Here is a 230,686-nt window from a genome sequence, read left to right on the forward strand (position 1 = left end):
TTCCAGCATTTTGCAAATTTTTGTCAAATTTGCACCGCTTGTAATAAAAATTAGTATAATCCGATCCATTCATTTCTCATTTCAAAATTTGCTATGCAAACCGTGCTTTCTCTTGTTCAGAACCAACTTTTTTGGGTTGTTGTATTACTTGTCTTTGCCATCTGGCAATTTATGCGCAATAAACTACGAATGGATATTGTCGCACTAATTGTCATCGCTTTTTTTAGTCTTAGTGGCATTTTAAGCGTACAAGAAGTCTTTGCTGGATTAAGTGATCCAAATGTGGTGCTCATTGCTCTGCTCTTTATTGTTGGGGAGGGGCTGGTTAGAACAGGAATCGCGTATCAGGTAAGCGAATGGTTGATGAAAGTAGCAGGTGAAAGCGAAATTCGAGTTCTGGTGCTATTAATGCTAAGCATTGCGGGATTGGGATCTTTTATGAGCTCTACGGGGATCGTAGCAATTTTTATTCCTGTGGTACTTGCCATTTGTTCTGGCATGAATATTTCCCCCCGCAGAATGATGATGCCGCTCAGTATTGCGGGCTTAATTAGCGGCATGATGACCCTTATCGCTACTCCTCCAAATCTAGTGGCACATTCAGAATTAGTGAAAGCAGGCTTTGCTGGTTTTAATTTCTTTAGCTTCACTCCGATTGGTATTGCAGTACTCTTTCTTGGTATCGGCTACATGCTAATTGCTCGCCATTGGCTAGATAATGGTGAACATATTGCGCAAAATGAACAACGTTCATCTTCCTTTCATCAGCTGATTGAACAATATCAATTAGAAGGTAAGGCAAAAATGGTCGTGATAACGCCAGATTCTTCTTTGGTGGGCAAGACGATCAATGAATTGAATTTGCGTAATGAGTTTGGTCTGAATGTAATTGCTATTCAGCGGGTGAAGCATTTTCGTCGTGTTTCATTAAGTGCCTACGCTAATGCTACGCTGCGAGAAAAAGATATTTTGCTGTTAGATATCAGTGTCGAAAGCGAGCTTTTTACACAATATTGCGAAACCCTTGGCTTAAAAGAAACGGTACTCAAAGGCGACTACTTCTCTGCTCAAGCTAAATCTATCGGTATGGTGGAAATTTCCATGCTGCCTGAATCAGAAATTATCGGTAAAACTATCAGTGAATTAAAATTTCGCTCCAATTTTGGCGTGAGTGTTGTTGGGCTTAAACGCAATAATACCATTCTCCACGATGATATTATCAATACACCGCTAGAATTTGGTGATGTATTGCTCGTCATGGGAGTATGGACACAATTATTGAAATTCGATGGCAGACGCGATTTTTATTTGCTCAATGCCCCAGAAGAGAGCAAAAATATCGCTCCAGCGTTAAGCCAAGCCCCCCATGCACTCTTTTCGGTGCTAACAATGGTGATATTAATGATTAGTGGAATTGTACCAAATGTGATTGCGGCCCTGATTGCTTGCTTGATGCTCGGTAAATTCCGCTGTATCGATATGAAAAGCGCTTATCAATCTATTCACTTGCCAAGCATCGTATTGATTGTTGGTATGATGCCGTTTTCTATCGCACTGCAAAAAACAGGTGGGGTCGATTTAATCGTGCAGATGTTGCTCGAAATGATGCAAGGCTTAGATGTACACTTCGTGCTAATGCTACTCTTTGCATTTACTGCGATTATCAGTGCCTTCATTTCTAATACAGCCACAGCCATTTTAGTGATGCCAATAGCGATTGCGATAGCCCAGCAACTAAATTACTCACCATTGCCGTTTGTAATGATCGTAGCTATTTCGGCATCTGCAGCATTTATGACTCCAGTTTCATCACCAGTCAATACGATGGTGCTCGCCCCAGGTGGTTATAAATTCTTTGATTTTGTGAAGGTAGGTGTGCCATTTACCTTATTGGTGATGTTGTTAGCCGTATTTGCAGTACCAATGCTATTCCCTCTTTAATAGAAGAAATCTATTGATTTAATCTATTTTACAAATTAAATCTATTGTTTTAAATCAATAAAACAACCATTTTTTATAGGGATAATGTTTCTGCGTTTCTTAATCAGTGGGAGTTCCTATGAAAAAATTGCTTATTTCAGCCCTTGCATTGGGGGCTGCCGGATTCTTCGGCACAGTGGGTTACATTTATCAATTCGACAAACAGCAGGCCGAGCAATGGCTAAACAACACGGAAGTTGCTGAACAGCATAAAAATGCGCTTGGTGTCATGTTTAAAAACGGTTGCCAATATTGCCACACCCCATCAGCAGAAATGCCGTTTTATTTCAATTTACCTATCGCCAACAACATTATGCGACAGGATATTGCCGAAGGTAATCGCGTGTTCCGTTTAGATCGTCTTATTGAGGGAATGCAAGATCCTAGCAAACTCTCTGAAGCGGATCTCGCCAAACTTCAGCGTGTCATCGAAAATCGTGAAATGCCCGCCGCGAAATTTATTCATATTCACTGGGGATCTCGTCCTGACGCAGAGGAATCAAAAACCCTCTTAGATTGGGTTTATGCCCAACGTGAAGCGAAACTCTCAACATTCAGCAATATTGATAAAACTGCATTAGTACAGCCTATTCCTGACAGCATTCCAACCGATCCGAAAAAAGTGGCATTAGGTGATAAAATTTATCATGACGGCCGCTTATCCGCGGACGGCACTATCCAGTGCCACACCTGCCATCAATTAGATAAAGGCGGGGTTGATGGCTTACAGTTCTCAACAGGCATAGATGGCTTGAAAGGTGGCATCAACGCTCCAACCGTGTATAACGCCGCCTTTAATTTTGTGCAATTCTGGGATGGACGAGCAGCTGATCTTGCCGATCAAGCAAAAGGTCCGCCACTCAATCCGGTAGAAATGGGTGGCAAAAACTGGGAGCAACTTCTTTCCAATTTCCGTAAAGATCCTGCATTTATGCAAGAATTTTTAGCCGTTTTTCCAAAATTTGATGAATTTAGCTTAACTGATGCAATTGCAGAGTTTGAGAAAACCCTCATCACCCCAAACAGTGCCTTTGATAAATTCCTGAAAGGCGAGCAAAATGCGCTTACTGAAGTACAAAAACGTGGCTATGAGCATTTCAAAAATGCCAAATGTGATACCTGCCATACCGGCATCAATATGGGAGGACAATCTTACGAAGTCTTCGGTTTATATGCAGATTACTTCCGCGATCGTGCAACCCCAATCACCGATGATGACAGAGGCCGCTTCAATCAAACCCAAGATCCCGCAGATATGCACCGCTTCAAAGTACCAACTTTACGTAACGTTGCATTAACTGCGCCTTATATGCACGATGGCACAGTAACTGATTTGCGCGAAGCCGTACGAATTATGGGCAAATACCAAAGCAATAAAAACTTTACAGAACAAGAGCTAGACGAAATCACCGCATTCTTAGAAAGTTTGACAGGTGAATATAAAGGCTCATTATTAACACGTGAAGAATAGCTTGGTAAATTTTCATTAAAAAAACACCGCTTGCAATCCCTTGCAAACGGTGTTTTTGCTTTATAATAATTCTTTTTACAAGCGGTCAAAACTATGCAAAATTCTGCAAATTTCTCAGCAATGCTGACAGGAAAAAATCGAGAACATCTTGTTTCGCTTCCTAACGCATTATCAGATAAGCACTTTCTGCAAAGTGATGTTGTGAGAGCTTTTTTAGAATTACAGCACGCGGCAAAAAATGCAGGCTTTAATCTACAACCAGCGAGCACCTATCGTGATTTTGAGCGACAGATGGGGATTTGGAATGCGAAATTCAAAGGCGAACGCAAAGTTCACGATGATCATGGCAGTGCCATTGATTTAAGCGCTTTAACCGATTGGCAAAAATGCCAAGCCATTTTGCGCTGGTCGGCCATTCCGGGGGCGAGTCGCCACCATTGGGGCACAGAAATAGATATTTTTGATCCTGATTTATTGCCAATAGGGCAATCTCTGCAACTAGAGCCTTGGGAATACCAAACTGGCGGCTATTTTCAGAAATTGACCAACTGGTTACTCGCCAATGCGGAAAGCTACGGTTTTTTCTTCCCATTTATGGAAAGAGAGGATAAAAAAATCGGTGTAGAGCCTTGGCATATTAGTTATTTCCCGATTGCGGAACACTACGAGCGGTCATTTTCTGCTGAAATTTTGCAAAATGCATGGCGCGATGCCGAGCTTGCAGGCAAAGACTGTTTAATTAAGCATATTGATGAGATTTTTGCGGACTATATTTTGTAATGAATATTCAACTAATTAACCAAAGTGATTTTGCTCAAGCATTTCAGGATATCTGCGATAAATGGCAACTTTCACATAATGCCAATTCGCCACTGGCTTTGGTGCAAACAAATGAACGTTTAGAATTACGTAAACTTGACGAGCCCAAACTCGGTGCGATTGCAGTCAATTTTGTCGATGGCACGATGGCACATCGGCGTAAATTTGGTGGTGGACGGGGTGAAGCAGTAGCAAAAGCGGTGGGGATCAAAGGCGACTATTTGCCAACAGTGATTGATGCTACAGCAGGGCTTGGGCGAGATGCCTTTGTACTAGCTTGTATCGGTTGCAAAGTGACGCTGATTGAACGCAACCCTATTGTTTCAGCATTGCTCGAAGATGGGCTTAAACGCGCTTATCAAGACACCGAAATTGGGGCATTTATGCAAGAAAGAATGGTACTGGCTGGCGTTTCTGCCATTAATGAATTGAATATAGAACAGGATTTTGCTGATGTCGTTTATCTTGATCCAATGTATCCGCATAAACAGAAAAGCGCATTAGTCAAAAAAGAGATGCGGGTATTTCAACATTTGGTTGGCGCTGATTTAGATTCAGATGACTTTTGGTTGCCTGCAAAACAGTTAGCTCGTAAACGTGTGGTTGTCAAACGGCCAGACTATGCGCCATTTCTCGCTGCTCAGAAACCTGATTTTTCCCACACAACAAAAAACCACCGTTTTGATATTTATCTTTCCCACCGCAAAAATGATTAACGGTGTTTTTCACAATCACATTTCTTTGGCGGAACAGGATCTTCTCCGCCTTCATTCAATGGGTGACAGCGACTGATTCGTTTTAAGGTTAGCCATCCTCCTTTTAAGCCTCCATGAAGTTTAATCGCTTCTAAAGCATAGGTGGAACAAGTCGGATAAAAACGACAACGGCTGCCAATCAGTGGGCTAATAAAATAACGGTAAAACTGTACAAGCCCGACTAAAAGATAAGCAATGGGACTTAGTCTTGGTGTTGTGCTTTTCTCGCTAGACGAATGTGGCGTTGCCATAATTTCTCCAACGTTTCAAAAAGTTCTTGATTACTCAGTTTACCAATTCCACCCTTCGCAACAAAGACAAAATCGTAGTGGGGTAATTCATGTTGCTTTAAACGAAAACTTTCTCGCACAATGCGTTTTATCCGATTTCGCTCATGTGCGCGTTTTAAATGTTTTTTCGCTACCGTTAAACCAAGGCGAGGTAACCCTGTATTATTAGCTTTAGCAAGAAGAGTGAGTTGGGGAGTGCTAGCGCGGAGCGGATCTGTAAAGACCGCTTGAAATTGAACGGGAGCTAACATGCGTAGCTCCCGAGGAAAAGTTAGCTTAGTCACTGGATAGTGTTTCGGCTGGCTTCATCTACAATTATGCAGATAAAGATTTACGACCTTTTGCACGACGACGTGCTAAAACTTGACGACCGTTTTTAGTTGCCATACGAGCACGGAAACCGTGAGTACGAGCACGTTTTAATACAGATGGTTGAAATGTACGTTTCATTGCTACTACCTAATTATAAAATTTGGCTGATGCCAAAATAGAGAATCATAAAAAAGAGTGCGGATTTTAGCGGTAAATTAACCAAAGATCAAGGCGAATTTAGCGTTTTATTGCCAGTGTTAGCACCCCTAAGCTAATTAAACCGATTCCCAACCAATCTTGCCCACTTGGGCGCTCACCTAAAAATATCACCGCAAATACACTCACTAAAACGATGCTAAATTTATCAAGTGGCGCAACTTGTGACACATTACCTATTTGTAGCGCTTTAAAATAGGCAAGCCATGAAATACCTGTTGCTAATCCTGATAACACTAAAAATAGCCAATTTTTACCACTCAAACTGCTCAATGGCTGCCACTTTGCGGCATACGTCAAAAATAGTGCTAAAGCACAAATAATGACAAGCGTTCGAATAAAGGTGGCAAAGTCAGAATCTATGCCATCTAAGCCAATTTTGGCAAATATTGCAGTGAGTGCAGCAAAAAATGCTGAGCCCAACGCCCAATAAGCCCATTCAGGTATCATACAGCCTCCTTTTCAGCGTAATTTGTTAGCGAATAGTAGCACTAAATTTCAGTTTTCCTTGATCTCTTTTTTAAATTTATGTTAAAAGGATACGGTTTTTTATACAAAACTGATAGGAGAAACTAATGATTAAACAGATAAAAAAGTTTCTTGCACTTGAATCTGCAAGCGGAATTTTGCTCTTAATTTTCGCTACGCTTGCAATTTTATGGGCAAACACACCATTTAAAGAATTATACTTCGATTTATTGGATATGCCGGTGCAAATCTTGATTGGTTCATTTAGCATTCATAAACCGCTATTAATGTGGATCAATGATGGCTTTATGGCAATATTCTTTACTTTAGTAGGTATGGAAGTCAAACGAGAATTGATGGTTGGTGCAATCTCTAGTTACCAAAGAGCAATTTTCCCTGCCATAGGAGCACTTGGCGGCATGATCGTGCCAGTTGCTGTTTTTATGTTACTCAATGCGAATACACCGGAGTTTCAAAGCGGCTGGGCAATTCCAATGGCAACCGATATTGCTTTTGCTCTAGGTGTATTAGCGTTACTGGGTAAACGTGTTCCCTTTGCCTTGAAAATATTTCTCCTTGCGCTCGCCATTATTGACGACCTAGGCGCGATTATCGTCATCGCATTATTTTTTTCACATGATCTCAGTCTCACCGCCTTAATTGTTTCTGCTGTTGGTATTCTGGCATTAGTATTACTAAATCGTTTAAATGTCACCAAAATCAGTATTTATGCGGTAACCGGCTTAGTTTTATGGGCTGCGGTATTAAAATCAGGGGTGCATGCCACCCTAGCAGGAGTTATCCTTGGTTTCTGTATTCCATTAAAAGGTAAAAATGGTGAAACACCATTAGAAACCTTCGAGCATATACTGTCACCATGGTGCTCTTTTATGATTCTTCCACTTTTCGCATTCGCTAATGCGGGGGTATCCATTGAAGGTATGGGGCTGAGCACATTGACATCACCACTAACACTTGGTGTTGCACTTGGTTTAATTGTCGGAAAAGCATTAGGCGTATTTAGTTTTAGCTACTTAGCTGTCAAATTTGGTATTGCACAGCTCTCGCCTGGCATTAACTTTAAGCAAATTTTTGCAATTTCTGTGCTCTGTGGTATCGGTTTTACCATGTCTATGTTCTTAGCAGGACTTTCATTCGGTGGTGCAGAATCCAATAGTGACTTTATTTCATTAGCTCGCTTAGGTATCTTACTTGGCTCTGGCGTTTCTGCAGTATTGGGTTATATCCTGTTAAAACGTTTCACCTCTGGGGTTGAACAAAAATATTACAATATTAAAAATGCCTTTAATGGCAACCCTTATTCAACTCATTAATGCCTTTAACAAGGGGGATCCCCCTTGTTAGGTCGGAATAATGAGATAACAAAAAACCACCTTCATCCGAAGGTGGTTTTTATTTTTGTAAACGCCGTAATAAACCGCATTTACCTTAAAATCTTATTGATTGTTTGAAACGTAATCAATCGCAGATTGTACAGTAGTGATTTTCTCTGCTTCTTCATCAGGAATTTCGATATCGAATTCTTCTTCTAAAGCCATCACTAATTCAACGGTGTCTAAAGAGTCTGCACCTAAATCTTCAATGAAAGAAGCTTCAGGTTTAACTTTATCGGCTTCTGCACCTAATTGATCAACGATGATTTTTTTTACGCGTTCTTCAATGCTCATTTTATGTTTCCTATAAGTGAAATCGCTTATTGCGAGAGTGAGTTAGTGTAAAGAAAATTCAGCTAAATTCAAGCTTAAAACAACAAGTCGAACCAGCTTTGCTTTTCCACACACCTGAACTAAATAAAAAGTAGTCGCTCTCAAGCGAGCGAAAAAGCGGGTTAATTCTAACATTTAGAATAAGGTTTATCCATAGTCTATTTTTGATCTGCCTAAAACAAGCTCCTATTTTGCAAAAAATAGCCGAAAAAGCACCGCTTACTTCCTAGTATATGCTTACTTAAACCAAGAATATATATGGCACAATATTCATCACTAGTGCGGTAGTCAATGACAGAATCAATTTCGACATACCAAATAACACGCCTTGGTGTTGCCCATGATCAACACGAACTAATAAATTTGCCAATGCGGTAGAGGTAAATAAACTAATTAGGGCAAACAAAATTAAATAACTAAACGCCGTTAAAATGGAAATTGTGCTTAACGTTAAAAACCACGGCACAATTAATAAAATAGTCAGCGCTGGAGCAAGAAATAGTAGCTTGCCTACCCCAAAATTAATTTTGCGTGAAAATCTTGCTTGTAGCAACACGCCAATCAAATTATTAATAAAAAAGGCGATTGGGATCAACTCACTATGATCAAGCATGTTTGTGAATACATATGGAAAAATAATGTAGAACGAACTCCCTAAGCCCAATGGAATAAAAAGCAAAAAATGGGCAAAAATAAACCGCTTGCCAAGAACTGCTTTAATATCTTGCCATTTTAGTGTTGAATTGGCGTAGCGCAAATCGCTTTTTGGGACAGTTCGCAGCATAAATAGCAGCATTGCAAGCTCAATCCCACAACTTGTCCAAATTAGCCAATCAGCATGGTTAAAATGAATAAAGGGCAATGCTAATAATGGTGCAGCCATTGATGCCAAGCTTGAGATTTTTAAAAACTTACCTTGTGCCATCGTTTTAGATGAATAGTTATCACCCTCTGCATGAGAAATCATGTAAGCGCGTGCATTCGTACTAAATAGCGTACTACCAAAACCAAAACAAAATGTAGCCAGCATCATTGAAGCATATTGTTCACTCCCAACCAAAAATACATAGCCCAACGCATCTAACAGACAGCCTAAAGTCATGATCAACGTACGTCCAAATCTGTCACCTAAATAACCCGCTGGTAGCGCCATTGCTTGGCTAGTAAAAACTAAGAGCGAAAATGCGGCTGCAATTTGAGCCGACTCAAAACCTTTATAATGCTGCAGATACACGAAAAACACACTCTGCATTGCAGTGTAGGCAAGCCCAGAAAAAAATCGCCGCCATAAAATCATATTTTGCATATTCATTTGCATTTATCTCCTTGGCAACTTATAGATTATTTACTACGTCTCTTACCTTGACAGTTTTGCTCAAACAAGCCATTTACCCCCATCTCACAAACGCTGCTCGCTACCATTCGTTGAATCTGAACATTTTGTCCTTTACGGATAATTTCTAGATGAAATACTATTTTCCATGTATCCCGATTATTCCAAATCTCGCCCATCACAATGGATGATACTGCTGCCGAATTCCGTCCTAACACTTGAACCTCGTTATGGCTAAACTGGTTATAACGCATCGTGCCATATTGAATACTGCGAATCCATTCCTGCTTAGAAAGCGTTGCACCTCGGCTGGTTTCCAATTCAAAACCATCCGCAAGTAATTTTTGTAATCGCACAACATCCATCTGAATTAACGCACTATTTAATTCTTGATAAATTTTTTCAACATCTTCTTGCGTTGTTAATAATGCTTGCCGATGAAGGGTTTGTAATATTGGGATGCTTAATAAGGCGCTCGCTGCAACCCCCAATATCAGTGAAAATAAAACATGTTTAAATTTGACTTTTTTCATAGCATTTTCCAATAATAAGCGGCATCAAAATTATAACAAATTTTCAAAATACTAATTTTGACCGAATCCTAGGCTCTGTTAATCATTCAAATAAAATGAAACTGCACAAACAAACTGCGGAACAAATCGTTAAACGCGCTATGCAAATTATTCCTCACTCTGTCAATGTAATGGATGAAACAGGTATGATCATTGCTTCTGGCGATCCTAAACGCCTGAACCAACATCATACTGGTGCCGTTCTTGCATTACGGCGTAATCAAGCGGTTGAAATTGATGAGAATCTTGCAAAACAATGGCATTTACGCGCGGGAATTAACCTACCTATTACCTACCTTGGGCAAAATATCGGCGTTATTGGTATTTCTGGTGAGCCCAATAATGTTCGTCCCTATGGCGAGTTAGTCAAAATGGCGGCAGAATTAATTATTGAATCTAACGCACAACTAGAACAAGCACGTTGGCAACATCGTTATAAGGAAGAGTTTGTCCGCCAACTCTTGCTCGGCCACTTAGACGAATTACAATTACAAAAACAAGCAAGATTTTTTCATTTTTCTTTAGAACAGCCCTCACTCACAATAATTATTAAACTGCGTCACCCTAATCAACATAATTTGCAAACACTGTTAAACCATCTCGCCCAATATTTTCCACAACTCGCCACGATGGTATCTGCTTTAGATCAAATTGTGCTGCTCTACCCTCTTCAGCCAGCCGAAAAATTCGATAAATCCCGCTTACAACAATTTATCCCTGCCCCAAATAGCTTACGTGATTACACCTTGAGTATCGGACAAATTGCTAATAATTTTCGTCATATTCATCAATCATATCAAACTGCACTACATACCTTACACTATGCAGAGCGGCATGCTATTCAGAAACACGTTCTATTTTTTCATGAACATAAATTACCTGTTCTACTCACCGAATTCGGGCAATCTTGGCAAGGCAAGGCGCTGTTAGCAAATATACAACCACTTATCCAACATGATCCGCACCAACAATTACAAAAAACGCTGCATCACTATTTTTGCTCAAATTGTGATCTAGATCACGCCGCCCAGAAACTCTTTATCCACCCTAATACACTGAGGTACCGTCTAGATAAAATTGAACAGATAACAGGCTTATCTTTCAATAAGATAGAACATAAATTTATGCTTTACCTAGGCGCTATTCTCCACACTAATTTGTAAAAAAATACAGATTATCCTTCTTTTGAAGGATATTTTTTGTAGATATCAACAAAGCATTTTGTGTCAAAGCAACCAATAATAGGTTAATTATTCTACGATAAGGAGCTTATTATGACTGGTATAACATTAATTGTCGCCTTCGTCATCGCGATAGCGCTAATGATTTACATGATTGCCAAACTAAAAGTCCATCCTTTTTTAGCATTAATGACGATTTCTATCGCATTGGCGCTGATTGCAGGGCTACCATTAACCCAGATTCCAAATATGATTGGAGATGGATTTAGTAGTACATTTAAAAGCATCGGTATTGTCATCATTTTTGGTGCAATTATTGGTACTGTACTCGAAAAAACAGGTGCAGCCTTAAAACTGGCAGATATGGTTGTCAGAATTGTGGGACAAAAACGTCCTGAACTTGCCATGCTCATCATGGGTTGGGTAGTTGGTATCCCAGTATTCTGCGATAGCGGTTTTGTCGTACTCAACCCAATTCGTGAAGCAATCCGCAAAAAAATCGCAGCAAGCCCTGTTGGAATGGCTGTAGCACTGAGCGCTGGGCTTTATGCTGCGCATGTTTTTATTCCACCAACACCCGGCCCGATTGCCGCGGCAGGCGCTGTAGGATTAGGCGGTAACTTACTCTTAGTTATCGTCATGGGCATAGTGGTTTCACTGCCTGTTCTATGTGCAAGTTATCTATTTGCCAAATATATCGGCACGAAAATTACGCTAGATGAAGAAAAACAAGCAGATCAGTTAATCAGCCAAAGCTATGAAGACTTACTCAAACAATATGGTAAACTGCCGAGCGGCTTTTTAAGCCTTGCTCCAATTTTTGCCCCAATTTTGTTAATGGCATTCGGTTCTGTGGCAAAAATTATGGGGATTGAAGGTCATCTTGGTACGCTATTCCAATTCTTCGGAAATCCAATCATTGCACTTGCTATCGGCGTCATCTTTGCCATTTTCTTACTGATCTCAAGTGGCAAAATCGGTGAATTTAACACTATTACCAACGATACCTTAAAAATTGTCGGTCCCATTCTCTTTATCACAGCGGCTGGTGGTGTGTTAGGCAATGTTATTGTGCAAGCTGGTTTTGTAGAATACATCAAACAAAATGCTCATATTATTAGCGCCTCAGGGATTTTCTTCCCATTCATTATTTCAACTATTTTAAAAACAGCCCAAGGTGGCTCAACCGTTGCAATTATTACAACAGCTTCTATTATGGGAATGTTTAATGCAGAAGATTCCTTAATGAGTGCGCTGGGCTTAACTAGTGAAATTGCCGCTGCTTTAACCGTAATGGCGATTGCAGCAGGAGCAATGTGTGTATCTCATGCAAATGATAGCTACTACTGGGTTGTCACCAATTTCAGCAAACTCACACCTCAACAAGGTTACCGTACGCAAACTACGCTAACCTTCATCATGGGCATTGTCGGCATGTTTACTGTGTATATTCTTTCCTTAATTCTGCTGTAAAAGGACTTATTATGAAAATCATCATCGCCCCAGATTCATTTAAAGAAAGCCTCACCGCACTAGAAGTTGCCAATGCGATTGAGCAAGGCTTTAAGCATGTTTTCCCTTATGCCGAATTTTGCAAAGTGCCAATGGCAGATGGCGGTGAAGGCTCAGTGCAATCTTTGGTGGATGCTACAAACGGCAGCTTGGTTGAAGTGGAAGTCACCGCGCCATTAGGCAATAAAACCACCGCCTTTTTCGGATTAAGTGGCGACAAACAGACCGCTTTTATAGAAATGGCGGCAGCATCTGGGCTGCATTTAGTGCCATTTGAGCAACGCAATCCATTGATGACCACCACATTCGGCACTGGTGAATTGATTAACGCCGCACTGGATTATGGTGTGAAAAAAATCATTCTCGGCATTGGTGGTAGCGCCACTAATGACGGTGGTGTTGGCATGCTACAAGCGGTCGGATTTTCCTTTAAAAATGCAAAGGGCGAAGAGATCGGCTTTGGTGGTGGGGCTCTCAATCAAATAGATACTATCTCACTAGAAAAGAGAGATCCTCGCCTTACTCAAGTAGAGTTTGAAGTCGCTTGCGATGTGGATAATCCACTTTGTGGTGAGCGAGGGGCAGCCGCAGTATTTGCTCCTCAAAAAGGTGCAACAGCTTCTATGGTTACTCTGCTGGATAATGCGCTTGCCCATTTTGCCAATATTGTACGTCAGAAATTAGATATTGAAATTGCTGACAAAGCAGGAGCTGGTGCTGCGGGAGGGATGGGGGCAGGTTTGCTGCTCTTGCCAAAGGTACAGCTCAAAGCTGGCGTACAAATTATTATTGAAGCAACGAATTTGGCAGAAAAAATCCAAAATGCAGATTTAGTGATTACAGGCGAAGGGCGAATGGACGCTCAGTCTATCGCTGGTAAAACCCCAATAGGTGTAGCAAAGCTTGCAAAACAATTTGGTAAACCGGTGATAGCCATTGTCGGCTGTTTGCGAGATGACTACCCAGTGGTCTATCAGCACGGCATTGATGCGGTTTTTCCAATTATCAAGCAGCTCGGTTCTCTAGAAGAAACCTTGCAAAGCGGCAAAGAAAACCTCTGCTCTTGTGCTGAAAATGTGGCTCGTTTGCTTGCTTTAAAATTAGCTTAATCTGATTTAAGCGGTGTGATTTTGCAATTTTTTTGCAAAAATGCACCGCTTGTTTTTTTCTCCCCACTTTTGGCGTAAAATACGTCCCATTTTTCGTATCAAAATTAGGAATAACAATGCGTAGTAGCCAATATCTTTTTTCTACTTTAAAAGAAACACCAAATGATGCTCAGGTAGTGAGCCATCAGTTAATGTTGCGTGCCGGTATGATTCGTCCGCTTGCCTCTGGTATGTATAACTGGTTGCCGACAGGACTTCGTGTACTGAAAAAAGTGGAAAATATTATTCGTGAGGAAATGAATAAAAGCGGTGCATTAGAGGTGGAAATGCCTGTAGTGCAACCTGCTGATCTCTGGATTGAATCACAACGTTGGGAAGACTACGGCCCAGAATTACTGCGTTTCCAAGATCGTGGCGACCGCCCATTTGTATTAGGTCCAACCCACGAAGAGGTGATCACCGACTTAGTACGCCGTGAAGTCACTTCATATCGCCAATTGCCGTTAAATCTTTATCAAATCCAAACCAAATTCCGTGATGAAGTACGCCCGCGTTTTGGCGTGATGCGTGGACGTGAGTTTTTAATGAAAGATGCTTACTCATTCCATACGACTCGTGAAAGCTTGCAAGAAACTTATGATGTGATGCACCAAACTTACAGCAACATTTTCACTCGTCTTGGTTTAGATTTCCGCCCTGTGGCGGCAGACACTGGCTCTATCGGCGGTTCAGCTTCACACGAATTCCAAGTGCTTGCACAAAGTGGTGAAGATGATGTGGTGTTTTCCACCGAATCCGATTATGCGGCAAACATTGAGCTTGCCGAAGCGGTTGCGGTGGGCGAACGCCAAGCACCAACAGCAGAAATGCAGTTAGTGGATACGCCAAATGCGAAAACCATTGATGAATTAGTGGCTCAGTTTAATTTGCCGATTGAAAAAACGGTGAAAACCTTAATCGTGAAAGGGGCAACAGAAGAAAATCCGTTAGTGGCATTGGTACTTCGTGGCGACCACGAGTTAAACGAAATCAAAGCGGAAAAATTAGATTTAGTGGCAAGCCCATTTGAATTTGCCGACGAAGCGGAAATTAAAGCAAAAATAGGGGCAAGCGTAGGTTCACTTGGCGTAATTAACTTACCAATCCCTGCGATTATTGACCGCTCTGTGGCATTGATGTCGGACTTCGGCTGTGGCGCAAACATTGATGGTAAACACTATTTCAATGTGAACTGGGAACGTGATGTCGCAATGCCTGAAATTGCCGATTTACGTAACGTGGTGGAAGGCGATCCAAGCCCAGATGGCAAAGGCACACTACAAATCAAACGTGGTATTGAAGTAGGGCATATCTTCCAACTTGGTACAAAATACTCAGAAGCGATGAAATGCACCGTACAAGGCGAAGACGGCAAACCGCAAACCGTGATTATGGGTTGCTACGGTATCGGGGTAACACGTGTAGTGGCGGCAGCGATTGAGCAACACCACGATGAGCGTGGTATTATCTGGCCAAGCGATGAAATCGCTCCATTTACGGTAGCGATTGTGCCAATGAATATGCACAAATCCGAAAGCGCACAAGCCTTCGCCGAAGATCTCTACAAAACCTTACGTTCACAAGGCGTTGAAGTAATTTTTGATGATCGTAAAGAACGTCCTGGTGTGATGTTTGCGGATATGGAATTGATTGGCGTGCCACATATGATTGTGATCGGTGAGAAAAACCTTGCAAACGGTGAAATTGAATACAAAAACCGCCGTACAGGGGAAAAACAGATGATTGCAAAAGAGAACATTATAGAATTTGTGAAATCGCAGATTAATGGGTAATAAGACAAACGGCATAGATAAAATCTATGCCGTTTTTATGTTCAACAAGCGGTCAATTTTGCAAAAAAATCTGCAAAACCAACCGCTTGTCATTATTAGTCTAAACCGATAATTTCCCAACGATTATGCGATAATCCTTCAATTTTGCCGCCTTTTACATTGGTGAGATAATCAATCATCATATTTTGGATTGTTCCCGCCTCAGACCCACGCGCAACTTTAGATTCCCAAAGTACTGGTGCTTTTAAGCCTTCAAAAATACCGCCTTGTTTAGAAAGCTGACCATAGCGATAAGAGTTCATACCAACTTTGTATTTCGTCTCTTCGCTAATTGGCGTACCATCAGCCAGTTTTAATTCGGTAATTTTGCTACCACTAGGATTGCGAAGATCCACTTTATAACTTACACCACCGAATAAATCAAAGGTAACGTATTTAGATTTACCACGTACATCGTTATAGCGGTAGTCTTTATCGCCTGCTTGAATAGTATCAAAATAGTCTGCTGACCATTCCATATACTGTTTAAGCTGTTTGCCGGTTAATTCATAAACGGTTACATCACCGCCAGCGTAGCGGTAGTTATAAATGATGTCTTTTTTCTTGATTTCGCCTTTTGGCTGACGCACGGTTTCGTAGTCAAAGGCAAATGACACCACATCTGCACCACTGTAATGTAACTGCACATCGTGGATAAATGAAGATAAACCGCTATCTTTGGCAAATGCAGAAGACACCCCGTGGATTTTTTCCATTGGCACCATATCATTCGCTGTTTCACCGATAACCACATTATTTAATGCACGTAATTCATCGTGATAAGGTTGATAGATTTTGACAATTTCAGGGTCTGCTTCCAGTTTGTTTACTGGAATAGTAGTTGCGGTTTTAGAAAGTAATTTCACTTTACCATCATCGCTAACATCAAAAACCATATCCACTTCGGAAACCATTGTGCCATAGCGATGTGGCTCAGTGATCACGGTGTCTTTAATGGTTTCGCCTGGTACATTTTTGTGCATATGTCCTGCGATGATCACATCAATACCGTCCACCGCATTAACTAAATCTTCCACGCCAGTATCTGGAATGTTGTTTTCGTTTTCAATCCCCATATGTGCTAACACAATAATGCTATCCACGCCTTTGGCTTTAAGATCGGCAATTTGTGCTTTGGTTTCTTCAATTGGTGAAGTGAATTTCCAGTTATCTAAATGCCCTGTGTCTTTTTCAAAAATAGCAGACATTGGGGTGGTTAAACCGATAAAGCCAAGTTTTACGCCATCTTTTTCTACAATCGCAGTCGGTTCAACATAACGTTTACCATCTTTGTGGTAGAAGTTAGCTGTCAACGTTTTTGCTTCAATATCTTTAACGATTTCGTCAAGGTTTTCCATACCGAAGTTAAATTCGTGGTTACCGAGAATGAAGAAATCGTATTTCATTGCATTCAAGACTTTCGGTACAGGGTTATCTTTGGCTTTTTCTAAGGTTTTAGCAAAGACTTCCACTTGGTTATCTTGAATCGCATCACCAATATCGGCAAGGATCAAATCAGGTGTTTTTTCACGAGCTTGTTTTACGTAGGTGGCAATTTGAGCAAATGAACCGGATTTATCTTCTACATCCGCTCCATAGCTCCAAGGCACCATACGGCCATGTACATCAGAAGTTCCAACGATTTTTACATTCACTTCTTTTGCTACCGCGACACTCACAGCAGAAAGAACGAACAGCCCTGTTAGTAATTTTTTCATAGGATTTTCCTTCTTTATTTATTTTGCTTATAAAGCAGTTAAAAAATGAGGTAACCACGCTTCTGCACTGCCATCATGATCAAAATTATTCACCACATCTATCTTTAATGGCTCACAGACTACTTTAGCGCCACACGCCGTCAATTGTTCTGTCACGATATTAACTGCATTACAGAAAGTATCGTAATCCGAACTTCCTAAGCCGATAACAGCAAATTTCATTGCCGAAAAATCTGGTTTTTGACTCGCAATATCATCAAATAGCGGCTGGATATTATCAGGTAATTCACCTGCACCATGAGTGGAGGTCACCACTAATAAATTTACAGCAGATTGAATATCGGCAAGAACAGCTTGATTAAACAGAGCAACATCAAAACCCTGCGCAGAAAGGACATCATTAAGATGATCGGCAACATACTCCGCACCACCAAGTGTGCTGCCTGTAATAAGGTGGATAGTTTGCATTGAGATATTTCTCAAATATGTAATAAGGAGGGATATTTTACGATTATAGAAAATTGAAAATCAACTGGAAGTCTTATTTTTGTGACATTGATCATATAATGGTGCTAAATCTTGAATCGTTTTCACAATGAAATCGATTGCGTCAATTTGGTTAAGCTGAGATTTTTCAATATTTTTACCAATACAGAAAAAGTCATTTTCATGATTGAGAATAAGCGAGTTTATATCTATTTCGCTCACTTTATTAAAATCACTATATTCACTTTCTGCTCCATGCCAAATGTCAAAATCCGCATATTTTTTATGGTTTAAATGTTCCAACCATTGATTATATTCGGCTAATTGAATCGACGAGCGATTAGCACGATAAGCATGCCAATCTAAGCAAACTTGCAAGCGGCGACGATTGAGAATAACAGAAAAGATTGCAGCTGAATGGGGGTTAAAAACATATTTATAATAGGCAAAAAAGTGTGCTCTTACTTGCCAACCATTACACCATTTTTCAACATGTGGTTCAGCAAAAGGCATACCTAAACGCATAGAAACTTCTTGATGCAATGTTTTCCAAATATGCCAATGATATTTATAATCGGTTTTAATTTTAGGAATATCTTGCGGGCAATATTTCTTTAATTGTGAAAATTGAAAGAACGGAAGATTAAATAATTCACAACTTTGAATCGTTAGCATTTTAAATAAAGATAAAAAATAAAATGAAAGGGCAAAATTGCCCTTTAAACAGCATGTATATATCCCATACACTCTACACAAGCGGGTTAAATTCCCTAAAAATCTGCAAATTATTCCATCACTATGCAGTCTTTAATTTTCTTCAACGCTTGATTTTCTAATTGACGTACTCGCTCAGCAGAAATATTGTATTTTGCGGCAAGCTCATGCAAAGTTGCTTTATCTTCATCTAGCCAGCGCGTTTTGATAATATCTTGACTACGCTCATCTAGTTGTGCCAATGCATAGGCAAGTTGGGCTGTTGCTTTACCGTTGTATTGCTCGTCTTCTAGCTCATCGGCAAAGTTTGAGCGATCATCTTCAATATACATGGACGGCACATAAGCTTCGTCATCATCGCTACCCACAGGTAAATCAAATCCCATATCTTGCCCTGTCATTCGAGATTCCATCTCTCGTACATCGTCAGGGCTAACGCCTAAATCATCGGCTACTTTTTGCAGCTCTTCTTCATTAAACCACGCCAAGCGTTGCTTATTTTTACGTAAGTTAAAAAACAATTTACGCTGCGCTTTTGTGGTTGCCACTTTTACAATTCGCCAGTTGCGTAATACATATTCATGAATTTCCGCTTTTACCCAATGCACCGCAAACGAAACCAAACGTACGCCCACTTCTGGATTAAAACGTTTTACCGCCTTCATCAAGCCAATATTGCCTTCTTGGATTAAATCCGCAAGTGGTAAACCATAGCCCATATAACCGCGCGCAATATGCACAACAAAGCGCAAATGCGACAAAATAAGCTGTTTTGCCGCATCTAAATCTTCGTCGTAATAAAAACGCTCTGCCAGCGCTTTCTCTTGCTCAGCCGTTAGAATCGGGTATTGATTTGCCATACGAATATAACTATCTAAATTACCCTGAGAAACCACCATACTGTTGGCAAGCGCAGGGTGCTCTTCCGGCACATGAGCGGCCTCCAGAATCTCAATATCTTCTGGAGATACTTCTTCTATATCAATAAGTTCCGCTTCTTCAATCTCATCATCAAACGGCTTTAATTCGGCTTTTTTAATCATGCTATTTTTTAATTAAATATAAGACAGCATCAACATAACGCTCAATAAATTCGCCCATGCTATTCACATCAGAAAAACCTTCTGCATTAACTTGATATTGTTCATTCACAAAAAATGCTGGTACGCCACGAATATTAAATGCTTCAGCCGCTTGTCGCTGTTTATTTACCAAGCCATTTACCGCAAAACTATTGATACCACCATCAAATTGCTCGGCACTAATGCCATTAGCTAGGAAAATCGCACGAATATCGTCCATAGATTTGATCGCATTTTTTTGTGCATTTTCAAACAATGGGGTTTTTACCTGTTCCTCCACACCTAACGCCATTGCCAGCGCCCAAGCTCGGGTTAGTTCTTCTGACTGTCTGCCTAAAAAATCTACGTGATACTGTTTTAATACAGCACCTTCCGGCAAGCCTGCTTTAATTTTACTTGGGATCTTATAGCCAAGTTCAAAATCATAGCAATGCGGGCAGTAGAATGAGAAAAATTCTAACACTTCTTTTTGTGCCGAAGGAACTTGGCGAATTTCAGTATATTCTTTCCCTGCCGTTAAATTTGTGGTATTTGCCGTTACGTTGAAGGCAAAAAGTGCGGAAAATGCAATAAATACTGTTTTTAATGCAAATTTTTTCATTGAGATTCCTCTTAAAAATTCAATTGGGTTCAGCCAATGGCTAATGGAGTTGCTTTGACCAGCTTACTCGCTCAAAATTCCACGTGCGCGTAATAAAGCGGTTTTAAAATCTTCTTCGTAATCTTTTTTAATCCCTGGAATAACAGCATCTTTGCTTTCACCACGCATTTTTAACTGATAAATCAACACTTCATCACGCAGGGCATCTAAATCATTCGGTTTTCCAACCTCTTCTGCCAATTTATGCAACAGCTCGATGAGGTGCAAATCAGGCTCTTTGCGCCAATGTTCGCCCAATAATTCAAGCACTTCGTCTAAACGTTTACATTTCATCGTACAATCCTTAAAATTTTGCTGGAAATAGGCGAAATCATAGCGGTTTCACACTCAATTTGCAAAAACAAGGGGGCAAAAATGGCAAAAAATTTGCAAATAAGCGCAGTTATTCTTGCTGGTGGAAAAGCAAGCCGTTTAGGCGGCGTGGATAAGGGTTTACAACTCTTTCAGGGCAAACCGCTCGTCGGTCATATTCTTGAACGCCTTGCACCACAAATCGATGACATTTGGTTAAATATCAACCGTTCATTTGCACAGTATCAAGCGCTATTCCCAACTATCCCAAGCTATCATGATGAACTAGCCGATTTTCAAGGGGCACTCAGTGGCATGCTTTCGGGTTTTCATCATATTGATGCGGACTATCTGCTCTTTGTCCCCTGCGATAGCCCATATCTACCAAGCAATCTCGTTCAGAAATTAACGCAGGCTTTACGCATTAATCAAGCCCAGATTGCTTATGCTCATGATGGTGAACGCCCCCACCCCACTTTTGCTCTTCTTCATCGCTCAACGTTGCCCGCATTACAAACCTATTTAGCAAACGGTGAGCGTCGATTATTTGCCTTTTTCCAAACCCAGAAAAGTATTGCTGTTGATTTCTCAACTAAGCCATCGGCATTTCAGAATTTCAATACGCCTGCCGAATTTGCCAATTCGCCTATTACAAGCGGTCAAAACTCACAAAAAATCAGCAACCCCAAATTACTTGCGATTACCGGTTATAGTGGCACTGGTAAAACCACGCTCCTCGAAAAACTTATTCCTATACTCAGGCAACGGCAAATCCATGTAGGGCTAATTAAGCACTCACATCATAATGTGGATGTGGATAAGGCTGGCAAAGATAGCCACCGCTTACGTGCTGCTGGCGCTAACCCAACCATGGTTGTTTGCGAACAGCGCTGGGCATTAATGGTGGAAACAGAACAACTCGTTCCATTTGAACAGCTTGTAGCCAAAATGGCACAGGAAAACGTTGATTTAATTTTGCTAGAAGGATTTAAACATGAGCAGTTGCCTAAAATTCAACTACACCGTAAAGCGATGGAAAAGCCATTGCCAAAGCAAGATCAATTTACCCTTGCCACGGCAACGGATTATCCACTCGCATGTGAGAATTTACTCGATATTAATAATATTGAGCAGATTGCTGATTTTATTCAAGGTTATTTAAAGGGGACTATCCACATCTAAAGCTTCGAGCAATTCGACAACAGTAAGAATAAGGCACGAACGCACCATTTTTTCAATTCGCATTTGCTGCATTTGATACTGGAGTGAATTCGGATCGTTTAATGTCGGGAAGCTTTGTATCAACCCGTTGATCTGCTGCACATCCGCTAAATTTAACCGCTCAGCAAACTTTAATACTTGAGGGCTGGCAAAAGTTAGCGAGTGTTCCTTTTTAACTATTTGCTCTGCACGCAATAAGAGCGAGAGATCTTGATAGCACTCTACAGAAATTACGCCAAGCCCAAGCAGCACTTTTAAGCGCACACTCAGATCAGCAAGTGGCCCTTGATGCTCAAATAAGCTATCTACCACCGATTTCAACGCGAAGTCTTGCTTCCGAAACACTCGCTCAATTAAGCAATCAATCTGATCGGCAATTTTCTGGCAACACAAAGCGAGAAAGGCGTGAATATTGTCTTTCTCGCTTAATTGTTCAATAAAGTCGTTATGTTCAGTCATTCCGCTTAATAAGCTGCCACAATCTCAGCAATCACCGTTTCATCGCTCAAACCAGTGTAATGACGCACCGCTTGTTCTACCCCATTTTTTGCAATAAATTCGGTTAATTCGACCGCTTGTGGGTCTTCTTCATTACGATAATGCAATGCCATTACCGCACCTTTCACTAAATTAGTATGTGGTAAGCCATATTCTAACGTACCTCTTAACGGCTTGATTAAGCGGTCATTTTCACTTAATTTACGAATTGGTTCACGCCCAACGCGGTTTACATCATCATTCAAATATGGATTTGCAAAGCGTTTGAGAATTTTCTCAATATAAGCGGCATGGGCTTGCGCATCAAACGCGTAACGTTTAATTAGCACGGCTCCGCTTTCTTCCATTGTCGCTTTCACTTGAGCTTTAATTTCTTCAATGGCTATCGCTTGTTTAATCCACTGTACACCCGCTTGTTTACCTAAGTAAGCACAGATCAGATGTCCTGTATTTAATGTAAACAACTTACGTTCTACAAATGCCATTAAATTATCGGTTAATTCCATTCCTTTAATGACGGGAATTTCGCCTTTAAATTGGGTTTGATCCACAATCCATTCACTAAATTCCTCAACCGTCACCTCCAACGGATCATTTGGATTACTTTCCGCAGGCGGTACAATTCTGTCTACGGCAGAATCCACAAAGCCCACATATTTTTCCACTTCTGCTTGCTGTTCTGCGGTTAAATTTTCAAAAATTTTACGCTTAAAAAACGAAGTGCCTCGTACCATATTCTCACATGCAATAATGTTCAATGGTTGAGTATTACCGCTTTCAACACGAGCCGCTAATGCTTTAGCAAATAGTGGTGCAATAAAACCGAGCACATTTGGGCCAACCGCTGTGGTAATCAGCTCAACACTTTTTACTTTCTCCATTACCGCTTGTTCATCTTTGGAGTTAATCGCTTCAATATTGCGGACAATTTCAACACGACTATCATCACCGACAATTTTCACACCGTATTGCTGATTTTGGTTGATTTGATCAATTTGCGCTTGATTGATGTCGGCAAAAATCACGTGGATACCTGCATCTGCTAATAATTTACCGATAAAGCCGCGCCCAATATTACCTGCGCCGAAATGAAGTGCATTCATTGTCATTTTTCCTATTGTCTATTTAGTGGTGGCAGACCTATTGCCTGCCCGAAAAACATGGGCGAACACACTTGCTCGCCCCTACGATTTTATTTACCCAGTAATTTTAACACTTCCTCAACATCATTTGTTGATGTTAGGGTTTGCATTGCTTGCTCATCATCAAGCGCATTGGTCAAACTACTTAAAATTTGGATATGCTCATTGCCTCTTGCCGCAATACCGATCACCAATCTAGCTACGCCATCTTCTTCATCGGTAAAACGTACACCATTTGGATATTGGCATACCACGATCCCTGTTTTTAGCACGCTGTCTTTTGCTTCTAATGTGCCATGTGGAACCGCTAAGCCTTCACCAAGATAGGTGGAAACCTGCTCTTCACGGGCAAACATTGCGTCCACATATGCCGGCGTAACAAAGCCTGCTTTCACCAACTGCTCACCAGCAAAACGAATAGCTTCCGCTTTATTTGCGGCTTGTAAGCCTAAGAAAATTTGTTCTGCTTGCAAGGTTAAGTTTTCGCCCTCAATTTTTGCAGAACTTTCGCTATTTTGCACCGCTTGCCCACCTTGCTTTTGGCTTAAATCAGTAACTAGGCTGTCATAAAATGCCCCATCTAAGAAGTTAGAAAGTGATAAATGCTGTGCATTTGGTACTTGTTTTGTTGCTCGAGCGGTTAAATCTTGATGAGTAATCACCAACTCCGCATTACTCGGTAAATCATTGATTGCAAGATTTTGTACTTCAATGTTTAAACCGGCATTTTGCACTTTCTTACGCAACATACTTGCGCCCATCGCACTTGACCCCATACCTGCATCACAAGCAACATAGATTTTGCTGATATTGCCATTTGCCACAGCACCACCCTTGCTTTGTGCTTTCATTGATTGCATTTGAGATTGGGCATCTTCCAGCGAACCCTCACCTTTTTGCATTTTAAGCAGTACTGAGGCAATCGCAAAAGTTACCGCGCAAGATAAAATCACCGAAAGGATCACTGCAAAATGCGCACCTGCAGGAGTCATCGCTAATACTGCAATAATCGAACCTGGAGAAGCCGGAGAAACTAAGCCACCGCCTAATAATGAATTAGTTAATACCCCAGTTGCTCCACCAGCAATAACCGCAAGAATTAGACGAGGATTCATTAACACATATGGGAAGTAAATTTCGTGAATACCACCTAAGAAATGGATGATTGATGCACTACCTGCACTCTGTTTTGCTGAACCTTTACCAAAAAACATATAGGCAAGTAAGATCCCAAAACCAGGGCCTGGGTTTGCTTCAATTAAGAAAAATATGGATTTACCCAACTCTGCCGATTGTTGAATACCCAGAGGCGAGAAAATACCGTGGTTAATCGCGTTATTTAAGAAGAGAATTTTTGCTGGCTCAACAATAATTGATGTGAGAGGCAATAAATTTGCTGCAACTAGCGCATTTACCCCTGCTGCAAGTAAATCAGAAAGCTGAGTAACTAATCCCCCGATAACTGCATAAGAAAGTAGAGCAAGTAGCATACCAATGATACCGGCAGAGAAATTATTTACCAGCATCTCAAAGCCACTTTTTACTTTGCCTTCAATGGCTTTATCAAAGGTTTTGATTGCCCAGCCACCAAGAGGGCCAACAATCATCGCACCTAGGAACATCGGGATTTCAGAACCTACAATGATACCCATTGTAGTAATCGCTCCCACAACCGCGCCACGTTCACCGCCGGCTAATTTACCACCTGTATAACCAATTAAGAGGGGCAACAAGTATTTGATCATCGGTCCGACTAATTCGCCTAGCGACTCATTTGGCAACCAACCTGTTGGAATAAAGAGTGCAGTGATGAATCCCCACGCAATAAATGCGCCGATATTCGGCATCACCATATTGGATAAAAAACGCCCAAAACCTTGGACTTTAACTTTTAAATTAGAAGACATAAAAACCTCGAAAAAGAGAGATTAAGTGAATAAAACATAGCCAAAATAGCACCCTTTGGGAAAGTCACCAATTTGATTTGGTCAAAAATGTGAAGTAGATCACACTCATATTGGTGGCATTTTTAAAAAAATGTGATCTACCTCTCAAAAATTCACTTATTCAAAAAAATCCTACTAATTTGCAGAAATCTTATGGCTTTTTACATTAAAACATTGATTTATTGCTCACTTTTGGCTTTAATGCTTGCCCGATTTTTGATTTCGTTATTTTTAGTATAAAAAAGAGGCAATTATGGCAGAAAGTTTTAGCGTTACTCGTCGTTTTTTCGATGATAAAAATTACCCTCGTGGTTTTGCTCGTCACGGTGACTACACTATCCGCGAATCACAAAATTTAGAACAATTTGGTCAAGCTTGCTTAGCATTAGAGAGTGGTGAACGCCAACCCGCAACGGCTGAAGAAGAACAATTTGTTGCTGTTGTAAAAGGCGAACGTGTTGCTGAAACCGCGCTAGAAAAAGTTTGGATTAAATACCGTACTCTAACCAGCAAAAGTAAACGTATCTATACGCTGTCCGGTGATGTAAGTGGCGATGTGGGTACTGGCGACGATTCTGAGTAATTTATACAATCTTCCCCTATAGGGGCGAATAAATATTCGCCCCTCATTATTTCTGAGAACTGCGATGATCCTACCTATCTCCCAATATCCTGATTTACTTGCAAAAAAAACCGAAAAACTGACCGCTTTACTTGCCCCATTTTCCTCACCCGCATTAGAGGTTTTTGCTTCTGAAACAAGCCATTTTAGAATGCGTGCGGAATTTCGTGTTTGGCACGATAATGGCGATCTGTATCATATTATGTTCGACCAAGAGACTAAGCAGCGTTACCGTGTCGATGAATTTCCTATTGCTTCACAGCTGATCAACCGTATGATGAAGGCAATACTCGCCGAAATTAAAGGCAATGAAATACTCACTCGCAAGCTATTTCAGATCGACTATCTTTCTACATTAAGCGGACAAATTGCTGTTTCAATGCTCTATCATAAAAAACTAGATAGCGAATGGGAAAGACAAGCAGAGATGCTGAAAAAGCGTTTGGAAGGCATCGGCTTCAACCTGCAACTTATTGGACGAGCAACTAAACAGAAAATTGCTTTCGATCACGACTACGTAGAAGAAATACTGAATGTTGATGGTCAGGATTATCACTATCGCCAAGTAGAAAACAGTTTCACGCAACCCAATGCCAAAATGAATATTCAAATGTTGCAATGGGCAAGAAGCTGCACAGCAAATAGTCAAGGTGATTTACTTGAGCTTTACTGCGGAAATGGCAATTTCTCCATCGCTTTAGCCAATAATTTCCGTAAAGTACTTGCTACCGAAATTTCAACTTCATCAGTCAATTCGGCTCAATATAACATTGAGAAAAACGGCGTGAATAATCTCAATATTATCCGAATGTCTGCCGAAGAATTTACCCAAGCAATGAATGGGGTACGTGCTTTTTATCGCTTACGCGATATTGATTTAAAATCCTACGACTGCAATACAATTTTTGTTGATCCACCACGTGCAGGGCTTGATCAAGCTACCTTAGATATGGTGCAAAGCTATGAGCGAATTCTGTATATTTCGTGTAACCCACATACCTTGGCAGATAATCTTAAACAACTCTGCCAAACTCACCAAATTGAACGTGCCGCATTGTTTGATCAATTCCCTTATACCGATCATATTGAAAGTGGTGTTTGGCTTATTCGAAAATAGGGCGGCTTGATGTTTAAATGGCGTGTCGTTATCGCTTAAAAATAAAGCGTTCATTTCACTCAATGAAATTATCGCTTGACCACATGGCGGTTTATCTCTATTATTCCGCCTGTTTTCAACAGCGGAGGAATGGCAGAGCGGTTGAATGCACCGGTCTTGAAAACCGGCGAGGGTTAATAGCCCTCCGTGAGTTCGAATCTCACTTCCTCCGCCACTTAATTTGATAGCCTGTTGATATTTATTGTAAAAGTCAGCAGGTTTTATTTTTGAAGTTATGCTTTAAAAATAAAAAAGCGTATTCAACTTGGAGGAATGGCAGAGCGGTTGAATGCACCGGTCTTGAAAACCGGCGAGGGTTAATAGCCCTCCGTGAGTTCGAATCTCACTTCCTCCGCCATCTTTAACCCCGTCAGCTTGCTGATGGGGTTTTTTATTGGCTGAAATTTGCTGTTTGTCATGCTACACTTTCGCTAAAATTTTTAATCGGAAACAAACCCATGACTATGCTCAAAATTGCACAACAAGCCAAGCAAGCCAGCATTGAACTTGCTCAATTTGGTAATCTAGATAAAAATCGTGCGTTAATTGCTATTGCCGATGCGTTGGAACAACGTGTTAATGAAATTCTTTCAGCTAATGCGAAAGATATTACATTTGCCCAATCACAGGGGATTTCTGAGGCGATTATTGACCGCTTACTACTCACCCCTGAACGCATTAAGGCTATTGCAGATGATGTGCGTAATGTTGCAAGTCTTGCCGATCCTGTGGGGCAAATTATTGATGGTGGTGTACTTGATAGTGGGCTTAAAATCCAACGTCAGCGTGTGCCACTCGGGGTGATTTTAACCATCTACGAAGCACGTCCAAATGTGACTATTGATGTGGCTTCTCTCTGTTTGAAAACGGGTAATGCCGTGATCTTACGAGGCGGTAAAGAAACTAAATTTACCAATGCCGTGTTGGTTGAAGTGGTGCAAAATGCTCTAGCACAAGCAGGCTTACCTAAATTAGCCGTACAGGCAGTGACCGATCCTGATCGTGCCTTACTGCTCGAATTGCTCAAACTTGATCGCTATATTGATATGCTGATCCCTCGTGGCGGTGCGGGTTTACACCAATTCTGCAAAGAAAATTCAACTATTCCGGTCATTGTGGGGGGCATTGGGGTGTGCCATCTATTTGTCGAGCAATCTGCCAATCAGGCACGTGCCATTGAGGTAATTCGCAATGCAAAAACCCAGCGACCAAGCACCTGTAATACGCTGGAGACTCTCTTAGTACAACGTAGTATTGCGGCGGAATTTTTACCGAAATTGCTCGCAGGCTTACCGAATGTTACCTTCCATAGTGATGATTTCCCTGCCGATTTGCAAAAAACGCCACAAATTCAACCGCTTGATCCCGCCAAACTCAACCAAGAATGGCTCTCTTATGATCTTAATCTGGTTGTGGTGGACGATATTGAGCAAGCGATTGAACATATCCGCACTTATGGTAGCCAACATTCCGAAAGTATTTTGACTGAAAACCACGCCCTTGCTCGTCAATTTGTGCAGCAGGTCGATGCGGCAGCAGTATATATCAATGCCAGCACTCGTTTTACCGATGGTGCTCAATTTGGTTTAGGGGCAGAAGTCGCCGTGAGTACGCAAAAATTACACGCACGAGGCCCAATGGGATTAGAAGCACTCACTACTTACAAATGGGTGTGCGAAGGGGATTATTTAAGCCGTAAATAGTAATACAAGCGATGAAAAATTGGATAAATTTTGCAAAATTATTTGCTCTCCGCATGCAAGAAAATAGAGTCGGCATTTATGCAGGTTATTTAACTTATAGTACGCTACTTTCGATTGTGCCATTAATTATGGTGGCATTTTCGGTATTTGCGCTTTCTCCTATTTTTGATGATGCGGCAAGCCAACTTAAAGAGTACGTTTACGACAATTTCGCCCCCAATGCAGGGGCGATGGTACAAACTTACCTTGAATTATTTGTCAGCAATTCAAAAAAAATGGGCATAGTGAGCATTCTAGGTTTAGTTGTTGTAGCGGTGATGCTGATCTCCAATATTGATAAAGCCTTCAACGAAATGTGGCAAAATACCCCTAAACGTCCACCAGTTCGTTCTTTTCTTGTCTATTTGGGCATTTTGATTTTTGCGCCGTTAATGGCAGGAGCAAGTATTGCAGTGAGCACTTACCTGCTCTCATTGCAAATGTTTGATTTGCAGGGTATAGAAGAGATTATCTCATTGAAAATCTATCTACTGAAATTTGTCCCTTTTCTGCTAACTTGGCTAATGTTTACAATGATTTATAAGCTGGTGCCAAATACTACAGTAAAATTTAAACACGCTGCGCTCGGCGCTTTATTTGCGGGTGTCTTCTTTACGCTCGGCAAACAACTTTTTGTTTGGTATATCACTACCTTCCCTTCTTACCAAGCTATTTACGGTGCACTTGCCACTATTCCGATCATGTTTGTTTGGGTGCAGTTGAGCTGGAAAGTCGTGCTACTTGGCGGACAATTTGCCTCTGTACTCAAAGAAGTGGAGCAAAATAAAATCGAAAATGGGCAGGGATAAGCATCAGCCTCTAAATTTAAACTCTCTCTTTATTAAGGACAAAAAATGATCGCACTGATCCAAAGAGTAAAATGGGCAAAAGTCGAAGTCGAAAATCAAACGGTGGGCGAGATTGCTCACGGTTTACTAGTGCTGCTTGGCGTGGAAAAAGAAGATGGCCAAGCGAAAGCCGATAAACTGCTTGAGAAAGTACTCAATTACCGAGTTTTTCCTGATGAAAATGACAAAATGAATTTAAATGTCCAACAGGCTGGCGGGAGTTTACTGGTCGTGTCGCAATTTACCCTTGCCGCCGATACGCAAAAAGGCTTGCGTCCAAGTTTTTCTCGTGGGGCAGCACCTGCTGATGCCGAGCGTTTATACGACTATTTTCACCAGCAAGCCGCTCAAAAAATTCACACCCAAACAGGGCGATTTGGCTCCGATATGCAAGTGAGCCTGCAAAATGATGGCCCTGTTACTTTTTGGCTACAAGTCTAATGCTAGCACATACGCTCACCTCTCAACTCCACCAACATTTCCCCCAACAGCACGATTTTTTAATCGGGCTAAGCGGTGGCGTTGATTCTGTTGTACTGCTCCATCTTCTTGCTCAATACCCCAATCTCAATCTGCGTGCAGTGCATATCCATCACGGCTTAAGTCCAAATGCAGATCATTGGGCAGATTTCTGCGAAACCCTTTGCCAACAACTCAACATTCCCTTTGAACTGCGTAAAGTGGTAGTAAAGGGGCATCAAGGGCTAGAAGCCAATGCAAGAGCCGCTCGCTATCAAGCAATTAGCGAAACAATCCGCCCAACAGAAGTATTTGTTACCGCCCACCATTTAGATGATCAAGCTGAAACCTTTCTCTTAGCACTCAAACGAGGTAGTGGTATTCAAGGACTGTCCGCAATGCAAGTAGTGAGCAATTGGCAAAATTTTGCTATTTTTAGACCGCTATTAGATGTGAGCAAAGCCGAGATTTTGCACTATGCCGACAGCCAAAAGCTCGTTTGGATTACAGACGAAAGTAATGCCGATAATGGTTTTGATCGCAATTTTCTGCGTAATCAAATTTTGCCCGCACTAAATCAACGTTTTACCCAATTTAACCAAATGGTGGCACGTTCTGCACAGCATTGTGCTGCACAACAGGCATTAATTGAAGAGTTATTAAATGCGGAATTAAGCCAGCGAATCGGTGAACAAAATCAGTTCGATATTCGCGGTTTTGAACACTTTTCTGCATTAAAACAGCAACAACTTATTCGTTTATGGCTCAAGAAAAACAATGTTGTCATGCCAAGCCAAACACAACTACAAGCGGTGATTTCCGAAGTAATTTTTGCCAAAGCGGATCGTAATCCCGAAGTAAAATTAGGGAATAAAGTGGTGAGACGCTATCAGAATGCGATTTTTATTACCGAACCGATGGAAAAAACAAAGCCGATTTCTATTGAAATTCCCGAACCATCATCGGGCGAACACATCGGTTCACCCCTACAAAACATTGTGATTGCTCGCTCATCAACAGAGCTAATTTGCACAATTTCAGGCAAAACTCACCGCTTTCCTATACCCATTGAATTGCAAAATCAGCCCCTTATACTCAAAACAGGTCAAACAGGCAAAATACAGCAGTATGGAAAACCACATCGAGAAGAGCTGAAAAAAATCTGGAAAGCCCACAATGTGCCTGTTTGGGCTCGCTCCACCACACCACTGCTATTTTTTCAAGATAAATTAGTCGCCGTTTTATACTCATAAAAAATGCCACCTTTCGGTGGCAATATTTTTAAATATCAACAGGCGACCATTCCTGTCCTTTCAACGGCGGCAACCAAGCACCACCTTGTTTGCATAAGCCCCAGAGAATATCAGGTATGCCATATTGATCTGCACGGTTTGGATCTAATTCAGTTACGATTTCGTTTTCTCTGCCTTCTTTAATTAAGGTCGCAATCGCAGGGTTTATCATCACTGTTTTACCTAGTGCGATAAATTCTGCCCAACCTGTGTTAAATGCATCTGAAATTTGATCCGCAGTGAATAGGCTACCCACACCAATCAATGGCAGTTTACCGTTAATGCGTTCGTGGACTAATTGCATACGGGTTAAGTTGGTATCTGCGCCACGGCGTGCTTTTTTGTAAAACTCATGAAGCGAAATATGCAGATATTGCAATGGTTTTTCTACTAATGCATCAAGTAAAGCAAAAGTATCTTCCATCGTTAAGCCATTTTCGCCTGCTTCCTCTGGTGAGAAACGATAGCCGATAATGAAATCGGCTTTCTGATGTTTTTCACGCACTGCCGTTACCGCATCAACCACTGCCAAAGGAAAACGCATTCGATTTTCACGACTTCCGCCCCATTCATCGGTGCGTTGATTTGTTTGCGCTGAATAGAATTGTTGGATTAAATAACCATTTGCACCATGAATTTCTACGCCATCAAAACCAGCTTGAATCGCTAAATCTGTCGCATGAGCATAAGCTGCAATCAGTGAATAAATTTCTTCTAGCGTTACTGCTCTTGCGCCAGTTGCAGGATCATCACTTGCCGTGATGAGATCTTTACCATTAAGCAACTCAGCAACCGCTTTATTGCCGCCGTGGTGGATTTGCAAAATTGCTTTTGCCCCTTGTTGTTGAGCTAGCTGTGCTGTTTCTCGCAGACTATTTAGCTGACTGGCATGAATGGCCTCCGGCTGCCCGTGAAACGCTTTGCCTCCATCTGCAACAAGAGTTGCAGCATGGATAAATAAACCAATATCGCCCGCGCGATTTGAAATAAAACGCGCTTCTTGTTCACCTAATGTGCCATCCGCATTTGAGCCAAAATGGGTCATTGGGGCAACAACTAAACGGTTTGAAATCTCTACACCATTATTTAACGTGAAAGATTGGAAAAGATCGGCATGTTTTGGGTTCATATAAACGTCCTTATTTAAATCCTAATATCTGAAAATCTAGATTCATCTTGCACATAAAAAATGCCCGAAGGCATTTTATAACTGCTGATTTAATAACTGTAAAAACTGGGTAGCGGCTTGCGGATTATAACGATAATAAGTCCATTTCCCGACTCTGAGGGATTCCACCAAACCCGCATCACGCAATGCATTTAAATAATTGGATACTACCGATTGTGCTAAACCTGCCTTTTCCGTCAAACGCCCAACGCAAACACCACCAGCAAATTCGCTATCATCAGCTTTAATATGTTCTGGCTCAAAATACTTTTCCGGCTCTTTTAGCCATAATAGCATTTGCCAGCGGTATTCATTACCCAGTGTTTTAAAAATTTCAATTAATTCCATAGGACGGCATTGTATCTATGATTATAGATATGTCAATTTATTAGATGGAAAAAAACCGACCTACAAGCGGTCGGTTTTCTCTAAAAATTTGCAAATTTCAGCTTAAAATTACGCTAATTTTTTGATTTGAGCAGCTAATTTAGATTTGTGGTTTGCTGCTTTATTAGCGTGGATTAAGCCTTTAGACGCCATACGGTCTACGACTTTTTGCATTTCAACGAATGCAGCTTCAGCTGCTGCTTTATCGCCTGCTACTACTTGAGCATAAACTTTTTTGATGTAAGTACGCATCATAGAGCGTTGGCTTGCGTTATGTTGACGGCGTTTTTCAGATTGAATCGCACGTTTTTTTGCTGACTTGATATTAGCCAAGGTCAAACTCCTAAGAATTATCTGTGTAAAAAATAAAAGCATAAACAATGTTTATGCAGACTAGCTAGTTTATATTTTCAACGAGACACGGGCTTGAAAATAGCATCATTCTCGCAAGAAAACATCTTGTGAAAAAGATAGGGGCGGATTTTAGCAGTTTTTTTCAGATTTTCCTACTCAAAACTGCTAAAATTCCGCACAATTTTTCTTAAAGGTTGGATGATTGTGAGTAAAAAATTGCTTAAATCAGGGCTTATTGTCAGCAGTATGACCCTGCTTTCCCGTATTCTGGGATTAATTCGTGATGTGGTGGTAGCAAATTTATTAGGGGCTGGCATGGTTGCCGATGTCTTTTTATTTGCTAACCGTATTCCTAACTTTCTGCGGCGGCTATTTGCGGAAGGGGCTTTTTCTAAAGCATTTGTGCCTGTACTCGCAGAATACAATGCCGAAAATGATCCCAACAAAACCCGTGAATTTATCGCTAAGGTATCGGGGACTCTCGGCGGTCTAGTCACGATTGTTACCCTTGTTGCAATGATTGGTTCACCTGTCGTTGCTGCCTTATTCGGTACTGGCTGGTTTATGGATTGGCTTAATGGTGGGGCAGATGCTCACAAATATGAGCAAGCCTCCGTGCTACTCAAAATTACCTTTCCTTATCTCTGGTTTATTACCTTTGTTGCCCTTTCAGGTGCAGTCCTAAATACGGTAGGTAAATTTGGTGTCATGGCATTCTCGCCTGTGCTTCTCAATGTTGCAATGATTGCAATGGCACTCTGGGGAGCAGATTATTTTGATTCGCCTGATACGGCACTGGCTTGGGGGATTTTCTTAGGCGGTTTGTTACAATTCCTCTTCCAGATTCCGTTTATGAAAAAAGAAGGTTTATTGGTTAAACCTAAATGGGCGTGGCATGATGAAGGGGTCAAAAAGGTACGTAATTTGATGATCCCTGCACTTTTTGGGGTATCGGTAACACAAATCAATTTGCTGATTAACCAAGTGATCGCCAGTTTTCTTATTACTGGCTCAATTAGCTGGCTCTATTATGCCGATCGCTTAATTGAATTTCCACTTGGCTTGTTTGGCATTGCGATTTCCACTGTGATTTTGCCAGCACTCTCTCGCATCGCTAAACAGAAAACGCTAAGTGATGAACAGCGTATTCAACAATTTAAACAAACGATGGATTGGGGGGTACGAATGGTACTATTACTCGGCATTCCTGCAATGATTGGTATTTCGATTCTGGCAAAGCCATTAATGATGACCATGTTTATGCGTGGAAAATTTGGTTTGGAAGATGTCATTGCCTCTTCTAATGCATTATTTGTAATGTGTTTTGGCTTAATCAGCTATATGATGATCAGCATTCTCGCCAACGGTTTTTACGCTAACCAAAACACGAAAACACCGGTCAAAATCGGTATTATTGCAACTATCAGTAATATCTGCTTCGGTGTGTTGGCAATTCCGTTTGGCTATCTTGGCCTAGCAATGGCATCAGCCCTTTCTGCCTTTGTGAATATGAGTTTACTCTATCGTGGCTTATGGCAACGTAACATTTATCAAATTAGCCGTAAAACAGCACTATTTGCGTTGAAATTATTTATTGCAGGCTGTGTTATGGGAGTATCTATTCACTATTTCTCGCCCGATTTGGCTGGTTGGAATAGCCTTTCCTTCTGGGGAAAAATTCACTGGTTAGGTTGGCTGATTGGGCTTGCCGTGATTGGCTATTTTGGCACATTAATTGGCTTAGGCATTCGCCCAAAAGATTTAAAAGCCTAAACTCAAGCGGTCGATTTTGCAATATTTTATACAAAATCGACCGCTCAATACTTAAATGGAATAATCGTCTTTTAATAGATGTTTATATGCAAAGAGATAAGAAGCGCTTACAAAAATAATTCCGCCCGTCACATTACCTAAAAAGACAGGGATCATATTTAAGAAAAACTCACTCCAAGTGACATTTGCTCCAGCCCAGATTCCAGCAGGAATGATAAACATATTCGCAACAAAATGTTGTAAACCAATCAAGACAAAGATCATCACAGGAAACCACATACCTAAAATTCGCCCTGAATTATATTTTGAGCCGAAATAGAACCAAATCCCCATACAAACCATCCAGTTACAGGCAATTGCCGAAATAAAAGCTCGCCCAAAATCCATATGCACTTTAGATTCAGCAATAGCAACGGTTTTTGATAATGCAACACCTTCACTTAATCCAACATAATGTCCTAAAAAGTAGGCTACAGTCACTGCACCAGCCAAGTTGCCTAGACTGACAATAATCCAGTTGCGTGCTAATTTAGACATACTTACTTTTTTGCTAAACTTACCGAGTGCCATCAGCATCATATTACCAGTGGCAAGCTCCCCACCACCTAATAGAATACAAATCAAGCAAATTGGAAATACCGCAGCCCCCAGTAAGTTAGCTAGCCCACCCCATTCTGGTGGAATTCCGCTAACGACTCTTAAATAAGCGAGAAACCCAAAGCCTACATAGCCGCCCCCCAGAAAGCTTAGGATAGCTAACATTTTTAAGCTGGCGTTTGATTTCGCTTGGCTTTTATCAATAATATCTTGCAGAATTTCATAAGGATAAAGATCTCGGTTATGCATAAACATTCCTTTTCAAAAATAAGTGATGTAAAGAATCTAACAACTCAGTCTCAAAAAGAAAAATAATGCTTAGTTATGATTTAGAAGATTTTTTTAGAACAAAAAAGAAATAAAAAAAGAGTTGAGATAAGAATTCGTAATATCATTGATGATTCTTGCAAAAGATTATCAGAATTTGACCGCTTGCATTCCTTTTGCGGGCAAATGCTTAATCACGGCAAGAAAAACAAAAGGCAGACTTTTCAGCCTGCCTTTTCTGCATCTTGCAATGCACAAATAATTAATCTAATTATTTGATGATTTTCGCTACAACGCCCGCACCTACTGTACGACCACCTTCACGAATCGCAAAACGTAAACCTTCGTCCATTGCGATTGGGTGAATTAAGTTTACAGTCATTTTGATGTTGTCGCCTGGCATTACCATTTCAACACCTTCTGGTAACTCGATTGTACCTGTTACGTCAGTTGTACGGAAGTAGAACTGTGGACGGTAACCTTTGAAGAATGGAGTGTGACGACCACCTTCTTCTTTTGATAATACGTAAACTTCTGATTCGAAGTCTGTGTGTGGGGTGATTGAACCTGGTTTAGCAAGTACTTGACCACGTTCGATTTCTTCACGTTTGGTACCACGTAATAATGCACCAACGTTTTCACCCGCACGACCTTCGTCAAGTAATTTACGGAACATCTCAACACCAGTTACAGTAGTTTTGGTGGTTTCTTTGATACCAACGATTTCTACTTCTTCACCTGATTTGATGATACCGCGCTCAACACGGCCAGTTACTACAGTACCACGACCAGAGATTGAGAATACGTCTTCGATTGGTAATAAGAATGGTTTATCAATCGCACGCTCTGGCTCTGGAATGTAAGAATCTAAGTGACCTGCTAATTCAAGGATTTTTTCTTCCCACTCTGGTACGCCGTTTAATGCTTGTAACGCAGAACCACGTACGATTGGTGTGTCATCACCTGGGAATTCGTATTGAGAAAGAAGTTCACGAACTTCCATTTCAACTAATTCTAATAACTCTTCGTCATCTACCATGTCGCATTTGTTTAAGAATACGATGATGTATGGAACACCTACTTGGCGACCTAATAAGATGTGCTCACGAGTTTGTGGCATAGGACCGTCTGTTGCTGCTACTACTAAGATAGCGCCGTCCATTTGTGCTGCACCAGTGATCATGTTTTTCACATAGTCCGCGTGTCCTGGGCAGTCAACGTGTGCATAGTGACGAGTTGCGGTTTCGTATTCAACGTGTGAAGTGTTGATGGTGATACCACGCGCTTTTTCTTCTGGTGCATTGTCGATTTGGTCGAATGCACGAGCTGAACCACCGAAGTGTTTTGCTAAAACGGTAGTAATTGCTGCTGTTAAAGTGGTTTTACCATGGTCAACGTGACCGATTGTACCCACGTTTACGTGGACTTTATCACCACGGTTAAACTGTTCTTTTGCCATTTTTAAGTTTCCTTTAAACAAAACTAAGGTTACGATGGTACGTTACCACTACCACATTAACCTAATGTAGAAATTGATAATAAAATTCGGAAAAGAAGAATATAGAAAGGAAAAGTGGTGCTGATAGGCGGATTTGAACCGCCGACCTCACCCTTACCAAGGGTGCGCTCTACCAACTGAGCTATATCAGCGCTTGGAGCGGGCAGCGGGAATCGAACCCGCATCATTAGCTTGGAAGGCTAAGGTAATAGCCATTATACGATGCCCGCTGTTCTAAATTCGTCTGTCCCATTAAAGCAGTTTCAACTAAACAGGAATGGTGGTGGGAGAAGGATTCGAACCTTCGAAGGCTGAGCCAACAGATTTACAGTCTGCCCCCTTTGGCCGCTCGGGAACCCCACCACATTTAATTGAAATCTTGTTTACTTAAGCAGTAATGGTGCCGACTACCGGAATCGAACTGGTGACCTACTGATTACAAGTCAGTTGCTCTACCTACTGAGCTAAGTCGGCGTTGCGTTGTCGTAAGCAAGTGATGCGCATTATAGGGATTTCCGAAAAGCTTGCAAGCATTTTTTTCAAAAAATTTAGAAAATCCGTTTTTTCGCTGATAAAACGCGCAAGTTGCTGTTTTTTTAAGTATTTTTCGATTTTTACTTTAATAAATACCCCAAAAGTGGCATTTATATTGTATATTTCCCATCTACTTCAGCAGATTACGCTGATCATTTGTTAAGAGAAATCGGAATGTCTAAACAAAAAGCTACCGCAATTACGCCATTTTTAACCTTTGACCGAACTCAATGGGCTGATTTGCGTAAATCCATGCCTTTAACATTGACCGAACAAGATTTAAAACCCTTGCTTGGCTTTAATGAAGACTTATCCTTAGACGAAGTGAGCACTATTTACCTGCCACTAGCCCGCTTAATCAACTACTATATAGAAGAAAACCTCAAACGTCAGGAAGTATTACATAAATTTTTAGACGTTCAAGCACCCAAAGTTCCCTATATTATTAGTATTGCGGGGAGTGTATCCGTTGGGAAAAGCACCTCCGCCCGAATACTACAGGCACTACTTTCACAATATCCAACCACGAGACAAGTTGATTTAATCACTACAGATGGGTTTCTTTACCCACTTGCCACCTTAAAAGAAAAAGATTTGTTAAAACGTAAAGGTTTTCCAGAGTCTTACGACATTCATCGTTTAGTACAATTTGTCTCAGATATAAAATCGGGCAAGCACAATGTGCAAGCCCCGATTTATTCGCATTTAACCTACGATATTATTCCAAATCAATTTACCACCGTAGATCAGCCCGATATTGTCATTTTAGAAGGTTTAAATGTACTACAAAGCGGTATGAACTACCCTGCTAGCCCCCATAATGTTTTTATTTCGGATTTTGTGGATTTCTCCATTTACGTTGATGCTGATGAAGAATTATTAAAACAATGGTATATCAACCGCTTTTTAAAATTCCGCCGAGGCGCATTTTCTGATCCGAATTCCTATTTCCATCATTATTCGAAGTTATCGGAAAAAGAGGCAATTGAAACCGCTTCGAGTATCTGGGATGAAATCAATGGCTTAAACCTACGCCAAAATATTCTCCCCAGCCGTGAACGAGCGAATCTCATATTGCATAAGGGTGAAAATCACGCAATTGAAACAGTTAAGTTAAGAAAATAGCGATGAAACCAAGCGGCTTTCAATTTAAACAATTTTTTATCGCACACGATAAATGTGCGATGAAAGTCAATACAGACGGCATTCTATTAGGCAGCATTGCAGACATTCACAATGCGAATACGATTTTAGACTTAGGGACAGGTACAGGGCTGGTCGCGATTATGCTTGCCCAACGTTCAAATGCATGGATTACTGCGCTCGAAATTGAGCCCAATGCCTTTCAACAAGCGGTCGAAAATGCCCAAAACTCTGCATTTTCCCCACGTATTTGCATACAACAGCAAGATATTCTCACGTTTGCTTCAGAACAAAAATTTGACCTCATTGTGGCAAATCCACCTTATTTTGAGCATAGTCTAAGCGCGAAAACGGCTGAGCGAAATCTCGCAAGAGCGGTTGCTGGTTCACATTTTGCTTGGCTGAAAATTGCCGCACAGCAGCTTAACCCACTGGGTAAAATTAGCTTTATTCTGCCCGCTGATATGGCAGAAAAGCTAATCTCCCAATCCTATTTACTCGGCTTATATTGTGTGGAGCAATGGCAAATTGCCACAAAGACCGGCAAATCAGTAAAACGCATTGTTGCAACTTTTAGCCGCAATCAGAGCGCTTGTCAAATACATCAACTAGATATTTATGATCATACTCATCAATACAGTGCAGCTTTCAAAGCACTTACCCAAGATTTTTATTTAAATTTCTAGGGATGGGATAATTCATATTAAATTACCTTTAGTTTTCAAAAATGTCTGTCACCAATTTAGTTAAGCAATCTAGCAACATTAACTCCGCATTTACGGCATTGATGCATTGTAAATCCTGTTGGCATTGCTGAATCAGCTGATACCCTAGCACTAATTGATTAGCGGATAATGCTTGGCTAAATAGGCTAATGCCGTTATACAAATCGGGATTCATCCAGCCTACAGCAATATTCAACTTCGCTTTTAAACTATCGGCAAAAAAGCTCTCTAGCCACTCAAGCTGCTGTAATACTTCATCTTTTTCCTTAGAAAATTCGGCATACAACAACCAAACATCCCGGCTTTTAAAAAAGCGCCAGAAATTCTGCAAAAAAGCTTTTCGCACTGGCAAGCGGTCATTTTCTAAGAAAATTTTGCAAAACAATGGGCGATTATGGTTTAAGCGCAAGGCAATTTCCAACTCTTCTAAGCTATGAGTTGGGAATTTGGCCTGTAACCAATCAAAAGCTTGTGTTTCATTTGGCGCATTAATCAGCCATGTTTGGCAACGGCTTTGAATTGTAGCAAGCATTGGCTCTTGCAATGGTGCTTCTAATAAGAAATAAACATTGGCTGGAGGCTCTTCTAATGTTTTGAGTAACGCATTTGCAGCAGATTCCGTCAATCTCTCAGCATTTTTCAAGTAAACAACGGTATTGCCTCCTTGCTGTGCAAATTGTTGCAACTTGGCTGTCAATTCACGAATTTGCTCAACACCAATATCTTTATTCTCAATCGACTCAATCAAATGAAAGTCGGGGTGGTTGCTACTCGCCCAAAGCAAACAGCTTTTACACTGCCCACACGGCTCTGCTCCTTGCTTTTCCAGACAAAACAGCCAATGAGCAAAATGGCGAATGAAATTTTCCGTCCCTAGCCCCGCTTCAGTTTTAAACAATAAAGCATGATGCCCCCGCCCGTTTAAAAAAGTATGGGTAAGTTGAGTGTAAATGTTTCTGTGCCAAGGATAGAGTTGCATTTTGTCTTCTTCATTATCCGTAGGGGCAAATAATTATTTACCCCTACATTGTTTATCAATCGCTGTTTTAATCAGCTAAATTCTGAATACCTTTAATCGGTAACATCAGTGTGTCACCCACAAGGCTAAATGGGAAATCGATAATAGAGAGTGGTCGAAAAATCACTAAGCCCATACAGCCAGCACCGTGACATGGCCCCCAAACTTCGATATTGTATTTAGTACCGCTATAAGGCTCTTTACTATCCAAGGTTAAGATTGTGCTACAACCTGTTAAAACAGGGGTTAATAATAAGAATGCAAGCCATTTTTTCATTTTGAGCTCCTATTTTGCAAATTTTAAGAAATTTTCGACCGCTTGTTGAATATCGGCGGAGACTTTTTCAATCGGCTGTTCAGCATTGATAATCACTGCTTTTGGGTTGTTTTGGGTTAATGCAAGGTAACGCTCACGAGCACGGTGAAAGAAGTCGATATGTTGCTGTTCGATGCGATCTAATGCTCCACGTCCTTTGGCTCGTTCTAAGCCAATTGCAGGATCTAAATCTAAATAGAGCGTGAGATCAGGCTCAAAATCACCCAAAATTGCTTTGCCGATGGTTCCAACCAAATCCACAAGCCCACGTCCGCCACCTTGGTAGGCTTGGCTGGAAAGATCGTGGCGATCCCCTACTACCCATTTTCCGCTAGCAAGGGCTGGCTGGATAATGGTTTCAACAAGTTGTGTACGAGCTGCATACATCATCAGCACTTCTGCTTTATCCGTTGTCGTCTCTCCATTAACCCCCTCTTTCCATAATGTACGTAGGGTTTCTGCAATCGGTGTACCACCCGGTTCACGAGTGGTAATAAATTCAATTCCATGTGAGCGTAACGTCTCACATACAACTCGCTGAGCATTACTTTTACCTGCTCCTTCTAGCCCTTCAATGACAATAAATTTACTTTTCATCTATTTTCTTCCTTGCTCAATCTTACGCCATTCGATAACGGCCCTATTATGTTCTTCTAATGTGCGACTGAATTTGTGTCCACCCGAACCATCTGCTACAAAATAAAGATAAGCGGTATTATCTGGCTGAGCAACCGCTTTGATAGAAGCCAAGCTTGGCATTGCGATCGGCGTTGGCGGTAAACCTGTAATCACATAAGTATTATAGGGCGTTGGCCTATTAATATCTGATTTATAGATTTTCTGATCATAACAACCACATTTGCCATATAAAATGGTGGGATCAGTCTGTAATAGCATTTTTTTGTTTAAGCGATTGATAAACACCGAAGCGACTTGCGGTCGCTCTTTAGCAATCCCTGTTTCTTTTTCCACAATCGATGCCAGAATTAACATCTCATAAGGATTAGCAAGCGGTAGATTTTCCGCCCTTTTTTGCCAAGCGTCATCTAAATCTTTCTGCTGTTTTTGATAAGCACGTTTTAGCACATCAATATCGTCGGAATATGGCACATAGCTATAGGTATCAGGAGCAAACCAACCTTCTAATTTGTCATGAGGAATGCCTAATACTTTTGCTATTTCTGTTTCACTTTTATCCGCAAGAGTTTGATTAAGATATTTTGCTTGCTTTAATTGCTCACGCCAAACAGTAAATGTTTTCCCTTCAATAAACTGGATATTGAGTTTTATCTCCTTACCACTACTAATCTTTTGTAGCAGATCTTTTACATTAGAAACATTTTCGAATGAATAGACACCTGCTTTGAACTTCGCGAATTCGGGGTAAACACGTAAAAGAAGAGAAATAAAACGCTGCTCATCCTCAGCAATAATACCTTCAGTTACCAACTGCTCAATAAGCTTATTGCCATTGGTTCCTTTTTCCAAAACAAATAGTTGTTCGGCATTTATGTGTAGTGGACGTAGCGCAATGCTATTGAGCTTTTGCCATATATAGCCTAACGAACCAAGTAGCATTAATGTAGCAACGCCGCAGATAATTAATATTTTTTTTAACATATCATTTAACTTTTTGTGTTATCCATAACCATATCACCGCATATACTTTACAAAAAACCATTAAAAATGGAATTAATTTGCATTTTTTGTTGCAAAAGAATAGTATAGCCGCCGTTTTTTTAAAGGAGAATATAATGTCTAAAACAAAATGTTATTTTAGTAAAAGCCTAATTGCAATGGCTATTTCGGCTGTTTTAGCGCCAACTTATGCCGCTAAAGCTACAACTACAAACAACCCGCAACCAATTATTCAACTCTCCGATAACCTGAGTGCAAAGTATAGCGGAAAAGGCGTTAAATTAGGGGTAGTCGATGGTGGTTTTGTTCCAGAACATCCACTTCACAGTGATAAACTTCACATTTCTACTTTTCAGCTAACCTCTCCGGAAGGCAAACTGAATACCTACGATCCTAACTATCGCCAACCAGATTTTCAAATTACCGTGAAAAACGGTGAATTGGGTTTCATGATTGGATTTGAAACGCATGGTTTAGGTGTATCAGGCTTGATTGGTGCAAAAACAGATGAGCAAACAGGTTTTAAAGGTGGAGTAGCGAAAGATGCTGAACTCTATATCGCAACGAATACTCGCAATCGTACTCTGGAAGAAGTACTAAACGATGCTGACGACGAAGAAGAAGAGGAAGAAGAAGGAGATAAGGCACCTGACTTCGATAAGCTAGCAAAATCTGATTCCTTACTTGGTACAAACGCAAAAAGTGCTTTCCAGCGCATAGAATTAGCTACCGCGCTTAATAAATTAACTGAAAAAAATTTACTTGCCATAAACAATAGCTGGAATGCAGATCCAATTAGTAAAAATATAGAGGATATCGATCATTTCTATCAAGCGGTCACAAAAGATAAAAAAAATCCGCTTGTTCAAGCTTTAATAAATGCTAAAAACCGTGACACTTTACTCGTGTTTGCAAACGGTAATGAAAGCTCCCCCCACCCTGGTATTGTAGCAATGTTGCCTCGTTATATTCCAGAGCTGGAAAGACATTTCATTGCGGTCGCATCGGTTGATAATAAACGAGAAATTACTGAATATTCTAACCGCTGTGGGGTGAGTAAAAATTGGTGTATTTCCGCTCCAGGTAATTTAGATGTGCTCAATGCTGAAGCTGGTGAAAATGATACAACCGTATATGGGCTCTCAAAATCAAAAGGCACCTCACTGGCGTCACCTGTTGTTACTGGCTCATTAGGTGTTGTCAAAGAGCGTTTTGATTATCTCACTCCAACTCAAATCCGCGATACATTATTGACTACAGCCACTGACTTAGGCGAAAAAGGGGTAGATGATGTCTATGGTTGGGGACTTGTTAATCTAAAAAATGCCGTTAATGGACCAAGCCAATTTTTAGGTGATGAAACAGTGACTATGACACGTAATGACCAGTGGCACAACCCATTCTCCAGCCAATTTAAATTTACCAAAAAAGGAGACAAATCGCTTAGCTTAAATGGTGAAAATCACTTTGCTGATCTTGCCATTGAGCAAGGCAAACTTGCACTTAAAGGCAAAACAGTCGCACAAAAAATCAGTAACAATGCTATTCTGGCCGTAGATCAAACTCAAATTGGGCAACACTACCACTCAACAGTAGCAAGCCAACTCGAAATATTAAGTCACAATGGTCTTATTGCTACAGGACAAGCAAATGTGAATTTAGCTGGCTCGCTCAAAATTGCCGATAAATTAACAGAACAGAGCAAAGTTGGAGACACGTCAGCCACCGTCGTTCAACTAAAAGACAAAGCAACTTACCAAGGCGGCTTTAAAAAATTAGTTGCAAATGCAAATCTAAATAAACGTGGCTTAATGCAAGATCTTTATTTTAAAGACACCGAGATCATCGCAAAAGTAAACAGCAATAAACCAATTAGCGATGCTAATGCTAATGCAACAGGCCAAGCTGGGCTTGCGGTTTTAAATGCATTAAGAACGGCACCTATCGCATACCGCCGTGGTTTATACAACGATTGGCTACAAGCGGCATTAGAGCAGCACAAACTAGATAACTTACATTATGCGGTATCCAACAATATCTATGCAGATAGTATTGAGCTGTTACGTAGTCAAAATGCGAAGGGTTTAAATCAAGCCCAACAAAATTTATTTACGGCATATCACACACCGCAAAAAACAACTGTCTGGGCAGGACACTTATACCAGAAGCAATCTGACTCAGCTAAACATAAAACAGCCGTAAAACATAACCAGTCACAATTAGGCTTAAGCCATAAGCCAGCAGATAAGGTAGTATTGAGCGCAATGCTATCACAACAAAAAGACCGCTTGAACAAGCCATTTGCCCAAGCGACCTTAAAACAAACTGCATTGAATCTGGGGCTCCGTTATGCATTAAACGATGCTTGGTTTAGCGAAGCTGCACTACAATTTGCTCGCCAAAAATATCAACAAACACGCCACTTTGGTAGCTACCAACTTGGTAGTGCAAAAAATCATGGCGCAACGTTAGGTGGAGAAATTCGCCTGGGCTACCAATTCACACCAAATCAATGGGTAATTGAGCCAAGCCTTGGCATACAATGGTTACAAACCAAAATGGATAGCCTCAATGAACGTGGAGAACTTGCCAGCAAAACTGCAGCAGTGCGTTACAACGATGTCAATCTTGTACCAAGTGTAAAACTACAACGCACATTCCAGTTTGAGCAAGGCAGTATTTCTCCATATGTCGGACTCAACTATTTGCATAGAGTAGGAGGGAAAGACACTAATATTACTAGCTATATCGCTGGAAACACATTACACAACTATCTCGGTGTAAAACGCGATCGCCAATTAAATAGTGAAGTGGGTTTAAAACTACACTATAAAAATTGGTTTGCTTCAGCAAATCTTGATTATGATCGTGTGAAATCTGCCAATATGTTTGGTTGGAAAGCAAACTTAGGCTTAACGTTCTAAGTTAATCGTGAATAGTAAAAGGGGACTGAAAGCGCTTTTCAGTCCCCTTTATTTTATCTTTTGCAAAATTTGTCAGAAAAATGACCGCTTGCTTTCACTCAGCGAGGTAGCTTTTGGCATTTAGGGCAGAAAAAGCTATTCCGTTGCCCGATAACTTTAGCCTGAATTTCACTACCACAATCTCGGCATTCCTCACCTTTTCGTCCATACACTTGCAAGACTTGGGCAAAATAGCCCGGTTTGCCATCAGGTTGGATAAAATCTTTTAGCGTTGTACCGCCTTGAATAATAGATTTTGTCAGTACTTCTTTGATTACAGTAGCCAACCTCGCACACTGTTTTTTAGTAAGATTTTGCGCAGCAAGTTCAGGGTGAATCCCTGCCATAAATAAACTCTCGCTGGCATAGATATTTCCCACACCAACAACCACCGCATTATTCATAATGAAATTTTTAACTGCGACTGTTTTATTGCGACTAAGTTGATAGAGATGCTCGCCATCAAAGTTATCGGAAAGCGGCTCAACCCCCAATCGCTGAATAATCTCTAACTCTTCTGCGTTTTTCGCCCAAAGCCAAGCCCCAAATTTTCTTGGATCGTTATAGCGCAAGATAGTGCCATTTTGGGTAACCAGATCAATATGATCATGTTTCCCTGCGCCTAGATCGTTTTGCTGCGTTAAAATGCCTAGCGATCCTGACATACCTAAATGCACAATGATATCTCCCTTATCGGTGCGAATAATTAAGTATTTTGCGCGCCGATCAATATGGGTAATTGTTGCCCCCTGCATTGCAGCTAATTCAGGGCTGACTTGCCAACGTAGCTTAGGCTGGCGAATCACCACCTGCTTAATTGTCTGCCCAACAAGATATGGGGTGACACCACGGACACTCGTTTCAACTTCAGGTAATTCAGGCATTAGTTCTTCTCATAACTTTGGGTGGCTACCGCTTGATTATATGGAAAACGCAAAATAGTGCGATTATAAAAATTGCCATTAATCTGGGTACGATTTAAATGGAAGCGGTGATAATTTTCAAAAACTTTGCGATCAGGCGCTTGTGGATTCTGCCAAAAGCTATCTAAATCCCCCTGATGCGTTAGCCCTACAAAATCGTAGTTAGCTCGACCTAGCGTCATCACCGGCATCGAATGCAATAAGCCGGAAATCCCACTAGTACTGTTTAGTGTAACCATTCCTTTACCGTGACGTAAAAATACAGGCATTGGTACATCATGAATATAAAACACACGCCCTTGCAAATTTGGATAACGCTGCTCAAATTGCGCAATGATCTCTGCATAATCTAAAAAACCGCGATCCATTGGATGATGCTTAATAATTAAATTACAGTGCTCAGGGGCAAAACGACTAAATGACTCTAGCACCTCACTTAAAAAAGCCTCAACGCTGGGATAATCACTATGCACAACAACTTGGCTGTCATCATAAACCTGCAATGGCACAATAAAAAATTCCCCAAATTCGCCAGCCTCCACTCGCTTAGCAAAATTGCGATCATGAATCGCATAACAAAGGCGTTTTACCAATGAAATGCCCCATAATTTAATGTAGTAACCCACATTCAAAAAACGATGATGCTGATAATGTGGGTACTTCCAACGGCAAAAATAGCCACTGAAATAGTATTGAATTGCTCGTTTTGCCATTGGGAAAAAGCCTTTGGAAACTCGCTCAGGCTTTTCAATTTCAGTTAATTCTGGCTCAATGGCAAGGAAATAGTCTGCCGTTCTTGGAATCGGCGAAAAAGCATTCACCCCTGATTTCTCAAGCGTAATATAATCAGGACGAAAATAGCCTTCTTCAAATACCCAAAATGCTAACCCAAGCTGATCAGCAACTTGTTTGGCTATTTTGTGATATTTACGGTTATCACCAAAACAAACCAAGCTGTCAATCTGCTCACATTGGCAAAATTCATATAAAAAATCTGCAAATTCCCCAAGTGTATTGCGATATGCAATAGTATGAGAGCCTGCAGGATAAAAACGCTCATCGCCAGCATTAAAATTTATTTTAAATACTGTGCGTTGTTGAGCTTGTAACCATTTCGAAAATTCATAGAAAAACGCGCCTATTGGCCCTTGGAGCAAAAGAATGCGTTTTGATGAAGTGACCAGGTCATCTAAATAATGGTTAATCATATTTCCACACTTAAAATAATGCTCGACATAGATGGATAACTTTTCCCCACTGCTTTGCCAACCAAGAACGATTCAAACCATCGCTCTCTTGCTTAGCCTTCTGCTGTTTTAGGATCGCTATCGCCATTTCTGCATTGATAAACTGCCCATTTGCGGGCGAAACATACAACGGATAATAAATTAATACCGCCGCTAATAATTCTGTTAGCGTAAGTAATCGGCTTCGTCTTGGCAATTGTAACTGATCTATAGTCAATCCCCAATTTGAATAAAACGGCAGACCATAGCAGTGGACAACTTTGCCACGTAAAAGTGCTTCAAAACCAGCAAGAGAAGTCATAGTATGGACTTCATCAACCTGCATAATGCAATCAAGAATATTTGCTTTTTCAACAATTTCATTCGCATATTGCAGAGCCACTTGCGCATCAATTTTTCCAATACGATTACCACTGACTACATCAGGGTGCGGTTTATAGAGAATATAAGCATCTGGATTCTGTGCACGTACCGCTTTTAGCAGATCTAAATTACGCTTAATCACGGGTGAGCCAGAGCGAATTGAGGCATCGTCTTCTACCTGCCCAGGCACTAATAACGTTCTTTTTCCCTGCGCATTAAGTGAAAAACCATCACTTCCTACGTTATATTTGCCAATATTTGCTTGAATCAACTGCTGGCGTAATGCGCTAGCTCGGGCTAAATCGCTCTTAGAAAACTGCTGATTTTGCAAGATATACTCTAAACGCGAAGGCATTTGTGCATTAAAATAGATACCAAGATCATCTGTCACCAGTGAAAGTGGCGCAACCAAATTTGAACCAAGCCCTACTGAACGAATAAAGCCATCTTCCATTCGTAGAATTGGTAGCTGATATTGTTGAGCAAATGCTAATACCTCGGGCTTGCCATTACTCCAAATTAATAATTTAGCATCTTTAGCAAGCGGTTGTTTTTTCACGTTTTTTTGCAAATGGGCAAGCGAGGTGAAAATAACCCGACACTGAGGAAAACGAAAGAAGGGCTTGATTACTGCTCGTTTCCATAGCGACATTCCCACGCAATAAAGTGTCCCACGCACACGTTCGCCAAACTGGCGAGCGCGATGCAGATAATCAATCACATCAAAAATAGAGCCACTTGTACCACGATTAGGATCAATATAGCGGCTATACTGCAAATAAGCCGCGGCAAATAGCTGCAAGAAGGTACGCTCAGCCCGCCGTCCATTAGTTTGTAATGCTGTGACATTAGGATGGCGATCATCGCTTATTCCCCACCCTGCAAACCAAGGCACACCAAATGTCACCACTGTTTTACCAAGCATCAATGCCTCAAAACCCATTTGCGATGTCACACAATAGACTTTTTCCGCCTGCGCTAATAGCGATAACGGATTGCAATCTTGTGCCAAAAGACGAACATTTTCTCCCTTCGCTATCTGGGTAAGATAGCCTTTTTTCTTGCCTGAAATCACATCTGGATGAGTCTTCACCCAAATCTCAGCATGAGGATTCTCCGCTATAGCAGCGTGTAACATTTGTTCAAAGCAAGCGGCATCAGCCTGCCCACATTGCACCGCCATATCCCCAAAAGTCTGATCGAGCACCAGCACGATCGGGCGTTCAGCAGAAACCGATTGAGCAAAATCAGGCGCATGATTATATTTGGAAAGACGAAATTGACGGATTTGAGCCAAAGCAAGGCTCGCCTGCTGCAACAATTCAGCAGACTGATCCGCCGCTAAAATCAGCTGTTCTAAACGAGATGGCTGGCGAGTATCATAATAAATACCGAGATCGTCCACTACCATCGAAAAAGGTGGATAGCCTTCTACGCCAAGTCCAGTTGAACGTAAAAAACCGTCTTCTAAGGCGATATAAGGCAGATTATGCTGCGTGGCATAATTACGTGCTTTTAATGACGTAGGTTTTAATCCCCAGCCATAGACACACTCGACTGCTTGATGCCGAAACCGAGCATAAGGCAACAGCTCACTTTCAGGTAAAAAAGCGGCAAGATGCGGAATGTTTAAAATACCAGATGAGAAAATAAGACCACGCATTGCATCTAACGATTGGAATAAATGAACCCATTAGTATAAAGAAAGCGCTGCCATTTTTCATTATTTCAGATGCAGATCTTGATAAATGCCAAACAAGTTCTGTTCAATAGCCGATAATCTCTGCAATATGTCGCACGTGACAAAGCCAAGCGGTCTATTTTGCAATATTTTCTGCAAAATAGACCGCTTACTCAAATACCTAATTAAGCTAATGCCGCACGCTGTGCTGCGAATAACTGCTCACAGCCCTGTTTTGCCAAATCTAATAGGACTAACAATTCATTGTGGCTAAATGGTTCTCCTTCTGCCGTACCTTGTACTTCAACGAAGCGACCATCTTCGACCATCACCACATTCATATCGGTTTCCGCATTGGAATCTTCAACATATTCCAAATCACATACAGGGGTATCTTCCACAATCCCTACTGAAATTGCGGCAACCAAACCTTTCATTGGGCTTTCGCTCAATGCGCCTTTTTCAACTAAACTATTTAATGCATCATGTAACGCAACACATGCGCCAGTGATCGAAGCTGTACGAGTACCACCATCGGCTTGAATCACATCACAATCAACCGTAATCGTACGTTCGCCAAGTTTTGCTAAGTCCACCACTGCGCGTAGTGAACGGGCAATCAAACGTTGAATTTCCATGGTTCGTCCAGTCTGTTTGCCTTTTGCTGCTTCACGCTGGGTACGGCTATGTGTTGCGCGTGGCAACATGCCATATTCAGCCGTTACCCAACCTTGCCCTTTACCTTTTAAAAATGGTGGCACTTTATCTTCTATTGTCGCATTACACAGCACTTTGGTTTCACCAAACTCAATTAACACTGAGCCTTCAGCATAGCGAGTATAGTTACGTGTAATCGTAACAGAACGGGTTTGATGATTTTCACGGTTATTCGGGCGCATGGCTTCTCCTTTTCTTGCTATTAAAACAACGGCTATTTTAGTACAATATATCCGAATTTTGTAACAAAATGAGAGAGTACAATGATTTACAGTATGACTGCTTTTGCCCACCTAGAGCTTAAAAAAGAGTGGGGTAACGCCGTATGGGAAATGCGTTCCGTTAATCAACGTTTTTTAGAGACCTACTTTCGCCTGCCAGAATCATTCCGCCATTTAGAAATGAGCTTGCGTGAACGCCTACGGGCAGCACTCACTCGCGGTAAAGTAGAATGTAGTTTGCGCATCGAATTAAATAATAATCAAAACAATGGCTTATCCCTTAATCAAGAGTATGCTAAACAAGTTATTCAGTCGCTCCAATGGCTAAAAGAAACAGCGAATGAAGGCGAGATTAACCTTGTCGATCTATTACGTTTCCCTGGTGTGGTTGATTCTCAGCAACAAGATCTCGACCAAATCGGTAAAGATTTACTGGAAAGCTTTGAGCAAATTCTGCAAGATTTCATCGCTATGCGTGCGAGAGAAGGTGAAAATCTGCAAAATCTAATTGAGCAACGTCTAAGCGCTATCGCTCACGAAGCGGCTAAAGTACAAGCGCAAATGCCGGAAGTGCTGCAATGGCAAAAAGATCGCTTACAACAACGCTTTGAGGAGCTGAATTTGCAATTAGACCCTAGCCGTTTAGAGCAAGAAATGGTGCTCTTAGCGCAGAAAGTGGATGTGGCTGAAGAGTTAGATCGCCTCCAATTGCACGTGAAAGAAACGATGTCTATTCTGAAAAAAGGTGGTGCAGTTGGACGTAAATTAGATTTTATGATGCAAGAATTAAATCGTGAATCGAATACCCTCGCTTCCAAATCAATTAATGCAGAGATTACTAACTCAGCGGTTGAGTTAAAAGTGCTGATTGAACAAATGCGTGAGCAAATTCAGAATTTAGAATAAGCAAAAAAATTAGGAGGCGCTCTTGCCTCCTAGCTAACCTTGCTATTTATCTAACCGTGCCGTAAAACCACGTCCTTTAGGGCGTGGATATAAGGCGCAAACGGCAAAGCCGTTTTAAAGCAAAATAGCAATTTGTCAGTTGAATAATCAACTGTAAAAATATACCATTCCCAAACCACTCATTTTTCATTTTCCAATGCTACTACGCAAAGCCTTTAAGTTTGAAATCAGACCAAATGGAGAACAAATCCGCAAAATTAAGCAGTTTTGCGGCTGTTCTCGCTTTGTGTTTAACAAGGCACTGGCTTGGCAAAATGAACAATACGAGCAGGATAACCATCACAAATTCAGTTATACCAAATTAGCTAACCTACTTCCGCAATGGAAAAAAGAGTTAGTTTGGCTCAAAGATTGCCATTCTCAAGTGTTGCAACAGTCTTTAAAAGACTTAGAAAGTGCATTTAAAAACTTCTTTCAACAGCATGCAGATTTCCCAAAATTCAAGAAAAAAGGCGTAAAAGAGAGCTTTCGTTTTCCGCAAGGTTGCAAAATTGAGCAGAAAAACGACCGCTTGTATCTGCCGAAAATCGGTTGGGTGCGTTATCGCAACAGTCGTGAAATTGTTAGGGAAGTAAAAAATGTCACTGTTTCAATGAAATGCGGACACTTTTTTGTGAGTATTCAAACAGAATTTGAACAGGAAATTCCAACGCACAAAGGCGGAGAAATCGGCATTGATATGGGCATTGCACGCTTTGCAACCCTTTCCAACGGCGAATTTTTTGAGCCTTTGAACGCATTTAAAACTTACAAAGGAAAACTGGCAAAACTGCAAAAACAGCTCAAAAACAAAGTGAAGTTCAGTAAAAATTGGCAAAAACTGAAAGCCAAAATCAGCAAGTTGCATCACAAAATTGCTAACTGCCGAAAAGATTTTCTGCACAAAATCTCAACTCAAATCAGCAAAAACCACGCCATGATCTACGTTGAAGATTTGCAAGTAGCGAATATGTCCAAATCGGCAAAAGGCACAGTGGAAGAACAGGGCAAAAATGTGAAACAGAAATCAGGCTTAAACCGGGCGATATTAGATCAGTCTTGGTTTGAATTTAGACGACAACTAGACTACAAAACGCAGTGGCGAGGCGGATTTTTGGTTGCCGTACTACCACAAAACACCAGCCGAACTTGTCCTTGTTGTGGGCATACGGCAAAAGAAAACCGTGAAACCCAAGTACATTTTGAATGTGTAGAATGTGGCTATGCGAAAAATGCCGATGTGGTTGGGGCGATAAACGTATTGGAACGTGGGCAAGCGATAGTCCAAGCATAAGAAATATCAGGGTAGGGCATACCCGAAGCGTCTATGAAGTGAATCTCAATAGAGATCAGCAGTAGAAACCCACCGAGAGTAGCCCGACCACTTGTTAAGTGGTCGGGAGCTAGTAGGAATCCCCCGACTTTAGGCGGGGGAGGATGTCAACACTTCGTAGTGATATTTCTCCAATGGCAAAAGCTTGTACTTTGCCTTCACTCTCAAGCAGTAGCTCACCATTTGCATTAATTCCTTGTGCAATACCGTGGATTTCAGCAACTGCTGTCACGAGTTTAACCGGTTGTTGATAAAAACAGTCAAATTGTCTCCAGCGCGTTAAATAATTGCCAAGCGGTACTTGGGGAAACTCGTTTAGCATTTGCTGTAGGCGCTTAGCAAGCATTGCCGCTAATTCATTGCGATCAAAATGATATTTCGCTAAATCTGCCCACGGTTGATTCACAATAGCGGGATCAATAGCGTTCATAGCTAAATTCAAGCCGATGCCGATCACAATCGCAATACCACTACGATCCACCTTGCTCTCAATTAAAATCCCACCCACCTTTTTGCCTTGATAGTAAATATCATTTGGCCATTTAATTTGAATATCTGCTACTCCAAGCTCATTAAATGTTTCCGCAATTACCAAGGCAACGACAAGGCTAAGTGAAGAAAGCTGTTCATTTTGCGGTAGTGAGTACTTCCATAGCATGGAGAAATAGAGATTTTGTCCCACTGGCGAATACCATTGTCGCCCTCGCCGCCCACGTCCAGCCGTTTGGGTTTCTGCAAGGCAGACTGAACCGCAGCGCAATTCATTACAATGATTGAGTAGGTACTCATTCGTTGAATTAATTTCATCAAATACGACAACTTCACCATATGGCAAGGTCTTTTGGAGATAAGCTTGATTAAGTAAATTCATCGCGTTACCTGCTCACTATCCACTTCGCCATGTCGCCCCATAAAGCGTACTTCAGGGTGAATTTCAATAGCAAATTTTTCTCGCACCTGACGGCGAACTTCTTTAGCTAAGGCAAGCACATCACGACCTAGCGCATTTTCTTTATTGATTAGTACCAATGCTTGCTGAGTATGCACTGCTGCCCCGCCAAGCTGGAAACCTTTTAAGTTACACTGATCAATCAGCCAACCAGCAGGAACTTTAACTGAACCATCAGCTTGCGGATAGTGCGGTATATTGGGGTAAGCGGTCTGAATTTGCGCAAATTTTGCAAAATCGACCACAGGATTTTTAAAAAAGCTCCCTGCGTTACCAAATTCATCAGGATTAGGTAGCTTGGCCGCACGCACAGCGCAAACTTCATTGAAAATCTGTTGCGCTGTCACAGTCTGCGGATCAAATTGAGTTAAAGAGCCATAAGTCAGCACAGGTTGCCACGCTTTGGCTAATTTCAACCCTACCGCAATAATCGCATAGCTATCTTTATATTGATGCTTAAAAATACTTTCCCGATAAGCAAATTGGCACTGCGCTCGCGTCAGACGGGAGATTTCTCCAGTATGTAGATTGAGTATTTCAACAAAATCACATGCTTTTTCAAATTCAACGCCATAAGCCCCTATATTTTGGATAGGAGCCGATCCCACACAACCTGGAATCAATGCAAGATTTTCTAAACCCGGAATATGTTGTGCTAATGTCCACTGCACTAATTCGTGCCAATTTTCACCACCTTTCACATAGAGATAGTGAAAATGCTCATCTTGTTGATGCTCAATACCTTTGAGCTGATTACGTAAAACGACACCATCAAAGTCTTCTAAAAACAGTACATTACTACCCTGCCCAAGCATTAGAATGGGCAATCCAGCTCGATAAGCTTTTTGCCACTCATCAAACCACTGTGCTGCGGAGTGAATATCAATAATCTGACGAGCTTTAGCAGGTAAATGAAACGTATGGAATGGAGTGAGAGATTGCATAATTTTTCCTTCTACCTTCTGTTCTGCCACGATAGGCAGCTAGAAGGTAAATATCATTCAAAATATCGTTAAGTTTAGCCTATTTCTGGCAAAATCAAAAACGAGTAATTCTGTTTAAAATATGCCATAATCGGCAAATTATTCTTTACAGGACAGAAAACGATGAATATCCGAGATTTAGAGTATTTAATCGCCCTTGCTGATGTAAAACATTTCCGCAAAGCTGCCGATCTCTGCAATGTGAGCCAACCGACACTGAGCGGGCAAATCCGTAAGCTTGAAGATGAACTTGGTACTATCTTATTGGAGCGCACTAGCCGTAAGGTGCTATTCACCCAGGCAGGTTTAATGTTAGTAGAACAAGCGAAAGTAGTCTTGCGTGAAGTCAAAATTCTCAAAGAGATGGCAAGCAATCAAGGCAAAGAGATGTCTGGCCCACTACATATCGGAATTATTCCGACTTTAGGCCCATACCTCTCGCCAATTATTCTACCAATCTTGCAAAAAAGTTTCCCTGAGCTGGAGCTCTATATTTACGAGCTGCAAACACATACGCTCATTGAACAGCTTGAATCTGGGCAACTTGACTGCGGAATCCTAGCACTCGGTAAAGAGAGCGAAGCGTTTATTGAAATTCCCCTTTTCCGCGAAAAAATGTTATTAGGTGTTTCTAAACAACATGAGTGGGCAAACCAATCGCAACTTAATTTACACCAATTACGCGATAAAGAAATGTTGATGTTAGATGACGGACACTGCTTAAAAACACAAACTATGGATTATTGCTTATCGGTTGGTGCAAAAGAGAACGAACACTTTAAAGCAAATAGTATTGAAACACTGCGCCACATGGTTGCGGCTAACTCTGGTATAGCATTTATTCCTGAGCTTGCCACTAAAATCTCACACACGGAAAACGTACAGTATATTCACTTTAACGAGCCGGAGCCTTACCGTGCGATTGGTTTAATTTACCGTCCAGGTTCACCATTACGTGTCCGTTACGAACGTTTAGCAAAAGAGATTCAACGTATTATGGAAGAGGCACAATGAGCATTGGAATTCGAGCTGTACAAAAAGAAAAAACCCGTCGAGCATTGGTTGATGCCGCATTTAATCAACTTTCTGCTGAAAAAAGTTTCTCAAATTTAAGTTTGCGAGAAGTCGCTCGAGAAGCGGGCATTGCACCGACCTCATTCTATCGCCACTTTAAAGACATGGATGAACTGGGTTTAGCCATGGTGGATGAATCTGGTTTGATTCTGCGTCAGCTCATGCGCCAAGCCCGTAAGCGTTTGGAAGAAGGTGGTAGCGTGGTGGTCATTTCGGTGGAAACCTTCTTTGAGTTCATCGAAGAACGCCCAAATATGTTCCGCTTGCTGCTACGTGAAAGTTCTGGCACTTCTCAAGCATTCCGTACCGCAGCCAGCCGAGAAATTCAGCATTTTGTCGCTGAACTAGCAGAATATATTCAAAGCAAAAATAAAGTGAGCCGCGAACTTGCCTATGTTGAGGCTGATGGGCTTGTCACCTTGGTATTTACTGCTGGTTCACATGCATTAGATATGAATAGCAATGAACGGCAACAATTAAAACAGCGCGTAGTAACACAATTAAGAATGCTTGCACGTGGCGCCGCTTGTTATGCCCAAATTGAGAAAGAAAAATGAGTAAGAAAAACTCGCTAATCAGCACCTTTATCAAAAATATTTTTCTTTTTGGTAGCCTGTTTATCATTATGAGCATCATGATGGACTGGTATCGCAAGCCAAGCGCACCCGCTCAATTTGAGCAGCTGGTGCAATACGATATCCAACAACAGCCTAAAGTAATTGCTCAACTTAGCCATGACAAACCTATGTTGCTCTATTTCTGGGGAAGTTGGTGTCATTTTTGTGAATTTGTTTCACCGACTATTCAACAATTTTCTGAAGAGGGATTAGCGGTATTAGGTGTTGCATTAAAATCAGGTAACGACCAAGAAGTACAACACTATCTCAGCCATAATGGCTACACTTTTGCTAGTTTAAATGATCCAACGGGAGAATTTTCGCGCGCTTGGGATATTCAAGCCACGCCAACTATTTTAATTATTAAAGACGGTAAAATCATCAACCACACTACAGGCTATACTAGCTATTGGGGGCTAAAATTTAGAGTGTGGTTAGCTAGTTTCATTTAAAGACCTAAAAAGGAGAAAAGCTATGTACTTTGTCAGTGGTAACAGCGACATTACCGATGCCTCACTCAATATCGCGCTTGAAACATATCTGGTAGAAAACCGTTTAGTCGATGAGCCTATTTTACTGTTCTATATCAACGCCCCTTCTATTATCGTTGGGCGACACCAAAACACTGTTGCAGAGGTGAATCAACCCTATCTAGATGAAAAAAATATCCAAGTTGTCCGCCGAATGTCTGGCGGTGGTGCGGTATATCACGATTTGGGTAACCTCAATTTCTGTTTCATTAAAGATAATGACGGCTCAATTGGCGATTTTGCTGGTTTCACCCAGCCCGTCATTAAAGCATTGCATCAGCTCGGTGCAACAGGAGCCTCGTTACAAGGCCGTAACGATTTACTCATTGACGGAAAAAAATTCTCAGGCAATGCCATGTATGCCAAAGGCAATCGCATGACAGCGCACGGCACAATCTTATTCGATTCTGATTTAGAAGAAGTGACTCGCGCACTCAAGCCTCGCAAAGAAAAAATTGAATCACATGGTATCCAATCTATCCGTAAACGGGTTACCAATATCAAGCCCTACCTAGCATCAGAGTACCAATCGTTAAATACATTTGAATTTCGTGACCATCTACTACTCCAAATTTTTGGTGTCGAAAATCGCCAAGATATTAAAGAATATGTACTCACCGATGATGATTGGCAAAAAGTACATCAACTTCGTAAAGAACGATTTGCGAACTGGGATTGGAATTATGGTAAATCACCAGAATTTAGCCTTGAATATGCACAGAAATTCCCAGCAGGATTAGTAGAATATAAATTAAATGTTGAACAAGGGTACATTAAAGCCATTCGAATTTACGGTGATTTTTTTGGAATGGGTGAAATTAATGACTTAGAGCTCGCTCTTACAAACGTAAAATATGAAAAAAATGCGGTACTCAATGTATTCCAACAAATTGATATAAAACACTATTTTGGCAATATTGAAGCTGAAGCACTCGCTGAGCTTTTAGTAAACGGTGTTTATGAATAAACAAAGCATGCAAGCGGTGAAAATTTTGTAAAATTTTACCAAGATTTAACCGCTTGGAATTGATATGCCCAAACAAGCTGTTAAATCGTTGTTCAAGCCAAATTTCTTTCTTTACCGACTCAATTTTTCCACTGTGCCAGAAATTTTCATTGAGATCTCTAATTATGAACAAGGTAGGCATAATTGCCTACCTTTGTTTACCATATTTAAAACTTGGCATTCGGTGCAAGCAGTTTTAACAAGGCCTCATCGTGGTGATGAACTTGTTTGATGTGATTATCAAAAATCATGGTTGCCCCACCTTCACGGTTATAAGCGTCCCATTGCGGTAAATCGCCACCATTTGGATTACCTGTTTTAGCGAAGTTTGCCCAAGCGGTACTCATTGTTTGGGCGAGTTTTTTCGCTTGCTCGCCGCCACCTGTGGCAAATTGGGCTTTTTCAATGTTGTTGAACACAAACGGAATTTCTGCGGTGTGATAACTCATTGGAATACCGTCCATGACAGGAGTGTCCCAGCTAAACAGGTAGTGATACACATTTGCCCCTTTTTGATCGGCTTTTAAGCGAGCGGTTTTAATCGCCGGCAAGCGTAAAAAAGTATCCGCATACAACACATCAGCCACATTGCGTGTTGGATAGGCTTGTTTAAATGCGGTTTGAATGTCAGCGGATTTTTTGCCAAAGCGGGCGTTTAATTTCTGCTGGATTTGTTCGTTTGTCCAAGTGTTGCGGTTATCCGCTAGGCTTTTGCCAAAATCCAGTTGCAACGGAAAACTCTCCCATTCACTGAAATTTGAGCCGATCAACAGCGGAATCTCTTTTGCCATCGCAGGATATTGTTCGCCTACGGGTTGTTGTGGAATATAGCCGTTATCCAAAATAGGCGACCACGAAAGCGAATAGCCACTACCACGCAAGGCTGGGATTTTTTGCTCTTCGGCAGTTTGTTTCAATGCTTGATTAGATGCTTTTTCTAACTCATCAAAGGGGATATTGTTGAGTTTTTCTAACTCATTACTCGCAATGCCTAAATTTTGCAAGGTAAGTTCTGCCACACGACGGCTGGCTTGTTGATTAGGTAGCGTTGCCCCCATTCCTTCTACCGCCCCACTTTGCACAATCGCTTTATGGAATAAGCCCTGTGCTGATGGGGTTGCCATTAGGGTAAGCACTTTTGCACCGCCACCGCTTTCGCCAAAAATGGTGATGTTTTCAGGATCGCCCCCAAATTGAGCGATGTTGGCTTTCACCCATTCCAGCGATGCCACCAGATCTTGCACGCCTAAATTTGCCGAGTGTTTATACTGTTCGCCATATGCCGACAGATCCAAATGCCCCATCACATTCAGGCGGTGATTAACTGAAACCACAACCACATCTTGACTGCGAGCCAAATTCTCTCCGTGATAAGTATCGCTTTCCACCGCACTGCCTGCTTGGAAACCACCACCGTGCAACCACACCATTACAGGGCGTTTTTTGCCATCGTGAATAGCGGGTGTCCAAACATTCAGATTTTGGCATTCATCGCTTTGAGAAAATTGTCCGCCCGAAAACAGAAAAGTGTTCATCGGGTTCATCGCATTTTGTGGGCAGATATTGCCATAGCGAATGGCTAGGCGTGTGCCGTCCCATTTTTCCACTTTTTGCGGTGGCATAAAACGCTGTGCTGTGGCATAGGGAATGCCTTTGTAAGTCAAAATGCCGTCTTGAATATAGCCCTGCACCGTGCCTTGTGCAGTTTGCACCACCGCAATACCGTGTCCTGCCTGAATTTCCGCTTGGGCAAGCGGAGAGAAAAGAGAAAGGGTTAAGAATGAAAGTGAAAGTTTTTTTAACATAGTAAACTCCATTGATTAGCGAATGTGTTCATTGTAGCGAAAATAATTGTGCGGATTAACTGGGGTAAATTTGATAATTTTGTGAATTTAATTCAATAATTGAATAAGAAATGACAAATCAAGCGGTCAGCTTTTGCAAAAAAACGGCAAAATCCGACCGCTTGTTTTCCCTTGCTTCTTTATTTCACATTCGCATCCAACACTTGCTGTGCCGATTTGCCCAATTCGCTATTTTGCGTTGCCACAAAATCCACAATCCGTTGCAGCTCGCTTTTCGGCAAGCCTAAACGATGGCTGATGTTGATGTGCGAACGCATTTGGGCTTCCTGCCCGCCTAATGCCATTAAAGTCCCGACGCTGACCAATTCACGATTTAACGGGCTGAGATTATCCCGACTGAATAGATAACCGAATAAGTGGGCTTTTAATGCGTAGTCCACACCGTCCGCCCCCCATAAAGTTTCTGCTGGCGTATTGCCCGAAAGTAAGCCTAGCATTTTTGTACCGTTTGTATAGTGGTCTTGCCCGTTCGTTGGGGTAGCAGGCTTCCCTTGCTCATCTTTAATGCCTTTTTCCGCTCTCTCTTTGAGCAAATTTTGGAAAGTCAAAAGCCCGTTTAACGCACGGGGAAAGCCTGCATAAGCGTATTGATGAGTAAAGACTTCGCTGATTTCACTCACGGTTAAACCTTGTTCTAAGGCCTCGATCAGTTCCTTTTTCAACGGTTCTAATTTACCCTGTGCGGTGAAATAAGCAATTTTGACCATGGCTAATTGACCTTCCGCAAGCGGTGTATTTTGGCTGATTTTTTGCAAATCTTGCACTTCAAGCGGCTCTCGTTCCACTTTTTCCAGCCAAGTCGCTTTATTCTCTTTGGCATTCGGGGCGATAGCGATGTGGCTCATTCGGCTAAACGGCGTTGCACCGTGCCAATGTTTCACATTCGGCGGACACCAAACTACATCGCCTTTTTTGATGTGTTGAACGGGTTTACCCCATTCCTGAGTGTAGCCTTCGCCTTCGGTCACGATCAAATATTGCCCCTGTGAGTGGGTGTGCCAGTCGGTAATGGTATTGGGCTGAAATTCCACAATAGCGTAACCGTCTTGACTGTTTTCAGGACTTGGCAATCGGGTAAAGCGTGCCTGACCTGAAAAATGCTCGGCAGGGGCAGTATTCCATTGATAATTTTCGTAGTGATGATATGTCTGTGCGTCATCGGCAAATACGGGGGAAGCCACCGCCCCGATCAGGGCGGTTGTCAAAAATAATCTTTTCATCAGCGATCATCCTTATAGATTTTTACCGAAAAATTCGGTTAATTTTTCGGAAATCTGTTTTACATATTCGGGTTTCCAATAGGTTTCAATGTGAGTCGCATTCGGCACTTTGAACAATTCTTTGTTTTGCGTACCGCTTGCATTGGCGAACACTTCTTCGGTCATATACAAACTATCGGCTTTTTCGCCTGCAATCATCAGCAACGGCTGATTGATCAACTCCACATTGGTATTGACATCAAATTCCATTAAATCTAAAAGCGAGCTGACCGTGCTATTGGTTTGCGAATTAGGGTGTGCGTGGGTTTGGGCATAGTATTCGTAACCTTGACGATACATATCATACGGCAAAGCCGCCACCTGTTCAGGCGTTAAACCGCTACCGAAGGCCGGGGTGTAAGCCACTTCGCCGGTTTCCGTTTCTTTCAAGCGTGCTGCAGCGGCGTCCGCAAGGCGTTGTTGAATAGTATCAACTTGGCTACGCATAAAACCGTTACGGCGCGCATCACCGGTGTTGAACATAGAAATGGTTGCAACGGATTTGAAGCGTTTGTCCGTTTGTGCCGCTTTAATGGAATAACCGCCGCCACCGCAAATGCCCAATAAACCTAAATGTTCGGTATCCGCCCCTTTGAATAGCGAAATAAAATCTGCCGCCGCACGAATATCTTCAATGCGGTTTTGCGGCTTATCGGTATAGCGAGGCTCACCGCCGCTTCCGCCTTGATAAGCGGCGTCAAAGGCAATCGTAATATAGCCTTGCTCCGCCAGTTTTTGAGCATACAAGCCGGCCACCTGTTCCTTCACACCGCCATTCGGGTGTGCCACGACAATCGTCGGATATTTCTTAGTCGGATCAAAATCGGCAGGTGTGTAAACATTCGCCGCGACTTCAATCCCAGTTTGTTTCTGTGTGTATTTTACGGGTTGAATGTTCACTTGCCCTGCGACATTTTCGGTAATCGCATTATCATAAGTTAATGTGAATGGATTTTGTTTGTAATCGGCTGCCATAACGCCTCCTGATAAGAATGAAACCAAAAGGGTTGCGAATAAGGTTTTACGGAAAGATTTTTTCATCGTTTTCTCCTGTTGCATAGCTGAATTGATTTAATGCAAAGCAGTATAAAGAAAAAGATTATTTTGATTAGATAGGGTAAAGTTGATAGGCTTGTGAATTAAATTCAATAATAAAGCGGCCAAATCCTGCAAAAAATCTGCAAAATCTGACCGCTTGCACCGTTATTTATCCAAACCGTTGGCTTTCAGCCATCTTGCCATTTCGTTCGCCACTTCGGTGTTATTTAAGTCGGAAAACGGGAAATGGGTGTTGCCTTTAATGCCGATTTTCGGCAGGTGAATCACTTCGGCTTTGCCGCCGTGTTTATTCACTGTTTCCACCCACTGTTCCGCCAGCTTTTTGCGGATAAACCACTGCTCGCCGCCCTGTGTGCCGTCTAATTGTTCGGGAATAAAATCGCCGAAGTAGATCACTATCGGGATCTGCGTGAGTTTTTTGAACTGCTCAAACGGCACGCTCATCGGGCTGACATCGCCGAATTTGCTGCTTAACGCTGGCGGTACTTCGCCTTCGGGGAAAGGAAAATTGCCCGGTTCCATCGCCACAATGCCTTTCACTTTGTCGCTTGCCATTGCCGTTGTCCAGCCGATGACCCCACCTGCGGAGTGGGTAACGAACACGCCGTCGCCTGTTTTTTCAAACAATTTCGCCATACTGTCGGTAATCACGCCCACATTAAACGCCCCTGTGGCAGGAGTCATTGAGCGGAAAAATTGTTCCTGTGCCGCTTTGTCCGCAGGGAATGCCACGCCTTTATTCATTTCAGGATAAACGCCGATACGGAATTGGGCATACCAAAATTGCTCATCAGGCACTGCACCCATTTCGGCTTTTTCGGTGCTTTTGCCCGCCAGCCCGCTTCTTGGCTGATCGACTAAATAGATCGGGTAGCCTTTGCGTAAAAAGAGCGTATCAAAGCCTTCCCGCCCATCTGGTGTGGTTTGCCAAGTGCGGATTGAGCCGCCGTAGCCGTGCAAAAAGACAAGCGGTGTTGATTTTGCTTTATCAGGGATTTGGTAAAAAACAGAAGCGTGATCGCCGTGCAAGGTCATTCCGCCTGATTTCACGCTTGCCCCATAAGCGTCCCAAAATGACGCACTGTTTTTGTCGGCAATTTCCGCAGGAACAGGCGTGTAGCTGCCCTCGCTGGTTTTCACCGTACCACCCACAGCAAAACTGCCTTGTTCGGCGATGATTAACGGTGCTTTGGAAAAAGCGGTTTGAGTTGCCAACAGCCCAATAACAAGTGTAGTAAGAAGAGATTTTTTCATCATTTTATCCTCTAAATTCAGCTAACCATTTGATCATTTTCGGATCACGGTGATCAAAAATAATCTCGTTGCGGTTAAGGGTGGCGATATCGGCAAGATCTTGGCTATCGAGCGTAAAATCCAAAATTGTATGGTTTTCGGCAATGCGTTCCGCTTTGACCGATTTTGGAATAATCGCCACGCCCCGTTGATTCAGCCAACGCAATACCACTTGTGCCACTGATTTGCCATGTTTTTTGGCAATTTTGCCCAACACTGGGTTGCTGAAAATCTCAAATTTCCCTTCGGCAAGTGGTCCCCACGCTTGTTGCACAATGCCCAATTCTTTGTGAAACGTCACTTCCGCTTCTCGCTGATAAAACGGGTGCGTTTCAATTTGATTGACCGCCGGCATAATTTCACGGCAGGTAATCAAATCCATCACTCTGTCCATATGGAAATTGCTCACACCAATCGCCCGTGCTTTGCCTGCTTTGTAGAGATCTTCCATTGCCCGCCACTGCTCGTGTACTTCGCCGAACGGCTGGTGCATTAAATAGAGATCCACATAATCCAACCCTAAACGGTCAAGGGAATCCTGCAACGCTTTTTTCGTACCTTCGTAGCCGTTTTCACGCTGAATCCAAAGTTTGGTGGTCACAAAAATTTCTTCACGAGGAATACCACTGGCTTTAATCGCTCGTCCTACACCTGCTTCATTACCATAAACCGCAGCAGTATCAATCAAACGATAACCAGCCTGCAACGCCTGTAACACCGCTTTTTCCGTTTCATCGTCAGACACCTGATACACCCCAAACCCAATCATCGGCATTTCTACGCCATTGTTTAAAATCACTTTTTCCATTGTTTTCTCCTGTTAGAGGCACTTTGCCCCGATTGATTGACTGGGAATAAGTATAAAGCGTGAAGATTGTTTTGATTAGATGGGGTAAAGTTGATGGGGTTGTGAATTAAATTCAACAATCTTTCAGAGTCTTATTCCTTAATACGAAAAAACATCACCCACACGCCAATCCGTGTTGCATAAGCCACCGCAATCAACATTGCAAAAAAATCAAAATAAAAGACCGCTTGCGATTCGTTGTGATCGAAGTAGGCAAAATCCACCTGCATCAGTAAATAGGGCAAGAGTTCCCGTTCGGCAAACACCCAAAAGCCGTAAGCGGCGATAATCGCCCAGCAGCTGGGGATTAGGTATTTCGCCAGCCAGTGTTCCAGATTCAAACGGTAGGCGTTGGCGAATAGGTTGGTAATCGCTTTCCAATGTAGCCCTAAATGCACGCCGACAGCAATTTGCAGCCAGTGGGTGCTGGTCATATGGATTTTGCGGGTGAAATCATCGGTTAGGTGGAACGGCATTTCGGCAAACAGGTGCTTAGAGAGTAGAATACCGCTGATACAAGCGGTTAAAAACAGCAAAAAAGTGGCAAAATTTACGGTGGTTTGAAAGGCTCGATAGCCGTTGTATTTGCCTGTAAACAGCTTTTTCAGCCACCACGTATTGAGTGTTAAATGGGAAATAATCAGGGCGAAAAACGCCAGCCCCAGCCATTCGTGGGTGATTTCTTCATATAGGTGATAGCCGAATAATGACAGCAACACTGCCGTCATAATGAGATCTTGGGCGAGTTGGAAAAGGTATTTTTTCTTCATATTGGTACTGCCCGGCACGGAGCCGTACCGGGTTCGGTAAATCAAGCCGCTCTGCGGCTTTTGCCGATTGAAAATAGCCCCAACGGGGCTAGGTTTATAGAGCCTTGCACGGCTCGTGCAAGGCTGGGAAATTATTTAGCGTACCCGTTCTTTTGCAAAAACTCCGCCAGTTTCGCTTCTACTTGGGGTTCGGCACGCACGCTTTTGTGTAGGTAGGCTTCAAAACCGTCTTTGACGACAGCATTCGGGGCTAATTTTTTCAATTCACGATCCGTGCCGCTGAAACGGCTGCCGCCGTGTCCGACAACCGGCACAATGGTTTTGCCGCTGAAATCGGTTTGTTCAAGCAGGCTGTACCACGCCATCGGGGCTTTATACCACCAAATCGGGTACACCAAAAATACCGTATCCACACCGTCCAAATTCGGCAGGGCTTTTAATTCGGGTTTGATGTTTTGGCGTTGCTCGTTTTGGGCGTAATCCAATAACGGCTGGTGCGTGGTGGGGTAAGGCTTGACGGTTTCCAAACGGAACAGTTCGCCCCCTGCGGTTTTCTGAATCTCTTTGGCAAGATATTCGTTCGCCCCGAGTATTTCGCCGTCTTTAATCAATTTACTTGCCCCTGACACGCCATCCACCAGTTGCTCAGCGGTGTAATTTTCAGGCTGTGAAAAGTAGATAATTAAGGGGTTAGCCGACAGTGCTGTTGCCCCAAGTAAAGCGGTTAAACTGAGTGCTGTTTTTGCAAAAAAATTCATTTTAATTCTCCATCATTACATTATTACGATGATACAAAACACCACAAATAAAGCCACTAACAGCGATTTTTAACTGGCAGGCTTTATTTGCCGATTGATAGAATTTAAATAAGTATAAATCGTTAAGATTATTTTGATTAGATAGAGTAAAATTGATAGGCTTATGAATTAAATTCAATAATTGGAAAAATAATATGGAAAACCTTAACGATCTGCGTGCTTTTGTATTGGTAGCACAGCATAGGAGTTTTACCAAAGCAGGAGCGTTGCTTGGGGTGTCGGCTTCGGCGTTGAGCCATACGATTAAAAATTTGGAAGTACGTCTGAAAACCACGTTGCTGAATCGCACCACTCGTAGTACTTCCACGACCGAAGCGGGCGAACAACTTTATCAGCAACTTTTGCCATTACTGGGCGATATTGATCAGTGCGTAAGCGATTTAAGCCATTTTCGGGATACCTTGCAAGGGCGGTTGCGAATCAATGCCAACGATCACGCTTTTATCTTTGTATTGTGGGAAAAATTTCAACGTTTTATTGAAACTTATCCCGAAGTGGAATTAGAGTTGATTAGCGATCATAAATTTGTGGATATTGTTGCGGAAGGATTTGATGCTGGCATTCGTTTAGGTAGCGATGTGGCAAAAGATATGATTGCGGTGAAAATTTCTGATGAAATGCAGATGTGTGTCGTGGGTTCGCCTGACTATTTCGCTAAATACGGTATGCCACAACACCCCGATGATTTAGCAAATCATCGCTGTATCCGCTTCCGTTTGCCGACATTGGGGGGAATTATGGCGTGGGAATTTAAAATGCATGATGGCAAAATGCATAAAATTCAACCGCAGAGTAATTTGATTGTGGGGAGCAGCCGTTTGATGAACCATGCTTGTTTGAATGGGCAAGGGTTAAACTGGACACCGAAAGACAGTGTGGCAAAAGAACTAAACAGCGGAGAATTGATAGAAGTGCTGGCTGATTATGCTATCAGCTACGAGGGCTATCATCTCTATTATCCTAATCGCCGACAAGGATCGCCGCTCTTTCGGGCGTTGGTGGACGTTTTAAAAGTGTAATACTCATGCAGTAAAGTAATGATTGCTTGATGCCAAAATAAAAATATTACGGCTCGGGCTTTTAGCGATCCCGTACATAAAACACAATAACTTATAGCTAGACGAAACCTAGCTATCAATAAAAACTTCGCCTTTTAAACACATTTTTGCAAAATTCCGCTAAAATCCTACCGCTTGTTTTAATTGGAGAAATCTATGCAAACTCTAAATGTTGCCATTGCGGGCTTTGGTTATTCAGCCCGAGTTTTTCACACCCCATTTCTTGCTGCTGATACTCGTTTTGCAGTAAAAAAAGTGCTTGAACGTCACAGTGAACGCGCCCATGAGTTTTTCCCCAATGCCGAAATTGTACGTGATTTTGCGGCATTGCTTACACCTGAAATAGAGCTAGTCATCATTACAACCCCTAACCAAACTCACTATGAAATGGTGCAATCCGCATTGCTTGCTGGCAAGCACGTACTAGTGGAGAAACCTTTAGTAGCAACAGCTAAACAAGCGTTTGAACTTGCCGAGCTTGCAAAAAAACAAGGCGTGCTACTCACAGTGTTTCAAAACCGCCGTTGGGATAGTGCTCCTGCAACCGCCCAAATACTGTTGGAGCAAGGTTTATTGGGTGAGCCTGTCGATTGCGAGATTCGCTTTGACCGCTATACCAAAACGAAAAATGTTAAAGCGTGGAAAGAAACAGGCGAACAAGGCACAGGGCTAGTATATGATTTAGGCGTACATTTAATTGATCAGGCGGTATATTTATTTGGTAAACCACAAGCCGTGTTTGCTGATATTCGCTATCAACACGATGATGCGCTTTCCGATGATAATTTTGATATTCACCTTTACTACGAAAGTGGTTTAAAAGTAGTTTGTGCCGCAGGTAAATATGTACGTGAAGCAGGTAATGCATTTGCACTGCATGGAAAACTAGGATCATATGTAAAAGCTAAAGTAGATCAACAAGAAAACCGTTTAGCGCAAGGCATTCAGCCTATTGGAGATTGGAATAGCGAAGACGAATCGGATTGGGGCATTTTGCATACGGAAATTGCAGGCGAAGTGGTACGTAAAGCTTATCCAAACGCTCCTACCAGCTACAAAGATTTTTACGATAATCTCTTCCTAGCAATCAGAGGAGAACAGCCATTATTAGTCACTGCCCAACAAGCTGCCTTCGTGCTACAAATTATTGAAACCGCATTTGAAAGTGCCAAATTAGGGCAGAAAGTGACTATTTAAATTGCACTATTTTTTCGAGATAAACTTGATTTAATCCTATATCGTACTAACCAGATAAGTACTAGATATAGGATTATTTCATTCTCGTTTTTATACATCTCACCAATTAGGTATAGGTGAAATCATCTCCTATTTTTCAGTTAACCTTTTAGGCTTGCCATATCAATGACAAAGCGGTATTTCACATCAGATTTAAGCATACGCTCATAAGCCTCATTGATATTTTGCATATCAATCATTTCAACATCTGGCACAATGTTATGCTCGGCACAAAAATCCAACATTTCTTGAGTCTCTTTAATTCCTCCAATCTCTGAAGCTGCTATAGAGCGTCGCCCTAAAATCAGCGGAACAGTATTAATAGTTTGCTCTAACTCCCCAACAAGCCCCACTAAAACCAACGTACCATCTAAAGCCAAGGTTGGAATATAAGGTTTAAGATCGTGGGTGTATGGCACAGTATCAATAATAAGGTTGAATTTATTGTGTACTGCTTTCATCTGTTCGTTATCAGTAGAAAGCACCACATGGCTTGCTCCTAATCGGAATGCATCATCAGATTTATTCAGCGAGCGAGTAAATAAGGTCACCTCTGCGCCCATGGCTTTGGCCAATTTTACTGCCATATGTCCCAAACCACCCAAGCCAATAACCGCAACTTTATCACCAGCCTTTACCTTCCAATGACGAAGCGGCGAATAAGTCGTGATCCCAGCACAAAGCAATGGAGCGACTGCTTTGGTATCTAATTTTTCTGATACGTGTAAGACAAAATCTTCGCTTACCACAATATTGGTACTGTAACCACCTTGTGTCAGCGTACCATCAAAACGATCCTCTGAACCATAAGTGCCAATATTACCTTGTTCACAGTATTGTTCCAAGCCGTGTTGGCATGGCGAGCACTCTCTGCAAGAATCTACCATACAGCCTACACCAACTAAATCACCCACTGCGAATTTAGTGGCTTTATTGCCCACTTTCACCACTCTGCCAATGATTTCATGACCGGGCACAATAGGATAGGTGTGTGTCCAGCCCCAGTCATTACGCGCGGTGTGTAAATCTGAATGGCATACGCCACAGTATAAAATATCAATTAACACATCATCTTCACGTAATTCACGGCGTTCAAATGAATGTGGTGCCAAAGGCGTTGTTGCTGAAAAAGCCGCATAGGATTTTACAGGGTAGCTCATCGCAGACTCCTTAATGTTCAAATGTTAATAATCACCTGTTGATTTGGCTTGTTAACATCATTGAGATTTAAGCAATCTGTTGTACCAAACCGATATCAACTAAGCCAAAAACAGCGACATGATAACACCCGCCAATATAGGTAATTTCAACTAATACTTCACTTTTTTAAGTGAGTTCTACAGCAATTTTTAATAGCTCATTTGGGGCAAAAGCCACTACCATATATAGGATTTAAAGGTGCTCCTCTATTTTGTATTTTTTACCCAAAAATAACCGCTTGCAAGCAAGCGGTCTGATTGAATGATTATTCTACAAATTTCACCACTTCATCAAATGACTTACGGGCTTTTTTACGAATTTCTTTATCACGATAACCGAAGGTACACATCACCGAAATCCCCCATTCGTTGGCATCAAATAAGCCCGCTTCAGAGAGAATTTGATTGACTTTATCGTAATCAAACCCTTCAATTGGGCAACTATCAATCCCGATCATTGCCGCCCCTGTCATCATATTGCCTAATGCGATGTAGGTTTGTTTACTTGCCCAGTCAAATAGCGTGCGTTCATTTTCAGCTACTTTGCTGTCATTGACTTGGAAATTGCGATATTTCTCAATAACCGCAGGCATTTGCTCTTCGGTAACACCACGTCTAAGCATAGATTCTCGTAAAAACTCGCTGTCATAGCGTGCGTTTTTCTTCGCTAAAATCACCACGATATGGCTAGACGTTTCCATGGTTGGAATCCCCCAGCAATAAGGTTTAATCGCTTGGCGGAGTTCAGGATTTTGTAACACAATAAATTCCCAAGGCTCAGAACCAACTGAACTTGGGCTGAGGCGACCTAATTCTAAAATATAGTGCATATCCTCAGCAGGGATTTTTTTACTGCCGTCATAAGAACGGGTTGAAGCACGATAGTTGAATGCGTTAAGTACGTCTTCTTTGTTTAAAAAATTCATTTGAGTTCTCCAAATTAAAAATTACATAAAGCCCCGTTGGTACTGAGCTGGTACAAATTGCATTTCCTTACTGTCTGCGGCATTTTGTTGGTATTGTGCATTTAACACCCAATAAGGGTCACGCAATAACGCACGCCCAATCGCCACCAAGTCGGCATTGCCTAAGCCTAATACGTGGTCAGCAACCGCTGGATTATCCAACATTCCTACCGCAATAACAGGCACGTTTGTTGCTTTTTTCACTTTTTCAGCAAGATAAACTTGATAACCTGCGTAAAATTCTGGGTGATAACCTGCGTAAAATTCTGGGTGATTACCTGCGTGTAAAACGCCATCACCACCACCGCTGACATCTAAAATATCTGCCCCAGCCGCGACAAATCGTTTTGCCACCTCAACGCCATAATTACTATCAAATCCATCTTTGCCGTATTCTTGCGCAGAGATACGCACAATTAACGGCATATCAGCTGGCATCACCGCTTTTGCCGCTTTAGTCACTTGTTCACCAAAAAGCATTGGATCTTGACCATATTCATCGGTACGTTTGTTTGATTTTGGCGAATAGAATTGGTGGATTAAATAACCGTGTGCCGCGTGAAGTTCAATCGCATCAAAGCCAGCTTCTACCGCACGTTTTACCGAGTTTTGGAAGGCTTGGACGAGTTCTTTGACTTCATCAGTGCTTAATTCTCGAGGTGTGATGAGATTTTGCCCTGCATAGTCTAACTCACCATAGTGAATGGCTGAAGGTGCAACCGCATTTGGCTCATCTTGTGCCTTACGGCCAGCGTGGGCAATTTGTACCGCAATTTTGGCACCATTTGCATGAACGCTATCTACTAGCCGTTTAAATTGAGATTGCTGTTCATCATTCCATAATCCCAAACAATTTGGTGTGATGCGACCATTTGGTGCCACGTTTGTCATTTCCACAATAATCAAGCCAACACCACCGATAGCACGGCTGGTGTAATGCACAAAATGCCAATCATTTGGCACGCCATCTTTGGCGGAATACTGACACATTGGTGGCATTACGACACGATTTTTCAAATCTAAATTTTTAATAGTAAATGGAGTAAAGAGTTTTCTAAATTTTGCCATGCGAAATTTCTTGTTATGGAAATATTTGGGGAGATAATAAAGAAGTGATATTATCATTTCAAATTGATAATTCTTATATTGAGATATAAAAATGAACGATATTAGAACGCTTGATTTTAATTTACTGAAAGCCTTTGTGGTATTGCTTGATGAATGCAATGTGAGCAGAGCTGCAAAGCGGCTATCTATTACTCAACCAGCAATGAGTGGGATTCTAAATCGTTTACGAGAGAGTTTTAACGATCCTCTGTTTGTACGAGTGCAACATGGCATGCAGCCAACGGAACGAGCATTGCAACTTGGACGAATAGCAGAAAAAGTGCTGAAAGATATTAACTCCATGCTACAACCACCTGTGCTAGAACCAGAGAAACTCTCAATGACATTACGTATTGCCGCAATGGATTATGTGCAACAGATCATTGCTCTGCCGTTAATTTTACGTCTTAGACGACTTGCCCCCAATGTCCGAGTTGCCCTGCTGCCCGTACAAGGGCAAAATATCAAAACCTTATTTGAGCAAAATAAGATTGATCTTGCCTTAGTTAGCCAGCAGCATCTCACTAAAGATATGTATCAAAGCATACTATATGAAGAACATTATGTTTGTGTAATGAGTAAAAATCACCCAATGGCAAATGTAGTGCTTACACTGGATCAGTTTTGTGAATTACCTTTTGCTATGCTTTCCTATAATGGTGGTGAATTTAAAGGAGCGACCGATTTAGCCTTGCAAAAACTAGGACGACAACGCAAAGTGATGGTTTCGGTAAATCATATTTCACTTCTCCCCCAACTTTTGCAGGGTTCAGATTTAGTAGCCGTTCTGCCTGAACACCTTGCCCGCACATTACCAAATGTGCAGCTACAGCCACCACCTCTTGAGGTAGAAAATTTCACCATGATGATGGCTTGGCACGAACGCACAGAGCAAGACCCCGCTCATCGATGGCTTCGTAAGGTATTATCAGCCGTGCTCGAATGACACTAGCGGTCTTATTTACACAAAAATCTGCAAAACAGCGCGGGCTATCTATTCATGTGGATGATAATCAGCTACGGCACTTATTCTGCATCCCAACTAAAAAAACAATCACACCAAACCAAACAAAAGCATAACCAATCAAACCCTGTGTCGATAACGTTTCACCAAATAATAGTACACCGCATAAAAACTGTAACGTAGGCGAAATATATTGCAACATACCTAGCAACGACATAGAGATCTTCTTAGCCGCAGTCGCAAACCAGATTAATGGCAATGCGGTAGCAATACCCGAGCCAAGTAATATTGTTATTTGCAATGGGGTTAATTCTATAAATACGAAAGCATCTTGCAAATGACAAAAATAGAGATAACCCAATGCAAACGGTAACATAAGTAATGTTTCTAATGTAAAGCCAGACAATGCAGACATTGGCGCTAACTTACGAATTAAACCATATAATGCAAAACTTCCAGCAAGAATTAAAGCGATCCATGGGATCTGCCCTGCTGGTATGGCAAGCCATAAAATACCTACTGTTGCAGAACATAGGGCAATAAACTGGGTAATATTCAAACGCTCTTTTAATACTAGCCGACCAACAAACACGTTCAGTAATGGATTGATAAAATACCCCAAACTTGCATCTAAAATATGCTGATTGACTAATGCCCATAAATAAACCAACCAATTTAACCCAATCATAAAGGCTGAAAGTAAGAAAATACCTAGTACTTTTGGCTGTTTTAATACCCTCAAAACCACGGTAGTCTGCCTAAATACGATTACCAATACAATAGCAAATAACATCGACCAAATTACCCGCTGAGCCAGAAGTTGCTCTGCCGGCATTGATGATTGATAAAGCGGAGCCCAATAAATCGGAAACATTCCCCATGTCATATAGCACATTAAAGCATAGTGCCAACCTTGTAATTTATCAGTTAGTTTCATGCTGATACCCAATTATATTCCAAAGTAGATAAAAAATAGTAAACGGAAAGTAGTCGAAAGGCAAAATAGAGCAGAATCATTTACCCAATCAAGCAATCACAAATGGTTATTTAATGTTCAAATCGTAAGATTTTTTGTAAATTCTGGACTTATGTCACAAATTTTATGAAAAAAAGCCATTGCAACACAGCAAATGCTTGAGAGATCATATCCAATCCAAGAAAGCTTTCTTGGATCTTCACCATTGTTACCTTGCCCAATAAGGAGATTAATATGAGTAGCATATACAAGAAAACGAGGCTCATCCGTGAAATCTTCGCAGATATTATTGGTGAAACCAGAGTAAAGACGTTCTTTTCTTACTATGCAATTTTCAAAAATGATTTACTTTTTGGATTGTACAAGAATGATAAATTCTATCTGCGAATGCCTGAACATGCATCAGAAAATGAACTCATCAGTCAGCTTGAGCGATTAGATGATGCCAGGTTTGGAATTCATAACAAAAATTTCTACCATCTACCTCAATCAATCTTACTAAATCCGGAGGTGTATTCTCATTTAGTTAAAACCACTCTCAAAGAAATTGCACTACAGAAAAAGTTATCAAGCCTGAAGCGCCGAGAACTGATTCGTGCCCTACCTAATTTGAATATCAATATTGAGAGAATCCTAAAAAAACTTGGTATTTGCTCAATTAATGATTTCATGGCAAGAGGTGCCTACTCGATTTACGTTGAACTAATCAAGTCAGGTATTGAGGCTGATGAAACATTTTTATTCAAATTATATGGTGCTATACATCGTCAGTATATTTATACAATGACGCCAGAGCAAAAGAGAAAAATCTTAAAAGATGCTAATCAAGCCCTTTATGAAGCAGGGCTGCGTAAGCGTTTTAAGATTGATGATTAGCCTTCCGTTAGGGTAAACGGAATATAAAAAAACCGGCTAGTTTTAACTAGCCGGTTTATAATAATGGCAGGGGCGGAGAGGCTCGAACTCCCAACACCCGGTTTTGGAGACCGGTGCTCTACCAATTGAACTACGCCCCTATTGATAGATTTTCTTTTTCTATGAAAAGAGCGAGTATGAAACTCGCTTTGAAATAAAGTGGCGGAACGGACGGGACTCGAACCCGCGACCCCCTGCGTGACAGGCAGGTATTCTAACCAGCTGAACTACCGCTCCGCATTAAAATAATACCCTGATGTTGCCCTACTCTCACATGGGGAAACCCCACACTACCATCGGCGTTACTGCGTTTCACTTCTGAGTTCGGTATGGGGTCAGGTGGTACCACAGCACTATGGACATCAGGAAAATCTTCGATGATTTCTGTCCGTTATATTGTTTGTTCTTTCTTCGTTAAATTTGAAACAAGCTAAATTCTGATTCTTCGTTCTTGTGCTTTCTTTTCGCACACTCTGTTAATTCCTCAACCGTTCCGATGTTTTTGTTTTATCTAAAACGCTTGAGGTTGTATAGTTAAGCCTCTCGGGCAATTAGTACTGGTTAGCTCAATGTCTCGCAACACTTACACACCCAGCCTATCTACGTCGTAGTCTCCAACAACCCTTACTAGCTTATAGCTAGGGAGAACTCATCTCTTGGCAAGTTTCGTGCTTAGATGCTTTCAGCACTTATCTCTTCCGCACTTAGCTACCCGGCAATGCGTCTGGCGACACAACCGGAACACCAGTGGTGCGTCCACTCCGGTCCTCTCGTACTAGGAGCAGCCCCAACCAATTCTCCAACGCCCACGGCAGATAGGGACCGAACTGTCTCACGACGTTCTAAACCCAGCTCGCGTACCACTTTAAATGGCGAACAGCCATACCCTTGGGACCTACTTCAGCCCCAGGATGTGATGAGCCGACATCGAGGTGCCAAACACCGCCGTCGATATGAACTCTTGGGCGGTATCAGCCTGTTATCCCCGGAGTACCTTTTATCCGTTGAGCGATGGCCCTTCCATTCAGAACCACCGGATCACTATGACCTGCTTTCGCACCTGCTCGACTTGTCTGTCTCGCAGTTAAGCTTGCTTATACCATTGCACTAACCTCACGATGTCCGACCGTGATTAGCAAACCTTCGTGCTCCTCCGTTACGCTTTGGGAGGAGACCGCCCCAGTCAAACTACCCACCAGACACTGTCCGAGACCACGTTTCGTAATCTTCGTTAGAACATCAAACGTTAAAGGGTGGTATTTCAAGGACGACTCCAACAATACTGGCGTATCATCTTCATAGTCTCCCACCTATCCTACACATCAAAATTCAATGTTCAGTGTCAAGCTATAGTAAAGGTTCACGGGGTCTTTCCGTCTAGCCGCGGGTACACCGCATCTTCACGGCGATTTCAATTTCACTGAGTCTCGGGTGGAGACAGCCTGGCCATCATTATGCCATTCGTGCAGGTCGGAACTTACCCGACAAGGAATTTCGCTACCTTAGGACCGTTATAGTTACGGCCGCCGTTTACTGGGGCTTCGATCAGGAGCTTCTCTTTCGATAACACCATCAATTAACCTTCCAGCACCGGGCAGGCATCACACCCTATACGTCCACTTTCGTGTTTGCAGAGTGCTGTGTTTTTAATAAACAGTTGCAGCCAGCTGGTATCTTCGACCGGTTCAACCTTCATCCGCTAGGGACTACAATCTACGCCGGCGCACCTTCTCCCGAAGTTACGGTGCTATTTTGCCTAGTTCCTTCACCCGAGTTCTCTCAAGCGCCTGAGTATTCTCTACCTGACCACCTGTGTCGGTTTATAGTACGGTTTATAATAACCTGAAGCTTAGTGGCTTTTCCTGGAAGCGTGGTATCAGTTACTTCATCTCCTTAGAAACTCGTCATCACTTCTCGGTGTTAAGAAGACCCGGATTTGCCTAAGTCTTCCACCTACCAGCTTAAACAGACATCCAACAGTCTGCTAACCTAACCTTCTCCGTCCCCACATCGCAGTTATTACAAGTACGGGAATATTAACCCGTTTCCCATCGACTACGCTTTTCAGCCTCGCCTTAGGGGCCGACTCACCCTGCCCCGATTAACGTTGGACAGGAACCCTTAGTCTTCCGGCGAACGAGTTTTTCACTCGTTTTATCGTTACTTATGTCAGCATTCGCACTCGTGATACGTCCAGCAAACCTCTCGATTCACCTTCTTCCGCTTACACGACGCTCCCCTACCCAACAGACTTTCGTCTGATGCCGCAGCTTCGGTGCTATATTTTAGCCCCGTTACATCTTCCGCGCAGGCCGACTCGACTAGTGAGCTATTACGCTTTCTTTAAATGGTGGCTGCTTCTAAGCCAACATCCTAGCTGTCTAAGCCTTCCCACTTCGTTTCCCACTTAATATAGACTTTGGGACCTTAGCTGGCGGTCTGGGTTGTTTCCCTCTCCACGATGGACGTTAGCACCCACCGTGTGTCTCCTGAGTATCACTCTTCGGTATTCGCAGTTTGCATCGGGTTGGTAATCCGGGATGGACCCCTAGCCGAAACAGTGCTCTACCCCCGAAGGTGTCCGCTCAAGGCTCTACCTAAATAGATTTCGGGGAGAACCAGCTATCTCCCGGTTTGATTGGCCTTTCACCCCCAGCCACAAGTCATCCGCTAATTTTTCAACATTAGTCGGTTCGGTCCTCCAGTTAGTGTTACCCAACCTTCAACCTGCCCATGGCTAGATCACCGGGTTTCGGGTCTATACCTTGCAACTATTCGCCCAGTTAAGACTCGGTTTCCCTACGGCTCCCTTATTCAGTTAACCTTGCTACAAAATATAAGTCGCTGACCCATTATACAAAAGGTACGCAGTCACCCCGAAGGGCTCCCACTGCTTGTACGCACAAGGTTTCAGGTTCTATTTCACTCCCCTCGCCGGGGTTCTTTTCGCCTTTCCTTCACAGTACTGGTTCACTATCGGTCAATCAGGAGTATTTAGCCTTGGAGGATGGTCCCCCCATCTTCAAACAGGATATCACGTGTCCCGCCCTACTTGTCGTTAGCCTAGTACCACCAGAATGTTTTTAGATACGGGGCTATCACCCTGTGCCGCTGAGCTTCCCAACTCATTCTCCTAACATTCAAGCTATCACTAACTGGCTCTTTCGCGTTCGCTCGCCGCTACTAACGAAATCTCGGTTGATTTCTTTTCCTCGGGGTACTTAGATGTTTCAGTTCTCCCGGTTTGCCTCATTATCCTATGTATTCAGATAATGATAGTAGGTTCTTCACCTACTGGGTTTCCCCATTCGGATATCTTGGATTAAACGCTTCTTATCAACTCATCCAAGCTTTTCGCAGATTAGCACGTCCTTCTTCGCCTCTGATTGCCAAGGCATCCACCTTGTGCGCTTAGTCACTTAACTATACAACCTCAAACATTTTAAGAATCTTAAACGGTTTAAGATTAAATAACATTAACAACTACACTTGATTGCTTTTGTTCAATCAAGATTTTGAACTACTCAGACTTTCAATTTATTCGTCATTTACTCTCGTAAACTTAACGAACTTGAAAAATCTCTCAGTTTTCAGCTTGTTTCCAATTTTTTAAAGAACATCAGACAATGGCTTTCGCCTATCATCATACCTAAAATTGCAAAAATCTTGGCATTTTCTACCGCTTGCAACCTTAGGTATGATGATTGGTGGAGATAAGCGGGATCGAACCGCTGACCTCCTGCGTGCAAGGCAGGCGCTCTCCCAGCTGAGCTATATCCCCAATTTCATCTTTCCGTTGTGTTCACTCATATGGTAATGAGTGGTGGGTCTGAGTGGACTTGAACCACCGACCTCACCCTTATCAGGGGTGCGCTCTAACCACCTGAGCTACAGACCCAACGGATGACCTTCGGTTTGTCTTTCATATCAAACAATCTGTGTGAACACTTGCAGTCGTTTTAGTTATCTTGGTAAGGAGGTGATCCAACCGCAGGTTCCCCTACGGTTACCTTGTTACGACTTCACCCCAGTCATGAATCATACCGTGGTAAACGCCCCCCTTGCGGTTAAGCTATCTACTTCTGGTACAACCCACTCCCATGGTGTGACGGGCGGTGTGTACAAGGCCCGGGAACGTATTCACCGCAACATTCTGATTTGCGATTACTAGCGATTCCGACTTCATGGAGTCGAGTTGCAGACTCCAATCCGGACTTAGATGCACTTTCTGAGATTGGCTCACCATCGCTGGCTCGCTACCCTCTGTATGCACCATTGTAGCACGTGTGTAGCCCTACTCGTAAGGGCCATGATGACTTGACGTCATCCCCACCTTCCTCCAGTTTATCACTGGCAGTCTCCTTTGAGTTCCCGACCAAATCGCTGGCAACAAAGGATAAGGGTTGCGCTCGTTGCGGGACTTAACCCAACATTTCACAACACGAGCTGACGACAGCCATGCAGCACCTGTCTCATGGTTCCCGAAGGCACTCTCATATCTCTACAAGATTCCATGGATGTCAAGAGTAGGTAAGGTTCTTCGCGTTGCATCGAATTAAACCACATGCTCCACCGCTTGTGCGGGCCCCCGTCAATTCATTTGAGTTTTAACCTTGCGGCCGTACTCCCCAGGCGGTTGATTTATCACGTTAGCTACGGGCACCAAGCTTAAAGCCCAATCCCCAAATCAACATCGTTTACAGCGTGGACTACCAGGGTATCTAATCCTGTTTGCTCCCCACGCTTTCGCACATGAGCGTCAGTATATTCCCAAGGGGCTGCCTTCGCCTTCGGTATTCCTCCACATCTCTACGCATTTCACCGCTACACGTGGAATTCTACCCCTCCCTAAAATACTCTAGATAGCCAGTCTGAAATGCAATTCCCAGGTTAAGCCCGGGGCTTTCACATCTCACTTAACTATCCGCCTGCGTGCCCTTTACGCCCAGTTATTCCGATTAACGCTCGCACCCTCCGTATTACCGCGGCTGCTGGCACGGAGTTAGCCGGTGCTTCTTCTGTGACTAACGTCAATTGCTTTGTCTATTAAACAAAACACCTTCCTCATCACCGAAAGAACTTTACAACCCGAAGGCCTTCTTCATTCACGCGGCATGGCTGCATCAGGGTTCCCCCCATTGTGCAATATTCCCCACTGCTGCCTCCCGTAGGAGTCTGGACCGTGTCTCAGTTCCAGTGTGGCTGGCCATCCTCTCAGACCAGCTAGAGATCGCAGGCTTGGTAGGCCTTTACCCCACCAACTACCTAATCCCACTTGGGCTCATCTTATGGCAGGTGGCCCGAAAGTCCCACCCTTTAATCTCTCGATATTACGCGGTATTAGCTACCGTTTCCAGTAGTTATCCCCCTCCATAAGCCAGATTCCCAAGCATTACTCACCCGTCCGCCACTCGTCAGCAAAGAAGCAAGCTTCTTCCTGCTACCGTTCGACTTGCATGTGTTAAGCCTGCCGCCAGCGTTCAATCTGAGCCATGATCAAACTCTTCAATTCAAAAAGTTTAATCGCTCAATAACTGCTAGCTATAAATCGCTTTATTTCTATTAAATAGAAGTAATGAATTTCTAGTTTAAGCACCTATTAAGACTTCAAAATTAAAAAATATTTTTAACTAATCAATCAACAAGTGCCCACACAGATTGTCTGATATATTGTTAAAGAACAAAAAAGAACGACGCACTGGAAAATTTATCTTTGCAACAGTGCGTCGTTGCGATGGCGTGCATTATAGAGATTTCAAAATCCTTTGCAAGCGCTTTTTTGCAAAAAATCTAAAAAAAATGACCGCTTGATTTTATTTTAAGCTATATTAACAAAAATAACTCACTTGCAAGCCATTTATTAGACAACCATTGGTGCAAAAACAAAACCAAAGATCAATCCTGCCACTACACCAAATAATGCTGGCAACATAAATGGGTGATCCAGCATATATTTTCCTGCCCGAGTAGAGCCTGTCGAATCAAGTTCCATTGCTGCTAAAGAAGTAGGGTATGTTGGTAAAATAAAGATTCCTGTAATAGCAACAAAAGAAGCAAGAATCGCCCAATTCGGAACACCAAGAGTAACAGCTAATGGAATAATAAGCGCAGAGGTTGAACCTTGTGAATAAAGTAAAGCACAAGTAAAGAACAGTACTGCTGCTAATAACATTGGATACGATGTAAGAATGCCACCAATTGATTCTTTTATTTCAGCTAAATGTGCATCCACAAATGTCATCCCTAAAGTTACTATCCCAATAATTACTGCGATGGATGTCATACCTGAACGGAAAATAGAACTCGCCACAATTTCATCCGGTTTAATTTTGCCGACCAACATCATTAAGCAAGAAGAAGCAAGCATCATCACAATAATAATATCGCGAGTACTCATTGATTTACCGCTTTCATAGACAGGTTTTAATCCCGGTACTGCTGCAAATAGGACAATTAATACTGTCGCTAGCAAGAAAATTCCAATAGAAAGTTGAGCGCCAGAACGACGATTAGCCACATGAGTTACATTTTTAGATGGACTAACCAATCCCGCCTTTAAACGTTCCAGATATATAGAATCATCTTTTAACTCACAACCTTGGCGAGATGCAACAAAAGCTCCTACCATTGAGGCAATGAAAGAAGCTGGTAAACAAACCGCTATGACCTGAAAGAAAGTCACACTATTACCTTCCATGACTGCAATTAATGCTGCCATGGCAGCACTCAGAGGAGAACCCGCTATCGCAAGTTGAGAAGAGACAACAGAACCAGCTAATGCTCGCGAAGGTCGAATACCACTCTCTTTTGCTACTTCAGCAATCACTGGCAAAGTAGAAAAAACAATAAATCCGGTACCTGCCATAATAGTCATCAACCAAGTAATTGCTGGTGCAATAAAGTTAATATATTTAGGATTTTTGCGCATTAGCACTTCAGCATAATGCACGAGCAAATCCATTCCACCAACAGCCTGTAATACAGCCGCAGCGATCACTACAGTCATGATAATTAACATGACATCAATAGGAATAGAACCCATTGGTAGTCCAAAACCTAAGGTTAAAATTGCCAATCCTAACCCGCCATATAAACCAATACCTAAGCCACCCGAGCGTAATCCTAAATAGATAGCCGCAAGCACCACAAAAATTTCTGCATAAATCATAATAAGTTCTCCCTCATTTAATGTGTTTGATACCAATTAATTGCTGATTGAACCAAGCTCAGTGTAGAATCCACATAGAGTTGTGGCTGCCGTTCTATCTCTTTTGCTAAAATAATTGGTACTTCTGTACAACCTAAAATGATAATTTCAGCCCCTAAACGGATGAGCTCATCTTTCTGCTTTAACATCAGCCTAGTCGATTCTTCTATTTCACCGGATTTCAACAAATAGATACTTTCCATAACTTCTTTTTGTCCTGCTTCATTTGGTCGAATAAAGGTAAGCCCTTGAGCTTCAATCCGATTTTTATATAATCCTGATGCCAAAGTAGCATCCGTTGCTAATAAACCAATTTTCTGCTTCCTACTTTTCAACACTTCATCTAATGTCGTGTCTATCATACTGAGCATTTCTACATGGCTCTTTGCCTGCAAATGCTCAAACCAATAGTGAGCGGTATTACAAGCAATGATGATGCAAGTTGCCCCTGCATTTTCTAACCCTTGTACATATTTCTCCATCAATGGCGCAGGGTCTTCACCTTGCGCCAAAATACAGCGGGTTCGATCTGGGATATCTGGAATAGAAGAAATTAGAAGTGGGATATGTTCTTGATCACAATTAGCGGGAGTAAGGCGAATAAATTTCTGGAACATATCTGCTGTTGCAGCAGGTCCCATTCCCCCTAAAATGCCAATAATATTTTTTGCCATATATGTTTCCTTCAATGTGAATTTAACTATGAAGGGTTATAGCAGAAGGGAAATATCAAAAAGAAATGCAATAAATTGGAGTGCAATGCAAAAAATGCAACATCCTTCTGACAAACTGGAATAATTCTTTGGAAATCAATAGAATAAAAATATTCACAAAAACATTGTTATGCATTTAGCCAAAAGGTAATGCAAATTTTGCATAGGTGGTGTATGAAAAATATAGAAACAAAATGGTTAGAAGATTTTTTAATCTTAGAAGAGTGCCGTCATTTTTCTCAAGCAGCAGAAAAACGGAATCTCTCTCAATCAGCATTTAGTCGTAGAATTTCCGCTTTAGAGGAAGTGATTGGTGTAAAATTATTCGATCGTTCTTCACTACCATTACAACTTACCGATCAAGGAAAACTATTTCATTCACAGACTCGAAATTTACTCCAACAATTAAGGAATAATCTAGATGAATTGTTAGGACATAATTGTAATTTACCCAATATTAAGTTTGCAGCAGCCCATTCACTCTCACTTTCTATCATGCCCAATCTGATCCGTACACTCTCACAAAAACATGAGAACTTTATTTACTCGGTAGAAGCTATCGATGTCGATCAAACCGTGAATACGCTTATTGAAGGAAAAAGTGATTTTATTTTCTCATTTTACGACGAAAGGCTTATGCAACCACCATTCCTCTCTTTGGAAATATTACAATCTCAACTTTATCCAGTTTCTCCTGTAGATATTACTGGTGAAGCATTATTCAATATTACAGACAGCAATATCCCATTATTAAACTATACGCCCAACTCCTACATGGGACGGTTAGTCAATAGAAAATTAGCACAAACAAAGCTATGCACTAAAACTAAATTTATCTCTTCTATGTCTGAATTACTTAAAAATATGTTACTTAATCATCAAGGTATTGCTTGGTTACCAAAATATTCGGTGCAAGAAGAATTACAACATAAAAAAGTTAAAATTTTAGATAAGGCGGAACTCGTCATTCCGATTAAAGGCTATATTTACAGAATGAATACACGCTTAAATAATGTGGCTGAAGAATTTTGGAATGATTTAAAAAATATTCAACTATAAGTCACCTGATTGCACCATAACATCTTACTTATTTACAAAAATACTAACGGCTAATACCGTTAGTATTTTTTGAGTTAATGGTAATGTTTTATTTCAAACTCTTTTTGTAAGGCCTCGATACTTTCTATCGTTTCAAAGCCGACTAACTCTGCAGCTTGATTAATACGGGTATTTGTCCCTATCGCTTGTGAAGCAAAAACAAAACCGTTTTGCTCAACTAATGTTTGACGATAAAAATCAACAATATCTTGTTTCGTTAGAACTTTTAGCAATTTAATTGCCTGAGCCTTACGATCAAAATTATCGTTGCCATGCATAAAATCACCATTATATTCACCAAATTCACGTAAAAGAGATTCTGGTTTATGCTGCATTGTTTCAATAAGATTCGAACGATATTTTTCAAAATCTGTATCAGATAATTTTTGCAAACGTTCAAAACTTTCCGTTACAAAACGTTGATTATGCTGCATAATTTCATTAGTCGATGCAATAGGGCTTTGTACGGTAAATGAAATCCCGGAGGTCTTACCAATACGATCACGGCTGGCTGATACCACATAACCCAGTTGTTTATCTGTACGTAAATCATCAAAATACCAACGAGAAATAATTGCTGCCAACAAGCTAGCACGAACACTACCCTCAATATCTCCGTAACCAGTGGAGAAATAACTCACAGAAAGCGCGTTATCCTCATGCGGAATATGTTTTATATAGTTAATTTTACGCTGACCCTGATTTATATCAACATAACGTCCAAATTCAATATGGCTATTGTTGTTTTTAACGACTTTCTCTAATGATTTCAGCAATGTTTTGAGTTGAGTATCGGAAAGATTGCCTAACGAGAGAATGCGCACTGCAGTCATTTTATTTAATAGGCGTTCACGTAAATTTTTTACATCATCAAGGCTAATTTCAGCTAATACCTGACGTTTTTTCGCTGTTTCAAAGAATGGATAGCGAGCAAAATTTCCCGCAGGCTGCATAGCTTGGCGTTGTGCAGAATCTTTTTCTAGTGCATCAAGATTTTCAAGATAACGCTGTTTTGCCAATGCTAAATCTTTTTCTGTCAGCTCAAACTGACTGAAATTCACAACTACATCTTGCAGCAATTTAGCAAGATTCTGCGTATAGCCATCAGCAACAATCCCTATACTATCTGCAGTCGTCATCAAATTAGCACTCATTCCAGCGACTGAAGCTTGAAAAGCCGTTTGGCGATGGGCTAGCCCATTCATCACATTTAACAATACAGAAGTAACATCCATTTTTACATTATCCGCACGTGGCGAAATGCTCATCGTAATACGGAGACGAGCTTTAGCTTCATCACTAAAATACTTACTCGGCATTGCGTAAATTTCTGTGCCCTTACCTTTTAAAATTAGTTTTGGAATTTCACGGCTAGTATCCACCTCGTTAAGCGTAAATTCCGTAGTGAAATATGGATTTAATGCTGGCAGTTTTAGCGTTGGATTTTGGCTAAAATCAAGCCATTTAGATTTTTGTGCTGCCGTCATTTTGGCAATCGCATAAGGAGCCTCAAAATATGGCGTTTTTTGATTGGTTGGAGCTTTATCATCCACAATGAAAATACGAGCATTATCAAGCATCATTAAATCTAATTTCGCTTTAATTTCATTAACATCCATTTCATCAGCCACATAAGCCTGATCAAAAATATTTTCCAGCGGATAGCTGAGCATTTGGCTCACTAGACTTGCCGCATAGTTAAAGCTTTTATCTACCCGTAAGTGTTTAAAATCTTGGCTTAAGCTCTCTTTGAGTTCACCAAAATAGCTGGCTTGAATACCTTCTTTTTTAATCTGCTCTATTTGTTGGAAAATCAGTGAAATTATCTTATCCTGCTCTGCTAATCCCTTATCAGTTAAACGCACAGAAATATTAAATGAACCACGATTGCGGCTAACATCATCACTATAAATCGCGCCAATACCTGAATCCGATAACCCCTGTTTCACCAAATAATCCGCCAATGTGCCTTCGGTATTATTGCTAAATACATAAGAGAGATATTCTCCTGATTTTTGGCGGAAAGCCGCCTTGTCTTCAGGCATATCAAAAGAAACCGTCAAACTTTTTGTTGGAATCACAGGGTTATAGTGCAATACCACCCCTAAATCTTGCTCGGTAAACAGTGGCATGGCTAACGTTGGCACACTCACATTTTTATTTTTGACTTTACCTAGAGTATTGGCTGCTAGTATAGCTAATTTATCAATAGGCTGATTCGAGTACAACACTGCTTTCATTACATTAGCAGAGTAATAAGTGTCGTAGAATTTAAGCAATTCATCTTGCAATTTACTATTGGGTTTATCCGACAAGGTTTCATTATTCCCTACAGCAAAATTAGTGTAAGGGTGTGCAGGATTGGCAGTTGCACGGTTTACCGAGCGAATCAAATGCCCATCACTTGATTTAGCCCTCACCATCTCCGCATTCACGGCATTCACTTCTTTTTTCGCATTGGTCTCAGCTAATAATGGCGCCGCAAAAGCATCAGATAAACGAGCCACTGCTTCATCGAAGGCATTATTATTTACTTGCAGATAGTAAACCGTGCGATCTGGTGCGGTGTAGGCATTATTACGTCCGCCATTTTTAGTTAAGAAGCCATCTAAACTATTGGTTTCAGGATAATCTTTTGAGCCCATCAAAATCATATGTTCTAGATAGTGAGCAAGCCCTTGCTGCTCTTTTGGATCTTCCATTGAGCCAATCGGTAGCCCTACAGAAAAGAGTGACTTGTTTGCTTTATCATCTGAAATTAGCAATACCTCCATACCATTATCTAAGCGAATCGCTTGATAAATGGCTTTATCTGTTGGGCTTTTATGGATCTGCACAGCTAACTTCTCAAACCCTGCTTGAGCTTCCTTCTGTATAGTTTCTATCGCGGGGCTATGTGCAGTTGCAAATACTGTACTGGCTTGAGCTGCACCAAGTACAAAAATCAGCTGTAAGCTATAACTTAAAAAAGACTTTTTCATTGAATCTCCTGAGACCGTATCATCAACTCAAACCATCGTAGGGTACGTTGATGGATAGCATTAAAATCTGGCACAGCAGTTTGAACTACAACCCTATACCAATAAGGATTACTGCTGTCATTTAGACATTTTTCCAACAGCGCTAAATCAAGCTCGTTTTCATTGCCTTCCGATAAAGTTTTAAAATAGCCTTTTAAATCGCTGGTTAAAGCGGTAGTTAATTGGCCAAAATTTGCAAAATAATCTTGTAAGTAAATTTGAATTAAGTCAGCCGCTTGCGATTTATCAAGCGTAGTAAAGCGTAAACATTGCACTTTTTTATCAAAAAAATAAAAACGAAATAGCACATTGTTTTCTTGGGTAACAATTAGAAACAAATAATTTAACCATGCCCTAATAAGATCTTTATCCCGCAGTCTTCCTACTCGCCATTGTACAATTTGTTGCTGTTCAAAACAGTTTTGAATATAACCCTGCACACGAATTTGATAAGTTTCACCATTTGGTAATCGAATCCCTTGCGGATAATCGATTTCAAGTAAATTTTTTTCTTTACCTAAATAATCCGCCAAGGCGATTTGTAACATATGGACTTTTTCATTCATATCCTGCGTTGCCAATTCGCCAAAATACCCATGGGGTAACTTACCTTTTAGCTTGGTATTTTCAATATATTGTGCGTGGTCACAAGGTTTAATTTCAACTAACTTATTCAAAAGCTGATACTCATCAAGCTTCGAAAGCTCAAACACTTCATGTGGCTCTGGCGCATATTCATGTTGTTCGAAGCGAATCCCAAGCTGCCTATTAAAGAAAAACTTAACCGGATCTTGAACATAAGAAATCAGATCATCCAATTCAATTTCATTTGGTAAATCCACGAAGTCTCGCGCTATCGGCTCAGAAAAATCATTTATTGCCTGTGGTTGATGTTTCGCCTGTAACCATTCAACATCATAAGAAATTGCACCATCAATAAAATTATTTGGACTAAATACTGTCATTGGGTGCCGATACAGGTACTGCTGAACTTGAGAATCACTCAGTTGGCTGGAGAGATAATCTAATAACTGTGACACTAAAATAGAAGGCAATTTTTCTTGATTATCGGTGAGTGATTGTCCGATATAACTAATATAGAAGACCTGCTGTGCAGAGAGTAATGATTCCAAAAACAGGTAGCGATCGTCATCTCGTCTGGCACGATCTCCTTTTTGATGAGCATATTGCATCAAATCAAAACTATTGCTCATTTGCTGGCGCGGAAATTCCCCTTCATTCATCCCAAGCAAGCAAACTACTTTGAATGGAATAGCACGCATTGGTAATAACGTACAGAAATTGACATGACCAACCATAAAATTAAGGCTGCTACGCGTATCATGAAAACGACTTTCAAACAGCTGCAAGATAATCTCTGTAGCCAGAGGTTCATTGAACTCTGTTTGTAAGATCGGCTCCATCACTGCTTTAATCGAATGCTGCAAAACTAATACACTGTCGATCTGCTCATGCTCTTCACTATAAAATTGCGTGAGCAAATTAAGTAACATTGCTTGCCACTGCTTAGCGGTATGTGCCGTTTGTAATTGCATATGCCAAGCGGTCAGATTTTCTAAAAAATGTGCAAAATTGCCAGTTAAATCAGCATTTAATCCATAACTTTCATCAAAACCAAGTACATTTTGCCATGGGTTATTTTCTTCTTTTAATGCTGTACCAAGCAACAAACGAGCGATGCCATTTTCCCATGAATTGTAATTTTGCCAAGAGGGGTTATCTTGCTGTAAGCCTGCTCGAATGCCAACAGAGGTGATCCATTCTTGTAGTTGAAGTAGCTGTTCCTCACTGATTTGGTATTTCGTACGAATAGCCGCTACATTTAGCAAATCTAAAATTTCTTCTACACTAAATGTTTTCTCTTTAAATGAAAGCAAATTTAAAAAACTTGCCACGACAGGATCAACATGGCTTATTTTTTGATCGGATAAGCTAAACGGAATATAGCGATTATCACTGCGTTGAAAACGTGCAAATACCGCATTGATATAAGGCGCATAACTATCAATATCTGGAGACATCACAATGATATCTTTTGGCGATAGCTGAGGATCTTGCTCGAACATAGCCAACAAGCGATTATGTAGCACTTCTACTTCACGCATTTTGCTATGACAAGCGTGAATTTGTAAAGAAGGTATTTCGTGCTCATTGAGCGTCTCATCAAATTCAGGCTGATTATATAAAATTGCCCGCTTAACATTAGCCAGCAAGGAGTATTTGCCCGTAAAATCATCAAACAGGCGTGGCTCATTAATCAAAGGTTCAAGCTCTTCTAGTAAGTTAAAAAACTCTTTGCCTTGCTTACCCCAAACAGCCAATAATGGATTACCTTTCGCATATTCCTGCATTTCTTCTGATGAAATTTGCTGTTTTAGCGCGAGTTTTTCTAGCATACGTTCATCTTGCTGATCGCCCCAATACTCTTGGCTCGGATTAGTGAAAAACAGATGTACAGTAATATATTCACTCAACTTTTTTAATACGGCAAGCTGACTTGGCGGTAAAGAAGATATGCCAAAAACAAAAACCCGTTTCGGCAATTTTTTCAGTTCTAGATCGCTTAAATTAGCCAATTTCTCAAAATAGCGATGTTGCAAATAAGCACGGTGTGAAGTATGAAATATCTCTTCTGCTGTATCTTGGCGAATATCTGCAGTCAAGGCATTCCACAACATTCCTTGCCATTGAATCGTATTTTCCAGCTCTGCATGAGCTTGTATTTTAAGAGAAGAATTTTGAGTTATTGCATTCAAGATATGCTGACTTTCGCCTTGTTCCCAGTGAATTAACCACTGTGGGCGATAAACAAGATACTGATCGAAAATATCTGCAATTTTAGTGGCCAACTGGTATAGCTTTAGCTGATCGCCTTCTGCCAAATAGCGAGCCAATGGACTCAGAGAGGGGTGAGAAAGTAGCTTAGGGATCAAACGCATAAACCGCCAAACTGTACTTGAAGGCGAGAAAATATTTTCTTTAGGTAGCTCTGGAAAGAGTGTGCGATATTGCTGCCAAACAAAGCTAGTTGGGAAAGGAAATGCGATATTAGCACTGATACCCATTTTCTGCGCAATCTCCATTTGCAGCCACTGCGCCATACCAATACTTTGTACCAAGATTGTTTCTTGCGAAAAAGGATCTGGATTTGGATCATTCTCTAAAATACCGACAAGCAGATCCTTATGATCCCTTAATTGGTTCGCATAATAGACTTTTAGCATCGCCCTTTCCTCTTTGAAGAAAGGGAGTATTTTAACTTTTTGTAGTGCGATTGACTATGATTTTCCCTTTTGGAAAGTGGATTTCTATCTCTATGGTAGTACAACGAATAATTTCAAAATAGATACCATTCTGCTCTAATTTACGCTGGCAAGATAACCCTGCCATTTGGCGAGCAATCTGATTCTCTGCAATTTGCAAGGCTTGCTGACGCTGAAAAATTAACTGCTCCTGAGCATTTTGTTCTGATTGCCATTGTAACCACGCTAAGCAGACAATACTGAATAGACCTACTGCAATGAGTAATGAAATAATACTTTCAGCTTTAATTATTTTCATGGTTTAATGTATTAGCAGAGTTGGGAAGATAGCGCCAATTCGAATAATCTCGCTCAATATTCTGAATGACATTTCTTTTATAACTTAAATTACGCCGATTAGGATCATTAGCATTATTACTCGAATAAATTGTGCCGTAGATACGCTGATCGGTAAAATTAAATAGATAATCAGTAATTACAATACCATAAAATGGCTGCATTAAACGCCCATCAATATTTTGGGTTATACGTACGATCTTTGGATTTTCTTCACTACTCTCTGGCAAATCATCTAAGCTTGCAATAGGATAAATAACATGCTGATAAGCATTAATATCTAACCAATCATTAATGTTCTCAACTAAAATATATTTTTCTTTAGTTGGTTTAGGCTGTATAAAAATTGAATGAAATTGACAGTGGAAGCTAAAAGTTAAATGTTTTTTGTTCAAAGAAATCGTTGGCTTCTTTTGAATTGAACACTCTTGTTCTTTATTTATTTTCTGAAATTCAATCAACCACATCTTCTCAGCAAGATAATTAATATAATTATTTTGGCTAATATTTTCATTTACGATAATATAACCTTTATTAAGAAAAAGAGTAATCCCAATGCTCGATAATATAATAAGAGAAAATAGTACACTATTTGCAGAATAATAACGTGACATATCATTCTCCATTTAACAAATAAGCATAAGCAATTGTATGGTACTGAATTTGACTATTCTTTAATGACGATAAAATTAAGTCTATTTTGAGCAATTTATCTCGCTTTTCCCAACTGAAATGAAGCCTTTCTATTCGATTATCAGATAAAGCTGCAATTTTCTCCCATTGAAAATTCTTACACTCTTTTAGCCAATTTTTACACTGTTCCGAAAGACAAGGGGTGAAACTATTCTGCTTACCAGCTATCATTAAATTATTATGTTCTAACTTGATTGCAAGTATCTCCTTTCCAACATCTTTGGCAATGCTAAGTGCTTGCTCACTACACTGTTTTTTTACTCTTGTACCTAAACAACCATCTGCGTTTATATCTTGAATTAATACCAAACAATGCTCTTCTACATGATAAGCACTATTTTGCACCTTAAACCAATCAAAATTACTCTTTTCTCGATTTATACCTTGATAACCCGTATTTAGAATATGTTGCTGTAAATAGTTTAGAATTTGATGTGCATTTTTCTGTAATTTAAATAGTTCTCGGTATTTAGTTTGAGCAAAATAAATCTCACTATATAATTGACTTGCGGCGAACAAGATAATACTACCCAATGATAACGCTACTAATGTTTCTAATAATGTAATGGCTTTATTAATTTTCTTTACATTGACTACGTGCTTTGGTATCAAGAATAACATTAATCACCCCATTACGCTGAATTTGTAAAATTGCCTGATTTTTCCCTTTGGATATACTTAAACAAATAGTCGATTGATTACCACTTCTTCCATCAAAGTACGTGAGAATTTTAGGGTAAGTATTCTTATTATAGATAGACACATTATTATGATTCTTATATAGGTGATAATCCAAACCTAATAGCTGACAACTTTTCAAATTTAAGCAATCACAAGCGGTCGATTTTCCACTATTTTTTGCAATAGCAATAATGCACCAATGCTGACTATTCTGAGCGATATTTAATGCATAATTTCTATTTTGATAACGTGCTTTATCTTGAAGCTGATAGAGAAATGATTTCACATTTTCAATCTCATTTTCTACCAAAAGTTGATCCTGAAAAGAAAATAGTACGGGAGAAATAAAATAACTTGCAATAACGATAATTGCTAATGTAATCAATGTTTCAAGCAGAGTAATTGCTCGATACATAAAAAAATCCCTTACAAAAATTTAGCTGTAAGGGATATTAGAGGTTTCAGGGGGGTTGTAAATCTATAAAAACTATTTTTTCGACACAGATCCCAAAATTAAAAAGAAGCTGTATCTTGGAAAAGGCCAACTTTTAAATCAGTCGCAGTATAAATCACTCTACCATCTACTTCGACTTCGCCATCTGCCATGCCCATCACTAATTTCCGATTAATCACTCGTTTCATGTTAATACGATAAATTACCTTTTTCGCAGTAGGTAAAATTTGTCCAGTGAATTTCACTTCACCAACACCTAATGCCCTACCCTTTCCTTTACCGCCGACCCAGCCAAGAAAAAAACCAACCAATTGCCACATAGCATCTAAGCCTAGACAACCTGGCATAACAGGATCACCAATGAAGTGGCAACCAAAGAAAGGTAGATCTTGGTGAATATCCAATTCTGCCTCAATGTAACCTTTCTCAAATAAGCCCTCTTTATCCGTAATTTTGGTGATTCTATCCATCATGAGCATGGATGGTGCAGGTAATTGTGGGCCTTGTTCACCAAAAAGTTCACCACGTCCAGAAGCAAGCAAGTCATTGTAATCGTAGTTTGGTTTTATATTGGGTGTACAGCTGTTCATGATTTTCAAGCCTTATTAAGTAAAAAGAAAGTCTGTTATTTCAATGTTTCTAAATTAAACATATCATAACAGACTTAATAATTAGCGAACAGATGTAAGCTGACTTGTCGGATCAGTTAAATATTTTGCAAATTTTCTGCCAAAATGAACCGCTTGTTCCCATATGCTGCTGTTCATCAATATATTGGTGCACCAAGGTAAATAAAGAAGGCTGCTGAATCTCCACATTCTCTTCATCATAGAATGAACGGTTAAGTAAAATCTCTAGTGCCTCAAAAACATCTTCCACAGCCCAAATTGCAAATTGCTCATTTTTAACAGCAGAAATCACCGCTTGGTTTAAACTCAAATGTGAAAGGCATACTTTAGGAATAATGACCCCCTGTTTGCCAGTTAATCCACGCGCTTGACAAACTTGGAAAAAGCCTTCAATTTTCTGATTTACCCCTCCCACACTTAAAACATTACCAAATTGATCGATGGAACCGGTTACTGCAATAGATTGCGGCAGTGCTAATTTCGACAAGCTACTCATCAACACGCAAAAAATAGCTAATGCAGAGCTATCACCATCAATTTCACCATAAGATTGCTCAAATGCGAGTGAAGCGGAAAATGGTAGCTGTGTAGGTAATTCTAGTAAGTTAGCGAGGCAAGATTGCGCAATCAAAATCCCTTTAGAGTGGATATTACCCCCTAATTCAACTTTACGTTCAATATCATGAATTTCGCCATCACCATATTGAACATTACAACTAATTCGTAACGGCTCACCAAAACTTTGTGGCACACCATTAAATTCTACCACCGACAAACCGTTAATTTGTCCAATCTCTTCATCATCAGTTTCAAGGTAAAGCTGTTCTTTTAAAATATCTTGTAAGGCATATTGGTGCAAAACTGCTGCTTGTTGCTCAATATAGTCAAAATAACCTTGGATATTATCTAGCTGGCAATGTGGTGAATAAAACTGGCGCAATGCCTGTAAATGTTTCTGCAATAAGGCCGGAGAAATTGAAATTAAACTCCGATCTTCACTTTCTCGCACATAATATCGCAATAACTGATTAAGTGAACGATCGGATAACCTCAAGCCATTTTGTTGTGCTGCCGTACGAACATAGTCTGCCCATTTTTCAAGGTTATCGCTAATGTTCAGATAAGATTGAATTTCCGCATAATGTCCAACTTGATAAAGATCTTCATCATATTCAGCAAGCAGGGCAATATCATCACGGCTCCCCAACAACAGCAACTTAAATTGACTCCGAATCGGCTCTAATGCTACTGGAAGCGCATTTTCACTATGCGCCTCATATTGCCCAAAAAGTAATGCCGATTTAAGCTTATCCCATAAAGCAATATCACTAAGTAATGTAGCGACAGGTAGAATTAAAATTTTGCCATTTATTTGCTCAACAGCACCGCTTACCGTCTCAATCTTATTCTCTTTTGCTCGAAAAAATGCATAACCAAATAGACTTTTTTGATTTGCTTCATTTTTTAATAAAAATGACTGACTATGCTGGCTAAAAAAAGCCTGAATTTCAGTAAGAAAAGCAGGCAAAGTTTCCGTTTTTAATACCAATAGAGAACCAAAATCAGCGAGTATAAACTGTTTGAGTGCTTGAGTCGCATTTGGTTGAAAATCAAAAAATGTGATTGAATGAGTATGCTCTGCGAATGTATGCTGAACAGTTAAATCTTGCCAAGCAAGTGGGGAAAGTTGCACTTATCGACCTCTTTATAGAAATTTGCTTCATTATACCCATAATTCCGCTATACTTCACAAATTATTAGGGGGAGATATGCGATACCAGAAACTTGAAATTCAGGAAGCAGGTTGGAAATGGAAATATCTGCTGAAAAAATACCGTGAAGGCGAAAACATCACCAAATATGAAGAGCAAAGCCTTATTGAACTAAAAATTCAATTACTGACAACTTTGCAAGATTCACCAGAAGAAATAGAACAATGGATTAAACAAGAAATGACGGCTGAGCAACGTAAGAAAATGCGTCAGTCTATTCGAGCCAGACGTAAACGTTTCTTCAATGCTGAAAAACAGTCCACTCGTAAAAAATCTATTGACTTAGACTATGCAAGCTGGCTAAGGCTTTCTAAGCTTTCTAACCGTATGGAAATGACACTATCAGAATGCATTCACTACTTGATTGATGAGTCTGAAAACAAACAAATCTACACTGAACAAGTGGATAAAATGAAGCAGAACTTAAAAGCATTATTGAAGTAAGAAAAACAAAAACGCCATCAAATGATGGCGTTTTTCAAGCTTAGCTCAAAGATGTATTACATAGAAACTTCTTTAGAACCTTGAACTTGTAATTCAACACGACGATCCGGTGCTAAGCAAGCGATTAATGCTTTACGACCTTTCACTGCATCACAAGTGTTGCCAGTTACTGGGTTTGCTTTACCGTAACCTACCGCAGTGATAGATTCTGGTGCTACACCTTTAGATACCATGTAGTTCGCTACAGATTCTGCACGACGTTGTGATAATGCTAAGTTTGGTGCATCTTTACCAATACGGTCTGTATAACCATTTACTTGGATAGCTGGAGTTGCTAAACCTAAGTTTTGGATTTCAGCGTGTGCTGCATCTAAAGATTGTTTTGCAGCTGATTTTAAGTTCGCTTTACCGAAATCGAATAACACATCAGAGCTGAATGCAAAGTTTTTAGTTACGATTTCTGGCTCAGCAACTGGCGCAGCGCCTTGACCAAAGCGGTAAGTTAAACCTGCAGATACAGAGCTGATGTCGGGACGATAATCAGAACCTTCAACGCCCATACGACGAAGAGTCGCGTAGCTTGCTTTACCTGCGTTATTTAACCATTGATACTCAATACGTGCACCTAAAGATGGAGTAATTGCATACTCAACACCAGCACCTAAGATTAAAGAGCTTTGGAAACGTGAAGTTTTGGTTGGCACTTTAGTATCTACATTCACAGTTTTGTAGCTGTTATTTACTAAAGCGATACCAGCTTTTGCATAAGTATCTAAACCGCTGATAACTTCGTAGTTACCTTTTAATGCGATAGTAGTACCGTGCGCAGAGTGACGGAAAGTTTTCTTAGAACCGCCTGCTTTAGTTTGCTCTAAACCACGAACACGACCAAAGTATTCATAACCTACTTCAGCTGCTAAGTTATCAATAATTTGATAACCAACAAATGCACCGTAAGTTACAGAATTTTTATTGATACCGTATTTACCACCGTTTTTGTGGTCGATTTGGCTGATACCGTCATGGAATGAAGCCCAACCAGCTTTAGCACCAACATATACAGAGTTAGCTTCTGGAGCAGCATTTGCTGAAGCAACAGCAAAGCCAGCTACTGCTAATGCAACTAATGATTTTTTCATTTGATGATCCTCTATTTACGTCATCGAAAATAAACAACACCATTATTTTATATGGTGCAACCATCTCTCTAACTAATACTTAAAGAGAAGTCATAAAGACTGTCTGATTATAGCAATAATTTGCTTTGCTTAAAATAAAATTTACAAAAAACGCCCAAAAAATGGGCGTTCTTTAAATAAATTTACGCTTCTAACCGAAATTACATTGCAACTTCTTTAGAACCTTGAACTTGTAATTCAACACGACGATCCGGTGCTAAGCAAGCGATTAATGCTTTACGACCTTTCACCGCATCACAAGTGTTGCCAGTTACTGGGTTTGCTTTACCGTAACCTACCGCAGTGATAGATTCTGGTGCTACACCCTTAGATACCATGTAGTTCGCTACAGATTCTGCACGACGTTGTGATAATGCTAAGTTTGGTGCATCTTTACCAATACGGTCTGTATAGCCATTTACTTGGATAGCCGGAGCTGCTAAACCTAAGTTTTGGATTTCAGCGTGTGCTGCATCTAAAGATGCTGCTGCAGCTGGTTTTAAGTTTGCTTTACCGAAGTCGAATAATACATCAGAGCTAAATGCAAAGTTTTTAGTTACGATTTCTGGCTCAGCAACAACTGGTGCAGCACCTTGACCGAAACGGTAAGTTAAACCTGCAGATACAGAGTGAGCATCTGGGCTATAACGTAAATCAGTTACATTACCCGCTTTAGCTTCTGCTTTTCCGTAATTGCCAGCACGGCTTAACCATTGATACTCAAGGCGTGCAGCTAATGCAGGAGTAATAGCATACTCAACACCTGCACCTAAAATTAAAGAAGTTTTAAGGTTATGTGATTTATCTTTTGTGCCATTAGCATAGTAGTCTTTGTAATCATTACGAACTAATGCAGCACCTACTTTACCATAAAGATCTAAACCTGAAACAACTTCATAGCTTGGTTTTAAGCTAATATGAGCACCGTGTTTAGTGTCTTTAAACGCTCGGCGATCACCAACGTTGCCACGAACACGACCAAAGTAGTCATAACCTAGCTCAACCGCTAAGTTATCAATAATTTGATAACCACCAAACACACCGTAAGTTACTGAGTTACGATTAATGCCATAAGCAGTTGGACCATCACTATAACGTTCATCGTTCGCATATTTGCTATTAAATTGATTAACACCATGGTGGAAAGTAGCCCAACCAGCTTTAGCACCCACATAGAAAGAATTAGCTTCTGGAGCAGCGTTTGCTGAAGCAACAGCAAAACCAGCAACTGCTAATGCAACTAATGATTTTTTCATTTAAGAGTTCCTCTTACTTTGATAAAAAATAGAATTAAAACACAGCTAACAACTACGTCAGTCTGTATAAATTTTGGTGCATTCTAGCAAAAAAATAAAAAAAGAAAATGAACTTTTCCTATTTTTTACTATTTTTTAATCAATTAAACGCTTAAAAGCCCCCCAATTTCTTGCTAATATCACACTCATTTCCTTTTTAGTGCAGTAAACAAAATGATCCCTCATCTTACCCATATTCCACAAATTTCCCCTGAAGTTCAGCAATTTCTCGCCGAACTCAAACACCAACATTTCGCAGGCGATATTGCTGATAGTTATGCCGAGCGTCTTTCGTTTGCGACCGATAACAGTGTTTATCAAGCGTTACCACAAGCAATTTTATTTCCCAAAACTGTTGCCGATGTGGTGATTATTACTAAGCTTGCCAATCGTGATGAATTTAAATCGCTCACCTTTACCCCTCGAGGAGGCGGCACAGGCACAAATGGGCAATCGCTGAATCACAATATTATTGTGGATCTCTCTCGGCATATGACGCAAATTTTGGAACTGAATATCGAAGAGCGTTGGGTACGAGTACAAGCAGGGGTGGTCAAAGATCAGCTTAACCGCTTTTTAAAACCACACGGGCTGTTTTTTTCTCCTGAGCTTTCCACCAGTAATCGTGCCACGTTAGGCGGAATGATTAACACTGACGCATCGGGGCAAGGTTCGTTGCAGTATGGCAAGACTTCTGACCATATTTTAGGGCTGAAAGCGGTGCTAATGAACGGCGAAATTTTGGAAACGCAAGCGGTTAAAACGGATCATTTTTTTGCAAATTTAGAAAACCAACCCCTTTCCGCTCACGGAAAGCAATTACACAGCGAAATTTTCAAGCGTTGCCGTGAATTACGCTCAACCGTGCTCAATGAATTACCCCAACTCAATCGCTTTCTCACTGGCTACGATCTCAAAAATGTGTTTAACGATGACGAAAGTGAATTTAATCTCACCCGAATTTTAACGGGTTCAGAAGGCTCGCTTGCCTTTATTTGCGAAGCCAAACTCAATCTTTTGCCGATTCCGCAACAGCGTACGCTAATCAATGTGAAATTTAATTCCTTTGATTCCGCCTTGCGTGCTGCCCCCTTTATGTTGCAAGCTCAAGCCTTGTCGGTGGAAACGGTGGATTCCAAAGTACTCAATCTCGCTAAGCAGGATATTGTATGGCATTCAGTTTCTGATCTGTTGCGCGAAGATCCGAACAACCCTATTTTAGGTATTAACATTGTGGAATTTGCCTCCAACGATTTTGCAGAAAATCAGCAAAAAGTCACCGCTTTATGTGCCGAGTTAGATCGCAAAATTGCCACGAATGAAGGGGGGATTATTGGTTATCAGCTCACCCACGATGTCGGCGAAATTGAGAAAATCTACGCAATGCGGAAAAAAGCGGTCGGTTTACTCGGCAATGCCAAAGGTTGGGCAAAGCCGATTGCCTTTGTGGAAGATACCTGTGTCCCCCCTGAAAATTTAGCCGACTATATTTTGGATTTCCGTCAATTATTAGACGATCACGGCTTGGAATACGGTATGTTTGGGCACGTTGATGCAGGCGTGTTGCACGTTCGTCCAGCGTTAGATTTAACCGAGCGTTCACAGGTGGAAAAATTTAAGCAGATTTCCGACCAAGTGGTTGAACTCACGAAAAAATATGGTGGCTTAATTTGGGGCGAACACGGCAAAGGTATGCGTTCGGCTTATGGCGAAAAATTCTTTGGCGAAACCTTGTGGCAAGAACTTCGCTATATCAAAACCCTATTTGACCCACACAACCGTCTAAACCCTGGCAAAATCTGCACCCCATTAGACAGTGATGCGGAACTCTACCCTGTGCTGTCGCCTATGCGTGCGGATTTTGACCGCCAAATTCCAATCCAAGTACGAGAAGCATTTAAAGGGGCTATGAACTGTAATGGCAACGGATTGTGCTTTAATTTTGATGTGGACAGTGCAATGTGTCCGTCAATGAAAGTTTCGGGTAATCGCCTCTTCTCGCCAAAAGGGCGAGCAGGCATTACTCGTGAATGGTTACGATTGCTTGCCGAGCAAAATATCAACCCTGCGGAATTGTTGCAAAAAGAGCCAAAACTCTCCGATCTTGTTGCTAAAATCCGCAATCAGTGGAAAAAAGAGAAAGAGTACGATTTTTCCCACGAAGTCAAAGCCGCAATGGATACCTGCTTAGCGTGTAAAGCTTGTGCCAGCCAATGCCCGATTAAAATTGATGTGCCAACTTTTCGCTCGCAATTTAATCAGCTTTATCACAGCCGTTATTTGCGCCCCGTTAAAGATCATCTGGTTGCCAATTTAGAATTTGTTGCACCAATGATGGCAAAAGCCCCGAAACTGTTTAACTTTTTCAGTGGCAATCATCTTGTGGCAAAAGCACTAGAAAAAACGGTGGGAATGACCTATTTACCTCAACTTTCTGTACCAACATTACAGGCACAAATTGGCAAACAACCGACACTGGAAGCGCTGGAAAATAGATCAGCAAGCGGTCAGATTTCGCCAGAAAATGGCGTCATCGTGGTGCAAGATCCGTTTACCTCATTCTACGATGCAAATGTGGTTGCGGATTTTGTGCGTCTTGTGGAAAAACTCAATTTCAAAGCGGTGGTATTGCCGTTTAATCCAAGCGGTAAAGCTCAACACGTCAAAGGCTTTTTACGCCAATTTGCCAAAACTGCCCAAAATCAGGCAGAAATGCTTAACCGAGTGGCAAAACTCGGCATTCCAATGGTGGGCGTTGATCCTGCATTAACCTTAATTTACCGCCAAGAATACAAAGATGTGCTGAAAGAACATCACGGTGGCTTTGAGGTGTTACTTGCCCACGAATGGTTAATGACACAAATACAAGCGGATAGAATTTGCAAAAAATCTGCCAACAAAACGCAACGCGTTTTGAGCGTTGGCTCTGCCGACGACCCGAAGGGCGAGCAGGCGAGCGAAGGAGAGCTTGAGAGTAAATCCGACCGCTTGCCGTGGCATTTATTCGCCCACTGCACCGAAAGTACCTCATTGCCTAATTCAATGAAACAGTGGCAACAAATTTTTGCTCACTTTGGCGAAACGTTGAACGTGGAAAATACAGGCTGCTGCGGTATGGCAGGCACATTCGGACACGAAACCAAACATCTTTCAATGTCCAAAGCGATTTACGCCCAATCGTGGCAGAAAAAACTGGCTGGCAAAGATTTAGATCGCTGTTTAGCCACAGGTTATTCTTGCCGTTCACAAGTTAAGCGTTTTGAACACAAAGTGCTGAAACACCCTGTGCAGGCGTTGTTGCAAAGTATTGGGTAAAGCTCGATGTCAAATCTTGAACGCATTTGCCAAGCCCTACTTTTTGAAGCTGGGGCGATTTTATTGACCGTATTGTTAATGCGAGTAGCAACCTCCCATCAAACAGGGGAACTCACGCTCACTATCGTGTTAATTTCTGTTATCGCCCTGATTTGGAATGTCTTTTTTAATTTTGTTTTTGATAAGCTGTTTCAAGGCGAAAAAGTCCATAGAAGTTGGGCGGTTCGCACCTTGCACACCATCAGTTTTGAACTGGGATTATTGATTTTTACCCTGCCATTAGTGGCATTTATCCTACACGTGAGTTGGTGGGAAGCGTTTGTGATGGATATTTCCATGACGCTCTTTGTGATGTTTTACACATTGATATTTCATTGGTGCTACGATCATATTCGTCATTGGCTCAGTCAGCATAGATAGGGCGAGTTATTCGCCCCATTCTGCTAAAGCAACAAGTTCCAATAATTCGGGATACTGTTTTAGCCACTTTTGCCACTGTACTTTATCTACCTCAATCTCAAGCAAACGGTCGCCAAATTCGTTGAAATATTCGTTAAGAATACAGTTCCGTTGGTAAAATTCAGCATAAATTTGACCGCTTGTAGGTGGCAATAAAAGTTTTTCTCGCACTAATTCAGATTTTAAGCGCGCTTGCATTGCTTGAAAGAGCAAATCAATCCCTTGCCCACTCTGTGCGGAAAGATAAACGGCAATAGGCGTGCCATCGTCAGCATATTCAATATGAGGTAACACCTCCTCCAGTTTATCAACCTTGTTGTAAACCAATAGGCTTGGAATTTCTAATGCATTAATTTCATCTAGCACCGCATTGACCGCATCGATATTTTCCTCACGCCGTTCATCAGCCCCATCAATCACATGCAATAGCAAGGTTGCCTCTGTCGTTTCTTGCAAAGTTGATTTAAACGCAGAGACCAAGTCGTGCGGTAAAAAACGGATAAAACCAACCGTATCAGCGAGAATTGCTGTGCCGACATCTTGAATTTGAATGCGGCGTAAAGTGGGATCAAGTGTCGCAAATAATTGATCAGCTGCATAAACACCTGCATGAGTAATCGCATTAAAGAGCGTGGACTTCCCCGCGTTGGTATAGCCTACCAGAGATACCGTGGGAATATCTGCTTTTTGGCGAGTTTTGCGGTTTTGATCTCGCTGTTTTGCCACTTTCTGTAAGCGATTTTGCAACTGCTGGATTCTGACTTTAATCAAGCGACGGTCAGTTTCAAGCTGAGTTTCGCCCGGTCCACGTAAACCAACTGCACCACCTTTTTGTTGATCTTGATTGCCTAAACGGCGAACTAGGCGAGTCGAGAGATGGCGAAGCTGAGCTAGCTCAACTTGCAATTTCCCTTCAAAAGAGCGAGCCCGTTGGGCAAAAATATCTAAAATTAAGCCTGTGCGATCTACAACCCGACAATCACATAGCGTTTGCAAATTACGCGTTTGAGCAGGACTCAATTGGTGATTAACCAGAACAACATCCGCGTTAAAGTACTTAACGGCATCGGCAATTTCTTGTGCTTTGCCTTGTCCCACGTAATATTTAATATGAGGAGCAGAGCGAGACGTTGTTAGCACCGTTGCAATTTCAACGCCTGCACCTTCAGCAAGAGTTTGAAATTCATGCAGATTTTCAACATCCTTGTTTTGAGCCAAATAAAGATGCACCAATATCGCTCGCTCTTTGCTTTTAGCAAGCCATGGTGTCTCCAATAAAACAGAACCAAATTCATCCGCTGAATTTGGTTCTTGTTGATTCATCACTACTGACACAGAAAACTTATTCCGCACTTTCTGTTACTGCAGGCTGTACCGCAGCTTGTGCTGGTGCTGAATGATGATTATGCCCACTATTATTATGAGAAATAGAACGTGCTGGCACCACGGTCGAAATAGCATGCTTATACACCATCTGGCTTACTGTATTTTTCAGTAAAATTACAAATTGGTCGAAAGATTCGATTTGACCTTGTAATTTGATCCCGTTTACAAGGTAAATAGACACAGGGATACGCTCACGGCGTAGTGCGTTTAAATATGGATCTTGTAAAGATTGACCTTTTGCCATTTTTGATTCCTTCTAGTCGTTATAAATTGGTTTTTGCCAAAGGCGAGCCGATTCTATCACAAACTGGATAGCTTTTGCTCCATTTTTTCAAGCATTTTAGATAAAGCACCTTGAAAGTCTAGGCTATCTAGCCACTCCAGCTCACTTGTCCAACCTCTCAACCAAGTAATTTGGCGCTTCGCTAATTGGCGAGTCGCACAAATCCCTTTAAAAATTGCTTCATCCAAACTGATTTTGCCTTCCAGATATTCCCACATTTGACGATAGCCAACACAACGAATCGAAGGCAAATCCACATTTAAATCGCCTCGGGCAAACAAGGCTCGAACTTCTTGCTCAAAACCTTGTTCCATCATTTTATGAAAACGCTGTTCAATACGTTGATGTAATACCGCACGATCCTGCGGTGCAATCGCAAACTGAGTAATGTGGTAAGGAATGGCTTCACCTTGCTGTGCGGTGAGCTCAGTCATGCTTTTACCCGAAATATAGAACACCTCTAAAGCACGATTGATGCGTTGGCTATCATTAGGATTAATCCGCGCGCCTGCAACTGGGTCGATTTTCAGTAATTCTGCATGTAAACCTGCCCACCCAATCTGTGCAGCTTTGGCCTCAATTTCAGCGCGAATAGCAAGGTCAGCAGAGGGTAATGGTGACAGCCCATCTAATAAGGCTTTGTAATACAGCATTGTACCGCCAACAAGAAGCGGGATTTTACCCTGTGCTGTGATGTCTGCCATCTCCCGCAATGCGTCTTCACGGAAATTCATCACAGAATAACTTTCTGAAGGATCGAGAATATCAATTAAGCGATGGGGGGCAAGTGCTTGCTCTGCTTTACTTGGCTTTGCCGTACCAATATCCATGCCTTTATAGATTAAAGCAGAATCAACGCTAATTACTTCCACTGGTAATCGCTGGCGTAACGCAATGGCAAGATCAGTTTTTCCCGAGGCTGTCGGACCCATTAAAAATATGGCAGGATTTTTTTGCATAATCGTCTTAAAAAAATAACAAGCGGTCAGATTTTACCGAAATTTTGCAAAAGTTTCAGTAAATCTAACCGCTTGTAAGGTATCGTTCGCCGTTAATTTAAATGCTTCGCACTCTAAGAACGACTATTTCACCTGAAAATCAGCTAATGAAGTGCCTGCTGGTGCTTCAGAGCAAGAGAGAATACCACAACCTTGTTTAGTTGCACCAAAGACACCGTTATAGTCTTTGTCTGCACCCTCTGCGACATAGAATGTCCCTGCAATATCTAAGCCTGCTTTACCGTAGAATGCACCGTTAGTATGCACCCCATTATATTGACCGGCAAAGGTATTGCCACCCTCTTTGATATTGCCGCCTAATGTGAGTTTTACCGTATCCGCCTCTTTTAGCTCTACTTTAACTTTTTTCTCATTAAAATCAGCAATTGCCTCGGTATTGAGCTGAACATAGTTGTTCTCTTTGCCATAAAATGCTAAACCTTGGTATGCATAGACTTTATCGGTTGGCAATGCATCTAAAATAGCTGCGCCATCACGGTTAAAATGGTTACCATGATCGTATGGTGAAGCAATTTTTGGCTCTTCAGCATTTTGAACCGGTGTTAAATGCCCTTGTACAAACAAAGTGGTTTTACCATTTTTAGTCACATAGCCATAGCGAGATTGCGTGTGGTCATCATGATATTTACTTTTTGATAAACCTACCACATGACCAAGATAGTCATCTTCATCAATTTCTTTGACCGTTGTTTTACCCATTGAATAGCTGGCTTGAATATCAGCACTATCAAATAATTGGATGCTCTTACCATCAATCAGTAAGGTATTGAGATCTTTATGCGCCGTTGGGAAAGTGCTATCGGCTAATGCACCATTTTCTACAGTTAAAATCTTACCTGCTACATTGCTGATTTTAAATTCTGTTGGGGTTTGTCTAAAACCGTAAGCAATAATTTTATTTTCCGTACCGCGATCTTCAAAGCCCGCTTGTAATGCCGCTACATTTTCAGCAACACGGCGCTCCTCTGCGGCTAATGCCGCAAGTTTATCTTGTTCAGCCTTTTTCGCGGCATCAAGCTCTTGTTGTAACTTATCTGCACGCTCTTTTTCAGCTTGCGCCGCTTTAGCAGCATTGTCTTTCTCTGCTTCTGCCTTTTTTAATTCTTCTTTTGTATTTGTCTCAGAACTATTGGCTTCTGCTAACTTTTTCTCAGACTCAGCCAATTTATTTTCTGCTTCACGCGCTTTTTCTTCGGCATTTTTTTGTGCTTCTTTCGCATCCTGTGCTTTTTGATTTGCACTCTTTTGTGCCTGATTTGCTTGGCTATTAATATAAGAATTCACGCTATCCTTGACAGATGAACACGCTCCTAAAGCAATGGCGCATGCCACAGAAAGCAGGCTGATTTTTAAGGTTTTCATTATGTCTCCAAATAAAAGTTTTAATATGAAATTGGGCGAAAATTCTAACAATAATCCTAGCAAAATTCAATATAATTGATAATAGTTATGATTTGAGTTATTTCTGCGCAATTGGTAAAATGCCGCGGTTTTTACCTCCTGAGGATCTTTTATGCAAAAATTACATTTTAGCTTTATCACTACCGCCTGTGCACTTATGCTTTCAGCCTGTTCATCCAGTAGTGGTGGCGGTAACGGTACTGCACCAATTTTCTTAACAGAAATACCAGATTCCAGCAATAATACCCAGCCTGCGACCCCGTCAGTCACGCCGCCGAATGCTGGAAATACCTCGGCAGATCACGCCGTGCAGCCTAACACGGAAGATAACACTCCTAAGCTGACTTCACCTATGTTTAGTAGCCCTAAAGACGCACGTTTAACGGGTGCAATACTCAGCATTAATTCAGCAAATGGTAGTGTATCTGGCAAAAATCTACACAATGTGGAAAAAGAAACATTAGAAAGTCTCTTTATTGATAATGTTGAGATCGCGCTGAAAACCCTTGCCGCAGAGGATGAGCAACGTGGGTTTAATTCGCTCACTACGGCTGATCAAAAACATGGTTCATTGGGCGAAATTTCGGGTGCAGTAAACAAAACCTCTGTCTATAGCTTATATGATCAAAGTGTTTATCAATTTGTCCGCTTTGGTGTGATCAATTCGAATGCACATAGCCACTTATTTGTGCAAGGCTTACAAACCCCGATTGAAGGTGTATGGAGTGAAATAGATAATGGACATGCGAATCTGTATCCAATGCCAAAAAGCGGTAAATTTGTTTACAAAAAAGGCGATGCCTTATATGGCAAAGCGGGAAATTACAGTGCGCTTAGTGCAGAAGTAAGAGCTGATTTTAATCAAAAACAACTGAATGTCTCACTCAAAGATGGACAAACTGAAAAACTCGCTTTCAGTGCAGCCATTGAGGGCAATACTTTCAATGGTAATAGTCATGGCGTTGAAAGCAAAGGAGCATTCTATGGCTCAGGTGCAAACCAAGTAGGCGGTGTATTCTACGAAAGCCAAAGCCAATACAATGGTGTTTTTGGCGCAACCGACAAGCGTCCTGACGATTCACAATAAAAACAAGCGGTACATTTTGCAAAAAAATTTACAAAATGTACCGCTTAATTTGAAACAGGCAATTAAAACTTAATTTCTACAGAAAAAGCATAATTACGTCCTGGCGCATAAAAACGTTCTAGCCCTTTGCCTTCCCGATCAACTGTATTGGTTGTACTTTGCAGATTAATACCACGCAAGCTATCCCATGTGTGATATTTACGATTAAATAAATTGTAAACACCCGCACGTAATGTTGTGTGCTTACCAATTTTTGCAAAACCATACATATCAAATAACACCGCGGATCGATTTAAGAATGGGTAAGTACTCGTCCCTCCACTTTGGTCATAATAATACGTTAGGATTTGTGCATCCTTACCTTTCTTCTGCCCTAAATAAGTCCAACGCGCTTGTAACCCCCAGCGATCATTAGGATCATCATAACCTGCCCCTAAAATCACTTTAACCGGCTGAATAGATAGCAAGCTTTCACTCGTACCGTAGAGTTTGCCTTTAGAATAGCCTAACGCGCCCATTACGCTCACACCTTGTGGAATAGCTGCCACCCAGTGATGTAAATTAAGCATACCACGAATTTCTAAACCGCTAATTTTGGCTCGATCAATATTCACAGCCTGCTGGAAGAGCGTTCGATAATAAGGTGAGGAGCAACGAAAATCACAGTTAGTATGCAAACGCCACCCTGCGGTTTCACGTTCATATAAGAAATCTTTATAGTTCGTGCGATAAAGTTGCAAAGCAAAATTGCCTTGCTCATTCTCAGCCGCCAATGCAACTGATTGGTTTAGGCTACGTTCAGCTTTCAAATTAGGGTTAGCCAGCCAGTTACCTGCCGCATTTAAGAAGGTAAAGTACATTTCAGTTGCGGTCGGAATACGGTAACCACTGGAAATGTGGTATCCAGCCTTCCAAGTTGGATTAATTTGATAATCCAGCCCAAAACTTCCACTCAAATTTTGGAACGTGGTGCTCGCTGATGACACTTGATCACAAAATTGACAGTAAACATTCGATGCTCTTGGAGTAAGTTTAGTAAAATCATAACGCACACCCACATCACTGCTTAACTGCTCATTCCACATAATTTTATCTTGTAAAAGCAGATAAATATTTTGAGTTCTAACCGGTTTCTGCACAGCAGAAATATAGAGTGCCTGATCAAGTTCGCCAAATAAGTAAATATCTTTGTTAATATTTTTAAATTCGCGTTGGGAATAAGCAGTACGTAACGAAAGATTATGCGTACCCCAACGGCTTTCTAATGGAGAGCTATCTAGGCGAAGGTTAATACGGTGGAAATCATTTTTCATACGGCGATCAAAAATATCATCAAGGTCTTCTACGCCATCAGTACGATACAAACCTTTAAGATTAATGGCTCCCACTGTAATTTTTTGCCAGTCATAATCTAATTTTAAATAGCCAAGCAAACCATTGGATGGGAAATATTCATAAGCAACATTTAAATTATCCCGTTCTGTTGTATCCAAGGTTCTACGCCATCCGACAAAAGTATAAGAACGTTCGTCTGTGAGATTTTCATGGTTTTGCCCTGTGTAATTTAGGCTAATGCGATGGTTGTCGTTAATAAAATAAGACAATTTCGCCAAATAGTTATGATTACGGTGATGAGAAGGATCAGGCACACCACGCGCTGCGCCACTAATGTCTGCACCATTACCTAAGCTTTTTAATTCATGCCCTCGGCGGTAAGAATAGAGCCCAACCGCTTCCCATTTCTCATCTTTATAAGCTGCGCCAATAGTGTTGGTCCATTCATTATTTTTAGTGGCGTATCCACTACGGAATAACCCTCCAAAACGGTTACCTATCTGCACAATATCATCTGCAACAACCGTACGATAGCTCACCCCACCACCTAAAGCACCACTGCCTTGAGCAAAAGAATCTGCACCACGCATAATATCAATGCCAGTGACTAATTCAGGATCAATTTGTACACGGGAGCTATTAAAATTACCATAACGTGCGTATAAGCTATTCTCTTCGGAATCAGGTAAAGACACACCATCAATATTGATACCAACACGATTACCCTCTACGCCGCGCATCGCAAAGCCTTTATTATGGCGTCCACTGTCCGCAATCCCAACATCCGTGGTATAACGAACCAAATCTTTCGTATCTGCAATTAATTCATCTTGAATTACACGCCGGCTCTTTTTAATCTCACCATTCGTCTTTGCTTCTTCTTTTGCTACTACACGAACTTCATCTAGCTCTACCAGTTCTTCAGCGAACACATTAGGCAGCGAAAGCACCCCCAATATAGCAAGCAGCATTAAGGCTGTATTTTTTTTCATCCTAATCCCCAATCATTAAATTCTTCACAATTATAACTAGCCAAAAAACAAAGTAAATGAGAATGAATTGTCTTTGCGTAAAATTTATAGATTCAAACCGCTTGCTATTGCATAAATCCATTTTGAAAATATAATGCAAACCATAATCATAATTATGGTGCAACTTATGTTATCGCTTAAACAACAAATCACTGAACTTCTCAATAGCAATCCTAACTTAATTACGTTAGAGCTGGCAGCGCAACTCGCACGTCCAGAAGGCGAAATTCTGCTAAATTTACCCGATCAATTTGTAAAAATCTTTCCTGGTACACGAGCAGAAGAAATTTTACGAGCTATTAGTGGCTGGGGAAAATTCACAACAATTATCGAAAAAGCCGGTTCTATTTTTGAGGTTAAAGATCAATTTCCTCGCGGTATTATTGGGCGAGGCTATTACAACTTGAACATGAAGGACGACGAAGGTGCTCTTCACGGGCATTTAAAACTGGATAATATCGCTCATATTGCCTTTGTCAGCATGCCATTTAGAGGCACTGAAAGCTATAATATCGCCTTTATTACCCAAGAAGGTGAAACTATGTTTAAAGTCTATTTGGGACGGGATGAAAATCGTCAATTATTCCCTCACCAAGTACAACACTTCAACGCATTTCAATAACAGGAGACAACTCAATGACTAACCGTCAAGAAGTATTACAAAATCGCTTAGGGCCAGAAATTCAAGAGATGAAACAGCAAGTAAAGACCTTAGTGCTTGCAACCTTAGACAAAAATGGCACACCAAATGTGAGCTATGCCCCTTTTGTTATTCACAACGGCGAATATCGCGTACTGATTTCCACTATCGCCCGCCACGCCCGCAACTTACAAGAAGTACCAAAGGTTTCATTAATGCTAATTGACGATGAAAGCAAAAGCCGTGAAATTTTTGCGCGCCGCCGTTTAACATTCGACGCCACGGCACGCATGGTTGAGCGTCACTCAAATGAATGGGAAGAATGTATTACCCTGCTTAAAGCACGCCACGGCGATTTAGTTTCAGAGCTTGCCAATATGTTAGATTTCAACGTCTTTAGCTTTAAGCCAGAACACGGTTTATTCGTAAAAGGCTTTGGCAAAGCCTTTGATGTGAGTGTGGATGATTTAGTGAGCTTTGTGCATTTAGATCAAGGACACTTAAACCAAGTACCCCCACAAGAGTAACGACAAAAAGAGGCGAATCATCATTCGCCTCCTTTCCTAAAAACTATCGAGAGTTCTGCTGCAAGCAATATAAAATCTACTTACAGAGAGGGGGTTAGAGGTTAAATAGCCAACCCTATAAACCTAATGCGTATTGCAACGCTTTTTTCTTTAAAACCCCTGCACGCTGAGCAACAACTAACCCTAGATTCCGCAAGGCTTTCACTGGCATTAAATCAGTTTTAAAGGTTTTATAAAACACATCCATACCCGTTTGCATAAGCAAATTATCCGGTTTGCGCTTCCATTCGTATTTTTTCCAAATATCCGCATCCGCATTTGCAAAATTTTCGCCCTTTTCAAGCGCTTGTTCCGCCTGCTCAAGCAAGGCTTTTACATCTTTAAAACCTAAATTGACTCCCTGCCCTGCAAGTGGGTTAATCGTATGGGCAGCATCGCCTACTAAAATTACACCATTTTGATAGTAGCGTTGAGCATGTTGGCGAGTAAGAGGAAAACTAGCTTTTGTCGTCACACTCACTTCACCTAAACGGCTAGGGAAAGCCGCCATAATTTCCGCACTTAATTTTTCATTTGATAGTTGAGTCAGCTCGGCAATGCGTTCAGGGCTGTCGTACCACACAATACAACCATGATTACCGCACAATGGCAAAAAAGCTCTTGGACCACTTGGGAAAAATTGCTGCCACGTAATGCTCTGTTGCGGTAATGCTGTTTCGGCCACAGCTAACAAACAATGTTGGCGATATTGCCAACTCGTCAGCCCAATACCGCCCCATTGCCGTACCTGAGAATTTGCCCCATCGCAAGCCAGTAAGATCGGTGCAGAAAATTGGCGTTCATTATCAAGTGTTACTGTCCAAATTTCATCTTCACGTTTTGCAGAAATCTGTGAAAAACCAACCGCTTGTGTGCAGTTAGCATAATCATTTAAAGCTTGCCACAACCCAATTTGGATCAGGTTATTTTCCACCATAAACCCGAGCTTATCCAAACCAAGTTCACTGGCGTGAAAACAGGTATCAAAGCCTTCAACCTCCCACGTTTCCAAACCATCGTAAGGGCAAACTCGCATTTGCTCAATGATCTGCCAAGCCCCCAATTTTTCTAATAAGGAAACCGAAGCGGCACTAATTGCTGAAATCCGTACATCATAAGGACAATTTGGCTCAAAAGCCGGCAGTGGATTTTTTTCAATTAAGGCAACATTCAACCCCAGTTTGGCTAAGCCTAATGCCGTTGCCGCCCCAACCATACCGCCACCGATGACAATGACCTCTTGCATAATTTCCCCCAACCATCAATAAACGCTCTATTCTAATCTATTCTTATCTTATTTGGTTAATCACAAAACTATTTTTGTGATCTGCTTCCAGAATTTACATTTCTTCACTGGTAAATTTCTCTTGTTTTTTTAAGCTCGACAAAAACAACTGGAGAACAACATGTCCCTTGCGATTATTTATAGTCGAGCCTCAATTGGTGTAGAAGCTCCACTGGTTACAATAGAAGTACATATCAGTAATGGTAGCCCAGGTTTAACGCTCGTTGGTTTACCGGAAAAAAGCGTAAAAGAGGCTCAAGATCGGGTACGAAGCGCGTTGATGAATGCCAATTTCAACTATCCCGCCCGCCGAATTACCATTAATCTTGCACCGGCTGATCTCCCTAAAGAGGGAGGCCGTTTTGATTTACCTATCGCGATTGGTATTCTTGCCGCCAGCGGGCAGATTGATATGGATAAATTGCGTGCCTTTGAGTTTTTAGGCGAACTCTCACTGACAGGCAATCTACGTGGCGTACACGGCTCAATTCCCGCTGTCATTTCAGCCCATCATGCCAAGCGAGAGCTGATTTTGCCTCGCCAAAATGCCAACGAAGCAAGCCTAGTTTCTCACGCTCAAAGCTACTATGCCACCTCGCTTTTGCAAGTGGTTAATTTTCTGAATAAGCGCGATCAACTGCCTATCGCCCAAGAAATTTCGCAAAAAAATGTGGAAAATCCACCGCTTGTAAGCCGAGATTTAACGGATATTATCGGGCAACAACACGCCAAACGCGCCTTAACCATTGCCGCTGCTGGGCAACATAATCTGCTTTTTCTTGGCCCACCCGGTACAGGCAAAACGATGCTCGCCAGCCGTTTGCCAGATTTACTCCCCGAAATGAGCGATGAAGAAGCGATAGAAACCGCAAGTATTACAAGCTTGGTGCAAAATGAGTTAAGCTTCCAAAATTGGAAACAACGCCCATTCCGTTCACCCCATCATAGTGCATCCATGGTCGCATTAGTCGGAGGTGGTTCGATCCCTAAACCAGGGGAAATCAGCCTTGCTCAAAATGGCGTACTATTTCTTGATGAGCTACCCGAATTTGAACGTAAAGTACTTGATGCGTTGCGCCAGCCATTAGAAAGTGGCGAAATTATTATTTCTCGTGCGAACGCTAAAGTACGATTTCCTGCAAAATTTCAGTTAATTGCAGCAATGAACCCTAGCCCCACAGGACATTATCAAGGTACACATAACCGCACCTCTCCTCAACAAGTCATACGTTATTTAAATCGGCTTTCGGGGCCATTTATCGATCGATTTGATCTCTCAATTGAAGTCCCTCTTTTACCTCAAGGTGCTTTACAGCAGCGAGAGCAACAACGTGGCGAAACCACAGAGCAAGTTCGCAAGCGGGTTATTTCTGCTAGAAATTTACAAATGCAACGTGCAGGCAAGATTAATGCTCAGCTAAGTAGTCGAGAAATTGAACGAGATTGCAAACTCCATGCTCAAGATGCCATATTTCTTGAAAATGCACTCACGAAACTCGGTTTGTCTGTGCGCGCCTATCATCGCATTCTAAAAGTCGCTCGAACCATTGCCGATTTGGCTAATGAGCCCAATATTCAGCAAATTCACCTTGCCGAAGCCTTAGGCTATCGAGCAATGGATAGATTATTACAACGTTTACAAGGATAAAATTAAAAAAATTTTTCTTCTTCCCCTTGAAAGCCTCTTTTTCGTTCCTATTTTATGCCCCGTCTGAGGGGAAGCGGTCGGTTTCCCCACATTTTTACAAAATTTCTAAATAGAGGAATCCAAAATGGGAAAAATTATCGGTATTGACTTAGGTACAACTAACTCTTGTGTTGCTGTGATGGACGGCGATAAACCACGTGTAATTGAGAACGCAGAAGGCGCACGTACAACCCCTTCTATCATCGCTTACACGGCAAACGAAACCTTAGTCGGTACACCAGCAAAACGCCAAGCGATTACTAACCCGAAAAATACATTATTTGCAATCAAACGTTTAATCGGTCGTCGTTTTACCGATAGCGAAGTGCAACGTGATATTGAAATTATGCCATTTGAAATCGTGAAAGCAGACAATGGCGATGCGTGGGTAAACGTAAAAGATGAGAAAATGGCTCCGCCACAAATCTCTGCGGAAGTGTTGAAAAAAATGAAGAAAACCGCAGAAGACTTCTTGGGCGAGCCTGTTACTGAAGCGGTTATCACTGTGCCAGCATACTTTAACGATGCACAACGTCAAGCAACCAAAGATGCAGGTCGTATTGCTGGTTTAGAAGTTAAACGTATCATCAACGAACCAACAGCGGCTGCGTTAGCGTACGGTTTAGACTCTAAAAAAGAGAACCAAATCATCGCCGTTTACGACTTAGGGGGTGGTACATTTGACTTATCTATCATTGAAATTGATAACTTAGATGGCGAACAAACCTTTGAAGTGCGTGCAACCAACGGTGATACTCACTTAGGTGGTGAAGACTTTGACAACCGCTTAATCAACTACCTCGTGGAAGAGTTCCAAAAAGAGCAAGGCGTGGATTTACGCAATGACTCAATGGCAATGCAACGTGTGAAAGAAGCAGCGGAAAAAGCGAAAATTGAGCTTTCTTCTGCACAATCGACCGAAGTGAACTTACCATACATCACAGCGGATGCGACAGGGCCGAAACACTTAGTGATCACCGTAACTCGTGCGAAATTAGAAGCGTTAGTAGAAGATTTAGTCGCACGTTCATTAGAGCCTGTAAAAGTGGCATTAAATGATGCTGGTTTATCAGTTTCTGAAATCAACGATGTGATTTTAGTGGGCGGTCAAACCCGTATGCCATTAGTGCAACAAAAAGTGGCAGAATTCTTCGGCAAAGAGCCACGCAAAGACGTAAACCCAGATGAAGCAGTTGCAATCGGTGCGGCAGTTCAAGGCGGTGTATTAAGCGGTTCTGTGACAGACGTATTATTGTTAGACGTTACCCCACTTTCATTAGGTATTGAAACTATGGGCGGCGTGATGACCACCTTAATTGAGAAAAACACCACGATTCCAACCAAAAAATCGCAAGTGTTCTCAACAGCGGAAGATAACCAATCTGCGGTAACGATTCACGTGTTACAAGGTGAGCGTAAACGTGCACAAGACAATAAATCGCTAGGTCAATTCAACCTTGAAGGTATTCAACCAGCACCACGTGGCGTACCGCAAATTGAAGTTACCTTTGATATTGATGCAAACGGTATCATCAATGTGTCGGCGAAAGATAAAACCACAGGTAAAGATGCGCAAATCCGTATCCAAGCTTCTTCAGGTTTAAGCGAAGCTGAAATCGAGCAAATGGTGCGTGATGCAGAAGCAAATGCCGATGCAGACCGTAAATTTGAAGAGTTAGTGCAAACTCGCAACCAAGCGGACGCATTAGTTCACGGCACTCGCAAACAAATCACCGAAGCAGGTGAAGCGTTAAATGCAGACGACAAAGCGAAGATTGAACAAGCGGTCGCAGATTTAGAAAAAGCTGCAAAAGGCGAAGATAAAGCGGATATTGAAGCGAAAATTGAAGCCTTAGTGAAAGCCTCTGAACCACTCCTTCAAGCAGGTCAAGCACAAGCACAACAAGCTCAACAACAAGCACAGCCAAATCAAAAAGATGATGGTGTAGTTGATGCCGAGTTTGAAGAAGTGAAAGACAATAAATAATCTTTCAGCATTGAATGTAGGGGCGTATGGCATACGCCCCTTTTGCATATACAAGCGGTTAATTTTGACGGATTTTTTGCAAAATGCTAACACTCTACCCAATCAAAACTTTCACACTTACCCATAAAGCAACCTCTGCGGATTTTGTGCAGATTTGGCAATCGGTAGAATTACCTGAAAAAACAACCTGTTACGGGGTCTATTTTAATTACACCGAGAATGGCTATGATTTTTCGGTAGCAACCGAAATCCCGAACGGCAATCCGCCGATGGTGATTGAGGATTTAACGTGGTATGAAAAATTCCCGACCAAATGCGAATGGATCAGAGAAACGTGGCAAGGAATTTGGCAAAAAGCTCAGCAAGGCCTGTTGAAACGGGCGTTTACGGTGGATTTTGAGAAGTATCTGCCTGAAAGGAAAGTGGAAATTTATATTGCGGTCAGTCCGCATTGTTAATAAGCAATCTATAAAATACCCCCTCTCCCTCCGAAAGCCTCTGGCTTTCTCCTCCCTCTCCCCAAGGGGAGAGGGACAGGTTTTCGGCTCGTTCAGAGGCGAAAATCAGGGAGAGGGTTACAACTGCCCCACTTACCGCAACCTTTTACAAAAACGGAAACCTTATGGCAAAGCAAGATTATTACGAACTACTTGGTGTCAGCAAAAACGCTGATGAAAAAGAGATTAAACGTGCCTATAAAAAATTGGCAATGAAATATCACCCTGACCGCACCAAAGGGGATAAAGAAAAAGAAGAGAAATTCAAAGAAATTCAAGAAGCTTACGAAGTCTTAAACGATAAAGAGAAAAAAGCGATGTATGACCAATATGGTCATGCCGCTTTTGAGCAAGGTGGCGGCTTTGGTGGAGGCGGTGGCTTCGGTGGCGGTTTTGGTGGCTTTGAAGACATTTTCAGCGAAATGTTCGGCGGCGGTTTTGGCGGTGGACGTGGTCGCCAACGTGTCGTGCGTGGTGATGATTTACGTTACGACTTAGAAATTACCCTTGAAGAAGCCGTCAAAGGCGTGAAAAAAGATATTCGCATTCGCACCCTTGTCCCTTGCGATTCTTGTCACGGTAGCGGTGCAGAAAAAGGCAGCAAAGTAGAAACCTGCCCGACCTGTCACGGTGCAGGCAGAATCCGCCGTCAGCAAGGCTTCTTTATGACTGAACAAGTGTGCCCACACTGTCATGGTAGCGGTAAGAAAATTGAAAAACCGTGTCAATCTTGTCACGGTGGCGGACGTGTAGATAAAGTGAAAAACTTATCAGTAACGATTCCTGCGGGCGTGGATACCGGCAACCAACTACGTTTATCTGGCGAAGGTGAAGCAGGCGAAAATGGCGCACCAGCTGGCGATTTGTATGTGATCATTCACGTGCGTGATCACGACATTTTTAAGCGTGATGGTTCAAATCTTTACTGCGAAGTGCCGATCAGCTTTACAATGGCAGCATTAGGCGGCGAAATTGAAGTGCCGACCTTAGACGGGCGAGTTAAACTTAAAATCCCTGCTGAAACCCAAACAGGTAAACTCTTCCGAGTGCGTGGTAAGGGCGTGACCACACCAAGAAGCGGTTATGCAGGCGACTTAATTTGCAAAGTGATTATTGAAACCCCTGTATCGCTAAATGAGGAGCAAAAAGAGTTATTACGCAAATTAGAAGAGAGCTTAGAAGGTAAAGGACAACACCGCCCGAAACACGAAGGCTTTTTTCAAGGCGTGAAGAACTTTTTTGATAATTTAGGTAAATAACCAATAGGGCTGAACACAAATGTGAATCAGCCCTATTTTTTGCTCTTGTTCTTCGCTTCCGTCAATTCATGATCTTCTGCATGTAGCTAGAATAGCTTTTCAAAGCAAGCTTACTCTAATTCACCACAGAAACGGTAACCTTCACCATGGATTGTGACAATAATTTCCGAATTTGGCGTGTGATCTTCAAAATGTTTCCGAATACGGCGAATAGTAACATCCACTGTACGATCGTGTGGTTTAAGCTCACGTCCAGTCATTTTTTTCAGGAGCTCTTCTCGTGTCTGGATTTTACCTGGATTTTCACAGAAGTGTAGCAGCGCCCTAAATTCGCTACGTGGCAGCTTAATAACCTCGCCTTCAGGATTAATCAAACTGCGGCTATTAATATCTAACGCCCAACCGTTAAAACGGAATACCTCAACATTCTGTGTCTCTTTAGGTAATTTCTCGCCTTCAGACATAGTACGTTGCAATAAATTTCTTGCCCGAATTGTCAGCTCACGAGGATTGAAAGGCTTAGTGATATAGTCATCAGCGCCAATCTCTAGCCCCAAAATTTTATCAACTTCATTGTCGCGTCCCGTTAAGAACATTAACGCAATATCATCTTTCTCTCGTAGCTCTCTTGCCAGCATCAATCCATTTTTGCCAGGCAGATTAATATCCATGATAACCAAGTGAATTTCCTGTTCACTGAGTACTGAGTGCATTTCAACTCCGTCTTGGGCTTCAAACACTTGATAACCTTCGGCTTCAAATACACTTTTTAATGTATTGCGGGTAACTGCTTCATCTTCAACAATTAAAATTTTTGGGATCTGCATTCTCTGACCTTATCAATCCTTTACGTTATTACGAATAGGAATATTTTACCTGCCATTTTTAACATCAGAAATACTTTATTTAAAAATAAGTTGGTTTTAATCAATTTTTGTCACGAAAGCGAAACATATCTATACAGCGAGATACTCAACTTCTAGCTCAAATAATGCTTTCGCTAACATTGATGTCATCTGATAATGGCTTAAAATTGCCTGTTTTTCGCACAAGACAATACGCTCAATTGGATGTTCGACCCCACTAAAACGATAATAGTTCAGTGCACTTTGCAGAGGTAAGAAACTCGGATTAAAAGCGGCATTTTCCGCATATTTACCATAAAAAATCTCGCCTCCGGCCTGGAATGCAAGACCACTGTATGCCTGACTATAAGGGGCATAAGAGCCATTCATTGCACGGATTGCAGCACATTGTAAAACATCACCTTGAACAGTTATACCTTGATCCTGCTCATCAAAAAGTAACTTATCAATATTCAGATCTTTCGGGCCAAAATCATCTGGCAAATAGCTATGTAACAAATTATTTTGACTATGCGGTAAATGAATTTTTAACTCATTAGCGCTATTAAGTTCATTCATAAATTGGCGACAATGACCACAAGGCGTGTAATTAACTACAACATCGGTAATTCCTGCTTCGCCAGCAATCCACGCATGTGAAACGGCACTCTGCTCTGCATGCACAGTCTGTTGCATTGCTACACCAGCAAACTCCTGATTTGCACCAAAATAGAAAGCCCCCGACTGACCAATCGCCACAGCACCGACATTAAATTTTGAAACAGGTGTTAAAGCATAACAAGCAGCAAGTTCAATACAGTGCAAAGCAAGCTGTACCGGCGTTAATCTGAACGTTTGGCAAAGCTGCTCAACCTGCTCTGCTGATAACCTGCCTTGCCAATTTTGCTCTGCTAACAGTGCTACAATGCGAGCAACAATCGGATTATCTTGATTACTACTCTGTGCTAAACGTTGTTTAATATCGGTTAAAGTTGGCATAGTTTGCTCCTTGGTAAAATTTAGTTAGAAAATGACCGCTTGTCGGGAGAAATTCCTAATCGCGTACCACAATCACGCCTACACTTTCGGCCTGTGCCACAGCTTTTGGTTTATGTAACTCAATCCGTAATCTTTGAATCGCAAATTCACGTTGTAGTAGATCTGCCACACGATATGCTACGGTTTCAACTAATTTAAATGGCGTATTTTCAACAAAATCGAGAATTTTTTGCGAAACTTCAGCATAATTCAAACAAAATTCAACATTATCCTCGGCAACGGCTTTTGAAAAATCCCATTCCATTTCAATATTAAAAACAAGGCGCTGTTTGATGGTGTGTTCCCACTCATACGCCCCGATAGAGGCAAAGGCTGTCAGTTCATGAATAAAAACTTTATCAGTCATCGGATATTCTCCTTGCAAAAGTTGGAGTAGAATAACATAACAATCTCAAAATAAAGGGGGAAAAATGAGCATTATCGCCAATTTCTTGATCTTATTCGCTTATTTGCTCGGTTCAATTTCTAGTGCCGTGATTTTCTGCCGCTTAGCAGGTCTTCCCGACCCAAGAGAAGAAGGATCTCACAACCCTGGTGCAACAAATGTGCTAAGGATTGGTGGGCGATTGGCTGCACTCGGCGTGCTATTAGCCGACATACTAAAAGGCATGTTGCCTGTTTCAATCGCCTTTTATCTGGAACTTTCCCCTACTTCCATTGGCTTTATTGCACTCAGCGCCTGCTTAGGACATATCTTTCCACTCTTTTTTAGATTTAAAGGCGGGAAAGGAGTGGCAACCGCATTCGGTGCGATCATTCCATTTGGCTGTGAAATTTCAGGTCTCACACTCTGCGTCTGGTTACTCTGCTTTTTTATCTCAGGCTATTCATCGCTAAGTGCCGCAATCACCTCTCTACTTCTCCCTTTAATTGTTTGGTGGTTTAAGCCTGAGTTTACTTTCCCAATTGCTTTAGTTTGCTGCCTATTGATCTTCCGCCATCATGAAAATCTCCAACGCTTATGGCGTGGGCAAGAAGATCAAATTTGGCGCTATGCACTAATTAAAGCTAAACCAGCAGATAAGCATGAGTAATTCATGCTTATCAATATGCTTTATGTGAAATAGCTGGCAATACTTAGCCCAAAAACATCAGCAATAGCATGAGCCACCCAAAACGGTAATAAGTTTTTATCTTTACTGCGTGCATAAAGTAGATAAATCACCAGTCCAAGCCAAATACCTAAACCCAAGGCGGTTTCCATCCCTTGATAAGTGTGGAAACTCACTCGAATAATTAATGAATAAAGTACTGCCCATTTCAAATATTGCGGCTTAACTGCAAGGCAAATACCAAGAAAGAAAATCTCCTCATAAAAGCCATTTAATAACGCATATAACACCGTAGAAAAGCGAACCTCTCCTAATACTTGGGTAAACGGCACTGGATAAACGGGCTCAGCGACCCCGTAGATCAGAACATAATAGAGATCCATTGCCAGCGAAAGTAAAATAAAAAGCCCGATACCATGAAAAATTGCCTGCCATGAAGGTTGAATCCGCCAACGGCTAAAATCAAAACGTCGCCATTTGAGGTATGCTGCTGCAAGCAAGAGTTGTAAGAATTGGCTAATAAAAGCGTAGTAATTTTGCGCATTCGAGAACGTTAAATTTTCATCAACTGTCACGACTTCTTGATTAAGTAGCAAATATTGCTGCGTTGAGGTATAGATGGCTAAACCAAATAGAATTAGAGTGAGTACGAATACGTCCCAAGGGGTCAGCTCGTAGCGTGTGCTATGTTTCATGTGTTCTCCTTTTGTAAAATTTTATTAAAAAACAACCGCTTAAAACCAGAGACTATTGGCGTTCAACAGCCTCTGACAAGCGGTTACTTTATTGTTATTTTTTGCTAATAAACTAATCAATCGCTGGTGTATAACTACCATCTACGATGGCATTTTTAATGCGATCTGCTTCAGCCAGCACTTGAGCAAGTAACGCTTTCACATTTTCGAGTGTCGCAATTGGACTTAATGTGGTCATTTTCAGCGATTGGTGTTCACCGACTTTGGTTACGCCAATGTTTGCTTCGCCACGTGCAAAGAGTTCATCCGCCACATTTTGGTTTAATGTGTCCACAAATTCTGCTGGGTAGCCGTTTGGTACGACACGGAACAATACGGACGCAAATTGTGGTTCAACTAACAATTCTAAACCGTCAGTTGCTTTGATGTAATCTGCCACTTCACGGGTCAATTTCACCCCGTGATCGATCATTGAACCGTATAAGGTTTCGCCTAAGGCTTCAACGGTAAACCACAATTTTAAGGCATCAAAACGGCGAGTGGTTTGTAATGATTTTGAGACAAGGTTTGGTACGCCGTGCTCTTCATCATATTCTGAATTGAGATAGTCCGCTTTGTAGTCAATGTAGCGATACTCTTCGGCATTTTTCAGCAAGAATGCCCCGCACGAAATGCTTTGGAAGAAATGTTTGTGGAAATCAAGGGTAATGGAATCTGCTTGCTCAATACCATTAAGCATAGAACGGTATTCATTAGAAAGCAGTAATGCACCGCCCCACGCCGCATCAATGTGTAACCACGCACCATATTGATCTGCCACTTTGCGAATATCGGCAATTGGATCAATCGCCCCAGCATCGGTTGTGCCAGCAGTGGCTACCACACAAGCGATAATTTTGCCCGAAGCGGTCAATTCTTCACAAATTTTTGCAAGTGCGGTAACGTCCATCTGTGCATTTTCGTTGCAAGGTACGGTGACGACAGATTGGAAGCCCATTCCCATCATCGCCATATTTTTTTGCACGGAGAAGTGGGCATTTTCAGAGCAAAGCACTTTGACTTTATGCATGGCTTCTGGTGGGATACCATCTTTTTGCACCGACCATTCTGCTCCGTCTGCGTTTTGCCAATTTTTCGCAATACAAGCATCACGAGCAAGCAATACGCCCATCAAATTAGATTGCGTACCACCAGAGGTAAACACGCCACTATCACCTTTGCCATAACCGACTTTTTCACGTAACCATTCTATGAGTTGTACTTCCATCAACGAACCTGCTGGGCTTTGATCCCAAGAGTCCATTGATTGGTTAGTAGCGTTAATCAATACTTCTGCGATTTGGCTAGTCACCATCGTCGGGCAGTGTAAGTGAGCAAGTGAATGTGGGTGATGTACTTTTAAACTTTTGTTTAAGAATAATTCAATTAAACGATCAAGCGATTTTGCGACACCAAAACCCTCTTTGCTTGGGTTAAATGCAATTTCAGAACGCAGTTGCTTAATTGAGCCGCCTGTGTACATTTTTTCATTTTGTAACCAATCTGACACCGCTTGTACCGCTGTTGCCATGGCTTTCTGATAATCTGCAATAGAGTTTTGATCGTTGCAGAATAACGCTTGTCTATGTTGAGACATATTTGACATGATGATTCCTTTTTATGAGCATAAAAACATAAGTATTGTAGGGCTTGTTAATCATTCAAATCAAGCAACTAGGTCTTTAAAACGTATAACCTCAAAGACACATTAAAATTAGGGATAATTTTCTATTACAGGAACTTTTCTGCTAAAATCGTGCCTTATAGCCGCTGTTTTATAAAAACAGATAAAAATTTCTACTATTTTAAACGAGGTATTTATGCAAAAAATTATGACATTTGCAGCGCTTGCCATGTTAGCAACCGGGTTAGCACAAGCAGCACCGCACAGCGATGCTCGTCAAGCTCATGCCAGCACAGTTAAAACCACCAAAGTAAAATATGTCTGCCAAGATAATAAAAAACTCACGGTAAAATACGGTTTTAACAAACAAAACCGCCCAACCTATGCTGAAGCAAAATTAAATGGCAAAACACGTTTTATGCCAATTAATTTGCATGAAACAGATGAATCCGGCACAACATTTGGTGATGAAAATAATTTCAGCTTATATGGCGATCCAATGACATTTAGCAACCATCGTCGTGCAAATATCAACATTCAAAGCCCTAGCAACGAAATTTTATACAAGCTTTGTAAAGCGAAAAAACGCTAACCACAACAATACATAAAAACGCCGTCCAGCTGGACGGCGCTTTCTTTCATTTATTAAGCACGCACTGCTTTCAGCGCATCTTCAACTGATTTAGCAAAGCGTTTGATCATCTCTTCACACTCTGCTTGGGTGATGATAAGTGGGCAAAGAATACGTACCACGTTACCGCCACGACCACCACGCTCTAACATTAATTTGTTATTAAAGCACGCTTTTTGGATTTCAGCCGCAAGCACACCATCTGCAGGGAATGCACCAACACGATCTTGTGCTTGGCGTTCGTCCACAATTTCAATGCCGATCATTAAGCCTTTACCACGGACATTACCGATACAAGGGAATTTCTCTGCTAATTTTTTCAATTCTGCTTGTAAGAAATCGCCACGTTCTTGTGCATTTTGAGCAAGGTTTTGCTCACGCATCACTTTCAATGATGCATAGCCAGTTGCCATTGCCATTTGGTTGCCACGGAACGTGCCAGTGTGTCCTGCTGGTAGCCACGCATCAAACTCTTTTTTGATCGCAAGTACCGCAAGTGGCAAGCTACCACCGACTGCTTTTGACATGACTACAACATCAGGATCAATCCCTGCGTGTTCAAAGGCAAACATTTTACCTGAGCGGCAGAATCCTGCTTGTACTTCGTCTAAAATCAACACAATACCGTGTTTACGAGTAACTTCACGGATTTTTTGTAACCATTTAATTGGTGCACTAACCACACCGCCTTCGCCTTGAATGGCTTCCAAAATCACTGCCGCTGGTTTTACCACACCGCTTTCTACATCTTCAATGAAGTTTTCAAAATAGTAAGTTAAGGCTTCTACACCTGCTTCACCACCAATGCCGAGTGGGCAGCGGTATTCGTGTGGATATGGCATAAATTGCACGCCAGCCATTAAGTTTTGTACCGCATTTTTCGCATTGAGGTTACCTGTCATGGCAAGTGAACCGTGTGTCATACCGTGATAACCGCCAGAGAAAGCGATCACATTGCCACGACCTGTGTAAGTTTTCGCTAGTTTAATCGCTGCTTCTGTACCGTCTGCACCAGATGGGCCACAGAATTGTAAACGATATTCACCTTTCGGGAAGAAAGAGAGCAATTCTTCGGTAAATGCATCTTTTAATGGGGTAGTTAAATCAAGGGTGTGTAATGGTAAACCGCTTGCTAATACATCTTGGATTGCTTGAATAACGGCTGGGTGATTGTGCCCAAGTGCCAATGTGCCTGCACCAGCAAGACAGTCTAAGTATTCGTTACCTTCCACGTCTGTGACCCAACAGCCTTGCGCTTTCGCAATCGCTAATGGCAATTTACGAGGGTAGCTACGTACGTTAGATTCCATTTCGTTTTGACGGGAAAGATAGTATTCATTGCTGGCTTTAACAGCCGTTACAGGAGTGGTTGTCATTCTGAATTGACCTTCTATAAGAGGTTAAAAAAAATAAGTCGGGTGCCTTGCGGAGGAAGCCTAAGCTCTCGAATTCTAAAAAACTCGGTGCCTTGGGGCATTTTGACTCGCTACTTATTAAAAAAAAGCGTTTCAGCTTTTGTTTTTACCCTGCCAATAAGGAAAAATGACAGGTTGGAAACATTCCCTAAATGGGGCGGTGTATAGTACAATTTTTTGCTAAAAATGAAAGTAATTTTTGTAAAAATAGATGAAAACACTGACACTTACACAACTTAACCAGCTTTGCCAACACTCAGCCGTATCTCATTTGGCAATTGAATTTACTGAAATTAGCGAAAATAGCCTCACGGCTATTGTTCCTGTAGATCATCGCACTGTACAGCCATTTGGTTTATTGCATGGAGGCGTTTCTGCTCTATTAGCCGAAACAGTCGCATCAGCCGCGGCTATGTTACATTGTACAGATGAACAAGTTCCTGTTGGAACAGAGCTGAATATCAGCCATTTAAAAGCGATAAAAAGCGGTACGGCAATTGCAACAGCAACGCCATTGCATTTAGGGAGAGAAAGCCAAGTATGGCAGGTGAAACAACGAGATGAGCGAGGGAATTTGTGTGCTATTGCACGCGTAAGTATTCGATTATTCAACAAAAAACAAGCGGGCTAATTTTGCATTTTTTCTGCAAGATCAGACCGCTTGCCGTTAGTATTCCAATTTCTGCTGAATCAGCCTCACCATCGCTTGCAGCTCAGCTGTTGGCGCAGGAAGCTGGTTCATAAACCAACGATACAACTCTGGGTCGGTATAGCCCAGCAACGCGACAAATGTCTGCTGTTGGCTTTCGTCTAGCTCATCAAAATGCTTTTGGTAAAACGGCATAATGAGCTTATCTAGCTCTCGCATTCCTCGCCGGCAATCCCATTCAATTCTAAAACGATTAAGTTCCATTATTGTACCTCCGTAATGCGTAATTCTCTCGGCACTTCAAACACGGTGTTTTCCTCAATGCCTTCTAAATCAGCCACTTCGGTTACGCCGAGTGCTTTTAAGCGAGAAACCACCGATTGCACCAGTACTTCAGGGGCAGATGCACCTGCGGTAATGCCAATAGTGCCTACACCCTCTAACCAAGCAGGCTCAATATCTTCAGGCCCATCAATCAGCTTAGATAATACCCCCATTCGAGAAGCAAGCTCCGCCAAGCGGTTAGAATTTGATGAATTTTTGCTTCCTACCACCAGCACTAACTGTGATTGCTTTGCCAGCTCCCTAACTGCTTGTTGGCGATTGGTCGTTGCATAGCAAATATCATTTTTGCGCGGACCTTGAATGGCTGGATATTTCTGTTTCAAAGCTTCAATGACATCGCTAGTATCATCAATAGAGAGTGTTGTTTGCGTCATAAAAGTGAGATTATCATCATCTTTTAAGCCGAGTTTGGCAATGTCCTCGACATCTTCCACTAAGAAAATACCGCCTTCAGGATTATCATATTGCCCCATTGTACCAACGACTTCGGGGTGCCCTTCGTGTCCAATTAGAATGGCTTTGGTACCCTTTTTGCTCGCCCGAGCAACTTGCATATGTACTTTGGTCACAAGAGGGCAGGTTGCATCAAATACCTTCAATTCACGACGTTTTGCTTCTTGGCGAACGGCTTGAGAAACGCCATGCGCCGAGAAAATCACAATTGCACCATCTGGCACTTCGTCCAACTCTTCAACAAAAATCGCCCCCTTGGCTTTTAAACCGTCCACCACAAAACGGTTATGCACTACTTCATGGCGTACGTAAATCGGCGCACCGTGAATTTCCAAGGCAAGTTCTACGATGGAAATTGCTCGATCCACCCCCGCACAAAAACCACGAGGGTTGGCTAAAATTATTTTCATTTGGTTGTTAATCCTTCTAATGTGGGCGTACTCAATACGCCCGCTTCATATATTATTTGTTATTCTTCTTTTTACGACTATCCAACAAACTTTCTAATATCAGCAATCCAGCACCAATTACAATGCCAATATCAGCAACGTTAAACACTGGGTAATGGTAAATATCCCAATAAAAATCGAAGAAATCGACTACATAGCCGTGATAGGCACGGTCAATCGCATTGCCAATCGCACCACCAATAATTAAAGCATAAGCACTATTTTGTAGTTTCAACTCTGCTTTATTTTTAAATAGCATCACAATCAATGCAACAGAAATGATGACTGCCAATCCTAAGAAAAAGTATTTTTGCCAACCACTGTGATCGGCCAAAAAACTAAAGGCTGCCCCATAGTTGCGCGCGTAGGTTAAATTAAACATCGGCATAACATTGATGCTTTCATAAAGTTCAAAGCGTTGTACTACAATGTATTTGCTGAATAAATCCGTAACCAGCACAGCTAAACTGAGCCATAAAAATTTAAGTCCTGTTTTTGGTTTCATCGGGTTACCTATGTTAGAACATATTGTTCAAATCAAGATCACAATAAGCGTATGTAATACGCCCTCACAAGCGGTTGAATTTACAGAAAATTCTGCAAATTAAATCGCCTCTTCATTCTCTTCGCCTGTGCGAATGCGAATAGCTCGCTCCACATCATAAACAAAAATTTTGCCATCACCAATTTTACCTGTTTGTGCAGTGTCGATAATTGCTGCAATGCACTCTTCCACTTGCTCATCGGTAACAATAATTTCTAATTTCACTTTCGGCAAAAAATCAATGGCATATTCTGCTCCACGATAAAGCTCAGTATGCCCTTTTTGGCGACCAAAACCTTTAACTTCGGTTACGGTCATTCCTTGAATACCCACATCGGTTAAGGCTTCACGCACATCATCTAGTTTGAATGGTTTAATAATTGCTTCAATTTTTTTCATGATGATTACCCATTAGTGTATTAGGTGTAGTAATTGATATTCCATTTAGAAGTATCACCTGTGCTAAACGATTAGAAAGAATATTATCATCTACCATTTCTATCGCTTTCTGCATATAAACGTTATTCAGATCATTTAAAACAAAATGCCCCATAGTATGCGTGCCAAAAATCGTATCTATCTCAAATTGATGTTTGGCATGATATAGCGTGGATTCTATAGCAAATGCCATTGCTAACGCAGAAGGGGCAAATTTAATCCCTAATTCTTCAAACAACTTACGATATACCGCACAAAAATAGATATCTTCATTATGCATAGCCGTTCTGGGTGAGAGCTCTAACGGCAAATTGCACGATAATTTCGCGGAATCAACCAACCATTGTAATTGCAATTCAGAAGGCAATGTTAATAATCTCTTGCTGCGCAGAGAAAATCCTCCATTTTGCACTTCAAAATGCGCTGGAGGAATATTATTAAAGTGCCTCTCCCAAAACTCTTGCCCAGCTTGAATAAGGTGCTCGTCTTGATAGCGGAATAACGTGTTAAGGGGCGCGCCAATATAGTCATAATCTAGAAATGCATCTTGCCAATTTTTGCCATTTAGCACAAAGCCATCATTTTGCACAATGAGTACAAAATCAGTCTGTATGAATTGATGCAGCACATAAATAATAAAATAGTTATATTCTAGATAGCTAAACGGTTTACATTCGAGCCATTCTATAAAATCTGGACATACGTTTGGTTTTTTTGGGCTAATTAACAAACAGCGCAATCTCTCGTTGGATAACTTTTTCTGTAATTCAAAGTAAGAACGAGCAATCGCGTAAACAGAGCCTTGTGCGTAGTCTTGATGCCCTGTAACACTGACAATTGTGATGGTTTCACCACTCATGCTCTTCTCGCCGATTTAGGACGAAAGCTCTCACAAATAGCGGGGTTAGTTTCAATATAAATCTCACTCAAAAGCTGCAAACAGTAAGGAACTGCGGCAAAAATACCCCGAACAAGCGTATTGCCTTTTTCATCTTTTACCCCTTCAAGCGTTTCTTTTATCGCTTTCGGCTGCCCCGGTAAATTTAAAATCAAGCTTGCATGGCGAATAGCACCTACTTGGCGTGAGAGAATTGCGGTGGGAACAAAATGTAGGCTGACTTGGCGCATTTGTTCGCCAAAGCCAGGCATTTCTCGATGTGCAACAGCAAGAGTCGCATCAGGGGTAACATCGCGTTTAGCTGGCCCTGTGCCACCCGTTGTCAGCACTAAATGGCATGCATGATTATCAACTAAATCAATCAGCGTTTGTTCAATAAGCGGTTGTTCATCAGGAATAAGGCGGGTTTCAAGCTCAAAAGGTACAGTTAATGCCCTCTCTAGCCATTGTTGTAATTCAGGTATGCCAAGATCGGTATATACACCTTGTGAAGCACGGTCAGACACTGAGACTAAACCGATTTTAAGCGTAGTTTTGGAAAGACAAGCGGTCATTTTAGCTCACTTTTTTGCAAAAATTATCCTATGGATAAATCAAAAAATTGTTAGGTTATTCCCCCCTCTTTATGAGAATCTGCCGCAAATTAATTTACATGCTCAGCAGCTAATAAGAGGGGATTACTCAAGCATTCAATGACACACATTCTACCCTGTTAAGCGAGCTTTTCCAAAGTTTTAATCTTAAAGAAAAAGTAGTAATACTGATAGGCAATGACGAGCGCGAGCACAATTTTGCCCCATATATTAGGCAATACAAAAAAGGCAAAGATCGAAAATGGTGCAGAAACGAGCAAAATGGAGAGCTTCTGTTTCATGGTCATAGCGCGTTTTTCATCATACTCTTTCAAATATTTTTTATACAATTTGGTGCCCATAAACCAATGCTGTACACGTGGTGAGCCTTTACCAAAAAAATACATCGCCAAGAGGAGAAACGGCGTGGTAGGTAATCCTGGGGTTGGAATGCCGATAAGCCCGAGAGCCACGGCGATAAAGCCTAAAATAATATAGATTGGTTTCATAATTTGAAGTGATAATAAATCGCAAATTCAAATAATACCCAATTTGACCATTTTTGCAACCTATTCCCACGATAGCTTGACAGGGCAAATTCCACGCTGCGCACTATTTAAAATCCGATTTACTTCCGCAAGACGTTGCTGGATTTGCAAACTCACGTTATTCGCATAAGCAAGTTCGGTTTCGCCAATACCGACACGAGCACGGTTAAATAATAATGCATCCAATAAGTATTCGGCATGCATACCTTCTCGGCAATAATGCAGCACCCCAACTTCATCAAAGGCAGTCACCACCGCCGCACTTTGCGTTGTCGCAATACCCAGTGCACCATCTTCACCACCAAACTGGCGAAATAATTGATCTTGGGGAAAACCCCCGCAGGCAAGAAAAAACGCACGTTGGAAAACAACATTCCCACCACAAGTCATCTGCATACTCTGCCATGCCCGTGCAAAATGAGGATGTTCAGTATAACGCGTAGCAAGATTCATTGGCTTCAAGGCCAAACGCACCACGCCGGTATCAGGCCGAAAATCAAAAATACCTTTCGCAACCTGTAGTGCGCCATTTTCATAAGCGTCATCGGCATCTAAAAAGGCAATATACTTTGCGTTTGATTGCAATGCTCCCCAATTCCGTGCTTTTGCTACGCCGCTATTTTGCCCCATTCGTTCAACGCGGATTTTATGTGGTACCTGGCGGGCAAAGCTTTCAGCAAAAGCCAGCGTATTGTCATTTGAGGCATCATCAACAATCCAAAGCGTGCTGAGTTCGGGTTGATTAAGCACACTTTGTACCGCGCGTTGTAACGTTTTTTCTGCATTGTAGGCAGGAATAATCACATCAATCATTCGCGTATCTCATTAAACTGAAAACCTTGCTCATTCACTTCAAGAATAGATGCTGTTGCTCCCCAGTCCCCAAGCACAATGCGAGTAAAATATGGCTCAGCATGAACTGCTTGTCGGTGTGTATGCCCATGAATCAGCCATACAGCACCAAACTCCTCTACAATTTTTGCGGTAAATACAGGATTCACATCCATCATTTGAGCCGATTTTGATTGTTTATCCGCTTTACTTTTTGCACGAATTTTTTCTGCTATCGCAATTCGCCATTTCAACGGCAAACAAAGGAAAAGCCGCTGACGCCATTTTTGATGCACTTTACGCCGAAACTGCTGATATTTCACATCATCAATACATAGTGTATCACCATGACACAGCAGAGTTTTTCGACCATACAGCTCAACCAGATGGTAATCAGGTAATAACTGCATGCCACTCTCTTTTGCAAAACGCTGGCCCAATAGAAAATCACGATTACCACAGATAAAATAGCATGGTACGCCCTGCGCAGTAACACGATGAATAGCTTGCTTAACTTGTGTAATAAGTTCGGACTGTTCGTCATCACCAATCCAGAAATCGAACAAATCACCAAGGATATATACTGCCTCAGCAAGCGGTGCTTTTTCTGCCATAAATTGCAAAAAAAGCTCAGTGATGTGGGGTTCATGCTCTGAAAGGTGGAGATCGGCGATAAAGTAAGTGGACATAATCTCTAAATCAATAAAACGATTGCAGCAAATTATAGATAAAAATTTTGCCATAAATCACACTTTATTTATAAATATTTGTTATCTATCTGCAAATCAGTTACATTAATGATACTTTTTTTCACTCTCAGTAATAGGAGCCTTTATGAAAAAACTCGTGATAACAGCAGCTACGGCTTTGTTATTGTCTGCGTGTTCTACTCATACTTTTATTGTTTCGGAGCAGAATGCTGCCTCTCAACCTACTTATGATAAAATGCAACATTTCTTTGTTAGTGGGCTAGGACAATCAAAAGAAGTAAACGGTGCAGAAATCTGCGGTTCGGCAGACAAAGTTGCCAAAGTGCAAACCCAACAAACCTTCCTTAACGGATTATTGCATTCGGTTTCTTACGGTATTTACTCACCACGCGACATGCGTGTTTACTGCAAATAAGGAGATAAATAATGAAAAAAATGCTAACGACTTTGGTAGTAGGATCTGCGTTATTGATCTCTGCTTGTTCAAATCAAACCGTTTATCTAAACGATAAGGCACCAGCAAAATTAAGCTATGAAGAAAATCAATCTTTCTTTATTAGTGGTATCGGACAAGAAAGAACAGTCAATGCCGTTGAAATCTGTGGCGGCGAAGATAAAATCAGCAAAGTAGAAAGCCAATTAACCGGTGGTAATATTCTCGTTGGATTAGTGACATTAGGTATTTATACCCCTCGAGTTTCAAGAGTTTACTGCCAACAATAATGGATAAAAAAATCGGATACTTCAGTATCCGATTTTTTTGCAAATTATCTTACAAATCCGACCGCTTGATAAACTTTTTGTAGCGTTTCTTCGGCTTTGGCTCTCGCTTTTTCCGCCCCTTCACGATAGATTTTTTCTAATAACGCTTCATCATTGCGGAAGTGGTTGTAGCGTGCTTGCAAATCGGTCAGCAACTTAGATACCTCTTCGGCAACAGCCGTTTTTAAATGTCCGTACATTTTGCCTTCAAATTCCGCTTCTAAGGCTGGAATCGTTTTGCCTGTGACGCTCGCTAAAATATCCAACAAGTTAGATACGCCCGCTTTATTTTGCACATCATAACGCACTACAGGTGGTTCATCGCCGTCTGTCATTGCTCGTTTAATTTTTTTAGCAACCGATTTTGGATCTTCTAAAAGGCCGATCACATTATTGCGATTTTCATCTGATTTAGACATTTTTTTAGTCGGCTCTAATAGCGACATAATTCTTGCCCCAGTTTTCGCGATAAACACTTCCGGCACTTGGAAAATTGGTTCAACTACATTGCCTTCAGCATCTTTTTTGCCATATAACGCATTGAAGCGGTTTGCAATATCACGGGTAATTTCAAGGTGCTGTTTTTGGTCATCGCCCACAGGCACTTGGTTGGCTTGATAAAGCAGAATATCCGCTGCCATTAACACTGGGTAGGTAAAGAGTCCTACGTTTACATTGTCTTCGTGGCGTGCGGATTTATCTTTAAACTGAGTCATACGCCCCATTTCACCGAAATAGGTGTAGCAATTTAGCACCCAAGAGAGTTGGGCGTGCTCCGGCACATGAGATTGAATAAAAATAGTGCTCTTTTCAGGATCAATACCGCACGCAAGATAGATCGCAAGGGTATCAAGTGTCGCTTTGCGTAAGCTTTCAGGATCTTGACGAACGGTGATAGCGTGTTGATCCACAATACAGAATAAGCAATCAAATTCATCTTGCATGGTTACCCAGTTGCGCAATGCGCCCAAATAGTTACCAAGACTGAGTTCACCAGAAGGCTGCACGCCACTAAATACGATAGGTTTAGTCATTTTTCTTCTCTTTTTAAATTACAAGCGCTCGAATTCTAGCAAAATTTTGCAAAAAATCAGCTAAATTTAACCGCTTGGTAAAACCAATTTAAGCGACATACGGCTTTGTTACAGACAAACATGGATAACGATGCTTCATCTCTTGTGCCCATTTTGATAGTTCAGGCAAAACGGTATATTTCTCTGCCGTCATCACATTGGCTCGGAACTGAATAAAGTCTACTAAACAGACTATATAGAGTGTGGCAATATTTAGTTCAAATCCCAAATGAGCGTTCATTACGTTCCACCACTTGTTTGTGGTGAGCTTTCCACCATTCGCTTTCAGGTCGGAACATCTTTTCAAGTAACATCAAAGCGGTGCTATTTTCTAATACACCTTCTGCAAATAAAAGTGCTCTTTTTATTGACTTGGCATAGAATGCTGGCTCTTACTCATATTTTATTCGGAATCACTATGCTCTATCGTTGGTTAATTTTACTTCGTGAGCCAAGTAAACGGCTTGGACTTTCTGCGTTATATGCCACATGCTTTGCGATTGGTTTTGCCTTTGCAGCTCGTTTAGCGGGCATTTTCTTACCAGCAAATATTTTCCCCGATATTCGTTTAGAAACATTGGAAGGCTTACTCAATATTATCTCCTCCACTATGTTTGCAGTCAGTACCTTTGCGCTTTCTATCATGGTTTCAGCTTTTGCTTCTGCCTCCAGCAGTGCAACGCCAAGAGCCACTCATTTAGTTATTGATGATGCGCCAAGCCGCCGAACTATTGCAAGCTTCATTTCAGCGTTTATCTATGCTGTTATTGCGAAAACCGCACTAGGAATGGATTTTTACGAACAGAACGGGCGATTTGTGTTATTTCTCTGCACAATATTAGTGCTCGCCTATGTCATTATTACGCTAATTAGTTGGGTTTCAACCCTATCCCAACTTGGTCGCTTGGGGCATACGTTGGATAAAATCCACTCTGCCACAGCAACCGCTTTACAACAATATCGACAAAACCCAGCTCAAGAAACAGCATGGCAAGGCTCATTGAGCGAAAACGCTATTGCTATCTATGCTGATCAAATGGGCTATTTAACTCACATTAATTTAGCTAGCTTGCAAGCGCTTGCTGAGCAACAAGCAAGCCATATGCATATTTGTGTTCGCGCAGGTGAATTAATTACACCAAGTAGCATACTGGTAAAAACTGAAACTGCTGATCAAGAGTTAGCGGATAAAATTAGACACTGCTTTATCATTGCTAAAGAACGTAGTTTTGATCAAGATCCTAACTGGGGATTTATTGTCTTCAGCGAAGTTGCCCAACGAGCATTATCGCCAGCAGTCAATGACCCCGGAACAGCGCTGAAGGTGTTACTGCACACCGCACAACTGCTCATTACGCCGTATGAGGCTAAAAATAACAGGAAATTTACACGTTTATCCATTGTGCCGTTAGACTTTGAAAGTGTGATTGACGACTGTTATTCTCCTATCTGCCGAGATGGCGGCGCTCAGTTGGAAGTACAAATTGTGCTACAAAAAAGCCTTGCTACAATTTGGCAACATTGCCCTGAACCCGCCTTAGCTCTGCAAGCAAAAATTCAAGCCGAAAATTATTTGGAAAGAGCAAAAACACAATTAACTTTTACACAAGATCGAGAAAAACTTGTGAAAAAACATCAAGAACTGTTTGGCAAAGCCTGAAAAGGCTTTGCTGCTTTAAATTCGCCAGCAGCAGATTTTGCCACGACGAGGCAAAACTCTGCCGCTCTAAAGGCTATGCTTAAAAGCACTATTTAATTTGAATTACTCAACAATCCTTAAATCAAAGCTTTAACTGTGGCAACACAACGTTCCACCACTTCATCAAAACTACCATCAATATCAATAAAAATGACATCAGGCTCATCTGCCTGTGGAACTTCTAGCGTATTAAATTGGCTTTGCAACATTTCGGGTTTCATAAAATGTCCCTTACGTTGCTTCATTCGTTCCAACACGAGTTCAAATGCGCCATGTAAGAATAGGAATGTCACCTTTGCATTACCTTGGCGAATTTGATCACGATATTTTTTCTTTAATGCGGAACAGACAATAATTCCTTTTTCACTTTTTTGTTCAAGGCTAAATGCCGCATCGTTAATGCGTGTAAGCCAAGGAGCTCTATCATTATCGTTCAGTGGATGACCACTTGCCATTTTTAAAATGTTCGCCCGAGGATGAAGATCATCACCATCAATAAATTTCATACCAAGTTGCTGTGCAACAGCCGTCCCAACACTTGTTTTGCCTGTACTTGAAACGCCCATCAAAATAAATGCTTTACCCTGTGCCATGATATTGCCCTCAAATTGTTACCGATAACGTCACTTGTTAGCAAATTTAACAGGTTATCCTCAAAAATCACCTAGCATTTAAATAAAATTTGAACCAGATCACAAATTTGAAATAAAAAACAAGCAATCGTTTACTCTGAACGCATTTTTAGCTATGTTACCGATAACATTTATTCACAAGGAGATCATTATGTTACTTTTCGTGATGTTTGCTGCCATCATCTTACTGTTGGTACTAATTATGAAATTCAAAGTCCATGCCTTTGTTGCATTGATTTTGGTGAGCTTACTCACTGCACTGGCAGCGGGGATTCCTGTTGATAAAATTCTGCCAACCTTACTAAATGGCTTTGGCGGCACACTTGCTTCCGTAGCGTTACTTGTAGGTCTCGGTGCAATGATCGGGCGTTTATTAGAAATTACCGGTGGGGCTAAAGTGCTGGCAGACACCCTAATCAACAAATTCGGCAAAGAGCGTGCACCATTTGCCTTAGGTGTTACCTCTCTTTTATTCGGTTTTCCGATTTTCTTTGATGCGGGTCTGGTCGTGATGCTTCCTATTATTTTTAGTGTGGCAAAACAGTTTGGCGGCTCCGTGCTACGCTATGCTTTCCCATCTGCTGGCGCATTTGCCGTAATGCACGCCTTCCTTCCCCCACACCCAGGTCCTGTTGCATCAGGTGATCTTTTAGGTGTGAATATGGGCTTATTAGTGATTGTTGGTTTAGCCTGCGCAATTCCGACTTGGTACATTGGCACTTATCTTTTCAGTGAATTTATTAGTAAACGTGTTCATGTTGATCTGCCAAAAACCTTTTTAAATGCTCAACCAGTCAGCGAGCTAGCGGTACAAAACCCACCTAGTTTTGCCAAAGTGATGAGCGTGTTAGTTCTGCCCATTATGCTTATTTTATTCGACACTGGTTTAAATACTCTATCGGTCGCAAAAGTTATTGATGGCTCACAAACTTGGGTAGAAGCATTACGGCTAATTGGTAAAACGCCAGTTGCGTTGCTAATTACCTTAATCGTGGCAATTATGTTGTTACGGGATAATCGCAGCCTTGAGCAAATTGAAAAAATCTGTAATAACGCTCTTGGCCCGATTTGTTCTATTGTGCTAGTCACTGGTGCAGGAGGAATGTTCGGTGGTGTATTACGCGCAAGTGGCATTGGTGATGTACTATCTGAAATGGTTGCCGATACCGGCATGCCGATTGTCGTAGCTGCATTCTTTATTGCAATGGTATTCCGTGTCGCACAAGGTTCTGCAACTGTAGCGCTCACTACCGCATCAGCCCTTGTTGCGCCAATGGTGGCTTCTGCTACCGATTTAAGTCAGTTCGATCTTTGCTTTATTGTGATTGCGATAGCTTCTGGCTCAACCGTGCTTTCTCACGTCAATGATTCTGGTTTCTGGCTGATGAGTCGTTTCTTAGAAATGGACGAAAAAACTACGCTGAAGACATGGACGTTACTCGAAACTTCTATTGGTGTAACAGGCTTTATAATTGCGTTGATTGGTAGTATCTTGCTATAAAATAACAACCTAACAAGCGGTGTAATTTGCTGAAAATGTTGCAAAAAACACCGCTTGTTTTTTGACATGGCTCGATTTATTGTGCTTAAAAAAGCGCTACACTACGGCAAGCAGCACAACATAGGAGAAAAAGATGTCTCAACAATATAAAGCCATTTTCAGCGATATTGATGGTACGCTACTCAATAGCCAGCACCAAATCTCGCCACAAACTGCCAAATCTATCCAACGCGTACTCAGACAAGGTATTCCATTTATTCTGGCTTCTGCCCGTCCTCCACTGGCAATGACACCTTTTTATCAGCAACTAAACGCACACTGCCCCATGATTTGTTATGGTGGTGCGCTTATTTTAGATGCTGATTTACAACCGCTGTATAGTATTGAACTTGCACAAGCCGACTTTGAGAAAGTATCGCACATTCTTGAACAGGTGCCAGATCTGTCACTTAATTACTATTCCGGATTAGACTGGTTTTGCCCTAACCCAGAGAACAAATGGACAGTACAAGAAGGTGAGATTACCCACCTCCGGGCCAGTTTAAAGCCAAAATATTTAACTCATGTGCATAAAATTTTGGTTATTGCTGATGCAAAGTTGATTTTAGTGACTGAAAAAGTTCTGAAAGCATTATTTCCACATCTCGCCATTCACCGCTCGAAAAACGAATATCTAGAAATTATGCATCCTAATGCTAGCAAAGCAAATGCATTACAGTTCATGCAACAGAAATTGGGCATTAAGCAAGAAAATATCATTGCATTTGGCGATAATTTTAATGATTTGGATATGCTGGAATATGCAGGCTTAGGTGTAGCAATGGGCAATGCCCCAGAGCAAATTAAACAGGCTGTAGAGCGCGTCACTTTAGATAATAATCATGATGGATTAGCAGTCATCCTTGATGAGCTATTCCTCTAAAAATAGGGGCGTTCGTTACGCCCCTTTATGCTTGTGAACGAAAGCAAGCAGAGTTTGAATTTCTGTTTTTGCCGAATCTGCAAGCACTTTATTATCCGACAACATTTGTGTGCCACGTAGGCGAATAAATTCTAAATAATCTGGGTTTCCGCTCTGTTCAAATTGCTGTTTGGCTGCATACATTTCTGCAAAATAACGTTTAGTTTGAGCAATGAGCAATTTCTGTCCCAGCAAAACAAAAAGCGCCAGAGCTAATGCAATCACAGCGCCATAACCCTGCGTGGGATAATAAAGCACGCCTGCAATAATAAATAAGCCTGTCACTAGCATTGAACTATTTTTTATATAACGCTGTTCTGGCGGTGCTTTTAAGATAGGTTTTAGATCCATTTGCAAAAAATTCCTAAAAATTAACCGCTTGTAAGGCGCGCTTTGCGCGCCTTAAATTGCTTTTAGGCTAATACCCCAAAATGATAACCGAGAATACCCACCCCAAATAGAGCAAAGATAATATACATCGCATTCACTTTTTTGCGTAATAGCCACATACATAAGAAAGTCAGCAACAGCGCTGCTAACCCTGGAAGCAGATCATTGAGCACGCTTTGCACCGTAGTAACAACCTCTTCCCCCATTGCATTAGTGTAACGAGAAAGCTCTAGCGGAATATTAATACTCGTCCATTTTGAAACCAGTGAGCCCATAACAAACAAGCCAAGAATAGAGGCTCCTTGGGTTAATTTTTGTAGGCGTCCCCCGCCCATGTCGCTCACAATTTCTGTGCCTTTCTGATAGCCATATTTAAAGCCATACCAACGCGTTAAAGCGCGGCAAAGATTAATACCGATGAAGAAAAGTAATGGCCCGAGCAAACTGCCACTAATTGCTAGCCCTGCACCAAGCGCAGCCAATACCGGGCGTAATGTTCCCCAGAAAATAGGATCGCCCACGCCAGCTAATGGCCCCATTAACCCGACTTTGACCCCGTTGATTGCAGCATCATCAATATCTGCACCATTTGCTCGCTCTTGTTCCATTGCTGCGGTCACCCCCATGATGGCTGAGCCAACCCAAGGCTGGGTATTAAAAAACTCTAAATGGCGTTTTAATGCCGCTGCTTGATCTTCCTTACTGGAATATAAGCGTTTAATCGCAGGAATCATGGAAACACAAAATCCCATTGATTGCATACGTTCAAAGTTAAACGAACCAAGTAAAAAGGTTGAGCGCCAATAGGTGGCACGAATATCAGCTGCGGTAAGTTGTTTTTTCTCTGACATAATCTGTTCTCCTTATAGACCTTCTAACTCATTCTCTGCTAATTTTTTATGTTGAGCAGGGGCTTGAGTAGTCACATTAAAGCGTGGATTTAATTGGATATAGATCATTGCTAAGCACGCACCCAAGAAGCCTAATCCCACCAAGTTGTAATTAGAGAATGAGGCAACTACAAAGCCGATAAAGAAGAACGGCATAAGCGCTTCTGCACGCATCATATTAATGACCATGGCATAACCAACAACCACGATAAAGCCACCAGCAATTTGCAAGCCACGCGTAACAACTTCAGGAATCGCATTTAGGGCTTCTGTGACACTGTCTGTACCTGCCACTAAAGCAACAAAGAAGGTTGGAATTGCTACCCGCAATGCTTGTAATGCCAAGCCCGTAAAGTGGCAAAGTTCAATACCTCGGAAATTTGCCTGTTCTGCAAATTTATCTGCTTTATGTTGCAAGAAAATCGTTAAAGTACGCACAAAAATTGTTAATACTTGTCCTGCTGCGGCAACTGGAATCGCGATAGCAATCGCTGTACCTTTATCTTGCCCGCCCTTAATCACCAAAATCGCAGCAATAACGGAAGCCAATGCCGCATCTGGCGCCATGGCAGCGCCAACATTCATCCAACCTAGTGCGAGCATTTCTAATGTACCACCTACAATCACACCTGTTTGTAAGTCACCTAATACCCAACCAACTAAGGTACAAGCAATTAAAGGTCGGTGTGTTTGACGTTCATCTAATACGCTGCCCATACCGCAGACTGCTGCCACCAATGTGACGAGAATAATTTCCATCGTAGTCATAATTCATTTCCTATTTAAAAGTGAATTTCATCAAGTTTTTTCCGCGTTAGCTCAACTTTTGGGTTGCTTGCTACTTTTTGCAGTGAAAGCTCAATGCCTAATTCAAGCAATTTCTTAAATGCTGCAACATCCTCTTTACCCACCGTGACGGCATCAGATAACTGTTTATTACCGTCTTTATAGGTCATACCACCGACATTCACTTTATCAATTTTCACCCCTCCTTCAATAAGACGTACAATGTCAGCAGGTTTAGTTACAAGCCATAATACATGGCGGCTAGCATATTTAGGATTGTGATAAACTTTAATCGCTTTTTCGACGGGGATAACGTAGGCTTTAAGGTGCTCTGGGGCAATTTGGAGGAGGAGGTTTTTACGCAGTTCATCTTGGGCAACTTCATCACTCACCGCAAAAATAGCTTCACATTTCACGGCTTTTGCCCAAGACGTCGCAACTTGTCCATGGATTAAACGATCATCAATCCGCATTAAGGAAATCGTCATTCTACCTTCAGGATCATATGTTTCTGGTTCTGCAAGCAGAGGCCTTTCAGCTATTTGTTCATCTGCTATAGCTGCTTGGTGATGAAAAGTTTTTACACTTTGTTGCCCTACTTCTTTTGCCAACGCAGCCAAGGCAGAAGCGCTCTTCTCATCAGCAGATGCATCCATCACTTCCAGTAACATTGGCAAATTTACGCCTGTCACAATATCATCTTGCGGACGCATCGCAACTATTCGAGCAGCGGCGTTATACGGACTGCCACCAAATAGATCGACTAAAAATAATACCTGAGCATCTTGCGCTAAAGTCGCAATAATTGCTTGATATTTCTCAACAAGGGTATCCTGCCCCTCTCCTGGCACAAAAGTCACAACGTGCAAATTATCTATGTCGCCATAAACCATTTGTGCCGAATTAACCAACTCGGCGGAGAATTTTCCGTGAGTGGCGATGATCAAATTTACCATTTGTAATCACCTCTCTGCGCATTGCTATATTCCGAAACAAAATCTGTTTCACCAATTACTCGCAAAAAGAAATCGTTTGCGGTAACGTTCTCAATCTAATTTTTGCTAATTATTTTGTCAAATGAAGAAATTAGCAAAATAATGCTTTTTAGATATAGATCACATTTTGCACATTTTTAGGCTAAAACGACCGCTTGTTATATTCATCCGGCTATTTAGCCAAGTGTGAAAAAGTATCTAATAGCGGCGCGTTCAATAGGCAATAAAAAAGCCAACCTCAGAGGCTGGCTTAACTTTAAATTTATTAATAGATTACCAATATTTCTCAATTTCAGCACGAATGGCTTCAGCGGTTTGTTTGCCTTTTTCTCCTACTAAAGCACGTCCAGCAATAAATACTTTAGCATTTTTGATCTCTTTAAAGAGGTGAATTTCTTCCGGCACAATGCCACCAGTGATGGAAAGTTCTAAGCCGATTTCTTCAAGGCGTTTCATTTTCTCAATATCTTCCGCTGTCCAGCCTTTACCTGCAAGCTCTGCATCACGAGAACGGTGGTAAATCGCTTGTTTTACACCTAAATCAACCCATTCTTTAGCATCTTCAAAAGTCCAATTGCCGTAAATTTCAATCTGAATTTCTTTTTGTACTTTTAACTCTGGGTGAGCAGCATTAAAGTCATCAGCCACTTTCTTACAAGCCGCTTTTGTTGCGGGGTGCGCCGCTGCAGAAACAGTAAGCCAATCCGCTCCCGCTTCAAATGCCATTTTGGCAAGGATCGCGCCACCATCGGTGGTTTTAAGATCGCAAACCAAAATATGATTCGGATGCAGTGCACGTAAAGTTGAAACCGCTTTCATCCCTTCTGCACAAGCCAGAATTGTGCCGATTTCAATAATTTCTACCACTCCTTCGGCTTGTTTAGCATCTGCTACCGCTTTTTCAAGTGATAGAGAATCTAGAGCGATTTGTAACATTGGTTTTGACATATTTACTCCTTTAATCGTTATATAAATTGGAATTACACACCCATTCTGTTATGCAGATAACGCTGCATCAATCACTGCATAGACATCTTCAGCACTTTGGCAACGGAGAATTTTTTCTAAATCTACCCCACTCTCGCTTTCTGGGTCATCTAATACTTGGGTAATCTCCATTAAGCCTTGCATATGTTGGTCTGAATCACTGCCTGCTAATGTTAATAACACACGAACCCCTTCTTCTTCACCCTCAAAAAATACAGGTTCAGTTAATGTCACTAAGGCGAATGATGTTTTAATAACACCTTCTTCTGGACGAGCATGCGGCATAGCTAATCCTGGAGCAAGAATAATATAAGGCCCAAGCTCTTTTACCTTGCTAATAATATTATCGTAATAGCGTGGCTCAATTGTGCCTGCTTTTATTAATAAATCTGTTCCAATCTTTACTGCCTCTTCCCAATTTTTAGCAGATTGATTTAATAAAATAGAATTATTTTCAATAAGAGATTGTTTTAAGTTCATCACACATTCCTTTGAATAGTTGGGGCGAATAATCATTTCGCCCCATATTATTACGCCTGATTACGCTTTAGCATTATGTTTGTTAATCAATTCGATTAATTCATCACCGAATGAATTCGGATTTAACATATTTTGTACACCAAGTACGGCTTTACCTTCAGGAACTTCAATTTCGCCAGCTAAATGTTTGCTTGATACAATAATATCAACTTCATTTAATTTGCCTTTGTAATCTGTTACTGCACAAGAATCCATAATATTTGGAATACCGCGTTTATCTAAGTAGCCTTTAATTTTCATTTTCATCATCATAGATGAGCCTTGTCCAGAACCACACACTGCTAAGATGCGTACTGGATTTGCAGAATTTTCGGTATTTACAGCCGCTTGTACAGGCTCTTCTTCGCCTTTTACTTCATCTAAGCCATAGCCATCTAGCTGTTCAAGGGTTAAACCTTTTGCTGCTGCTTCAGCTTCTTCAGCACGTAATTGTTTTGATGCAAAGAACATATAGACCATTGCAGCTGCAACAATGATGAAGAAGAAACCAGGAACACTAATAATACCTTGTAAAATTGGTGGGAAGAATAATGCCCAGTCTGCCATACCCATCCAACCATTGAAGGTTGTGCCCTGTTCAGCCAGCATTTGAATAACCCATGCAGAACCAAATACTTCAATTAAACCCATGACAAAACAGATTTTCATCACAGCTTTCCAACCACCAAATTGGTTAGCAAATACACCAATAGTTGCATTTGAGAAGAACATTGGAATAAAGCCAGGGATAATTAATACTGGAGAACCCACACCGAGTAAGGCTGCAACTGCCACAAACTGACCAATTGCCCCCCACATAAAGCCGAACACCATGGCATTTGGAGAGAATGCGTAGATTGCCGCACAGTCAATCGCCAAGACTGAATTTGGAATTAAGCGTTCTGCAATACCTTTGAAAGCTTCTGAAAGTTCAGCCACAAACATACGCACACCTGTTACGATAATTTGAATTGCTACCGCAAATTTCAAACCCATCTCTAAGATATACATGAACCAGTTGGTATTTCCAGCCATTTCTTTCAAATTATCTAAGCCGAAAGACAGTAGGATAATACCGAAGAAAACTGTCATTACAATCGCTGTAGCTGAAATACTGTCGTGGAAAATATGTAACCATTTTGGTAAGTTCATATGATCCACAGAGTCTTTTCTATCTCCCAGTTTCGGCGCGAGTTTAACCGCAATCCAAGAAGCAATTTGTTGTTGGTGGCCAATAGAAAAACCTGCACCACCAGTAACCGCTTGAGTTGGTTTATACATAATGTTAGATGAGATACCCCAATAGAGCGCCATTAACACAGAAGTATAAATAATCGTTTCCCACATAGAGGCGCCGATGATCATATAGAACACAGCAACTAAGCCTGCTTGCTGGAACATAATATGCCCCGTAAGCATAATAGTACGAATACCCGTTAAACGACGAAATACAACTAATAAAATATTGAGTAATAGTGCGCCGATAACAGCATAACCAACCCATGCATAATTCTCACCCATTGTTTGAATGGTTGATTGCATACTGGTATATGGATCAATAACTGCCCCGGTTAATTGATGATATTTTGCTAGACCATCAATTACAGGTTTAAAGTTACTAGTTAAGAAACCTGAACCTGCTTGCACAATAAAGAAACCAACAATAGTTTTAATTGTGCCTTTAATAATTGTTGTGGTGTCTTTTTTCAGTAAGGTATAACCGATAAAAGCAACAATACCCAATAAGAAAGGTGCTTTATTTAGCACTTGATCCTTTAAAAAAAGGAGAATATCAGTAAGAAAGTCCATAAGAGTGCCTCTTATTTATGTGTTGTGAAATAAAAATTATTATCCCTAAGGGAATCAACGTGATAAATAATAACAATTATTGACGATTATAAAAGATTGGATTTGATTATTTGTGATGAAGTTCACAAAAAAAATCATTTTTTCATTGCGCCATTTTTTTTAAAAAATAAAATAAATCTCGTATATATCTTGGTATTGTTCCCAGATAAAACTAATTATAAACACGAGACTAATCAATGTAGATAAAGGCTCATACAAATAAGAAAAATTAGACATAGATCACAAAATTCTAAAAATGTATTTTACAAATTCTGATGATTAGTTATGATTATTTGTGATTATTTAATCTTATTTGAACAAAAGGAGTTCGTAATGAGCAAAATTTCTGAAATTACCCGTGAAAGCTGGATTTTATCAACCTTCCCTGAATGGGGTACTTGGCTAAATGAGGAGATCGAGCAAGAAGTTGTACCAGAGGGTAACTTTGCTATGTGGTGGTTAGGTTGTGTGGGTGTGTGGATCAAAACCCCAGCGGGTGCCAATATTTGCATGGATTTATGGTGTGGACGAGGAAAATCAACTAAGAAAGTAAAAGATATGGTACGTGGTCACCAAATGGCAAATATGGCAGGTGTACGTAAACTACAACCGAACCTACGCGCACAGCCAATGGTATTGGATCCATTTTCAATTAACGAAGTAGATTTTATCTTAGCTTCGCACTATCACTCAGACCACATTGATGTAAATGTAGCTGCTGCAATTGTGAATAATCCAAATCTCAACCATGTTAAATTTGTTGGCCCATGGCACTGTGCTGAGCTATGGAAAAAATGGGGTGTACCAGAAGAGCGCATTATCATTGTAAAACCAGGTGATGTCGTAAAACTCAAAGACGTTGAAATTCATGCGCTAGATTCATTCGACCGTACCTGTTTAGTAACCTTACCAGTCGAAGGTGCAGAAGAAAGAGGTGGAGAATTAGCTGGTCTTTGCCCTTCTGATGAAGAAATGGGACGTAAAGCAGTAAACTACGTGTTCAAAACCCCTGGTGGTACTATTTACCATGGAGCAGACTCTCACTACTCTATTCAATTTGCAAAACATGGTAAACAGTTTGATATTGATGTTGCACTCAATAACTATGGTGAAAACCCTGTAGGTATCGCAGATAAAATGACCTCTGTAGATTTATTGCGTATGGCGGAATGTTTACGTTGTAAAGTGATTATCCCGGTACATCACGATATTTGGACGAACTTTATGGCAAGTACTGATGAAATTCTACAATTATGGCGTATGCGTAAAGACCGTTTACAATATCAATTCCACCCATTCATTTGGGAAGTAGGTGGCAAATATGTGTACCCACGAGATAAAGATCTAATTGAATACCACCACCCTCGTGGCTTTGATGATTGCTTTGAGCAAGAACCAAATATTCAATTTAAATCTATGCTGTAACTAATTGTAGGGGCGGGTTGTCATTCGCCCCTACCGTTCATTACGGCTAATAATAATCAAAAAACACAGGACGAATAATGAACGAGAATTATCGACACAGACAATTATTGAATTTGCTATCAGACAAGCAGTTTCTCTCTACCCAAGATATTATTGAATTACTCAATGTTTCGCCCGCTACCGCTCGCCGAGATATAAATAAACTTCATGAGCAAGGTCGATTACAAAAAGTGCGCAATGGCGCTGAAGTATTGCGTACGGACTTTATTCCAAAACATAAGGGAATTATTTCTAATAGCGATGAAAAACAACGTATAGCTCAAGCAGCAAGCAAATTATGTACTGATGGCGATAGCGTTTTACTCACCTGTGGTTCGACGATGCTGATGCTCGGCGAACATTTGTGCCGGAAAAAATTGCAAATTATGACCAATTATCTACCGCTTGCTAACCATCTAATTGAGCATAATCATGAGGATCTCGTGATTATTGGTGGACAATATAACCATAATAAAGCAATTACATTGTCACTAAATGCACAGAATGAATCAACTTATGCGGCGAATATTATGTTCACCAGCGGTAAAGGCTTCACTCAAGATGGCTTATTTAAAACGGATATGATTATAGCCAATTCTGAAAAACAGATGTCAGCAAGAGCAAATAAATATGTGGTTTTATTAGATAGTAGTAAATTAGGTAAACGTGTCGGAATGCTGTTTTCTGAACTAAAAGAAATTGATTTACTGATTACAGGGAAAGAAGCCGACTCTGCAATTATCAATGCCTTAAGAAATAAGGGATTAGAGGTTATTTTAGCTTAACCAATCAAACAATAAACTTCCTTCATAAAATGCGATCTGAAATATGGTTACCGTAATACTATAGGAGAATAGTGTAATGAATAAAAAATCTTGGAAAAGGTTAATTTTCTATTACATTTATTAGCATTGGATTGGGAGCTTTAGTGCCTGTGCTGTACGTTTAATTATTGACCCAGCCACCGCTCAAAGCGAACAATCATTTCTAACAGATGAGCAAATAGAACAGGGATATTTCTTGATGGCTGTGGCCTATCCAACAGGAGATTATGTTATTGCTACTTACCAAGAAGAGTCTCTTATTAGAAACGGAAAAATAAATATTACCGAAAGGATTTAATCCTTTAGGTGGAAAAAATTACTTTCTGAAATTCTGCTCAGCATCTTTACTCTAAAAATAGGAAAACCTATGAGAAAACACAAACTTGGTATTTATGAAAAAGCGTTGCCAAAAAATATTTCTTGGCAGGATAGACTTTCTATTGCGAAAGCCTGCGGTTTTGATTTTGTGGAAATATCTATTGATGAAACCGATGAGCGTTTAGCACGATTAGATTGGAGCAAAAAAGAGCGGATTAAGCTCGTGAAAGCAATCATTAACACAGGCGTAACCATTCCTTCAATGTGCCTTTCAGGGCATCGCCGCTTCCCATTTGGTAGTCACGATCCAGAAATCCGTGCGAAAGCGCGTGAAATTATGGAAAAAGCGGTGCAGTTAGCGGTTGATCTTGGTATTCGTACCATTCAGCTGGCCGGTTATGATGTGTATTACGAAGAGCAAGATGAAGAAACGCTCAAACATTTCCAAGAGGGATTAGAATGGGCGGTAGAACTTGCAGCAAGCAATGAGGTAACGATTGCAGTGGAAATTATGGATACTCAGTTTATGAGTTCTATTTCTCGTTGGAAGAAATGGGACGATTTGATTAAAAATCCGTGGTTTACCGTTTATCCCGACATAGGCAATTTGAGTGCGTGGAATGACAATTGGCAGGAAGAGTTACGTTTAGGTATAGATAAAATCTCTAAAATTCACTTAAAAGATACTTACAAGGTCACCGAAACCTGCAAAGGGCAATTCCGAGATGTGCCATTCGGTGAGGGCTGTGTGGACTTTGTCGGTTTCTTTAAATTACTTGCAGAACTTAACTATCGTGGTGCATTTTTGATTGAAATGTGGACGGAAAAAGCCGAAGAGCCTATCGCAGAAATTATCAATGCTCGTCGTTGGATTGAGCAAAAAATGCAAGAAGGAGGATTCCAATGTTAAAAGAATTGCGTGAACGTGTGCTTAAAGCCAATCTTGAACTCCCAAAATATAAATTGGTGACCTTTACTTGGGGAAATGTGAGTGAAATTGATCGTGAAACAGGCTTAGTCGCCATTAAACCATCAGGCGTGGATTACGATGTAATGACTGCTGATGATATTGTGATTATGGACTTGCAAGGTAACCGTGTGTGGGGGGATAAAAAACCTTCATCGGATACGCCAACGCACTTAGAATTTTATCGTCAATTTCCGAACATCGGAGGCGTGGTGCATACTCACTCTCGTCATGCAACCGCTTGGGCACAAGCAGGCGAAGATATTCTCTGCTTAGGCACAACACAGGGCGACTATTTTTATGGCTCTGTGCCTTGCACTCGCCGAATGACGCCAGAGGAAATTGCAGGGGAATATGAATTAGAAACAGGTAAAGTAGTGGTGGAAACTTTCCGTAAACGTGGGATTAACCCAGATCAAGTACCAGGTGTATTAGTTCATTCTCACGGTCCATTCACTTGGGGTAAAGATGCTTTTGATGCAGTGCATAATTCCGTAGTGTTAGAAGAAGTTGCTTATATGAATTTTGTCAGTCATCAAATTCGTCCACAAATTAACTCAATGCAACAGGAATTATTAGATAAACACTATTTACGTAAGCATGGTGCAAATGCGTATTATGGACAATAAATTAATTTAAATTATCGGGGGAAAATCCCCCGATATATAATTTCATATTTTTTTAAAATATCCCCACCAGCGCAAACGATTGGCATATTTTTAAAATAAGAAAATATCCCTTCAAAATAATTTACAACCCCTTCTATTTTTTAATCCAAAATCAAACAAAAAAACAACATTATTGATTTTGATTTTAATTTTTGTTCTAATTTACATCCCTTGTTTTACATTTCTATTAAAGGATCCGTAATAGATTTACGAATAAACAAGGGGTATCTTTGTATCTATTAGAAGGAAACCAAAAGGTGAAAAATAAAAGTTATGTTGCTGCAATAGCAACACTATTAGCCTTATCGCCAGAGGTTAATGCAAGCCAAGTTTCTGAACAGCTTGCAAGTACAATGAGATACTATCCTTCCGCCACGGATAGCTATTATAAATATGCTCCGATTTACTCGGGATATTATTACACTTCGAATTATCGTAATAATTATTCGTCTTGGTATAATCCCGCCCGCTATACTGGAGTAACAACCAGAACTGTATCAACAACTATTGACGGTATCACTATTACCAAGATTTATACTACGGTAAATGGTCGCACAACCGTCCGTACAGTTTACACACCTGTTGTAACCAGACCTGTTGTTGATATCAAACCTGTTGAGGAAACGCCAATTCAACCTGTTGTTGATATTAAACCAGTTGAGGAAGAACCAACTCCCCCTGTGGTTGATATTAAACCAGTTGAGGAAAAACCTACCCCTCCTGTTGCTGATATTCAGCCTGTTGAGGAACCTCCTGCTCAACCTGTTGTCGATATCAAACCAGTTGAGGAAATTCCTGTTCAGCCAGTTGTTGATACGACACCTGTTGTAGATGCGCCAATTTATGATGTGGGTCCAATCATCATTAAACCAACAGAACCTGTAAACGTTCGCCCAACACCTGTTGCAATCAATGTGCCAAATAGAGGAATTCAGTGGAATGATCGCTCGCGCGGTTATAGCACTACAGATCCGAATAATAAGGCCAATGTTCGACTAGATGGTGCAGGCGTTACTGTTGGGGTACTAGATAGTGGTTTTAAAAACTATCTTATGTATGACGACATCAATAAAAAATTTGGGCATCGTGCTGTAGTGATTGAAACAGGGCGCACGGCTCCAGCTAGCGCAACCCATGGTATCCAAGTTGCGGAAATGATTGGAGGCGGGAACTCTCGTAATGGCGTTGCACCTAAAGCAACACTATTATTAGCAGATATTACTAAAACGACATCCAGTGGCACGGGCTTATCCGCAACCGCCTCAATCTATAATGATTTATGGTATCGTGGTGCCCGTATTTTTAACCAGTCATATGGTATTCCAAAACCACTGACTTACTTTAACAACAATAGAAACTCCTCTTATTACTATCTCCGCCAATTTGATAGTGATGTCTTAAGATTCTATAAAGATAAAGTAAAAGATGGTGGGTTATTTGTCTGGGCTGCGGGAAATAACCGCGGTGATCTCAATCCATCAGTCCAAGCAGGTTTACCTTATTATGAGCCAAGCTTGGAAAAAGGTTGGATCTCTGTTGTTGCAGTAGCAACCAGAACTAATGAAGGATTGGGTAACTTTGAATGGAGCAATTTATTGCCATATTCTCAAGCCGGTGTGGCAAAAAATTGGACCGTTACCGCAATGGGTGACTACATCTTTAATTTAGGTGGTAGAAACATTATTGCTAGCGGTTCATCCTTTGCAGCTCCAGCAGTCACGGGGACGGCAGCACTCGTGAAACAAAAATATCCTTGGATGGATGGCAACCTCATCAAACAATCTATCTTATCAACGGCAACTGATATTGGTGCACCTGGGGTAGATGATGTATATGGTTGGGGCTTGCTTAACGTTGAAAAAGCAGTAAACGGTCCAGCCAGCTTTGACAAACGTCTTGCATTAGCAGATAACGTTACCGTTAATATTCCAGATGGAAGCTATGAGTTTTCAAACAATATTGATGGTGATGCAGGCTTAGTAAAAAATGGTCAAGGCGAATTAATTTTATCGGGTGCGAGTACCTTTGCAGGAGACACAACGCTCAATGAAGGTGCTATCACTATTAACGGTAAACAATATGCGTCTAAAGTCAACGTGTCGCGTAGTGGTACATTGGTTGTCAATAATACCACGTTAGAAAATGGCGTAAATAACGAGGGTACTATTGTTAACCAGGGTTATTCTACGATCAATAAAGATTACGTTGCTACGGCGCAAAGTACGCTAGTGTCAGATTTAGGTTCAAACTTAAACGTAAAAGGAGAAGTTGACTTAAACGACTCTACTTTATCACTAGCTGCAGTTAAAGATGGTAAAGCGCAGTATGTCACCGCAAAAGGTGTCACCATCAATGCGATTACCTCTGACACTGCAATTAAGGGTAACTTTGCTGCAATAGAAACATCAGGGTTATTAACTGCGACGGCAGAAAAAACCAGCGAAAATGAAGTTACAGCAACAGTTAGCCGTAAAAATGTCGCAGAGTATGTGACCGAAAACACTTCTGGCGAAACAATGCGTGAAAATGTTGCCATGGCATTAGAAAGCGCTTTCACCACATTAGATTCGCAAATTGAGGGAAATAACGGCACAACGGCTGCAACGAATGAAACCTTTGCACAACACGCAGCTGTTCTACAAAACAGTATTGCCAATAGCAATACGCAAGGAGTCGCTTTAGATAGCTTATCTGGTCAAATTTATGCGTCTGCGCAAGCGCTTACATTTGAAAATGCAGAAACAGTGAATAAAGACCTCTCTAATCGTCTTGTTATGCTAGGTAAACTAGATAACGTAGGCGAAACTGCTGGTGTATGGGCTACGGGTATTTATGGTAACGGTACACTAAAAGAAGCAGGTTTCGGTGAAGGTAAAACCAACACCTATGCTGGCCAACTCGGTGTTGATAAACAAATCAGCGAAAATGTCATTTTAGGTACTGCATTCAATTACTCAAAAGCAAAAGTAAGTTTTGACCGCTATGGCGGTAGCGCTAAAGCTGATGGTATTGGTGCATCATTATATGCTCGTGTGGGTAACAAGCATAAAACACCTTGGTATCTCCAAGGTCGCCTTGGTTACGGTAGTGTAGATTCTGATGTCGAACGTAATATTATTTTGGCGGATAATAACGTAAGTACAGCAAAAATTAACCACCGTGATAAGGTATTGTCTGCTTACCTCGAATCAGGCTATGACTTCAACGTAGGTCAATTCGCATTAACACCGTTTGTCGGTTTAAGTCATGATGTTGTCAGACGTGGCGCATTCAGTGAAACAAACAGCCAATTTGGTTTAACTGCGGATAAAACGACCTATCAACAAACTAGCGCATTGGTTGGTTTACGCACAGCGTTAAGTCTTGATGTAGGTGGTGTAAAAACTACATTCCAAGGCTATGTAAATCATCAACAAGCGTTTAAACGTGAAGATCTTAGCTTTAAAGCAAGCTATACTGGCTTACAAGATGCAAAATTCGATGTAAAAGGTATTGGCCTTGCGAAAAGCAAAACGTGGGTAGGGGTCGGCGCATTAGCTGAGTTAAACAAAAATGTTTCGCTATATGCTAATTATGATCTCAAACTTGCGAAAAGCAAAGGTCACAACAATATTGTGACAGCCGGTATCAGAATTAACTTCTAACCGACGACAAACTAAATCAAACGGGCGTTAGCAATAACGCCCGTTTTTCTTTTATGAACCAACGAACAAGCGGTCATTTTTCGGTAAAAATTTGCAAAACCCTGCAAGCCAAAGGATAATACACAAGATTTTGGCAACATAAGGATAACCTCATGATTATTGTAACTGGCGGAGCTGGCTTTATTGGCAGCAATATTGTAAAAGCATTAAATGCGATTGGTAGAAAAGATATTTTAGTGGTGGACAATCTCAAAAATGGCGAGAAATTTATCAATCTTGTAGATTTAGACATTGCGGATTATTGCGATAAAGAAGATTTTATCGCTTCTATTATCGCGGGCGATGAATTTGGTGAGCGAATTGAAGCAGTATTCCATGAAGGTGCTTGTTCAGCAACCACTGAGTGGGACGGTAAATATATGATGCAGAATAACTATGAATACTCCAAAGAGTTACTGCATTACTGCTTAGATCGTGGTATCCCGTTCTTCTATGCATCCAGTGCCGCAACCTACGGTGGTCGCTCAGACAACTTTATTGAAAAACGCGAATTTGAACAGCCGTTGAATGTCTATGGTTACTCAAAATTCCTATTTGATGAATATGTACGCAAACTTCTACCGCACGCCGACAGTCCAATCTGTGGTTTTAAATACTTCAACGTTTATGGCCCACGTGAACAGCATAAAGGCTCAATGGCAAGTGTTGCTTTCCATTTAAACACGCAAATTCTCAAAGGCGAAAATCCAAAACTATTCGCAGGCTCAGAAACCTTCTTACGTGATTTCGTCTATGTAGAAGACGTGGCAAAAGTAAACCTTTGGGCATGGCAAAATGGAGTATCGGGTATTTTTAACTTAGGGACTGGCAATGCGGAATCTTTCCAAGCCGTTGCCGAAGCGGTGATTGATTTCCATCAAAAAGGCGAAATTGAAACTATCCCATTCCCAGATCACTTAAAATCTCGCTATCAAACTTTTACCCAAGCAGATTTAACCGAATTGCGTAAAGCAGGCTACAACGGTACATTTAAAACCGTTGCTGAAGGCACAAAAGAATATATGGCGTGGTTAAATCGCTAAACAAAAAATCCGCTTAAGTGATAACTTAAGCGGATTTTTTTAAAGTTTAATAAAACCATCATAAATATGCGTTGCATCACCAGTCATATATAAGGGGTCACCAACACCATTCCATTCAATTTGCAAACTGCCACCTGGTAAATCAACCTGTACACTGCTATCCAGTACACCTTGCATAATACCAACAGCAACTGCGGCACAAGCACCACTACCACAAGCTTGTGTTTCTCCCGCACCTCGTTCAAACACACGCAATTTAATATGATTACGATTAATCACCTGCATAAATCCAACATTCACTCGCTCAGGAAAACGCTCATGGCATTCTAACAAAGCACCCAACTCGTTTACGTTTGCCGTACCGACATCTTCCACCTGTAAAACACAGTGTGGATTGCCCATCGATACTACGCCACAGAGTACCGTTTGAATTTCTGTGCGAAGAATATAGTTTTTCTCAAATTTATTTGCTACAAATGGAATTTTCGTAGGCTCCCAAATCGGCTCCCCCATATTTACTCGTACTTGCCCGTTTTCTTTCAAGCTCAGCACCATTTTACCTTTTGCCGTACTCACCCCAATATCGGTTTTATTGGTCAAACCTTTCAGTGCCACAAAACGGGCAAAACACCTTGCGCCATTGCCACATTGGGAAACCTCACTACCATCTGCATTAAAAATACGGTAGTGAAAATCAAGCTCTGGATCATAAGGCGGCTCTACCAATAAAAGCTGGTCAAAACCAATACCGCGATGACGATCTGCAAGTTTACGGATGATCTCGGTGGTTAAATAGATATTTTGTGTCACGCCATCAATCACCATAAAGTCATTGCCTAGGCCGTGCATTTTAGAAAACAGCATATTTTTCTCTTTTTAAAACGATTATTTGACCTGCATTATAGAATTAACTGCTTTTTATTGCTACATTGTCCGCCCTTGTCAGGAGCTGTTGCTAATGAATTTAAATACTCAACACTCTAACAAGGCTGTTTTAATTATCATAACACTAAGGAATCCAATATGATTTGGTTACATTTGGCAGTTGTGCTGCTATTTATTTTCTTGGGAACCCGCTTAGGCGGCATTGGTATTGGCTTTATGGGCGGAATGGGGGTGGTTGTTCTCGCTTTACTCGGTTTAACACCGGGCGCTATACCATTTGATGTTATCTCTATCATTATGGCAGTTATTATGGCGATTGCTGCAATGCAAGTTGCTGGCGGTATGGATTATCTGGTTAAAGTGGCGGAACGTATCTTACGTAAACACCCAAAACACGTGACCTATCTTGCTCCAGCGGTGACTTATGCCATGACAATGTTTGCAGGTACCGGACACACTGCATTTTCCACTTTACCAGTGATTGCTGAAGTAGCAAAAGAGCAAGGTATTCGTCCATCTCGCCCGCTTTCTATTGCCGTAGTCGCTTCTCAAATTGCGATCACCGCATCACCTATTTCTGCCGCAGTTGTTTTCTTAACAACAGAGTTAGAAAAACATTTTGGCTTAAGCTACCTCCAGTTGCTCGGTATCTGGATCCCAACTTCTTTCGCCGCTTGTATGATTACCGCATTTGTGTGTAACTTTTTGGGCAAAGAGTTAAAAGATGATGAAGTTTACCAAGAACGTCTTGCAAAAGGTTTAGTCCCAATGCGTGGCGAAACCCAAATTGAGTTAAAACCTTATGCTAAACGTTCTGTTGCTATTTTTGGTATCGCTATTGTCGCAATTATGTGCTACGCCATTGCGATCAGTGGTAATGTTGGCCTAATTAAAGACCCAATCCTCAGCCGCGATAATGCGATTATCTCTTTCATGCTTGCGACCGCGGCATTAATTTGCGTATTCTGTAAAGCAGATAGCGCAGAAGTCCCAAATGCACAAACGTTCAAATCAGGTATGACAGCTGCAATCTGTGTACTTGGTGTAGCATGGTTAGGTAATACCTTTGTTGGTGGCCACATTGAAGCAATTAAATCTGCTTCATCAGCCTTCTTAACCGAATACCCTTGGAGCTTAGCGGTTATCTTATTTGTTGCGGGTACTCTACTTTACTCACAAGCCGCTACAGCGAAAGCACTATATCCTGCTGCGCTAGCGCTTGGCGTTTCTCCAGAAGCGGCTATTGCTGCCTTTGCAGCTGTTTCAGCACTATTCGTATTGCCGACATACCCAACCTTAATCGCGGCAGTACAAATGGATGATACAGGCTCAACTCGCATCGGCAAATTGGTTTTCAACCACCCATTTTTAATTCCGGGTGTATTAGCTATCACCCTTGCTGTTGCATTCGGCTTCATGCTTTCAAGTATGGTGTTGTAATATAATTCGTTAATTTACGCCAAAGCCAAAGAAACTTCTCTTTGGCTTTTTTATTTTTTCCGCTAGTATGTGCAAGCGGTCGATTCCCGCCATTTTTTTGCAAAAGCCAAACAGGAGTTTCTTATGAAACAAAATTGGATTACAGCCACTATTTTCAGCTTAGCCGCTTTGCCCTCTCTTGCTGGAAGCTGGGTGGATGAACAACATGGCAATGTGAAAACAACGTTAAATCGTTGGTCGCACAGCATTGATAACTGGATTGGTGAAACCGATCCTAGCAACCCGGCTTCAGCAACATTGCGAGTTATGTTTGATAATGAATGGAATCGTTATGATGGCTACTCCATCAAGCCTCGTATCCGCGCTAAAATTAAATTGCCTGCCTTAAAAAAGCACCTTAAAAACCTTAGTTTAGTGTTTGGTGATGAAGATCTCGATAACCAATCACGCGATAATCAACAGCTCCACCGTAATTATCGTGCACCATTACAAGGCGATAAAAAATACGATCGTAAACAAGCACGCGATGACAATGCTTCAATGGCGATCCGCTGGTCTAATGGCATTAAAAGCCTAGGTATTGAAACCGACCTCGATGTCGGCGTTCGTTCTGGAGCAGATATTTTCGTCCGTGCCAAAGCAAGCAAATTATGGCAAGTGAATGAACAATATAGTGTACGCCTAGAACAGATCTACCGCTATGGTTCAAACAGCAAACACTATTTACGCACCAATTTTGAAAATAAGTTTACTGAAACAGCGCGTCGTTTTATCAATAACCATACCTACCTGCAATATACTCATGATAATGATGAAGAACTGTTTTGGGGCAATAGCTTATACCGCCAACATACCTATTCAAATTTCAAACGCTTGAATTACGGCTTTAATTTTGGTGGAGAAATTGAACATAAGAAAGTTGATCTCAATTACTATGGACCCTTTATCAACTGGCGTCAGCCAATTTTGCGCCAATGGCTATTTATTCAACCCGAAGTGAATTTCTACAATAACCGCAAAGAAGATCGCAAACACACATTGGGCGCATTTTTACGGCTTGAGGCCATTTTCTAAACCTACTAAAAACAAGGGGGCGAAATCTCATCATTCGCCCCTTTCGTTTAGATTGCCTTCAAACGATACAGCACATCCAATGCCTGTTTTGGTGTTAGCTCATCAGGGTTGATCTCAGCTAATGCCATTTCCACTTTAGATAGCTCAACAAGCGGTTGATTTTCTGGCGTTTTTTGCAAAGGTTCACTAAACAATAAATCTTGCTGTGGGCTGTCGTGTAACTGCGTGGTTTGCTGTGAAAGCTGCTCCAAATGAGCCAGCTTCTGTTTTGCTAAGCCAATAACTTGTTTCGGCACGCCCGCCAATGCGGCTACCGCCAAACCATAACTTTTGCTTGCTGCCCCTTCTTGCACGCTATGCATAAACGCAATGGTATCATTATGCTCAATCGCATCCAGATGCACATTCGCAACACCTTTCAACTGATTTGGTAATGCGGTTAGCTCAAAATAGTGAGTGGCAAACAGTGTTAAAGATTGTGATTTTCTAGCAAGCCACTCGGCACACGCCCACGCTAAAGATAAACCATCATAAGTTGAAGTCCCCCGCCCAATTTCGTCCACCAACACAAGGCTATTTTCGGTGGCTTGATGCAGAATGTTCGCCATTTCGGTCATTTCCACCATAAAGGTTGAACGCCCAGACGCTAAATCATCACTCGCCCCAATGCGGGTAAAAATACGGTCAATCGGGCCGATTTCTGCACTTTCTGCCGGCACGGCACTGCCGATATATGCCATCAATGTAATCAACGCAATTTGTCGCATATAGGTACTTTTACCGCCCATATTCGGGCCAGTTACAATGAGTAAATGGCGTTGCGGATTAAGATAAACTGGGTTAGCAATAAACGGATCTTTCAGTACCTGTTCCACCACAGGGTGGCGACCGCCTTTGATTTTCACACCCCGTTGAGCAGAAAATGTTGGCATGGTGTAATTGAGCGTTTCGGCACGTTCGGCAAGGTTGGTTAAAACGTCCAATTCCGCCAGCACCAGTGCGGCAAGTTGCAATTCGCCCAAGCGTGGCATCATCAAGTCAAACAGTTCTTCGTAAAGCTGTTTTTCCAAAGCAAGGCTTGCCCCTTTGGCTTTCAGCACCTTATCTTCGTAGGTTTTCAGCTCTGGAATAATATAACGTTCCGCATTTTTCAATGTTTGGCGGCGAACATAGTGAATAGGGGCTTTGTGAGCCTGCCCTTGCGAAATCTGAATATAGTAGCCGTGTACCGCATTAAAGCCGATTTTCAGCGTATCAATCCCTGTTTTCTCTCGCTCACGGATTTCTAAATCTTCTAGATACTGGGTTGCACCATCGGCAAGGCTACGCCATTCATCAAGCTCTGCGTTATAGCCTTGTGCAATCACGCCACCATCACGAATTAACTGCGGTGGATTATCAATCACCGCACGGGCAAGTAGATCTTGCAATTCGCTAAAATCAGCCAGCTGACTTAGCATTTTGTCCAAGCAAGGGGTCAGATTTTGCGAAAAATTGACCAAATCAGGGAGCTGTTCAAGCGCGGTTCGCAAACGAGTTAAATCCCGAGGGCGAGCAGAACGCAATGCCACCCGCGCCAAAATCCGTTCCATATCGCCCACTTGTTGCAACAGCGGTTGCAAATCGGCTATGCGATCATTTTGTTGCAGAGCAAGAATAGTTTGTTGGCGAGTTTGTAATTTAGCCAGATCACGAATAGGCTGATGAATCCAGCGTTTGAGCAAACGACTCCCCATTGGCGTAACACATTTATCTAATACCGCAGCAAGGGTATTTTCTGCCCCACCTGCAAGATTTTGGGTGAGTTCTAAATTGCGGCGAGTAGCAGCATCAAGCAAGACAGTATCGCTATTTTGAGCCAGATGAATCGCATTGATATGCGGCAGTGCGGTGCGTTGGGTTTCTTGCGCATAATGCAACACACAACCAGCGGCACAGAGTGCGACCACCGCTTTTTCCACCCCAAACCCCGTGAGATCTTTGGTGCCAAATTGACGATTCAGCAAATTAATTGCGGTAACTAACTCAAATTCCCAAATCGGACGACGACGCAAGCCTTTAAAACGCTGGACAATCTCCATCGGTTCAAACTGTTCAGGATAGAGCAATTCCGCAGGGGAAACCCGTTGCAACTCAGCGGCAAGCTGTTCAGCATTTTGCAATTCAGTAATCAAAAAACGACCGCTTGTCATATCCAGCGTAGCAAGGGCAAAAATGCCTTTTTCCGCATAAACGGCTGCAACTAAATTATCCTGTCGTTCTGGCAACAAAGCTTCATCGCTGACCGTACCGGGGGTGACAATCCGCACCACTTTCCGCTCAACAGGCCCTTTGCTGGTATTTGGATCGCCCACCTGCTCACAAATTGCGACACTTTCGCCCAATGCAACCAATTTCGCTAAATAGCCTTCCACTGCGTGATAGGGTACACCCGCCATTGGAATCGGTTCACCGGCTGAACTTCCCCTTTTGGTCAATGAAATATCGAGCAATGCCGCGGCTTTTTTCGCATCGTCATAAAACAACTCATAAAAGTCGCCCATACGGTAGAAAAGTAAAATATCTTTATTTTCCGCTTTAAGTTGCAGGTATTGCTGCATCATCGGCGTGTGCTGGGAAAGGTCTTTGCTTGTCATTCGTCTATTTTGATAAGAAAATTTAGTGCTATTTTAGCAGATTGGCGACGATAATGGGCTGTTATCTTTTTGGGTGGGATTTGCTATCATTTCGACTAAATTTAGAGAGGGAGCATAATCATGATCATCTGCACCGCAGGCCATGTCGATCACGGCAAAACCACATTATTACAAGCATTAACAGGCACACATACCGCCCATTTACCCGAAGAGAAAAAACGCGGACTCACCATTGATTTGGGCTATGCCTATCTGCCGATTAAAGGCGATATTTTAGGGTTTATTGATGTGCCAGGGCATCAAAAATTCTTGTCGAATATGTTAGCCGGCTTAGGTGGCTTGCAACATGCTATGCTGGTTGTGGCTGCAGATGAAGGCATTAAACCGCAAACAGATGAACATCTTAACATCCTCAAGCTGCTCAATTTTAGCCAAATCATCGTGGTGCTAACCAAAGCTGATCGTGCAAATGCAGAGCAAATTTCAAACTTGCAAAGCGAGCTAAAACAGCGTTATCCGTTTTTAAATCAAGCCGCTTTTTTTGTTACCTCAGCGCACACTGGCGAAGGTATTGCGAATCTCAAACAGCACCTTGTCTCACTCAATCACTTAACTTCTCATCTAGAAAAACCCTTCCGTTATGCCATTGATCGAGTCTTCAATATTAAAGGGGCAGGCTTAGTCGTCACCGGTACAGCAGTAGCGGGCAAAGTGCAAGTAGGAACGGAATTATATCTTTCTAACGGCAAACGTGTGCGCGTAAAAAACATTCACGCTCAAAATAGTGAAAGCCAGCAAGGGCTTGCTGGACAACGGCTTGCCTTAAATTTAGCAAACATCGAAAAAACTGAGCTGGCGCGAGGCGATTGGCTGACCGAGCTTGAACCAAATTTTGCGACCGATCGCATTAGCGTACAGCTACATAGCGAACAAGAACTGCCCGAAAATAGCGTTGTGCACCTATACCATTTTGCTAGCCATATCACCGCAAAATTGAATTTACTCAATAAACAAGCGGGTGATTTTGCACAAAATTCTGCCAATTTACTTGCCGAAATTATTCTTGATCAGCCATTGCATATTGCCAATGGTGATAAACTCATCATCCGTAACGGTGATGACAGCCAAACGCTTGCGGGAGCAAGTGTAATCGAAATCCATTCGCCCAAACGCCATAAACGCAGCGAAACTCGTTTAGCATTTTTGCAAAAAATCAGTCAAAACCAACCGCTTGCAAACAAAATTTCATATTACCTTGAAACAAAAGCAGTAGAACTGTCATTTTTAGCGTGGGCGGAGCAGCAATTTATCAGTAATTTGCTGCGATTTGGCGAAAACTTAGGGCAAAAATGGCTTTTTAGCACCGTTTTTAAACAACAATTACAACAAACTATTCTTGAAAAATTAGCCAATTACCATGCTCAACATAATGATCAAGTAGGTGTGACCAAAGCCCGTCTTTACCGTATAGCAGCACTGGCTCAGCCAGAAAATCTGGTCTATCACTTTATAGATGAGTTGGTTGAACAGGGTAAACTGGCTCAAAGCCGCGGTTGGATCCATTTGCCTGAACATAAAATTGCGTTTTCAGCCGAAGAAATCGCAATTTGGCAACAAGTTTTGCCCATTTTCCAGCGGACTACGCAAGCGCTTTGGGTGCGGGATATTGCGAGCGAATTAGCTACAGATGAGGGTGAAATGCGAAATTTACTCTATAAAGCAGGCAAACTTGGTTATTTAGTGCCGATTGTGAAAGACCGTTTTTTAACCTTTGAGCAGATCAGCAATTTTGCTCAGCTGATCAAAGGTATTATTTTGCAAAATGGTGAAATTTCTGTAAACCAGCTACGAGATGAAATTGGCTATGGTCGTAAAGTGACCGTACAATTAATTGAATATTTTGACCGAGTCGGCTTTTTACGCCGCAAAGGAAATGTACATTTGCTCAGAGATGGGCAAGGATATTAATTCTTGAATCGTTAGGCTCATTTTCTTCCCCCTTGCGGGGAAGAAGCAAGTAAAGTCAGCTCATGGTATTGATTTTTATAATGCAATTTGCGGGTAGAAATGTTCGCTGATTTCAACCAATGCCGCGAAAGAAATCACTGGCAACGATGTTGTTAATCCTCTTGCTTGCAAATCGGTTTCTAATACAAACACATTCGCGCAATTTGCAAAAAATTGCGGATTTTTCACCGCTTGCAGAACACCATCTTGCCAAAGCACAATGGCATCATTTTCGGTAAATTGCGAAATAATAGCTTGAAGTTGATTTGAGTCGTAATCGGCACGGCTTATGGTATAAAGCATAACTATCCTTAAAACGTCAAAACTTTCTCGGCATTGCGTAAGCAAGCAAAAATGTGCTCTCGTGCCACAAACTGCACGTCTTGTAAAATCCACTCTGCGTTATCTAATCCACGTTCGGTAACAGACTGTTGGCAAATAAAGCATTCGCTTAATTCATACAGTTCCAGCAATTTAAATGTGGCAATGTGATCTTTTTGCAAAATCTGCTCTGGTTGCTGCTTTTTCAGCAGGTTGAAAACGCCATCGAACAAAAAGCAGATTGCTATTTCATCTTCGTCACAAAAAGCTGATGCAGCTAACACGGCATCGAGTCCTTCTCGGCTGGTTGCACTGCCAAATGGAGGTTGTGTGAATAATACGGCTAGTTTGTATCTCATGTTAAAAACTCATTACTCTATCCGCTTCTAGCACGGCTTTGCTAAATTCACCTAATCCAGCCAACACAAAGCCTTCTGCTAAATTTTCCGCCGAAATCCCCCGCCGCTGGCTGGCGGCAATACACAAGTGTAACGGCACATTATGCTGTTGTGAAAATTGCTGCCATGCCTGCACTAAATTGAGCTCATCACTGGCTGGATCAACCAAGCTATTGCCGTTACTGACCCCATTTTGAAAAAAGAAAATTTGGCTAATTTGGTGCTGTTTAGCCAGTAATGCGTTGGCAAACTGGTAAGCAAGATAAGCCCCCTGCCCGCCATAAACAGGCGATTTAATCGCTAAAACATAATGCATTATTCTGTTTCCTGCTTAAGTTGGCGAATATAGAGATAGATGGTATGCCGAGAAATTCCCAACCGTTTGGCGACTTGATGAATGGCATCTTTAATCTCAAAAATACCTTTCTCATAGAGCGCAATGATAATTTGACGGTTTTTACTGTTATTGGCAATTCGCTGATCATTACGTACTTCTGCAATAGTGCTATCAATACTCTGCACCACCAAATCATCTAGTGAGCTGGCAAAATTTACCCCATTTTCCACCGCTTGTTCGCCCTCATCGGGTGCAATGAAGGTACTTAAGAATTGCGAAACGGGCACATCTAGATTCATATTGATACACAATAAGCCTATCACATGCTGCTTACGGTTACGAATAGCAATACTGACAGATTTCATCAGCACACCGCCTTTCGCTTTAGTAAAGTAAGGCTTGGAAACACTGTCGGTCTGCATATGCCGGAGCGATTGCAAAGCTCGCTCAGTGATCGGTGAACCAATCGTTCGCCCTGTGTTATGCCCATTAGCAATATAGATCGCCGAATTTTCTAGATATTCTAATGAATGCAAGACAATTTCGCAGTGTGTACCAATTAAGGTTGCGATGCCATCTACCACAGGAAAATAAGAAGCAAGAATAGCATGATCTTCGTCAGAAAGCGGGGTAAAAATTTGATTCATAAGTCAATGTAAAAAGGCGAGTGACCTCGCCTATTGAATATTATTTTAGATTATTTTGCTGGCGTGAAATCAAGTAATTCCACTTCAAATTTTAAGGTAGAACTCGCAGGAATTCTGCCTGCTTGGCGATCACCATAAGCAAGCTCAGGCGCAGCAACGATTTCCATTTTACCACCTTTTTTCAGCATAGGAATCGCCTCTACCCATGCAGGGATTAGCTGGCTTAATTGGAACTCAATCGGCTCACCACGGTCGTAGGAGCTATCAAATACCGAACCATCGGTAAGCGTGCCTTTGTAGTGAACTTTCACGGTATCTTCCGCTTTCGGGGAATCACCTTCACCGGCTTTTTCAATTTTATAGAGCAAGCCCGATGCTGTTTTCTTCACACCAGACTGTTTTTCATATTCTGCGCGAAATTTATTACCCGCTTCGATAGTTTCTTTATTTTTTTCCGCTTGTAATTTGCTCTCTTGTGCGGAAAGATAATCATCGAGTGCTTTTAGCTGCTTTTGCAAATCTTCATCAGTGAGTTTGCCTGTTTTTTTGAGCGTATCTTGCACCCCAGCAACAATACGATCTTCATTGTATGAGAAAAACGCTTTTTGTGAGTCAATGATACCTTCAAGGTTTTTCCCCATCAGCACGCCGACAGCATAAGAGGAATCATCGACAAATTTAGGATCCTGTTTGTCTGCAAATGCAGATGTTGCGGCCACGACACCCGCAACCAAAATAGCTAATTGTTTTTTCAACATTGTATTTCCTTAATTTAAATTAAAATAAAAATCAGTTTGTAATCGAAGGGCAATAGGGTAAAGTGTATTTCTGTTTAAAACAACCCATTTTGCGTAAAATGTCTTCAAATAACACCAAACTTCAGCAATATTTGATCGAACTAGAAACAAAAGTTGCCTTTCAGGAACAAACGATTGAAGAATTAAATCAAGCGCTTATTCATCAACAATTTGCTTTAGATAAACTTCAATTACAAGTACGCAATCTCGCTGAAAAGCTACAAGGGCTCTCCTCGAGCAATGTTGCCAGCCGTTCAGAAGAGACTCCCCCACCCCACTATTAATACGAAAAAAGCAGTGCTTTCGCACTGCTTTACCTCGCCCATCACGAAGAAGATTATTTTTTGATAATCTCCATTACCTCTACTTCGGTCTTATCCCACTCTTTATCTAACACACCACGAATTTGAATGCGATCTGTTGGAGTAATCGTTTGACCTTGCCACGCACGACGGCTTACTTCAATTTCCACTTCGCCAGTTGCATCTTTGAAAATAAAGTCCTTTTTGCCCACACGTTTGGTGATATTGCCTTCAAGCAACACAAAAGATTTATCCTTAGCTGCAGGAAGATCTTTGACGCTTTTCACAGCATTATTTTCATCGAAAAATCCGATGCCTTTTTTATCACCATATTTGCCATCCTGTTTGCCATGCTTACGCAATTTTTCTCTTTTCATTTCTGCGCGCTCTTGCTCGTTCGCCTTGTAGGTACGTGCATCATTCGGGTCTTCAAATCCCCCTTGCGCTACAGCAAAAGATGAAACTACCAGTAAAGTAGATAACGTGATTAATTTTTTCATAAATAAGCTTCCCTGATTAAATTATAATAGTAAAAATAAGATCTTTAAATTAACAAGAACCGCCGCCCTTGTTAGCCTATATTCAACCATGAATTTATTAAGGAAATCTTAAGGGCAACGATTTTCCCTGTCACAAACCAAATATCGCTTAAAGCTTGAGCATTCAAAATAATCACTCACTCTAGCAAACCCTGTTTATATTTTGTTAGACTAAGAACATTTATTCGTCTAATTGATTATTTATCAGGAAAGAATTGTATGAATCTTCGCAACCTCATTCTTCAACACCAACTACAATTGTTCTTCCAACAAGGCAACTTCGGTTTAGAAAAAGAGAGCCAACGGATTGATGCTAAAGGCAATATTGTTACTACCCCTCACCCTGCTGTTTTTGGTAATCGTTCCTATCATCCTTACATTCAAACCGACTTCGCTGAAAGCCAATTAGAATTAATCACCCCCCCGAACACGAAACTGAAAGATACACTACGCTGGCTCTCTGCTATTCACGAAGTCGTATTACGCTCGCTCCCCGAAGATGAATATCTTTTACCAATCAGTATGCCATGCGGTTTACCGCCGGAAGATCAAATTAAAGTGGCACAATTAGATAACCCTAATGATGTTGCCTATCGCGAGCATTTAGTACGCTCTTATGGCAAATATAAACAGATGGTCAGCGGTATTCATTACAATTTCCAAATCAGCCCTGATTTGATTGACAAACTGTTTGCAATGCAGAATGAATACAGCGAAAAACACGCTTTTCAGTCCGCTGTGTATATGAAACTTGCTAACAATTTCCTACGTTATCAGTGGGTGTTAGTTTACCTGCTTTCCGCCAGCAACACTGTAGAATCGCACTATTTTGGTGAAAATTCACCGCTTGCAGAGGGCAGATTTGTACGTTCGCTACGTTCTAGCCAATATGGTTATGTGAATGCCGAACATATCAAAATCAATCACAACAGTTTGCGTGATTATGTGGAAAGTTTGGAAAAATTCGTGGCAAATGGCGACTTGATTGCCGAAAAAGAGTATTACTCCAATGTCCGTTTACGTGGTGCAAAAAAAGTGCGTGAATTATTGGATAAAGGGATTCAGTATTGCGAATTCCGCCTGTTTGATCTCAATCCCTTTGCGCCTTATGGCATTACTCTAGAAGATGCCGAATTTATCCATAGTTTCTTGCTGTTAATGCTTTGGAAAACGGAAACCAACAGCCAAGCAGGTGTGGATTTAGGACGAGAACGTCTCTTTGAAGTCGCTATGGAAGATCCGCTTTCCATCACAAAATACCAAGATGAAGGTCTCTCCATTCTGCAAGAAATGATTGCCATGTTACAAGAGATCGGTGCAGATGAAAGCAAAATCACAACCGTTCAAGACAAAATTGCTCAATTTTATGAGCCAAGCCAAACGATTGGCGGACGCTTTGTCAATGCGCTTCAACAAGCGGGCGGTTATCAGCAATTTTCTGCAAAATTAGCACAACATTATAAAGCCCAAGCCTTTGAACGCTTCTATGCCCTTTCTGCTTTTGACAATATGGAGCTTTCTACCCAAGCACTCCTATTTGATTTGATTCAACAAGGCATTTCGGTTGAACTATTAGACGAAAACGACCAATTCCTCGCACTGAAATTTGGTGATCATCTGGAATACGTTAAAAACGGCAATATGACTTCCCACGATCAATACATTTCGCCATTGATTATGGAAAACAAAGTGGTCACCAAAAAAGTGCTCGCCAAAGCAGGTTTTAACGTGCCAAAAAGTGTGGAATTTACCGATGTCGCAACTGCTGTTGCACATTACCCACTGTTTGAAGGTAAAGCCGTGGTAATCAAACCCAAAAGCACCAACTATGGTTTAGGGATTACTATCTTCCAACAAGGCGTGAATAATCGTGACGACTTCGCTAAGGCGATTGAAATTGCATTTAGAGAAGATAAAGAAGTGATGGTAGAAGATTATTTAGTTGGCACAGAATACCGCTTCTTTGTACTAGGCGATGAAACCTTAGCCGTATTATTACGAGTGCCTGCTAATGTAGTCGGCGATGGGGTGCATACGGTGCGAGAGTTAGTTGAAATGAAAAATGCCGATCCATTGCGTGGTGATGGCAGCCGTTCGCCGTTGAAAAAAATCGCACTGGGCGAAATTGAACAGCTACAACTGAAAGAACAAGGCTTGACGGTAGATAGCATTCCAGCCAAAGGGCAAAGCGTGCAGCTACGAGCAAACTCGAATATCAGCACAGGGGGCGATTCGATTGATATGACCGATGCAATGCACGATAGCTATAAACAAATCGCGGTCGGCATTGCCCACGCAATGGGCGCAAAAGTGTGTGGCGTGGATTTAATCATTCCAGATCTCAACCAAGCTGCCGAGCCATCATTGCGTTCGTGGGGTGTAATTGAGGCTAACTTTAATCCAATGATGATGATGCATATTTTCCCTTATCAAGGAAAATCACGCCGTTTGACTCAGAATGTCATTAAGATGCTGTTTCCAGAACGACACCACTAAATTTTCTAGATAACAAGCGGGCAATTTTGCAGAAATAAGTGCAAATTTGCCCGCTTGCTTTTTACCTACTTACTTAGCAATGCTATCAATCCATTGGAACAATTCATCTAAATCATAGTCGCCCGAATGGGGTACGCCCCACGGCAGCGCATAATCCACCGTTTTCCCGCTCATTCTCAGTTTGGCGGTTAATGCCGCAGAAATGGCGTGAGAGGTGTCATAATCTGCTGACCCGACACGGATCCGCCAATGTTGGGCGGCGTGATGGTTGTCGGTATAGTTCATTGCGTTCACCAATTTCACGATTTGCGGATCCGCCATTGCGCCTTTCACTTGGCTGTGTGCCAAGCCAAATGGCGTGAAATGTTTGTTATTGGTTGTTTGATCGCCAAAGAAATTATTTTCACCACTGCTTAAATCCAAGGCATCAAACGCCGGTGGCGATTTCATTCGTTTTTTCTGCGCAACAAAGCCTTCAAAATCCAGCCCGATAACCTTGCCGTTTTCGATTTTCAGCCAGCCCAGTTGCGAGAGATCTTGCCCTTCGCTGATGGCTTTATTGGCAGAGGCAATCAAACGCTCCACAATGAAATCTTTAAAACTGCCGTTACCCTCATCATCAAGCGTCAGCGGTTTACCGTGGCTGTCTTGCAGATTGAGGCTGTTTAAATAAGCCGGATAAGCCGCTTTCAAGCGGTCGGATATTGTGATTTCTTGCGCATTTAAGGTACCACTCAGCATCGGTTGGGCAATGGTGCGGTCGTTATAGGCTCGGGCATCCATTCGAGACATATCTTTGCGCTCATAATCGTGTAATTTGTTGAATTGCCATTCATAGGCCATATCGGCGTGTTCTAAATCGGTAATCGGGCAATACACTGAAGCGGCAAAAATCGCATCGCTGGCTTCCGCCGCCCCCAGCGTTTTCAGCAAATCGGCATAGTCGCTGTGATCGCCACTTGCTGCCAGCAATGCCGACATCGCACCGCCGGCGCTGGTGCCGTTTGAGATAATTTTATTGGCATCGCCCGCCATTAACGCATCATTGGCATGCAGATAACGCACGGCGGCTTTTAAATCCAAAATCACCGCAGGCGCTTTGCCTGTATAATTTCCTTCCCTGCCTAGCGTTCTGCCTCTTGCACCAACCGAGGCAACCACATAGCCTTGTTTTAACGCTTGTAAAATCGTGCTGGCTCTGCCACGCATGCCACCTTGGTCTGCTGTTGCCGCTAATGCTGGCATATAGCCACCAACTGCGTTAGGCAAAAAAATTGGTGCGGTTTCTGCGGTGTAGCCGTTGATCTCTTCCCCTTTAAAATAGGCTTCCGGCACATAGAAATTCAAGGTTTGATATTCCGCTTCTATCGGATTTTTCACATAAACAATCTTTTCTACCGCACGAAACGGCAGGCTTTCGCCGTTTAATTCGGCGGTTTTGGCGACAAATTTATGCGGATCAAAGGTTAATGAAAAGCCTTGTTCGGTTTGATTGGCAAACGGCAAATCGGCAAGTGGATTTCGTTTGGCAGGCGGCGCAGCGAATAGTGCCGTAGATAGGCTTGCCACGGTAAAAGTGGTGATGAATTTAGACAGTCTCATAGTTACTCCATGTTGCCTTTGAATCTTAAATAAAGCTATGCTGATGTTTCAGCTACCGTACTAAATTAAGCAAATTTTTTCTGGAAATCAATCGCTTGTCACTATTAAATAGCGCACAACTATTTTATACTACGCGTTTTTTTAGGAGATCATCAATGTACGAACAACTCAAACTTTCTAACCAACTCTGTTTTCCACTGTATGCAGTGTCAAAAGAGATCACTCGCTGCTACACCCCTTTTCTGGATAAATTGGATCTCACCTACCCACAATATTTAGCCATGCTCGTATTGTGGGAAAATGATGCCATCAGCGTTAATCAAATTGGGGCTCGCCTCTATTTAGATAGCGGTACACTTACACCGTTACTCAAGCGCTTACAGGCAAAAGGGCTGGTAGAGCGTACCCGCAGCCAAACAGATGAGCGTAGTGTGATTATTCGTTTAACAGAGCAAGGTAAAGCCCTTGAAGCACAAGCTGCCCAAGTGCCTGCACAGATGGCAAACATGCTCAATTTAAGTGAAGAAGAAGCTGCGACACTACATAAAATTGTTGCGAAACTACACCGCTAATTTCTGGCTTAGAAAGGCAATCAACACTTGAATCCGCTTGGCTTTATTACTGTGTTGTGATAGTAAAGATAGACCGCAGGATAGTATTTCCAATAATCTTGCAACACAGGAATAAACTGATCGCTATCCGGCAATAAGCGGTGGATTGGGGTAAAAATTTTGCCAATACCTAAGCCGACGCGAATTCCATCTGCCATTACGTCAATATCGTTGGCGACCAACCTGCTCTCCATTTCCACCATCCATTCTTGTTCATTTTGATTGAGCATTAAAGGCAAAATACGGTTAGCCATCATAAATGGAAATTTCCAGCTGAATATGTGGATAGAGACAGCAGAATTCAGCGAAATGCGGTTTTAAAATCCATTGGTAGGCAAAGCGGGAAAGGGTAATCCGCACCGTGCCGGTTGGTATTTCACCCAAGTCTTGCGCGCTTTCTATCGCATATTTTAATGATTGGACGAGATGTTTAGTACTCCCTAACAAGCGTTGCCCAGCCTCTGTCAGCGCCATTTTACGAGTGATAGAAGTGGTAAAAAATCAAATAACATAATTGTAGATAAATTGATGTTAGACATTGCCTGATTTTGCAAAAATCTCCCACAAATTGACCGCTTGTTTAGTGTTCGCAAGCGGTCTTTTTTGCTCCCAAAGAAGCAAAATTATGCCTGTTTTTGTGCCAAAATTGCTTTGACATTATTTTCTAACCAATCCACCAAACCATAAATTCTTTCGGCAGCTTGCTCTCCATATTCGGTTAAGCGATATTCCACATGGGGCGGTACGGTATCAAAAGCATGGCGGACAATCATACCGTCTTGTTCTAACTGTTTAAGGGTTTCCGCTAACATTTTTTCACTCACCCCATCAATTTCTCGGCGAATTTCAGAAAAGCGTTTTGTCCCTTGTCTTAATACAATCATTACAAGCGATCCCCAACGGCTGGTTAGGTGATTTAAAATCAAACGGCTGGGGCAATCTTTGGCAAGAACCTGTCCTTTTTCAAAAGGGAAATGCATAGTGTCTCCTTTAAATAAAATGATTAGCATACGGTTTCGGCTTACCTTTTTGTAAGTACTTACAAAAAGTAAGTAAACAGATTATACTGCGTTCCGTTTTTATAACTCTACTTTAAAGGAAAATTTTATGTCTCGTGTTCTCGTTATTTCAGCTCACCAAGATTTAAATCAATCTACCAGCAACCGTTTAATTCTTAACACGTTAGAAGAAAAACTCGGTTCACAAGTTAGTGTTCGCCGTTTAACTGAACTTTATCCTGATTTCAACATTGACGTTGCAGCTGAACAGCAAGCGTTGGTAGAAGCGGATGTGGTGGTATTCCAATTTCCACTCTTTTGGTACAACGTACCAGCGATTTTGAAAAAATGGCTTGATGATGTTTGGACGTATGGCTTTGCTTATGGTGAAGGCGGTAATAAATTACAGGGTAAAAAATTACTGGTTTCATTGACGACGGGCGGTGTTGCGGAAGTTTATACCGATGCGGTGATGGGGAACATTGAAGATCTCGTTAAACCACTAAAAAGCTCTGCAACCTACGCAGGCTTTGAATTGGCAGGCGTAGAAGCGACATTTGCTCAGCTTTATATTCCCGGTGTGCATAGTGATGCGGATTTAGCAAATGTGCAAACCAAAGCACAAGCACACGCCGAACGTATGGTGGCAAAATTAGCAAGTTTGTAATCGTTTAGATTAATTTAAAGCTGTTTTAGTGATCTAAAACAGCTTTTTAATTAATGCATCGTGCCAAATCTCAGTTACGCCCAATAGTAGCGAACAATATGGAAGAACACGGGGGCTGAGAAGCAGATAGAATCTACACGGTCTAACATTCCGCCATGACCTTTAATCATTCTCCCCCAATCTTTTACCCCGTAATCACGTTTGATTGCCGACATCACTAAGCCACCGAAAAAGCCCATTAAACAAATCACAAAGCCAATCACACCAGCCTCTAAGGTAGAAAATGGTGTAATAGGAGTCAGTAACATCGCAATTAACGTTGCCGTTAAAATCCCTCCTACGGTGCCAGCAACGGTTTTAGACGGCGATAGGCTCGGCATAATTTTGCGTTTGCCAATTAATTTGCCCCAAATGTATTGCAACACATCGCTTAATTGCACAATCGCAATCAGAAAGATCAATAGCTGAATATTTTGTGCCTTTTCTAAGCCTTTTACCTCTAAGGTCAATAATGCAGGAACGTGAGAAATACAGAAAATGCTGATCATCGCTGCCCATTGGATTTTTGCCGAACGCCCTAAAAAATGCTCGGTTTTGCCAGTGAGACTGCCGACGATAGGCAATAGTAAAAAGCCGTAAACAGGGATAAAAATCGAGAACATGCCATACCATTCTGTCCACACAAAATAGTATTGCAGCGGTAGCAACAGATAAAAACAGACGACCAGTGCGTAATAGTCATGCCTGTCTTGATAGGCAAGGGTCATAAACTCACGCAAGCCGGCGAATGAGATCAGGAAGAAGAGTAAAATCGTGCCGTTTTGCCCAAATGCAAAGGCAAAAACCAACACAAACAGCATGATCCACCACGCATAAATACGGGCATTTAGGTTCTCAATGGTGCTGGTATTGCCTTTTTTCTGTTTAAGTACAAAACCGATAGCTGAAGCTAGCAGTAAAACAGCGAAAAAGGTCAGGAAAATTGTGCTAATCGTCATCTGATTACTCCTTATTCTGCGGGGAAAGGGCAAATAGGGCTTGGCGTGAGCGCTCGATAAAATCGGCTTTTTCTTCTCCGTCTTGTAGTGAAATCGGCTCGCCAAAGCGAGCTTGGCACATGAGTGGAATCGGTAAAATTGCCCCTTTGGGTAGAACTTGTTTCATATTATCAATCCAAACCGGCACAAATTGAATGTTTGGCTGTTGCTTGGCAAGATGATAAATACCGCTTTTAAACGGTTGCAAAGGCTCTTCACCTAAATTCCGTGTCCCTTCTGGGAAAATAATCAGATTTTCACCTTTACTAATGGCATTGCTCATTGTTTCAATCGCCTGTTGTGGATTCTCGCTGTTACGATCCACCAAAAGCACATTAAACACCGAATTTGCGATAAAACGGCGGATTCGCCCTTGCTGCCAATAATCCGCCCCTGCAACTGGTCGGGTACACAGACGTAAATTCTGCGGCAGTGAAATCCAGACTAAAATGAAATCGCCGTGGCTGTGGTGATTCGCATAATAGACGGTTGGCATTGGGTTTTCTGGCAACCGTTGTGGGCGAACGCCAGTAATAAAAGCCGTGAAAAAACAGATGATATGGTCAATAAATTTTGCAAGCAAGATTTTCATTTTATTGCTCCAAGCGGTTCAGTTCGGTAGAAATTGCCATTGTGCGAACATAGCAAGTGTATGCGGTGCCGACAGTCATTACAATTAAGGTCGCAGAAAGTAGATAAGTCGTTGAATTAAAAATGCTTTCTACTGCTGTGAGCAGACAGCCTATGGTGAGGGTTGCCATTCGTTGTTGCTTTGCCATCGGTCCTTGAAAACGCTGAGGCAAGCCTACACTGCCGCCAAATACCCGAATGTAAGCCGTTAAAGCGGCAAGCAATGCAGCCAGCCAACCTAACCATGGAAAAGGTGTGGCATAACCTAATGCGATTAAAAACAGACTATCCGCCACACGGTCAGGAAACTCATTAAAAATGGCACCGTTAGCGGTTTTCTTTCCGCCTTCCACTGCCACCATACCATCAAATAAATTACACAATAGGCGAAGTTGCACCATTACGGCACAAAAAACGAGTGCAGAAATAGATTGACTGAAAAATAATACGACAGCACCCAATAAGGCAAACACCATACTCAAGCAGGAAATTTGGTTTGGGGTCGGGAATGCGCGTTTCGCCAACCAAGTAGCAAAACGGGATAATAGTGGATTATCACGAGAGCTAAGTGGGCGGCGGTTTTCCACTGTTTGTTCAACTCTGTTTTCAACATTTTCTGACATCATTTTTCCTTGATTAAAATTTAACAAGCGATTTGATTCTAGCAAAAATTTGCAAAATTTCAGCAAAAAATGACCGCTTGTAAAATAGATATTTTTCGTAGGATTATTTGCCATTTAATTGCTGGATTAAAAAGGCGATTAATACCTGAATCCGCTAAGCAATTGTGTTAGATGAAATGCAACAATCTCTTGCCAAAGAGCAGGGCGTGTTAGCAATGTATGCGGTAACCCTCAAAGATCAGCCGAACGAATGGCGTTTTTTTGAAATCTACGCCGATGAAAACGCCTATTCAGACCACCGAGCCAGCGAGCATTTTCAACACTATCTTTCCGCCACTTCTGAAATGGTTAGTGAGAAAAAGCTTATCAGCTTGCAAGGCGGTACTTTGATGAACAAAGGCGGAATGCAGTTTGTGGCGGAGTAAAAACAACACAAGCGGTCTGGTTTTGCAGAAAATTTGCAAAAGTTGACCGCTTGTTTAGGTCACTTTTAATGAATCTATGACCACTCGTAATGCAGGGGATACATTGCGGTGCGGATAGTAAAGATATAGCGCAGGTAACGATTGGCAATGCTCTGAAAATAGCGTGATTAAACTGCCATTTGCTACTTCATTTTCCACTAACATTTCAGGCAGATAAGCAATGCCTAGTCCCTGTAATGTGGCTGTTTTTATCGCAAAATCATCATTAAAAATCCATTGGCAAGGCGGTGTAATTTTGATGGTTTCACCCTTTTGCTGAAATTCCCACGCATATAATTGCCCATTAGTGAGGCGATAGCCTAAACCTTGATATTGCGTTAAATCGCTTAATGTTTTGGGAAAACCGTGTTGAGCCAAATAATCAGGGCGAGCAACTAAGACCATTTTCATCGGATCGCTAATTTTTACCGCAATCATTCCCTCGCCTACATCACTGCCTAATCGTACCCCCGCATCAAAGCCCTCTGCAATAATATCCACAAAATGATTTTCTGAAATCAGTTCTAGCTGAATATCAGGGTATTGTTGGCGAAAATGAGCCAGTTTCGGGAGCAAAATCTGCTCCACCACTTGCAAGCCTGCATTGATTCGCACTAAGCCACTCGGTGCATTGCGATAGTGAGCGAGCAAATCTAATTCGTGATTGAGCTTAGCAAAACTCTGTTCTGCAGTTCGGAAAAGCTGTTCTCCTGCGTGAGTGAGCGAAACTTGTCTTGTCGTCCGTATAAACAGCTGTAAACCTAAACGCTCTTCCAACAAACGAATGGTTTTGCTTAATGCTGGCGGAGATACTCCTAATTTCATTGCAGCACGGCTAAAATTTTTTTCCTGTGCCACAGTAAGGAAAGTATATAAATCGTTGTAATTTTCTCGCATAAAACCCTCTCATTAGTAACCGTAGGTTAATAGTTTATCAACTTTTCAGCGTATTATCATTTTATTCTTAACTTCTATAATAGCCGTCCGTAAACAGTGACTTATTTTCTTTTTTAGGAGTTTTAGATGAAATTAAAAAAATTGACCACCGCATTGATTTTAGGCTCAACAGTATTTGGAGGAATCGCTATGGCAAATCAATCTGCAACCGTTATTGAAGTCCCGGCTCAAACTATTCAACTCACCCAAGAATGGGATAAAGTCTTTCCAAAATCCGATAAAGTGGAACATCGCAAAGTCACCTTTAAAAACCGTTTTGGTATTACCTTAGCCGCTGATGTGTATATGCCGAAAAATGCCACAGGCAAATTACCTGCGATTGCCGTTGCTGGCGCATTTGGCGCAGTAAAAGAACAGATTTCAGGTTTATATGCACAAACCCTTGCTGAACGTGGTTTTATTACTGTGGCGTTTGACCCTTCTTATACTGGTGAAAGTTCAGGCTTACCACGCAATATGCCAAGCCCAGATATTAACACCGAAGATTTTTCTGCCGCAGTGGATTTCTTAGGCACATTGGATAATGTAGATCGTGAAAAAATCGGTGCATTGGGAATTTGTGGTTGGGGCGGTTTTGTGCTAAACGCTGCGATTAACGACCCCCGTATTAAAGCGGTGGCAACGAGTACAATGTATGATATGACTCGTGTGTCGGCAAAAGGCTACAACGATAGCATTGATGCGGAAGGACGCTACAAAATGCGTCAAGAGATCAATGCAGGGCGTTGGAAAGCGATGAAAAATGACTATGCGGATTTATTACCAGCGAATAATTTACGCTTTGAACAGATTACGGCGGATACCCCACTCTTTATCAAAGAATATGGCGATTACTATGCGACAAGTCGAGGCTTCCACTCTCGTGCGGCAAACTCAAATCCCGACGGTTCTTGGGCGACGACAGGCTTTTTAGGCTTAATCAATTTACCGATTTTGCAATATGCCAATGAGCTACGTACTCCTGCGTTAATCGTGCACGGCGAAAATGCGCACAGCCGTTATTTCTCCGAAGATGCGTTTAAAGCATTAGGTAGCCAAGATAAAGAGCTTTATATTGTAAAAGGTGCGACTCACGTGGATCTTTACGATGATAAAGCAGGCAAAATTCCTTACGATAAATTTGAAGCATTCTTCAAAGCAAAATTGAATTGAACGCAACTGAATACCGCTGATCCCAATATACAAAAAGCGATCTGCGTGCATTATTACTATCACTGTCGTTAAACAGAAACAAGCGGTCTATTTTTGGTAAAATTTTGCAAAAAACAGACCGCTTGGAGTGTATATGAAAAAAGTATTATTGGGGCTTTTCGCCTTTTCTTCTTCAATTTGGGCAAATCAAACGATGAACATTTTAATCCAAACCGATAATCCGAATAGCGTGATTAAAGCGACTCTTGCCGATAACGATACCGCAAGGGATTTTTACCGCTCGCTACCGTTAGAAATTCGCTTAGAAAATTATGCAGGTGTAGAGAAAATTGGTTACGATTTACCGAAACTTTCCACCAAAAATTCCCCCAAAGGCTACGCAGGGCAAGCAGGCGATCTCACTTATTACGCCCCTTGGGGAAATCTAGCCATCTTTACCGAAAACTCTCACGTCGGTTATGCCAATGGGCTAATTTATGTTGGTAAAATCACGCAAGGCCTAGCGGAATTAAAAGCCTTGCCGGATAACGCAAAGGTGCGGATTACGGCGGAATAACTGCTAAAATCAGACCTTCAACGCTTCAATCAATGCTTTTAATAATGGTGAGGGGTGGCGATTAGGATAGTATAGATAGTAAGGGGGATAACTGATCGCCCAATCATCTAATATAGAGACCAGCTCTCCATTGGCAAGATAATGCCCAACTGCTGAACGCTCAATCCAAACAATGCCTAAACCGTCTAAGCACGCGTTAATCGCTGTATAGGGATCGTTTACAATAATTCCGCCTTGTTGTACCCACACTGTTTTTTCGTGATTATCAGGCGAGATAAATTCCCAATTTAATAATCCGCCTAAGGTCGGTAAACGAAAGCGAATGCCTTTATGAGCGGTTAAATCTGATGGCTGGTGTGGTACTCCGTTTTCTGCTAAATAAGCTGGGGAAGCTACGCAACACATAGTATTAGGCTCGGAAATTTTTATCGCAACCACATCATTATTCAGCACATCACCTGTGCGAATCCCCGCATCAAAACGCTCTTTGATAATATCCACAAACCGCATATCTACTGATAATTCCAGCGTCATATTCGGATTTTGTTTGCAAAACTGGCTGAATTTTTCTCGCAATGCCGTGTTGATTGCATGCGGCGTGCCAGTAATGCGCAAAGTCCCTCGCAGTTGATTTTGACTACTCAACACTTCACTCATTTTCTGATCGATCTCTTGGAATAACGGTGCAACTTGCTGAAACAATTGCTCACCAATATCCGTTGTTGCCACACGGCGAGTAGAACGATGAAATAGCCGTGTACCGAATTGGCGTTCTAATTGGCTAATACTTTGGCTCACCGCCGAGCGAGAAACGCCGAGCTGAGCGGCGGCTTTGGTAAAACTTTCTGTTTCAGCAACAAGCAAAAAGGTGCGTAAGTCTTGATGATTTTCAAACATAAATAAACCTATTGGTTAGAATTTCTAACCACTGTATCTTGAAATCACTCTCTTATCAATCTAATTAAAACCATCACTCAATGTAACCGTGATTGAAGCTTTTCGGCAGAAATAAGTTGATTATTAGGTTAAAACTTATTATCAATTTGTTATTACTCATCTTATCATTGTAAATCCTATCGTTATAATGTTCGTCATCTCAACGCATAAGGATTATTTCAGGACACCCGAATTTAAAAAACTCGGTGGCAACAGCTACGATTATGGAAGAATTAGCAACCTTGCTACCACAAGCAGAAATCCGTAAATTAGACGAGCTGCATCAGCATTATGAATTTGATATCAAGCAGAGCAAAAAGCGATTGAACAAGCCGATGTGATTGTTTGGCAAGTGCCGTTTTATTGGTATGCGATGCCAGCATTGATGAAAAAATGGCTAGATGATGTGTTTCATCACGGTTTTGCTCACAGCTCAACCGCCAAAATCGGGGGCAAAAAATTGCTGGTTTCCATTACCACAGGTGCACCTGCGGAGCTTTACCAAAAAGAGGGCTTTTTTCAGCACGAAATGAGTGAATATCTGGTTGGATTTGAAACCACTGCGCCCCTTTGCCAATTAGATTATCAAGGGGCAATGTGGCTCAATGGCGTCAGTTATGTCGGACGTGATGAAGCCAAAACCCAACAACAGCAAGCAGCTGCTCGCCAATATGCTCGCCAGCTTGCCGAAAAAATTCAATCACTTTAAGGAGCTCGCTATTTTGAACAAGGTAATTTTTTGATGTTAGGCCCTTACCTCGATCAAGCACATGCGGGTGTCATTATTGCACAGGCGGAAAGCCGTGAAGCGTTAGATAAAATCCTTGCCGAAGATATCTATTTTCCTAATTTAGCGGATTATGAAGTGCGTGAGTTTAAAGATGCAATGAGCAAACTCAGTTAGCCAATTTCACCCCATTAGTGTAAAATTGCATTGATGAAAAGCCCTAAAATTAACAGTGATAACAATGTGTTAATTTTAGGGCTATTTTTATAGAGTATGTAATTACCAATTCTTCCCTTGAATGCTTTCTACCAAAAAATCTAAAAATGCCCGCACACTTAATGGTAAACGATGACGAGAAGGATAAAGCGCATAAAGCTGATAAACAGGCAATGTCCACTCACTTAAAACAACTTTAAGTCGCTGCTCTGCTAAATGCTGATTTAAAAGATATTTTGGCAACATCGCAATGCCATTGCCTGCCAAAACCGCATTTAACAAAGCATGAGTATCATTAGTAATAAAGGGGCTGGTCAGTTCAATAATCGTTTCTTGATGAGCTTGATAAAATCTCCACGCTTTGCGATTGATATTCGTATGAGATAGAAAGCGGAATTGATTCAGTTCACAAGGTGAATGCGGTTCACCTTGTGCAAGATAATCAGGGCTTGCCACCAACAGTGAATGGCATTCGCCTAAATGGCGAGCGATAAGGTTAGGATCTGGGGTATTCGTAAAGCGAATGGCTAAATCAATCCGTTCTTCCACTAAATCTACCGCTTTATCAGAAAGATGAAGCTGAATATGTAATTTAGGGTGCTGTGCCATAAATTGTTGCACAATCTGCAATAATTCTGTGCTACCAAACATCGGCTCTGCGGCAATACGCAATGTACCAATTAACTCCCCCGATCTCGCCGAAGAGGATTGCTCAATCTCTTCTGCCAAATGGGCAATTTTTTGACAATAGACGAGTGCTTGTTCCCCTGCTTCGGTAAGGGATACTTTACGAGTCGTACGTTGTAGCAGGCGAGCATTAAACCACTCCTCCAACAATGCTACCGCACGGCTAACCATCGGTTTGGAAAGCTCCAATCGTTCTGCTGTGGCAGTAAAACTACCTGTTTCGGCAATCGTGAGAAAAATGTTAATTGCTTGTATTCTATCCATCTTCTATTTTGTTTCAATTTTTGAAACAATTATATTCAAAAAACGCTATTTTTCCCATTTTTTATTTCACTATAATGCCCTTATCAAGTCGTTTGGTGGGCAAAGTTGCTTACCAAACTAAAATAGAACCACTCTCAAAAGGAAATAAAAATGAAAAAATTACTGTTAACCGCAACTGCGCTTTTAACTTCTTTCTCTGCAATGGCGGCAACCACGCCTGAGCAAAACAAGCAAAATGTATTGGCGTTTTATGAAATGGCGTTTAATCAGCACAAAGTGAAAGAAGCTACCGAGAAATACATTGGCGCTGAATACTTACAGCATAACCCGACAGTTGCCGATGGGGGGCAAGCTTTTATTGATGCTTTTGAGCCTTTCTTAAAAGCTCACCCAAAATCAAAAGCGGAAATTAAACGTGTTGTCGCTGATGGTGATTTGGTGATGTTGCACGTACATAGCACAATGGACGAAAACGACCGTGGTGAAGCCGTTGTGGACATTTTCCGTTTAGATGAAAACGGTAAAATCGTTGAGCATTGGGACGTAATCCAAGCCGTGCCTGAAAAAACCGAAAGTGGTCGTTCAATGTTTTAATTAGGAGTACAAAATGCCTTACGTTAATTTAAAAATTTCTACCCCAGAACCAAGCGAAGCACAACTTCGTCAAGTAGTTGAAGAATTTACCGACACAGTCGCTCGTGTGTTAAATAAAAATCCAGCGGACGTAATGGTTTACATTGATATTACCCCACCAACCGCATTAGGTTTTGGCGGAAAAACGCTACAAGATATTCGAGATGGAAAATAGTATGAAACTGCTCTATCTCTTCGATCCACTCTGCGGCTGGTGCTACGGCAGTTCGCCTGCGGTGCGTAAATTAGCGGAACAATTTGAGCTGTCGGCATTTGCCACCGGTTTATTTGCCGATAGCGGTCGTCAAATGAATGCCGCATTTGCCCAACACGCTTGGACGAACGACCAACGCATCGCCCAGCTCACCGGTCAGCCGTTTAGCGAAACTTATCGTCAGCAAATTTTGCAGGGCTGTGGCGAGTTCAATTCCCGAGCGTTGAGCAACGCTTGTTTCGCCCTATTGGAGCAAGGCAGTGAAACGATGTTGAATGTGCTTGCCGAGTTGCAAAAAGCCCGTTATGTAGAAGGAAAAGACACCAGCGAAAACGAAGTTGTCCGCCAAATTCTGCAAAATCTGGGACAAAGTGCGGTGGCGGAAACCTTTGATTTAGCCGAAAATCAGGCAAAAACCACCGATTGGATCGCACAAGCTCAAGCGATTGCTGCTCAATTCGGCGTGCAAGGCGTACCGTGTTTGTTTGCTGAAACCGAGCAAGGTTGGGTCAATGTGCCAAGCCAGTTGCTCTACCAAAATGCAGAAAATGCGGTGGAAAATCTGAAAAATTGGTTATATCAGTTATAAAAATTATGTACAAGCGGTGAATTTCTCAGGGAATTTTGCAAAAAATCCAGTGAAATTGACCGCTTGTTTATCTATTTATTCAAGGAGTTCAAGCAACACAATGACTCATAGCAATTCTAAACTCTTTTTGGTTTTACTGCTTGGCGTACTCTCGGCATTCGGGCCTTTTGTGGTGGATCTTTATTTACCTGCCCTACCACAACTTGCCGAGTTTTTTCATACCAGCACATCAATGACCCAACTCACGCTAACCACAGCAATGATCGGCTTAGCGGTAGGGCAACTCTTATTAGGCCCGATTAGTGATAAATTTGGGCGGAAAAAACCGCTGATTCTATCGCTACTAATCTACATTATCAGCACCATCGCTATTATGTTTTCACCTAATATAGAAACGATGATTATATTGCGAGTGGTCCAAGGCTTATCTTCTGCGGGAAGTGTGGTGATTTCTCGAGCGGTCGCCACCGACTTATATCGTGGGCGAGAAATGACTCGCTTTTTTGGCTTACTCATGACGATTAACGGACTTGCCCCTATCATTTCACCGATATTAGGCAGCTTGTTGTTAGAATACATTAACTGGCAAGGCATTTTTGCATTTCTTACCTTTATTGGTGTCGCGGTTACGTTATTCAGCTTACGCTTGAAAGAGAGCCTAGCATTAGAAAATCGCTTACAAGGCTCGGTTATTTCCGTGTTTGGCTCATTTCGCAAAATCATCAAAAACCGTGTATTTATGCAATTTGTTGGCATAGAAACCTTTCTATTTGGTGCAATGTTTGCCTATATTGCCGCCTCACCTTTTATCTTACAAAGTGTTTATAGTTTATCTGCATTCGCATTTAGCCTCTGCTTCGGTGCAAATGGCACAGCATTAGTGCTTGGCTCAAATTTTGGCAGCAGACTTGCTAACCGTATCGCACTGAAATGGGGAGTACTTGGTTTCTGTTTCGCTGTCGTTTATACCGCTGCAATGTTGCTAATTCAACCACACTGGCTTTTAGTTGAGCTTGGTTTTTTCTTTACGCTGCTCATGATGGGTTTACCATTGCCCGCTATTTCATCACTGGCAATGGAAAGTGAACGAGAATATGCTGGTGCAGCTTCGGCACTACTTGGCTTTGCCCCATTTTTTCTGGGAGGCATTGTTTCACCATTAGTCGGTATTGGCGATATATTCTATGCCAGTGCGATAGTGATGCTGCTCTGTGCCATCATTGGATTTTGGTTATATTGGTCTGTGAAAGATCAAATTAAAAATGAGACATAAGAGAAAGATCTAGTGCAAGCATTGTTTCAATATATAAAACAATCTTATTCATAAATTGCTATTTTTCCCGATTTTTATTTCACTATAATGCACAAAATCAATTATCCATAAGGAATTAACATGACTTTTTTACAAAAATTACAACCTCAAATTTTAGCATTCGTTCGCATTTTAACTGGCTATGCCTTTTTACTACACGGCACAGCGAAATTCTTTGAATTTCCATTTTCAATGACAAATGGCAATGGTTCAGTGCAATTGATGTCTATTTTCGGTTTAGCTGGGATCTTAGAATTAGTGGGTGGTGTACTGATTATTTTGGGTTTATTCACCCGAGTAACTGCTTTTATTTTATCTGGACAAATGGCTGTCGCCTATTTTATGTTCCACTTCTCCTTCTTACCATTAACCAACGGTGGCGAACCTGCAATGTTATTTAGCTTAGTCTTTTTAATGCTTGCTGCATTTGGTGGCGGAGCGTGGAGCTTGGATAATCGCTTTACCCAAAATAAATAAAAAACATTTTCAAAAGACCGTTTGCGATTTGCAAGCGGTCTTTTTTTGCCCCAAATTTACCAAATCATCATCGTTGCCAGCTTTTTCCCTGCGCGAATTTTTCGCCTAAAAAATCCATCACTGCTTGCACATTGGCGGAACGATAGCTACTTTGTGGGGTTAAAAAAGCGATATAAATCTCTTCTAAATCACTGGAAATGGACATATCAGGCAATATCGGGACAAGTTTACCTGCTTGGATCTCATCGGCGACTGCCCAATCTGGCATCATCAGCAAGCCACCACCTTTAATCGCCATTTCAATCAAACTCGGGGCATTGTTGCTGACAAAATAAGGTTTCGCCTCTTTCACAACCCCTTGCTCACCAAATCGCCAGTGTAAAATACCGAATTGTCCACGATAAAACAGACCACGATAATGGGGCAAATCGTCAATCGTACAAGGCGTACCATATTTGGCTAAGAAATCAGGCGAGGCAACCAGATAATGTTTCTGCTTGGCGATGATTTTCATTTTGAGGTTACTGTCCGCAAGGCTTGCAATGCGAATAATCAAATCTACATTTTGACTATACGGATCAACAAAATCATCGGATTGAGTAAGATGAATTTCTAATTTAGGGTAGCGATCTTGCAAGGCACACAAATGCGGTACGATCTGCTTTTGCCCGAAAAATGTCGGGACGTTAATGCTTACTATGCCCGCTGGTTCTTGATTAGCTTGCTGTAATTCATCAGAGAGTAATTGATATTGATTTAACAGCGTTTGAGCGTGCTGAGCAAAACGCTCGCCTGCTTGAGTCAAAATCATTGAGCGAGTATTGCGATAAAACAGCGTTTGCCCAAAATCATCTTCTAACTGTTTGATTTGCCGAGAAATCACCGAACTTGCCACATCATAATGGCGAGCGACTTCGGAAAAATTTTTTTCTTTGGCAACCGCAAGAAAAATCTCTAAAGCGTGAAAAGTGGTATTTTTACGGTTCATTTGTGTGTTTTATGCAAAGGTGTTTTGTGATTGATGTTATTTTAGCATGTTTAAATTCCCGTTAAAATTGCGTTGTTTTATGAATATCACCTTTTAAGGAAACAGAATGAGCAAACAGATCCAATTTACCCAAACAGGCACACCTGATGTTTTACATATTGTTGATGTACAAACATCTGCACCAAAAACAGACGAAGTGCAAATTCAAATGCAAGTGTTAGGCTTAAACCGTGCAGAAGCAATGTATCGCTCTGGTGCTTATGTGATTGAGCCTGTTTTTCCTGCCACAATGGGGTATGAAGGAGCTGGCGTGGTAACGGCGGTGGGCGACAATGTCAGTGAATTTTCGGTTGGCGATAAAGTGAGCGTGATTCCTTCTTTTATGTTTACCGAATACGGCACTTACGGCGAAATCGTGAATATGCCAAAACACGCTGCGGTTAAACACCCTGATAATCTTTCAATGGCACAAGCAGCGGCAAGCTGGATGGCGTTTATTACCGCCTACGGTGGGTTAATTGAATTTGGTAAAGTGAAAGCTGGCGATTTTGTAGTATTGGGTGCAGCGACAAGTTCAGTCGGCTTAGCCGCTATTCAAATTGCTAAAATGCAGGGAGCAACCGTGATTGCCCTGTCTCGCACTCATGCCAAAGGCGATATTTTACTGGAAAAAGGAGCGGACTTCGTGCTTGCCACCAAAGAAGATGATATCACCGCTAAACTGCTTGAAATCACCAACGGTAAAGGCGTGAATATGGTGTTTGATCCTGTGGGCGGAAAAGAAGCGGCTGCTATCATCAATGCAATGGCACAAGATGGCAACTATATTATCTATGGTGCATTGAGCCATGATGATATTGCTGTGCCTGTTTTCCCAATTTTGGGCAAACATTTAACCGTGCGTGGCTATGAGCTGTTTGAAATAACTACCGTACCTGAAAAACTCGCACAAGCGAAACAATTCGTCTTTGAGGGCTTAGCAAGCGGTCAGTTAAAGCCTGAAATTGACAAAATCTTTGCCTTTGAAGAGATGGTGCAAGCTCACGAGTATATGGAAAGTAATGCACAAATGGGGAAAATTTTAGTAAAAATCTAACGTTTAAACCAAATACCGCTTGGATTTAACGCCAAGCGGTGTTTTTGTGTGGAAATTTTGCAAAATTCAAGCCGTCTGCACCGCCTTGATGATCTCGCCTAATTCCGCCCACACTTGGCGAATGGGAACGGGCAAATCCTGTTTAAAATAATATTGCCAAGTATGTAGCATTAAATGAGCGACCATTTCGCCTTGATAATCCAAATCTTTTTGGGGGAGATGGCGTTGTTGTGTGGCGATGTAATTGTTTTTAATCATTAAAAACATATCGTCCCACAGATGATGCCGTTTGGTTTTAATCGTCCAAAGTGCCAAAATCACTCGGCGTTTTTCATAAAATTTGGGCAAAAGTATCTCAATAAATTCATTTAAATTATCAAGATTTACTCTTTCATCAATCAAATCGGTATATTCGGCTTTCAGTTCACTAATCATCGCCCCTGCCAAATCGCTTTTGCCTGAATAATATTTGTAAAAAGTATTTCTATTGACCAAAGCTCTATCCAAAATCTCTTGCACGGCGATGTTTTCATAGGTTTTTTCTTGTAGCAATTCCACAAAAGCGGTGCGAATGACCTTATGCGTTTTTTGTACTCGCAAATCTTGTTTTTCAGACGGCATAACGATTTTGCTCCAATTTATCTATTTAATAGTACAGATTTTAAAATTTGTCATCTTATTGTAGCAGTTTTGGGCAATTTTGACCGTTTTTATTGTGTAATTTCTCTCTTAAAATAAACACATACCACTTTTATTGAAGAGAAATTAAAATGACACAAAAACAATCACTTCACCTAAATATCGGCAGATGGATATTAATCGGCATTATGTTTGTACTCACTGCCTACTTGTATTTTGCCCCTGAAATGCAAGCACCGCTCGGGCCGCTGTTTGCGATGATGATAGCCGTATTTGCTTTTTGGCACGGTTTTGAGCGTTTTGGCGTCAAAAACATGCTGATTTTCTTTTTTATTACTTGGATTATCAGCCATTTTTTTGAGTCGCTTAGTATTTCCACAGGTTTTCCGTTTGGCTATTATCACTACGAAAAATTGCCCGGTCCAAGAATTGCCAATGTGCCATTGATGATTATGCCTGCCTATTTTGCAATGGGTTATACCTCTTATATTCTCGGACAGGTCTTAACAGGGCAATATGGCAAAAAACTTCAAGGAATTCAGATGATTATCACTCCATTGATTGCTACCTTTATTATGGTAATGTGGGATTTGGTGATGGATCCGTTGGCGGCAACCATTAACCAATCTTGGATATGGAAAGAAAATGGGGCTTATTTTGGCGTGCCATTGTCTAATTTTGCTGGTTGGTTTTTTGTGGTGTATCTGTTTATGCAGCTTTTTTCACTCTATCTTGCCAAATGTGATAACGAACTGAAAACCTACAACAAAGCGTTTTGGCTGGAAGCGGTTGCGGTATATGGCATTAAAGGTTTGTCGTTTATCATTCCTGCTTTTGTGCTGGAAACACACACCGAAATCAATGGCTCAATGGCATTGGTAACGGTATTTACAATGATGTTTGTAACCTTGCTTTGTGCCATTCATATTCTGACAATGCCTCATCGTCTTAACGATTAGCCGTTATGGATAAATAAAACCCACCGCTTGTTTTGAGTTAAACATCAGACAAGCGGTGTTTTTTATTGGCAAACTTTTCAGGCAGCCCCAAAAAACTTAATTTGTAATTCATTCTCATTTTTGCTAAAATGGGCGTTATTTTAGCCGATTGTCATAATAAAAAAGTCCTTTATTTTCCTATTCTTATTACTAAATTTGACCGCTTGCCAAACACCCCAATCCGCCAAGCACTCGCCTGACAAAGCCGAATTTGACAAAGCCGTCTCTTTATACCAAGCCCAAGATTATCAAACCGCCAAACCCTTGTTTGAACAAAGCACCCATATGAAAGCCAAGCGTTATTTGGGCTTGATGTATCTAAACGGTGAGAGCGTGGCAAAAGACGAAATCAAAGCCTTTGACTATTTTAAACAGGCAAGCGAACAAGGCGACATCACTTCGCAATATTGGCTTGGGTTTTGTTATGAAAATGGCATTGGTACACCAAAGGACTTAAATCAAGCAATGAGTTGGTATCAAAAATCCGCCCAAAGGGGCGACCACATCAGCCAGCCTGCGATAGATGCCCTAAAACGCCTAAACACTCAACCTTAATTTTGGAATTTTTATGAAAAAACTTCTCTTAACCACCGCACTTTTGGCAAGTTTGACCGCTTGCCAAACGCCTGTTTCTAAGTCCCCCGTTTCCCAAGCACAAACAACCGCCCAAGCCAGCATTTGGGATAGAGAATTGTATGGCGGCGCAGACAAATCCTACGACAGCGAGCTTTTGGCACAGCGAGAAATGCTGGCAGCAAAATTTACCCAACTAGAATTTCAAGACCTCAAAACAGGCAAAACACTTGCCTATAATCTTTACATTCCCAAAAATCTTGACCCAAGCAAAAAATACCCACTGGTATTGTTTATGGCGGACGCCAGCACCGCAGGCAAAGGCTTAAAAGCCCCGTTAATGCAGGGCTGGGGTGGCATTATTTGGGCGACGGACGAAAGTCAGTCCAAAAATCCCGCTTTTGTGCTGGTGCCGGCATTCAGCGAAAAAGCGGTTTATGACGACTGGACCACCCGCCCCGAGGTGGCGATGACGCTGGATTTGGTCAAACAAACGCTTGATGATTACCCCATTGACCGCAATCGGGTTTACACCACAGGTCAGTCTATGGGCGGTATGATTTCCTTTTATTTCAACAGCATCGAGCCGGATTTGTTTACCGCTTCGTATTTTGTCGGCTCAAAGTGGGACATCAACGTTTTAAAACCGCTGGAAAAAAACAAATGGATTTTCACCCTTGCCGACGGCGATTTGGGGGCGGTCAAAACCCACGGCGAATTAACCGCCATGCTTAAAGCCGACAAGGTGGCGTTTGAACAGCTCAATTTGTCGGCAAAACTGCCCCAAAGCGAGCAAAACGCCAAAGTGTCGGCACTGCTTGCCAAAGGCAGCACGATTAATATCGTTTATTTTGACAAAGGCACGGTTCTGCCCGAGGGCAACACGATGACCAAAGGCGGCGAGCATATGTATTCGTTTGATTATGCCTACAAACTTGCCCCTGCCCGTGAATGGCTGTTAATGCAGGACAAGGGGGCGAAAGGGGTAATCACCGCCGATAAAATGCAGGCAAAACAACTGCTTGATCAAGCCGTTGCCCTGTATAACCAAAAAGACTACACGCAGGCGATGCAGGCCTTTATCCGAGCCGATGACGCGGGGCATATCAAAGCCAAACGCTATATCGGTCTGATGTATTTAAACGGTCAGGGCGTGGCAAAAGACGAACGCAAAGCCTTTGATAATTTCAAACAGGCAGGCGAACAGGGCGACATTACGTCGCAATACTGGCTGGGCTATTGCTATGAAAACGGTATCGGCACGGCAAAAGCGTTAAATCAAGCGTCAAGCGATTGTGTGGTACAAAAAATCCGCACAAAGAGGCGATCATGTTAGTCAGCCGGCGATGGACGCTTTAAAAAGATTAAAAGTCAGCCCTTAATATAAGGAGAAGCAGTATGAAAAAACACCAATACCGCATTACGGTGGATTATCTTGCCGACCGCGACGGCAGCCCCGTTGAAGCCCCGCCGTTGGTATTTGAAGCCCCTAACCACGACAATCTGTTTGAGCTTTTGGAAAAAGTCAGGCAAACGCACCCCGACATCAGCGAGCAGGATTTAAGCCGTTTTCTGATCGGCTTGAAACTGTTTAGCGAAGTATGCTTGGAAAATCGTGATAACGCATTTTTTAGTCAATTTTCCCCCTACGTCAAAGACATCATGATGACAGTAAAGGGCAAAAAATAATTTTACTCCATCAACTTTGGAAAAATATGTTATGAAGAAACTCATCTTTACAACCGCTTTTTTAGCATTTTTAACCGCCTGCCAAGCCCCTGCTTCCCAGAGTGCAGGTCAAGCCCAAGGCGAAAACCCTGCTTGGGATTCCCAATACGGCGGGGCGGACAAATCCTACGACACCGAACTGCTGGCACAGCGAGAAGAATTAGCAAGCCGTTTTCAAGTGTTTGAATACACCGACAAAAACGGCGTGAAAATCAGCTATAACCTGTACACCCCTCAAAACCTTGACCCCAACAAAAAATACCCGCTGGTCATGTTTATCGCCGATGCCTCCACCTCGGGCAAAGGTGCCAAAGCCCCGTTAATGCAGGGCTGGGGCGGGATTATCTGGGCGACGGACGAAAATCAGGCGAAAAATCCTGCCTTCGTGCTGGTGCCCGCCTACGAAAAAGGGGCGGTGAACGACAGTTGGGAGACTTCCGAGCAAGTGAAAGTTACCGCCAATCTGGTGCGTGAGGTGATGGCGAAATACCCCGTTGATAACAAACGAGTTTACGCCACAGGTCAGTCTATGGGCGGTATGATTTCGTTTTATCTGAACAGCACCGAGCCCGATTTGTTTACCGCCTCGATGTTTGTCGGAAGTCAATGGGACATCAATGTGTTAAAACCACTAACAAATGCCAAGTTTATTTACACTGTTTCCGCTGCTGACCCAAAAGCCTCTATCGGAATGAAAGAAGTGATGGGTTTAATGCAGCAAAATAGCGTACCGATTGCTGAAACTGAATTTTCTGCTTTGTTGCCAAAAGATGCGCAAAATCAGAAAGTTGCTGAAATTTTAACACAAGGTAAACCCGCCAACTTTATCCGCTTTACACCTAACACCGTTGTGCCAAAAGGCGTAACCCACAAAGGGGGCGAGCATATGTATTCGTTTGATTATGCTTATCAATTAGATGCCGCTCGAGAATGGCTATTATCGCAAAGTAAATAATGCGAATAGTGAAGGCACCGCTTAAATAAATTCAAGCGGTGTTTTTTATGATAATTTTTGCAAATTTCTCAACGTTTGCATTGCTAATTCCGCTTTTTCATAAGGCACAAAAATATGATCGTGATAATTCCCTGCGACCACATTGCAACTAATCCCCACATTACCTAACGCTGTGGCAAAAGCCGCAGTTAGTCCCACTGCGGCAAGATCAGAATGTACGGTCAAACTAATCCACGCACATTTAAACTGAGCTTGTAAACCGTATTCCGCCACCGTCTCTTCATTTATCACAACCGATAGCCCCTCTTCTTCACGAATCGTTGCAATGATTTTTGCAAGTGGTAAATCATCGTCCTGATTGAGTGTGGCAAAATAATAAACCCCATCATTTAATTTTGGGGTCATTGTGCGTAAAAGTTCGTTTAAATTACTGATCGCTTGGGACATCTCATACTCCGAAAACAAAAGCGCAATAATATGCTATTTTGATATATTGAGCAAAACATACTTTTACCCAACCTTTGCAAATTTTGCAAAACTGTTTCCCAATTGCATCTATTTTTCTCATCAATCTTATTCCTTAAAATACGCCTATTACACATCAGATAGGAATACGAAATGACGACGCAATCTCCTGCTTTTTCTCAAGTTTTTCAACAAGATAAATTAACCTTAGGCTTAATCGCCCCTTTTAAAGGCTATGCAGATACACCTTTTCCTGATATTTCCGATTTAGGCGATTTAGCGGAATTGGCCGATCAATTAGGTTTTTCCGCATTATGGCTGCGAGACGTGCCTTTTTACGATCCCCATTTTGGCGATGTGGGGCAAGGGTTAGATCCTTTTGTCGCATTAGGCTATTTAGCGGCACGCACCAAAAATATCGCACTGGGTACAGCAGGCATTGTCTCGCCCCTGCGTTCACCAGCCCATATCGCTAAATCGGCGACCAGTGTGGATAATTTAACGCAAGGGCGATTTATTTTGGGCTTATCCTCTGGCGATAGACCCGTAGAGTACCCTGCATTTAACGAAAATTTTGAAAATCGTGCTGAGCGTTTTCGGGAGAGTTTTGATTTAATCCGCACGCTCACTGATCCAAAAACACAGGATTTCCCACTGTTCAAAGGCAAACATTACGGTAGCTTAACAGGCGATATTGACACCTATCCCAAAGTGAAAAACCGCCTACCGATGGTGGCGATTGGGCGGGCAAGGCAAGAATTTGATTGGCTGGCGAATACCCCCGATGCGTGGATTTGGCATGGAGTGAATCCTGCCAATACCGCTAAAATTATTGCTCAGTTACAAGAGTTAAACCAAGATGGCATTTGGCGTCCTTTCGGCTACGCCAATTTTGTGGAATTGTTAGAAGATCCAAATGCACCTGCTCAGCTTTATAACAACATCTACTTGCGTGGTGGAGCAAATGGTTTACGAGAATTTTGGCAAGAGCAGAAAGAACAAGGCTTAGCACACGTAACGATCAATCTCAAACCTACCACTCGCCCAGCGAAAGAGGCATTACAAGATTTAGCAGAAAATGTGTTAGCAAAATTATGATGAAAAGAGACCGCTTGTGATTAACAAGCGGTCTTTTTCTTTTCAAAATCTGCAAAATAACCTTTCAGATAGTCTGAAAATTAACCCTTGAATTTAGTCTTAAAATTGACTAAAATACACAAAATTAGTTAATTTTAGGACTATTTATGCTAAAAGTCAGCCCCAATATCCTTGATGAAATCGGCGATGCCTGTACAAGGGTCAATTTAAGCTATGCCATTTTTGCTAAAAATCATCAGATAAATGCCAACGAGCTTGCCATTCTTTATACGCTTTGGATTAGTGATTTTGCCACGCAAAAACACATTGCCGACAAATATCATCTTGCCAAACAAACCATTCACACCCTTTGTAAAAAATATGAAGCAGACGGCATCATTGTGATTCAAAGTAGTGATAACGATAAGCGAGAAAAAATCCTATCTTTAACTGATAAAGGCAAAGCTTTTGCAAAGCCGATTATTGAACCGCTATTAAACCTTGAACAAAAAATCATTGATGAGTTTGGCGATGAGCAAATGTTATTGCTATTAAAGCAAATGCAAAACTTGCAAACCTTAATGGCAAATTATTTGGAAAGTTAATTTTATTTTAGGAGTATTTATGCACTGGTCTATTTTCTTGGCGATTGCCGTTTGTAGTGAAGTTTTTGGTTCAACAATGATTAAGCTCTCACAAGGCTTTACCAAGCCCTTACCATCTGTCGGTGTGGCGATTGGCTTTGCGTTGGCGTTTTATTGTTTGTCTTTAACGCTAAAATCCATTCCGCTGGGTATGGCATATGCCATTTGGTCGGGCGTAGGGCTAGTTTTGACGGCAATTGTTGGTGTGGTAGTGTTTGGCGAAAAGGTAGATTTTTGGGGAATGGTGAGTATTGCCCTGATTTTGGCTGGGGTGATAATGATGAATACATTGTCTAAAATGGGTGGACATTAAACTTATACCGTGCCGCTTGTTGAGCTAATCTACAAGCGGTATTTTTTAACGAAAAATCTGTAAATCACCAATTGATTTTCCATTTGCTTGTTGAATTACTTGATGTTGTATTATAATGCGTCTAAATTTTTAAACCTATAATCTGATATGAACGAACAAACCTATGCGATGCAGTTGATGAAAGATTGCATTCCCATTTTTACCGTTTTAGCTGATGAAAATCGTCATCTAATTTTAAAACTTTTACTGGATCGGGGTGCAATGAATGTCAATCAAATTACAGAACAGCTACATCTTTCTCGCCCTGCGGTGTCGCATCATCTGAAAATCATGTTGCAGGCGAATGCGGTGAGCGTGGAGCAAATTGGCAAAGAGCGTTTTTATCGTTTAGCAATGAAAGAAGAGATTGAAAAAATAGGCAAGCTGGTTGAGTTGATGAGACAGTATTGCCCAAGCCAATCCGAATAGTATTACGGGTGCAGCCATTGCACCTTTTATTTTGATAAACAAGTTTACATTTTTAAACATATAAACACTATGGAGATTTTTATGTTATTTCAACCTTTCACTTTCCCCAACGGCCAAACCGCTAAAAACCGTTTTTTTAAATCGGCAATGGAAGAGCAACTTGCGAAAAATGACCGCCCCACGCCACATTTGGTGAAGCTTTATCGCACTTGGGCAAAAGGCGGAGCTGGCGTATTGGTCACAGGGAATGTGATGGTAAGCCGTCAAGGAAAAGGTTCGATCAATGATGTTGTCATTTCTGATGAGACCGATTTAACTACTCTTAAAGCGTGGGCAGAAGCGGGGAAAACCGATAATACGTTGTTGATTATGCAAATTAACCACGCAGGTAAACAGTCGCCCAACGTTATCAATCCTACCCCTGTTGCTCCCAGTGCTGTTCCTTTGGTGGGAATGGACGGCTTTATCAATCCGCCTCGTGCACTACAAGCGGTAGAAATTCAACAAATTATTGCAGAATTTATCCGCACGGCTCAAATTGCCGAAAAAGCAGGGTTTAGCGGCGTACAAATTCACGCCGCACACGGCTATTTAATTAGCCAATTTCTCTCTCCTCATCATAACCAACGCAGTGATGAATGGGGCGGTAGTTTAGCCAATCGTATGCGATTTTTGGTTGAAATTTATCACGGCATTCGTGCCAATGTTAGGCAGGATTTTCTCGTAGGGGTGAAACTGAATTCGGCTGACTTTCAAAAAGGTGGTTTTGATGAAACAGAAAGCATTCAAGTTGTGCAAAAACTGTCGGCATTAGGCATTGATTTCATTGAGATTTCAGGCGGAAACTATGAAAGCCCAGCGATGCTTGCCGAAAAATCTAGCACTCGTCAGCGAGAAGCTTTTTTTATTGATTATGCTGAAAAAGCGAGAAAAGTCAGCCAAGTACCGCTAATTATTACAGGCGGGGTTAGAAGCGAAACTGCCATGAATGATGCTCTAGCTAGCGGTCATTTAGACTTTGTCGGCATTGCAAGACCCTTTGCCTTGATGCCAGATTTACCAAACCAAATTCAACACGGCATTTATCAAACCCTAAGCACAAACCGCATTCAAACGGGCTTTGCACCGATTGATAAAAAGGTCGGGGCAATGCTGGAAATGAATTGGTATATGGCTCAAATGGCATTGATGGGGCAAGGTAAATTGCCTAATCTCAAATTATCCGCATGGAAAGTGTTATTCAAATCACTGTGGGAAAACGGCAAGGCTGGGTTGAGAACGGGAAGAAGCTAAATGAAAATAACGGCTTGCTCCTTTGTTTTCTCAATGGGGCGAGCCTTAAAATCAACGAGCTTAGACAAGCGGTGGATTTTGGCGAGAAATCTGCAAATAATCATAACATTCTTTGATGTCATTTCCATTTATGGAAACCATCTTTCCATTAAAATAGATTGCACGCAATTAAATTTGGATCTATTATATATTCATTCCTTACTTAAATCAGGAGAAAAATAATGAATAGCAAAATTATTGAAAAATTAAACGAACTATTAGCGGTATATCAAATGGCAAACATTCAGCATCAAACACACTTAGTATTGGTGCGTGCGTGGGGCTATGAAAAATTGGCAGAGACAATGGCAGCTCATATTGATGATGAGCCAGAAACGATCATCAATTTACAAAATCGTATTTTGGATTTAGGTGGTGAAATTGCTTACACTTTGCCACAACCTACTTTTGGTACAGATATTGCCAGTGCATTTGAAGCTGATTTGAAATTACAAATTGACGCTCGCCCTCGTTTAAATGAAGTGATTGAGCTTTTCCAAGCAGAGCACGATGCCACCTCTCGTGTGTTGGTGGAAGAGATTTTAAAAGATGAAGAAGAGCATTTAGCGTGGTTAGAAGCGGAAATGAGCTTGTTAGACCGTTTGGGCGATCAGCTTTATTTAGCGGCAAGAGCGTAACAAGCGGTTTAAATACCATAAAAATTTGCAAACAAGGATACTCATTATGCGTCAATTTGATAAAGATTATTTAACCAATCCATTTAAACAAGCCGTGACTAATCATCAAGTGCAGGTTGGTTTTGCGCTCAGTTCAGGTTCAGCAACGGTCGCTGAAATTGTGGCAGGTTCGGGCTTTGATTTCCTTTGGATTGATGGCGAACACGGGCCAAATACGCTTGAAACTGTTCTTGCTCAGGCAAGAGCGATTGCGGCTTACGATAGCCACGTAGTCGTTCGCCCATTAGAAAGCGACCGCGCGTTAATTAAACAGCTCCTTGATGCAGGCATTCAATCTATTATTGCCCCGATGATTGAAACAGGCGAGCAAGCCAAATATATCGCAGAATCTATGTATTATCCGCCAAAAGGCAAGCGTGGATTTGGGGCACCGGGCGCAAGAGCAGGACGTTGGGGACGCATTCCAGATTATGCTGCAAGCGGTGAGCAACATCTATTCCTTGCACTACAAATTGAGAGCAAATTAGGTGTGCAAAATGCCGAAGCGATTGCCAAAACCGAAGGGGTAGATGCTATTTTCTTAGGCCCTGCTGATTTGGCGGTGGATATGGGCTATTATGGTGATTTCTCTGGCGAAGAGATGCAAGCAACCATCAAAAAGCTGATTCAAGATATTCGTGGTTGGGGAAAACCAGTCGGTACTCTTGCAAGCTCGCCAGAAGAAGCACAACGCTACATTGAGTGGGGAGCAAGTTTCGTGGTGGTTGGTGCTGATGTCTTTGCGCTTGCCCACGTTGCAGACAGCACTGTTGAGGCGTATCGTGTGTTAAAAGGTTAATTTCATTCAATTATTCATTTTTAGAAGGAACATTGTATGGCTAACATTTTAGTGATTTCAGCACATCAAAATCTCAATCATTCAACAAGTAATCGTTTGATTTTAGATGAATTGGAACAAGGCTTAGGTTCACAAGTGAGTATTCGCCGTTTAAGTGAACTTTATCCTGACTTTAACATTGATGTTAGTGCAGAGCAGCAAGCCCTGCTGGAAGCGGATGTTGTCGTATTGCAATACCCAATTTTTTGGTACAACACCCCTGCGATTTTGAAAAAATGGCTTGATGACGTGTGGACATACGGCTTTGCTTATGGTGAAGGCGGTGATAAGTTGAAAGGTAAGAAATTATTGGTTTCTACCACCACAGGCGGTGTTAAAGAGGTTTACACTGATGAAGTAATGGGCAAAATAGACGACCTGCTTAAGCCAATGAAAAGTTCAGCGATTTATGCAAGTTTTGAATGGCTTGAACCAGAGGTGAGCTATGCGCAACTTTACATTCCAAACGTGCATACAGAAGCGGATTTAGCCAATGTACAAGCTAAAGCCAAAGCACATGCTGCACGAGTAATTGCTAAGTTAGCAAACCTATAAAAGTATCTTTTTTACCTTTGCAAGCGGTGGTTTTTTCGCAAAATTTTGCTAAAAATCTACCGCTTGTTGTTTATTGTTCGGAAAGCAAAATGAAATTATCAGCATTAAGCCTTGTGCCTATTCGTCAAGGGCAAACACATAAGCAAGCGATTGAAGCGATGTTGCGAGAAGTAAAATTAGCCGAAGAGTTAGGGTTTGAACGCTACTGGATTGCCGAGCATCACAACATTAAAGCCTATGCCAGCTCTGCGACACAAATTTTAGTCTCACAAATTTTGCACCATACCGACCGCATTAAAGTTGGGGCGGGCGGGGTGATGAGTCCGAACCATAGCCCGCTTATTGTGGCAGAACAATATGGCACTTTGGCAACTCTCTACCCCAATCGGGTGGAAATCGGAATAGGGCGGGCTAAGGGAACCGATCCTTTTACCGCACGAGCTTTGCGTAGTGTGAATCCTGATCACGAGCAATATGTGAATGAATTACAGGGCTATTTTGGTACGGAGAAGTTAAATGGTGTCAATGCTATTCCCGGTGTAGAAACCAATGTGCCAATGTTTATTTTAGGCTCTAGTGTATCCAGTGCCTACTATGCAGCAGAAAAAGGCTTGCCCTATGCTTTTGCTTCGCACTTTATGCCGATGCAACAAAAAGAAGCCATTACCATTTACCGCCAACATTTCCAACCGTCCGCCTATTGCCAACATCCTTATGTGATTTTATGTTGGAACCTTGCGGTAGCGGATAGCGATGAAGAAGCGTATTACAACAACAGTACGTTGATTCAATTATTTTTAAATGAGCAACGAGGACTAAACATTCCCGTTCAACCTCCCATTGTACAGATTGATTACAGTTCTGCTGCCGAAGAGCGTTCAATCCAACTGCAAACCGCAGGGATTTTTATAGGCAGTAAAGCAACGGTTGCTAAGCAGTATGCGCAATTCCGCCAAGAATTTGACGGCGTTGATGAGATTATGTGTACAGGCTATATCTGGGACGAAGCTAAAATGCAGAAATCCTATCGCTTGTTTAAAGAAATTGTTGATGAATATGAGCTGATGTATTCTAGCAAATAATTTAAGTATTTTTCAAAATTATATTGCACACAATAAAAATAAGCGTATAATATTCCCCAATACGCAATGACAAACGTATAGTTCACTTTAAATTGTTTTTATTAAGGAATTACTATGAAAATTTTTTACCACACAAGTGCAACTGCAACAGGCGGTCGTGATGGACATACCCGTGTAGATGACGGTTCAATCGGCTTTGATTTAGTTGGTTTCCAAAACGAGAGCGGCAAAGAAGGAACTAACCCCGAGCAACTTTTTGCTATGGGGTACGCAGCATGCTTTGACAGTGCAATGAATCATGTTGCACCAACCTTAGGCATTAAGCCAAGTCAATCTTCTACATCGGTTGCGGTGGGAATCGGGCAAAAAGCCGACGGTGCATTCTCATTAGATTTAGATATCACTATTACCGTAGCAGGAATTAGCGAAGCAGAAGCCCGTACATTAATTGAACGTGCACACGAAGTTTGTCCATATTCAAATGCGGTACGGGGCAATGTGGAAACTCGTTTACACGTAAATTTAATTCAATCTTTTGATTTGTAATTTAAGCGGTCGTTTTGGTAAAGAAATTTGCAAAACGACCGTTTTTATCTTTAGGCTAAAGGACGAAATTATGATTACATTACATTATTTGAAACAATCTTGTTCACACCGTATTGTTTGGCTCTTAGAAGAATTAGGGTTAGATTACGAGCTCAAAATTTATGATCGAGAGCCCGAAACTGGCTTTGCACCAGCTGAATTAAAAGCACAACATCCATTAGGTAAAGCTCCTGTATTACAAGATGGGAATTTAATACTCGCCGAGGGTAATGCAATTATTCAGCACCTGCTTGATCGCTACGATAATGGTAAACTCACTCCTCATCACAAAACTGACGACTACTCTTACTATCTTTATTGGCTCTCTATTTCTGCCTCACTATTCTCAGCAAATTTAGCACAACTCTTGGCAAAGCAAGGCGACCTAGGTGCATACAACGACTATGCTAAAATGCAAACAACACTTTATTTCAAGCATATTGAACAGGCTCTCGCAGGTAAAAAATGGATTATAGGCGAACAATTGACTGGAGCTGATTTCTCGCTCAGCTTTCCATTACAATGGGGGAAAAATTATGTTGATCTGGCAGATTATCCAAATATTCAGCGTTACTTAGCACAAATTGAACAATACCCAAGCTATCTCCGAGCAAATCAAAAAGCAGCGATTCTAGACATGGGGGCATTTTAAACTAGATAAGCAATGCCACTTAAATTAAGCGGCATTGTTTTAAAGTAGAACAGCATTTACCCAAATATACTCGGGTTTAACTTTGCGAATTCTCTTTTAGCAGTCTGATAGCCTAAATTAAAAATAGCATCAAGTCGCTTACTTGATAATTCAAATACACTGTATTGATTAACGTCTTTGGGATTAATCAACCAGTCACAAAAACGATTCTGCATAGCAGAATTCTGTGACATCATAATTTCAATCGCACGCCATGCTGTTTGAGGAGCAAAAGCAAATTTGTTTGCTGGCTTATAGTCTAAACCGCAATCTAAATTTACCCCTATGACAAAATCACATCGCCCTTGAATTACATTAGCTGGAAAATTATTTAAAATACCACCATCGCTATATAATTTTCCTTCTACCATGATTGGAGAGAATACGCCAGGAAAAGCACAAGATGCAGCAACCGCTTCTTTCAATTTAGTTTGAGGGCTAAAAATCTTAGGTTTTGCCGTCTCAATATTTGTCGCAGAAATATAAACTTCTTTTGGTAAATCTCCCACTCTTAACTCACCAAATACTTGTTCTAAATAGACCATAAATTTTTCAGCATTTAATAATCCATTTTTGGCTAGGGAAAAATGGTGTACATTAAACAAATTAACCGAGCGGAAAAACTCTAATATCTCCCGAGGGCTTTTGCCTACAGCATATAGACTACTAATAAGAGCTCCTGCACTAGTACCAGAGAAGATCTGCGGCTCAATCTTCTGCTCTTGCAGAAACTGCAATACTCCTGCGTGAACCAACCCTTTATGTCCTCCGCCCGATAAAACTAAACCAATAGAATACTGTTGCATTTCGTTTCCTTCATTTCAGCTAGAGAACTCAATATAGCATATATGGATTTTCCTTAGCCAGAGAACGAATAGCCAGCCCGTAAATTTTCGAAAGTTTTGCACATTTCAGATATAAATAAACCGCTTGTATTCGTTTATTGCCAATAACAAGCGGTTTATTTTCACTAAAAATCTGCAAAAGTGTAGCGGATACGTAGCAGATACAATAAAACATTTCGGATAAACTCAAAACATCCAAAAGCAAAAACCCCAAGCCTCGCGACTTGGGGTTCCTTAAATAATACCCTGATGTAGCCCTACTCTCACATGGGGAAACCCCACACTACCATCGGCGTTACTGCGTTTCACTTCTGAGTTCGGTATGGGGTCAGGTGGTACCACAGCACTATGGACATCAGGAAAATCTTCGATGATTTCTGTCCGTTATATTGTTGTTCTTTATCTCTCTGTTTAGGGCGAATATTATTCGCCCCTACATTTAAATTTGAAACAAGCTAAATCCTGATTTTTCGTTCTTGTGCTTTCTTTTCGCACACTCTGTTAATTCCGCAATCGCTCCTGTCTTCTGTCATCTGAAGTCTGACATCTGAACCAAAAACGCTTGAGGTTGTATAGTTAAGCCTCTCGGGCAATTAGTATCTGTTAGCTCAACGTCTCGCAACGCTTACACATCAGACCTATCTACGTCGTAGTCTCCAACAACCCTTACTAGCTTATAGCTAGGGAGAACTCATCTCTTGGCAAGTTTCGTGCTTAGATGCTTTCAGCACTTATCTCTTCCGCACTTAGCTACCCGGCAATGCGTCTGGCGACACAACCGGAACACCAGTGGTGCGTCCACTCCGGTCCTCTCGTACTAGGAGCAGCCCCAACCAATTCTCCAACGCCCACGGCAGATAGGGACCGAACTGTCTCACGACGTTCTAAACCCAGCTCGCGTACCACTTTAAATGGCGAACAGCCATACCCTTGGGACCTACTTCAGCCCCAGGATGTGATGAGCCGACATCGAGGTGCCAAACACCGCCGTCGATATGAACTCTTGGGCGGTATCAGCCTGTTATCCCCGGAGTACCTTTTATCCGTTGAGCGATGGCCCTTCCATTCAGAACCACCGGATCACTATGACCTGCTTTCGCACCTGCTCGACTTGTCTGTCTCGCAGTTAAGCTTGCTTATACCATTGCACTAACCTCACGATGTCCGACCGTGATTAGCAAACCTTCGTGCTCCTCCGTTACGCTTTGGGAGGAGACCGCCCCAGTCAAACTACCCACCAGACACTGTCCGAGACCACGTTTCGTAATCTTCGTTAGAACATCAAACGTTAAAGGGTGGTATTTCAAGGACGACTCCAACAATACTGGCGTATCATCTTCATAGTCTCCCACCTATCCTACACATCAAAATTCAATGTTCAGTGTCAAGCTATAGTAAAGGTTCACGGGGTCTTTCCGTCTAGCCGCGGGTACACCGCATCTTCACGGCGATTTCAATTTCACTGAGTCTCGGGTGGAGACAGCCTGGCCATCATTATGCCATTCGTGCAGGTCGGAACTTACCCGACAAGGAATTTCGCTACCTTAGGACCGTTATAGTTACGGCCGCCGTTTACTGGGGCTTCGATCAGGAGCTTCTCTTTCGATAACACCATCAATTAACCTTCCAGCACCGGGCAGGCATCACACCCTATACGTCCACTTTCGTGTTTGCAGAGTGCTGTGTTTTTAATAAACAGTTGCAGCCAGCTGGTATCTTCGACTGGTTCAGCCTTCGGGAGTAAATCCCTACAACCTACGCCAGCGCACCTTCTCCCGAAGTTACGGTGCTATTTTGCCTAGTTCCTTCACCCGAGTTCTCTCAAGCGCCTGAGTATTCTCTACCTGACCACCTGTGTCGGTTTATAGTACGGTTTATAATAACCTGAAGCTTAGTGGCTTTTCCTGGAAGCGTGGTATCAGTTACTTCATCTCCTTAGAAACTCGTCATCACTTCTCGGTGTTAAGAAGACCCGGATTTGCCTAAGTCTTCCACCTACCAGCTTAAACAGACATCCAACAGTCTGCTAACCTAACCTTCTCCGTCCCCACATCGCAGTTATTACAAGTACGGGAATATTAACCCGTTTCCCATCGACTACGCTTTTCAGCCTCGCCTTAGGGGCCGACTCACCCTGCCCCGATTAACGTTGGACAGGAACCCTTAGTCTTCCGGCGAACGAGTTTTTCACTCGTTTTATCGTTACTTATGTCAGCATTCGCACTCGTGATACGTCCAGCAAACCTCTCGATTCACCTTCTTCCGCTTACACGACGCTCCCCTACCCAACAGACTTTCGTCTGATGCCGCAGCTTCGGTGCTATATTTTAGCCCCGTTACATCTTCCGCGCAGGCCGACTCGACTAGTGAGCTATTACGCTTTCTTTAAATGGTGGCTGCTTCTAAGCCAACATCCTAGCTGTCTAAGCCTTCCCACTTCGTTTCCCACTTAATATAGACTTTGGGACCTTAGCTGGCGGTCTGGGTTGTTTCCCTCTCCACGATGGACGTTAGCACCCACCGTGTGTCTCCTGAGTATCACTCTTCGGTATTCGCAGTTTGCATCGGGTTGGTAATCCGGGATGGACCCCTAGCCGAAACAGTGCTCTACCCCCGAAGGTGTCCGCTCAAGGCTCTACCTAAATAGATTTCGGGGAGAACCAGCTATCTCCCGGTTTGATTGGCCTTTCACCCCCAGCCACAAGTCATCCGCTAATTTTTCAACATTAGTCGGTTCGGTCCTCCAGTTAGTGTTACCCAACCTTCAACCTGCCCATGGCTAGATCACCGGGTTTCGGGTCTATACCTTGCAACTATTCGCCCAGTTAAGACTCGGTTTCCCTACGGCTCCCTTATTCAGTTAACCTTGCTACAAAATATAAGTCGCTGACCCATTATACAAAAGGTACGCAGTCACCCCGAAGGGCTCCCACTGCTTGTACGCACAAGGTTTCAGGTTCTATTTCACTCCCCTCGCCGGGGTTCTTTTCGCCTTTCCTTCACAGTACTGGTTCACTATCGGTCAATCAGGAGTATTTAGCCTTGGAGGATGGTCCCCCCATCTTCAAACAGGATATCACGTGTCCCGCCCTACTTGTCGTTAGCCTAGTACCACCAGAATGTTTTTAGATACGGGGCTATCACCCTGTGCCGCTGAGCTTCCCAACTCATTCTCCTAACATTCAAGCTATCACTAACTGGCTCTTTCGCGTTCGCTCGCCGCTACTAACGAAATCTCGGTTGATTTCTTTTCCTCGGGGTACTTAGATGTTTCAGTTCTCCCGGTTTGCCTCATTATCCTATGTATTCAGATAATGATAGTAGGTTCTTCACCTACTGGGTTTCCCCATTCGGATATCTTGGATTAAACGCTTCTTATCAACTCATCCAAGCTTTTCGCAGATTAGCACGTCCTTCTTCGCCTCTGATTGCCAAGGCATCCACCTTGTGCGCTTAGTCACTTAACTATACAACCTCAAACATTTTAAGAATCTTAAACGGTTTAAGATTAAATAACATTAACAACTACACTTGATTGCTTTTGTTCAATCAAGATTTTGAACTACTCAGACTTTCACTTGAGGGCGTATGCAATACGCCCCTACAGAAAATCTCTCAGTTTTCAGCTTGTTTCCAATTTTTTAAAGAACAGTAAGACAATAAAAATCATCTTTAAATGGCGTCCCCACGGGGATTCGAACCCCGGTTACCGCCGTGAAAGGGCGATGTCCTAGGCCTCTAGACGATGGGGACAACATTTAAAGATGCTTTCCACTTTGCCATATCAAAGGTCGTATATTCTAGCGTTTTTGCAAGATTTTTCAAGCCCTATACCGCTTGTCTCACTCACCCGCTCAACCTTTACTCATTCATATCAAACAATCTGTGTGAACACTTGCAGTCGTTTTAGTTATCTTGGTAAGGAGGTGATCCAACCGCAGGTTCCCCTACGGTTACCTTGTTACGACTTCACCCCAGTCATGAATCATACCGTGGTAAACGCCCCCCTTGCGGTTAAGCTATCTACTTCTGGTACAACCCACTCCCATGGTGTGACGGGCGGTGTGTACAAGGCCCGGGAACGTATTCACCGCAACATTCTGATTTGCGATTACTAGCGATTCCGACTTCATGGAGTCGAGTTGCAGACTCCAATCCGGACTTAGATGCACTTTCTGAGATTGGCTCACCATCGCTGGCTCGCTACCCTCTGTATGCACCATTGTAGCACGTGTGTAGCCCTACTCGTAAGGGCCATGATGACTTGACGTCATCCCCACCTTCCTCCAGTTTATCACTGGCAGTCTCCTTTGAGTTCCCGACCAAATCGCTGGCAACAAAGGATAAGGGTTGCGCTCGTTGCGGGACTTAACCCAACATTTCACAACACGAGCTGACGACAGCCATGCAGCACCTGTCTCATGGTTCCCGAAGGCACTCTCATATCTCTACAAGATTCCATGGATGTCAAGAGTAGGTAAGGTTCTTCGCGTTGCATCGAATTAAACCACATGCTCCACCGCTTGTGCGGGCCCCCGTCAATTCATTTGAGTTTTAACCTTGCGGCCGTACTCCCCAGGCGGTTGATTTATCACGTTAGCTACGGGCACCAAGCTTAAAGCCCAATCCCCAAATCAACATCGTTTACAGCGTGGACTACCAGGGTATCTAATCCTGTTTGCTCCCCACGCTTTCGCACATGAGCGTCAGTATATTCCCAAGGGGCTGCCTTCGCCTTCGGTATTCCTCCACATCTCTACGCATTTCACCGCTACACGTGGAATTCTACCCCTCCCTAAAATACTCTAGATAGCCAGTCTGAAATGCAATTCCCAGGTTAAGCCCGGGGCTTTCACATCTCACTTAACTATCCGCCTGCGTGCCCTTTACGCCCAGTTATTCCGATTAACGCTCGCACCCTCCGTATTACCGCGGCTGCTGGCACGGAGTTAGCCGGTGCTTCTTCTGTGACTAACGTCAATTGCTTTGTCTATTAAACAAAACACCTTCCTCATCACCGAAAGAACTTTACAACCCGAAGGCCTTCTTCATTCACGCGGCATGGCTGCATCAGGGTTCCCCCCATTGTGCAATATTCCCCACTGCTGCCTCCCGTAGGAGTCTGGACCGTGTCTCAGTTCCAGTGTGGCTGGCCATCCTCTCAGACCAGCTAGAGATCGCAGGCTTGGTAGGCCTTTACCCCACCAACTACCTAATCCCACTTGGGCTCATCTTATGGCAGGTGGCCCGAAAGTCCCACCCTTTAATCTCTCGATATTACGCGGTATTAGCTACCGTTTCCAGTAGTTATCCCCCTCCATAAGCCAGATTCCCAAGCATTACTCACCCGTCCGCCACTCGTCAGCAAAGAAGCAAGCTTCTTCCTGCTACCGTTCGACTTGCATGTGTTAAGCCTGCCGCCAGCGTTCAATCTGAGCCATGATCAAACTCTTCAATTCAAAAAGTTTAATCGCTCAATAACTGCTAGCTATAAATCGCTTTATTTCTATTAAATAGAAGTAATGAATTTCTAGTTTAAGCACCTATTAAGACTTCAAAATTAAAAAATATTTTTAACTAATCAATCAACAAGTGCCCACACAGATTGTCTGATATATTGTTAAAGAACAAAAAAGAACGACGCACTGGAAAATTTATCTTTGCAACAGTGCGTCGTTGCGATGGCGTGCATTATAGAGATTTCAAAATCCTTTGCAAGCGCTTTTTTGCAAAAAATCTAAAAAAAATGACCGCTTGGCGAACTTTTCTTCGTCATGCTGAAATTAACAACTGCAGGCGGTTAATTTTTCACAAAAACACGCCTATTGCGTTGTTGTGTCATTTAATTTTAATCATCTTTACCCAGAATTTGATTAATCTCACTTTTATACAATACGGCTTTTGCCCCAAAAACGGCTTGCACTCCACCACCAACTTCCAGAACATCAATCGCACCTAACTTTCTCAGCATGGTTTTATCTACAGATTTCACCTCTTTCACAGCCACTCGTAGCCGTGTGATGCAAGCATCTACATTTTCAATATTATTTGCAGATCCCAATGCTAAGATAATTTGATGAGCCTGTTCAGTTAAAGAGCTATGTTGCTGTTTTACAGCTTCCTCGTTATCTTCTGCACGTCCTGGAGTCATCACATTAAATTTCTTAATAAGAAATAAGAAAGAGAAATAATATAATGCAGCCCAAGGCAATCCTACAATAATCACTCGAACCCAATTCGTGTTTTCATTACCTTGTAAAATACCAAACAACAAGAAATCAATAAAACCACCAGAAAACGTATTACCAATAGAAATATTTAATAAATCAGCAATATAGAATGATACGCCGTCTAAGAAGGCATGGAAGATATAAAGCCAAGGAGCAACAAACAGGAACATAAATTCAATGGGTTCTGTGATCCCTGTAATAAAAGAAGTGAGTGCAGCGCCTAAGAATAGACCGCCTATCAACTTACGGCGAGCTTTGGGGACTGCGTGATACATTGCCAAACAAGCCGCCGGCAAACCAAACATCATAGTATCAAATCTCCCAGCAAAGAAACGTGTTCCTTCAGTAAATAGTCCTTGATGATTTGGATCAGCAAGCTGGGCAAAGAAAATTTTCTGTGCACCAACAATGGCTTCACCGTTTACCATTTCTATGCCTCCCAATTCAGTGTACCAAAACAGTGGATAGATCATATGATGCAATCCAACAGCACCACTTAATCGCATTAAGAAACCATAGAAAAAGGTACCAATTTCGCCCATTTCAGCAATGCTTTGCCCCGCCGCCACTAACCAGTTTTGGAAAGTAGGCCAAATAAGGAAAAACATTGCTCCAACAAAAATAGCTGCAAATGCCGTAACAATTGGTACAAAACGAGATCCGCCAAAGAATCCCAAAATTTGAGGTAGTTGAATATTGTGATATTGATTATGTAGTTTAACTGTAATCAATCCCATCACTAACGCACCAATCACCCCAGTATCAATACCTTGAGTTTCAGGAGAAAAAATTGGGATTAACGCAGTAATCGTGCCAGTCATAATTAAATAGCCAACTACAGCTGCTAATGCTGCCACACCTTTATCCCGCTTAGCTAATCCAATACCTAACCCAATACAGAGCAATAAGGCTAAATTGGCAAACACCACACTCCCTGCTGCTGACATAATCTGAAAAACGCCTTGCAAAGTTGGATTATCTAATATTGGATACGCTTGAACTGTGGCTTTATTCGATAAAGCTCCCCCAATACCTAAGAGCAAACCTGCTGCTGGTAATATCGCTATCGGTAACATAAATGCTTTACCGATCTGTTGAAGTTGTTTAAACATAATGCTTCTCCCGAGTGACTAAATCACTAAATCATAGCGTAAATAAAAAAGCAAAGATGTGAGAAAACTCACATCTTTATAAAAATATTGTGGCGAAATAACCATTTAATCAAATATGTTGCGAAAGAAAAGCTAATGTTTCTGATCTATATGGAATAGCCGTTTGTGCGCCCAGTCGAGTAACAGATATTGCTGCCGCTGCATGGGCAAAACGAATGGCTTGTGAAAGTGTTTTACCTTCTAATAATGCCGTAACAAACCCACCATTAAAAGTATCCCCTGCCGCCGTGGTATCTATGGCTTGCACATGAAAACCGCGAATGATTTCACCGCCTCTGCCTTGTTCGCTTAAATAAACGCCTTTTGCGCCCAAGGTAATCAAAACAGTCATAATGCCCTTTTGATGAAAGACTGCTGAAGCCTGCGCTGCTGTTTGCGCATTTTCCACCTTCACTCCAGTTAAAATCTCTGCTTCAGTTTCATTTGGCGTAATAATATCCACACACGCCAACAGCTCATCTGATAATGCTTGCGCTGGCGCGGGATTTAATACCACCAGTGTCCCTGATTTTTTTGCAATTTTTGCTGCAAATTCAACCGCTTGTAACGGGCTTTCCAATTGCATTAAGAGTATATCTGCGAGCTCGATCGCTGTGCGCTGTTGTGCCACTCTATCTGTGCTTAAATTTGCATTCGCCCCTGCTGAAATAACAATAGAATTCTCTCCCTCGTCAGAAACTTGAATCATCGCCAAGCCCGTTGATTGATTAGGGATCACTTCAATCGCCTGAGTATCAATACCATCTTGCTCAAAAGCAGATTTCATTGTTTGCCCAATCGCATCATCGCCAATTGCACCGATAAATTTTACTTTTGCACCTAGCCTAGCTGCTGCCACTGCTTGATTTGCGCCTTTTCCGCCATAGGCAATTTGATAGCTATGCCCTGCTAATGTTTCACCTGATTTAGGAAAATAGGGAACGCGAATAACGTGATCAACATTGATACTACCGAGAACGCAGAGAGTTTTCATTGTTTACCCCACTGAATGTAGGGGCGAATTATATTCGCCCTGATGAACCATTTAGGGCGAATATAATTCGCCCCAACAATGATAAATTTATTTGCTAATAACTTTTAACGGTACAGGAATTTGTGCTTCAACCTTTTCGCCTTTTAACAGCTTGTCTGCGGTTTCTACGCCTAATTCACCTATTTTTTCTGGTTGTTGTGCAATCGTTGCTGCCAAATATCCACCTTCAACAGCTTTCACTGCATCATCAGTACCATCAAAACCAACCACGATAATCTCTTTTTTCGCCGCCTTAATAGCACGTAATGCACCTAATGCCATCTCATCATTTTGCGCAAAAACTGCTTTTGCCGAACCGTGGCTGGCCAATAAGTTTTCCATTACATTTAGCCCTTTAGTGCGGTCAAAATCCGCCGGTTGGCTAGCAAGCACTTCAAAATTGTTTGCTTCTACAGATTGTTTGAAACCTTCGCCACGTTCACGAGCGGCTGAAGTACCAGCAATGCCTTCCAATTGAATCACTTTGGCATTTTTTCCGACCTTATCCGCAATAAAATCACCCGCCATTTTTCCACCAGCCACATTATCAGAAGCAATATGGCTGACAACAACGCCTTTATTTGCACCACGATCAAGCGTAATCACAGGAATGTTTTTCTTATTCGCAATTGCCACTGCATTGCCAACGGCATCAGAATCTGTTGGATTGACTAACAGCACTTTTGCGCCACGTACGGTTAAATCTTCCACATTAGCAAGTTCTTTTGCTGGGTCATTTTGGGAATCTAACACGACTAATCTGTAACCTAACTCTTGCGCTTTTTTCTCAGCCCCTTCTTTTAAGGTAACGAAGAACGGATTATCCAGCGTAGAAACTGCCAACGCTAAGGTATCTTGTGCCAATGCAGAGCCACTAATTGCTAAGCCAAGTGCCATTGCTAAAGTTGTGAGTTTTTTCATAGAAAGTTCTCCTATTAATGTGTGGTCGCCACGCTGGCAACCGTAAAATTCAAGATAGCGAACGCAAGCGTACACCTCTTACAATTTAAACTTTTTTCCGGCCAATAAAGTTATCTAAAATGACTGCTGCCAAAATAACTAATGCTTTAGCCACCAATTGATAGTATGAATCAATATCTAACAAGTTAAGTGCATTACTCAGAAAACCGATAATCAACGCCCCAATTAACGTGCCAAAAATTCGTCCTTTACCGCCCATCAAACTAGTTCCACCAACAACAACTGCAGCAATAGCATCTAATTCATAGCCTGAGCCAGCAGTAGGTTGGGCAGAGCCCAATCTGGAGGTCACAATCAACCCTGCTAGTGCAGCAAGCACTCCACTAACTGCAAACACAAATAATTTCACCTTATTAACGTTAATGCCGGAAAGGGCTGTTGCAGCTTCATTACCACCGAGTGCATAGATATAACGCCCAATACGAGTCTGAGTAAGGATATACCATGCCATACCGAATAAAATAAACATTAACCACACAGGCACTGGCACGCCAAGTAACACACCTGTACCAATTTCGGCAAAAGCATCAGCATTATCAGAAAACCCCGTACTAATCGGGCGGCCTTCCATATAAATCATCGTGACACCACGCAACATTAACATTGTGATCAGCGTTGCCATAAATGCCTGTACCTTACCAAAAGCAACCAAAGCCCCGTTCAATGTACCAAGTAAACCACCAAAAATAAGTACCGCAGGGATAACCAAGTAAATCGATATATCCATACCGATCATAGTTGCAGCTACTGCACCAGCTAAAGCGAGCACTGAGCCAACAGAAAGATCGATTCCTGCAATTAAAATAACAAATGTCATACCAATCGCAATAATGGCATTCACCGAGGTTTGACGCAGAATATTCAGCAAATTATCAGTGGTAAAAAAGTTTGGATTTAAAAAAGACACCACCACAATCAGGGCAAGCAACGCAATAATAGAACGTTGCTCAATTAAGAATTTTTTTAGGCTAAAATTGTTCATCGCGCATCCTTTTTAGTTGTACAAGCGGTTTATTTTCCGCTTTATTTTGCAAAAACACCGTTTTTTCCACCGCTTGTGCAGAAATCGGCAAAACCCTTTATAATCTCAATTTTTAATGTAGGACTCATTATGAACCCTTGGTTTTTACTCGGCTGTGCCATTGTCATTGAAGTGATTGGCACAAACTCTGTCAAATATAGCAACGGTTTTACTAAACCGTTACCAACCCTCGCAGTATTACTTTGCTTTGCGGCATCACTTTATCTACTTTCTATCATCACCAAAACATTACCCGTTGGGATTGTTTACGCCGTATGGGCAGGTTGTGGCATTGTGCTTACCGCCCTCGTCGCCTATTTCCTTTTTGGGCAAAAACCCGACCTCGCCGGCTTTATCGGCATGGCAATGATTTTAGGTGGTGTATTAGTCATTAATTTGTTTTCAAAAGCAGAGGCGTAAATATCCTCATTCTTCTTTTGGTTACTTTTCTTTGTGTTATACCGTAGCAAAGAAAAGTGACTTCAATGCCCAATTGCCGCAGCTAAAATCTTCTCTTGCGTTGCTTGCAAGCGGTCGAATTCAGCAGAAATTTTACCTTCACGCATGACTAAAATTCGGTCTGACATTCCCAGCACTTCGGGCATATCGCTTGATACCAGCAAAATACTCAACCCTTCTGATTTAAACTGATTGATAAGCTGATAAATCTCTTTTTTCGCGCCCACATCCACGCCACGAGTAGGTTCATCTAAAATCAACACATTAGGACGAGTCATCAACCCTTTAGCAATTGCCACTTTTTGTTGATTCCCACCCGATAACTCACCAATGACTTTATCTGGACTCGGTGTTTTGATATTAAATAGGTCGATGAAATCATGTACCGTCATCAACTCTTTAGCATGGTTAATTCTTCCATGTTCAGAAAGATGAGCTAACGCAGTAAGGGACATATTCTCTTTCACAGACATACCCAAAATCAGCCCATCACCTTTACGATCTTCGGAAATATAGACAATACCATTATCTAATCCATCTTGCGGAGTATGATTATGAATTTCCTGCCCATTTAAACGCACGATACCACCGCTTTTAGGCAATGCACCGTACAACACTTTCATTAATTCCGTACGCCCTGCTCCCATCAAGCCAGAAACACCAAGGATTTCACCACTACGCAGATAAAAACTCACCCGCTCCACACCACTCCCTGAAAGATTCTCAACCGCCAAACGAATCTCACCCTGTGGTGTTTCAATATGCGGATACTGCTCGTCCAACTTGCGCCCAACCATCATTTCAATCAAGCGTTCTTCGCTTAAATCTGCCACGGCACTTTCGCCAATAAACTCTCCATCACGCAGCACCGTAACATCATCACAAATTTGGAAAATCTCTTTCAAGCGGTGCGAAATATAGACAATGCCACGCCCTTCGGCTTTGAGTTCACGGATAACGTTAAACAGGGCTTCTGTTTCGGTATCGGTTAATGCATCAGTTGGCTCATCCATCACAATAACGCGGGATTCAAAACTTAATGCTTTAGCAATTTCTACCATCTGCCGCTCACCAATGGAAAGTTCACTAGCCGATTTCTTACTAGAATGACTCACTCCAAGCCGTGCCAACAAGCGGTCAGATTCAGCATACATTTTGCCAAAATTGATTCCTCCCCATGGGAAGGTTGGCTCGCGGCCTAAAAAGATATTTTCAGCGATTGAAAGATTACCCAGAATATTCAACTCTTGGTGAATAATGCTTAAGCCTGCTTCTTGCGAGGCTTTCGGATTGGGGAAATTGACTGCCTTGCCGAGATACTCAATCGTCCCTGCATCACGGCTGTAAATCCCCGTCAGAATTTTCATCAAAGTAGATTTACCTGCTCCATTTTCCCCCATCAATGCCATGACACGTCCCGCATAAACATTCAAACAAGCATTTTTCAAAGCTTGTACACCAGGAAAGGCTTTATCTATACCGCTAATTTTCAGTAAGGTTTCCATTTCCCCTCCTTAAAACGGCACACCTGAATAGAGAATGATATTGGCATAAGGCGAGCACTCCCCCGTACGCACCACAGCTTTGGCTTGATTGCTCTGTTGTTTAAATTGTGAGTGGGGAAGGTAGTCAATTTGAATTGCATTTCCCTGCTGGCATTCAAGTTGTGCCATGATGGCGAGCAGTTGTTTTTCAATTAATGGATTCGCATTTTTGATTTCATCTGCGAGCACGACTCGTTCTACAAACATTTCTGATAATACGGCTTGCAAAGTTGCAAGAAAACTCGGCACGCCCGCCGTTAAGGCAAGATCGATGCGCACTTGCTCTCGAGGGATAGGCAAACCAGCATCACAAATAGTTAATCCATCGGTATGCCCAAGAGTGGCAATCGTGTGGGAAAGTTGAGCATTTAAAATAGTCGTTTTCTTCATTTTGTTCTCCCGATCTGTTTAGGAAACAAACATCGAAACGTTTCGATAACAAGATTATGGAAAAGAAAAGAGAGAAAAGCAAAGGAAAGAGTGCAAAAATGTGATCCTGCTCACAAAATAATTAAAACGACATTCGCTGAACGAGTTCAGGCTCTAATTGCACTGTTTGAAGCGCTTGGTTGGGTTCTTGAATACGAGCAATCAACCGCTCTACCGCTGCTTTTGCTAAGCGGGCTTTAGGTTGGTGAATGCTAGAAAGAGGAGGAGCAAGATATTGAGCAAGCTCAATATTATCATAGCCAATAATAGCAATATCTTGTGGTATGCGTAATCCTGCCTGCCAAATTGCTTGATATGCCCCAATAGCAATACTGTCGCTGGTTGCAAATACCGCACGGGGACGATGAGCTAAAGCAAGCAATTTGCGCATAGCATCGACACCGCCATCGTAGTGGAAATGGCTTTCGATAATCCACTCTGGATGAATTTGCAGATTTTGCTCTAAAATTGCCCGCTTGTAACCTTGCAAACGGTTGAATGCAAGCGGCTTAGAAAGTTCACCCGTGATCACTGCAATATCACGATACCCCGCCTCAATCAGTGCTTTTGTTGCGAGATAACCACCAAATTCTGAATTTTCGTGAATAATATCGGCATTTAACGGCTGTTGCCACCAATCGATCACCACAATGGGTAAACTCACTTTAGCAAACAGTTCTGGTTCAAAATCTTGCGGTTCGGCACACATTAGTAGTAAACCATCGACTTGCTTACGCAGCAAGCGCGCTAAATGACGAGCCAAATTGCAAGACTGATTATCGGAATTCACTAAAATCAGGTGATAATCATGCCGCTCGCAATAACGCTCTACATGGCGTACAACCTCAGCAAAAAAAGGGTTATTACTTGCAGTGACAATCATACCAATTGTATTAGTTTCTTTGATTTTAAGACTACGCGCCAACAATGAAGGCTGATAATCCAATTCTCGGATCACCTGTTGTACTCGCTCTGTGATTTCTGGGCTCACAAAGCGTGATCCATTTACCACATGCGAAACCGTTGAAAGCGAGACTTTCGCTATCCGTGCAATATCTTTCATTGTTGCCATACAATTCCCCTTGTGGGCAGCTTAATAAATCGTGAGTATTTTCAACCTTTTTTCAAAAAACACAAGCGCCGGATTTTGCAAAAAAAAGAGCAAAATCCAGCGCTTGCTAGGATTTATTGATCAAATTAAATTTTGGTTAGATCAACTAATGCATCACGAGTAATATCGCTAATTTTGGCGTTGCTGGTAAGGGTCATGGCTACTTTCATCTCTTTTAAGAAAATATCTAGCACATTTTCAACCCCTGCTTGCCCCGCGGCACTAAGCGCATAAACAAATGAGCGCCCAATCATGGTGCAATCTGCGCCAAGCGCTAGCATTCTCACCACGTCTAAGCCATTGCGAATACCAGAGTCTGCCAGAATTTTAATCTCGCCTTTTACTGCATCAGCAATACTTGGCAACGCTTTGGCGGAAGAGAGCACGCCATCTAATTGACGACCACCGTGATTGGAAACAATAATACCGTCTGCACCAAAACGTACCGCATCTTTAGCATCTTCAGGATCAAGAATACCCTTAATCACCATAGGACCATCCCAAAATTCACGAATCCACTCTAAATCTTTCCATGAAATGGAAGGGTCAAAGTTATCAGTTAGCCAACCAATATAATTATTCAAATCAACAGGTTTCCCCATATATTTTGATACATTTCCCAGCGTATGTGGTTTACCCTGAATACCGACATCCCATGCCCAAAATGGATGAACCATTGCCTGTAACACACGACGAATATCTTTGTATGGACCACTCATACCAGAATGCATATCACGATAACGTGCGCCGGGAGTTGGCATATCTACCGTAAATACTAATGTGGAGCACCCCGCGGCTTTAGCTCTTTCCAAAGCATGTTTCATAAAACCACGATCTTTTAAAACATAAAGCTGAAACCACATTGGGCGCTTAATAGCAGGTGCTACCTCCTCAATCGGACAAATAGATACTGTAGAAAGCGTAAAAGGAATGCCCTTGTTATCCGCTGCTTTAGCAGCTTGCACTTCACCACGACGAGCATACATACCTAATGCCCCTACAGGAGCAAGCGTAACCGGCATAGATAAACGTTCGCCAAATAATTCAATGCTAGTATCTAGCTGTGACATATCTTTTAGCACCCGCTGACGTAAAGCGATATCCTCCAAGTCGCTTACATTACGACGCAAAGTCTGCTCAGCATAAGAACCACCATCAGCATAGTGGAACATAAATGGGGGAACACGGCGTTGTGCCGCACGTTGATAATCTTTGGCTGAAGCAATGATCATAAGAAACCTCTATATTTGTTATAAGTAAGTTAAGAGAATTTACATTTTATACTAATGTCTCTATTTTACAAATAATAATTATTGCCATTTCTATTAACTTGTTAAAAAAATGTTGCATTTTGGTTATTTTATGATAATTTCATTGCATGTTGCATCTCGTTAGTCTTTTAAAAGTTTTTTGCTTATAATCTCCCCTTTTATTTTATTTCATCTAAGGAGAACCTATGTTCGGTTTTGATCCTACAACGACGACATTCCTTATTTATATTATCGGAATGATCGCCATTGGTTTTATTGCCTACCGCTTTACCAATAACCTTTCTGACTACATTCTTGGCGGGCGGCGCTTAGGCGCATTTGTAACCGGCTTATCAGCGGGTGCATCAGATATGTCCGGCTGGTTATTGATGGGCTTACCAGGAGCGATATATGCTGCAGGGCTAGTGGAAGGCTGGATTGCGATCGGTTTGACCATTGGCGCTTATCTAAACTGGCTATTTGTAGCGGGACGTTTACGGGTACATACTGAATTCAATGCCAATGCGCTTACCCTCCCCGACTATTTCCACCACCGTTTTGGTGATAAAACTAAAGTGCTAAAAATCGCTTCTGCGACAATCATTCTATTTTTCTTTGCCATCTATTGTGCTTCTGGGGTGGTAGCCGGTGCACGTTTATTCGAAAATTTATTTAATGTGCCATATGCAACAGCGCTTTGGTACGGCGCACTTGCCACTATTATCTATACCTTTATTGGTGGTTTCCTTGCGGTAAGTTGGACAGACACCATTCAAGCAACCCTAATGCTATTCGCTCTGTTTCTTACCCCTATTTTTGTTCTCATCCAACTTGGCGGTGTAGAAGAAACTCACGCGGTTATCGTACAAGCCGGCGCAGCAGTGAATAAAGACTTCACGGATATTTTCACTGGCACAACCTTTATCGGCTTACTCAGTCTTTCCGCATGGGGACTAGGCTATTTTGGTCAGCCCCACATTCTGGCACGCTTTATGGCCGCTGACAGCGTAAAATCAATTCCAAACGCTCGCCGAATCTCAATGGTATGGATGGTTGTTTGTCTATTTGGCGCAGTAGGAATTGGGTTCTTCGGGCAAGCTTACTTCTTTGCACATCCTGAACTTTCAGAGATCGTGAATAAAAACCACGAGCAAGTATTTATTGAACTTTCTAAATTACTGTTTAACCCATGGGTAGCAGGCGTACTACTTTCTGCTATTTTAGCTGCAGTCATGAGCACACTCAGTTGCCAACTATTAATCTGCTCTAGCGCAATTACTGAAGATTTTTATAAAGGCTTTATCCGTCCAAATGCAAGCCAAAAAGAACTCGTTTGGCTAGGGCGTTTAATGGTGTTAGCTATCGCCGTATTGGCAATTGTGCTGGCGCAAGATCCAAACAGTAAAGTGCTCGGTCTAGTCTCTTATGCATGGGCAGGATTTGGTTGTGCTTTTGGCCCAGTTGTAATTCTCTCGTTATTTTGGAAACGCATGAATAGCGCAGGTGCTCTCGCTGGTATGCTAACTGGCGCACTGGTTGTCGTATTTTGGAATGATGTCGTACCCAATAGTGGTATCTATGAAATGATTCCTGGCTTTATCTTAGCGATGGTCGCCATTGTTGTGGTTTCTCTCATTACTCCAGCACCTCGTTCAGAGATTGTAGCAACATTCGAAAAAGCAGATAAAGCTTATGATGTTGAAATGAGCAAATAAAATTAAACGGCTACCCTGTGGGGTGGCTGTTTTTTTATGTTGAATAGAATGATAAATATCAATTTTTAGCGCCCTCTTCTTTAGCAAAAAGAGGAACGCATCCAATAAATAATCTACACAACCGGTCTCTTTTGCAAAAAAATCTGCAAATCCGCCCGCTTGCACACAAAAGGAAAAAACAATGTCATACCAACTTTTACCCAACACGACTATCCGCCCCGAACTTAGCCGTCATTACCGCTTTGATGAGCAAACCCTTGTGCAAAACCTGCTGGAACAGGCACGTTGTGATGAGCACGCCGACAGCATTAAAAAGCTGACCACCCAACTGGTTGGCAAAGTTCGAACTGCACGCCAGAAAGCGAGCGGGGTCGATGCGTTAATGCACGAATTTTCGCTTTCCAGCCAAGAAGGGGTGGCGTTAATGTGCCTTGCCGAGGCGTTGTTGCGTATTCCTGATACTGCCACCGCGGATAAGCTAATCCGAGATAAAATCGCCAAAGGTGACTGGCGTTCACACACCAGCAACAGCCCGTCACTGTTTGTGAATGCCGCAGCGTGGGGCTTGGTAGTTACCGGCAAACTGGTTTCGACCCATAGCGAAAGCTCGCTCTCGTCTGCCCTTTCACGCCTGATTGCCAAAGGCGGCGAGCCATTGATCCGAAAAGGCGTGGACGTGGCAATGCGTATGCTCGGTAAGCAATTTGTGACCGGTGAAACCATTCAACAGGCGATTAAAAACGGCGAAAAACGCTTCGCAATGGGTTATCGTTACAGCTACGATATGCTGGGCGAAGCGGCATTCACCGCCGAAGATGCCAAACGTTATTACAACGACTATGTTGCTTCCATTCACGCTGTGGGTGCCACCTCGAAAGGCTTGGGCGTGTATAAATCCTCGGGCGTATCGGTCAAACTCTCCGCCATTCACCCTCGCTACTCCCTTGCCCAACACCAACGTGTGATGGACGAACTTTACCCACGTTTAAAAGATCTGTTCCTGTTGGCGAAAAACTACGACATCGGCTTGAACATTGATGCCGAAGAAGCCGACCGTCTCGAATTGTCGCTTGATTTGATGGACAGACTGCTTGCCGACCCTGATCTGGCAGGGTTCAACGGCATTGGTTTTGTGGTGCAGGCGTACCAAAAACGTTGCCCGTATGTGATCGAGCATTTAATTGAGACCGCCCGTAAACATAATCGCCAGTTGATGATTCGCTTGGTAAAAGGTGCATATTGGGACACCGAAATCAAGCGAGCGCAAACGGACGGTGCAGAGGGCTATCCGGTCTTCTCCCGCAAGGTACATACCGATTTGAACTACATCGTTTGTGCCAAAAAACTGTTGGCGGCGCAAGATGTGATCTATCCGCAATTTGCCACCCATAACGCCCAAACCCTCGCCACTATTTACCACTTAGCGCAGGGTAAACGCTTTGAGTTCCAATGTCTGCACGGAATGGGCGAAAGCCTGTACGACCAAGTGGTAGGCAGTGATAATCTCAATGTGCAGTGCCGCATTTATGCCCCTGTCGGCACTTATCAAACTCTACTTGCTTACTTGGTGCGCCGTCTGCTGGAAAACGGGGCGAACAGCTCGTTCGTCAGTCAAATTGTCGATGAAAATTTAAGTGTGAACGACCTCGCCCAAGACCCAGTGCAAAAAGCACAACCGACCCAAGGCACGATGCACCCGAAAATTCCACAGCCGATCAAATTATTTGGCGACAGCCGTGCCAACTCCAAAGGCTACGATTTAACCGATGCGGTGAGCTTGCAAGCCCTCGAAACGCAACTTAATGCCCTTGCTAAACAGCATTATCGTGCCGAACCACAGTTGGCGAATGCGACAACAAGCGGTCAGGAAAGTCGAAAAATTTACAATCCGGCGAACCAAGCCGAGGTTGTTGGTGAAGTGATTGATGCCACTGAAAGCGATGTGGCACTGGCGTTCGAGCGTGCGGCGGCATTCCAATCCGACTGGGCGAACACCTCGCCGGCAGTGCGTGCCGAGTGCCTTGAAAAAATGGCAGACTTAATGGAAGCCAATATGCCACAACTGTTTGATTTGGCAGTGCGTGAAGCGGGTAAAACGTTGAACAATGCGATTGCCGAAGTGCGGGAAGCGGTCGATTTCTGCCGTTATTATGCCAAAGAGGTACGCAATAACATTGAGGCGTATAAAAATCCGCGTGGCATTGTGGTAGCAATCAGCCCGTGGAACTTCCCGTTGGCGATTTTCGTGGGTGAAGTGTCATCTGCATTGGTGGCAGGCAATGTGGTGCTGGCAAAACCGGCGGAACAGACCTCGTTAATGGCACACTATTCGGTGAATTTATTCCACCAAGCGGGTGTGCCAGCTGCGGCGTTGCAATGCTTGCCGGGAAGCGGAAAAGTGATCGGTTCGGCATTGGTAGCGGATAGCCGTGTAAACGGCGTGATTTTCACCGGTTCAACCGACACGGCGAAGAGCATTAACCGTAATTTGCAGAAAAATAAGCGAATTATTCCGCTTGTTGCTGAAACCGGTGGACAGAATGCAATGATTGTCGATAGCTCGGCACTGGGCGAGCAAGTCGTGGCAGATGTACTGAACTCGGCGTTCGACTCCGCAGGTCAACGTTGTTCTGCCTTGCGGGTGCTATATCTGCAACGAGACGTTGCCGACCATATTCTCACAATGTTGAAAGGGGCAATGGCGGAGCTAAAAGTCGGTCGTCCGCAATATTTAACCACCGATGTCGGTCCGGTGATCGACAAAGTGGCACAACAACGCCTGCTCGACCATATCGAAAATCTGAAAAAATCGGCGAAAAGTTGCTATCAAGTGGCGATCTCACCTGAAATTGCCGAAAATGGCATTTTTGTCCCGCCAACACTGTTAGAGATCGACCACATCAGCCAGCTTAAACACGAAGTGTTCGGGCCGGTATTACACGTTATCCGTTTCGATGCCGATAAACTGCCACAGGTGATCAAGGATATCAACTCCACCGGCTTCGGTTTAACCAGTGGTTTACACAGCCGGATTGATGAAACCGTTGAGTTATGGCTGAAATCTGTCCACGCCGGCAACCTCTATGTCAATCGCAACACCGTTGGTGCTGTGGTGGGCGTACAGCCGTTCGGCGGAATGGGCTTGTCAGGAACCGGCCCGAAAGCCGGCGGCCCGCTCTACCTGCAACGCTTGGTAAACCGCCAAGAATGGACGCTGAGCGGCTTGCAGGGCAGTGCGCAAGCGGTCGATTTTGACTTAAATTCTGCAATTCGCAAGGTACTGAACGGTGCTGAACAGCAAACTGCCTTAGATCTTGCCCAAAGCCTTGCCCGCCTCTCCCCGCTCGGCAAAACCTACCCAATGCAGGGTATTACCGGCGAGAAAAATGAGATGACGTTTGTGGCTCGTCCGCAGATTGCGATTGGCAAAGGCGATTTGGCTTCGCAGGTGCAAGCCCTGATAGCCATTGTGACCGTAGGCAGCCAAGCGGTAGTAGAAAAATCGAGCGAGCTGGCGAAACACGCCTCTGCTTTCGGCGAGAAATTGCAAGTGGTGGACGACTTCAACAGCCTCAACCAGCTCAGCAGCCTGATTGTGCTCGACCCGCTTTCCGCTGATGAGAAATTACATCACGCCGAACGCAAAGGCGCGATTTTAACCTACATCGAAGGGTTGGATTTGGCTTTCTCACTACTGCCGCTGGTACACGAAAAAGCGATCAGCATCAACACCGCCGCCGCAGGGGGAAATGCCAGTTTGATGAGTGAGATGGATTAAGTAGAATAACTGTATACTCTCGTTCTACAAAGGCTCTAGTCTCAACTAGAGCCTTTTTCTACCAAACAAAAGAACGAATCCCATACTCAGTATTTCATTATCATTAAAATTAGCTTGAATATCATACTAAAAAGTGCATACAATTATTGTGGTTTTTAACCAGTTAAAGATCATTTTGCATCTTTTAACTCAACTTAGCTCATCCTACTTTAAACGAGGTTTCTTATGAAAAGAACAAATGTTGCACTCGCTATTTTAATTTCGCTCGGTTTAGCGGCTTGTAGTAGCGGAGGCGGTTCATCTTCTCCAAGCAATAATCAAGCAAGCACAACTGACAAATCTACGGAAATAACGGCGCCAACTGAGCCGGCAAAACCGACAGAATCAGCCACACCAACTGAACCAGCAAAACCAGCAGAGCCAACCACTCCGACTGAACCAGCAAAACCAGCCGAGCCAACCACACCTGCTGAACCAGCAAAACCAACCGAACCAACCACACCTGCTGAACCAGCAAAACCAGCCGAACCAACCACGACTATTGAACCAGAAAAACCGGTAGAAGCGCCAAAACCGGCAACCAATGATCCTCTGCCACAAGAAGAAACCCCCTACACCAAAAACTTTCCAAGTGTAGGAGGCGGATTTATTATCCCAATAGAAGATAAGATTAAATTTGCATCGTTAACTTCACAAAACAGCCAACTTATACAAAGCCTCGATGTTGAAGGAAAGAGTATCCCTCTGTCTCAACCAGGTATTCAAAGCAACAATATCAATATTCAAGATGCAAACCGTCAATTAGTCGTTCGAAAAGGTGAAAACACCCTGATTAGCTTTGTAAAACAAACTGATTTAACCAACCAATATTTACTTACATCTGGCACTAATATTACAAAAACAATGCCAACGGAAGGCGCTGTAAGCTATAAAGGACATAGCCTCAATATTTATGCTAAAGATAATACTGGAGGGATTGACTCCTTGGTGGAAGGTTCTGCAGAATTTGTCGCGGACTTTAATCAAAAAACCTTAACAGGCACCGTAAGCGCTGCTACGGATAACGATTTCATACCTGTTGCGATTAAGGCAAGCATTACCAATAATACCTTCACAGGTAGCTCAAACGGGGTTAGTGTACAAGGTGGCTTCTTTGGAAAAAATGCAGAAGAATTAATCGGTGATTATACGCGTACAGAGCAAAGTCTTAAACAACAAAATGCTATCGGCGTATTCCAAGCCAAGCAAACAAAATAACGCGTAAATAAAATAGGGGCAAATGATTATTTCGCCCCTATTTTTGCAGAAAATTTCCGATTTTAACCCGCTTGCTTACGAGCACTCACCAGTAATGCCGCAGATTGTGCTTCGCACTTTATTTCATAATATGCTTACTTTACTTTTTCCCACCATTTTTCATGCGGTAAAGGCTCAAAGATATGGAATACCTCGCCTATTTTAGGTGTAGCTACTTGTAAGTTATACTGTTTGGCATCGGCTAAAAAACGCTTAACAGGCTCTGTCCAATGGTGCTCGGAAAGATCAAACTTCCCCCAATGAATAGGCATCACCTTAGTACCCTGTACATCTCTCACGGCTTGAACCGCTTGCTCTGGGAATTCGTGAATTAGTGCCCATTTATCGTTGTAAGCCCCATTTTCAATCATCACAAAATCAAAAGGAGCATATTTGGCAACACGCTCAACAAAGTGAGAGCCATAACCTGTATCTGCACTAAAATAGAGTGATAAATCCGGCGACTTGACCACATAGCCTCCCCACAGGGTGCTATCTTGGGTATTCAACGCCCGCCCACTAAAATGGCGTGAAGGAACGAGGGTAATTTCAACTCCATCTAAATTGACACTTTCATCCCAATCCAGCTCGGTGATTTTCTCACTTGCTACCCCCCAACGTTGTAAATGTGCTTTTACCCCTAGAGGGACAATGAACCGTTGCGTTTTTGCATCAATTTGCAAAATGGTTTTATAGTCTAGATGATCATAATGATCATGAGAAATCAATACCGCATCTAACGCAGACAATTCCTCCACCGTTGGCGTATGTTGCATTTTAAACGGTTCCACCACAAACGGTAGCGGAGAGGCATGGTAATAAACAGGGTCGGTAATCAAACGCTTACCATGTGTTTGAAAGAGCACTGTCGAATGCCCAAACCAAACAACGCTGCCATCTCGAAATAAACTCAAATTTAAAGGCACACTTGGCAATGCCTGACGCGGCGTGTTATGAGATGAGGCAATGAGTTTATCTTTTGTCCATTGCCATAAAGAAATCTCTTCTTCACCGGTTTGTATAGTCGTCTCTTCCAGATTAATAAATTTCTTACCATTAAAATTTGGCGAGCGTTGAATTTTTACTAGACTTTGGGCATCAGGCTTACCCCCAAACACAGGGTGAAAAACCATAAAAATATAGCCACTCAGCGCAAGCATCGCAGCAATGCAAACTAAATATTTAAAAATTAAAATCAGTATGGGCATCCATTCTCCACAACAGAATAAGAATAAAAAAGTAGTTTACTGAGGGTCTGTTAATAATTCAAATTTATTCACGATATTGCTTAAAAATGGTGCAAACAAAGAAGAAAACAGAATGAAGTCCAAACTTCTTTGCAGATATTCTTCCTTACTTACATCATTTTAGGTCTTTTAGAGATCAATAGATTATTGCAAAATAAGCAAAAGTGATTTAACGCTCCATTGATTTTTCAGCAAAAATAAATCGTTATACTGTGCCTATCAATCGCAAGCGGTGGCTTGCTGTGTCGTATAGAAATCAATGGAGAAAGCAAAGATGAATCCAAAATATACCCCTTTATTTGAACCTTATACCTTAAACAATGGCGTAGAAATCCCTAACCGTCTCACCGTCGCCCCTTTAACGATTTATGATTCAGGCGAAGACGGCGAGATGACCAAAGCAGGGCGCACATTCTGGCAAGATCGCTTTAATGGATTTGGCTTATACATTATGCCCTTTACCAATGTTCACCCGAGTGGTATTGGCTTTGAAAGCCCAAATGCCTTTGATGAACGCCATTTGCCTACCTTACGGGAATATGCCGAAATCGCTCATAAACAAAGTGCCAAAGCCGTAGTGCAAATTGCCCATAGCGGTTTGCGTGCCGACCCTGCTATGACACAAGGGTATGATGTGGTTGCACCAACAGGCGATGCCTATGGACGTTTTCGCACAATGAGCGAAAGTGAAGTGTGGGAGATGGTGCAAAGCTATGCTCGTGCCGCAGAATTAGTGATGGAAGCAGGGTTTGATGGCGTGGAGATTCACGGGGCGAATGGCTGGCAAATTCAGCAATTTGTGTCAGCATCGACAAACTATCGCACCGATTTTTGGGGCGGAAGCCTAGAAAAACGCTTAAATTTCCCACTGGAAATTATCAAAGCCATTGATGAAATGCGTAAAAAACACAACCGCCCTGATTTTATCATCGGTTATCGTTTCTCCCCCGAAGAACCGGGCGAGCGTGGCATTACCATGAAAGAAACGCTGACGCTGGTAGACGCACTGTTAGAAATGCCAATTCAATACTTGCACATTTCGCTGTGGGATTTTTACAAAAAAGTCCGCCGTGGTGCAGATACGGCATTAACTCGTATGCAAGTTGTGCACGACCGCATCGCTGGGCGAGTCCCTTTCTTTGGCTCAGGCAACCTTTACACCGCAGATGATATGCTCAACGCCTACCAAACAGGCTGGGTGGAAAGCGTCTCTATCGGCAAAAGTATTATGCTCAACCCGAATTTAGTGGAACTGATCAAAACAGGACGAGAAGCCGAAATCCAAACCACGTTTGACTGGGAACAAGCCGATTTTTACCGCTATACCCCAGCGATGTTACACGGCACCCGCATGGGACACGATTTTTATCCACCAAGCAAACAGCTTGGCGTGCGATATAAATCGGAGCATTTTTAATCAATAAAAACAAGCGCTCTGTTTTGCAGAAAATTTTGCAAAATGGTGCGCTTGTTATTGTTTTACTTCGTTTCTTCAACAATCTCATAGCTCACACTTCGCCCGCCGCTTTCCGAGCGTTGCAATATGCCTTTTTCCACCAAATCGGTTAGATCCCGCAAAGCGGTATCCCGAGAAACTTTGGTGAGAGCGGCATATTTTTTATTGGTGAGTTTGCCTTCAAAATCTTCTAACAACAGATTCAGCACTTTGGTTTGGCGGGCATTGACGGATAAGCCTTGCCATTGTTGCCAATAGCGATTTTTGTATAAGACTTTACTTAAAATCTGCTGTGCATTTTCTATCGCATTTTTCAGGCAGGTTAAAAACCATTCTAACCATTCTGTGAGTGTTTTTTCGCTCCGTTGGGTTTGTTCTAGAATTTGATAATACTCGGATCGCTGTTGCTGAATTTGTGCCGAAAGGCTGTAAAAACGTTGCCCGTTACCTTCTGCTTTTGCCAATAGGTTATCGGCAATCGCACGGGCAATTCTGCCGTTGCCGTCTTCAAAAGGGTGAAGCGTTAAAAACCATAAATGAACAATGCCCGCTTTAATGAAAGGATCTATTTCTTGTTTTTTATTATACCAAGCTAAGAAGTGCTGCATTTCGGCAAAAAGCTGCTTTGCAGGCGGTGCTTGAAAGTGAATTTTCTGTCGCCCGATTCTTCCTGAAACAACCTGCATTGCACCGTTTTTATCATCTCGCAACTGTGCCACCGCAATTTTACTCATACCGCTATATCCTGTCGGAAAAAGGGCGGCGTGCCAAGCGAATAATCGTTTTAAAGTTAAAGGCGAATGATGATTTTCTACGGCATCAAGTGTCATTTCCACAATACCTTCCACCGAACGATCAACAGGCGGTAATGCCCCAATATCCAATCCTAACCGCCGAGCCAAAGAGGAACGTACCGAGTGAGGATTTAAAATTTCCCCTTCAATTTCGCTATTTTTCAGCACTGACTGGGTCAGCACTTGTAACCGGGCTTGTTCCGAAAGTTCAAAGCCCAGCGTGCTCATTTTCCCGAGTAATAAGCCTTGTTGATAATGGGTTTGATTGAGCAATGGGGATAATTTCTCAATATCATATTTCCACTCATACCAATTTGCTTTTTGCCAAATATATTCATCATTAGATCGCATCATCAGGCAATTCCTTTCATTATTCGCCTTAAAAAATAAGGCAAATAATAGAGTTATTTGCCTTATTTTGCAAAAAATGTTGAGAAACAAACCGCTTATTTATTCTCAATTATTGCCAGATAATCAAAACTCATTTAAAAATCTATTGCTTTTTCAGCAAAAATCTTTCCCTATAATTTGCCTTAACTTAAAGCAAAACTAAGGCAGATTATGCAAAAACTTAACATTCCCACCCGCACCGGTACGGTCTTACACGGTGCATTATTTGAAAGTCGTCATAAAGCCGATACAGTGGTGATTGCGATTACAGGGATTCACGGTAACTTTTACTCTAATCCGTTTTATTACAATATCGGCGAAACACTTTCGGCAAATGGCATTGATTTTATTTATGCTCAAACTCGCAATGCGTTTGGGCAAATACCGATAACGAATGCGAAAACAGGCGAAAAAGAGTTAATTGGCTCGTGGAATGAAGATTTTACCAAGATCGATGACGATATTTCTGCTTATTTGGATTTTGCCGAACGTCGTGGTTATCAGCGGATTATCCTTGCAGGGCATTCTCTCGGGGCAAACAAGGTGGTGTATTACCTTTCTCGCCACAATGATCCCCGAGTCAGTAAATTTATTTTGCTCAGTCCTGCTAATGTTATTCATTTAACCAATTTTGTGAGCGATCAGGAAAAAGCGGTGGTGAAACAGTATGTAGAACAGGGATTAGGGCAAAAAATCCTGCCGTTTGAACTATTTGGCTGGCTCGGTGGTACGGCGGAGATGGCGTATCAATGGTTGTTCACCAATATACTCAATAATATGCACGTGGAACAAGAGCGGGATTTTTCGCAGGTGGAAAACGTACAACATAGCGGCGCATTATTGATTGGGACATTAGATCGTTTTACTTATGGCGATCCGTGCGGTTTCTTGGAAAACATCAACCGCCATTTCCCCAATGCTCACCAAAATGAGCTGATTTTTATCGAACGCACAGGGCATACTTATCAGCAAAAGGAACAGGAAGTGGCGGATCGGTTGTTGGTGTTAGTGCAAAAATGGCAAACTACGGCTTCATCTGCTTGCTGATAAAATCTACAAATGTTCGCACAATCGTAGAAGGATAGCGATGAGCCGCATAAATCATCGTTAAATCAAAATGTGGATTTGGCACATCACTCAACACTTCTACCACCCCATTTTCCGCCACCAATCTCTCTACGGTAAAATCGGCAAGTTGAGCAATCGCCTTGCCTCTTTTTACCATACATTCCAGTGCATAACTGTCATTGCTTGCAAAAAAATAAGGAATTTCAACCGCTTGTTTACCTATGCCAAGTTTGATGGTGCTTTCATCATTTTTTGCCCACACGGCAAGCGGAAAATGCGCAAGATCTTTTATCGTAGTCGGCGTACCATAACGCGCCAATAAATCAGGGTGTGCGACCCATTTGCTACTGAGTTGCCTTACTTTTTTGGCAATAAAACCATCACCGTGCAAATCACCAATACGAAATGCGACATCAATACCATCTGCACTTAAATCCAATACTCGGTCGGTTATTGTGCAATGCACTTGAATTTGAGGGTATTGCGTTTGAAATTGTGCAATCCAGTCAAGTACAGGCTCACAAGCTGGGCTGGCAGAAATCCGTAATTTCCCCTGCAACTGCTGTTGCTCGGCAAAAAGGAGTTGCTCAGCATTCACTAAATTTTCAATGCTTAAATGCACTTGCTCATAGAGCCGTTGCCCTGCCATTGTAGGTTTAACCCCTGATTTTTGGCGATCAAATAGCTGTATATTCAGTGATTTCTCCAATTCCGCGATTTGACGGCTAATGGTCGCAATCGGCACGTTGAGCCGTTCAGAGGCTTTGGATAAACTGCCGTGCTGAATCACGGCAACAAAGAGGCGGAGGGTGTTGAGGTTCATTGTTTTCAATCCCTATTTTTAAATAGTAAGAAAATGTTTTCATTATACTTAAAACTTTTCCTTAAAAGGGACTAAGTTTTAAGTATAAACAGGACTTTGTTTTCCAAATCCGAAAACCATATTCCCATTTTCGCTCATTCCTTCCTAAATCCAAAACCATTACACTACGCTCAAATTTTCAATTCAAATAGGAAAAAATGATGAACCGCATTACTCAAATTCTGAATATCAAACACCCTATCGTTCAAGCGCCAATGTCTTGGCTGACCGATGCAAAACTGGTTGCTGCTGTTGCTGAAGCGGGCGGATTAGGCTTTTTAGCGCCACACGCTGGGCAAAATACCAATCCAAGCTCTAATCAGGAAGTCTTAGATCGTATGCGTGCGGAAATTCGTAAGGTGAAAACACTGACGGATAAACCTTTTGGTGTGCCATTTATTGTGTCTTACGATTTTTCGCTCATTGAACCAATGGTAGAACTCTTTATTGAAGAACAAGTGCCTGTGGTGCTAGATAATGGCTTACTTGATGAGGCGATTTATCAAAAATTCAAACAAGCGGGGACAAAAATCATCTGCCGTTTACCAAATCCAAATTTAGCAGATGCTTTAAAAGCCCAAGAATTGGGAGCGGATATTTTGGTGCTGACGGGGTTTGATGAAGGCGGTACGTTGCCTGCCAAAGAAAACGGCAGTTTCTCGGTGCTTGCGGAGTATGTGGGGAAAGTGGATTTACCATTGATGTTAGCAGGGGGCATTGCGGATAAACGTACGGTACAAGCAGCATTTAATTTAGGGGCAGAAGGCGTGTGGATTGGCACTGCATTTATTGCCACTGAGGAATGCCGTGCGAGCGAAAACGTGAAAAACTGGATCGTGAGAGCGAATGCTAATGATCTGCTGTTATTCCGTACCGAACCCCATTACTACCGTTCACTGCCGACAGAATTAGCTAAAAAATGCTTTGAAATGAGCGAAAATGGCGCAACTCGTGCGGAGATCGCGAAGGTAATGAACGCAGGCACAGGAATGCGTTTAGGTATGCTTGAAGGCGATTTTGAAAATGGTTATGTGTCAGTCGGCAATGGTATTTCAGCGATCAACAAAGTACAATCGGTGAAAGGGTTGATTGATGAATTGATGGGCGAATAGCAAGAAAACGCTTGAAGAAATTCAAGCGGTATTTTTTGATTAATTTTTTGCAAAATAATATTAAGAGACTTGAAAATTTTAATCACTCAATAGGCATAGCAATGAAAACGTTTTTAAAAACCACTGCCATCGCACTGGCATTATCCTTATCATTTGCAGGCGTAGCGAATGCTAACACAGTTATTCAGCCAACTATCAGCCAAATCAAAACCCTTGACGGCTTAACTTTGCACCTGCAAAAAGATATTCCACAAACCAAGCCCAAAGCCGTTGTGGTGATTTCACACGGCTTGGCGAGCCATTCGGGGGTGTTTGGCGAGTTTGCCAAAACGATGAACGCAAACGACATTGCCGTTTATCGCTTTGACCATCGTGGGCACGGCAAATCGGACGGGCGAGACAGCATTCACATCAAAAGCTATTTTGAAATGGTGGAGGATTTGCGTTTGGTGGTAGAAAAAGCCAAGCGTGAAAATCCAAACACACCTGTGTTTGTGCTGGGGCATTCTATGGGCGGACACATTGCCGCACTCTACGGCACCAAATACCCACAAGGGGCGGACGGCTTTATTTTGGCGGCAGGTGTGTTGCGATATAACCAAATGAATTTTGGGTATTTGCCACGCCCCGAACCTGCGGATAGTTTTGTGAATGGCTTTGAAGCAGCACACAAAACCTTGAATTTACCAATACCTGATATGGGGGCTGGTTTATCCCTACCGAACGATCCACTGATGTTGGAAAAATTCTCGGTATCTTTCCCAAACAGTTTCAAAGAAGGCGTGCAATATCTCAAAGCACACAGCTACGATTTCACCGCCCCAGTATTATTGGTCAGTGGCGATGCGGATCTGTACGTTGTGCCGAAAGATGCCATCGATTTTTATAATGAAACCAACTCGACTGATAAAAGCCTACGTCTTTACCCGAATATCGGGCATATGTTAATGCTCGACAGCAACGGCAAACTGATTACGCAAGATATTGTGAATTGGATTGGCGAGCGTGTGAAATAAGGAGCGATGATGAACATTGGTATTATTGGCATTGGACAAATTGGTGGCACAATCGCTCAAAAACTCGCCCAAGTGGGGCATACGGTTAAAGTTGCCAATTCCAAAGGCATTGACAGCATCGCAGATTTTGCCGAAAAAATTGGGGCAATCCCTGCGGATTTACACAGCGTAGGCGTGAATATTGATGTCCTGATTTTATCTATTCCCACCCCTGCGATTGCCAATTTGCCCCCAAGTTTGTGGGCGAATTTGTCGCCTGATACGGTGATTGTGGATACAGGTAATTATTATCCTGAATTTCGTGATAAACCTATTCGCGAAATTGACAACGGACAGCCTGAAAGCCTGTGGGTAAGCGATGTCGTAGGGCGTGGCGTGGTCAAGGCGTTTAATATGCTGCTTGCTCATTCACTTACCCATTTGGGCAAAACCAAAGGCGATCCAAACCGTCTTGCAATGTGGGTAGCTGGCGATGACGAGAGCCAAAAACAGCTTGTGATGAGCTTAGTTGATGAATGCGGATTTGAACCGCTAGATGCTGGTGATTTAGCAAATTCGTGGCAACAACAACCCAATTCAGCAGGGTATTGTTGTGATTATACCGCTGATGAATTACGCCAAAGCCGTGCAAACTCTGCCCAAACGCCAAACGGCGTCCACCAAAACCGAGCCTATGCGGTGGGCGAATTACCCAAACTAACAGGGGGCGATTTTTCGCACAATAAGGTAATTAAAGCCAATCGAATTTTGAATACTTAATCCCAAAACAAAAACACCGTTTATTCTGATGATAAGCGGTGTTTTTCTTTGGAAATTTTACAAAAAAATCTTTCCATTTTCAGAAACAACATTCCAAATAATCGCCATTTAACTCCCAATTTCAAAACCTTATAATACGCTCATATATTTAAATTGGAGAAACCAAAATGACCGATTATCTTGATAACTCAAATAAAAAAATCAAACTTGCCTTGCAACTGGTTTCGGGTTATGGCGGAGAATTTCAGTCTTGGCGGTTGCCAGAAAGTAATGAAAAGGCCTATACCGACATTGATTATTATGTGGAAATGGCAAAAACGGCTGAACAAGGCAAAATCCACACCCTGTTTATCGCTGACACGCCGTCCTTTGGTGGGGCGGGTGGCAGTTCGGACATTGCCACTCGCTCGCCTGCTTTTCCGCTTGAACCAATGGTGGTGCTGTCTGCCGTCGCCTACGCCACGCAAAAAATCGGAATAGTGGCGACGTTTTCCACCACTTACAATTTGCCCTACAACTTGGCTCGCCAGCTCAAAACGCTGGACACCTTATCCAAAGGGCGTTTGGGTTGGAATGCCGTTACCACAGGCACGCCTTTTACCGCTTATAATTTTGGCAATAAGCCCTTGCCCGACACCACCACTCGTTATGAGATGGCACACGAAATGGTAGAAGCGGTGCAAACTTTGTGGGGGACTTTTGGCGAAAATGCCTACATCACCGACAAAACCACAGGACAATTTGCCGATATGAGCCAAATTTTGCCTGCCAATTACAAAGGCAAGCATTATCAGGTCAAAGGGGCATTGCCAATTCCAGCCACACCACAAGGGCAACCGCCCATTTTTCAGGCAGGCCCAAGCCCAGAAGGCATTGAGCTGGCAGGGCGTTTTGCCAGTGGCGTGTATGCCAATCCGTTTAGTATTTCCGAAGCTCGTGCCTATCGCAATGTGTTAAAACAAAGTGCCATTGCTCACGGTCGTAACCCTGATGAAATCAATATGTTTAGCGGATTTATGTTCACCATTGGCGACACTTATGAAGAGGCACTCGCTCGCAGAATGCAACTTTTGGATTTTATGAGCGATGATGAATTTTATGGGCAAATTCGCTATTTATCGGCGATGATAGGCGTGAATTTGCACGGTTTGGATTTGAATGAACCCTTGCCAGAATATCTACAAAATCAGGCGACACCGCACCCCAACGACCCCCGTTCGCCCCGTGCGGTGGAGCTGATTAAAAAAGGCATGTCGCCCAAAGAAGTGCTTGCCAATGGTGTGATTAACTATCACTCTGTGGTAGTGGGTACGGCAACCGATGTGGCGGATTTTATGGAAGAATGGTTTCGTGCTGGGGCGACAGACGGCTTTTCGCTTGCCCCCGACAGTCAAATGGGCGTGCGTGAGTTTGTGGAAAAAGTCGTGCCGATTTTGCAAGAAAGGGGCATTTATCATACCGATTATGAAGGCAATACCTTGCGTGAGCATTTGGGCGTGGGTTATCAGTATGGGTTGAAAGGGTAAGTTCAGCACATCTTAATCATTAATGCCCATCAGTC

Annotated in this window: 218 protein-coding genes, 11 tRNA genes and 6 rRNA genes; 102 read left to right on the forward strand and 133 right to left on the reverse strand. The window is 41.9% G+C overall.

The annotated features are described in order from the left end of the window. Positions 1-93: 93 nt before the first annotated feature. From F542_RS09380 to F542_RS09395, 4 genes are all read left to right on the forward strand, one after another. The gene (locus F542_RS09380; protein WP_015431736.1) at positions 94-1,941 is read left to right on the forward strand and encodes an SLC13 family permease; all 1,848 of its coding nucleotides are present in this window, start codon (positions 94-96) and stop codon (positions 1,939-1,941) included. 118 nt (positions 1,942-2,059) lie between these two features. Next, complete coding sequence (locus F542_RS09385; protein ID WP_015431735.1) at positions 2,060-3,451, forward strand: cytochrome-c peroxidase; 1,392 nt, start codon at positions 2,060-2,062, stop codon at positions 3,449-3,451. Positions 3,452-3,544: 93 nt separating this feature from the next. Then, positions 3,545-4,231 carry a M15 family metallopeptidase gene (locus tag F542_RS09390; protein ID WP_015431734.1) on the forward strand — a complete coding sequence of 229 codons (687 nt, stop codon included), beginning with the start codon at positions 3,545-3,547 and terminating at the stop codon, positions 4,229-4,231. Continuing rightward, positions 4,231-4,986, forward strand: a complete 756-nt coding sequence (locus F542_RS09395) for a class I SAM-dependent methyltransferase (protein WP_015431733.1) — start codon at positions 4,231-4,233, stop codon at positions 4,984-4,986. Before F542_RS09390 ends, F542_RS09395 begins: the two co-directional genes overlap by 1 nt. Here F542_RS09395 and yidD read toward each other — a convergent pair. The 4 genes from yidD to F542_RS09415 all read right to left on the reverse strand — a co-directional run bounded on the left by yidD (position 4,983) and on the right by F542_RS09415 (position 6,293). Continuing rightward, complete coding sequence (gene yidD / locus F542_RS09400) at positions 4,983-5,276, reverse strand: membrane protein insertion efficiency factor YidD (protein ID WP_025267403.1); 294 nt, start codon at positions 5,274-5,276, stop codon at positions 4,983-4,985. The two genes, F542_RS09395 and yidD, sit on opposite strands and share 4 nt — an antisense overlap. Beyond that, a complete protein-coding gene (gene rnpA / locus F542_RS09405; protein ID WP_081601330.1) occupies positions 5,228-5,599 on the reverse strand; it encodes a ribonuclease P protein component in 372 nt (123 codons plus the stop codon). The genes yidD and rnpA overlap by 49 nt, the downstream gene beginning before the upstream one ends. A gap of 31 nt (positions 5,600-5,630) precedes the next feature. Further along, positions 5,631-5,765, reverse strand: a complete 135-nt coding sequence (gene rpmH / locus F542_RS09410; RefSeq protein ID WP_005599701.1) for a 50S ribosomal protein L34 — start codon at positions 5,763-5,765, stop codon at positions 5,631-5,633. A 99-nt stretch (positions 5,766-5,864) separates the two neighbouring features. Then, a complete protein-coding gene (locus tag F542_RS09415) occupies positions 5,865-6,293 on the reverse strand; it encodes an EamA family transporter (protein ID WP_015431731.1) in 429 nt (142 codons plus the stop codon). Positions 6,294-6,418: 125 nt separating this feature from the next. On the opposite strand from F542_RS09415, the gene nhaA reads away from it, so the two are divergent. Then, the gene (nhaA, locus tag F542_RS09420) at positions 6,419-7,645 is read left to right on the forward strand and encodes a Na+/H+ antiporter NhaA (protein WP_015431730.1); all 1,227 of its coding nucleotides are present in this window, start codon (positions 6,419-6,421) and stop codon (positions 7,643-7,645) included. Positions 7,646-7,768: 123 nt separating this feature from the next. Here the strand turns inward: nhaA and acpP are convergent, their stop codons facing one another. The 3 genes from acpP to F542_RS09435 form a co-directional block, all read right to left on the reverse strand. Beyond that, positions 7,769-7,999 (reverse strand): acyl carrier protein, encoded by a 231-nt coding sequence (acpP, locus tag F542_RS09425; protein ID WP_015431729.1) that lies wholly within the window; start codon positions 7,997-7,999, stop codon positions 7,769-7,771. A 280-nt stretch (positions 8,000-8,279) separates the two neighbouring features. Beyond that, the gene (locus F542_RS09430) at positions 8,280-9,350 is read right to left on the reverse strand and encodes an MFS transporter (protein WP_025267404.1); all 1,071 of its coding nucleotides are present in this window, start codon (positions 9,348-9,350) and stop codon (positions 8,280-8,282) included. 29 nt (positions 9,351-9,379) lie between these two features. Continuing rightward, the gene (locus tag F542_RS09435; protein WP_025267405.1) at positions 9,380-9,904 is read right to left on the reverse strand and encodes a nuclear transport factor 2 family protein; all 525 of its coding nucleotides are present in this window, start codon (positions 9,902-9,904) and stop codon (positions 9,380-9,382) included. Positions 9,905-9,999: 95 nt separating this feature from the next. Here F542_RS09435 and F542_RS09440 point away from each other — a divergent pair, with 95 nt between their 5' ends. The 4 genes from F542_RS09440 (at position 10,000) to proS (ending at position 15,577) form a co-directional block, all read left to right on the forward strand. Next, on the forward strand, positions 10,000-11,106 hold the full coding sequence (locus F542_RS09440; protein ID WP_015431725.1) for a CdaR family transcriptional regulator: 1,107 nt from the start codon (positions 10,000-10,002) through the stop codon (positions 11,104-11,106). Between the two features lie 111 nt (positions 11,107-11,217). Continuing rightward, complete coding sequence (locus F542_RS09445; protein WP_025267406.1) at positions 11,218-12,597, forward strand: GntP family permease; 1,380 nt, start codon at positions 11,218-11,220, stop codon at positions 12,595-12,597. Positions 12,598-12,608: 11 nt separating this feature from the next. Then, a complete protein-coding gene (locus F542_RS09450) occupies positions 12,609-13,745 on the forward strand; it encodes a glycerate kinase (RefSeq protein WP_015431723.1) in 1,137 nt (378 codons plus the stop codon). Positions 13,746-13,861: 116 nt separating this feature from the next. Next, positions 13,862-15,577 (forward strand): proline--tRNA ligase, encoded by a 1,716-nt coding sequence (gene proS / locus F542_RS09455; RefSeq protein WP_015431722.1) that lies wholly within the window; start codon positions 13,862-13,864, stop codon positions 15,575-15,577. A 95-nt stretch (positions 15,578-15,672) separates the two neighbouring features. On the opposite strand, the gene F542_RS09460 is transcribed toward proS, so the two are convergent. From F542_RS09460 to F542_RS09485, 6 genes are all read right to left on the reverse strand, one after another. After that, positions 15,673-17,334 (reverse strand): bifunctional metallophosphatase/5'-nucleotidase, encoded by a 1,662-nt coding sequence (locus tag F542_RS09460; RefSeq protein WP_015431720.1) that lies wholly within the window; start codon positions 17,332-17,334, stop codon positions 15,673-15,675. A 27-nt stretch (positions 17,335-17,361) separates the two neighbouring features. Continuing rightward, positions 17,362-17,802, reverse strand: coding sequence for an FMN-binding protein MioC (gene mioC, locus F542_RS09465; RefSeq protein ID WP_015431719.1), 441 nt, complete (start codon positions 17,800-17,802; stop codon positions 17,362-17,364). Positions 17,803-17,862: 60 nt separating this feature from the next. Beyond that, positions 17,863-18,495 carry a glucose-6-phosphate 1-dehydrogenase family protein gene (locus F542_RS09470; RefSeq protein ID WP_025267407.1) on the reverse strand — a complete coding sequence of 211 codons (633 nt, stop codon included), beginning with the start codon at positions 18,493-18,495 and terminating at the stop codon, positions 17,863-17,865. A 110-nt stretch (positions 18,496-18,605) separates the two neighbouring features. Beyond that, positions 18,606-19,577, reverse strand: a complete 972-nt coding sequence (gene rpoH, locus F542_RS09475) for an RNA polymerase sigma factor RpoH (protein WP_015431717.1) — start codon at positions 19,575-19,577, stop codon at positions 18,606-18,608. A gap of 1 nt (position 19,578) precedes the next feature. Beyond that, positions 19,579-20,217, reverse strand: coding sequence for a thiol:disulfide interchange protein DsbA (gene dsbA / locus F542_RS09480; RefSeq protein ID WP_015431716.1), 639 nt, complete (start codon positions 20,215-20,217; stop codon positions 19,579-19,581). Positions 20,218-20,280: 63 nt separating this feature from the next. After that, on the reverse strand, positions 20,281-20,550 hold the full coding sequence (locus F542_RS09485; protein ID WP_015431715.1) for a YihD family protein: 270 nt from the start codon (positions 20,548-20,550) through the stop codon (positions 20,281-20,283). 81 nt (positions 20,551-20,631) lie between these two features. On the opposite strand from F542_RS09485, the gene mobA reads away from it, so the two are divergent. Then, positions 20,632-21,750 carry a molybdenum cofactor guanylyltransferase MobA gene (gene mobA / locus F542_RS09490; protein WP_025267408.1) on the forward strand — a complete coding sequence of 373 codons (1,119 nt, stop codon included), beginning with the start codon at positions 20,632-20,634 and terminating at the stop codon, positions 21,748-21,750. Here mobA and F542_RS09495 read toward each other — a convergent pair. The 3 genes from F542_RS09495 to F542_RS09505 all read right to left on the reverse strand — a co-directional run bounded on the left by F542_RS09495 (position 21,727) and on the right by F542_RS09505 (position 25,336). Beyond that, complete coding sequence (locus tag F542_RS09495; protein WP_015431713.1) at positions 21,727-22,248, reverse strand: MltR family transcriptional regulator; 522 nt, start codon at positions 22,246-22,248, stop codon at positions 21,727-21,729. The two genes, mobA and F542_RS09495, sit on opposite strands and share 24 nt — an antisense overlap. Before the next feature lie 5 nt (positions 22,249-22,253). After that, complete coding sequence (locus F542_RS09500) at positions 22,254-23,390, reverse strand: mannitol-1-phosphate 5-dehydrogenase (RefSeq protein ID WP_025267409.1); 1,137 nt, start codon at positions 23,388-23,390, stop codon at positions 22,254-22,256. Positions 23,391-23,479: 89 nt separating this feature from the next. Continuing rightward, positions 23,480-25,336 carry a PTS mannitol transporter subunit IICBA gene (locus F542_RS09505; RefSeq protein ID WP_015431711.1) on the reverse strand — a complete coding sequence of 619 codons (1,857 nt, stop codon included), beginning with the start codon at positions 25,334-25,336 and terminating at the stop codon, positions 23,480-23,482. Positions 25,337-25,628: 292 nt separating this feature from the next. Here F542_RS09505 and F542_RS09510 point away from each other — a divergent pair, with 292 nt between their 5' ends. From F542_RS09510 to tilS, 8 genes are all read left to right on the forward strand, one after another. Then, positions 25,629-25,958 (forward strand): DUF413 domain-containing protein, encoded by a 330-nt coding sequence (locus tag F542_RS09510; protein WP_015431710.1) that lies wholly within the window; start codon positions 25,629-25,631, stop codon positions 25,956-25,958. Between the two features lie 64 nt (positions 25,959-26,022). Continuing rightward, a complete protein-coding gene (trmA, locus tag F542_RS09515) occupies positions 26,023-27,114 on the forward strand; it encodes a tRNA (uridine(54)-C5)-methyltransferase TrmA (RefSeq protein ID WP_015431709.1) in 1,092 nt (363 codons plus the stop codon). Positions 27,115-27,237: 123 nt separating this feature from the next. Further along, positions 27,238-27,328, forward strand: a tRNA-Ser gene (locus tag F542_RS09520). 92 nt (positions 27,329-27,420) lie between these two features. Continuing rightward, positions 27,421-27,511: transfer RNA gene (locus tag F542_RS09525), tRNA-Ser, on the forward strand. A 100-nt stretch (positions 27,512-27,611) separates the two neighbouring features. Further along, the gene (gene proA, locus F542_RS09530; protein WP_015431708.1) at positions 27,612-28,856 is read left to right on the forward strand and encodes a glutamate-5-semialdehyde dehydrogenase; all 1,245 of its coding nucleotides are present in this window, start codon (positions 27,612-27,614) and stop codon (positions 28,854-28,856) included. A gap of 11 nt (positions 28,857-28,867) precedes the next feature. Beyond that, a complete protein-coding gene (locus tag F542_RS09535; RefSeq protein ID WP_015431707.1) occupies positions 28,868-29,704 on the forward strand; it encodes a virulence factor BrkB family protein in 837 nt (278 codons plus the stop codon). A gap of 45 nt (positions 29,705-29,749) precedes the next feature. After that, positions 29,750-30,184, forward strand: coding sequence for a D-aminoacyl-tRNA deacylase (gene dtd, locus F542_RS09540; protein WP_015431706.1), 435 nt, complete (start codon positions 29,750-29,752; stop codon positions 30,182-30,184). Continuing rightward, positions 30,184-31,455, forward strand: coding sequence for a tRNA lysidine(34) synthetase TilS (gene tilS / locus F542_RS09545; protein WP_015431705.1), 1,272 nt, complete (start codon positions 30,184-30,186; stop codon positions 31,453-31,455). The genes dtd and tilS overlap by 1 nt, the downstream gene beginning before the upstream one ends. A 28-nt stretch (positions 31,456-31,483) precedes the next feature. Here tilS and F542_RS09550 read toward each other — a convergent pair whose 3' ends face one another. The 3 genes from F542_RS09550 to rpsT all read right to left on the reverse strand — a co-directional run bounded on the left by F542_RS09550 (position 31,484) and on the right by rpsT (position 33,382). After that, positions 31,484-32,623, reverse strand: coding sequence for an NADH-dependent flavin oxidoreductase (locus F542_RS09550; protein WP_025267410.1), 1,140 nt, complete (start codon positions 32,621-32,623; stop codon positions 31,484-31,486). A gap of 75 nt (positions 32,624-32,698) precedes the next feature. After that, positions 32,699-33,010 (reverse strand): ArsR/SmtB family transcription factor, encoded by a 312-nt coding sequence (locus F542_RS09555; RefSeq protein ID WP_025267411.1) that lies wholly within the window; start codon positions 33,008-33,010, stop codon positions 32,699-32,701. 108 nt (positions 33,011-33,118) lie between these two features. After that, positions 33,119-33,382, reverse strand: a complete 264-nt coding sequence (gene rpsT / locus F542_RS09560) for a 30S ribosomal protein S20 (RefSeq protein WP_015431702.1) — start codon at positions 33,380-33,382, stop codon at positions 33,119-33,121. A gap of 225 nt (positions 33,383-33,607) precedes the next feature. On the opposite strand from rpsT, the gene murJ reads away from it, so the two are divergent. Beyond that, a complete protein-coding gene (gene murJ, locus F542_RS09565) occupies positions 33,608-35,176 on the forward strand; it encodes a murein biosynthesis integral membrane protein MurJ (protein ID WP_025267412.1) in 1,569 nt (522 codons plus the stop codon). Between the two features lie 51 nt (positions 35,177-35,227). Here murJ and F542_RS09570 read toward each other — a convergent pair whose 3' ends face one another. From F542_RS09570 to F542_RS09595, 6 genes are all read right to left on the reverse strand, one after another. Then, complete coding sequence (locus tag F542_RS09570; protein ID WP_025267413.1) at positions 35,228-36,022, reverse strand: formate/nitrite transporter family protein; 795 nt, start codon at positions 36,020-36,022, stop codon at positions 35,228-35,230. A 289-nt stretch (positions 36,023-36,311) separates the two neighbouring features. Further along, complete coding sequence (tuf, locus tag F542_RS09575) at positions 36,312-37,499, reverse strand: elongation factor Tu (RefSeq protein WP_025267414.1); 1,188 nt, start codon at positions 37,497-37,499, stop codon at positions 36,312-36,314. 115 nt (positions 37,500-37,614) lie between these two features. After that, positions 37,615-37,690, reverse strand: a tRNA-Thr gene (locus tag F542_RS09580). Positions 37,691-37,693: 3 nt separating this feature from the next. Further along, positions 37,694-37,768, reverse strand: a tRNA-Gly gene (locus tag F542_RS09585). A 48-nt stretch (positions 37,769-37,816) separates the two neighbouring features. Further along, positions 37,817-37,901 (reverse strand) — tRNA-Tyr (locus F542_RS09590). A 35-nt stretch (positions 37,902-37,936) separates the two neighbouring features. Next, positions 37,937-38,012 (reverse strand) — tRNA-Thr (locus tag F542_RS09595). Between the two features lie 234 nt (positions 38,013-38,246). On the opposite strand from F542_RS09595, the gene coaA reads away from it, so the two are divergent. Next, complete coding sequence (gene coaA, locus F542_RS09600; RefSeq protein ID WP_015431697.1) at positions 38,247-39,197, forward strand: type I pantothenate kinase; 951 nt, start codon at positions 38,247-38,249, stop codon at positions 39,195-39,197. Positions 39,198-39,199: 2 nt separating this feature from the next. After that, positions 39,200-39,901 (forward strand): tRNA1(Val) (adenine(37)-N6)-methyltransferase, encoded by a 702-nt coding sequence (locus F542_RS09605; protein ID WP_025267415.1) that lies wholly within the window; start codon positions 39,200-39,202, stop codon positions 39,899-39,901. Between the two features lie 28 nt (positions 39,902-39,929). On the opposite strand, the gene F542_RS09610 is transcribed toward F542_RS09605, so the two are convergent. The 4 genes from F542_RS09610 to mltG all read right to left on the reverse strand — a co-directional run bounded on the left by F542_RS09610 (position 39,930) and on the right by mltG (position 42,894). Continuing rightward, positions 39,930-40,919 carry a DNA polymerase III subunit delta' gene (locus F542_RS09610; protein ID WP_025267416.1) on the reverse strand — a complete coding sequence of 330 codons (990 nt, stop codon included), beginning with the start codon at positions 40,917-40,919 and terminating at the stop codon, positions 39,930-39,932. A 67-nt stretch (positions 40,920-40,986) separates the two neighbouring features. Further along, on the reverse strand, positions 40,987-41,235 hold the full coding sequence (locus F542_RS09615) for a YceK/YidQ family lipoprotein (protein ID WP_025267417.1): 249 nt from the start codon (positions 41,233-41,235) through the stop codon (positions 40,987-40,989). Positions 41,236-41,244: 9 nt separating this feature from the next. Further along, positions 41,245-41,871, reverse strand: a complete 627-nt coding sequence (gene tmk, locus F542_RS09620) for a dTMP kinase (RefSeq protein WP_025267418.1) — start codon at positions 41,869-41,871, stop codon at positions 41,245-41,247. Continuing rightward, positions 41,872-42,894 (reverse strand): endolytic transglycosylase MltG, encoded by a 1,023-nt coding sequence (gene mltG, locus F542_RS09625; protein WP_025267419.1) that lies wholly within the window; start codon positions 42,892-42,894, stop codon positions 41,872-41,874. Positions 42,895-43,028: 134 nt separating this feature from the next. On the opposite strand from mltG, the gene F542_RS09630 reads away from it, so the two are divergent. Further along, positions 43,029-45,836 carry a S8 family peptidase gene (locus F542_RS09630; protein WP_025267420.1) on the forward strand — a complete coding sequence of 936 codons (2,808 nt, stop codon included), beginning with the start codon at positions 43,029-43,031 and terminating at the stop codon, positions 45,834-45,836. 98 nt (positions 45,837-45,934) lie between these two features. On the opposite strand, the gene mutM is transcribed toward F542_RS09630, so the two are convergent. From mutM to rph, 4 genes are all read right to left on the reverse strand, one after another. Beyond that, positions 45,935-46,759 (reverse strand): bifunctional DNA-formamidopyrimidine glycosylase/DNA-(apurinic or apyrimidinic site) lyase, encoded by an 825-nt coding sequence (gene mutM, locus F542_RS09635; RefSeq protein WP_025267421.1) that lies wholly within the window; start codon positions 46,757-46,759, stop codon positions 45,935-45,937. After that, the gene (locus tag F542_RS09640; RefSeq protein ID WP_025267422.1) at positions 46,759-48,006 is read right to left on the reverse strand and encodes a capsule biosynthesis protein; all 1,248 of its coding nucleotides are present in this window, start codon (positions 48,004-48,006) and stop codon (positions 46,759-46,761) included. The genes mutM and F542_RS09640 overlap by 1 nt, the downstream gene beginning before the upstream one ends. 10 nt (positions 48,007-48,016) lie before the next feature. After that, complete coding sequence (locus F542_RS09645) at positions 48,017-50,071, reverse strand: capsular polysaccharide biosynthesis protein (RefSeq protein WP_025267423.1); 2,055 nt, start codon at positions 50,069-50,071, stop codon at positions 48,017-48,019. Between the two features lie 203 nt (positions 50,072-50,274). Beyond that, the gene (gene rph, locus F542_RS09650; RefSeq protein ID WP_015431687.1) at positions 50,275-50,988 is read right to left on the reverse strand and encodes a ribonuclease PH; all 714 of its coding nucleotides are present in this window, start codon (positions 50,986-50,988) and stop codon (positions 50,275-50,277) included. An 81-nt stretch (positions 50,989-51,069) separates the two neighbouring features. Here rph and F542_RS09655 point away from each other — a divergent pair, with 81 nt between their 5' ends. Together F542_RS09655 and F542_RS09660 are read left to right on the forward strand one after the other, a co-directional pair. Beyond that, positions 51,070-51,933 carry a YicC/YloC family endoribonuclease gene (locus F542_RS09655; RefSeq protein ID WP_025267424.1) on the forward strand — a complete coding sequence of 288 codons (864 nt, stop codon included), beginning with the start codon at positions 51,070-51,072 and terminating at the stop codon, positions 51,931-51,933. A gap of 196 nt (positions 51,934-52,129) precedes the next feature. Further along, entirely contained in the window at positions 52,130-53,266 is a 1,137-nt protein-coding gene (locus F542_RS09660; protein WP_015431685.1) for an RNA-guided endonuclease InsQ/TnpB family protein, read from the forward strand. A 109-nt stretch (positions 53,267-53,375) separates the two neighbouring features. On the opposite strand, the gene F542_RS09665 is transcribed toward F542_RS09660, so the two are convergent. Beyond that, a complete protein-coding gene (locus F542_RS09665; protein ID WP_025267425.1) occupies positions 53,376-54,176 on the reverse strand; it encodes a biotin--[acetyl-CoA-carboxylase] ligase in 801 nt (266 codons plus the stop codon). Continuing rightward, positions 54,173-55,198, reverse strand: a complete 1,026-nt coding sequence (gene murB / locus F542_RS09670; protein ID WP_042365731.1) for a UDP-N-acetylmuramate dehydrogenase — start codon at positions 55,196-55,198, stop codon at positions 54,173-54,175. The genes F542_RS09665 and murB overlap by 4 nt, the downstream gene beginning before the upstream one ends. A gap of 162 nt (positions 55,199-55,360) precedes the next feature. Between murB and oxyR the strand changes: the two genes are divergently transcribed. Genes oxyR through F542_RS09690 form a run of 4 tightly spaced genes read left to right on the forward strand, consistent with a single transcriptional unit; the run spans position 55,361 to position 58,425 of the window. After that, complete coding sequence (gene oxyR, locus F542_RS09675; protein WP_025267427.1) at positions 55,361-56,251, forward strand: DNA-binding transcriptional regulator OxyR; 891 nt, start codon at positions 55,361-55,363, stop codon at positions 56,249-56,251. Beyond that, on the forward strand, positions 56,248-56,868 hold the full coding sequence (fabR, locus tag F542_RS09680) for an HTH-type transcriptional repressor FabR (protein ID WP_015431681.1): 621 nt from the start codon (positions 56,248-56,250) through the stop codon (positions 56,866-56,868). Before oxyR ends, fabR begins: the two co-directional genes overlap by 4 nt. Continuing rightward, on the forward strand, positions 56,865-57,380 hold the full coding sequence (locus tag F542_RS09685; RefSeq protein ID WP_025267428.1) for a protein disulfide oxidoreductase: 516 nt from the start codon (positions 56,865-56,867) through the stop codon (positions 57,378-57,380). Before fabR ends, F542_RS09685 begins: the two co-directional genes overlap by 4 nt. A gap of 22 nt (positions 57,381-57,402) precedes the next feature. Further along, a complete protein-coding gene (locus F542_RS09690) occupies positions 57,403-58,425 on the forward strand; it encodes a lipoate--protein ligase (RefSeq protein WP_025267429.1) in 1,023 nt (340 codons plus the stop codon). A gap of 206 nt (positions 58,426-58,631) precedes the next feature. On the opposite strand, the gene F542_RS09695 is transcribed toward F542_RS09690, so the two are convergent. From F542_RS09695 to F542_RS09725, 7 genes are all read right to left on the reverse strand, one after another. Next, complete coding sequence (locus F542_RS09695; RefSeq protein ID WP_025267430.1) at positions 58,632-60,269, reverse strand: carboxylesterase/lipase family protein; 1,638 nt, start codon at positions 60,267-60,269, stop codon at positions 58,632-58,634. A 179-nt stretch (positions 60,270-60,448) separates the two neighbouring features. After that, positions 60,449-61,549 carry a cupin domain-containing carboxymuconolactone decarboxylase family protein gene (locus F542_RS09700; RefSeq protein WP_015431677.1) on the reverse strand — a complete coding sequence of 367 codons (1,101 nt, stop codon included), beginning with the start codon at positions 61,547-61,549 and terminating at the stop codon, positions 60,449-60,451. A 12-nt stretch (positions 61,550-61,561) separates the two neighbouring features. Further along, positions 61,562-62,629 carry an alpha/beta hydrolase gene (locus F542_RS09705; RefSeq protein ID WP_081601329.1) on the reverse strand — a complete coding sequence of 356 codons (1,068 nt, stop codon included), beginning with the start codon at positions 62,627-62,629 and terminating at the stop codon, positions 61,562-61,564. A gap of 162 nt (positions 62,630-62,791) precedes the next feature. Continuing rightward, positions 62,792-63,904 carry an alpha/beta hydrolase gene (locus F542_RS09710; RefSeq protein WP_015431675.1) on the reverse strand — a complete coding sequence of 371 codons (1,113 nt, stop codon included), beginning with the start codon at positions 63,902-63,904 and terminating at the stop codon, positions 62,792-62,794. Between the two features lies 1 nt (position 63,905). Next, positions 63,906-64,748 (reverse strand): aldo/keto reductase, encoded by an 843-nt coding sequence (locus F542_RS09715; protein WP_015431674.1) that lies wholly within the window; start codon positions 64,746-64,748, stop codon positions 63,906-63,908. A 131-nt stretch (positions 64,749-64,879) separates the two neighbouring features. Further along, positions 64,880-65,557, reverse strand: coding sequence for a DUF4405 domain-containing protein (locus F542_RS09720; protein WP_015431673.1), 678 nt, complete (start codon positions 65,555-65,557; stop codon positions 64,880-64,882). Between the two features lie 131 nt (positions 65,558-65,688). Then, complete coding sequence (locus F542_RS09725) at positions 65,689-66,315, reverse strand: flavodoxin (RefSeq protein WP_015431672.1); 627 nt, start codon at positions 66,313-66,315, stop codon at positions 65,689-65,691. A 194-nt stretch (positions 66,316-66,509) separates the two neighbouring features. On the opposite strand from F542_RS09725, the gene F542_RS09730 reads away from it, so the two are divergent. Both F542_RS09730 and F542_RS09735 read left to right on the forward strand, forming a co-directional pair. Next, positions 66,510-67,394: a LysR family transcriptional regulator gene (locus F542_RS09730; RefSeq protein ID WP_015431671.1), complete on the forward strand. Its 885-nt coding sequence runs from the start codon at positions 66,510-66,512 to the stop codon at positions 67,392-67,394. Positions 67,395-67,589: 195 nt separating this feature from the next. After that, positions 67,590-68,630, forward strand: coding sequence for a Gfo/Idh/MocA family oxidoreductase (locus tag F542_RS09735; RefSeq protein WP_015431670.1), 1,041 nt, complete (start codon positions 67,590-67,592; stop codon positions 68,628-68,630). Positions 68,631-68,770: 140 nt separating this feature from the next. On the opposite strand, the gene F542_RS09740 is transcribed toward F542_RS09735, so the two are convergent. From F542_RS09740 to F542_RS09750, 3 genes are all read right to left on the reverse strand, one after another. Then, on the reverse strand, positions 68,771-69,829 hold the full coding sequence (locus F542_RS09740; RefSeq protein WP_015431669.1) for an NAD(P)-dependent alcohol dehydrogenase: 1,059 nt from the start codon (positions 69,827-69,829) through the stop codon (positions 68,771-68,773). Between the two features lie 305 nt (positions 69,830-70,134). Further along, positions 70,135-70,794, reverse strand: a complete 660-nt coding sequence (locus F542_RS09745; RefSeq protein WP_015431668.1) for an NAD(P)H-dependent oxidoreductase — start codon at positions 70,792-70,794, stop codon at positions 70,135-70,137. Positions 70,795-70,815: 21 nt separating this feature from the next. Next, complete coding sequence (locus F542_RS09750) at positions 70,816-71,901, reverse strand: NADH:flavin oxidoreductase/NADH oxidase (RefSeq protein ID WP_015431667.1); 1,086 nt, start codon at positions 71,899-71,901, stop codon at positions 70,816-70,818. A gap of 91 nt (positions 71,902-71,992) precedes the next feature. Here F542_RS09750 and F542_RS09755 point away from each other — a divergent pair, with 91 nt between their 5' ends. Further along, the gene (locus F542_RS09755) at positions 71,993-72,886 is read left to right on the forward strand and encodes a LysR family transcriptional regulator (RefSeq protein WP_015431666.1); all 894 of its coding nucleotides are present in this window, start codon (positions 71,993-71,995) and stop codon (positions 72,884-72,886) included. 67 nt (positions 72,887-72,953) lie between these two features. Here F542_RS09755 and rarD read toward each other — a convergent pair whose 3' ends face one another. Next, a complete protein-coding gene (gene rarD, locus F542_RS09760) occupies positions 72,954-73,841 on the reverse strand; it encodes an EamA family transporter RarD (protein WP_015431665.1) in 888 nt (295 codons plus the stop codon). A gap of 273 nt (positions 73,842-74,114) precedes the next feature. On the opposite strand from rarD, the gene F542_RS09765 reads away from it, so the two are divergent. After that, complete coding sequence (locus tag F542_RS09765; RefSeq protein ID WP_015431664.1) at positions 74,115-74,756, forward strand: TfoX/Sxy family protein; 642 nt, start codon at positions 74,115-74,117, stop codon at positions 74,754-74,756. 64 nt (positions 74,757-74,820) lie between these two features. Here the strand turns inward: F542_RS09765 and F542_RS09770 are convergent. The 9 genes from F542_RS09770 to cuyB all read right to left on the reverse strand — a co-directional run bounded on the left by F542_RS09770 (position 74,821) and on the right by cuyB (position 82,676). Continuing rightward, positions 74,821-74,896, reverse strand: a tRNA-Trp gene (locus F542_RS09770). 59 nt (positions 74,897-74,955) lie between these two features. After that, positions 74,956-75,032 (reverse strand) — tRNA-Asp (locus F542_RS09775). A gap of 14 nt (positions 75,033-75,046) precedes the next feature. Continuing rightward, positions 75,047-75,162, reverse strand: a 5S ribosomal RNA gene (gene rrf / locus F542_RS09780). A gap of 163 nt (positions 75,163-75,325) precedes the next feature. Continuing rightward, positions 75,326-78,220 (reverse strand): 23S ribosomal RNA (locus F542_RS09785). 280 nt (positions 78,221-78,500) lie between these two features. Then, positions 78,501-78,576, reverse strand: a tRNA-Ala gene (locus F542_RS09790). Positions 78,577-78,616: 40 nt separating this feature from the next. Then, positions 78,617-78,693: transfer RNA gene (locus F542_RS09795), tRNA-Ile, on the reverse strand. Positions 78,694-78,767: 74 nt separating this feature from the next. Further along, a 16S ribosomal RNA gene (locus F542_RS09800) occupies positions 78,768-80,307 on the reverse strand. The 16S, 23S and 5S rRNA genes sit together here with 4 tRNA genes alongside, the layout of an rRNA operon. Before the next feature lie 348 nt (positions 80,308-80,655). Then, positions 80,656-81,963, reverse strand: coding sequence for an anaerobic C4-dicarboxylate transporter (locus F542_RS09805; RefSeq protein ID WP_015431662.1), 1,308 nt, complete (start codon positions 81,961-81,963; stop codon positions 80,656-80,658). Positions 81,964-81,980: 17 nt separating this feature from the next. Then, the gene (cuyB, locus tag F542_RS09810) at positions 81,981-82,676 is read right to left on the reverse strand and encodes a cysteate racemase (protein ID WP_015431661.1); all 696 of its coding nucleotides are present in this window, start codon (positions 82,674-82,676) and stop codon (positions 81,981-81,983) included. Between the two features lie 213 nt (positions 82,677-82,889). Between cuyB and hypT the strand changes: the two genes are divergently transcribed. Continuing rightward, positions 82,890-83,774, forward strand: coding sequence for a hypochlorite stress DNA-binding transcriptional regulator HypT (gene hypT, locus F542_RS09815; protein WP_015431660.1), 885 nt, complete (start codon positions 82,890-82,892; stop codon positions 83,772-83,774). 74 nt (positions 83,775-83,848) lie between these two features. Here the strand turns inward: hypT and ptrA are convergent, their stop codons facing one another. From ptrA to F542_RS09855, 8 genes are all read right to left on the reverse strand, one after another. Then, positions 83,849-86,794 (reverse strand): pitrilysin, encoded by a 2,946-nt coding sequence (ptrA, locus tag F542_RS09820; RefSeq protein ID WP_015431659.1) that lies wholly within the window; start codon positions 86,792-86,794, stop codon positions 83,849-83,851. Further along, on the reverse strand, positions 86,791-90,078 hold the full coding sequence (gene recC / locus F542_RS09825) for an exodeoxyribonuclease V subunit gamma (RefSeq protein WP_025267432.1): 3,288 nt from the start codon (positions 90,076-90,078) through the stop codon (positions 86,791-86,793). The genes ptrA and recC overlap by 4 nt, the downstream gene beginning before the upstream one ends. A gap of 31 nt (positions 90,079-90,109) precedes the next feature. Further along, a complete protein-coding gene (locus tag F542_RS09830; protein WP_025267433.1) occupies positions 90,110-90,415 on the reverse strand; it encodes a DUF5374 domain-containing protein in 306 nt (101 codons plus the stop codon). Next, on the reverse strand, positions 90,402-91,067 hold the full coding sequence (locus F542_RS09835; RefSeq protein ID WP_025267434.1) for a DUF2572 family protein: 666 nt from the start codon (positions 91,065-91,067) through the stop codon (positions 90,402-90,404). The genes F542_RS09830 and F542_RS09835 overlap by 14 nt, the downstream gene beginning before the upstream one ends. A 1-nt stretch (position 91,068) precedes the next feature. Continuing rightward, entirely contained in the window at positions 91,069-91,767 is a 699-nt protein-coding gene (locus F542_RS09840) for a hypothetical protein (protein ID WP_025267435.1), read from the reverse strand. Further along, positions 91,721-92,242, reverse strand: a complete 522-nt coding sequence (locus F542_RS09845) for a type II secretion pathway, pseudopilin PulG (RefSeq protein WP_015431654.1) — start codon at positions 92,240-92,242, stop codon at positions 91,721-91,723. The genes F542_RS09840 and F542_RS09845 overlap by 47 nt, the downstream gene beginning before the upstream one ends. Positions 92,243-92,340: 98 nt before the next feature. Further along, complete coding sequence (gene fabA, locus F542_RS09850) at positions 92,341-92,871, reverse strand: bifunctional 3-hydroxydecanoyl-ACP dehydratase/trans-2-decenoyl-ACP isomerase (protein ID WP_015431653.1); 531 nt, start codon at positions 92,869-92,871, stop codon at positions 92,341-92,343. Between the two features lie 112 nt (positions 92,872-92,983). Further along, positions 92,984-94,603 (reverse strand): AAA family ATPase, encoded by a 1,620-nt coding sequence (locus F542_RS09855; protein ID WP_025267436.1) that lies wholly within the window; start codon positions 94,601-94,603, stop codon positions 92,984-92,986. Between the two features lie 76 nt (positions 94,604-94,679). Between F542_RS09855 and matP the strand changes: the two genes are divergently transcribed. Then, a complete protein-coding gene (gene matP / locus F542_RS09860; RefSeq protein ID WP_025267437.1) occupies positions 94,680-95,126 on the forward strand; it encodes a macrodomain Ter protein MatP in 447 nt (148 codons plus the stop codon). Positions 95,127-95,182: 56 nt separating this feature from the next. Here matP and ompA (F542_RS09865) read toward each other — a convergent pair whose 3' ends face one another. Next, positions 95,183-96,265 carry a porin OmpA gene (gene ompA / locus F542_RS09865; RefSeq protein WP_025267438.1) on the reverse strand — a complete coding sequence of 361 codons (1,083 nt, stop codon included), beginning with the start codon at positions 96,263-96,265 and terminating at the stop codon, positions 95,183-95,185. Positions 96,266-96,465: 200 nt separating this feature from the next. Beyond that, on the reverse strand, positions 96,466-97,560 hold the full coding sequence (gene ompA / locus F542_RS09870) for a porin OmpA (RefSeq protein WP_025267439.1): 1,095 nt from the start codon (positions 97,558-97,560) through the stop codon (positions 96,466-96,468). 213 nt (positions 97,561-97,773) lie between these two features. Between ompA (F542_RS09870) and ydiJ the strand changes: the two genes are divergently transcribed. Both ydiJ and F542_RS09880 read left to right on the forward strand, forming a co-directional pair. After that, complete coding sequence (gene ydiJ, locus F542_RS09875; RefSeq protein ID WP_025267440.1) at positions 97,774-100,914, forward strand: D-2-hydroxyglutarate dehydrogenase YdiJ; 3,141 nt, start codon at positions 97,774-97,776, stop codon at positions 100,912-100,914. Between the two features lie 6 nt (positions 100,915-100,920). Beyond that, positions 100,921-101,334, forward strand: coding sequence for a PACE efflux transporter (locus F542_RS09880; protein WP_025267441.1), 414 nt, complete (start codon positions 100,921-100,923; stop codon positions 101,332-101,334). 6 nt (positions 101,335-101,340) lie between these two features. Here the strand turns inward: F542_RS09880 and hflX are convergent, their stop codons facing one another. The 4 genes from hflX to F542_RS10800 form a co-directional block, all read right to left on the reverse strand. Beyond that, a complete protein-coding gene (gene hflX / locus F542_RS09885) occupies positions 101,341-102,696 on the reverse strand; it encodes a ribosome rescue GTPase HflX (protein ID WP_131928769.1) in 1,356 nt (451 codons plus the stop codon). Between the two features lie 19 nt (positions 102,697-102,715). Beyond that, positions 102,716-103,003 (reverse strand): RNA chaperone Hfq, encoded by a 288-nt coding sequence (gene hfq, locus F542_RS09890; RefSeq protein ID WP_015431645.1) that lies wholly within the window; start codon positions 103,001-103,003, stop codon positions 102,716-102,718. A gap of 56 nt (positions 103,004-103,059) precedes the next feature. Beyond that, positions 103,060-104,001 (reverse strand): tRNA (adenosine(37)-N6)-dimethylallyltransferase MiaA, encoded by a 942-nt coding sequence (gene miaA / locus F542_RS09895; RefSeq protein WP_015431644.1) that lies wholly within the window; start codon positions 103,999-104,001, stop codon positions 103,060-103,062. Between the two features lie 123 nt (positions 104,002-104,124). Beyond that, complete coding sequence (locus F542_RS10800; RefSeq protein WP_025267443.1) at positions 104,125-105,423, reverse strand: transferrin-binding protein-like solute binding protein; 1,299 nt, start codon at positions 105,421-105,423, stop codon at positions 104,125-104,127. A gap of 151 nt (positions 105,424-105,574) precedes the next feature. Here F542_RS10800 and F542_RS09905 point away from each other — a divergent pair, with 151 nt between their 5' ends. Continuing rightward, a complete protein-coding gene (locus F542_RS09905; protein WP_025267444.1) occupies positions 105,575-106,549 on the forward strand; it encodes a transferrin-binding protein-like solute binding protein in 975 nt (324 codons plus the stop codon). Between the two features lie 62 nt (positions 106,550-106,611). Here the strand turns inward: F542_RS09905 and F542_RS09910 are convergent, their stop codons facing one another. Beyond that, positions 106,612-108,876, reverse strand: a complete 2,265-nt coding sequence (locus F542_RS09910) for a TonB-dependent hemoglobin/transferrin/lactoferrin family receptor (protein ID WP_025267445.1) — start codon at positions 108,874-108,876, stop codon at positions 106,612-106,614. 166 nt (positions 108,877-109,042) lie between these two features. Here F542_RS09910 and hutX point away from each other — a divergent pair, with 166 nt between their 5' ends. Then, positions 109,043-109,537: a heme utilization cystosolic carrier protein HutX gene (hutX, locus tag F542_RS09915; protein WP_025267446.1), complete on the forward strand. Its 495-nt coding sequence runs from the start codon at positions 109,043-109,045 to the stop codon at positions 109,535-109,537. A gap of 14 nt (positions 109,538-109,551) precedes the next feature. Continuing rightward, positions 109,552-110,082, forward strand: a complete 531-nt coding sequence (gene hutZ, locus F542_RS09920; protein ID WP_015431638.1) for a heme utilization protein HutZ — start codon at positions 109,552-109,554, stop codon at positions 110,080-110,082. Positions 110,083-110,197: 115 nt separating this feature from the next. Here the strand turns inward: hutZ and F542_RS09925 are convergent, their stop codons facing one another. Continuing rightward, positions 110,198-111,367: an FAD-dependent oxidoreductase gene (locus F542_RS09925; protein WP_038445824.1), complete on the reverse strand. Its 1,170-nt coding sequence runs from the start codon at positions 111,365-111,367 to the stop codon at positions 110,198-110,200. 160 nt (positions 111,368-111,527) lie between these two features. Between F542_RS09925 and F542_RS09930 the strand changes: the two genes are divergently transcribed. The 4 genes from F542_RS09930 (at position 111,528) to dnaJ (ending at position 116,836) form a co-directional block, all read left to right on the forward strand. Next, entirely contained in the window at positions 111,528-113,054 is a 1,527-nt protein-coding gene (locus F542_RS09930) for a YifB family Mg chelatase-like AAA ATPase (RefSeq protein ID WP_025267447.1), read from the forward strand. Between the two features lie 124 nt (positions 113,055-113,178). Then, positions 113,179-115,080 (forward strand): molecular chaperone DnaK, encoded by a 1,902-nt coding sequence (gene dnaK / locus F542_RS09935; RefSeq protein WP_025267448.1) that lies wholly within the window; start codon positions 113,179-113,181, stop codon positions 115,078-115,080. An 83-nt stretch (positions 115,081-115,163) separates the two neighbouring features. Continuing rightward, a complete protein-coding gene (locus tag F542_RS09940) occupies positions 115,164-115,538 on the forward strand; it encodes an effector binding domain-containing protein (RefSeq protein ID WP_042365740.1) in 375 nt (124 codons plus the stop codon). A 164-nt stretch (positions 115,539-115,702) separates the two neighbouring features. Then, positions 115,703-116,836, forward strand: a complete 1,134-nt coding sequence (gene dnaJ, locus F542_RS09945; RefSeq protein WP_025267450.1) for a molecular chaperone DnaJ — start codon at positions 115,703-115,705, stop codon at positions 116,834-116,836. 110 nt (positions 116,837-116,946) lie between these two features. Here the strand turns inward: dnaJ and arcA are convergent, their stop codons facing one another. The 3 genes from arcA to folB all read right to left on the reverse strand — a co-directional run bounded on the left by arcA (position 116,947) and on the right by folB (position 119,086). Next, positions 116,947-117,663 (reverse strand): two-component system response regulator ArcA, encoded by a 717-nt coding sequence (arcA, locus tag F542_RS09950; RefSeq protein ID WP_015431631.1) that lies wholly within the window; start codon positions 117,661-117,663, stop codon positions 116,947-116,949. 129 nt (positions 117,664-117,792) lie between these two features. Further along, entirely contained in the window at positions 117,793-118,680 is an 888-nt protein-coding gene (gene cdd / locus F542_RS09955) for a cytidine deaminase (protein WP_025267451.1), read from the reverse strand. A 55-nt stretch (positions 118,681-118,735) separates the two neighbouring features. Then, positions 118,736-119,086 carry a dihydroneopterin aldolase gene (gene folB / locus F542_RS09960; RefSeq protein ID WP_025267452.1) on the reverse strand — a complete coding sequence of 117 codons (351 nt, stop codon included), beginning with the start codon at positions 119,084-119,086 and terminating at the stop codon, positions 118,736-118,738. 64 nt (positions 119,087-119,150) lie between these two features. Between folB and plsY the strand changes: the two genes are divergently transcribed. Then, entirely contained in the window at positions 119,151-119,774 is a 624-nt protein-coding gene (gene plsY / locus F542_RS09965) for a glycerol-3-phosphate 1-O-acyltransferase PlsY (RefSeq protein ID WP_025267453.1), read from the forward strand. 20 nt (positions 119,775-119,794) lie between these two features. Here plsY and F542_RS09970 read toward each other — a convergent pair whose 3' ends face one another. Both F542_RS09970 and F542_RS09975 read right to left on the reverse strand, forming a co-directional pair. Beyond that, positions 119,795-120,487, reverse strand: coding sequence for a CPBP family intramembrane glutamic endopeptidase (locus tag F542_RS09970; protein WP_025267454.1), 693 nt, complete (start codon positions 120,485-120,487; stop codon positions 119,795-119,797). Positions 120,488-120,599: 112 nt separating this feature from the next. Further along, positions 120,600-122,132 (reverse strand): pyridoxal phosphate-dependent decarboxylase family protein, encoded by a 1,533-nt coding sequence (locus F542_RS09975; protein WP_025267455.1) that lies wholly within the window; start codon positions 122,130-122,132, stop codon positions 120,600-120,602. Positions 122,133-122,346: 214 nt separating this feature from the next. Between F542_RS09975 and F542_RS09980 the strand changes: the two genes are divergently transcribed. Then, the gene (locus F542_RS09980) at positions 122,347-122,742 is read left to right on the forward strand and encodes an ACP-like domain-containing protein (RefSeq protein ID WP_015431624.1); all 396 of its coding nucleotides are present in this window, start codon (positions 122,347-122,349) and stop codon (positions 122,740-122,742) included. 53 nt (positions 122,743-122,795) lie between these two features. Here F542_RS09980 and F542_RS09985 read toward each other — a convergent pair whose 3' ends face one another. Then, positions 122,796-124,157: a diaminobutyrate--2-oxoglutarate transaminase gene (locus F542_RS09985; protein WP_015431623.1), complete on the reverse strand. Its 1,362-nt coding sequence runs from the start codon at positions 124,155-124,157 to the stop codon at positions 122,796-122,798. A 250-nt stretch (positions 124,158-124,407) separates the two neighbouring features. Here F542_RS09985 and F542_RS09990 point away from each other — a divergent pair, with 250 nt between their 5' ends. Then, a complete protein-coding gene (locus F542_RS09990) occupies positions 124,408-124,827 on the forward strand; it encodes a hotdog fold thioesterase (RefSeq protein WP_015431621.1) in 420 nt (139 codons plus the stop codon). Positions 124,828-124,863: 36 nt separating this feature from the next. On the opposite strand, the gene F542_RS09995 is transcribed toward F542_RS09990, so the two are convergent. The 9 genes from F542_RS09995 to lpxH form a co-directional block, all read right to left on the reverse strand. Then, positions 124,864-125,112, reverse strand: coding sequence for an FAD assembly factor SdhE (locus tag F542_RS09995; protein WP_025267456.1), 249 nt, complete (start codon positions 125,110-125,112; stop codon positions 124,864-124,866). Then, complete coding sequence (ispH, locus tag F542_RS10000; protein ID WP_015431619.1) at positions 125,109-126,053, reverse strand: 4-hydroxy-3-methylbut-2-enyl diphosphate reductase; 945 nt, start codon at positions 126,051-126,053, stop codon at positions 125,109-125,111. Before ispH ends, F542_RS09995 begins: the two co-directional genes overlap by 4 nt. 52 nt (positions 126,054-126,105) lie before the next feature. Next, positions 126,106-126,597 (reverse strand): signal peptidase II, encoded by a 492-nt coding sequence (gene lspA / locus F542_RS10005; protein ID WP_025267457.1) that lies wholly within the window; start codon positions 126,595-126,597, stop codon positions 126,106-126,108. Positions 126,598-126,696: 99 nt separating this feature from the next. Then, on the reverse strand, positions 126,697-127,035 hold the full coding sequence (glnB, locus tag F542_RS10010) for a nitrogen regulatory protein P-II (protein ID WP_015431617.1): 339 nt from the start codon (positions 127,033-127,035) through the stop codon (positions 126,697-126,699). After that, positions 127,022-127,933, reverse strand: a complete 912-nt coding sequence (locus F542_RS10015; protein WP_025267458.1) for a DUF5672 family protein — start codon at positions 127,931-127,933, stop codon at positions 127,022-127,024. The genes glnB and F542_RS10015 overlap by 14 nt, the downstream gene beginning before the upstream one ends. Continuing rightward, the gene (gene mog, locus F542_RS10020) at positions 127,930-128,526 is read right to left on the reverse strand and encodes a molybdopterin adenylyltransferase (RefSeq protein WP_015431615.1); all 597 of its coding nucleotides are present in this window, start codon (positions 128,524-128,526) and stop codon (positions 127,930-127,932) included. The genes F542_RS10015 and mog overlap by 4 nt, the downstream gene beginning before the upstream one ends. Before the next feature lie 158 nt (positions 128,527-128,684). After that, positions 128,685-129,053 (reverse strand): YbaN family protein, encoded by a 369-nt coding sequence (locus F542_RS10025; RefSeq protein WP_015431614.1) that lies wholly within the window; start codon positions 129,051-129,053, stop codon positions 128,685-128,687. Positions 129,054-129,113: 60 nt separating this feature from the next. Beyond that, complete coding sequence (locus F542_RS10030) at positions 129,114-129,905, reverse strand: glycosyltransferase family 2 protein (RefSeq protein WP_025267459.1); 792 nt, start codon at positions 129,903-129,905, stop codon at positions 129,114-129,116. Beyond that, a complete protein-coding gene (lpxH, locus tag F542_RS10035) occupies positions 129,902-130,612 on the reverse strand; it encodes a UDP-2,3-diacylglucosamine diphosphatase (RefSeq protein WP_025267460.1) in 711 nt (236 codons plus the stop codon). The genes F542_RS10030 and lpxH overlap by 4 nt, the downstream gene beginning before the upstream one ends. A gap of 145 nt (positions 130,613-130,757) precedes the next feature. On the opposite strand from lpxH, the gene F542_RS10040 reads away from it, so the two are divergent. Together F542_RS10040 and F542_RS10045 are read left to right on the forward strand one after the other, a co-directional pair. Beyond that, a complete protein-coding gene (locus F542_RS10040; protein WP_025267461.1) occupies positions 130,758-131,048 on the forward strand; it encodes a Bor family protein in 291 nt (96 codons plus the stop codon). Between the two features lie 11 nt (positions 131,049-131,059). After that, positions 131,060-131,356: a Bor family protein gene (locus tag F542_RS10045; RefSeq protein WP_015431610.1), complete on the forward strand. Its 297-nt coding sequence runs from the start codon at positions 131,060-131,062 to the stop codon at positions 131,354-131,356. Between the two features lie 44 nt (positions 131,357-131,400). Here F542_RS10045 and trpS read toward each other — a convergent pair whose 3' ends face one another. Both trpS and F542_RS10805 read right to left on the reverse strand, forming a co-directional pair. Continuing rightward, positions 131,401-132,429 carry a tryptophan--tRNA ligase gene (trpS, locus tag F542_RS10050; protein WP_015431609.1) on the reverse strand — a complete coding sequence of 343 codons (1,029 nt, stop codon included), beginning with the start codon at positions 132,427-132,429 and terminating at the stop codon, positions 131,401-131,403. An 88-nt stretch (positions 132,430-132,517) separates the two neighbouring features. After that, on the reverse strand, positions 132,518-132,709 hold the full coding sequence (locus F542_RS10805) for a hypothetical protein (protein ID WP_025267462.1): 192 nt from the start codon (positions 132,707-132,709) through the stop codon (positions 132,518-132,520). A 141-nt stretch (positions 132,710-132,850) separates the two neighbouring features. On the opposite strand from F542_RS10805, the gene F542_RS10060 reads away from it, so the two are divergent. Next, complete coding sequence (locus F542_RS10060) at positions 132,851-134,128, forward strand: DUF2254 domain-containing protein (RefSeq protein ID WP_231504931.1); 1,278 nt, start codon at positions 132,851-132,853, stop codon at positions 134,126-134,128. A 116-nt stretch (positions 134,129-134,244) separates the two neighbouring features. Here the strand turns inward: F542_RS10060 and F542_RS10065 are convergent, their stop codons facing one another. Then, positions 134,245-134,760, reverse strand: a complete 516-nt coding sequence (locus F542_RS10065; RefSeq protein ID WP_015431607.1) for a gluconokinase — start codon at positions 134,758-134,760, stop codon at positions 134,245-134,247. Positions 134,761-134,950: 190 nt separating this feature from the next. On the opposite strand from F542_RS10065, the gene F542_RS10070 reads away from it, so the two are divergent. After that, the gene (locus F542_RS10070; protein ID WP_025267463.1) at positions 134,951-136,300 is read left to right on the forward strand and encodes a GntP family permease; all 1,350 of its coding nucleotides are present in this window, start codon (positions 134,951-134,953) and stop codon (positions 136,298-136,300) included. Positions 136,301-136,433: 133 nt separating this feature from the next. Beyond that, positions 136,434-137,222 carry a Cof-type HAD-IIB family hydrolase gene (locus tag F542_RS10075; RefSeq protein ID WP_015431605.1) on the forward strand — a complete coding sequence of 263 codons (789 nt, stop codon included), beginning with the start codon at positions 136,434-136,436 and terminating at the stop codon, positions 137,220-137,222. A gap of 15 nt (positions 137,223-137,237) precedes the next feature. Here the strand turns inward: F542_RS10075 and F542_RS10080 are convergent, their stop codons facing one another. The 7 genes from F542_RS10080 to F542_RS10110 all read right to left on the reverse strand — a co-directional run bounded on the left by F542_RS10080 (position 137,238) and on the right by F542_RS10110 (position 143,637). Beyond that, positions 137,238-137,612, reverse strand: a complete 375-nt coding sequence (locus F542_RS10080; protein WP_015431604.1) for a hypothetical protein — start codon at positions 137,610-137,612, stop codon at positions 137,238-137,240. Positions 137,613-137,674: 62 nt separating this feature from the next. Next, a complete protein-coding gene (manZ, locus tag F542_RS10085) occupies positions 137,675-138,502 on the reverse strand; it encodes a PTS mannose transporter subunit IID (protein WP_015431603.1) in 828 nt (275 codons plus the stop codon). Between the two features lie 12 nt (positions 138,503-138,514). Continuing rightward, on the reverse strand, positions 138,515-139,309 hold the full coding sequence (locus F542_RS10090; RefSeq protein ID WP_025267464.1) for a PTS mannose/fructose/sorbose transporter subunit IIC: 795 nt from the start codon (positions 139,307-139,309) through the stop codon (positions 138,515-138,517). Positions 139,310-139,323: 14 nt separating this feature from the next. Further along, positions 139,324-140,283: a mannose/fructose/sorbose PTS transporter subunit IIB gene (locus tag F542_RS10095; RefSeq protein WP_015431601.1), complete on the reverse strand. Its 960-nt coding sequence runs from the start codon at positions 140,281-140,283 to the stop codon at positions 139,324-139,326. Positions 140,284-140,595: 312 nt separating this feature from the next. After that, entirely contained in the window at positions 140,596-141,270 is a 675-nt protein-coding gene (locus tag F542_RS10100; protein ID WP_015431600.1) for a 3-keto-L-gulonate-6-phosphate decarboxylase UlaD, read from the reverse strand. A gap of 48 nt (positions 141,271-141,318) precedes the next feature. Continuing rightward, positions 141,319-141,789 (reverse strand): PTS sugar transporter subunit IIA, encoded by a 471-nt coding sequence (locus F542_RS10105; RefSeq protein WP_025267465.1) that lies wholly within the window; start codon positions 141,787-141,789, stop codon positions 141,319-141,321. Between the two features lie 60 nt (positions 141,790-141,849). Then, positions 141,850-143,637: a PTS ascorbate-specific subunit IIBC gene (locus tag F542_RS10110; RefSeq protein WP_015431598.1), complete on the reverse strand. Its 1,788-nt coding sequence runs from the start codon at positions 143,635-143,637 to the stop codon at positions 141,850-141,852. Between the two features lie 372 nt (positions 143,638-144,009). Here F542_RS10110 and ulaG point away from each other — a divergent pair, with 372 nt between their 5' ends. From ulaG to rfaD, 6 genes are all read left to right on the forward strand, one after another. Next, positions 144,010-145,101: an L-ascorbate 6-phosphate lactonase gene (gene ulaG / locus F542_RS10115; RefSeq protein ID WP_025267466.1), complete on the forward strand. Its 1,092-nt coding sequence runs from the start codon at positions 144,010-144,012 to the stop codon at positions 145,099-145,101. A 77-nt stretch (positions 145,102-145,178) separates the two neighbouring features. After that, positions 145,179-145,925 (forward strand): HTH-type transcriptional regulator UlaR, encoded by a 747-nt coding sequence (gene ulaR / locus F542_RS10120; RefSeq protein ID WP_025267467.1) that lies wholly within the window; start codon positions 145,179-145,181, stop codon positions 145,923-145,925. A 406-nt stretch (positions 145,926-146,331) separates the two neighbouring features. Then, positions 146,332-147,192, forward strand: a complete 861-nt coding sequence (locus tag F542_RS10125; RefSeq protein WP_015431595.1) for an L-ribulose-5-phosphate 3-epimerase — start codon at positions 146,332-146,334, stop codon at positions 147,190-147,192. Next, positions 147,186-147,878, forward strand: coding sequence for an L-ribulose-5-phosphate 4-epimerase (gene araD, locus F542_RS10130; RefSeq protein ID WP_015431594.1), 693 nt, complete (start codon positions 147,186-147,188; stop codon positions 147,876-147,878). The genes F542_RS10125 and araD overlap by 7 nt, the downstream gene beginning before the upstream one ends. A gap of 296 nt (positions 147,879-148,174) precedes the next feature. Further along, a complete protein-coding gene (locus tag F542_RS10135; protein WP_015431593.1) occupies positions 148,175-151,561 on the forward strand; it encodes an autotransporter domain-containing protein in 3,387 nt (1,128 codons plus the stop codon). 152 nt (positions 151,562-151,713) lie between these two features. Then, complete coding sequence (gene rfaD / locus F542_RS10140) at positions 151,714-152,643, forward strand: ADP-glyceromanno-heptose 6-epimerase (RefSeq protein WP_015431591.1); 930 nt, start codon at positions 151,714-151,716, stop codon at positions 152,641-152,643. A gap of 39 nt (positions 152,644-152,682) precedes the next feature. Here rfaD and dapF read toward each other — a convergent pair whose 3' ends face one another. Further along, positions 152,683-153,507 carry a diaminopimelate epimerase gene (gene dapF / locus F542_RS10145; RefSeq protein ID WP_015431590.1) on the reverse strand — a complete coding sequence of 275 codons (825 nt, stop codon included), beginning with the start codon at positions 153,505-153,507 and terminating at the stop codon, positions 152,683-152,685. A gap of 159 nt (positions 153,508-153,666) precedes the next feature. On the opposite strand from dapF, the gene F542_RS10150 reads away from it, so the two are divergent. Beyond that, positions 153,667-154,968 (forward strand): anaerobic C4-dicarboxylate transporter, encoded by a 1,302-nt coding sequence (locus tag F542_RS10150; protein WP_015431589.1) that lies wholly within the window; start codon positions 153,667-153,669, stop codon positions 154,966-154,968. Positions 154,969-155,091: 123 nt separating this feature from the next. Then, positions 155,092-156,042 (forward strand): hypothetical protein, encoded by a 951-nt coding sequence (locus F542_RS10155; protein WP_025267468.1) that lies wholly within the window; start codon positions 155,092-155,094, stop codon positions 156,040-156,042. A 47-nt stretch (positions 156,043-156,089) separates the two neighbouring features. Here the strand turns inward: F542_RS10155 and mutS are convergent, their stop codons facing one another. Continuing rightward, positions 156,090-158,678: a DNA mismatch repair protein MutS gene (gene mutS / locus F542_RS10160; protein ID WP_015431587.1), complete on the reverse strand. Its 2,589-nt coding sequence runs from the start codon at positions 158,676-158,678 to the stop codon at positions 156,090-156,092. Positions 158,679-158,798: 120 nt separating this feature from the next. On the opposite strand from mutS, the gene selB reads away from it, so the two are divergent. Next, positions 158,799-160,646 carry a selenocysteine-specific translation elongation factor gene (gene selB / locus F542_RS10165; protein ID WP_015431586.1) on the forward strand — a complete coding sequence of 616 codons (1,848 nt, stop codon included), beginning with the start codon at positions 158,799-158,801 and terminating at the stop codon, positions 160,644-160,646. Positions 160,647-160,721: 75 nt separating this feature from the next. On the opposite strand, the gene tusB is transcribed toward selB, so the two are convergent. Genes tusB through F542_RS10190 form a run of 5 tightly spaced genes read right to left on the reverse strand, consistent with a single transcriptional unit; the run spans position 160,722 to position 163,146 of the window. Beyond that, a complete protein-coding gene (gene tusB, locus F542_RS10170) occupies positions 160,722-160,988 on the reverse strand; it encodes a sulfurtransferase complex subunit TusB (RefSeq protein ID WP_015431585.1) in 267 nt (88 codons plus the stop codon). An 8-nt stretch (positions 160,989-160,996) separates the two neighbouring features. After that, entirely contained in the window at positions 160,997-161,365 is a 369-nt protein-coding gene (gene tusC / locus F542_RS10175) for a sulfurtransferase complex subunit TusC (protein ID WP_025267469.1), read from the reverse strand. A 1-nt stretch (position 161,366) separates the two neighbouring features. Further along, on the reverse strand, positions 161,367-161,720 hold the full coding sequence (tusD, locus tag F542_RS10180; RefSeq protein WP_015431583.1) for a sulfurtransferase complex subunit TusD: 354 nt from the start codon (positions 161,718-161,720) through the stop codon (positions 161,367-161,369). Continuing rightward, positions 161,720-162,388, reverse strand: coding sequence for a helix-turn-helix transcriptional regulator (locus tag F542_RS10185; RefSeq protein WP_015431582.1), 669 nt, complete (start codon positions 162,386-162,388; stop codon positions 161,720-161,722). Before F542_RS10185 ends, tusD begins: the two co-directional genes overlap by 1 nt. Positions 162,389-162,438: 50 nt before the next feature. Further along, on the reverse strand, positions 162,439-163,146 hold the full coding sequence (locus F542_RS10190; protein ID WP_015431581.1) for an FKBP-type peptidyl-prolyl cis-trans isomerase: 708 nt from the start codon (positions 163,144-163,146) through the stop codon (positions 162,439-162,441). A gap of 98 nt (positions 163,147-163,244) precedes the next feature. On the opposite strand from F542_RS10190, the gene F542_RS10195 reads away from it, so the two are divergent. Then, on the forward strand, positions 163,245-163,469 hold the full coding sequence (locus F542_RS10195) for a SlyX family protein (RefSeq protein ID WP_025267470.1): 225 nt from the start codon (positions 163,245-163,247) through the stop codon (positions 163,467-163,469). Between the two features lie 53 nt (positions 163,470-163,522). On the opposite strand, the gene F542_RS10200 is transcribed toward F542_RS10195, so the two are convergent. Next, positions 163,523-163,987 carry a YgiW/YdeI family stress tolerance OB fold protein gene (locus F542_RS10200; RefSeq protein ID WP_015431579.1) on the reverse strand — a complete coding sequence of 155 codons (465 nt, stop codon included), beginning with the start codon at positions 163,985-163,987 and terminating at the stop codon, positions 163,523-163,525. Positions 163,988-164,245: 258 nt separating this feature from the next. On the opposite strand from F542_RS10200, the gene gshAB reads away from it, so the two are divergent. Beyond that, positions 164,246-166,522: a bifunctional glutamate--cysteine ligase GshA/glutathione synthetase GshB gene (gene gshAB / locus F542_RS10205; protein WP_025267471.1), complete on the forward strand. Its 2,277-nt coding sequence runs from the start codon at positions 164,246-164,248 to the stop codon at positions 166,520-166,522. A gap of 69 nt (positions 166,523-166,591) precedes the next feature. Here gshAB and F542_RS10210 read toward each other — a convergent pair whose 3' ends face one another. After that, complete coding sequence (locus F542_RS10210; protein ID WP_015431577.1) at positions 166,592-168,124, reverse strand: subtype B tannase; 1,533 nt, start codon at positions 168,122-168,124, stop codon at positions 166,592-166,594. Between the two features lie 155 nt (positions 168,125-168,279). Here F542_RS10210 and F542_RS10215 point away from each other — a divergent pair, with 155 nt between their 5' ends. Next, on the forward strand, positions 168,280-168,696 hold the full coding sequence (locus F542_RS10215; protein ID WP_015431576.1) for a MarR family winged helix-turn-helix transcriptional regulator: 417 nt from the start codon (positions 168,280-168,282) through the stop codon (positions 168,694-168,696). Positions 168,697-168,716: 20 nt separating this feature from the next. On the opposite strand, the gene F542_RS11070 is transcribed toward F542_RS10215, so the two are convergent. The 3 genes from F542_RS11070 to F542_RS10225 form a co-directional block, all read right to left on the reverse strand. Next, positions 168,717-168,992, reverse strand: coding sequence for a type 2 periplasmic-binding domain-containing protein (locus F542_RS11070; protein ID WP_025267472.1), 276 nt, complete (start codon positions 168,990-168,992; stop codon positions 168,717-168,719). Beyond that, positions 168,982-169,209: a type 2 periplasmic-binding domain-containing protein gene (locus F542_RS11075; protein WP_015431574.1), complete on the reverse strand. Its 228-nt coding sequence runs from the start codon at positions 169,207-169,209 to the stop codon at positions 168,982-168,984. Before F542_RS11075 ends, F542_RS11070 begins: the two co-directional genes overlap by 11 nt. Positions 169,210-169,358: 149 nt before the next feature. Next, complete coding sequence (locus F542_RS10225; protein WP_015431572.1) at positions 169,359-169,715, reverse strand: winged helix-turn-helix transcriptional regulator; 357 nt, start codon at positions 169,713-169,715, stop codon at positions 169,359-169,361. A gap of 127 nt (positions 169,716-169,842) precedes the next feature. On the opposite strand from F542_RS10225, the gene F542_RS10230 reads away from it, so the two are divergent. Next, positions 169,843-170,400 (forward strand): NAD(P)H-dependent oxidoreductase, encoded by a 558-nt coding sequence (locus F542_RS10230; RefSeq protein WP_025267473.1) that lies wholly within the window; start codon positions 169,843-169,845, stop codon positions 170,398-170,400. Between the two features lie 74 nt (positions 170,401-170,474). On the opposite strand, the gene F542_RS10235 is transcribed toward F542_RS10230, so the two are convergent. The 3 genes from F542_RS10235 to F542_RS10245 are packed head-to-tail and all read right to left on the reverse strand — an operon-like array spanning position 170,475 to position 172,693. Beyond that, positions 170,475-171,398 (reverse strand): phosphatidate cytidylyltransferase, encoded by a 924-nt coding sequence (locus F542_RS10235; RefSeq protein WP_015431570.1) that lies wholly within the window; start codon positions 171,396-171,398, stop codon positions 170,475-170,477. 4 nt (positions 171,399-171,402) lie between these two features. After that, complete coding sequence (locus F542_RS10240) at positions 171,403-172,020, reverse strand: lysophospholipid acyltransferase family protein (RefSeq protein WP_025267474.1); 618 nt, start codon at positions 172,018-172,020, stop codon at positions 171,403-171,405. Positions 172,021-172,030: 10 nt separating this feature from the next. Further along, positions 172,031-172,693, reverse strand: coding sequence for a CDP-alcohol phosphatidyltransferase family protein (locus tag F542_RS10245; RefSeq protein WP_042365815.1), 663 nt, complete (start codon positions 172,691-172,693; stop codon positions 172,031-172,033). Positions 172,694-172,866: 173 nt separating this feature from the next. Here F542_RS10245 and F542_RS10250 point away from each other — a divergent pair, with 173 nt between their 5' ends. Further along, on the forward strand, positions 172,867-173,115 hold the full coding sequence (locus F542_RS10250) for a putative quinol monooxygenase (protein WP_081601350.1): 249 nt from the start codon (positions 172,867-172,869) through the stop codon (positions 173,113-173,115). A gap of 54 nt (positions 173,116-173,169) precedes the next feature. On the opposite strand, the gene F542_RS10255 is transcribed toward F542_RS10250, so the two are convergent. Continuing rightward, positions 173,170-174,051, reverse strand: a complete 882-nt coding sequence (locus F542_RS10255) for a LysR family transcriptional regulator (protein ID WP_015431566.1) — start codon at positions 174,049-174,051, stop codon at positions 173,170-173,172. 126 nt (positions 174,052-174,177) lie between these two features. Here F542_RS10255 and F542_RS10260 point away from each other — a divergent pair, with 126 nt between their 5' ends. Then, positions 174,178-175,263: an alpha/beta hydrolase gene (locus F542_RS10260; RefSeq protein ID WP_015431565.1), complete on the forward strand. Its 1,086-nt coding sequence runs from the start codon at positions 174,178-174,180 to the stop codon at positions 175,261-175,263. Between the two features lie 133 nt (positions 175,264-175,396). Next, a complete protein-coding gene (locus F542_RS10265; protein ID WP_038445830.1) occupies positions 175,397-175,819 on the forward strand; it encodes a cyclophilin-like fold protein in 423 nt (140 codons plus the stop codon). A gap of 9 nt (positions 175,820-175,828) precedes the next feature. On the opposite strand, the gene F542_RS10270 is transcribed toward F542_RS10265, so the two are convergent. After that, entirely contained in the window at positions 175,829-176,716 is an 888-nt protein-coding gene (locus F542_RS10270) for a LysR family transcriptional regulator (protein ID WP_015431563.1), read from the reverse strand. A 245-nt stretch (positions 176,717-176,961) separates the two neighbouring features. Here F542_RS10270 and F542_RS11180 point away from each other — a divergent pair, with 245 nt between their 5' ends. The 3 genes from F542_RS11180 to F542_RS10815 are packed head-to-tail and all read left to right on the forward strand — an operon-like array spanning position 176,962 to position 177,659. Beyond that, entirely contained in the window at positions 176,962-177,096 is a 135-nt protein-coding gene (locus F542_RS11180; RefSeq protein ID WP_015431562.1) for a hypothetical protein, read from the forward strand. After that, positions 177,093-177,464: an NAD(P)H-dependent oxidoreductase gene (locus tag F542_RS10275; RefSeq protein ID WP_015431561.1), complete on the forward strand. Its 372-nt coding sequence runs from the start codon at positions 177,093-177,095 to the stop codon at positions 177,462-177,464. The genes F542_RS11180 and F542_RS10275 overlap by 4 nt, the downstream gene beginning before the upstream one ends. Positions 177,465-177,497: 33 nt before the next feature. Next, complete coding sequence (locus tag F542_RS10815; RefSeq protein WP_015431560.1) at positions 177,498-177,659, forward strand: YciI family protein; 162 nt, start codon at positions 177,498-177,500, stop codon at positions 177,657-177,659. A 102-nt stretch (positions 177,660-177,761) separates the two neighbouring features. Here the strand turns inward: F542_RS10815 and F542_RS10280 are convergent, their stop codons facing one another. Next, positions 177,762-178,649: a LysR family transcriptional regulator gene (locus tag F542_RS10280; RefSeq protein ID WP_015431559.1), complete on the reverse strand. Its 888-nt coding sequence runs from the start codon at positions 178,647-178,649 to the stop codon at positions 177,762-177,764. Positions 178,650-178,799: 150 nt separating this feature from the next. Between F542_RS10280 and F542_RS10285 the strand changes: the two genes are divergently transcribed. The 5 genes from F542_RS10285 to F542_RS10305 all read left to right on the forward strand — a co-directional run bounded on the left by F542_RS10285 (position 178,800) and on the right by F542_RS10305 (position 181,874). Then, positions 178,800-179,243, forward strand: a complete 444-nt coding sequence (locus F542_RS10285; RefSeq protein WP_015431558.1) for a nuclear transport factor 2 family protein — start codon at positions 178,800-178,802, stop codon at positions 179,241-179,243. Positions 179,244-179,256: 13 nt separating this feature from the next. Then, positions 179,257-179,457 carry a tautomerase family protein gene (locus F542_RS10290; protein ID WP_015431557.1) on the forward strand — a complete coding sequence of 67 codons (201 nt, stop codon included), beginning with the start codon at positions 179,257-179,259 and terminating at the stop codon, positions 179,455-179,457. Position 179,458: 1 nt separating this feature from the next. Next, the gene (locus tag F542_RS10295) at positions 179,459-180,085 is read left to right on the forward strand and encodes a DsbA family protein (protein WP_025267476.1); all 627 of its coding nucleotides are present in this window, start codon (positions 179,459-179,461) and stop codon (positions 180,083-180,085) included. Between the two features lie 100 nt (positions 180,086-180,185). Then, positions 180,186-181,358, forward strand: coding sequence for a multidrug effflux MFS transporter (locus F542_RS10300; protein ID WP_025267477.1), 1,173 nt, complete (start codon positions 180,186-180,188; stop codon positions 181,356-181,358). A 120-nt stretch (positions 181,359-181,478) separates the two neighbouring features. Further along, positions 181,479-181,874, forward strand: a complete 396-nt coding sequence (locus F542_RS10305; RefSeq protein WP_025267478.1) for a DoxX family protein — start codon at positions 181,479-181,481, stop codon at positions 181,872-181,874. Positions 181,875-181,941: 67 nt separating this feature from the next. On the opposite strand, the gene F542_RS10310 is transcribed toward F542_RS10305, so the two are convergent. Beyond that, positions 181,942-182,862, reverse strand: a complete 921-nt coding sequence (locus tag F542_RS10310; protein ID WP_025267479.1) for a LysR family transcriptional regulator — start codon at positions 182,860-182,862, stop codon at positions 181,942-181,944. A 106-nt stretch (positions 182,863-182,968) separates the two neighbouring features. Here F542_RS10310 and F542_RS10315 point away from each other — a divergent pair, with 106 nt between their 5' ends. Then, a complete protein-coding gene (locus F542_RS10315; RefSeq protein WP_025267480.1) occupies positions 182,969-183,958 on the forward strand; it encodes a zinc-dependent alcohol dehydrogenase family protein in 990 nt (329 codons plus the stop codon). Positions 183,959-184,024: 66 nt separating this feature from the next. Here F542_RS10315 and F542_RS10320 read toward each other — a convergent pair whose 3' ends face one another. Beyond that, positions 184,025-184,579 (reverse strand): TetR/AcrR family transcriptional regulator, encoded by a 555-nt coding sequence (locus tag F542_RS10320; protein ID WP_025267481.1) that lies wholly within the window; start codon positions 184,577-184,579, stop codon positions 184,025-184,027. A 149-nt stretch (positions 184,580-184,728) separates the two neighbouring features. Between F542_RS10320 and F542_RS10820 the strand changes: the two genes are divergently transcribed. The 5 genes from F542_RS10820 to F542_RS10345 all read left to right on the forward strand — a co-directional run bounded on the left by F542_RS10820 (position 184,729) and on the right by F542_RS10345 (position 188,851). After that, positions 184,729-185,556, forward strand: a complete 828-nt coding sequence (locus tag F542_RS10820; RefSeq protein ID WP_025267482.1) for a carotenoid biosynthesis protein — start codon at positions 184,729-184,731, stop codon at positions 185,554-185,556. Between the two features lie 195 nt (positions 185,557-185,751). Continuing rightward, a complete protein-coding gene (locus tag F542_RS10980; protein WP_042365749.1) occupies positions 185,752-186,150 on the forward strand; it encodes a tetratricopeptide repeat protein in 399 nt (132 codons plus the stop codon). A gap of 13 nt (positions 186,151-186,163) precedes the next feature. After that, complete coding sequence (locus F542_RS10335) at positions 186,164-187,504, forward strand: SEL1-like repeat protein (protein WP_025267484.1); 1,341 nt, start codon at positions 186,164-186,166, stop codon at positions 187,502-187,504. A 62-nt stretch (positions 187,505-187,566) separates the two neighbouring features. After that, the gene (locus F542_RS10340; protein WP_025267485.1) at positions 187,567-187,857 is read left to right on the forward strand and encodes a DUF3861 domain-containing protein; all 291 of its coding nucleotides are present in this window, start codon (positions 187,567-187,569) and stop codon (positions 187,855-187,857) included. A gap of 31 nt (positions 187,858-187,888) precedes the next feature. After that, a complete protein-coding gene (locus F542_RS10345) occupies positions 187,889-188,851 on the forward strand; it encodes a carboxylesterase family protein (protein WP_025267486.1) in 963 nt (320 codons plus the stop codon). A 45-nt stretch (positions 188,852-188,896) separates the two neighbouring features. Here F542_RS10345 and F542_RS10350 read toward each other — a convergent pair whose 3' ends face one another. Next, positions 188,897-189,298 (reverse strand): ACT domain-containing protein, encoded by a 402-nt coding sequence (locus F542_RS10350; RefSeq protein ID WP_025267487.1) that lies wholly within the window; start codon positions 189,296-189,298, stop codon positions 188,897-188,899. Positions 189,299-189,469: 171 nt separating this feature from the next. On the opposite strand from F542_RS10350, the gene F542_RS10355 reads away from it, so the two are divergent. The 11 genes from F542_RS10355 (at position 189,470) to F542_RS10405 (ending at position 197,539) form a co-directional block, all read left to right on the forward strand. Further along, positions 189,470-190,414, forward strand: a complete 945-nt coding sequence (locus F542_RS10355; protein ID WP_025267488.1) for a TIGR03571 family LLM class oxidoreductase — start codon at positions 189,470-189,472, stop codon at positions 190,412-190,414. A gap of 146 nt (positions 190,415-190,560) precedes the next feature. Continuing rightward, on the forward strand, positions 190,561-190,998 hold the full coding sequence (locus tag F542_RS10360; protein WP_025267489.1) for a MarR family winged helix-turn-helix transcriptional regulator: 438 nt from the start codon (positions 190,561-190,563) through the stop codon (positions 190,996-190,998). Positions 190,999-191,017: 19 nt separating this feature from the next. Then, positions 191,018-191,350, forward strand: a complete 333-nt coding sequence (locus tag F542_RS10365; protein ID WP_025267490.1) for a DMT family transporter — start codon at positions 191,018-191,020, stop codon at positions 191,348-191,350. Positions 191,351-191,497: 147 nt separating this feature from the next. Continuing rightward, the gene (locus F542_RS10370) at positions 191,498-191,818 is read left to right on the forward strand and encodes an ArsR/SmtB family transcription factor (protein WP_025267491.1); all 321 of its coding nucleotides are present in this window, start codon (positions 191,498-191,500) and stop codon (positions 191,816-191,818) included. Between the two features lie 81 nt (positions 191,819-191,899). After that, positions 191,900-193,111 carry an NADH:flavin oxidoreductase/NADH oxidase family protein gene (locus F542_RS10375; protein WP_025267492.1) on the forward strand — a complete coding sequence of 404 codons (1,212 nt, stop codon included), beginning with the start codon at positions 191,900-191,902 and terminating at the stop codon, positions 193,109-193,111. 221 nt (positions 193,112-193,332) lie between these two features. Next, positions 193,333-193,788: a ferritin-like domain-containing protein gene (locus F542_RS10380; protein WP_025267493.1), complete on the forward strand. Its 456-nt coding sequence runs from the start codon at positions 193,333-193,335 to the stop codon at positions 193,786-193,788. Positions 193,789-193,834: 46 nt separating this feature from the next. Beyond that, complete coding sequence (locus F542_RS10385) at positions 193,835-194,626, forward strand: HpcH/HpaI aldolase family protein (RefSeq protein WP_025267494.1); 792 nt, start codon at positions 193,835-193,837, stop codon at positions 194,624-194,626. Between the two features lie 36 nt (positions 194,627-194,662). After that, positions 194,663-195,220: an NAD(P)H-dependent oxidoreductase gene (locus tag F542_RS10390; RefSeq protein ID WP_025267495.1), complete on the forward strand. Its 558-nt coding sequence runs from the start codon at positions 194,663-194,665 to the stop codon at positions 195,218-195,220. A gap of 89 nt (positions 195,221-195,309) precedes the next feature. Next, complete coding sequence (locus tag F542_RS10395; RefSeq protein WP_025267496.1) at positions 195,310-196,302, forward strand: LLM class flavin-dependent oxidoreductase; 993 nt, start codon at positions 195,310-195,312, stop codon at positions 196,300-196,302. Between the two features lie 114 nt (positions 196,303-196,416). Further along, a complete protein-coding gene (locus F542_RS10400) occupies positions 196,417-196,848 on the forward strand; it encodes an organic hydroperoxide resistance protein (protein WP_015431511.1) in 432 nt (143 codons plus the stop codon). 70 nt (positions 196,849-196,918) lie between these two features. Then, complete coding sequence (locus F542_RS10405; RefSeq protein WP_015431510.1) at positions 196,919-197,539, forward strand: glutathione S-transferase family protein; 621 nt, start codon at positions 196,919-196,921, stop codon at positions 197,537-197,539. Positions 197,540-197,595: 56 nt separating this feature from the next. Here the strand turns inward: F542_RS10405 and F542_RS10410 are convergent, their stop codons facing one another. From F542_RS10410 to rbsC, 9 genes are all read right to left on the reverse strand, one after another. Then, a complete protein-coding gene (locus F542_RS10410) occupies positions 197,596-198,384 on the reverse strand; it encodes a patatin-like phospholipase family protein (protein WP_015431509.1) in 789 nt (262 codons plus the stop codon). Positions 198,385-198,667: 283 nt separating this feature from the next. Then, positions 198,668-198,783, reverse strand: a 5S ribosomal RNA gene (rrf, locus tag F542_RS10415). Positions 198,784-198,995: 212 nt separating this feature from the next. Further along, positions 198,996-201,890 (reverse strand): 23S ribosomal RNA (locus F542_RS10420). A gap of 210 nt (positions 201,891-202,100) precedes the next feature. Then, a tRNA-Glu gene (locus F542_RS10425) sits at positions 202,101-202,176 on the reverse strand. A 166-nt stretch (positions 202,177-202,342) separates the two neighbouring features. After that, positions 202,343-203,882: ribosomal RNA gene (locus F542_RS10430) — 16S ribosomal RNA — on the reverse strand. Positions 203,883-204,271: 389 nt separating this feature from the next. Next, the gene (locus F542_RS10435; protein WP_015431507.1) at positions 204,272-205,765 is read right to left on the reverse strand and encodes a PTS transporter subunit EIIC; all 1,494 of its coding nucleotides are present in this window, start codon (positions 205,763-205,765) and stop codon (positions 204,272-204,274) included. 109 nt (positions 205,766-205,874) lie between these two features. Then, complete coding sequence (gene rbsK, locus F542_RS10440; protein WP_015431506.1) at positions 205,875-206,798, reverse strand: ribokinase; 924 nt, start codon at positions 206,796-206,798, stop codon at positions 205,875-205,877. An 87-nt stretch (positions 206,799-206,885) separates the two neighbouring features. Further along, positions 206,886-207,758, reverse strand: coding sequence for a ribose ABC transporter substrate-binding protein RbsB (gene rbsB, locus F542_RS10445; protein ID WP_025267497.1), 873 nt, complete (start codon positions 207,756-207,758; stop codon positions 206,886-206,888). Between the two features lie 85 nt (positions 207,759-207,843). Then, positions 207,844-208,800: a ribose ABC transporter permease gene (gene rbsC / locus F542_RS10450; RefSeq protein WP_015431504.1), complete on the reverse strand. Its 957-nt coding sequence runs from the start codon at positions 208,798-208,800 to the stop codon at positions 207,844-207,846. Positions 208,801-208,929: 129 nt separating this feature from the next. Between rbsC and F542_RS10455 the strand changes: the two genes are divergently transcribed. Continuing rightward, positions 208,930-209,259 carry a DMT family transporter gene (locus tag F542_RS10455; RefSeq protein WP_015431503.1) on the forward strand — a complete coding sequence of 110 codons (330 nt, stop codon included), beginning with the start codon at positions 208,930-208,932 and terminating at the stop codon, positions 209,257-209,259. Positions 209,260-209,321: 62 nt separating this feature from the next. Here F542_RS10455 and rbsA read toward each other — a convergent pair whose 3' ends face one another. The 4 genes from rbsA to lldD form a co-directional block, all read right to left on the reverse strand. Beyond that, complete coding sequence (gene rbsA, locus F542_RS10460) at positions 209,322-210,803, reverse strand: ribose ABC transporter ATP-binding protein RbsA (RefSeq protein ID WP_025267498.1); 1,482 nt, start codon at positions 210,801-210,803, stop codon at positions 209,322-209,324. Between the two features lie 9 nt (positions 210,804-210,812). Further along, positions 210,813-211,232 (reverse strand): D-ribose pyranase, encoded by a 420-nt coding sequence (rbsD, locus tag F542_RS10465; RefSeq protein WP_015431501.1) that lies wholly within the window; start codon positions 211,230-211,232, stop codon positions 210,813-210,815. 121 nt (positions 211,233-211,353) lie between these two features. Further along, positions 211,354-212,343, reverse strand: coding sequence for a substrate-binding domain-containing protein (locus F542_RS10470; protein ID WP_025267499.1), 990 nt, complete (start codon positions 212,341-212,343; stop codon positions 211,354-211,356). Positions 212,344-212,468: 125 nt separating this feature from the next. After that, positions 212,469-213,614 (reverse strand): FMN-dependent L-lactate dehydrogenase LldD, encoded by a 1,146-nt coding sequence (gene lldD / locus F542_RS10475; RefSeq protein WP_015431499.1) that lies wholly within the window; start codon positions 213,612-213,614, stop codon positions 212,469-212,471. A 224-nt stretch (positions 213,615-213,838) separates the two neighbouring features. On the opposite strand from lldD, the gene putP reads away from it, so the two are divergent. The 3 genes from putP to F542_RS11145 all read left to right on the forward strand — a co-directional run bounded on the left by putP (position 213,839) and on the right by F542_RS11145 (position 220,382). Then, positions 213,839-215,347 carry a sodium/proline symporter PutP gene (gene putP / locus F542_RS10480; RefSeq protein WP_015431498.1) on the forward strand — a complete coding sequence of 503 codons (1,509 nt, stop codon included), beginning with the start codon at positions 213,839-213,841 and terminating at the stop codon, positions 215,345-215,347. 181 nt (positions 215,348-215,528) lie between these two features. Next, positions 215,529-219,125, forward strand: coding sequence for a bifunctional proline dehydrogenase/L-glutamate gamma-semialdehyde dehydrogenase PutA (gene putA / locus F542_RS10485; protein ID WP_015431497.1), 3,597 nt, complete (start codon positions 215,529-215,531; stop codon positions 219,123-219,125). 225 nt (positions 219,126-219,350) lie between these two features. After that, positions 219,351-220,382, forward strand: a complete 1,032-nt coding sequence (locus F542_RS11145; RefSeq protein WP_015431496.1) for a transferrin-binding protein-like solute binding protein — start codon at positions 219,351-219,353, stop codon at positions 220,380-220,382. Positions 220,383-220,516: 134 nt separating this feature from the next. Here F542_RS11145 and F542_RS10495 read toward each other — a convergent pair whose 3' ends face one another. Continuing rightward, entirely contained in the window at positions 220,517-221,629 is a 1,113-nt protein-coding gene (locus F542_RS10495) for an MBL fold metallo-hydrolase (protein WP_015431495.1), read from the reverse strand. Positions 221,630-221,942: 313 nt separating this feature from the next. Between F542_RS10495 and F542_RS10500 the strand changes: the two genes are divergently transcribed. Continuing rightward, on the forward strand, positions 221,943-223,085 hold the full coding sequence (locus F542_RS10500; protein ID WP_025267500.1) for an NADH-dependent flavin oxidoreductase: 1,143 nt from the start codon (positions 221,943-221,945) through the stop codon (positions 223,083-223,085). Between the two features lie 62 nt (positions 223,086-223,147). On the opposite strand, the gene F542_RS10505 is transcribed toward F542_RS10500, so the two are convergent. Next, on the reverse strand, positions 223,148-224,272 hold the full coding sequence (locus F542_RS10505; protein WP_015431493.1) for a Fic family protein: 1,125 nt from the start codon (positions 224,270-224,272) through the stop codon (positions 223,148-223,150). Positions 224,273-224,479: 207 nt separating this feature from the next. Between F542_RS10505 and F542_RS10510 the strand changes: the two genes are divergently transcribed. Beyond that, positions 224,480-225,355 carry an alpha/beta fold hydrolase gene (locus tag F542_RS10510; protein ID WP_015431491.1) on the forward strand — a complete coding sequence of 292 codons (876 nt, stop codon included), beginning with the start codon at positions 224,480-224,482 and terminating at the stop codon, positions 225,353-225,355. Here F542_RS10510 and F542_RS10515 read toward each other — a convergent pair. Next, the gene (locus F542_RS10515; protein ID WP_015431490.1) at positions 225,333-226,199 is read right to left on the reverse strand and encodes a LysR family transcriptional regulator; all 867 of its coding nucleotides are present in this window, start codon (positions 226,197-226,199) and stop codon (positions 225,333-225,335) included. The two genes, F542_RS10510 and F542_RS10515, sit on opposite strands and share 23 nt — an antisense overlap. A gap of 200 nt (positions 226,200-226,399) precedes the next feature. Between F542_RS10515 and F542_RS10520 the strand changes: the two genes are divergently transcribed. From F542_RS10520 to F542_RS10535, 4 genes are all read left to right on the forward strand, one after another. Further along, positions 226,400-227,350: an NAD(P)H-dependent flavin oxidoreductase gene (locus F542_RS10520; RefSeq protein WP_025267502.1), complete on the forward strand. Its 951-nt coding sequence runs from the start codon at positions 226,400-226,402 to the stop codon at positions 227,348-227,350. Positions 227,351-227,451: 101 nt separating this feature from the next. Beyond that, on the forward strand, positions 227,452-228,366 hold the full coding sequence (locus F542_RS10525) for an alpha/beta hydrolase (RefSeq protein WP_025267503.1): 915 nt from the start codon (positions 227,452-227,454) through the stop codon (positions 228,364-228,366). 6 nt (positions 228,367-228,372) lie between these two features. Then, positions 228,373-229,125, forward strand: a complete 753-nt coding sequence (locus tag F542_RS10530; protein WP_015431487.1) for an NADPH-dependent F420 reductase — start codon at positions 228,373-228,375, stop codon at positions 229,123-229,125. Positions 229,126-229,292: 167 nt separating this feature from the next. Continuing rightward, positions 229,293-230,651: an NtaA/DmoA family FMN-dependent monooxygenase gene (locus tag F542_RS10535; protein ID WP_025267505.1), complete on the forward strand. Its 1,359-nt coding sequence runs from the start codon at positions 229,293-229,295 to the stop codon at positions 230,649-230,651. The last annotated feature ends 35 nt before the right edge of the window (positions 230,652-230,686 follow it).

Origin of the sequence: Bibersteinia trehalosi USDA-ARS-USMARC-188, from assembly GCF_000521725.1 — a bacterium.
In the GTDB taxonomy this organism is placed as follows: Bacteria; Pseudomonadota; Gammaproteobacteria; order Enterobacterales; family Pasteurellaceae; genus Bibersteinia; species Bibersteinia trehalosi.

What these genes read in the sequence shown, in the direction of transcription:
- F542_RS09380 (WP_015431736.1), top strand. Translation starts at nt 94, where the DNA reads ATGCAAACCGTGCTTTCTCTTGTTCAGAACCAACTTTTTTGGGTTGTT.
- F542_RS09385 (WP_015431735.1), top strand. Translation starts at nt 2,060, where the DNA reads ATGAAAAAATTGCTTATTTCAGCCCTTGCATTGGGGGCTGCCGGATTC.
- F542_RS09390 (WP_015431734.1), top strand. Translation starts at nt 3,545, where the DNA reads ATGCAAAATTCTGCAAATTTCTCAGCAATGCTGACAGGAAAAAATCGA.
- F542_RS09395 (WP_015431733.1), top strand. Translation starts at nt 4,231, where the DNA reads ATGAATATTCAACTAATTAACCAAAGTGATTTTGCTCAAGCATTTCAG.
- yidD (WP_025267403.1), bottom strand. Translation starts at nt 5,276, where the DNA reads ATGGCAACGCCACATTCGTCTAGCGAGAAAAGCACAACACCAAGACTA.
- rpmH (WP_005599701.1), bottom strand. Translation starts at nt 5,765, where the DNA reads ATGAAACGTACATTTCAACCATCTGTATTAAAACGTGCTCGTACTCAC.
- F542_RS09415 (WP_015431731.1), bottom strand. Translation starts at nt 6,293, where the DNA reads ATGATACCTGAATGGGCTTATTGGGCGTTGGGCTCAGCATTTTTTGCT.
- nhaA (WP_015431730.1), top strand. Translation starts at nt 6,419, where the DNA reads ATGATTAAACAGATAAAAAAGTTTCTTGCACTTGAATCTGCAAGCGGA.
- acpP (WP_015431729.1), bottom strand. Translation starts at nt 7,999, where the DNA reads ATGAGCATTGAAGAACGCGTAAAAAAAATCATCGTTGATCAATTAGGT.
- F542_RS09430 (WP_025267404.1), bottom strand. Translation starts at nt 9,350, where the DNA reads ATGAATATGCAAAATATGATTTTATGGCGGCGATTTTTTTCTGGGCTT.
- F542_RS09435 (WP_025267405.1), bottom strand. Translation starts at nt 9,904, where the DNA reads ATGAAAAAAGTCAAATTTAAACATGTTTTATTTTCACTGATATTGGGG.
- F542_RS09440 (WP_015431725.1), top strand. Translation starts at nt 10,000, where the DNA reads ATGAAACTGCACAAACAAACTGCGGAACAAATCGTTAAACGCGCTATG.
- F542_RS09445 (WP_025267406.1), top strand. Translation starts at nt 11,218, where the DNA reads ATGACTGGTATAACATTAATTGTCGCCTTCGTCATCGCGATAGCGCTA.
- F542_RS09450 (WP_015431723.1), top strand. Translation starts at nt 12,609, where the DNA reads ATGAAAATCATCATCGCCCCAGATTCATTTAAAGAAAGCCTCACCGCA.
- proS (WP_015431722.1), top strand. Translation starts at nt 13,862, where the DNA reads ATGCGTAGTAGCCAATATCTTTTTTCTACTTTAAAAGAAACACCAAAT.
- F542_RS09460 (WP_015431720.1), bottom strand. Translation starts at nt 17,334, where the DNA reads ATGAAAAAATTACTAACAGGGCTGTTCGTTCTTTCTGCTGTGAGTGTC.
- mioC (WP_015431719.1), bottom strand. Translation starts at nt 17,802, where the DNA reads ATGCAAACTATCCACCTTATTACAGGCAGCACACTTGGTGGTGCGGAG.
- F542_RS09470 (WP_025267407.1), bottom strand. Translation starts at nt 18,495, where the DNA reads ATGCTAACGATTCAAAGTTGTGAATTATTTAATCTTCCGTTCTTTCAA.
- rpoH (WP_015431717.1), bottom strand. Translation starts at nt 19,577, where the DNA reads ATGATTAAAAAAGCCGAATTAAAGCCGTTTGATGATGAGATTGAAGAA.
- dsbA (WP_015431716.1), bottom strand. Translation starts at nt 20,217, where the DNA reads ATGAAAAAATTTGCATTAAAAACAGTATTTATTGCATTTTCCGCACTT.
- F542_RS09485 (WP_015431715.1), bottom strand. Translation starts at nt 20,550, where the DNA reads ATGAAATGTAAACGTTTAGACGAAGTGCTTGAATTATTGGGCGAACAT.
- mobA (WP_025267408.1), top strand. Translation starts at nt 20,632, where the DNA reads ATGGCAAAAAATTTGCAAATAAGCGCAGTTATTCTTGCTGGTGGAAAA.
- F542_RS09495 (WP_015431713.1), bottom strand. Translation starts at nt 22,248, where the DNA reads ATGACTGAACATAACGACTTTATTGAACAATTAAGCGAGAAAGACAAT.
- F542_RS09500 (WP_025267409.1), bottom strand. Translation starts at nt 23,390, where the DNA reads ATGAATGCACTTCATTTCGGCGCAGGTAATATTGGGCGCGGCTTTATC.
- F542_RS09505 (WP_015431711.1), bottom strand. Translation starts at nt 25,336, where the DNA reads ATGTCTTCTAATTTAAAAGTTAAAGTCCAAGGTTTTGGGCGTTTTTTA.
- F542_RS09510 (WP_015431710.1), top strand. Translation starts at nt 25,629, where the DNA reads ATGGCAGAAAGTTTTAGCGTTACTCGTCGTTTTTTCGATGATAAAAAT.
- trmA (WP_015431709.1), top strand. Translation starts at nt 26,023, where the DNA reads ATGATCCTACCTATCTCCCAATATCCTGATTTACTTGCAAAAAAAACC.
- proA (WP_015431708.1), top strand. Translation starts at nt 27,612, where the DNA reads ATGACTATGCTCAAAATTGCACAACAAGCCAAGCAAGCCAGCATTGAA.
- F542_RS09535 (WP_015431707.1), top strand. Translation starts at nt 28,868, where the DNA reads ATGAAAAATTGGATAAATTTTGCAAAATTATTTGCTCTCCGCATGCAA.
- dtd (WP_015431706.1), top strand. Translation starts at nt 29,750, where the DNA reads ATGATCGCACTGATCCAAAGAGTAAAATGGGCAAAAGTCGAAGTCGAA.
- tilS (WP_015431705.1), top strand. Translation starts at nt 30,184, where the DNA reads ATGCTAGCACATACGCTCACCTCTCAACTCCACCAACATTTCCCCCAA.
- F542_RS09550 (WP_025267410.1), bottom strand. Translation starts at nt 32,623, where the DNA reads ATGAACCCAAAACATGCCGATCTTTTCCAATCTTTCACGTTAAATAAT.
- F542_RS09555 (WP_025267411.1), bottom strand. Translation starts at nt 33,010, where the DNA reads ATGGAATTAATTGAAATTTTTAAAACACTGGGTAATGAATACCGCTGG.
- F542_RS09570 (WP_025267413.1), bottom strand. Translation starts at nt 36,022, where the DNA reads ATGCATAACCGAGATCTTTATCCTTATGAAATTCTGCAAGATATTATT.
- tuf (WP_025267414.1), bottom strand. Translation starts at nt 37,499, where the DNA reads ATGGCAAAAGAACAGTTTAACCGTGGTGATAAAGTCCACGTAAACGTG.
- coaA (WP_015431697.1), top strand. Translation starts at nt 38,247, where the DNA reads ATGTCTAAACAAAAAGCTACCGCAATTACGCCATTTTTAACCTTTGAC.
- F542_RS09605 (WP_025267415.1), top strand. Translation starts at nt 39,200, where the DNA reads ATGAAACCAAGCGGCTTTCAATTTAAACAATTTTTTATCGCACACGAT.
- F542_RS09610 (WP_025267416.1), bottom strand. Translation starts at nt 40,919, where the DNA reads ATGCAACTCTATCCTTGGCACAGAAACATTTACACTCAACTTACCCAT.
- F542_RS09615 (WP_025267417.1), bottom strand. Translation starts at nt 41,235, where the DNA reads ATGAAAAAATGGCTTGCATTCTTATTATTAACCCCTGTTTTAACAGGT.
- tmk (WP_025267418.1), bottom strand. Translation starts at nt 41,871, where the DNA reads ATGAAAAGTAAATTTATTGTCATTGAAGGGCTAGAAGGAGCAGGTAAA.
- mltG (WP_025267419.1), bottom strand. Translation starts at nt 42,894, where the DNA reads ATGTTAAAAAAAATATTAATTATCTGCGGCGTTGCTACATTAATGCTA.
- F542_RS09630 (WP_025267420.1), top strand. Translation starts at nt 43,029, where the DNA reads ATGTCTAAAACAAAATGTTATTTTAGTAAAAGCCTAATTGCAATGGCT.
- mutM (WP_025267421.1), bottom strand. Translation starts at nt 46,759, where the DNA reads ATGCCTGAATTACCTGAAGTTGAAACGAGTGTCCGTGGTGTCACCCCA.
- F542_RS09640 (WP_025267422.1), bottom strand. Translation starts at nt 48,006, where the DNA reads ATGATTAACCATTATTTAGATGACCTGGTCACTTCATCAAAACGCATT.
- F542_RS09645 (WP_025267423.1), bottom strand. Translation starts at nt 50,071, where the DNA reads ATGCGTGGTCTTATTTTCTCATCTGGTATTTTAAACATTCCGCATCTT.
- rph (WP_015431687.1), bottom strand. Translation starts at nt 50,988, where the DNA reads ATGCGCCCGAATAACCGTGAAAATCATCAAACCCGTTCTGTTACGATT.
- F542_RS09655 (WP_025267424.1), top strand. Translation starts at nt 51,070, where the DNA reads ATGATTTACAGTATGACTGCTTTTGCCCACCTAGAGCTTAAAAAAGAG.
- F542_RS09660 (WP_015431685.1), top strand. Translation starts at nt 52,130, where the DNA reads ATGCTACTACGCAAAGCCTTTAAGTTTGAAATCAGACCAAATGGAGAA.
- F542_RS09665 (WP_025267425.1), bottom strand. Translation starts at nt 54,176, where the DNA reads ATGAATTTACTTAATCAAGCTTATCTCCAAAAGACCTTGCCATATGGT.
- murB (WP_042365731.1), bottom strand. Translation starts at nt 55,198, where the DNA reads ATGCAATCTCTCACTCCATTCCATACGTTTCATTTACCTGCTAAAGCT.
- oxyR (WP_025267427.1), top strand. Translation starts at nt 55,361, where the DNA reads ATGAATATCCGAGATTTAGAGTATTTAATCGCCCTTGCTGATGTAAAA.
- fabR (WP_015431681.1), top strand. Translation starts at nt 56,248, where the DNA reads ATGAGCATTGGAATTCGAGCTGTACAAAAAGAAAAAACCCGTCGAGCA.
- F542_RS09685 (WP_025267428.1), top strand. Translation starts at nt 56,865, where the DNA reads ATGAGTAAGAAAAACTCGCTAATCAGCACCTTTATCAAAAATATTTTT.
- F542_RS09690 (WP_025267429.1), top strand. Translation starts at nt 57,403, where the DNA reads ATGTACTTTGTCAGTGGTAACAGCGACATTACCGATGCCTCACTCAAT.
- F542_RS09695 (WP_025267430.1), bottom strand. Translation starts at nt 60,269, where the DNA reads ATGTTAAAAAAACTTTCACTTTCATTCTTAACCCTTTCTCTTTTCTCT.
- F542_RS09700 (WP_015431677.1), bottom strand. Translation starts at nt 61,549, where the DNA reads ATGAAAAGATTATTTTTGACAACCGCCCTGATCGGGGCGGTGGCTTCC.
- F542_RS09705 (WP_081601329.1), bottom strand. Translation starts at nt 62,629, where the DNA reads ATGAAAAAATCTTTCCGTAAAACCTTATTCGCAACCCTTTTGGTTTCA.
- F542_RS09710 (WP_015431675.1), bottom strand. Translation starts at nt 63,904, where the DNA reads ATGATGAAAAAATCTCTTCTTACTACACTTGTTATTGGGCTGTTGGCA.
- F542_RS09715 (WP_015431674.1), bottom strand. Translation starts at nt 64,748, where the DNA reads ATGGAAAAAGTGATTTTAAACAATGGCGTAGAAATGCCGATGATTGGG.
- F542_RS09720 (WP_015431673.1), bottom strand. Translation starts at nt 65,557, where the DNA reads ATGAAGAAAAAATACCTTTTCCAACTCGCCCAAGATCTCATTATGACG.
- F542_RS09725 (WP_015431672.1), bottom strand. Translation starts at nt 66,315, where the DNA reads ATGAATTTTTTTGCAAAAACAGCACTCAGTTTAACCGCTTTACTTGGG.
- F542_RS09730 (WP_015431671.1), top strand. Translation starts at nt 66,510, where the DNA reads ATGGAAAACCTTAACGATCTGCGTGCTTTTGTATTGGTAGCACAGCAT.
- F542_RS09735 (WP_015431670.1), top strand. Translation starts at nt 67,590, where the DNA reads ATGCAAACTCTAAATGTTGCCATTGCGGGCTTTGGTTATTCAGCCCGA.
- F542_RS09740 (WP_015431669.1), bottom strand. Translation starts at nt 69,829, where the DNA reads ATGAGCTACCCTGTAAAATCCTATGCGGCTTTTTCAGCAACAACGCCT.
- F542_RS09745 (WP_015431668.1), bottom strand. Translation starts at nt 70,794, where the DNA reads ATGAATTTTTTAAACAAAGAAGACGTACTTAACGCATTCAACTATCGT.
- F542_RS09750 (WP_015431667.1), bottom strand. Translation starts at nt 71,901, where the DNA reads ATGGCAAAATTTAGAAAACTCTTTACTCCATTTACTATTAAAAATTTA.
- F542_RS09755 (WP_015431666.1), top strand. Translation starts at nt 71,993, where the DNA reads ATGAACGATATTAGAACGCTTGATTTTAATTTACTGAAAGCCTTTGTG.
- rarD (WP_015431665.1), bottom strand. Translation starts at nt 73,841, where the DNA reads ATGAAACTAACTGATAAATTACAAGGTTGGCACTATGCTTTAATGTGC.
- F542_RS09765 (WP_015431664.1), top strand. Translation starts at nt 74,115, where the DNA reads ATGAGTAGCATATACAAGAAAACGAGGCTCATCCGTGAAATCTTCGCA.
- F542_RS09805 (WP_015431662.1), bottom strand. Translation starts at nt 81,963, where the DNA reads ATGATTTATGCAGAAATTTTTGTGGTGCTTGCGGCTATCTATTTAGGA.
- cuyB (WP_015431661.1), bottom strand. Translation starts at nt 82,676, where the DNA reads ATGGCAAAAAATATTATTGGCATTTTAGGGGGAATGGGACCTGCTGCA.
- hypT (WP_015431660.1), top strand. Translation starts at nt 82,890, where the DNA reads ATGAAAAATATAGAAACAAAATGGTTAGAAGATTTTTTAATCTTAGAA.
- ptrA (WP_015431659.1), bottom strand. Translation starts at nt 86,794, where the DNA reads ATGAAAAAGTCTTTTTTAAGTTATAGCTTACAGCTGATTTTTGTACTT.
- recC (WP_025267432.1), bottom strand. Translation starts at nt 90,078, where the DNA reads ATGCTAAAAGTCTATTATGCGAACCAATTAAGGGATCATAAGGATCTG.
- F542_RS09830 (WP_025267433.1), bottom strand. Translation starts at nt 90,415, where the DNA reads ATGAAAATAATTAAAGCTGAAAGTATTATTTCATTACTCATTGCAGTA.
- F542_RS09835 (WP_025267434.1), bottom strand. Translation starts at nt 91,067, where the DNA reads ATGTCACGTTATTATTCTGCAAATAGTGTACTATTTTCTCTTATTATA.
- F542_RS09840 (WP_025267435.1), bottom strand. Translation starts at nt 91,767, where the DNA reads ATGTTATTCTTGATACCAAAGCACGTAGTCAATGTAAAGAAAATTAAT.
- F542_RS09845 (WP_015431654.1), bottom strand. Translation starts at nt 92,242, where the DNA reads ATGTATCGAGCAATTACTCTGCTTGAAACATTGATTACATTAGCAATT.
- fabA (WP_015431653.1), bottom strand. Translation starts at nt 92,871, where the DNA reads ATGAACAGCTGTACACCCAATATAAAACCAAACTACGATTACAATGAC.
- matP (WP_025267437.1), top strand. Translation starts at nt 94,680, where the DNA reads ATGCGATACCAGAAACTTGAAATTCAGGAAGCAGGTTGGAAATGGAAA.
- ompA (WP_025267438.1), bottom strand. Translation starts at nt 96,265, where the DNA reads ATGAAAAAATCATTAGTTGCATTAGCAGTAGCTGGCTTTGCTGTTGCT.
- ompA (WP_025267439.1), bottom strand. Translation starts at nt 97,560, where the DNA reads ATGAAAAAATCATTAGTTGCATTAGCAGTTGCTGGTTTTGCTGTTGCT.
- ydiJ (WP_025267440.1), top strand. Translation starts at nt 97,774, where the DNA reads ATGATCCCTCATCTTACCCATATTCCACAAATTTCCCCTGAAGTTCAG.
- F542_RS09880 (WP_025267441.1), top strand. Translation starts at nt 100,921, where the DNA reads ATGTCAAATCTTGAACGCATTTGCCAAGCCCTACTTTTTGAAGCTGGG.
- hflX (WP_131928769.1), bottom strand. Translation starts at nt 102,696, where the DNA reads ATGAATCAACAAGAACCAAATTCAGCGGATGAATTTGGTTCTGTTTTA.
- hfq (WP_015431645.1), bottom strand. Translation starts at nt 103,003, where the DNA reads ATGGCAAAAGGTCAATCTTTACAAGATCCATATTTAAACGCACTACGC.
- miaA (WP_015431644.1), bottom strand. Translation starts at nt 104,001, where the DNA reads ATGCAAAAAAATCCTGCCATATTTTTAATGGGTCCGACAGCCTCGGGA.
- F542_RS10800 (WP_025267443.1), bottom strand. Translation starts at nt 105,423, where the DNA reads ATGAAAACCTTAAAAATCAGCCTGCTTTCTGTGGCATGCGCCATTGCT.
- F542_RS09905 (WP_025267444.1), top strand. Translation starts at nt 105,575, where the DNA reads ATGCAAAAATTACATTTTAGCTTTATCACTACCGCCTGTGCACTTATG.
- F542_RS09910 (WP_025267445.1), bottom strand. Translation starts at nt 108,876, where the DNA reads ATGAAAAAAAATACAGCCTTAATGCTGCTTGCTATATTGGGGGTGCTT.
- hutX (WP_025267446.1), top strand. Translation starts at nt 109,043, where the DNA reads ATGTTATCGCTTAAACAACAAATCACTGAACTTCTCAATAGCAATCCT.
- hutZ (WP_015431638.1), top strand. Translation starts at nt 109,552, where the DNA reads ATGACTAACCGTCAAGAAGTATTACAAAATCGCTTAGGGCCAGAAATT.
- F542_RS09925 (WP_038445824.1), bottom strand. Translation starts at nt 111,367, where the DNA reads ATGCAAGAGGTCATTGTCATCGGTGGCGGTATGGTTGGGGCGGCAACG.
- F542_RS09930 (WP_025267447.1), top strand. Translation starts at nt 111,528, where the DNA reads ATGTCCCTTGCGATTATTTATAGTCGAGCCTCAATTGGTGTAGAAGCT.
- dnaK (WP_025267448.1), top strand. Translation starts at nt 113,179, where the DNA reads ATGGGAAAAATTATCGGTATTGACTTAGGTACAACTAACTCTTGTGTT.
- F542_RS09940 (WP_042365740.1), top strand. Translation starts at nt 115,164, where the DNA reads ATGCTAACACTCTACCCAATCAAAACTTTCACACTTACCCATAAAGCA.
- dnaJ (WP_025267450.1), top strand. Translation starts at nt 115,703, where the DNA reads ATGGCAAAGCAAGATTATTACGAACTACTTGGTGTCAGCAAAAACGCT.
- arcA (WP_015431631.1), bottom strand. Translation starts at nt 117,663, where the DNA reads ATGCAGATCCCAAAAATTTTAATTGTTGAAGATGAAGCAGTTACCCGC.
- cdd (WP_025267451.1), bottom strand. Translation starts at nt 118,680, where the DNA reads ATGCCAACTTTAACCGATATTAAACAACGTTTAGCACAGAGTAGTAAT.
- folB (WP_025267452.1), bottom strand. Translation starts at nt 119,086, where the DNA reads ATGACTGATAAAGTTTTTATTCATGAACTGACAGCCTTTGCCTCTATC.
- plsY (WP_025267453.1), top strand. Translation starts at nt 119,151, where the DNA reads ATGAGCATTATCGCCAATTTCTTGATCTTATTCGCTTATTTGCTCGGT.
- F542_RS09970 (WP_025267454.1), bottom strand. Translation starts at nt 120,487, where the DNA reads ATGAAACATAGCACACGCTACGAGCTGACCCCTTGGGACGTATTCGTA.
- F542_RS09975 (WP_025267455.1), bottom strand. Translation starts at nt 122,132, where the DNA reads ATGTCAAATATGTCTCAACATAGACAAGCGTTATTCTGCAACGATCAA.
- F542_RS09980 (WP_015431624.1), top strand. Translation starts at nt 122,347, where the DNA reads ATGCAAAAAATTATGACATTTGCAGCGCTTGCCATGTTAGCAACCGGG.
- F542_RS09985 (WP_015431623.1), bottom strand. Translation starts at nt 124,157, where the DNA reads ATGACAACCACTCCTGTAACGGCTGTTAAAGCCAGCAATGAATACTAT.
- F542_RS09990 (WP_015431621.1), top strand. Translation starts at nt 124,408, where the DNA reads ATGAAAACACTGACACTTACACAACTTAACCAGCTTTGCCAACACTCA.
- ispH (WP_015431619.1), bottom strand. Translation starts at nt 126,053, where the DNA reads ATGAAAATAATTTTAGCCAACCCTCGTGGTTTTTGTGCGGGGGTGGAT.
- lspA (WP_025267457.1), bottom strand. Translation starts at nt 126,597, where the DNA reads ATGAAACCAAAAACAGGACTTAAATTTTTATGGCTCAGTTTAGCTGTG.
- glnB (WP_015431617.1), bottom strand. Translation starts at nt 127,035, where the DNA reads ATGAAAAAAATTGAAGCAATTATTAAACCATTCAAACTAGATGATGTG.
- F542_RS10015 (WP_025267458.1), bottom strand. Translation starts at nt 127,933, where the DNA reads ATGAGTGGTGAAACCATCACAATTGTCAGTGTTACAGGGCATCAAGAC.
- mog (WP_015431615.1), bottom strand. Translation starts at nt 128,526, where the DNA reads ATGACCGCTTGTCTTTCCAAAACTACGCTTAAAATCGGTTTAGTCTCA.
- F542_RS10025 (WP_015431614.1), bottom strand. Translation starts at nt 129,053, where the DNA reads ATGAAACCAATCTATATTATTTTAGGCTTTATCGCCGTGGCTCTCGGG.
- F542_RS10030 (WP_025267459.1), bottom strand. Translation starts at nt 129,905, where the DNA reads ATGATTGATGTGATTATTCCTGCCTACAATGCAGAAAAAACGTTACAA.
- lpxH (WP_025267460.1), bottom strand. Translation starts at nt 130,612, where the DNA reads ATGTCCACTTACTTTATCGCCGATCTCCACCTTTCAGAGCATGAACCC.
- F542_RS10040 (WP_025267461.1), top strand. Translation starts at nt 130,758, where the DNA reads ATGAAAAAACTCGTGATAACAGCAGCTACGGCTTTGTTATTGTCTGCG.
- F542_RS10045 (WP_015431610.1), top strand. Translation starts at nt 131,060, where the DNA reads ATGAAAAAAATGCTAACGACTTTGGTAGTAGGATCTGCGTTATTGATC.
- trpS (WP_015431609.1), bottom strand. Translation starts at nt 132,429, where the DNA reads ATGACTAAACCTATCGTATTTAGTGGCGTGCAGCCTTCTGGTGAACTC.
- F542_RS10805 (WP_025267462.1), bottom strand. Translation starts at nt 132,709, where the DNA reads ATGAACGCTCATTTGGGATTTGAACTAAATATTGCCACACTCTATATA.
- F542_RS10060 (WP_231504931.1), top strand. Translation starts at nt 132,851, where the DNA reads ATGCTGGCTCTTACTCATATTTTATTCGGAATCACTATGCTCTATCGT.
- F542_RS10065 (WP_015431607.1), bottom strand. Translation starts at nt 134,760, where the DNA reads ATGGCACAGGGTAAAGCATTTATTTTGATGGGCGTTTCAAGTACAGGC.
- F542_RS10070 (WP_025267463.1), top strand. Translation starts at nt 134,951, where the DNA reads ATGTTACTTTTCGTGATGTTTGCTGCCATCATCTTACTGTTGGTACTA.
- F542_RS10075 (WP_015431605.1), top strand. Translation starts at nt 136,434, where the DNA reads ATGTCTCAACAATATAAAGCCATTTTCAGCGATATTGATGGTACGCTA.
- F542_RS10080 (WP_015431604.1), bottom strand. Translation starts at nt 137,612, where the DNA reads ATGGATCTAAAACCTATCTTAAAAGCACCGCCAGAACAGCGTTATATA.
- manZ (WP_015431603.1), bottom strand. Translation starts at nt 138,502, where the DNA reads ATGTCAGAGAAAAAACAACTTACCGCAGCTGATATTCGTGCCACCTAT.
- F542_RS10090 (WP_025267464.1), bottom strand. Translation starts at nt 139,309, where the DNA reads ATGACTACGATGGAAATTATTCTCGTCACATTGGTGGCAGCAGTCTGC.
- F542_RS10095 (WP_015431601.1), bottom strand. Translation starts at nt 140,283, where the DNA reads ATGGTAAATTTGATCATCGCCACTCACGGAAAATTCTCCGCCGAGTTG.
- F542_RS10100 (WP_015431600.1), bottom strand. Translation starts at nt 141,270, where the DNA reads ATGTCAAAACCAATGTTACAAATCGCTCTAGATTCTCTATCACTTGAA.
- F542_RS10105 (WP_025267465.1), bottom strand. Translation starts at nt 141,789, where the DNA reads ATGAACTTAAAACAATCTCTTATTGAAAATAATTCTATTTTATTAAAT.
- F542_RS10110 (WP_015431598.1), bottom strand. Translation starts at nt 143,637, where the DNA reads ATGGACTTTCTTACTGATATTCTCCTTTTTTTAAAGGATCAAGTGCTA.
- ulaG (WP_025267466.1), top strand. Translation starts at nt 144,010, where the DNA reads ATGAGCAAAATTTCTGAAATTACCCGTGAAAGCTGGATTTTATCAACC.
- ulaR (WP_025267467.1), top strand. Translation starts at nt 145,179, where the DNA reads ATGAACGAGAATTATCGACACAGACAATTATTGAATTTGCTATCAGAC.
- F542_RS10125 (WP_015431595.1), top strand. Translation starts at nt 146,332, where the DNA reads ATGAGAAAACACAAACTTGGTATTTATGAAAAAGCGTTGCCAAAAAAT.
- araD (WP_015431594.1), top strand. Translation starts at nt 147,186, where the DNA reads ATGTTAAAAGAATTGCGTGAACGTGTGCTTAAAGCCAATCTTGAACTC.
- rfaD (WP_015431591.1), top strand. Translation starts at nt 151,714, where the DNA reads ATGATTATTGTAACTGGCGGAGCTGGCTTTATTGGCAGCAATATTGTA.
- dapF (WP_015431590.1), bottom strand. Translation starts at nt 153,507, where the DNA reads ATGCTGTTTTCTAAAATGCACGGCCTAGGCAATGACTTTATGGTGATT.
- F542_RS10150 (WP_015431589.1), top strand. Translation starts at nt 153,667, where the DNA reads ATGATTTGGTTACATTTGGCAGTTGTGCTGCTATTTATTTTCTTGGGA.
- F542_RS10155 (WP_025267468.1), top strand. Translation starts at nt 155,092, where the DNA reads ATGAAACAAAATTGGATTACAGCCACTATTTTCAGCTTAGCCGCTTTG.
- mutS (WP_015431587.1), bottom strand. Translation starts at nt 158,678, where the DNA reads ATGACAAGCAAAGACCTTTCCCAGCACACGCCGATGATGCAGCAATAC.
- selB (WP_015431586.1), top strand. Translation starts at nt 158,799, where the DNA reads ATGATCATCTGCACCGCAGGCCATGTCGATCACGGCAAAACCACATTA.
- tusB (WP_015431585.1), bottom strand. Translation starts at nt 160,988, where the DNA reads ATGCTTTATACCATAAGCCGTGCCGATTACGACTCAAATCAACTTCAA.
- tusC (WP_025267469.1), bottom strand. Translation starts at nt 161,365, where the DNA reads ATGAGATACAAACTAGCCGTATTATTCACACAACCTCCATTTGGCAGT.
- tusD (WP_015431583.1), bottom strand. Translation starts at nt 161,720, where the DNA reads ATGCATTATGTTTTAGCGATTAAATCGCCTGTTTATGGCGGGCAGGGG.
- F542_RS10185 (WP_015431582.1), bottom strand. Translation starts at nt 162,388, where the DNA reads ATGAATCAAATTTTTACCCCGCTTTCTGACGAAGATCATGCTATTCTT.
- F542_RS10190 (WP_015431581.1), bottom strand. Translation starts at nt 163,146, where the DNA reads ATGTTGAAAAAACAATTAGCTATTTTGGTTGCGGGTGTCGTGGCCGCA.
- F542_RS10195 (WP_025267470.1), top strand. Translation starts at nt 163,245, where the DNA reads ATGTCTTCAAATAACACCAAACTTCAGCAATATTTGATCGAACTAGAA.
- F542_RS10200 (WP_015431579.1), bottom strand. Translation starts at nt 163,987, where the DNA reads ATGAAAAAATTAATCACGTTATCTACTTTACTGGTAGTTTCATCTTTT.
- gshAB (WP_025267471.1), top strand. Translation starts at nt 164,246, where the DNA reads ATGAATCTTCGCAACCTCATTCTTCAACACCAACTACAATTGTTCTTC.
- F542_RS10210 (WP_015431577.1), bottom strand. Translation starts at nt 168,124, where the DNA reads ATGAGACTGTCTAAATTCATCACCACTTTTACCGTGGCAAGCCTATCT.
- F542_RS10215 (WP_015431576.1), top strand. Translation starts at nt 168,280, where the DNA reads ATGTACGAACAACTCAAACTTTCTAACCAACTCTGTTTTCCACTGTAT.
- F542_RS11070 (WP_025267472.1), bottom strand. Translation starts at nt 168,992, where the DNA reads ATGATGGCTAACCGTATTTTGCCTTTAATGCTCAATCAAAATGAACAA.
- F542_RS11075 (WP_015431574.1), bottom strand. Translation starts at nt 169,209, where the DNA reads ATGGCGCTGACAGAGGCTGGGCAACGCTTGTTAGGGAGTACTAAACAT.
- F542_RS10225 (WP_015431572.1), bottom strand. Translation starts at nt 169,715, where the DNA reads ATGCATTTCCCTTTTGAAAAAGGACAGGTTCTTGCCAAAGATTGCCCC.
- F542_RS10230 (WP_025267473.1), top strand. Translation starts at nt 169,843, where the DNA reads ATGTCTCGTGTTCTCGTTATTTCAGCTCACCAAGATTTAAATCAATCT.
- F542_RS10235 (WP_015431570.1), bottom strand. Translation starts at nt 171,398, where the DNA reads ATGACGATTAGCACAATTTTCCTGACCTTTTTCGCTGTTTTACTGCTA.
- F542_RS10245 (WP_042365815.1), bottom strand. Translation starts at nt 172,693, where the DNA reads ATGATGTCAGAAAATGTTGAAAACAGAGTTGAACAAACAGTGGAAAAC.
- F542_RS10250 (WP_081601350.1), top strand. Translation starts at nt 172,867, where the DNA reads ATGCAACAATCTCTTGCCAAAGAGCAGGGCGTGTTAGCAATGTATGCG.
- F542_RS10255 (WP_015431566.1), bottom strand. Translation starts at nt 174,051, where the DNA reads ATGCGAGAAAATTACAACGATTTATATACTTTCCTTACTGTGGCACAG.
- F542_RS10260 (WP_015431565.1), top strand. Translation starts at nt 174,178, where the DNA reads ATGAAATTAAAAAAATTGACCACCGCATTGATTTTAGGCTCAACAGTA.
- F542_RS10265 (WP_038445830.1), top strand. Translation starts at nt 175,397, where the DNA reads ATGAAAAAAGTATTATTGGGGCTTTTCGCCTTTTCTTCTTCAATTTGG.
- F542_RS10270 (WP_015431563.1), bottom strand. Translation starts at nt 176,716, where the DNA reads ATGTTTGAAAATCATCAAGACTTACGCACCTTTTTGCTTGTTGCTGAA.
- F542_RS10815 (WP_015431560.1), top strand. Translation starts at nt 177,498, where the DNA reads ATGTTAGGCCCTTACCTCGATCAAGCACATGCGGGTGTCATTATTGCA.
- F542_RS10280 (WP_015431559.1), bottom strand. Translation starts at nt 178,649, where the DNA reads ATGGATAGAATACAAGCAATTAACATTTTTCTCACGATTGCCGAAACA.
- F542_RS10285 (WP_015431558.1), top strand. Translation starts at nt 178,800, where the DNA reads ATGAAAAAATTACTGTTAACCGCAACTGCGCTTTTAACTTCTTTCTCT.
- F542_RS10290 (WP_015431557.1), top strand. Translation starts at nt 179,257, where the DNA reads ATGCCTTACGTTAATTTAAAAATTTCTACCCCAGAACCAAGCGAAGCA.
- F542_RS10295 (WP_025267476.1), top strand. Translation starts at nt 179,459, where the DNA reads ATGAAACTGCTCTATCTCTTCGATCCACTCTGCGGCTGGTGCTACGGC.
- F542_RS10300 (WP_025267477.1), top strand. Translation starts at nt 180,186, where the DNA reads ATGACTCATAGCAATTCTAAACTCTTTTTGGTTTTACTGCTTGGCGTA.
- F542_RS10305 (WP_025267478.1), top strand. Translation starts at nt 181,479, where the DNA reads ATGACTTTTTTACAAAAATTACAACCTCAAATTTTAGCATTCGTTCGC.
- F542_RS10310 (WP_025267479.1), bottom strand. Translation starts at nt 182,862, where the DNA reads ATGAACCGTAAAAATACCACTTTTCACGCTTTAGAGATTTTTCTTGCG.
- F542_RS10315 (WP_025267480.1), top strand. Translation starts at nt 182,969, where the DNA reads ATGAGCAAACAGATCCAATTTACCCAAACAGGCACACCTGATGTTTTA.
- F542_RS10320 (WP_025267481.1), bottom strand. Translation starts at nt 184,579, where the DNA reads ATGCCGTCTGAAAAACAAGATTTGCGAGTACAAAAAACGCATAAGGTC.
- F542_RS10820 (WP_025267482.1), top strand. Translation starts at nt 184,729, where the DNA reads ATGACACAAAAACAATCACTTCACCTAAATATCGGCAGATGGATATTA.
- F542_RS10335 (WP_025267484.1), top strand. Translation starts at nt 186,164, where the DNA reads ATGAAAAAACTTCTCTTAACCACCGCACTTTTGGCAAGTTTGACCGCT.
- F542_RS10340 (WP_025267485.1), top strand. Translation starts at nt 187,567, where the DNA reads ATGAAAAAACACCAATACCGCATTACGGTGGATTATCTTGCCGACCGC.
- F542_RS10345 (WP_025267486.1), top strand. Translation starts at nt 187,889, where the DNA reads ATGAAGAAACTCATCTTTACAACCGCTTTTTTAGCATTTTTAACCGCC.
- F542_RS10350 (WP_025267487.1), bottom strand. Translation starts at nt 189,298, where the DNA reads ATGTCCCAAGCGATCAGTAATTTAAACGAACTTTTACGCACAATGACC.
- F542_RS10355 (WP_025267488.1), top strand. Translation starts at nt 189,470, where the DNA reads ATGACGACGCAATCTCCTGCTTTTTCTCAAGTTTTTCAACAAGATAAA.
- F542_RS10360 (WP_025267489.1), top strand. Translation starts at nt 190,561, where the DNA reads ATGCTAAAAGTCAGCCCCAATATCCTTGATGAAATCGGCGATGCCTGT.
- F542_RS10365 (WP_025267490.1), top strand. Translation starts at nt 191,018, where the DNA reads ATGCACTGGTCTATTTTCTTGGCGATTGCCGTTTGTAGTGAAGTTTTT.
- F542_RS10370 (WP_025267491.1), top strand. Translation starts at nt 191,498, where the DNA reads ATGAACGAACAAACCTATGCGATGCAGTTGATGAAAGATTGCATTCCC.
- F542_RS10375 (WP_025267492.1), top strand. Translation starts at nt 191,900, where the DNA reads ATGTTATTTCAACCTTTCACTTTCCCCAACGGCCAAACCGCTAAAAAC.
- F542_RS10380 (WP_025267493.1), top strand. Translation starts at nt 193,333, where the DNA reads ATGAATAGCAAAATTATTGAAAAATTAAACGAACTATTAGCGGTATAT.
- F542_RS10385 (WP_025267494.1), top strand. Translation starts at nt 193,835, where the DNA reads ATGCGTCAATTTGATAAAGATTATTTAACCAATCCATTTAAACAAGCC.
- F542_RS10390 (WP_025267495.1), top strand. Translation starts at nt 194,663, where the DNA reads ATGGCTAACATTTTAGTGATTTCAGCACATCAAAATCTCAATCATTCA.
- F542_RS10395 (WP_025267496.1), top strand. Translation starts at nt 195,310, where the DNA reads ATGAAATTATCAGCATTAAGCCTTGTGCCTATTCGTCAAGGGCAAACA.
- F542_RS10400 (WP_015431511.1), top strand. Translation starts at nt 196,417, where the DNA reads ATGAAAATTTTTTACCACACAAGTGCAACTGCAACAGGCGGTCGTGAT.
- F542_RS10405 (WP_015431510.1), top strand. Translation starts at nt 196,919, where the DNA reads ATGATTACATTACATTATTTGAAACAATCTTGTTCACACCGTATTGTT.
- F542_RS10410 (WP_015431509.1), bottom strand. Translation starts at nt 198,384, where the DNA reads ATGCAACAGTATTCTATTGGTTTAGTTTTATCGGGCGGAGGACATAAA.
- F542_RS10435 (WP_015431507.1), bottom strand. Translation starts at nt 205,765, where the DNA reads ATGTTTAAACAACTTCAACAGATCGGTAAAGCATTTATGTTACCGATA.
- rbsK (WP_015431506.1), bottom strand. Translation starts at nt 206,798, where the DNA reads ATGAAAACTCTCTGCGTTCTCGGTAGTATCAATGTTGATCACGTTATT.
- rbsB (WP_025267497.1), bottom strand. Translation starts at nt 207,758, where the DNA reads ATGAAAAAACTCACAACTTTAGCAATGGCACTTGGCTTAGCAATTAGT.
- rbsC (WP_015431504.1), bottom strand. Translation starts at nt 208,800, where the DNA reads ATGAACAATTTTAGCCTAAAAAAATTCTTAATTGAGCAACGTTCTATT.
- F542_RS10455 (WP_015431503.1), top strand. Translation starts at nt 208,930, where the DNA reads ATGAACCCTTGGTTTTTACTCGGCTGTGCCATTGTCATTGAAGTGATT.
- rbsA (WP_025267498.1), bottom strand. Translation starts at nt 210,803, where the DNA reads ATGGAAACCTTACTGAAAATTAGCGGTATAGATAAAGCCTTTCCTGGT.
- rbsD (WP_015431501.1), bottom strand. Translation starts at nt 211,232, where the DNA reads ATGAAGAAAACGACTATTTTAAATGCTCAACTTTCCCACACGATTGCC.
- F542_RS10470 (WP_025267499.1), bottom strand. Translation starts at nt 212,343, where the DNA reads ATGGCAACAATGAAAGATATTGCACGGATAGCGAAAGTCTCGCTTTCA.
- lldD (WP_015431499.1), bottom strand. Translation starts at nt 213,614, where the DNA reads ATGATCATTGCTTCAGCCAAAGATTATCAACGTGCGGCACAACGCCGT.
- putP (WP_015431498.1), top strand. Translation starts at nt 213,839, where the DNA reads ATGTTCGGTTTTGATCCTACAACGACGACATTCCTTATTTATATTATC.
- putA (WP_015431497.1), top strand. Translation starts at nt 215,529, where the DNA reads ATGTCATACCAACTTTTACCCAACACGACTATCCGCCCCGAACTTAGC.
- F542_RS11145 (WP_015431496.1), top strand. Translation starts at nt 219,351, where the DNA reads ATGAAAAGAACAAATGTTGCACTCGCTATTTTAATTTCGCTCGGTTTA.
- F542_RS10495 (WP_015431495.1), bottom strand. Translation starts at nt 221,629, where the DNA reads ATGCCCATACTGATTTTAATTTTTAAATATTTAGTTTGCATTGCTGCG.
- F542_RS10500 (WP_025267500.1), top strand. Translation starts at nt 221,943, where the DNA reads ATGAATCCAAAATATACCCCTTTATTTGAACCTTATACCTTAAACAAT.
- F542_RS10505 (WP_015431493.1), bottom strand. Translation starts at nt 224,272, where the DNA reads ATGATGCGATCTAATGATGAATATATTTGGCAAAAAGCAAATTGGTAT.
- F542_RS10510 (WP_015431491.1), top strand. Translation starts at nt 224,480, where the DNA reads ATGCAAAAACTTAACATTCCCACCCGCACCGGTACGGTCTTACACGGT.
- F542_RS10515 (WP_015431490.1), bottom strand. Translation starts at nt 226,199, where the DNA reads ATGAACCTCAACACCCTCCGCCTCTTTGTTGCCGTGATTCAGCACGGC.
- F542_RS10520 (WP_025267502.1), top strand. Translation starts at nt 226,400, where the DNA reads ATGAACCGCATTACTCAAATTCTGAATATCAAACACCCTATCGTTCAA.
- F542_RS10525 (WP_025267503.1), top strand. Translation starts at nt 227,452, where the DNA reads ATGAAAACGTTTTTAAAAACCACTGCCATCGCACTGGCATTATCCTTA.
- F542_RS10530 (WP_015431487.1), top strand. Translation starts at nt 228,373, where the DNA reads ATGATGAACATTGGTATTATTGGCATTGGACAAATTGGTGGCACAATC.
- F542_RS10535 (WP_025267505.1), top strand. Translation starts at nt 229,293, where the DNA reads ATGACCGATTATCTTGATAACTCAAATAAAAAAATCAAACTTGCCTTG.